187 protein-coding genes, 4 tRNA genes and 7 pseudogenes (2 of these 198 running past the window's edge) are annotated in these 230686 nt (G+C 66.7%); 99 read left to right on the forward strand and 99 right to left on the reverse strand.

Annotation, left to right across the window (positions count from 1 at the left end):
• The 3 genes in view from J2X20_RS01930 to queG are tightly spaced (at most 36 nt apart) and all read right to left on the reverse strand, a layout consistent with a single transcriptional unit that may run on beyond the window.
• Nucleotides 1-167: the 5' end (the start) of a tripartite tricarboxylate transporter substrate binding protein BugE gene (locus tag J2X20_RS01930; protein WP_310260083.1), read on the reverse strand. It extends 808 nt beyond the left edge of the window; the window shows 167 of its 975 coding nt (coding positions 1-167); it begins with the start codon at nt 165-167; its stop codon lies off the left edge, out of view.
• 36 nt (nt 168-203) lie between these two features.
• On the reverse strand, nt 204-806 hold the full coding sequence (locus J2X20_RS01935) for a chalcone isomerase family protein (RefSeq protein ID WP_310260086.1): 603 nt from the start codon (nt 804-806) through the stop codon (nt 204-206).
• Nucleotides 807-1901, reverse strand: coding sequence for a tRNA epoxyqueuosine(34) reductase QueG (gene queG / locus J2X20_RS01940; protein WP_310260090.1), 1095 nt, complete (start codon nt 1899-1901; stop codon nt 807-809).
• On the opposite strand from queG, the gene tsaE reads away from it, so the two are divergent.
• Nucleotides 1875-2408, forward strand: a complete 534-nt coding sequence (gene tsaE, locus J2X20_RS01945; RefSeq protein ID WP_409034125.1) for a tRNA (adenosine(37)-N6)-threonylcarbamoyltransferase complex ATPase subunit type 1 TsaE — start codon at nt 1875-1877, stop codon at nt 2406-2408. The two genes, queG and tsaE, sit on opposite strands and share 27 nt — an antisense overlap.
• Complete coding sequence (locus J2X20_RS01950; protein ID WP_310260093.1) at nt 2405-3775, forward strand: N-acetylmuramoyl-L-alanine amidase; 1371 nt, start codon at nt 2405-2407, stop codon at nt 3773-3775. The genes tsaE and J2X20_RS01950 overlap by 4 nt, the downstream gene beginning before the upstream one ends.
• 9 nt (nt 3776-3784) lie before the next feature.
• Here the strand turns inward: J2X20_RS01950 and J2X20_RS01955 are convergent, their stop codons facing one another.
• The 3 genes from J2X20_RS01955 to J2X20_RS01965 are packed head-to-tail and all read right to left on the reverse strand — an operon-like array spanning nt 3785 to nt 6916.
• The gene (locus J2X20_RS01955) at nt 3785-4639 is read right to left on the reverse strand and encodes a class I SAM-dependent methyltransferase (RefSeq protein WP_310260097.1); all 855 of its coding nucleotides are present in this window, start codon (nt 4637-4639) and stop codon (nt 3785-3787) included.
• 14 nt (nt 4640-4653) lie between these two features.
• Nucleotides 4654-4848 carry a YbdD/YjiX family protein gene (locus J2X20_RS01960; RefSeq protein ID WP_310265073.1) on the reverse strand — a complete coding sequence of 65 codons (195 nt, stop codon included), beginning with the start codon at nt 4846-4848 and terminating at the stop codon, nt 4654-4656.
• A 1-nt stretch (nt 4849) separates the two neighbouring features.
• Complete coding sequence (locus J2X20_RS01965) at nt 4850-6916, reverse strand: carbon starvation CstA family protein (protein WP_310260100.1); 2067 nt, start codon at nt 6914-6916, stop codon at nt 4850-4852.
• Nucleotides 6917-7156: 240 nt separating this feature from the next.
• Here J2X20_RS01965 and J2X20_RS01970 point away from each other — a divergent pair, with 240 nt between their 5' ends.
• The gene (locus J2X20_RS01970) at nt 7157-7555 is read left to right on the forward strand and encodes a hypothetical protein (protein WP_310260102.1); all 399 of its coding nucleotides are present in this window, start codon (nt 7157-7159) and stop codon (nt 7553-7555) included.
• 5 nt (nt 7556-7560) lie between these two features.
• Here the strand turns inward: J2X20_RS01970 and J2X20_RS01975 are convergent, their stop codons facing one another.
• The 6 genes from J2X20_RS01975 to J2X20_RS02000 all read right to left on the reverse strand — a co-directional run bounded on the left by J2X20_RS01975 (nt 7561) and on the right by J2X20_RS02000 (nt 23417).
• Nucleotides 7561-10017, reverse strand: coding sequence for a response regulator (locus J2X20_RS01975; RefSeq protein ID WP_310260105.1), 2457 nt, complete (start codon nt 10015-10017; stop codon nt 7561-7563).
• Nucleotides 10017-17171 (reverse strand): HAMP domain-containing protein, encoded by a 7155-nt coding sequence (locus tag J2X20_RS01980; protein WP_310260109.1) that lies wholly within the window; start codon nt 17169-17171, stop codon nt 10017-10019. The genes J2X20_RS01975 and J2X20_RS01980 overlap by 1 nt, the downstream gene beginning before the upstream one ends.
• A gap of 155 nt (nt 17172-17326) precedes the next feature.
• Nucleotides 17327-17959, reverse strand: a complete 633-nt coding sequence (locus J2X20_RS01985; RefSeq protein ID WP_310260111.1) for a response regulator transcription factor — start codon at nt 17957-17959, stop codon at nt 17327-17329.
• Entirely contained in the window at nt 17956-19299 is a 1344-nt protein-coding gene (locus tag J2X20_RS01990; RefSeq protein WP_310260114.1) for a cache domain-containing protein, read from the reverse strand. The genes J2X20_RS01985 and J2X20_RS01990 overlap by 4 nt, the downstream gene beginning before the upstream one ends.
• On the reverse strand, nt 19299-22664 hold the full coding sequence (locus J2X20_RS01995; RefSeq protein ID WP_310260117.1) for a S41 family peptidase: 3366 nt from the start codon (nt 22662-22664) through the stop codon (nt 19299-19301). The genes J2X20_RS01990 and J2X20_RS01995 overlap by 1 nt, the downstream gene beginning before the upstream one ends.
• Before the next feature lie 105 nt (nt 22665-22769).
• The gene (locus J2X20_RS02000; RefSeq protein ID WP_310260120.1) at nt 22770-23417 is read right to left on the reverse strand and encodes a DedA family protein; all 648 of its coding nucleotides are present in this window, start codon (nt 23415-23417) and stop codon (nt 22770-22772) included.
• A gap of 49 nt (nt 23418-23466) precedes the next feature.
• Between J2X20_RS02000 and mutL the strand changes: the two genes are divergently transcribed.
• From mutL to J2X20_RS02045, 9 genes are all read left to right on the forward strand, one after another.
• Complete coding sequence (gene mutL / locus J2X20_RS02005) at nt 23467-25317, forward strand: DNA mismatch repair endonuclease MutL (RefSeq protein ID WP_310260124.1); 1851 nt, start codon at nt 23467-23469, stop codon at nt 25315-25317.
• An 18-nt stretch (nt 25318-25335) separates the two neighbouring features.
• The gene (locus J2X20_RS02010; RefSeq protein ID WP_310260127.1) at nt 25336-26577 is read left to right on the forward strand and encodes a pseudouridine synthase; all 1242 of its coding nucleotides are present in this window, start codon (nt 25336-25338) and stop codon (nt 26575-26577) included.
• Between the two features lie 100 nt (nt 26578-26677).
• The gene (miaA, locus tag J2X20_RS02015; protein WP_310260130.1) at nt 26678-27592 is read left to right on the forward strand and encodes a tRNA (adenosine(37)-N6)-dimethylallyltransferase MiaA; all 915 of its coding nucleotides are present in this window, start codon (nt 26678-26680) and stop codon (nt 27590-27592) included.
• Nucleotides 27593-27673: 81 nt separating this feature from the next.
• On the forward strand, nt 27674-28558 hold the full coding sequence (locus tag J2X20_RS02020) for an SPFH domain-containing protein (RefSeq protein ID WP_310260133.1): 885 nt from the start codon (nt 27674-27676) through the stop codon (nt 28556-28558).
• Between the two features lie 6 nt (nt 28559-28564).
• Nucleotides 28565-28774: a type II toxin-antitoxin system antitoxin gene (locus J2X20_RS02025; protein WP_310260136.1), complete on the forward strand. Its 210-nt coding sequence runs from the start codon at nt 28565-28567 to the stop codon at nt 28772-28774.
• A complete protein-coding gene (locus tag J2X20_RS02030) occupies nt 28771-29424 on the forward strand; it encodes an ABC transporter ATP-binding protein (RefSeq protein ID WP_310260141.1) in 654 nt (217 codons plus the stop codon). Before J2X20_RS02025 ends, J2X20_RS02030 begins: the two co-directional genes overlap by 4 nt.
• On the forward strand, nt 29421-31961 hold the full coding sequence (locus tag J2X20_RS02035; protein WP_310260144.1) for an ABC transporter permease: 2541 nt from the start codon (nt 29421-29423) through the stop codon (nt 31959-31961). The genes J2X20_RS02030 and J2X20_RS02035 overlap by 4 nt, the downstream gene beginning before the upstream one ends.
• 195 nt (nt 31962-32156) lie before the next feature.
• Nucleotides 32157-33191 (forward strand): lipocalin-like domain-containing protein, encoded by a 1035-nt coding sequence (locus tag J2X20_RS02040; RefSeq protein ID WP_310260147.1) that lies wholly within the window; start codon nt 32157-32159, stop codon nt 33189-33191.
• Between the two features lie 61 nt (nt 33192-33252).
• Nucleotides 33253-35055, forward strand: coding sequence for an ABC transporter transmembrane domain-containing protein (locus J2X20_RS02045; RefSeq protein WP_310260150.1), 1803 nt, complete (start codon nt 33253-33255; stop codon nt 35053-35055).
• A 45-nt stretch (nt 35056-35100) separates the two neighbouring features.
• Here J2X20_RS02045 and J2X20_RS02050 read toward each other — a convergent pair whose 3' ends face one another.
• On the reverse strand, nt 35101-38184 hold the full coding sequence (locus J2X20_RS02050; protein ID WP_310260153.1) for a sensor histidine kinase: 3084 nt from the start codon (nt 38182-38184) through the stop codon (nt 35101-35103).
• A gap of 92 nt (nt 38185-38276) precedes the next feature.
• Between J2X20_RS02050 and J2X20_RS02055 the strand changes: the two genes are divergently transcribed.
• The 14 genes from J2X20_RS02055 to J2X20_RS02120 all read left to right on the forward strand — a co-directional run bounded on the left by J2X20_RS02055 (nt 38277) and on the right by J2X20_RS02120 (nt 50129).
• Entirely contained in the window at nt 38277-39092 is an 816-nt protein-coding gene (locus tag J2X20_RS02055; protein WP_409034126.1) for a thymidylate synthase, read from the forward strand.
• Nucleotides 39089-39583 carry a dihydrofolate reductase gene (locus J2X20_RS02060; protein WP_310260159.1) on the forward strand — a complete coding sequence of 165 codons (495 nt, stop codon included), beginning with the start codon at nt 39089-39091 and terminating at the stop codon, nt 39581-39583. Before J2X20_RS02055 ends, J2X20_RS02060 begins: the two co-directional genes overlap by 4 nt.
• A 4-nt stretch (nt 39584-39587) precedes the next feature.
• Entirely contained in the window at nt 39588-40166 is a 579-nt protein-coding gene (locus J2X20_RS02065; RefSeq protein ID WP_310260163.1) for a DUF4337 domain-containing protein, read from the forward strand.
• Between the two features lie 38 nt (nt 40167-40204).
• Nucleotides 40205-41122 carry a LysR substrate-binding domain-containing protein gene (locus tag J2X20_RS02070; RefSeq protein ID WP_310260166.1) on the forward strand — a complete coding sequence of 306 codons (918 nt, stop codon included), beginning with the start codon at nt 40205-40207 and terminating at the stop codon, nt 41120-41122.
• A gap of 117 nt (nt 41123-41239) precedes the next feature.
• Nucleotides 41240-42250 carry a TRAP transporter substrate-binding protein DctP gene (gene dctP / locus J2X20_RS02075; RefSeq protein WP_310260169.1) on the forward strand — a complete coding sequence of 337 codons (1011 nt, stop codon included), beginning with the start codon at nt 41240-41242 and terminating at the stop codon, nt 42248-42250.
• A 7-nt stretch (nt 42251-42257) separates the two neighbouring features.
• A complete protein-coding gene (locus tag J2X20_RS02080) occupies nt 42258-42833 on the forward strand; it encodes a TRAP transporter small permease (protein WP_310260172.1) in 576 nt (191 codons plus the stop codon).
• Entirely contained in the window at nt 42830-44191 is a 1362-nt protein-coding gene (locus J2X20_RS02085) for a TRAP transporter large permease (RefSeq protein ID WP_310260175.1), read from the forward strand. Before J2X20_RS02080 ends, J2X20_RS02085 begins: the two co-directional genes overlap by 4 nt.
• A gap of 10 nt (nt 44192-44201) precedes the next feature.
• Nucleotides 44202-45866, forward strand: coding sequence for a malonate decarboxylase subunit alpha (mdcA, locus tag J2X20_RS02090; protein ID WP_310260178.1), 1665 nt, complete (start codon nt 44202-44204; stop codon nt 45864-45866).
• Nucleotides 45867-45877: 11 nt separating this feature from the next.
• Nucleotides 45878-46195, forward strand: a complete 318-nt coding sequence (mdcC, locus tag J2X20_RS02095; RefSeq protein ID WP_310260181.1) for a malonate decarboxylase acyl carrier protein — start codon at nt 45878-45880, stop codon at nt 46193-46195.
• A complete protein-coding gene (locus J2X20_RS02100) occupies nt 46195-47055 on the forward strand; it encodes a biotin-independent malonate decarboxylase subunit beta (RefSeq protein WP_310265075.1) in 861 nt (286 codons plus the stop codon). The genes mdcC and J2X20_RS02100 overlap by 1 nt, the downstream gene beginning before the upstream one ends.
• The gene (locus J2X20_RS02105; protein WP_310260184.1) at nt 47055-47756 is read left to right on the forward strand and encodes a biotin-independent malonate decarboxylase subunit gamma; all 702 of its coding nucleotides are present in this window, start codon (nt 47055-47057) and stop codon (nt 47754-47756) included. The genes J2X20_RS02100 and J2X20_RS02105 overlap by 1 nt, the downstream gene beginning before the upstream one ends.
• Before the next feature lie 4 nt (nt 47757-47760).
• Nucleotides 47761-48396: a malonate decarboxylase holo-[acyl-carrier-protein] synthase gene (gene mdcG / locus J2X20_RS02110; protein WP_310260187.1), complete on the forward strand. Its 636-nt coding sequence runs from the start codon at nt 47761-47763 to the stop codon at nt 48394-48396.
• Complete coding sequence (locus tag J2X20_RS02115) at nt 48393-49223, forward strand: triphosphoribosyl-dephospho-CoA synthase (RefSeq protein ID WP_310260190.1); 831 nt, start codon at nt 48393-48395, stop codon at nt 49221-49223. Before mdcG ends, J2X20_RS02115 begins: the two co-directional genes overlap by 4 nt.
• Nucleotides 49224-50129 carry an ACP S-malonyltransferase gene (locus tag J2X20_RS02120; protein WP_310260192.1) on the forward strand — a complete coding sequence of 302 codons (906 nt, stop codon included), beginning with the start codon at nt 49224-49226 and terminating at the stop codon, nt 50127-50129. It abuts the gene before it with no gap.
• A gap of 9 nt (nt 50130-50138) precedes the next feature.
• Here J2X20_RS02120 and J2X20_RS02125 read toward each other — a convergent pair whose 3' ends face one another.
• From J2X20_RS02125 to sodC, 3 genes are all read right to left on the reverse strand, one after another.
• Nucleotides 50139-50858 (reverse strand): anti-sigma factor, encoded by a 720-nt coding sequence (locus tag J2X20_RS02125; protein WP_310260194.1) that lies wholly within the window; start codon nt 50856-50858, stop codon nt 50139-50141.
• A complete protein-coding gene (locus J2X20_RS02130; RefSeq protein WP_310260197.1) occupies nt 50855-51430 on the reverse strand; it encodes a sigma-70 family RNA polymerase sigma factor in 576 nt (191 codons plus the stop codon). Before J2X20_RS02130 ends, J2X20_RS02125 begins: the two co-directional genes overlap by 4 nt.
• Before the next feature lie 179 nt (nt 51431-51609).
• Nucleotides 51610-52605: a superoxide dismutase [Cu-Zn] SodC gene (sodC, locus tag J2X20_RS02135; RefSeq protein ID WP_310260200.1), complete on the reverse strand. Its 996-nt coding sequence runs from the start codon at nt 52603-52605 to the stop codon at nt 51610-51612.
• Between the two features lie 226 nt (nt 52606-52831).
• Here sodC and J2X20_RS02140 point away from each other — a divergent pair, with 226 nt between their 5' ends.
• Together J2X20_RS02140 and J2X20_RS02145 are read left to right on the forward strand one after the other, a co-directional pair.
• Nucleotides 52832-53506: a PEP-CTERM sorting domain-containing protein gene (locus J2X20_RS02140; protein WP_310260203.1), complete on the forward strand. Its 675-nt coding sequence runs from the start codon at nt 52832-52834 to the stop codon at nt 53504-53506.
• 29 nt (nt 53507-53535) lie between these two features.
• Nucleotides 53536-54027 carry a tetratricopeptide repeat protein gene (locus J2X20_RS02145; RefSeq protein ID WP_310260206.1) on the forward strand — a complete coding sequence of 164 codons (492 nt, stop codon included), beginning with the start codon at nt 53536-53538 and terminating at the stop codon, nt 54025-54027.
• A gap of 61 nt (nt 54028-54088) precedes the next feature.
• Here the strand turns inward: J2X20_RS02145 and J2X20_RS02150 are convergent.
• Nucleotides 54089-54163 (reverse strand) — tRNA-Val (locus tag J2X20_RS02150).
• 249 nt (nt 54164-54412) lie between these two features.
• Here J2X20_RS02150 and J2X20_RS02155 point away from each other — a divergent pair.
• From J2X20_RS02155 to J2X20_RS02175, 5 genes are all read left to right on the forward strand, one after another.
• Nucleotides 54413-55597 carry a tyrosine-type recombinase/integrase gene (locus tag J2X20_RS02155; RefSeq protein WP_310260209.1) on the forward strand — a complete coding sequence of 395 codons (1185 nt, stop codon included), beginning with the start codon at nt 54413-54415 and terminating at the stop codon, nt 55595-55597.
• Nucleotides 55598-55880: 283 nt separating this feature from the next.
• Nucleotides 55881-56363: a DUF5063 domain-containing protein gene (locus J2X20_RS02160; protein WP_310260212.1), complete on the forward strand. Its 483-nt coding sequence runs from the start codon at nt 55881-55883 to the stop codon at nt 56361-56363.
• 259 nt (nt 56364-56622) lie between these two features.
• Complete coding sequence (locus tag J2X20_RS02165; protein ID WP_310260215.1) at nt 56623-57315, forward strand: RHS repeat-associated core domain-containing protein; 693 nt, start codon at nt 56623-56625, stop codon at nt 57313-57315.
• Nucleotides 57316-57412: 97 nt separating this feature from the next.
• On the forward strand, nt 57413-57613 hold the full coding sequence (locus J2X20_RS02170; RefSeq protein ID WP_310260218.1) for a hypothetical protein: 201 nt from the start codon (nt 57413-57415) through the stop codon (nt 57611-57613).
• Nucleotides 57613-58191, forward strand: coding sequence for a tetratricopeptide repeat protein (locus J2X20_RS02175; protein WP_310260220.1), 579 nt, complete (start codon nt 57613-57615; stop codon nt 58189-58191). The genes J2X20_RS02170 and J2X20_RS02175 overlap by 1 nt, the downstream gene beginning before the upstream one ends.
• 513 nt (nt 58192-58704) lie before the next feature.
• Here J2X20_RS02175 and J2X20_RS02180 read toward each other — a convergent pair.
• From J2X20_RS02180 to istA, 5 genes and pseudogenes are all read right to left on the reverse strand, one after another.
• Nucleotides 58705-58896, reverse strand: coding sequence for a hypothetical protein (locus J2X20_RS02180; protein WP_310260222.1), 192 nt, complete (start codon nt 58894-58896; stop codon nt 58705-58707).
• 86 nt (nt 58897-58982) lie between these two features.
• Nucleotides 58983-59385: pseudogene (locus J2X20_RS02185) on the reverse strand (transposase domain-containing protein); the annotation flags it as partial.
• Nucleotides 59386-59449: 64 nt separating this feature from the next.
• Nucleotides 59450-59782, reverse strand: a complete 333-nt coding sequence (tnpB, locus tag J2X20_RS02190) for an IS66 family insertion sequence element accessory protein TnpB (RefSeq protein WP_310260228.1) — start codon at nt 59780-59782, stop codon at nt 59450-59452.
• A gap of 259 nt (nt 59783-60041) precedes the next feature.
• Nucleotides 60042-60833 (reverse strand): IS21-like element helper ATPase IstB, encoded by a 792-nt coding sequence (gene istB, locus J2X20_RS02195; protein WP_310260231.1) that lies wholly within the window; start codon nt 60831-60833, stop codon nt 60042-60044.
• Complete coding sequence (gene istA / locus J2X20_RS02200) at nt 60826-62358, reverse strand: IS21 family transposase (protein WP_310260234.1); 1533 nt, start codon at nt 62356-62358, stop codon at nt 60826-60828. The genes istB and istA overlap by 8 nt, the downstream gene beginning before the upstream one ends.
• Before the next feature lie 72 nt (nt 62359-62430).
• On the opposite strand from istA, the gene J2X20_RS02205 reads away from it, so the two are divergent.
• From J2X20_RS02205 to J2X20_RS02250, 10 genes are all read left to right on the forward strand, one after another.
• Nucleotides 62431-62886 carry a hypothetical protein gene (locus J2X20_RS02205; RefSeq protein WP_310260238.1) on the forward strand — a complete coding sequence of 152 codons (456 nt, stop codon included), beginning with the start codon at nt 62431-62433 and terminating at the stop codon, nt 62884-62886.
• 119 nt (nt 62887-63005) lie between these two features.
• Nucleotides 63006-64238 carry a LacI family DNA-binding transcriptional regulator gene (locus J2X20_RS02210; protein ID WP_310260241.1) on the forward strand — a complete coding sequence of 411 codons (1233 nt, stop codon included), beginning with the start codon at nt 63006-63008 and terminating at the stop codon, nt 64236-64238.
• A gap of 405 nt (nt 64239-64643) precedes the next feature.
• A complete protein-coding gene (locus J2X20_RS02215) occupies nt 64644-67436 on the forward strand; it encodes a dockerin (RefSeq protein ID WP_310260242.1) in 2793 nt (930 codons plus the stop codon).
• A 161-nt stretch (nt 67437-67597) separates the two neighbouring features.
• Nucleotides 67598-68764: a glycoside hydrolase family 5 protein gene (locus tag J2X20_RS02220; protein WP_310260246.1), complete on the forward strand. Its 1167-nt coding sequence runs from the start codon at nt 67598-67600 to the stop codon at nt 68762-68764.
• 114 nt (nt 68765-68878) lie between these two features.
• Entirely contained in the window at nt 68879-69997 is a 1119-nt protein-coding gene (locus J2X20_RS02225) for a glycoside hydrolase family 62 protein (protein WP_310260248.1), read from the forward strand.
• Nucleotides 69998-70198: 201 nt separating this feature from the next.
• Nucleotides 70199-72409, forward strand: a complete 2211-nt coding sequence (locus J2X20_RS02230; RefSeq protein WP_310260251.1) for a beta propeller repeat protein — start codon at nt 70199-70201, stop codon at nt 72407-72409.
• Between the two features lie 37 nt (nt 72410-72446).
• The gene (locus J2X20_RS02235) at nt 72447-73658 is read left to right on the forward strand and encodes a glycoside hydrolase family 27 protein (RefSeq protein ID WP_310260253.1); all 1212 of its coding nucleotides are present in this window, start codon (nt 72447-72449) and stop codon (nt 73656-73658) included.
• A gap of 20 nt (nt 73659-73678) precedes the next feature.
• Nucleotides 73679-75127, forward strand: a complete 1449-nt coding sequence (locus tag J2X20_RS02240; RefSeq protein WP_310260256.1) for a nucleoside hydrolase-like domain-containing protein — start codon at nt 73679-73681, stop codon at nt 75125-75127.
• 217 nt (nt 75128-75344) lie between these two features.
• Nucleotides 75345-76190 (forward strand): PA14 domain-containing protein, encoded by an 846-nt coding sequence (locus tag J2X20_RS02245; protein ID WP_310260259.1) that lies wholly within the window; start codon nt 75345-75347, stop codon nt 76188-76190.
• Nucleotides 76191-76281: 91 nt separating this feature from the next.
• On the forward strand, nt 76282-76533 hold the full coding sequence (locus J2X20_RS02250; RefSeq protein WP_310260262.1) for a hypothetical protein: 252 nt from the start codon (nt 76282-76284) through the stop codon (nt 76531-76533).
• Here J2X20_RS02250 and J2X20_RS02255 read toward each other — a convergent pair.
• From J2X20_RS02255 to J2X20_RS02295, 9 genes are all read right to left on the reverse strand, one after another.
• Nucleotides 76508-78043 carry an alpha-N-arabinofuranosidase gene (locus J2X20_RS02255; RefSeq protein ID WP_310260266.1) on the reverse strand — a complete coding sequence of 512 codons (1536 nt, stop codon included), beginning with the start codon at nt 78041-78043 and terminating at the stop codon, nt 76508-76510. The genes J2X20_RS02250 and J2X20_RS02255 overlap by 26 nt on opposite strands.
• Nucleotides 78044-78100: 57 nt before the next feature.
• The gene (locus tag J2X20_RS02260; RefSeq protein WP_310260269.1) at nt 78101-79726 is read right to left on the reverse strand and encodes a glycoside hydrolase family 43 protein; all 1626 of its coding nucleotides are present in this window, start codon (nt 79724-79726) and stop codon (nt 78101-78103) included.
• Nucleotides 79727-79903: 177 nt separating this feature from the next.
• A complete protein-coding gene (locus J2X20_RS02265) occupies nt 79904-81496 on the reverse strand; it encodes a glycoside hydrolase family 43 protein (protein WP_310260272.1) in 1593 nt (530 codons plus the stop codon).
• A 56-nt stretch (nt 81497-81552) separates the two neighbouring features.
• Nucleotides 81553-83562 carry a family 43 glycosylhydrolase gene (locus tag J2X20_RS02270; protein WP_310260275.1) on the reverse strand — a complete coding sequence of 670 codons (2010 nt, stop codon included), beginning with the start codon at nt 83560-83562 and terminating at the stop codon, nt 81553-81555.
• Nucleotides 83563-83697: 135 nt separating this feature from the next.
• Nucleotides 83698-85170 (reverse strand): tryptophan halogenase family protein, encoded by a 1473-nt coding sequence (locus J2X20_RS02275; protein ID WP_310260277.1) that lies wholly within the window; start codon nt 85168-85170, stop codon nt 83698-83700.
• Between the two features lie 48 nt (nt 85171-85218).
• Complete coding sequence (locus J2X20_RS02280) at nt 85219-88308, reverse strand: TonB-dependent receptor (RefSeq protein WP_310260281.1); 3090 nt, start codon at nt 88306-88308, stop codon at nt 85219-85221.
• A 142-nt stretch (nt 88309-88450) separates the two neighbouring features.
• Complete coding sequence (locus J2X20_RS02285) at nt 88451-90106, reverse strand: hypothetical protein (RefSeq protein WP_310260283.1); 1656 nt, start codon at nt 90104-90106, stop codon at nt 88451-88453.
• Entirely contained in the window at nt 90075-91265 is a 1191-nt protein-coding gene (locus J2X20_RS02290; RefSeq protein WP_310260285.1) for a FadR/GntR family transcriptional regulator, read from the reverse strand. The genes J2X20_RS02285 and J2X20_RS02290 overlap by 32 nt, the downstream gene beginning before the upstream one ends.
• 208 nt (nt 91266-91473) lie before the next feature.
• A complete protein-coding gene (locus tag J2X20_RS02295) occupies nt 91474-91932 on the reverse strand; it encodes a hypothetical protein (RefSeq protein ID WP_310260287.1) in 459 nt (152 codons plus the stop codon).
• 791 nt (nt 91933-92723) lie between these two features.
• Between J2X20_RS02295 and J2X20_RS02300 the strand changes: the two genes are divergently transcribed.
• Nucleotides 92724-93122: a hypothetical protein gene (locus J2X20_RS02300; protein ID WP_310260290.1), complete on the forward strand. Its 399-nt coding sequence runs from the start codon at nt 92724-92726 to the stop codon at nt 93120-93122.
• 62 nt (nt 93123-93184) lie between these two features.
• Here the strand turns inward: J2X20_RS02300 and J2X20_RS02305 are convergent, their stop codons facing one another.
• Entirely contained in the window at nt 93185-93667 is a 483-nt protein-coding gene (locus tag J2X20_RS02305; protein ID WP_310260293.1) for an H-NS histone family protein, read from the reverse strand.
• Between the two features lie 84 nt (nt 93668-93751).
• Here J2X20_RS02305 and tnpC point away from each other — a divergent pair.
• Nucleotides 93752-94873, forward strand: a pseudogene (gene tnpC, locus J2X20_RS02310) (IS66 family transposase); the annotation flags it as partial.
• Between the two features lie 21 nt (nt 94874-94894).
• Entirely contained in the window at nt 94895-95284 is a 390-nt protein-coding gene (locus tag J2X20_RS02315) for a DUF7674 family protein (protein WP_310260295.1), read from the forward strand.
• Nucleotides 95285-95548: 264 nt separating this feature from the next.
• On the opposite strand, the gene J2X20_RS02320 is transcribed toward J2X20_RS02315, so the two are convergent.
• The 4 genes from J2X20_RS02320 to J2X20_RS02335 all read right to left on the reverse strand — a co-directional run bounded on the left by J2X20_RS02320 (nt 95549) and on the right by J2X20_RS02335 (nt 99437).
• Nucleotides 95549-96943, reverse strand: coding sequence for an IS1182 family transposase (locus J2X20_RS02320; protein ID WP_310265078.1), 1395 nt, complete (start codon nt 96941-96943; stop codon nt 95549-95551).
• Between the two features lie 103 nt (nt 96944-97046).
• On the reverse strand, nt 97047-97607 hold the full coding sequence (locus J2X20_RS02325; protein ID WP_310260298.1) for a hypothetical protein: 561 nt from the start codon (nt 97605-97607) through the stop codon (nt 97047-97049).
• Nucleotides 97608-97887: 280 nt separating this feature from the next.
• Nucleotides 97888-98847 carry a relaxase/mobilization nuclease domain-containing protein gene (locus J2X20_RS02330; protein ID WP_310260301.1) on the reverse strand — a complete coding sequence of 320 codons (960 nt, stop codon included), beginning with the start codon at nt 98845-98847 and terminating at the stop codon, nt 97888-97890.
• Nucleotides 98832-99437 (reverse strand): hypothetical protein, encoded by a 606-nt coding sequence (locus tag J2X20_RS02335; RefSeq protein ID WP_310260304.1) that lies wholly within the window; start codon nt 99435-99437, stop codon nt 98832-98834. The genes J2X20_RS02330 and J2X20_RS02335 overlap by 16 nt, the downstream gene beginning before the upstream one ends.
• A gap of 324 nt (nt 99438-99761) precedes the next feature.
• Between J2X20_RS02335 and J2X20_RS02340 the strand changes: the two genes are divergently transcribed.
• The 4 genes from J2X20_RS02340 (at nt 99762) to J2X20_RS02355 (ending at nt 101815) form a co-directional block, all read left to right on the forward strand.
• Nucleotides 99762-100151: a hypothetical protein gene (locus J2X20_RS02340; protein WP_310260307.1), complete on the forward strand. Its 390-nt coding sequence runs from the start codon at nt 99762-99764 to the stop codon at nt 100149-100151.
• Entirely contained in the window at nt 100148-100903 is a 756-nt protein-coding gene (gene stbB, locus J2X20_RS02345) for a StbB family protein (RefSeq protein ID WP_310260309.1), read from the forward strand. The genes J2X20_RS02340 and stbB overlap by 4 nt, the downstream gene beginning before the upstream one ends.
• Nucleotides 100887-101339: a hypothetical protein gene (locus J2X20_RS02350; protein ID WP_310260312.1), complete on the forward strand. Its 453-nt coding sequence runs from the start codon at nt 100887-100889 to the stop codon at nt 101337-101339. The genes stbB and J2X20_RS02350 overlap by 17 nt, the downstream gene beginning before the upstream one ends.
• A gap of 86 nt (nt 101340-101425) precedes the next feature.
• Nucleotides 101426-101815, forward strand: coding sequence for a hypothetical protein (locus J2X20_RS02355; protein WP_310260316.1), 390 nt, complete (start codon nt 101426-101428; stop codon nt 101813-101815).
• 795 nt (nt 101816-102610) lie between these two features.
• On the opposite strand, the gene J2X20_RS02360 is transcribed toward J2X20_RS02355, so the two are convergent.
• The 4 genes from J2X20_RS02360 to J2X20_RS02375 form a co-directional block, all read right to left on the reverse strand.
• A complete protein-coding gene (locus J2X20_RS02360; protein ID WP_310260318.1) occupies nt 102611-102928 on the reverse strand; it encodes a type II toxin-antitoxin system RelE/ParE family toxin in 318 nt (105 codons plus the stop codon).
• Nucleotides 102925-103206 (reverse strand): YlcI/YnfO family protein, encoded by a 282-nt coding sequence (locus J2X20_RS02365; protein ID WP_310260321.1) that lies wholly within the window; start codon nt 103204-103206, stop codon nt 102925-102927. The genes J2X20_RS02360 and J2X20_RS02365 overlap by 4 nt, the downstream gene beginning before the upstream one ends.
• 192 nt (nt 103207-103398) lie before the next feature.
• Nucleotides 103399-104271, reverse strand: a complete 873-nt coding sequence (locus J2X20_RS02370; protein WP_310260324.1) for a DUF932 domain-containing protein — start codon at nt 104269-104271, stop codon at nt 103399-103401.
• A gap of 72 nt (nt 104272-104343) precedes the next feature.
• Nucleotides 104344-104742 carry a single-stranded DNA-binding protein gene (locus tag J2X20_RS02375; RefSeq protein ID WP_310260327.1) on the reverse strand — a complete coding sequence of 133 codons (399 nt, stop codon included), beginning with the start codon at nt 104740-104742 and terminating at the stop codon, nt 104344-104346.
• Nucleotides 104743-105480: 738 nt separating this feature from the next.
• Here J2X20_RS02375 and J2X20_RS02380 point away from each other — a divergent pair.
• A complete protein-coding gene (locus tag J2X20_RS02380; RefSeq protein WP_310260329.1) occupies nt 105481-105720 on the forward strand; it encodes a hypothetical protein in 240 nt (79 codons plus the stop codon).
• A gap of 645 nt (nt 105721-106365) precedes the next feature.
• Here J2X20_RS02380 and J2X20_RS02385 read toward each other — a convergent pair.
• Nucleotides 106366-108417, reverse strand: a complete 2052-nt coding sequence (locus tag J2X20_RS02385; RefSeq protein ID WP_310260332.1) for a ParB/RepB/Spo0J family partition protein — start codon at nt 108415-108417, stop codon at nt 106366-106368.
• 616 nt (nt 108418-109033) lie between these two features.
• On the opposite strand from J2X20_RS02385, the gene J2X20_RS02390 reads away from it, so the two are divergent.
• Genes J2X20_RS02390 through J2X20_RS02405 form a run of 4 tightly spaced genes read left to right on the forward strand, consistent with a single transcriptional unit; the run spans nt 109034 to nt 111256 of the window.
• Nucleotides 109034-109651, forward strand: a complete 618-nt coding sequence (locus J2X20_RS02390) for a hypothetical protein (RefSeq protein WP_310260335.1) — start codon at nt 109034-109036, stop codon at nt 109649-109651.
• Complete coding sequence (locus J2X20_RS02395; protein WP_310260338.1) at nt 109642-109914, forward strand: hypothetical protein; 273 nt, start codon at nt 109642-109644, stop codon at nt 109912-109914. The genes J2X20_RS02390 and J2X20_RS02395 overlap by 10 nt, the downstream gene beginning before the upstream one ends.
• A gap of 29 nt (nt 109915-109943) precedes the next feature.
• Nucleotides 109944-110261, forward strand: a complete 318-nt coding sequence (locus J2X20_RS02400) for a hypothetical protein (RefSeq protein ID WP_310260341.1) — start codon at nt 109944-109946, stop codon at nt 110259-110261.
• Nucleotides 110258-111256 carry a hypothetical protein gene (locus tag J2X20_RS02405; RefSeq protein ID WP_310260344.1) on the forward strand — a complete coding sequence of 333 codons (999 nt, stop codon included), beginning with the start codon at nt 110258-110260 and terminating at the stop codon, nt 111254-111256. Before J2X20_RS02400 ends, J2X20_RS02405 begins: the two co-directional genes overlap by 4 nt.
• A 334-nt stretch (nt 111257-111590) precedes the next feature.
• On the opposite strand, the gene J2X20_RS02410 is transcribed toward J2X20_RS02405, so the two are convergent.
• Both J2X20_RS02410 and J2X20_RS02415 read right to left on the reverse strand, forming a co-directional pair.
• The gene (locus J2X20_RS02410; RefSeq protein ID WP_310265078.1) at nt 111591-112985 is read right to left on the reverse strand and encodes an IS1182 family transposase; all 1395 of its coding nucleotides are present in this window, start codon (nt 112983-112985) and stop codon (nt 111591-111593) included.
• Between the two features lie 326 nt (nt 112986-113311).
• Entirely contained in the window at nt 113312-114799 is a 1488-nt protein-coding gene (locus J2X20_RS02415; RefSeq protein ID WP_310260346.1) for a P-loop ATPase, Sll1717 family, read from the reverse strand.
• A 526-nt stretch (nt 114800-115325) separates the two neighbouring features.
• On the opposite strand from J2X20_RS02415, the gene tnpA reads away from it, so the two are divergent.
• Nucleotides 115326-115721 (forward strand): IS66-like element accessory protein TnpA, encoded by a 396-nt coding sequence (tnpA, locus tag J2X20_RS02425; protein ID WP_310260349.1) that lies wholly within the window; start codon nt 115326-115328, stop codon nt 115719-115721.
• Nucleotides 115722-115766: 45 nt separating this feature from the next.
• Here tnpA and J2X20_RS02430 read toward each other — a convergent pair whose 3' ends face one another.
• Together J2X20_RS02430 and J2X20_RS02435 are read right to left on the reverse strand one after the other, a co-directional pair.
• Nucleotides 115767-116210: an aldehyde dehydrogenase family protein gene (locus J2X20_RS02430; RefSeq protein WP_310265080.1), complete on the reverse strand. Its 444-nt coding sequence runs from the start codon at nt 116208-116210 to the stop codon at nt 115767-115769.
• Nucleotides 116211-116237: 27 nt separating this feature from the next.
• Nucleotides 116238-116501 (reverse strand): annotated as a pseudogene (locus J2X20_RS02435) (ATP-binding protein); the annotation flags it as partial.
• A 210-nt stretch (nt 116502-116711) separates the two neighbouring features.
• Between J2X20_RS02435 and J2X20_RS02440 the strand changes: the two are divergent.
• Nucleotides 116712-117317: a hypothetical protein gene (locus tag J2X20_RS02440; protein WP_310260352.1), complete on the forward strand. Its 606-nt coding sequence runs from the start codon at nt 116712-116714 to the stop codon at nt 117315-117317.
• A gap of 61 nt (nt 117318-117378) precedes the next feature.
• On the opposite strand, the gene J2X20_RS02445 is transcribed toward J2X20_RS02440, so the two are convergent.
• Together J2X20_RS02445 and senB are read right to left on the reverse strand one after the other, a co-directional pair.
• Nucleotides 117379-117930 carry a hypothetical protein gene (locus tag J2X20_RS02445; protein ID WP_310260355.1) on the reverse strand — a complete coding sequence of 184 codons (552 nt, stop codon included), beginning with the start codon at nt 117928-117930 and terminating at the stop codon, nt 117379-117381.
• Between the two features lie 34 nt (nt 117931-117964).
• On the reverse strand, nt 117965-118903 hold the full coding sequence (senB, locus tag J2X20_RS02450) for a selenoneine biosynthesis selenosugar synthase SenB (protein ID WP_310260357.1): 939 nt from the start codon (nt 118901-118903) through the stop codon (nt 117965-117967).
• Between the two features lie 21 nt (nt 118904-118924).
• Here senB and senA point away from each other — a divergent pair, with 21 nt between their 5' ends.
• The 5 genes from senA to J2X20_RS02475 all read left to right on the forward strand — a co-directional run bounded on the left by senA (nt 118925) and on the right by J2X20_RS02475 (nt 123406).
• Nucleotides 118925-120136 (forward strand): selenoneine synthase SenA, encoded by a 1212-nt coding sequence (gene senA, locus J2X20_RS02455; protein WP_310260360.1) that lies wholly within the window; start codon nt 118925-118927, stop codon nt 120134-120136.
• 68 nt (nt 120137-120204) lie between these two features.
• Nucleotides 120205-120861, forward strand: a complete 657-nt coding sequence (locus J2X20_RS02460) for an ArsR/SmtB family transcription factor (RefSeq protein ID WP_310260363.1) — start codon at nt 120205-120207, stop codon at nt 120859-120861.
• Nucleotides 120862-120871: 10 nt separating this feature from the next.
• On the forward strand, nt 120872-121627 hold the full coding sequence (locus tag J2X20_RS02465) for an MBL fold metallo-hydrolase (RefSeq protein WP_310260367.1): 756 nt from the start codon (nt 120872-120874) through the stop codon (nt 121625-121627).
• A gap of 5 nt (nt 121628-121632) precedes the next feature.
• Nucleotides 121633-122910, forward strand: coding sequence for an MFS transporter (locus J2X20_RS02470; protein ID WP_310265082.1), 1278 nt, complete (start codon nt 121633-121635; stop codon nt 122908-122910).
• A 34-nt stretch (nt 122911-122944) separates the two neighbouring features.
• Nucleotides 122945-123406 (forward strand): methyltransferase family protein, encoded by a 462-nt coding sequence (locus J2X20_RS02475; protein WP_310260371.1) that lies wholly within the window; start codon nt 122945-122947, stop codon nt 123404-123406.
• Between the two features lie 1717 nt (nt 123407-125123).
• On the opposite strand, the gene J2X20_RS02480 is transcribed toward J2X20_RS02475, so the two are convergent.
• The 6 genes from J2X20_RS02480 to J2X20_RS02505 all read right to left on the reverse strand — a co-directional run bounded on the left by J2X20_RS02480 (nt 125124) and on the right by J2X20_RS02505 (nt 128900).
• Nucleotides 125124-125198, reverse strand: a tRNA-Val gene (locus J2X20_RS02480).
• An 89-nt stretch (nt 125199-125287) separates the two neighbouring features.
• Nucleotides 125288-125362 (reverse strand) — tRNA-Val (locus tag J2X20_RS02485).
• Nucleotides 125363-125396: 34 nt separating this feature from the next.
• Nucleotides 125397-126125, reverse strand: a complete 729-nt coding sequence (gene dnaQ / locus J2X20_RS02490; RefSeq protein ID WP_310260374.1) for a DNA polymerase III subunit epsilon — start codon at nt 126123-126125, stop codon at nt 125397-125399.
• Entirely contained in the window at nt 126122-126931 is an 810-nt protein-coding gene (gene lgt, locus J2X20_RS02495) for a prolipoprotein diacylglyceryl transferase (protein ID WP_310260377.1), read from the reverse strand. The genes dnaQ and lgt overlap by 4 nt, the downstream gene beginning before the upstream one ends.
• Before the next feature lie 56 nt (nt 126932-126987).
• Complete coding sequence (locus J2X20_RS02500; RefSeq protein ID WP_310260380.1) at nt 126988-127971, reverse strand: tetratricopeptide repeat protein; 984 nt, start codon at nt 127969-127971, stop codon at nt 126988-126990.
• Nucleotides 127972-128045: 74 nt separating this feature from the next.
• Nucleotides 128046-128900 carry a LysR family transcriptional regulator gene (locus J2X20_RS02505; RefSeq protein WP_310260383.1) on the reverse strand — a complete coding sequence of 285 codons (855 nt, stop codon included), beginning with the start codon at nt 128898-128900 and terminating at the stop codon, nt 128046-128048.
• 91 nt (nt 128901-128991) lie between these two features.
• Between J2X20_RS02505 and ilvD the strand changes: the two genes are divergently transcribed.
• The gene (gene ilvD, locus J2X20_RS02510) at nt 128992-130674 is read left to right on the forward strand and encodes a dihydroxy-acid dehydratase (protein ID WP_310260386.1); all 1683 of its coding nucleotides are present in this window, start codon (nt 128992-128994) and stop codon (nt 130672-130674) included.
• 82 nt (nt 130675-130756) lie between these two features.
• Here the strand turns inward: ilvD and J2X20_RS02515 are convergent, their stop codons facing one another.
• Nucleotides 130757-131017, reverse strand: a complete 261-nt coding sequence (locus J2X20_RS02515) for a TIGR04438 family Trp-rich protein (protein ID WP_310260388.1) — start codon at nt 131015-131017, stop codon at nt 130757-130759.
• A 59-nt stretch (nt 131018-131076) separates the two neighbouring features.
• Here J2X20_RS02515 and J2X20_RS02520 point away from each other — a divergent pair, with 59 nt between their 5' ends.
• The 3 genes and pseudogenes from J2X20_RS02520 to J2X20_RS29470 all read left to right on the forward strand — a co-directional run.
• Entirely contained in the window at nt 131077-131379 is a 303-nt protein-coding gene (locus J2X20_RS02520; RefSeq protein ID WP_310260395.1) for a c-type cytochrome, read from the forward strand.
• Between the two features lie 269 nt (nt 131380-131648).
• Nucleotides 131649-132734: pseudogene (locus J2X20_RS02525) on the forward strand (esterase-like activity of phytase family protein); the annotation flags it as partial.
• 81 nt (nt 132735-132815) lie between these two features.
• Nucleotides 132816-132914: pseudogene (locus J2X20_RS29470) on the forward strand (PEP-CTERM sorting domain-containing protein); the annotation flags it as partial.
• Here J2X20_RS29470 and J2X20_RS02530 read toward each other — a convergent pair.
• Together J2X20_RS02530 and acs are read right to left on the reverse strand one after the other, a co-directional pair.
• On the reverse strand, nt 132886-133764 hold the full coding sequence (locus J2X20_RS02530) for a PEP-CTERM sorting domain-containing protein (RefSeq protein ID WP_310260402.1): 879 nt from the start codon (nt 133762-133764) through the stop codon (nt 132886-132888). The pseudogene J2X20_RS29470 and the gene J2X20_RS02530 overlap by 29 nt on opposite strands.
• 280 nt (nt 133765-134044) lie before the next feature.
• Entirely contained in the window at nt 134045-136006 is a 1962-nt protein-coding gene (gene acs / locus J2X20_RS02535; protein WP_310260404.1) for an acetate--CoA ligase, read from the reverse strand.
• A gap of 118 nt (nt 136007-136124) precedes the next feature.
• Between acs and J2X20_RS02540 the strand changes: the two genes are divergently transcribed.
• Nucleotides 136125-136703, forward strand: coding sequence for a TIGR00645 family protein (locus J2X20_RS02540; protein WP_310260407.1), 579 nt, complete (start codon nt 136125-136127; stop codon nt 136701-136703).
• Here the strand turns inward: J2X20_RS02540 and fumC are convergent.
• The gene (fumC, locus tag J2X20_RS02545) at nt 136700-138091 is read right to left on the reverse strand and encodes a class II fumarate hydratase (RefSeq protein WP_310260410.1); all 1392 of its coding nucleotides are present in this window, start codon (nt 138089-138091) and stop codon (nt 136700-136702) included. The genes J2X20_RS02540 and fumC overlap by 4 nt on opposite strands.
• A gap of 111 nt (nt 138092-138202) precedes the next feature.
• Between fumC and J2X20_RS02550 the strand changes: the two genes are divergently transcribed.
• On the forward strand, nt 138203-139741 hold the full coding sequence (locus tag J2X20_RS02550) for a fumarate hydratase (protein WP_310260413.1): 1539 nt from the start codon (nt 138203-138205) through the stop codon (nt 139739-139741).
• Here J2X20_RS02550 and J2X20_RS02555 read toward each other — a convergent pair whose 3' ends face one another.
• Nucleotides 139742-140026, reverse strand: coding sequence for a hypothetical protein (locus J2X20_RS02555; protein WP_310260415.1), 285 nt, complete (start codon nt 140024-140026; stop codon nt 139742-139744).
• A gap of 83 nt (nt 140027-140109) precedes the next feature.
• Here J2X20_RS02555 and J2X20_RS02560 point away from each other — a divergent pair, with 83 nt between their 5' ends.
• A complete protein-coding gene (locus tag J2X20_RS02560; RefSeq protein ID WP_310260417.1) occupies nt 140110-140571 on the forward strand; it encodes a GNAT family N-acetyltransferase in 462 nt (153 codons plus the stop codon).
• A 4-nt stretch (nt 140572-140575) separates the two neighbouring features.
• Nucleotides 140576-141427: a CE1 family esterase gene (locus tag J2X20_RS02565; RefSeq protein WP_310260419.1), complete on the forward strand. Its 852-nt coding sequence runs from the start codon at nt 140576-140578 to the stop codon at nt 141425-141427.
• Nucleotides 141428-141445: 18 nt separating this feature from the next.
• Here J2X20_RS02565 and J2X20_RS02570 read toward each other — a convergent pair whose 3' ends face one another.
• A complete protein-coding gene (locus J2X20_RS02570) occupies nt 141446-142465 on the reverse strand; it encodes a PEP-CTERM sorting domain-containing protein (RefSeq protein WP_310260421.1) in 1020 nt (339 codons plus the stop codon).
• A gap of 141 nt (nt 142466-142606) precedes the next feature.
• Here J2X20_RS02570 and ahr point away from each other — a divergent pair, with 141 nt between their 5' ends.
• A complete protein-coding gene (gene ahr, locus J2X20_RS02575) occupies nt 142607-143620 on the forward strand; it encodes an NADPH-dependent aldehyde reductase Ahr (protein ID WP_310260424.1) in 1014 nt (337 codons plus the stop codon).
• Nucleotides 143621-143627: 7 nt separating this feature from the next.
• On the opposite strand, the gene J2X20_RS02580 is transcribed toward ahr, so the two are convergent.
• Nucleotides 143628-144926, reverse strand: a complete 1299-nt coding sequence (locus tag J2X20_RS02580) for a mechanosensitive ion channel family protein (RefSeq protein WP_310260428.1) — start codon at nt 144924-144926, stop codon at nt 143628-143630.
• Between the two features lie 62 nt (nt 144927-144988).
• Nucleotides 144989-145924: a histone deacetylase family protein gene (locus tag J2X20_RS02585; protein ID WP_310260430.1), complete on the reverse strand. Its 936-nt coding sequence runs from the start codon at nt 145922-145924 to the stop codon at nt 144989-144991.
• Between the two features lie 30 nt (nt 145925-145954).
• On the opposite strand from J2X20_RS02585, the gene J2X20_RS02590 reads away from it, so the two are divergent.
• From J2X20_RS02590 to J2X20_RS02615, 6 genes are all read left to right on the forward strand, one after another.
• Nucleotides 145955-146890, forward strand: coding sequence for an AAA family ATPase (locus J2X20_RS02590; RefSeq protein WP_310260433.1), 936 nt, complete (start codon nt 145955-145957; stop codon nt 146888-146890).
• Nucleotides 146887-147864, forward strand: a complete 978-nt coding sequence (locus J2X20_RS02595; RefSeq protein ID WP_310260436.1) for a DUF58 domain-containing protein — start codon at nt 146887-146889, stop codon at nt 147862-147864. The genes J2X20_RS02590 and J2X20_RS02595 overlap by 4 nt, the downstream gene beginning before the upstream one ends.
• On the forward strand, nt 147861-149882 hold the full coding sequence (locus J2X20_RS02600) for a transglutaminase TgpA family protein (protein WP_310260439.1): 2022 nt from the start codon (nt 147861-147863) through the stop codon (nt 149880-149882). Before J2X20_RS02595 ends, J2X20_RS02600 begins: the two co-directional genes overlap by 4 nt.
• Nucleotides 149879-150937, forward strand: coding sequence for a lytic murein transglycosylase B (gene mltB, locus J2X20_RS02605; RefSeq protein WP_310260442.1), 1059 nt, complete (start codon nt 149879-149881; stop codon nt 150935-150937). Before J2X20_RS02600 ends, mltB begins: the two co-directional genes overlap by 4 nt.
• The gene (locus tag J2X20_RS02610) at nt 150934-151530 is read left to right on the forward strand and encodes a TetR/AcrR family transcriptional regulator (protein WP_310260444.1); all 597 of its coding nucleotides are present in this window, start codon (nt 150934-150936) and stop codon (nt 151528-151530) included. The genes mltB and J2X20_RS02610 overlap by 4 nt, the downstream gene beginning before the upstream one ends.
• 134 nt (nt 151531-151664) lie before the next feature.
• On the forward strand, nt 151665-152045 hold the full coding sequence (locus J2X20_RS02615; protein ID WP_310265083.1) for a VOC family protein: 381 nt from the start codon (nt 151665-151667) through the stop codon (nt 152043-152045).
• A gap of 2 nt (nt 152046-152047) precedes the next feature.
• On the opposite strand, the gene J2X20_RS02620 is transcribed toward J2X20_RS02615, so the two are convergent.
• Nucleotides 152048-153115: a cyanophycinase gene (locus J2X20_RS02620; protein ID WP_310260446.1), complete on the reverse strand. Its 1068-nt coding sequence runs from the start codon at nt 153113-153115 to the stop codon at nt 152048-152050.
• A 44-nt stretch (nt 153116-153159) separates the two neighbouring features.
• Nucleotides 153160-155571: a DNA internalization-related competence protein ComEC/Rec2 gene (locus J2X20_RS02625; RefSeq protein WP_310260448.1), complete on the reverse strand. Its 2412-nt coding sequence runs from the start codon at nt 155569-155571 to the stop codon at nt 153160-153162.
• A gap of 80 nt (nt 155572-155651) precedes the next feature.
• Here J2X20_RS02625 and J2X20_RS02630 point away from each other — a divergent pair, with 80 nt between their 5' ends.
• Nucleotides 155652-156119, forward strand: a complete 468-nt coding sequence (locus tag J2X20_RS02630; RefSeq protein ID WP_310260450.1) for a RidA family protein — start codon at nt 155652-155654, stop codon at nt 156117-156119.
• Nucleotides 156119-156613 carry a disulfide bond formation protein B gene (locus tag J2X20_RS02635; RefSeq protein ID WP_310260453.1) on the forward strand — a complete coding sequence of 165 codons (495 nt, stop codon included), beginning with the start codon at nt 156119-156121 and terminating at the stop codon, nt 156611-156613. Before J2X20_RS02630 ends, J2X20_RS02635 begins: the two co-directional genes overlap by 1 nt.
• On the opposite strand, the gene paoC is transcribed toward J2X20_RS02635, so the two are convergent.
• The 8 genes from paoC to J2X20_RS02675 form a co-directional block, all read right to left on the reverse strand.
• Nucleotides 156596-158788, reverse strand: a complete 2193-nt coding sequence (gene paoC, locus J2X20_RS02640) for an aldehyde oxidoreductase molybdenum-binding subunit PaoC (protein ID WP_310260454.1) — start codon at nt 158786-158788, stop codon at nt 156596-156598. The genes J2X20_RS02635 and paoC overlap by 18 nt on opposite strands.
• A complete protein-coding gene (locus J2X20_RS02645; protein WP_310260456.1) occupies nt 158785-159741 on the reverse strand; it encodes an FAD binding domain-containing protein in 957 nt (318 codons plus the stop codon). Before J2X20_RS02645 ends, paoC begins: the two co-directional genes overlap by 4 nt.
• The gene (gene paoA, locus J2X20_RS02650; protein ID WP_310260458.1) at nt 159738-160367 is read right to left on the reverse strand and encodes an aldehyde dehydrogenase iron-sulfur subunit PaoA; all 630 of its coding nucleotides are present in this window, start codon (nt 160365-160367) and stop codon (nt 159738-159740) included. The genes J2X20_RS02645 and paoA overlap by 4 nt, the downstream gene beginning before the upstream one ends.
• Before the next feature lie 91 nt (nt 160368-160458).
• A complete protein-coding gene (locus J2X20_RS02655; RefSeq protein ID WP_310260460.1) occupies nt 160459-162219 on the reverse strand; it encodes a gamma-glutamyltransferase family protein in 1761 nt (586 codons plus the stop codon).
• Between the two features lie 37 nt (nt 162220-162256).
• Nucleotides 162257-163636 (reverse strand): DUF1501 domain-containing protein, encoded by a 1380-nt coding sequence (locus J2X20_RS02660; protein ID WP_310260462.1) that lies wholly within the window; start codon nt 163634-163636, stop codon nt 162257-162259.
• A gap of 10 nt (nt 163637-163646) precedes the next feature.
• On the reverse strand, nt 163647-165374 hold the full coding sequence (locus J2X20_RS02665) for a DUF1800 domain-containing protein (RefSeq protein ID WP_310260464.1): 1728 nt from the start codon (nt 165372-165374) through the stop codon (nt 163647-163649).
• 106 nt (nt 165375-165480) lie between these two features.
• A complete protein-coding gene (locus J2X20_RS02670; RefSeq protein WP_310260466.1) occupies nt 165481-166119 on the reverse strand; it encodes a 3-oxoacid CoA-transferase subunit B in 639 nt (212 codons plus the stop codon).
• Nucleotide 166120: 1 nt separating this feature from the next.
• The gene (locus J2X20_RS02675) at nt 166121-166828 is read right to left on the reverse strand and encodes a CoA transferase subunit A (RefSeq protein WP_310260469.1); all 708 of its coding nucleotides are present in this window, start codon (nt 166826-166828) and stop codon (nt 166121-166123) included.
• Between the two features lie 81 nt (nt 166829-166909).
• Between J2X20_RS02675 and J2X20_RS02680 the strand changes: the two genes are divergently transcribed.
• Both J2X20_RS02680 and J2X20_RS02685 read left to right on the forward strand, forming a co-directional pair.
• Nucleotides 166910-167464 (forward strand): LuxR C-terminal-related transcriptional regulator, encoded by a 555-nt coding sequence (locus J2X20_RS02680; protein WP_310260472.1) that lies wholly within the window; start codon nt 166910-166912, stop codon nt 167462-167464.
• Nucleotides 167461-168405: a DUF3667 domain-containing protein gene (locus J2X20_RS02685; protein ID WP_310260474.1), complete on the forward strand. Its 945-nt coding sequence runs from the start codon at nt 167461-167463 to the stop codon at nt 168403-168405. The genes J2X20_RS02680 and J2X20_RS02685 overlap by 4 nt, the downstream gene beginning before the upstream one ends.
• Here J2X20_RS02685 and J2X20_RS02690 read toward each other — a convergent pair whose 3' ends face one another.
• From J2X20_RS02690 to J2X20_RS02710, 5 genes are read right to left on the reverse strand one after another with little or no spacing between them, the layout of a single operon-like run.
• Nucleotides 168406-169248, reverse strand: coding sequence for a 2OG-Fe(II) oxygenase (locus J2X20_RS02690; RefSeq protein WP_310260478.1), 843 nt, complete (start codon nt 169246-169248; stop codon nt 168406-168408).
• Nucleotides 169245-170024, reverse strand: a complete 780-nt coding sequence (yaaA, locus tag J2X20_RS02695; protein WP_310260481.1) for a peroxide stress protein YaaA — start codon at nt 170022-170024, stop codon at nt 169245-169247. The genes J2X20_RS02690 and yaaA overlap by 4 nt, the downstream gene beginning before the upstream one ends.
• Nucleotides 170025-170043: 19 nt before the next feature.
• Nucleotides 170044-170448, reverse strand: coding sequence for a DUF6691 family protein (locus tag J2X20_RS02700; RefSeq protein WP_310260486.1), 405 nt, complete (start codon nt 170446-170448; stop codon nt 170044-170046).
• Nucleotides 170445-170873 carry a YeeE/YedE family protein gene (locus J2X20_RS02705; protein WP_310260487.1) on the reverse strand — a complete coding sequence of 143 codons (429 nt, stop codon included), beginning with the start codon at nt 170871-170873 and terminating at the stop codon, nt 170445-170447. The genes J2X20_RS02700 and J2X20_RS02705 overlap by 4 nt, the downstream gene beginning before the upstream one ends.
• Entirely contained in the window at nt 170870-171193 is a 324-nt protein-coding gene (locus J2X20_RS02710; RefSeq protein ID WP_409034127.1) for an ArsR/SmtB family transcription factor, read from the reverse strand. The genes J2X20_RS02705 and J2X20_RS02710 overlap by 4 nt, the downstream gene beginning before the upstream one ends.
• A gap of 55 nt (nt 171194-171248) precedes the next feature.
• On the opposite strand from J2X20_RS02710, the gene J2X20_RS02715 reads away from it, so the two are divergent.
• A complete protein-coding gene (locus tag J2X20_RS02715; RefSeq protein ID WP_310260493.1) occupies nt 171249-172037 on the forward strand; it encodes an MBL fold metallo-hydrolase in 789 nt (262 codons plus the stop codon).
• Here the strand turns inward: J2X20_RS02715 and yedA are convergent.
• The gene (gene yedA, locus J2X20_RS02720) at nt 172034-172936 is read right to left on the reverse strand and encodes a drug/metabolite exporter YedA (RefSeq protein ID WP_310260495.1); all 903 of its coding nucleotides are present in this window, start codon (nt 172934-172936) and stop codon (nt 172034-172036) included. The genes J2X20_RS02715 and yedA overlap by 4 nt on opposite strands.
• A gap of 108 nt (nt 172937-173044) precedes the next feature.
• On the opposite strand from yedA, the gene J2X20_RS02725 reads away from it, so the two are divergent.
• A complete protein-coding gene (locus J2X20_RS02725; RefSeq protein ID WP_310260497.1) occupies nt 173045-173551 on the forward strand; it encodes an Lrp/AsnC family transcriptional regulator in 507 nt (168 codons plus the stop codon).
• An 18-nt stretch (nt 173552-173569) separates the two neighbouring features.
• Here J2X20_RS02725 and J2X20_RS02730 read toward each other — a convergent pair whose 3' ends face one another.
• From J2X20_RS02730 to J2X20_RS02740, 3 genes are all read right to left on the reverse strand, one after another.
• Nucleotides 173570-174916 carry a TolC family outer membrane protein gene (locus J2X20_RS02730; RefSeq protein ID WP_310260500.1) on the reverse strand — a complete coding sequence of 449 codons (1347 nt, stop codon included), beginning with the start codon at nt 174914-174916 and terminating at the stop codon, nt 173570-173572.
• Nucleotides 174917-175052: 136 nt separating this feature from the next.
• Nucleotides 175053-175706, reverse strand: coding sequence for a protein-L-isoaspartate O-methyltransferase family protein (locus J2X20_RS02735; RefSeq protein WP_310260503.1), 654 nt, complete (start codon nt 175704-175706; stop codon nt 175053-175055).
• 50 nt (nt 175707-175756) lie between these two features.
• The gene (locus J2X20_RS02740; protein WP_310260507.1) at nt 175757-176392 is read right to left on the reverse strand and encodes a TetR/AcrR family transcriptional regulator; all 636 of its coding nucleotides are present in this window, start codon (nt 176390-176392) and stop codon (nt 175757-175759) included.
• Between the two features lie 121 nt (nt 176393-176513).
• Here J2X20_RS02740 and J2X20_RS02745 point away from each other — a divergent pair, with 121 nt between their 5' ends.
• The 3 genes from J2X20_RS02745 (at nt 176514) to J2X20_RS02755 (ending at nt 180993) form a co-directional block, all read left to right on the forward strand.
• A complete protein-coding gene (locus J2X20_RS02745) occupies nt 176514-177338 on the forward strand; it encodes an undecaprenyl-diphosphate phosphatase (RefSeq protein ID WP_310260508.1) in 825 nt (274 codons plus the stop codon).
• A gap of 241 nt (nt 177339-177579) precedes the next feature.
• On the forward strand, nt 177580-178401 hold the full coding sequence (map, locus tag J2X20_RS02750; protein ID WP_310260510.1) for a type I methionyl aminopeptidase: 822 nt from the start codon (nt 177580-177582) through the stop codon (nt 178399-178401).
• A gap of 3 nt (nt 178402-178404) precedes the next feature.
• On the forward strand, nt 178405-180993 hold the full coding sequence (locus J2X20_RS02755; protein WP_310260512.1) for a [protein-PII] uridylyltransferase: 2589 nt from the start codon (nt 178405-178407) through the stop codon (nt 180991-180993).
• A gap of 4 nt (nt 180994-180997) precedes the next feature.
• On the opposite strand, the gene J2X20_RS02760 is transcribed toward J2X20_RS02755, so the two are convergent.
• The 4 genes from J2X20_RS02760 to J2X20_RS02775 form a co-directional block, all read right to left on the reverse strand.
• Complete coding sequence (locus J2X20_RS02760; protein WP_310260514.1) at nt 180998-181576, reverse strand: DUF3501 family protein; 579 nt, start codon at nt 181574-181576, stop codon at nt 180998-181000.
• Nucleotides 181573-182925: a (Fe-S)-binding protein gene (locus J2X20_RS02765; RefSeq protein WP_310260516.1), complete on the reverse strand. Its 1353-nt coding sequence runs from the start codon at nt 182923-182925 to the stop codon at nt 181573-181575. Before J2X20_RS02765 ends, J2X20_RS02760 begins: the two co-directional genes overlap by 4 nt.
• Before the next feature lie 74 nt (nt 182926-182999).
• Complete coding sequence (locus J2X20_RS02770; protein ID WP_310260518.1) at nt 183000-183419, reverse strand: rubrerythrin family protein; 420 nt, start codon at nt 183417-183419, stop codon at nt 183000-183002.
• A gap of 77 nt (nt 183420-183496) precedes the next feature.
• The gene (locus tag J2X20_RS02775) at nt 183497-184387 is read right to left on the reverse strand and encodes an alpha/beta hydrolase (RefSeq protein WP_310260521.1); all 891 of its coding nucleotides are present in this window, start codon (nt 184385-184387) and stop codon (nt 183497-183499) included.
• Between the two features lie 51 nt (nt 184388-184438).
• Here J2X20_RS02775 and J2X20_RS02780 point away from each other — a divergent pair.
• Nucleotides 184439-184514 (forward strand) — tRNA-Ala (locus J2X20_RS02780).
• A gap of 380 nt (nt 184515-184894) precedes the next feature.
• On the opposite strand, the gene J2X20_RS02785 is transcribed toward J2X20_RS02780, so the two are convergent.
• Nucleotides 184895-185812, reverse strand: a complete 918-nt coding sequence (locus J2X20_RS02785; RefSeq protein WP_310260524.1) for a LysR family transcriptional regulator — start codon at nt 185810-185812, stop codon at nt 184895-184897.
• A 181-nt stretch (nt 185813-185993) separates the two neighbouring features.
• Here J2X20_RS02785 and J2X20_RS02790 point away from each other — a divergent pair, with 181 nt between their 5' ends.
• The 6 genes and pseudogenes from J2X20_RS02790 to J2X20_RS02815 form a co-directional block, all read left to right on the forward strand.
• Nucleotides 185994-186572: a YceI family protein gene (locus tag J2X20_RS02790; protein WP_310260527.1), complete on the forward strand. Its 579-nt coding sequence runs from the start codon at nt 185994-185996 to the stop codon at nt 186570-186572.
• Nucleotides 186573-186615: 43 nt separating this feature from the next.
• Nucleotides 186616-187224, forward strand: coding sequence for an FMN-dependent NADH-azoreductase (locus J2X20_RS02795; protein ID WP_310260530.1), 609 nt, complete (start codon nt 186616-186618; stop codon nt 187222-187224).
• 45 nt (nt 187225-187269) lie between these two features.
• Nucleotides 187270-187857 (forward strand): NADPH-dependent F420 reductase, encoded by a 588-nt coding sequence (locus J2X20_RS02800; RefSeq protein WP_310260533.1) that lies wholly within the window; start codon nt 187270-187272, stop codon nt 187855-187857.
• Nucleotides 187858-187902: 45 nt separating this feature from the next.
• Nucleotides 187903-188877, forward strand: a complete 975-nt coding sequence (locus J2X20_RS02805; RefSeq protein ID WP_310260537.1) for a pirin family protein — start codon at nt 187903-187905, stop codon at nt 188875-188877.
• Nucleotides 188878-188997: 120 nt separating this feature from the next.
• Nucleotides 188998-189150: pseudogene (locus J2X20_RS02810) on the forward strand (DUF4982 domain-containing protein); the annotation flags it as partial.
• A 106-nt stretch (nt 189151-189256) separates the two neighbouring features.
• Nucleotides 189257-189409, forward strand: a pseudogene (locus tag J2X20_RS02815) (hypothetical protein); the annotation flags it as partial.
• Here J2X20_RS02815 and J2X20_RS02820 read toward each other — a convergent pair.
• A complete protein-coding gene (locus J2X20_RS02820) occupies nt 189397-191373 on the reverse strand; it encodes a sialate O-acetylesterase (RefSeq protein WP_310260539.1) in 1977 nt (658 codons plus the stop codon). The pseudogene J2X20_RS02815 and the gene J2X20_RS02820 overlap by 13 nt on opposite strands.
• 443 nt (nt 191374-191816) lie before the next feature.
• Between J2X20_RS02820 and J2X20_RS02825 the strand changes: the two genes are divergently transcribed.
• Nucleotides 191817-192902, forward strand: a complete 1086-nt coding sequence (locus J2X20_RS02825) for a LacI family DNA-binding transcriptional regulator (protein WP_310260542.1) — start codon at nt 191817-191819, stop codon at nt 192900-192902.
• Nucleotides 192903-192938: 36 nt separating this feature from the next.
• Here J2X20_RS02825 and J2X20_RS02830 read toward each other — a convergent pair whose 3' ends face one another.
• The 10 genes from J2X20_RS02830 to J2X20_RS02875 form a co-directional block, all read right to left on the reverse strand.
• Complete coding sequence (locus J2X20_RS02830) at nt 192939-196127, reverse strand: glycoside hydrolase family 2 TIM barrel-domain containing protein (RefSeq protein ID WP_310260545.1); 3189 nt, start codon at nt 196125-196127, stop codon at nt 192939-192941.
• A 59-nt stretch (nt 196128-196186) separates the two neighbouring features.
• Entirely contained in the window at nt 196187-197530 is a 1344-nt protein-coding gene (locus J2X20_RS02835; protein ID WP_310260548.1) for an MFS transporter, read from the reverse strand.
• A gap of 14 nt (nt 197531-197544) precedes the next feature.
• Nucleotides 197545-199899 (reverse strand): beta-galactosidase, encoded by a 2355-nt coding sequence (locus tag J2X20_RS02840; RefSeq protein WP_310260551.1) that lies wholly within the window; start codon nt 199897-199899, stop codon nt 197545-197547.
• A 114-nt stretch (nt 199900-200013) separates the two neighbouring features.
• On the reverse strand, nt 200014-202770 hold the full coding sequence (locus J2X20_RS02845; protein ID WP_310260554.1) for a TonB-dependent receptor: 2757 nt from the start codon (nt 202768-202770) through the stop codon (nt 200014-200016).
• A 244-nt stretch (nt 202771-203014) separates the two neighbouring features.
• Nucleotides 203015-204271 carry a BNR repeat-containing protein gene (locus J2X20_RS02850; protein WP_310260556.1) on the reverse strand — a complete coding sequence of 419 codons (1257 nt, stop codon included), beginning with the start codon at nt 204269-204271 and terminating at the stop codon, nt 203015-203017.
• 134 nt (nt 204272-204405) lie between these two features.
• Complete coding sequence (locus J2X20_RS02855; RefSeq protein WP_310260560.1) at nt 204406-207249, reverse strand: TonB-dependent receptor; 2844 nt, start codon at nt 207247-207249, stop codon at nt 204406-204408.
• Between the two features lie 459 nt (nt 207250-207708).
• Complete coding sequence (locus tag J2X20_RS02860) at nt 207709-208518, reverse strand: NAD-dependent epimerase/dehydratase family protein (RefSeq protein ID WP_310260563.1); 810 nt, start codon at nt 208516-208518, stop codon at nt 207709-207711.
• 18 nt (nt 208519-208536) lie between these two features.
• A complete protein-coding gene (locus J2X20_RS02865; protein WP_310260567.1) occupies nt 208537-209739 on the reverse strand; it encodes a DUF4861 family protein in 1203 nt (400 codons plus the stop codon).
• On the reverse strand, nt 209739-211001 hold the full coding sequence (locus J2X20_RS02870; RefSeq protein WP_310260570.1) for a DUF2264 domain-containing protein: 1263 nt from the start codon (nt 210999-211001) through the stop codon (nt 209739-209741). Before J2X20_RS02870 ends, J2X20_RS02865 begins: the two co-directional genes overlap by 1 nt.
• Nucleotides 211002-211021: 20 nt before the next feature.
• Nucleotides 211022-212167 (reverse strand): glycoside hydrolase family 88/105 protein, encoded by a 1146-nt coding sequence (locus J2X20_RS02875; RefSeq protein ID WP_310260580.1) that lies wholly within the window; start codon nt 212165-212167, stop codon nt 211022-211024.
• A 133-nt stretch (nt 212168-212300) separates the two neighbouring features.
• Here J2X20_RS02875 and J2X20_RS02880 point away from each other — a divergent pair, with 133 nt between their 5' ends.
• The 5 genes from J2X20_RS02880 to J2X20_RS02900 all read left to right on the forward strand — a co-directional run bounded on the left by J2X20_RS02880 (nt 212301) and on the right by J2X20_RS02900 (nt 219587).
• Nucleotides 212301-213407: a LacI family DNA-binding transcriptional regulator gene (locus J2X20_RS02880; protein WP_310260583.1), complete on the forward strand. Its 1107-nt coding sequence runs from the start codon at nt 212301-212303 to the stop codon at nt 213405-213407.
• 2 nt (nt 213408-213409) lie between these two features.
• Entirely contained in the window at nt 213410-214744 is a 1335-nt protein-coding gene (locus J2X20_RS02885) for an MFS transporter (protein WP_310260586.1), read from the forward strand.
• Nucleotides 214745-215421: 677 nt separating this feature from the next.
• A complete protein-coding gene (locus tag J2X20_RS02890) occupies nt 215422-216042 on the forward strand; it encodes a sigma-70 family RNA polymerase sigma factor (protein WP_310260589.1) in 621 nt (206 codons plus the stop codon).
• A 31-nt stretch (nt 216043-216073) separates the two neighbouring features.
• Nucleotides 216074-218608 (forward strand): protein kinase domain-containing protein, encoded by a 2535-nt coding sequence (locus tag J2X20_RS02895; RefSeq protein ID WP_310260592.1) that lies wholly within the window; start codon nt 216074-216076, stop codon nt 218606-218608.
• A gap of 97 nt (nt 218609-218705) precedes the next feature.
• A complete protein-coding gene (locus tag J2X20_RS02900; protein WP_310260594.1) occupies nt 218706-219587 on the forward strand; it encodes a helix-turn-helix transcriptional regulator in 882 nt (293 codons plus the stop codon).
• A gap of 47 nt (nt 219588-219634) precedes the next feature.
• Here the strand turns inward: J2X20_RS02900 and J2X20_RS02905 are convergent, their stop codons facing one another.
• The 3 genes from J2X20_RS02905 to J2X20_RS02915 all read right to left on the reverse strand — a co-directional run.
• Nucleotides 219635-224569, reverse strand: coding sequence for a hypothetical protein (locus J2X20_RS02905; RefSeq protein ID WP_310260597.1), 4935 nt, complete (start codon nt 224567-224569; stop codon nt 219635-219637).
• 150 nt (nt 224570-224719) lie between these two features.
• The gene (locus J2X20_RS02910; RefSeq protein ID WP_310260601.1) at nt 224720-229942 is read right to left on the reverse strand and encodes a LysM domain-containing protein; all 5223 of its coding nucleotides are present in this window, start codon (nt 229940-229942) and stop codon (nt 224720-224722) included.
• 107 nt (nt 229943-230049) lie between these two features.
• Nucleotides 230050-230686, reverse strand: partial view of an EscU/YscU/HrcU family type III secretion system export apparatus switch protein gene (locus J2X20_RS02915; protein WP_310260605.1) — the 3' portion only. Its footprint extends 395 nt past the window's final position; the window shows 637 of its 1032 coding nt (coding positions 396-1032); the start codon falls outside the window, past its right edge — the gene reads right to left on this strand; its stop codon occupies nt 230050-230052.

Raw genomic sequence — 230686 nt, forward strand, 5'->3', positions numbered from 1 at the left:
GCCATCTTCTCGGAGACGATGCGGGCAATGATGTCGGTCGTGCCCCCGGGGGCAAACGGCACGATCAGGCGCACGGGCTTGGTCGGGTAGCCATCGGCCCAGGCCAGCTGACCCAGGGGGCCGAGGCTGGAGAGCGCGGCAGCTTGGAGGACGGAACGGCGTTGCATGGGGTCGGTCTCCTTGGTTGATGAACCGATGCTAGTTCAGGATGGCTGGCCCAGCAGGCCGGCGCGCAACCTGCCATCGCTGTTGCTGTCGCCGAGGAAGACCTTCAGGAAGGCCGTGTAGAAGTCCTGGCCCTCGATGGGCTTGCCCCAGACCTTGCCGTTGACCGACAGGATGGTGCCGCCCTGGGCCGGCAGGTAGTCGATATGCAGCAGATCGCCCTTCTTGACACGCCCCACCTCGCTGATGGCGGTATTGAACTGCTTCAGGCGCTCGCTCACCGCCGCCTTCTCGGCCTCGGTGGAATTGCGGTTCACGCCCTTGCTGATGGCTTTGACGAACTCCTGCGTCGACACGTCCTTGACCAGCGGGATGACGATGCGCATCTCCAGGCGCTTGGGGCCGGCCTGGGCGTAGATGGTGTCGGGGGTGTGCGCCTTCTGCGGCAGGTACAGGGCCGCCAGATAGAGGGGATAGATGGCGACCTGGCGCTTGCCGGTGCCGTTCAGCACCAGTTCGTTGCCACCGAGCTGCAGGCTGTCGGCAAACTCCTGGCCCTCATAACGGACCGCATGGGCGGGCAGGCAAACCGCGGCAGTCAGCGCGAGAACGGCGGAAAGGCGGCGGATCGGCAAGGTCATTCAGAGAGCTCCAGCAGGCGGCGGGCCGGACGATAACGCGGCAGGGGCCGGCGCCGCGGACAAGGCCCAGGCGATGTGCTCGGCCACCAGCGCATCAGCCCCCTGCCCCGCACGCGCCAGCGCCGTGCGCAGGCCGGCGTCGTCGCGCGCGCGCAAGGCATTGCCGGCCGCCACCGCCAGATTGCGCTGCCAGCGCGCAAAGCCGATGCGGCGGATGGCCGACCCTTCGGTGCGGCGCAGGAACTCGGTCTCGTCCCAAGCCAGCAGCTGGGCAATCGGCGCTCCCGCCATGCCGGGCCGCACGTCGAAGTCCGCCAGCACGGCGGTCTGGGCGAACTTGTTCCAGGGGCAGGCCAGCTGGCAGTCGTCGCAGCCATAGACGCGATTGCCCATCAGCGGGCGCAGCTCCACCGGAATGGGCCCGTCGTGCTCGATGGTCAGGTAGGAAATGCAGCGCCGCGCATCGACGCGATAGGGCTCGGTGATGGCCGCCGTCGGGCAGACATCGATGCAGGCCCGGCATTCGCCGCAATGCGCGCTGGTGGCTTCGGTCGGCGGCAGGTCGAGGTCGACGAAGAGCTCGCCGAGGAAGAACATCGAGCCCGCCTCGCGATGCAGGGTCAGGGTGTGCTTGCCGCGCCAGCCCAGGCCCGAGCGCGCCGCCAGCTCCACCTCCAAGACCGGCGCCGAGTCGGTGAAGACGCGATAGCCCAAGGGCCCGACCTCGGCCTCCAGCATCTCGGCGAGTTTTTGCAGGCGCTGGCGCAACACCTTGTGATAGTCCCGGCCGCGGGCATAGAGGGAGATCTGGGCCTGCTCAGGTCTCCCCAGGCCCGCCCATTCGACGGCCTGCCAGCCCGGTTCGGTACTCTGGGGCAGATAGTCCATGCGCGCCGTGATGACGCGCAGCGTGCCCGGCACCAGCTCGGCCGGGCGGGCCCGCTTCATGCCGTGGGCGGCCATGTAATGCATGCGGCCGTGGTGGCCGGCGTCCAGCCAGGCCTGCAGGCCGGGTTCGGCGCTGCTGAGGTCCACATCGGCCACGGCGATCTGTGAGAATCCCAGCCCATGCGCCCAGCCGTGCAGCTTCTCCATGAGCGCGGCGGTATCGACAGTGGACGGGACCTCTTGCATTTGCCTGCGATTTTAGAAACTGAAGCGCTGTGGCCCGACGAGGCCGCGGCCCAAGCCACCGCAGAAAGTCTCGCGGCGGCATTGCTCCCCTCCCCCAACGCCCTGATCGAGCTGCACGGGCCGTTAGGCGCCGGCAAGACGACCTTTGCGCGCCTGCTGTTGCGCGCCCTGGGCGTCGAGGGCCGCATCAAGAGCCCGAGCTATGCCGTCATGGAGAGCTACGAACTCCCGGATGGGGGCACGGCCAGCCATTTCGACTTCTACCGTTTCGGCGACCCGCGCGAGTGGGAGGACGCCGGCTTTCGCGATGTGTTCGCCGCGCCGGGCCTCAAGCTCTGCGAATGGCCCGAAAAGGCGGCGGGCCAGCTGCCGCCGGCCGATCTGCAACTCTTCATCGAACTGATGCCCGACGACAGCCGCCGCGTGCGCGTCGTCGGCACGCCTCGCCTTGTCGAGGCCCTGGCATGAAGCGCCGCGACACCCTCGGCCTCCTCGCCCTGCTGCTGAAGGCAGGCGACACCCTCGCTGCCACCAGTGAGGCCAGCATCGTCGCCGTGCGCGTCTGGCCGGCCCAGGAGTACACCCGCGTCACCATCGAGTCGGACAAGGCGCTGACGACCCGGCATTTCCTCGTCGACTCGCCGCACCGCCTCGTCATCGACGTCGACGGCCTGGAACTCAGCCCCGGGCTGCGCGAGCTGATCGGCAAGGTCAAGCCCGACGACCCCTACATCAGCGGCGTGCGCGTCGGCCAGAACACGCCCACCGTCGTGCGCATCGTGCTGGACCTGCGCCAACCCGTGGCGCCGCAGATCTTCACGCTGGCGCCGGTGGCGGCCTACAAGCACCGCCTGGTCTTCGACCTCTACCCGAAGTTCGCCGCCGACCCGCTGGTGGCCCTGGCCAATGAGCGCACCAAGACGCCCGCGCCGCCGCCCTCCCCCGCCCAGCGCGCGGAACAGGCGGCCAGCGCCGTCAACGATGCCCTCGGTGAGCTGATCCAGAAGATCGAGCGCCCGCCCGCGCCCGCCGCTTCGGCACCTGTGCCCCCACCCGTTGCTGCTGCGTCCAAGCCGGCACCGGCACCGGCGCCAGCCAACGAGCAGAAGATCGACCGCCTCATCATCATTGCGCTGGACCCCGGCCATGGCGGCGAGGATCCCGGCGCCGTCGGCCCCTCGGGGCTGCGCGAGAAGGACGTTGTGCTGGCCGTCGCCCACAAGCTGCGCGAACGGCTGACGACCAATCCCAACATCCGCGTGCTGATGACGCGCGACGCCGACTTCTTCGTGCCCCTGCATGAGCGCGTGCGCAAGGCCCGGCGCGTGCAGGCCGACCTCTTCGTGTCCATCCACGCCGACGCCTTCATCACGCCGCAGGCCCGCGGCGCCTCGGTGTTCGTGCTCAGCGACGGCGCGGCGACGAGTGCCGCCGCACGCTGGATGGCCGACAAGGAGAACGCAGCCGACATGGTCGGCGGCGTCAACGTCGGCGCCGCCACCAAGGACGCCAATGTGCTGCGCGCCCTGCTCGACATGAGCACCACGGCCCAGATCAAGGACAGCCTCAAGCTCGGCGGCGAGGTGCTGGGCCAGATCGGCAAGGTCGGCAAGCTGCACAAGGCCCGTGTCGAGCAAGCCGGCTTCGCCGTGCTGAAGGCCCCGGACATCCCCAGCATCCTGGTCGAGACCGCCTTCATCTCCAACCCCGAGGAGGAGAAGAAGCTGCGCGATCCCGACTATCAGGACCAACTGGTGGACGCGCTGGCCTCGGGCATCGCCAGGTATTTTGCAAAGAGCCCGCCGATGGCGAGGAAGCGCAGCACGACACTGTGACGCCGGCCCTCAGGACTTGCGACCGCTGACCACCGTGAAGGTCTGCAGATAGTGGAAGTCCGGCCGGTCCAGCGCGAAGCCCGGATCGTCGGGATCACACAGCTTCTGCAGCGCCGCGAAATCCTCGGCCGACAGCCAGGGCCTCAGCCGCTCGCCGAAGGTCGAGCGGAATTGCGCCTCGAGCACATAGTCTCGCGCCGCGGCGTCCAGCGGCGAAATGCGCTCGATCGTGAAGGTGCGGGCCTGCACATCCGCCAGGCCGGCCTGGCGCAGCAGGCCGACGTTGGCGCGCACGGCAGCAAGCCGTCGCTCGTCGAGGCCGTATTTGTCGCGGTAATGGGCGCGCACGGCGTCGACGACCGCTCTTTCCAGCCGCATGTCCCAGGCGAACAGCATTTCCGGCAGAAAGCCGGTCTGGCCGACCACCAGCCGGCCGCCGGCTTGCAGCCAGCCGGACAGGCGCTGCAAGGCCGCCAGCGGATCGGTGAAGTGATGCAGCGTGTTGGCCGACCAGATCGCATCGAAGCTCGCTGCCGGCATCACCAAGGTCATCAAGTCGCCGGCCAACAGCTGGACTTGCGGCGGCGCCTGGCGGCGGGCCGCAGCCAGGTGGGCATAGGACAGGTCGACGCCGACGACGCGCCCGCCGGTGCCGACCGCCTCAGCCAGCCAGGCCAGCGACTCGCCGCTGCCGCAGCCGGCATCGAGCACATGCATACCCGGCGCCAGGCCGAGCGTCGCGATGGCTGCGCGCAACTCGGGCTCGGCAAAGCGCATGAACAGGCCCAGCTTGCGCGAGTAGTCGCGCTGGGCCGTGTCACCGAGCAGGCCGGGCTTGGAAGCGTCGTCGGGCGGAACGGGCATGCCGGGCTTTTACCTCAGCAGCACTTCCCCGTTCTCGACGAATAACGCGCCGCCTGCCTCTCCCGGAAGAACTCTTCGTAGCTCATGGCGGGCCGCTCGGGGTGCGTGGCCTGGTGGTGAGCGAGATAGCTGCCGTAATCCGGCACGCCCACCATCAGGCGCAGGCTCTGCGTCAGATACCGGCCCGCCTGGGCCAGATCTCGGCGCAGCTCAAGCACGTTGCCCCGCCGGCAGCAGCACGAAGGCCGTTTCCTGCGCCGTCACCTTGCCACTGCGGCGCGCCTCGAGGATGGCCTTGACGCTATAGATCAGCACGCTGATGACGACGCCCATGAAGAGAGCGCACAGCGCGGCGTCCAGCCTGTCGTTGAAGACGACTCGCGACATCGCGTCCAGCGACTTGGCCGGCGCCAGCACCTTGCCCTCGGCAATCGCCGCGGCGTATTTGTCGGCATGGGCCAGGAAGCCGAGCTTGGGGTCGGCCGAGAAGATCTTCAGCCAGCCGGCGCTCATCGTGCACACCAGCAGCCAGGCGGCCGGCAGGGCCGTGACCCAGGCGTAGCGGTCCTTCTTCATCTTGAAGATGACGACGGTGCCCAGCAGCAGTGCCACGGCAGCCAGCATCTGGTTGGCGATGCCGAACAGCGGCCACAGCGTGTTGATGCCGCCCAGCGGATCGACGACACCCTGGTAGAGGAAATAGCCCCAGGCCGCCACGCACAGGCCGGTGGCGACGAGGTTGGCCACCCAGCTCTCGGTGCGCTTGAGCGACGGCACGAAGCTGCCCAGCAGGTCCTGCAGCATGAAGCGGCCGGCGCGCGTTCCGGCGTCGACGGCGGTCAGGATGAACAGAGCCTCGAAGAGGATGGCGAAGTGGTACCAGAAGGCCATCAGCGCCTTGCCGCCCACCACCTGGTGCAGGATCTCGGCCATGCCGACGGCCAGCGTCGGGGCGCCACCGGCACGGGCCAGGATGGTCTTCTCGCCGACATCGGCCGCGGCCTGGGTCAGCATCTCGGGCGTGATGACAAAGCCCCAGGTCGACAACGTCTGCGCCACCGTGGCCGCGTCCTTGCCGACGACGGCCGCCGGGCTGTTCATCGCGAAGTAGACGCCCGGCTCGATGCAGGAAGCCGCGACCAGCGCCATCACGGCGACAAAGCTCTCGGCCAGCATGCCGCCGTAGCCGATGTAGCGGGCATGGGTCTCGTTCTCCAGCAGCTTCGGGCTGGTGCCCGACGAGATCAGCGCATGGAAGCCCGATACCGCGCCGCAGGCGATGGTGATGAAGAGGAAGGGGAAGAGATTGCCCGCCCAGACCGGACCGCCGCCGGTGGCGAACTGCGTCAACGCGGGCATTTTCAGCGGCGGCGCGACGATGACGATGCCGATGGCCAGCGCAATGATGGTGCCGATCTTCAGGAAGGTGCTGAGGTAGTCGCGCGGCGCCAGCAGCAGCCACACCGGGATGCAGGCGGCGACAAAGCCGTAGCCGATCAGCAGGCCGACGAGGGTCGTCGGCTGCAGCGTGAACAGGGGCGCCAGCGTCGGGCTCTCGCTGACGGCCTGGCCGCCGAAGATGGCCGCCATCAGCAGCGCGAAGCCGATCACCGACACCTCGCCGATGCGGCCCGGTCGGATGAAGCGCAGGTAGACGCCCATGAAAAGGGCCACGGGAATCGTCGCCGCCACCGTGAACAGGCCCCAGGGCGAATCGGCCAGGGCCTTGACGACGATGAGAGCCAGCACCGCCAGGATGATGATCATGATCATGAAGGCGCCGAACAGCGCGATCAGCCCGGGCACGGTGCCCATCTCCTGCTTGACCAGGTCGCCCAGCGACCGTCCATCGCGCCGCGTGGAGATGAAGAGCACGATGAAGTCCTGCACCGCGCCGGCGAAGACGACGCCGGCCAGGATCCACAGCAGCCCGGGCAGATAGCCCATCTGCGCCGCCAGCACCGGGCCCACCAGCGGGCCGGCACCGGCAATCGCCGCGAAATGGTGGCCATAGAGCACGTGCTTGTTGGTGGGCACGTAGTCCAGGCCGTCGTTGTACTTCCAGGCCGGCGTCTGGCGCTTGGCATCCAGCCCCAGCACCTTGTCGGCGATGAAGAGGCTGTAGTAGCGGTAGGCGATGAGATAGGTGCACAAGGCGGCGGCCACGACCCACAGGGCGCTGATCGTCTCGCCGCGGCTCAAGGCCACGGTGGCGAGGGATGCGGCACCGAGGATCGCGACACCCGCCCAGGCGAGGTGGCGGCGCAGGTTCTGCATGGGGCTTGTCTCCGTTGCGGTGCGCACCTCGACACGGGTCGCGACCGTGAAGCAAGTCTCGGCAAACGGGCTCGCGGCGGCATCGGTCAAGCCACGCGGGACCGCCGCGCGGCTTTACCTAAGGGTCAACCCGGATCACACCCGCTTACGAATCACCGGCGCCCCGGGTCAACGGCACCGGGGCCGGGGCGTTGTTCCAGACGTCGAAGGCCAGATGTTTGGCCTCGTAGGAGACCTCAAATGCTTCGTCCCATCCTTGCCGCCCTGCTCACCGGTGCCGCCCTCTTCGGCGCCTCTGCCGCCCAGGCCGGCACGCACTGGTCCATCGGCGTCAGCCTGCCGCCCGTCGGCGTCGTGGTGGCCGACAGCCCACGCTACTACGCCCCGCCGCCCGCCCCCGTCTACTACGCACCCGCACCCGTCTATTACGAGCCGGCCCCGGTGGTGCGCTATGCACCGGCGCCGCGCTATGTCCAGCGCGACGTCTACTACGCCCCGGCCCCGCGCGTCGTCTACGAGCGCCGCTGGGACGGCCGTGATGACCGCTGGGATCATCGCGGTTGGGACCATGGCCGCCGCGACCACGGCGACCGTTGGGGTCACGACCGCGATGACTACGGTCCGCGCCGCGGCCACTGATCCGATCACCCCTCGGCAGCCTGCTGGCGAATCTCCGCCAGCAGCTGCTGCAGGTCCGGCAGATCAAAGGGCTTGAGCAAGGCCCTCACATTGGGGCCGAAGTCCGACAGATCGGACTTCATCGCATAGCCCGAAGCGAACACCAGCCACGCCTTCGGCGTGATGCGCAGGATGGCGCGGGCCAGATCGGTGCCCGACATCTGCGGCAGGCTGACGTCGGTCACGACCAGATCAAAGCGCTCGGGTGAATACATCGCCAGAGCCTCCTCGGCCGTGGCGCAGCTTTCCGGCCGCATGCCCGCCTCCTCCAGCAGATAGCCAATCTGCTCGCGCAGGTCCTCGTTGTCCTCCACGAACAGCACCCGCAGGGCTGGCGCCTTGGGCTCGGCGGGCCGGCGCGTCAGCGCCAGTTCGGCCACGGCACGCGCCAGCAAGTGCGGTGACACCGCCTTGGGCAGGCAACGCTGGAAGCCGGCTTCCAGCGCTGCCTCCCGGTCGGTGGCACGCACATAGGCGGTGACGGCCGCCGCCGGGAGATCTGTCGGCCCCAGGCCCGACTGCTGCCTCACATGGCGGATCAGGTCATAGCCGCCCATGCCGGGCATGCCGAGATCGCTCAGCAGCACGTCGAAACTCTGCTCGCCCAGCAGGGCGATGGCGGCCTCGCCCGACTCCGCCGTGACGACCTCGGCGCCACGCTCGGCCAGCAGGCGGGCATGGGCCTCGAGCACATCGGGATGGTCGTCGACCATCAGCACCCGCACGCCGGCGATGGGGGGCTCGGCTCCGTCGGCCTCGGCTTCGACACCCATCGCGTTCGACTGGCCGGCCCTGGGCAGGCGCACGCTGAAGGTCGAGCCCTGGCCGCGGCCGCCACTGCGGGCCGTCACTTCACCGCCATGCAGCTCGACGAGGTTCTTGACGATGGACAGGCCCAGGCCCAGGCCGCCATGCACGCTGGACGCCGTGCCATCGGCCTGGGTGAAACGATCGAAGAGCTGGGGCAGGAACTCCGGGGCTATGCCCTGGCCGGTGTCACTGACGGACAACTCGACGACGGGACCGTCCAGCCGGGTCGACGAGGTGACGCTGCCGCCGGCCGGGGTGAACTTCATCGCGTTGGTGACGAGGTTCATGACGACCTGGGTCAGCCGCCGGGAATCACCGAACACCTCGGCGGCCTCGGGGGCGAGATGCAGCACGATGTCGAGCTCCCGGGACTGCGCGGTGGGGCGTGCGGTTTCGGCCGCGGCCGCGACGAGGCCGTTCAGGTCCACCCGCTCGACATTCATCAATTGCTTGCCGGCCACGATGCGGCTCATCTCCAGCAGGTCGTCAACGAGAACAGCCTGGGCCTGGGCGTTGCGGGCGATGGCCTGGATGCCGCGCTGCTGCATGGCGGGCTGCACGCTGGGGTGGGTGAGCACATTGACCCAGCCCAGGATGGCCGCCAGCGGTGTGCGCAGCTCGTGGCTGATGGCGGCAACGAACTCTTCCTTGGCACGCGAGGCCTGGTCGGCAGCGCCGCGCGCGGCCTGTTCGGCGGCCAGCAGCTGTTCCCTGCGCCATTGCAGTTCGCGGCGATCGGTGATGTCGTGGAAATAGACGGACAGGCCATCATGCGAGGGATAGCAGTGGCATTGCAGCCAGCGCTCCGGAGCACCGGGCGCCACCGCCTCGAAGGACACGGCCTGGCCCTTGGCCCGAGCGCTGTCAAAACCGGCCTCGAACTCGCCTTCGGTGCCGAAGACCTCGCCGCTGCGCCGCCCGGTCAGCTCCGCGGCGCCACGACCGAGCAGGCGGGCCCCCTGCTCGTTGACATAGCCGATGCGCCCATCGTCCTCGATGAGGAGCAGGCCATCGGTGATGCTGCTCATCATGGCTCGCAGCCGCCGGTCCACGGCATGGAAGGCCTCGGTGCGCTCGGTGACGCGGCGTTCCAGCGTCTCGTTGAGTTCGCGCAGCAGCTCCTCGGCGCGGCGCCTCTCCTCGACCTCGGCCTGCAGGGCCAGGTTGGCGCGCTGCAGTTGGCGGGTCTTGCGGTCCAGTTCGGCGAAGACGGCGACCTTGGAGCGCAGCACGGCCGGGTTCACGGGCTTGTGCAGATAGTCGACCGCGCCCGAGCCATAGCCCTGCAGGCGGTGCTGGTCCTGATCGAAATAGGCGGTCAGGAAGATGATGGGCAGATGGGCGTTGCGCTTGCGCTCCTTGATCATCTGGGCCAGCTCGATGCCGTTCATGTCGGGCAGCTGGATGTCCAGCACCATGACGGCGAATTCCTGGCTCATCAGCGCCAGCAGGGCCTGGTCGGCCGACAGCGCGCGCACGATGCGGTAGCTAGGGTCGGCCAGCACGCTCTCCAGCACCAACAGATTGGCCGGCTCGTCGTCGACGATGAGGATATTGGTCAGCTCTTCGGTGCCCACCATCTGCTCCGCCACGTCGCTCGGGTGCATGGCCATCAACGGTACAACCAAACGCGCATCAGCGACAGCAGTTGGGCGGTATTGACGGGCTTGGAGATGTAGTCGCTGGCGCCGGCTTCCAGGCACTTCTCCCGGTCGCCCTTCATGGCCTTGGCCGTCAGCGCGAGTATGGGCAGGTTGCGGAACTCCGCATGAGCGCGGATCTCACGCATGGTCTCGTAGCCGTCCATGTCCGGCATCATGATGTCCATCAGCACCAGGTCAAGGTCCGGCGTGTGCTGGATGATGTCGATGGCGGCGCGGCCGCTGGTGGCCGTCATGACCTGCATCTCCTGATTCTCCAGCAGCGTCGTCAGCGCAAAGATGTTGCGGGCGTCATCATCCACCACCAGCACGCGGCGGCCGCGCAGCATCTCGGCGGCGCCATGCAGCTTCTGCAGCACGTCCTGCTTGTCCTGGGGCAGCTCGGTCACCACACGGTGCAGGAAGAGGGCCGTCTCGTCCAGCAGCCGCTCGGGGCTCTGCACATCCTTCAGCACGACGCTCTTGGCCAGGGCACGCAGCTGCTTCTGCTCGGCACTGGACAGGTCCTTGCCGGTGAAGACGACAACCGGCACGCCGGCCAGCGCGGGATCGGCGTGCAGCTGCTCGAGCAGCGCAAAGCCGCTGACGTCGGGCAGGCGCAGGTCCAGCACGATGCAGTCAAAGGCCTGGTCGCGAAGCATCTCCAGCGCCTCGGCGCCCGTGCCGACGGCTTCCAGGTCGATGTCGTCATGGTTCAGCAGTTCGACGATGGCCTCGCGCTCGATGTCGTTGTCCTCGATGACGAGCAGGCGCTTGGTGCGCGGCACCGTGAAGTCGCGGATGCGGTCCAGGGCCGCCTCCATCTCCTCGCTGGTGGACGACTTCACGACATAGCTGAAGGCGCCATGGGCCAGGCCGTGGTTGCGGTCCTCCTCGGCGACGCTGAAGATCTGCACCGGGATGTGGCGGGTCAGCGGGTCGAGCTTGAGCTGGTTCAGCACCGTCCAGCCCAGCATGTCGGGCAGGAAGATGTCCAGGGACACGGCGGTGGGCTTGAAGCGCCGCGCCAGCTCCAGGCCCAGGCTGCCCTTGAGCGCCACCAGGCCCTTGAAGCCGCGGTCGCGCGCCAGGCCCAGCACGATGCGGGCGAAGTGGGGGTCGTCCTCGATGATGAGCAGCACCGACTCGCCGTCGACGATGTTGTCGCGGTCGTCGGCGACCTGGGTCTCGCGCACCAGCGGCAGGTTGTTGCGCACCGGCGCACTCGGGCGGCTGTGCATGGGCAAAGGCGCCACGCTGGCGCTGTCCGCGCCGGCGAACTGCAGGGGCAGGAAGAGAGTGAAGGTGCTGCCGTGGCCATGCACGCTGGCGAGCTTGATCTCGCCGCCCAGCAGGGCCGCCAGCTCGCGGCTGATGGCCAGCCCCAGGCCCGTTCCGCCGTATTTGCGCGAGGTGCCGGCGTCGGCCTGCTGGAAGGCCTCGAAGATCAGGCGCTGCTTCTCGGGGGCGACGCCGATACCGGTGTCCTCCACCGCGAAGGCCAGCACCTGGGGCGCCTTGGACAGCACCGGGTGGTCGCTGCTCCAGCCCTCGTTGGCGAGGCTGACGCGCAGCTCCACGTGGCCATGGGCCGTGAACTTGACGGCGTTGGACAGCAGGTTCTTCAGGATCTGCTGCAGGCGCTTGGCATCGCTCTCCATGCTGCGCGGCAGGTCGTCGGCGAACAGCAGGCGCAGCGGCAGGTTCTTGGCCTCGGCCACCTGGCGGAAGTTGCGGTCGATGTTGTCGCGCAGCGAGGCAAACGAGATGTCCTCGATTTCGACAGTGACCGTGCCGGACTCGATCTTGGACAGGTCCAGGATGTCGTTGATCAGGTGCAGCAGGTCGGAGCCCGAGGAGTTGATGTTGCGCGAGAACTCGACCTGCTTGGGAATCAGATTGCCTTCGTTGTTGCTGGCCAGCTGCTGGCTGAGAATCAGGATGGAGTTCAGCGGGGTGCGCAGCTCGTGGCTCATATTGGCCAGGAACTCCGACTTGTACTTGGACGTCAGCGCCAGCTCGGCGGCCTTCTCTTCCAGCGCGTGGCGGGCCTGCTCGACCTCGCTGTTCTTGCGCTCGACCTCGGCGTTCTGCTCGGCCAGCAGGCGGGCCTTGGTGCCGAGCTGCTCGTTGGTCTCCTGCAGCTCGCTCTGGCGCGACTGCAGCTCCACGGTCAGCTGCTGGGACTGGGCCAGCAGCGACTCGGTACGCATGGTCGCCTCGATGGTGTTGAACACGGCGCCGATGCTCTGCGTCAGCAGTTCCAGGAAGGCCAGCGAGCCGCTGGTGAAGGGCTGCAGCGTGGCCAGCTCGATGACGGCCTTGGTCTGGCCTTCGAACAGCACCGGCAGCACGACGACGCTGACCCGCTGGGCATGGCCGAGGCTGGACGAGATGGCGACGAAGTCCGACGCGATGTCGGCCAGCAGGGTGCTGCGCTTTTCGAGCGCGCATTGGCCGACCAGGCCCTCGCCCATCTCGATGGTGGGTGCCAGGCGCACCGCGCCCGACTGGGCATAGCTGGCCAGCAGGCGCAGCTGCTGGCGGTTGTCGCTCTCGGCGGCGGTGACGTGATAGATGGTGCCCTGGTGGGCCTGCACCAGCGGCGCCAGCTCGGTCAGCAGCATCTGGGAGACGGTCTGCAGTTCGCGCTGGCCCTGCAGCATGCCGGTGAACTTGGCCAGGTTGGTCTTCAGCCAGTCCTGCTCGCGGTTGCGCTCGGTGGTCTCGCGCAGATTGGAGATCATCGTGTTGATGTTGTCCTTGAGCTCGGACACCTCGCCCTTGGCCTCCACCTGAATCGCGCGCGTCAGGTCGCCCTTGGTCACGGCCGTCGCCACCTCGGCGATGGCGCGCACCTGGGTCGTCAGGTTGGCGGCCAGCAGGTTGACGTTGCCGGTCAGGTCCTTCCAGGTGCCTGAGGCGCCCGGCACATGGGCCTGGCCGCCCAGGCGCCCGTCCACGCCCACCTCGCGGGCGACGTTGGTCACCTGCTCGGCGAAGGTGGCCAGGGTGTCGGTCATGTTGTTGATGGTGTCGGCCAGGGCCGCCACCTCGCCCTTGGCCTGCACGGTCAGGCGCTGCGTGAGGTTGCCGTTGGCCACGGCCGTCACGACCTTCACGATGCCGCGCACCTGCTCGGTCAGGTTGGAGGCCATGAAGTTGACGTTGTCGGTCAAGTCCTTCCAGGTGCCGCCCACACCGGCCACCTTGGCCTGGCCGCCGAGCTTGCCTTCGGTGCCCACCTCGCGGGCAACGCGGGTCACTTCGCCGGCGAAGGCGTTGAGCTGGTCCACCATGGTGTTGATGGTGTTCTTCAGCTCCAGGATTTCGCCGCTGACGTCCACCGTGATCTTGCGGTTCAGGTCGCCGCGGGCCACGGCCGTTGTCACCTCGGCGATGTTGCGCACCTGGGCCGTCAGGTTGGCGCCCATGGTGTTGACCGAGTCGGTCAGGTCCTTCCAGGTGCCGGCCACGCCCGGCACCACGGCCTGCACGCCAAGCCGCCCTTCGGTGCCCACCTCGCGGGCCACGCGCGTCACCTCCGACGCGAAGGAGCGCAGCTGCTCCACCATGGTGTTGATGGTTTCCTTGAGCTGCAGGATTTCGCCGCGCACGTCCACGGTGATCTTCTTGGACAGGTCGCCGTTGGCCACGGCGATGGTCACCTCGGCGATGTTGCGCACCTGGTTGGTCAGGTTGGACGCCATCGAGTTGACGTTGTCGGTCAGGTCCTTCCACGTCCCGGCCACACCGGGCACCTGGGCCTGCCCCCCCAGCTTGCCTTCCGTACCCACTTCGCGGGCCACGCGGCTCACTTCCGACGCAAAGGCACCGAGCTGCTCGACCATGGTGTTCATGGTCTCCTTGAGCTGAAGGATCTCGCCCTTCACGTCCACCGTGATCTTGCGGCTGAGGTCGCCGCGCGCGATGGCGGTGGCCACGTCGGCGATGTTGCGCACCTGGCCGGTCAGGTTGGAGGCCATGGAGTTGACGTTGTCGGTCAGGTCCTTCCACACGCCGGCCACGCCCGGCACGGCGGCCTGGCCGCCGAGCTTGCCTTCCGTACCCACTTCGCGCGCCACCCGCGTCACTTCCGACGCGAAGGCGCGCAGCTGGTCCACCATGGTGTTGATGGTTTCCTTCAGCTGCAGGATCTCGCCGCGCACGTCCACGGTGATCTTCTTGGACAGGTCGCCGCTGGCCACCGCGATGGTCACGTCGGCGATGTTGCGCACCTGGCCGGTCAGGTTGGACGCCATGGAGTTGACGTTGTCGGTCAGGTCCTTCCACGTGCCGGCCACCCCGGGCACCTGAGCCTGGCCGCCGAGCTTGCCCTCGGTGCCCACCTCGCGCGCCACGCGGGTCACTTCGCCGGCGAAGGCGTTGAGCTGGTCCACCATGGTGTTGATGGTGTCCTTCAGCTCAAGAATTTCGCCGCGCACGTCGACGGTGATCTTCTTGGACAGGTCGCCGTTGGCCACGGCCGTCGTCACTTCGGCGATGTTGCGCACCTGACCGGTCAGGTTGGAAGCCATGAAGTTGACGTTGTCGGTCAGGTCCTTCCAGGTCCCGGCCACGCCGGGCACCTGGGCCTGGCCACCGAGCTTGCCGTCCGTGCCCACCTCGCGGGCCACGCGGCTCACCTCGGAGGCGAAGCCGTTGAGCTGGTCCACCATGGTGTTCAGCGTGTTCTTCAGCGCCAGGATCTCGCCCTTGACCTCCACGGTGATCTTCTTGGAGAGGTCGCCGCTGGCCACGGCCGTCGCCACGTCCGCGATATTGCGCACCTGGCCGGTCAGGTTGGAGGCCATGAAGTTGACGTTGTCGGTCAGGTCTTTCCACGTGCCGGCGACGCCCGGCACCTGGGCCTGGCCGCCGAGCTTGCCGTCGGTGCCCACCTCGCGCGCCACGCGGCTCACTTCCGACGCGAAGCCGTTGAGCTGGTCCACCATGGTGTTCAAGGTGTTCTTCAGCTCCAGGATCTCGCCCTTCACGTCCACCGTGATCTTCTTGGACAGGTCGCCGCCGGCCACGGCCGTCGCCACGTCCGCGATGTTGCGCACCTGGCCGGTCAGGTTGGAGGCCATGGAGTTGACGTTGTCGGTCAGGTCCTTCCAGGTGCCGGCCACCCCGGGCACCTGGGCCTGCCCACCGAGCTTGCCTTCCGTGCCCACCTCGCGGGCCACGCGGCTGACCTCGCCGGCGAAGCCGTTGAGCTGGTCGACCATGGTGTTGATGGTGTTCTTCAGCTCCAGGATCTCGCCGCGCACGTCCACGGTGATCTTCTTGGACAGGTCACCATTGGCCACCGCCGTCGTCACGTCCGCGATATTGCGCACCTGGGCCGTCAGGTTGGTCGCCATCGCGTTGACCGAGTCGGTCAGGTCCTTCCAGATGCCGGCGACACCGCGGCCCTGGGCCTGGCCGCCGAGCTTGCCGTCCGTGCCCACCTCGCGCGCCACCCGCGTCACTTCCGACGCGAAGCCGTTGAGCTGGTCCACCATGGTGTTGATGGTGTTCTTCAGCTCCAGGATCTCGCCGCGCACGTCCACGGTGATCTTCTTGGACAGGTCGCCGTTGGCCACGGCCGTCGTCACCTCGGCGATGTTGCGCACCTGGCCGGTCAAGTTGGAGGCCATGAAGTTGACGTTGTCGGTCAGGTCCTTCCAGGTGCCGGCCACGCCGGGCACCTGGGCCTGGCCGCCCAGCTTGCCGTCGGTGCCCACCTCGCGCGCCACGCGGCTCACCTCGCCGGCGAAACCGTTGAGCTGGTCCACCATCGTGTTCATGGTGTTCTTCAGGGCAAGAATCTCTCCCTTCACCTCCACCGTGATCTTCTTGGACAGGTCGCCATTGGCCACCGCCGTCGCCACGTCCGCGATATTGCGCACCTGGCCGGTCAGGTTGGAGGCCATCGAGTTGACGTTGTCGGTCAGATCCTTCCAGGTGCCGGAAACGCCCTTCACCTGCGCCTGGCCACCCAGCTTGCCCTCGGTGCCCACCTCGCGCGCCACGCGCGTCACCTCGGACGAGAAGCCGTTGAGCTGGTCCACCATGGTGTTGATGGTTTCCTTCAGCTCCAGGATCTCGCCCTTCACGTCCACGGTGATCTTGCGCGACAGGTCGCCGCGCGCCACGGCCGTCGTCACCGTCGCGATATTGCGCACCTGGGCCGTCAGATTGGTGGCCATGGCGTTGACCGAGTCGGTCAGGTCCTTCCAGGTGCCGGCCACGCCGGGCACGACGGCCTGGCCGCCCAGGCGCCCGTCCGTGCCCACCTCGCGGGCCACGCGGGTCACTTCGGAGGCGAAGGAGCGCAGCTGGTCCACCATGGTGTTGGTGGCTTCCTTGAGCTGCAGGATTTCGCCGCGCACGTCCACGGTGATCTTCTTGGACAGGTCGCCGTTGGCCACCGCGATGGTCACGTCGGCGATGTTGCGCACCTGGGCCGTCAGGTTGCCGGCCATCTGGTTGACCGAGTCGGTCAGGTCCTTCCAGACGCCCGACACGCCCTTGACCTGGGCCTGACCGCCCAGCTTGCCCTCGGTGCCCACCTCACGCGCGACGCGAGTCACCTCGCTCGTGAACACCGACAGCTGGTCGATCATGGTGTTGACCAGCTTCGCGGAACGCAGGAACTCGCCCTTGAGTTCGCGGCCATCCACTTCGAGTTCCATGGACTGGCCCAGGTCGCCCTTGGCCACGGCGCCGATGGTGCGGGCGATCTCGGCGGTGGGCCGCACGAGGTCGTCCAGCAGGGTGTTGATGGAGTCGACCTTGGTGGCCCAGCTGCCCAACGAGCCCGGCAGCGACATGCGGTGCTTGAGCCGTCCTTCCTTGCCCACCGTGGCGGACAAGCGCGCGACCTCGGCGGCGATGCGCGCCTCCTGGGCCGTGATCTGGTTGAAGGCCGCGGCGATCTGGCCGTCGATGCCGTCCCAGTCATTGGGCAGGCGGATGGAGAAATCGCCATCGCGGAAGGCCGACAGCGCCGCCAGCACCTGGCGCGAGCGCGTGGCATTCAATTCCTGCCCGGTGTCACTGCCATTGCCTGCCGCAGCCGGCGCCACTGCCTTGGCGCTGACGCGCTTCCTGCGAGGTTGCTGCGCGATATCGACACTCATGAGCCCGCCCGATTCAGAGATTAGGAGTGAGTTTCTCCCGCCAGCGCGCGAGTCATTTCAAACTCAGGGCGAGACGGCAAAAGTGCCCGCTTCTAGCATGGCAATCTAGGGGGATCAAGTCCCTGCTGACGAGGGATCTCGCGCGCTTGCGCGAGTCATTTCATTGCGGCTTCCCGTGCATGCTCGACCGCATACCGGATCAGCTCCGCCTGGCCTTCCAGCTCGAGCTTGCGCTTGATGCTCTGGCGATGGGCCTCGACGGTGCGCACCGACAGGTCCAGATCGCGGGCGATCTGCTTGCTGGAGGCGCCCTGCCCCAGCAGGCTCAGGATTTCGCTCTCGCGCGGCGTCAGCACGGGCTTGGGCGCCTGGCCCCGGAAGAGCCGGCCCGACACGGCAGCGCTGAGGAAGGTGCCGCCCGCCGCCACCGCGTCGATGGCCGAAACGACCTCGGTCGCCGGCGCGTCCTTGAGCACATAGCCGCGCGCGCCGGCGGTCAGGGCGCGCTGCACATACTCGGGGTTGTCATACATGCTGAACATCAACAGCTTGACGGCCGGCCGCGCGGCCAGCATCTCGGCGCCGAGGGCAATGCCATTGCCGTCCTTCAGCCCCACGTCCATCAGCACGACGTCGGGCGCCGAGCGCGCCAACTGCTCCATCGCCTCGGCCCGGCCGCCGGCCTCGCCGACCACCTCGAAGCGGGGCACCGAGGCCAGCCGCACGGCCAGGCCCTCGCGCACCATGGGATGGTCGTCGACAAGCAGGATGCGGATGGGCGCGTTCATGCCGACAGTTTGACCGTGAGCCGGCTGCCGAGTCCAGGCGCGCTGACCAGGCTGAGCCGCGCGCCGAGGGCCGCCGCGCGCTCGCGCATGCTGCGCAGGCCCAGGCCCTGGTCCGCCACGGCCTGGGCCGCCTCGGCGTCAAAGCCCTGGCCATCGTCCTGGATCTCCAGCGTGACGCCGCCGCCAGGCTCGAAACGCAGCCCCAGCCGGACCGTCGTCGCATGCGCATGCCGCGCGGCGTTGTTGAGGGCCTCCTGGGCGATGCGGAACAGCGCCGTCTTGACGGCCTCGGGCAGATCGACCTCCTCGCCCTCCACGCCGGCCTGGAAATGCGTGCCGCCGGCGGCGTCGAACTCGTCCGCCAGATGTTGCAGGGCCGCGGCCAGGCCCAGGGTGTCCAGCAGGGCCGGCCGCAGCGCATGCGAGATATGCCTGACCTCGGCCAGCGTGCCGTTGAGCTGTTTCAGCGCCAGCTCCTGCAACCGCGCCGCCCCCTCGGGCTCGTGCTGGGCCGACTCGATCAGCAGCTTGGTGGCCACCAGGGCCTGGCTGACGCCGTCATGCAGCTCGCGCGCCAGCCGCGCACGCTCGTCCTCCTGGCTTTGCACGACCTGGCGGGCCAGGGCGCGCAGCTTGGCCTCGGCGCTGCGGTGCTCGCTGAGGTTGAGCACCAGGGCGCCGGCGCTGATCAGGGCCACGCCGAAGACGGCCACGGCGCCTACCCACAGCATGGTGGCGGTGATGTTCTGGCGCGCGCCGCGCTCCAGCTCGGCCATGGTGGCCTCGATGCCGTCCATGTAGAGGCCCGTGCCCAGCATCCAGTCCCATTGCGGCACGGCGACGACATAGCCCAGCTTGGGCGCCAGCAGGCTGCTGGAGGGCTTGCGCCACAGGTATTCGACATAGCCGCCGCCGGCCTGCGCCTGGGCGATCAGCTGCTGGATGGTGGGCCGGCCCTGCGGGTCGCGCAGCTCCCACAGGTTCTGCCCGATCAGCTCGAGCTGGCGTGAATGCATCAGCACCCGGCCGTCGAGCGAATAGACAAAGAAATAGCCGTCGCGGCCATAGTCCAGCGACGACAGGATGGCCAGCGCCTTCTCCTGCCCGCCGGGCTGTCCCAGCAGGGGCTGGATGGTGCTGACGGCCAGGTCGACGTAATGCTTGAGCTCGGTGCGCCGCGCGTCCATATAGCTGGCGCGCACCAGGGCATGCTCGCGGGCCGCCAGTTCGCTCTCCTGCTGGCGCACGGCCAGCGCGATCAGCGCCAGCGAGGCCAGCAGCGGCAGCAGGGCCAGCAGGAACAGGCGGCCCCGCAGGGACAGGGCCGCCCAGGCTTGCATCAGCGCCCCAGAGTGGCGGCGGCAGGAGCCGCCTTGCGCTGGATGGGCTTCCACGCTTCCAGGCGCTTCATCACGTCGGCGATCGCCGCATCCAGCTGCGTGTCCTCACCGCGGTTGACGGCGGCCGGGTCGAGTTCGACGTCGATGTCCGGCGACACGCCCTCGTTCTCGATGCGCCATTCGCCTTCCGGCGTATAGAAGCGGAAGTAGGGCACGGTCAGGAAGGCGCCGTCGATCAGCGGCGGGTTCACGGAGATGCCGATCAGCCCGCCCCAGGTGCGCTTGCCGATCAGCGGGCCCAGGCCCACGCGCTTGAAGGCATAGGGCATGAAGTCGCCGCCCGAGCCGGCGTCCTGGTCGATCAGCATGGCCTTGGGGCCGTAGATGGCGCCGCCCGGCGTGTCGAAGACCAGGCCGTCGCGGTCCTTCCAGCTGCCGAGGTAGGGCCGCGCCAGCAGCTCGGTCACGTAGTTGGCCGCCTGCCCGCCACCATTGCGGCGGTCGTCGACGATCAGGGCCTGCTTGTCGACCTGGGCGAAGAACATGCGGTTGAAATGCTCGAAGCCCTGGCCGGCCGTGTCCGGCATGTAGACATAGGCGACCTTGCCGCCGGTCTTGTGCTGCACCTTCTGGCGGTTGCCGTCGATCCAGGCCCAGCGGCGCAGCAGGCTCTCATTGGCGATGGGCTCGACCGTGATGTCACGGCGGCCCTTGCCCGTGGCGTCGTGCGCCACCGCGAGGACAACCTGCTTGCCCACCGTGTTCTCCAGCAGCGCGTAGATGTTGGTCGGCTCAATCAGCTCATGGCCGTTGACGGCCAGGATGTAGTCGCCTTCCTTCACGCCCAGGCCCGGCACGCTCAGCGGCGAGCGCAGATTGGGATTGAGGCGGTCGCCGGCATAGAGCTTGGCGACGCGATAGCGCCCCTGTTCCACGGCGAAGTCCGCACCCAGCAGGCCGACGGCGACGCTCGCTTCCTGGTGCACGTCGCCACCGCCGGTGCGGTTGTGGCCGACCTGCAGCTCGGCAATCATCTGCACCAGCAGGTCGTTCAGGTCCTCGCGGCGCTGCACATGGGCCAGCTGCGGCAGGTAGCGGTCATAGACGGCCTGCCAGTTCAGGCCATGCATCGCCGGGTCGTAGAAGAAGTCCTTCTCCATCCACCAGGCCTCGTCGAAGATCTGCTTCCACTCGGCCCTCAGGTCGACGCGGGCACGCAGGCCCGAGGTGTCCAGCGGCTTGCTGTCGCCCTTGTCGTTGGCGTCGCCCACCTCGAGCTTGCCGCTGGCCACGGTCAGCAGCAGCTTCTTGCGATCCTCGCTCAGCGAGAAGTCGGCCACGTTGCTGCGCAGCAGCTTGGGCTTGCGCTCCTCGAAGTCGAAGCGCCACAACTCGGCCGTCGCGCGGCGCTCGGCCTGGGGCGGCTCGTTGCTGGCGCCGGGCTGGGGGCGCTGCAGATAGTAGAGAGCGCCGTCGGAGGCGACAGCCAGGCTGTCGTAGTTGCGCTCGGCCACCGGCAGCGCGACAACGCGATCGGCCAGGCCGTCCAGGTCGATCTTGATGGGCTTGACCGGCTTGACGGGTTCCGGCTTGGCCTTGTCGTCCTTCTTTTCGTCCTTTTTGGCATCAGCCTTCTTGTCATCCGGCCTCTTGTCGTCCTTCTTGGCCTCGTCCTTCTTGTCGTCGTCCTTCTTCTCGTCCTTCTTGCCATCCTCGTCGCCCGTCTTGGGCGCCAGCGGCGACTTGCCGTCGGCGGCCAGCACCAGGGCATAGAGGCCGACACGGCGCGGGCGCTCCTGGGTCGACAGATCCAGGCCGACGGCCGTCGGGCCGCTGTTGATGGAGGCCGTGAAGTAGAGGTAGTCGCCCTTGGCCGAGAAGGTCGGGCTGGAGGCGTGGGCCAGGCCGTCGGTGACGGCGTGGTTGCGGCCCGTCGTCAGGTCGTGCAGCCAGATGCGGCCGAAGTAGTTGTCGCCCGAGCTGGTGTAGGCCAGCCAGCGGCTGTCCGGCGAGATAGCGATGTCGACGCCGCCACGGCGCACGTCGGTCGCCACCTTGACGAGCTGGCCGCGCTGCGGGCCGGCCGCCAGACCCATGCGGTAGAGGTTGAGGTGGTTGTCCACCAGCACGAGCTGGTTGCCGTCGGCCGACCAGTCCGCCAGCGTGAAGTAACCCTCCTTGGGCAGCAGGAAGCGTTCCTTGGCGCCCAGGCCGTTCTGGGCCACCAGCACGACCTCATGGCGCATGCCGGGGGCGTCGGAGATGTAGGCGATGCGCTGGCCGTCGGTGCTCCACAGCGCATCCTTCTCACGCACGCCGGCCGTCTCGGTCAGGTTGCGCACCGAGCCGTCCTTGACCGGCACGGTGAAGACCTCGCCGCGGGCGCTCACCACCACGCGCTTGCCGGTGGACGACAGCCGGGCCTGGGTGATGGTCTTGCCGGCGTCCTTCCACTGCGTGCGGGCCAGGGGTGCGGTGCTGGCGAGCTGGATGTCGAGTACGCGCGGCTCGCCACCGGACAGCTCGAGCTGCTTGATGCGGCCGCCCGATTCGTAGACCAGGGTGGTGCCGACGGCATCGACACTGCGCACATCCCACTGCGTCTCGCGGGTCAGCTGGCGCAGCGACTTCGTCGCCGGATTGAAGGCGAAGAGATTGGCCGCGCCGTCGGCACGGTCGGAGATGAAGACCACCTCGCCACCGGCCCAGACCGGGGCCGAGTCGCTGGCGTTGACATGGGGGATCTGCTGCCACTTCTGGCTGGCCATTTCCATGATCCAGACCGGCGGCGTTGTGCCGCCACGGCTCTGGCGCCAACCGCTGGCGCCGGCATAGGCAGCGTTGTAGGGCCGGTAGGCCAGCTGCCTGCCGTCGGGCGACCAGGCGCCCTCGTAGGCGACGGCCTTCATGACCTGACGCTCGTAGCCGCCGTCGACGCTGACCTCAAACAGCTGGTTGCTGCGGTTGTTGAGCACCTCGCGCGGCGAGGCGAACAGCACGCGCTTGCCGTCCGGGCTCCAGCCGCTGACGACGTCCGGCGTGGGATGCCAGGTCAGGCGCTTGGGCGCGCCGCCGTCCAGGCCGATGACGTAGACGTCGGTGTTGCCGTCATAGCTGGCCGAGAAGGCGATGCTCTTGCCATCCGGCGAGAAGCGCGGCGCGAATTCGCTGGCCGCATGGCTGGTCAGGCGGCGGGCGTTGCCGCCATTGCGATCGGCCAGCCAGAGGTCGCCGGCATAGACAAAGGCCAGATGATCCTTGGACACGGCCGGCTGGCGCAGCATCAGCGTCGGCTCGGCAGCCTGGGCCAGGCCCAGCGTCGCCAGCAGGGCCGCCGCAGCAATGACGGAACGGGAAATCAGCATCGAGGTCTCCGGGTGGGATGACGGTGTCAGCGCCAGCCGGTCGCCGGCGCAAAACCTCGAACTCTAGGGCCAGCCGCCCGGCCCGCCAAAAGTTAGCCAGCCGAGTCAGCCTGTCTGGCGCTTGAACTTGGCTTTCAGGCCGCCGCCGATGATGACCAGGCCGGGGATGAGGATCATGGCCCAGATGATCTTGTCCAGATGGGTCTTGACCCAAGGCACATTGCCGAAGACATATCCGATCAGCGTGATGCCGCAGACCCACAGCACGCCGCCGCCCACGTCGAACAGCGTGAACTTGCGCCGCGTCATCTGCGCCACGCCGGCCACGAAGGGCGCGAAAGTGCGCAGGAAAGGCATGAAACGGGCCGCCACCAGGGTGATGCCGCCGTACTTCTCGTAGAAGGCGTGGGCTTTCTCGAAGGCGGCCTTGTTGAAGAAGCGCGATTGCTCCCACTGGAAGACGCGTGGCCCGAAATGGCGGCCTATGGTGTAGTTGCTCTGATTGCCGAGGATGGCCGCCAGCGTCAGCAGGCCCATGGACAGGCCCAGGTCCATCAGGCCCACGCCGCACATGGCGCCGACGACAAAGAGCAGGGAGTCGCCCGGCAGGAAGGGCATGACGACGACGCCTGTCTCCACGAAGATGATCAGGAAGAGCAGCGCATAGACCCAGGCGCCGTAGCTCGCGACGAAGTTGGCCAGGTGCTGGTCGACATGCAGGACGAAGTCGATGAGGAAGGTCAGGAAATCCATCGGGGCATTATCCCGAGGGCTTTGTGACCGGCCGCCGATAATCCCAGGGATGGATTTGCCCCTGCCCGACCCCGCCCCACCCCGTGCCATCCGCGAACTGCCCGACGAGCTGATCAGCCAGATCGCCGCCGGCGAGGTCGTCGAGCGGCCCGCTTCGGTCGTGCGCGAGCTGGTGGACAACGCGCTGGATGCCGGTGCCCGCAACGTCCTCGTCAAGCTGATGGCCGGCGGCGTGCGCAGCATCGTCGTCGAGGACGACGGCTGCGGCATCCCCGTCGCCCAGCTGCCGCTGGCCCTGAAGCGCCATGCCACCAGCAAGATCGCCTCGCTGAACGAACTGGAATCGGTCGCCACCATGGGATTCCGCGGCGAGGCGCTGGCGGCCATCGCCTCGGTGTCGGAGATGGCCATCGCCAGCCGCACCGCCGATGCAGCCCATGCCCACCGCCTGGACGCCCGCAGTGGCGAGCTGGGCGCCGCCGCCCGCTCGCGCGGCACCAGCGTCGAGGTGCGCGAGCTCTTCTTCGCCACGCCGGCCCGCCGCAAATTCCTGAAGACCGACGCCACCGAGCTGGCCCATTGCGTCGAGGCGGTGCGCCGGCATGCCCTGGCCCGGCCCGACGTCGGCTTTGCGATCTGGCACGAAGGCAAGCTGGTCGACCAATGGCGCCCCGCCGCCATCGAGCAGCGCATCGGCGACGTGCTGGGCGAGGACTTCATCGCCGAAAGCCGCGCCTTCGAGCACAGCGCCGGCCCGCTGGCCCTGACCGGCCGCGCCGGCCTGCCCGAGGCGGCACGCTCGCGAGCCGACCAGCAGTACGTCTGGGTCAATGGCCGGTATGTGCGCGACAAGCTCATCAGCCACGCCATCCGCTCGGCCTACGAGGACGTGCTGCACGGCCAGCGCCAGCCCAGCTATGTGCTCTTCATCGAGATCGCGCCCGAGCTGGTCGACGTCAACGTGCACCCGACCAAGATCGAGGTGCGCTTCCGCGACGGGCGCGCCATCCATCAATCCGTGCGCCGCGCCTTCATCGATGCGCTGGCCCAGTCGCGGGCGGACGCCGCCGGCGTCGAGTCGGCGATGGCACCGCTGGCCTTCGAGCCCACCCAGCCGGCTACGCTTTTCGTCTCCGAGCCGCGCCCGGCCTATCAGTCATCCTCCTTCGTGGCACCGGTGCCGCCGACGGCCGAGCAGGTCAGGTTGTCGCTGGTGCAGCATGAGGCCCTGTGGAACCCCGGGGAGACCGCCGAGCCTGCGCCCGCGACGCCGGCCGCACCGACCCTCACGCTGAAGATGAACCTGCCCGATGAGGACTGGCCGCTGGGTCGGGCCATCGCGCAGATCCAGGGCGTCTACATCCTGGCCGAGAACAAGCAGGGCCTGGTCATCGTCGACATGCACGCCGCCCACGAGCGCGTCGTCTACGAGCGCCTGAAGGCCCGCCTGGGCGCGACGCAGATCGAGAGCCAGCCCCTGCTGATCCCGGTCAGCTTTGCGGCCACGGCCGAGGAAGTCGCCGCCGCCGAGCAGCACGCCGAGACCCTGGCCAAGCTCGGCTTGGACGTGTCGCCGCTGTCGACCCGCACGCTGGCCGTGCGCTCCCGCCCCGCCCTGCTGGCGGCCAGCGACCTGGTCGCCCTGACCCGCGAGCTGCTGGCCGAGATGGCCCAGTTCGACGCCAGCTCGGTGCTGGAGCGTGCCCAGCACGAGATCCTCGCCACCATGGCCTGCCATGGCGCCGTGCGCGCCAACCGCCAGCTCAATCTCAATGAGATGAACGCCCTGCTGCGCGACATGGAAGCCACCGAGCGCGCCGACCAATGCAACCACGGCCGCCCGACCTGGCGCCAGCTCGACATGCGCGAGCTGGACGCCCTGTTCCTGCGTGGCCGCTGAAGAAAGAAGAAGCACGACATGGCCACCATCACCCTGAAGGGCAAGCCCAAGCCCGCCGCCAAGACCCGCAATGCCGAGGGCGAGAAGCGCGCGCCGGTGCGCGGCAAGGGCGTTTCCAAGCCCCGCACGACGCTGGCCAAGGCGCAGGCCGAACGGGCCGAGCGCGAGGAGCAGTTCCAGAAGGCTCAGCAAAAGCGCGAGCGGCCTGCACCGGCTGGCGAAGAACGTCCCGCACGGCCCAAGACCGGCGGCGCCTTCAAGCCCGAATGGCAGCAGCAGCCACGCGGCGATGCGCCCCAGCGGCCCGAGCGTGGCCCGCGCGCAAGGCCGGACGAGCGCGTTGAGCGCGGCCCTCGCGTCCGCCCGGACGAGCGCCCGCGCGATGATCGCCCCCCGCGCGTCGACCAGCGCCGCGCCTCCAACCGCGGCCCCGGCTTCGAGCCGCCGCAGCGCCCGCAGCAGCGCCTGAACCCCGCCCGCGAGGTCAGCGCCGAAGACGGCGAGCGCCTGTCCAAGCGCATGAGCGAGCTGAAGATGTCGTCGCGCCGCGAGGCCGATGAATGGATCGCCGCGGGATGGGTGCGTGTCAACGGCAAAGTCGCCGTGCTGGGCCAGCGCGTCGGCCCTGACGTCGAGATCACCATCGACCCCGCCGCCCGTCAGGCCCAGGCCCAGCTCGTCACCGTGCTGCTGCACAAGCCCATCGGCTATGTGTCCGGCCAGGCCGAGGACGGCTACGAGCCCGCCGTCGTGCTCTTCCAGCCCGACAACCGCTGGAAGGACGATCCCTCGGGCATCCGCCCCCATCCCAACCACCACCGCAGCCTGGCCCCCGCCGGTCGGCTGGACATCGACTCCACCGGCCTGCTGGTGCTGACCCAGGATGGCCGCATCGCCAGGGTGCTGATCGGCGACGACTCCGATGTCGAGAAGGAATATCTCGTGCGCGTCGAGTTCGTCGGCCATGAAGTGCCCGAAGGCACGCTGCCAAACGCCGCGCTGACGCCCGACAAGCTGGCCCTGCTCAACCACGGCCTGGAACTGGACGGCGAGCAGCTCAAGCCCGCCAAGGTCAGCTGGCAGAACGAGCATCAGCTGCGCTTCGTGCTGCGCGAGGGCAAGAAGCGCCAGATCCGCCGCATGTGCGAACTGGTCGGCCTCAAGGTCGTCGGGCTGAAGCGCGTGCGCATCGGCCGCATCCCTCTCGGCCACTTGCCCGTCGGGCAGTGGCGCTATCTGGCCCCATGGGAAAAATTCTGAACACCCCCTACCGGCTTCGCCGGCCCCCTCAAGGGGGCGCAGCTGGTGGCCCGGCAAAGCCGGTTCCACGGCTGCCGCTTGGGAAGGCACTACAGCTGCGATGAGTCCTGTCTGTTTGGCCGGCCCCACCGGCTGCGGCAAGACGGCGGCAGCCCTCGCGATTGCCGAGGTGCTGCCGGTCGAGATCATCAGTGTCGACTCGGCCCTGGTCTACCGCGGCATGGACATCGGCACGGCCAAGCCCACGGCCGCCGAACAGGCCGCCGTGCCCCACCACCTGATCGACATCCTCGACCCGACCGGGAGCTATTCGGCTGCCGAGTTCGTGCGCGATGCCAAGCGCCTCGCCGCCGAGATCAGCGCGCGCGGCAAGCTGCCGCTGCTGGTCGGCGGCACCATGCTGTACTTCAAGGCTCTGTTCGACGGCCTGTCGGCCCTGCCGCAGGCCGATGCCGAGTTGCGCGCCACCATCGATGCCGAAGCCGCCGAGCGCGGCTGGCCGGCCCTGCACGCCGAGCTGGCCCAGCTCGACCCCGAGACCGGCGCCCGCCTCGCCCCCAACGACAGCCAGCGCATCCAGCGCGCCCTCGAAGTCATCCGCCTGACCGGCCAGCCGCTGAGCGCCCTGCATGCCGCCTCACGTGAAGAGGGTGTGGACTGGCCGCTGTTCTCGCTGGAGCCCACCGACCGCGCCTGGCTGCACGAGCGCCTGGCCCAGCGCTTCGATGCCATGCTGGAGCAAGGCTTGATCGACGAGGTGAAGGCATTGCGCGCCCGCGGCGACTTGAGCCTGGCCCTGCCCTCCATGCGCTGCGTCGGCTACCGCCAGGCCTGGGAAGCCCTGGATAGCAACGACTTCTCGGACCTGCGCGAGCGCGGCATCGCCGCCACCCGCCAGCTCGCCAAGCGCCAGGTGACCTGGCTGCGCAGCATGCCCCGGCGCCGCGTCATCGCCTGTGACGGCGTGCAGCCCATCGCCGAGCTGCTGGCCGGGCTGCAGCGCCTGCTCGGCTAGGGTTGTTCCCCTTTGCTTGACGCGCCGGAAACTTCAGCTAAAGTGATATCACTTTGATTCACTTTTGAGACAGGTTCCACCATGTCCAACTCCGCCCCGTCGCGTACCCTCGTGACCGAGAAGCCGGCCCGCGCCGCCAATGGCTATCTGATGGCCCTCGTTGGCCTGGCCCTGGGTGGGCTGGGCATGCTGATGCTGACGCGCGGTGCACCGGTGGTCGGCATCCCGCTGGGCCTGCTGGGCCTGTTCGTGATGGGCGGGCTCTACCTGCTCAATCCCAACCAGGCCGCCGCGCTGACGCTGTTCGGCGCCTACACCGGCAGCGACCGCGGCGCCGGCCTGCGCTGGGCCAACCCGCTGTCGGTCAAGAAGCGCGTCTCACTGCGCGACCGCAACTTGAATGCGCCGGTGCTCAAGGTCAACGACCAGCGCGGCAACCCCATCGAGATCGCCGCCGTCATCGTCTGGCAGGTGCGCGACACGGCCCAGGCCCTGTTCCAGGTCGACGACTACGAAGCCTATGTGCGCGTGCAGGCCGAGGCCGCCATCCGCCATCTGGCCACCTGCTATGCCTATGACCACTCCGACGAAGCCGACACCAACAGCGTGACGCTGCGCGGCGGCCAGGACGCCGTGGCCCAGGCCCTGCGCGTCGAGCTGCAGGCGCGCTTCCACGATGCCGGCGTCGACGTGCTGGACGCCAAGATCAGCCACCTCGCCTACGCCCCCGAGATCGCCCAGGTCATGCTGCGCCGCCAGCAGGCCGAAGCCATCATCGGCGCGCGGGCCAAGATCGTGCAGGGCGCCGTCACCATGGTCGAGACGGCCCTGCAGGGCCTGAGCGAACGCCAGATCGTCGTGCTGGACGACGAGCGCAAGGCGGCCATGGTCAGCAATCTGCTGGTCGTGCTGTGCTCGGACCGCGAGACCCAGCCGGTCGTCAATACTGGGACCCTCTACACCTGAAGAGGCATGGCCAGCCCCGAAAAGAAATCCTTCCCGCTGCGCATCGACCCGGCCCTGTGGGCCGAGGTCGAGCGCCTGGCGGCGACGGAGCTGCGCAGCGCCAATGCCCAGGCCGAACTGCTGCTGCGCGAAGCCCTGGCCCGGCGCGGCGTCAAGCTCGCGCCGCCCCAGGGTCGGGCCAGCGCCGCGCGCAAGGACCCAGAATCCGGGTCATGAGTCTTTTGAGTGCGCGCCGCCTCGCGAAGTCCTACGGCGAGGTGGCGGTGTTTTCCGAGGTGGACCTGGACCTGGAAGCGGGCGAGATCGTCGCCCTGCTGGGGGAGTCGGGCAGCGGCAAGTCCACGCTGCTGAACTGCCTGGCCGGCCTGGATGAGGCCGATGTCGGTTCCATCACGCTGGCGGGCCAGGACCTGCGCGCCCTGGACGACGAGGCCCGCTCGGCGCTGCGCCGCCGCGAGCTGGGCTTCATCTTCCAGGCCTTCCATCTGCTGCCGCATCTGAGCGTGGCCGACAACGTCGCCCTGCCGCTGCGCCTGCTGGGCCAGCGTGACGACGAGCGCGTGCAGCAGATGCTGGCCGCCGTCGAGCTCGGCGCCCTGGCGGCACGCATGCCCCGGCAGTTGTCCGGTGGGCAATTGCAGCGCGTGGCCATCGCACGCGCCCTGGTGCATCGCCCTCGCCTCGTGCTGGCCGACGAACCCACCGGCAACCTCGACCCCCGCCATGCCGGCGAGGTGCTGGAACTGCTGAGGCGCTGCACGCTGGAAGCCGGCGCGGCTTGCCTGCTGGTGACGCATTCGGAGCGCGCGGCCGAGGCCACGGACCGGCAGCTGCGCCTGGACGCCAGCGGGTTGCACGCCGCATGACCCTTTGGCGCCATTTCACCTGGCCTGCCTGGCGCGACCAGCCCGGCCGCGTCGTGCTGGCCGTCATCGCCGTCATGCTGGGCGTGGCCCTGGCCTTCGGCGTGCATCTGCTCAATGGCGCGGCCCTGGCCGAGTTCGCGCGAGCCGCACGCGGCGTCAACGGCCAGCCCGACCTGGTGCTGAAGGCCCGCGCCGGTGCGCTGACCGATGCCGATCTCGTCGAGCTGCTGAACCGCCCCGAGGTGACGGCGGCCAGTCCCGTCGTCGAGGCCATGGCTCTGTGGCCCGGCCAGGTCGGCCCCGGCGGCCGCGGCCTGTCCATCCACCTCATTGGCCTGGACCCCCTGGCCCTGCTGGCCTCGGCCGCCGCCGGCCACCCGCTGGCGCCCGAGCTGACGCCCCAGGTCGAAAGCGGCGTGGGCGGCTTGCTCGGCGCCAACGTCGTGCACCTGAACGCCGCGGCCCGCAAGCTGCTGCCCGCCGGCGCCAAGACGCTGACGCTGCGCCTGCCCGGCGACGGCAAGCCGCGTGATATCGAGCTCGCCGTTGGCGGCCGCGTCATCGCCGACAACACACCGCTGGGCGTGCTGGACATTGCCGACGCGCAAGCCCTGTTCGGCCGCCTCGGCAGCCTGGACCGCATCGACGTGCAGCTCGCGCCCGGCACCGACGCCAAGGCCTGGGCCGCCAACCTGCCCGCGCGCTGGCAGGCCACGCCCCCCGACGACGCCGGCGCCCGCCTGTCCGACATGACGCGCTCCTACCGCGTCAATCTCGGGCTGCTGGCGCTGATGGCCCTGTTCACCGGCAGCTTCCTGGTCTATGCCGTGCTGTCCCTGGCCACCGCCCAGCGCCTGCCGCAATGGGCCCTGGTGGGCGTGCTGGGCGTGTCCGCGCGCATGCGCTGGCGGCTGATCCTGACCGAAGGCGGGGTCATCGGCCTTGTCGGCACGGGACTGGGCTTGGCCCTGGGCGTGGGCCTGGCCGCCGGTGCGCTCAAGCTGATGGGGAGTGATCTGGGCCTGCATGGCGCCAGCGATTCCTCGGCCGAGCTGCTGTTCAACCAGCCCTTGCTGGTACCGGCCCTCGTCTACGGCGCACTCGGCCTCGCTGCCGCCCTGGTGGCGGCGCTGGCGCCGGCGCTGACGGTCAGGCGCATTGCCCCCGCCCTGGTGCTCAAGGGCCTGGGCCTGCCGGCCAGCCGCACGCTGCCGGCCTGGGCGGGCCTGGCCCTGCTCGGCTTGGGCGCCGCCCTGGCCGGGCTTCCGCCTGTATGGGGCGACACGCCGGTCGGCGCCTATGCAGCCATGTTCTTGCTGCTGATGGGCGGCCTGGCCCTGGTGCCGGCGCTGGTGCAGGGCATGACGGCCCTGCTCTCCCACCTGCCGGCCAATGCCCTGCTGCTGCTGGCCCGCGAACGCAGCCGCGACCAGGCCACCGAGGCGCGCCGCTCGCTGGCCGGCGTCCTCGTCGCCCTGGCCCTGGCGGTGGCCATGACGGTCATGATCGGCAGCTTCCGCGAGTCGCTGCTGCGCTGGCTGGACGATGCCCTGCCGGCCGACCTCTACGTGCGCAGCGCGCTGCGCGCCGCCAACGCCCTGCCCGCGCCGCTGCCGCCGGCCTTGCTGCAGTCGCTGTCTCAACTGCCCGAAGTGGCCCGCAGCTCCCCCCAGGTCACGGCGCGGCTGCGCCTGGCCGCGAGCGGCCAGGCCGTGGCCCTGACCGCGCGTGACGTCAGCGCCGGCGGCCTGCCCCTGGTCGAGCGCTGGAGCGGCGTCCGAGAAGCCGACGCCTTGCCCGTCTGGGTCAACGAGGCCGCGCGGGACCGTGACGGGCTCAAGCCCGGGCAGGTGCTGCAGGGCGAGCTGATCGACGGCGGCCGCCTGCTGAAACTGCAGGTGCAGGGCGTCTGGCGCGACTATTCACGCCAGAACACGGCGCTGTGGATGGCCCTGGACGACTACCGCCGTGCCAGCGGCGACACGAGCACGGCCGAGCTGGCGCTGTGGCTGGCGCCGGGCCAGTCCCTGGAGGCCACGCGTGCCGCGGTGCGCAAGCTCGGCGGCGACAACGTCGAGATGGCTGCCGCGGGCGAGCTGCGTGCGCTGTCGCTGAAGATCTTCGACCGCAGCTTTGCCATCACCGTCTGGCTGCAGGCCGTGGCCCTGGCCGTGGGCCTGTTCGGCGTCATCGCCAGCCAGTCGGCCCAGGCCCTGGCCCGCAAGCGCGAGTTCGGCCTGCTGCGGCATCTGGGCCTGTCCAAGCGCCAGCTGATGCGGCTGCTCCTCATCGAGGCCAGCCTGCAGGGCGGCGCTGGCGCCATCGCAGGCCTGGCTCTGGGCCTGGGCCTGAGCGCCATCCTCGTCTATGTCGTCAACCCGCAGAGCTTTCACTGGAGCATGGAGATGCATCTGCCGCTGCTGCGCCTGGCCGTCCTCGTCGGCCTGGCCTTTGCCGCAGCCGTCGGCGCCTCGCTGCTGGCCGGCCGGCGCGCCCTCGGCACCGACGCCGTACGCGCCGTGAGGGAGGACGCATGAATTGAAGCCCCTCGTCCAGCCGCACACCGCTGAACGAGGTGCGTCTGACCGGTCCCCCTCGGGGACGGCGATGCTTGCGGCATCGAGCCGCAAGCACATCGCCAGCCGGGCCGGCTCGGGAGCGGCCCAGCGCTCGGCCCGAAACAAGCAGTCTGAGGTACCGCGAGTGCCACCAATGGCGAAGGGAAAACTGATATGAAGCGACGCGCTCTGCTGCTCGCCGCGCTGCCGCTGCCGGCACGAGCTGCGATGCAATTCCCAGCCGACTTCGGTGCCCACCCGGCCCAGGGCATTGAGTGGTGGTATCTGACGGGCCTGCTCGGCGACGGCGACAACGCACCGCCGCGCTTCGGCTACCAGCTGACCTTCTTCCGCCTGCCGGGGCCCGCGCCGGCCGACCATCCCAGCGGCCTGGCGGCAAAGCAGTTGCTGCTCGGCCACGTGGCCCTGTCCGACCTCGGCGCCCGCAAGCAGCGCCATGCCCAGCGCCTGCTGCGCGCCCTGCCCGGCACCGTGCAGACGCTGACGGGCGATTGCGACGTCAAGCTGCGCGACTGGACGCTGAAGCGCAGCGGCGACGGCTATCGCGCCGCCTTCAACGGCCCCGGCTTCGCGCTGGAGCTGAACCTGAGCACGGCCGAGGCGCCGTTGCTGCAGGGCGAAGCCGGCTTGTCCCGCAAGGGCGCCAACCCCGAGCAGTTCAGCCACTACTACACGCGGCCCCAGCTCACCACCCAGGCCACGCTGACGCTGGATGGCCAGCGGTCCCGGCTTGCGGGGCGCTCCTGGCTGGATCATGAATGGAGCGACCAATATCTCGGCGACACCGCGGGCTGGGACTGGCTGGGCATCAATCTGCATGACGGCCGCGCCCTGACCCTGTTCCAGCTGCGCCGCAAGGACGGCAGCCGCGACTGGGCCGGTGGCAGCCTGCGCACGCCTGGCCAAGCCGACCGCAGCTTTGCGCCCGAGGAGGTCGAGATGACGCCGACACGCCACTGGACCAGCCCGGCCACCGGCGCGCGCTATCCCGTCGAGTGGCGGCTGAAGAGCCCCGCCGGCGAGATGCTGCTGGCCACGTATTTCGATGTCCAGGAGATCGACGCCCGCCACAGCAGCGGTCTCGTCTACTGGGAAGGCGCCTCGCAGCTGTTCGACCTGCAGAAGCGACCACTCGGCGCCGGCTATCTGGAATTGACCGGCTACGCAGGCAGGCCGCCACTGCCGTGACCCACAATGCGCGCCGGATGCGACGCCAACCCTCCCGGTGGCGCCGCGTTGACCCCACACCATGAGTTCCACCACCGACCGTCCCGCCTCCAAGCAAGCCCGCTCCCTGAGCGGCCTGGCCCCCTTTCTGCGCCCCTACCGTGGCCGCATCGCCCTGGCCCTGGTGACCCTGCTGCTGGCCGCCCTGGCCACGCTGGCCTTCCCCATCGCCCTGCGCGGCCTCATCGACGCGGGCTTTGCGGCCGGCAACGCCGGCGAGCGCCTGATGGCCCTGCGCGAGCACTTTCTGGCCATGTTCGCCGTCGGCGCGGCACTCGGCCTGTTCTCGGCCTCGCGCTTCTACATGGTCACCTGGCTGGGCGAGCGCGTGACGGCCGACCTGCGCAATGCCGTCTACACCCATGTGCTGCGCCAGAGTCCCGAGTTCTTCGAGACCACGCAGACCGGCGAGGTGCTGAGCCGCATCACGACCGACACCACCGTCGTGCAGACCGTCGTCGGCTCCAGCCTGTCCATGGGTCTGCGCAATATGGTCATGGGCGTGGGTGCCCTGGTCATGCTGGTCGTCACCAACCCCTATGTGATGGGCCAGGTGCTGGGCATCCTGGTGCTGATCGTGGCACCGGCCCTCTACTTCGGCCGCCGCGTGAGGAAGCTCTCGCGCGCCAGCCAGGACCGCGTCGCCGACACCTCGGCCATCGCCGCGGAAGTGCTGAACGCCGTCACCGTCGTGCAGAGCTACACCCAGGAGGGTGCCGAGGCCAAGCGCTTCGCCAATGCCAGCGAGGCGGCCTTCGACACCGCCCGCAAGCGCACCCGCATCCGCAGCTTCATGGTGGCCTTCATCATCACGGCCGTTTTTGGCGCCATGCTGTGGGGCCTGTATCAGGGCACCCAGGCCGTCATCGCCGGCAAGATCAGCGCCGGCCACCTGGGGCAGACGGTGGTCTACGTGACCTTGCTGGTCAGCAGCGTGGCGGTGCTGGCCGAGGTCTGGGGCGACGTGCTGCGCGCGGCCGGTGCCACCGAGCGCCTCATCGAGCTGATGGAAGCCCGCTCGCCGGTGGGCGAGCCCGCACAACCGCGCGCCCTGGGCGTGACAACCGGCGGCAGCCGCGTCGAGTTCGACGCCATTCAGTTCCACTACCCCTCGCGCCCCGCGACGCCTGCGCTGGACAGGCTCAGCCTGAATATCGCCCCCGGCGAGACCGTCGCCCTGGTCGGCCCCAGCGGCGCCGGCAAGAGCACGGTGCTGCAACTGCTGCTGCGCTTCTATGACCCGCAGTCGGGCTCCATCCGGCTCAACGGCGTCGAGACCCGCGAGCTCCGCCTCAAGGACCTGCGCGCCAGCATCGGCCTGGTACCCCAGGACAGCGTCATCTTCTCGACGACGGCGATGGAGAACATCCGCTATGGCCGCCCTGACGCGACGGACGCGGAAGTCATGGCCGCCGCCAAGGCCGCCTTTGCCGACGACTTCATCCGCGCCCTGCCGGAGGGCTATGCCAGCTTCCTCGGCGAGCGCGGCGTGCGCCTGTCCGGTGGCCAGCGCCAGCGCATCAGCATCGCCCGCGCCATGCTGAAGAACCCGCCGCTGCTGCTGCTCGACGAGGCCACCAGCGCCCTGGATGCCGAGAGCGAGCGCGTCGTGCAGGCCGCGCTGGAAGCCGCCATGCAGCACCGCACGACCCTGGTCATCGCCCACCGCCTGGCGACGATCCAGAAGGCCGACCGCATCGTCGTGCTGGATGCGGGGCGCATCGTGGACATTGGCCGACACGAGGAGCTGGTCGCGCGCGGCGGGCTGTATGCCAAGCTGGCGGCCATGCAGTTCGGGCTGATTGCAGACGCGGACGTGGCCTGAGCGGTCCCCCGTCCGGCGGCAGCCGCATGCGCATGCCGGGAATGATCATTCGCCCACCTCGCCGGAAGCGAACCTCTTGTGCGCAAGCCATGATCGCGCCGGTGGCGGCTTGCCGTAGGCTTGCGCGCCGGGCACCGTGAATTCCACTTCCGTTCCCTTCTCCGGGCCGGGGCGGACCGTGAGCTTGCCGCCGACAAGCTCGGCGCGCTCGCGCATGCCGCTCAAGCCGAAGTGGCCTTGCTTTTCGCCCAGGCTGAGCACCTCCGGGGCGATCCCCTTGCCGTCGTCACGCACCCGCACCCACAGTTGCCGCGCGTCGTAGTGGATCTCGACGTCGATCCGCTTCGCCTCGGCGTGGTGGAAGGCATTGCGCAGCGCCTCGCTGGCGATGCGGAAGGTTTCGTCGCGCACGAGGGGATGCAGGGCCTGCGGCCTGCCCTGCACGTCGACGTGCGCGGACGCCGCATGACCGCTCTCGTGGGCAAGATCGTCGGCGAGCGCCCGCAAGGCGTCAGCGAGGTTGTTCGTCTCCAGGGTCGAGGTCCGCAAACCCTGCACGGTGTCACGGCCCTCGGTGATCGCCGCGGCCGCGCGGTCGATGGCACTCGCGAGGACCTGCTTCGACTCGCGGGGGCGATCGGGCAGCAGATTGAATGCGGCCTGGAACTGCAGCAACAAGCCGTGGAAATGCTGCAGCAGCGTGTCATGCAGGTCGCGGGCGATGCGCGTTCGCTCGGCGACGCGGGCTTCCAGCCTGGCTTCGAACTGGCGCTGCAGCCGCCGGATGCGCATGTGCAGCCGCAACTGGAAGCCGCTCCATGCCAGGCCGACGAGCAGCGCCGCAGCGGCCAGGCGAAACCAGGTCGTCTGATGGAAGGCCGGCGGGATCGAAAACTCGATCTGCGCGCCCTCCTCATTCCACACGCCGCTGTTGTTGGACGCCTTCACGCGGAAGCGATAGTTTCCCGGCGGCAGATTCGTGTAGGCGGCCTGGCGCCTGTCGATGGCCTCCTGCCAATCGCTGTCATGCCCTTCCAGCCGGTAGCGAAAGCGCGTGCTCTTCGGGTCGACCAGGCTGAGCGCGGTGAACGCTATCGTCATGTCGCGCACCAGCGCGGGCAGGCGAAGGCCATCGGCGACGGCGTAGGACTTCTGGTCGGCGACGAGAGTCTCAATATGGACCGGGGGAGGCAGCGGGTTGATCGGCAGGTGCGCAGGGTCTATCACCTGGACGTCGGCACCCGACACGAACCAGAGCTTGCCATCCGGGCCTTTGGCCACGGGAGGATTGAAGTAGGCCGGCGAGAAGGCCAGCAGCGGGACACCATCCGCGGCGCCCCAGAGCTTCGGAGCGACGCTGTGACCCGGGTCGGCGATCCAGGCCGCGAGGTCCTCAGGCAGGACTCGCACGAGGCCGCAGGATGCGTACATCCACAGCGACCCGTCGTCGTCCAGCGTCGACCAGTGGATGGTGTTGCAGGGCAGGCCATTGCCGACCGTCAGCGTGGCGACGTGGCCATCCTTGATGCGGCTCAGGCCACCCTCTTCCGTGGCCGCCCACACGGCCCCGTCGGCATCGAGCCGCAGACCCGCGACATGGCCCGCACCCAGCCCTTGCGCCACACCGTAGCTCGCCCGGACCGCGCCATCCTTGAAATACAACACCCCGCCGTCCTGCCAGAAGGACAGCCACACGCCGCCGCCATCGGCGACGATGACCTTGGCCTGCTGCCGGCGACCGAGCGCTGCCCACGGAATGTTCTCGACGAATCGGCCCTTGTGCAGCCGCCCCAGACCTTCGTTGCCTGACAGCCAGAGGTTGCCCGCCACGTCTCCCGTGATGGAGTAGAACTCCTTGCCAGGCACGCCACGGACCGCGACGAAGCGGTCAGCCGCGAAGTAGGCCAGGCCGCGGCCCGTGCTCGCCCAGAGTCGCCCATCGGCGTCCTGATACAGGGACTGCATCTGCGCATCCGGCAGCCCGTCGCGTTCCCTGTAGACGGTAGGGGTACCGCCCTTCCACCGGGCCAGGCCATCGTTCGTTGCCACCCAGACGCTGCCGTCCGTGGTGGCCAGCACGGCCTTCGTTGCTTCGTTGGGCAGCCCCTGCGGCGTTGACATGGTGGTGACGGGCAGCTTGCGGAAACGGTCCACCCCCTTCTCGCTGCCAAACCAGATGTTCCCCTCGCGGTCTTCGAAGAGGCTGCAGGCGATGTTGCCGGAGAGACCATCTGCCCGGGTGAACGCGTCCGCTTTGCCCTCCTGCAGATGGACGATGCCGTGGCCCTCGGTCCCGACCCAAAGACCGCCATCGCGATCGCGCAGCAACTTGTTGGACTTGATCTCGCGGTCGGTGAGCCACTCGCCGGGCCTGGCAGCGCTTTGCATCGGGTAAGGCTGCAACTTGTCGCCGGCCATCCGCTTGATGCCTGAGCCCCGGATGCCGACCAGCAGTTCTCCATCGGCGGTCGTGCTCAAGTCGCCCACGCGCATGCCGGGTGTCTCGAATCGCTGGGGAGGCCCGGGCTTCCATCGCCACAGGCCTGAGTCCGCACCCACCCAAAGCACCCCGGCACCGTCCTCGGCGAGGCTCCAGACAAACTGGCCGAAGCCGCCGTCCTGCGTGACGCACTCGGCCTGTCCTGCGCGAACCGCACACAAACGCCCCGGGTTTCCGAGCAGGCCGACCCAGATCGTGCCGTCGCGGCCCTCGAGCAACGACGTCACAAACCCACTGTCGATCTGCGGATACCGCGTCAGCTCGACGCCATTCCAGCTGGCAAGCCCGTTGAAGGTGCCGATCCACAGCGTTCCGTCGCGGGCCACCAGCAAGGCGTAGGGGTTGTCAGGCAGCAACTGGCCCTTCGGCGGTTGCCACGGAACGAACCGAAGGCCGTCGAAGCGAAACATGCCAAATGACCCACCAACCCACAGATACCCATCGGGCGTCTGCGCCATCGCGAAGACCAGGCCCAGCATGGCCCCGTCGCGGGCTGTCCAGGAGGTGTGCGCGTATTGGGTGACCTGCAGGGGTGGGTCCAGCGCAAGGGCGGCCGGCGGCGAGGCGAGCAGTGCCGACGCCAAGCACAGGCCGGGCAGGAGGCATCTTCGACGTTGACCTTGATTCACCGGGAATCCCTTTGCCGCTTGAGGCGCCCGGCAGCGTAGCGCGAAAGGCTCGCCGTCGGTTGAAGGCGAGACTAGCGGAGACAATGGCGGCCATGAGTATCCCGCCCCGCCCTCCGCAGCAATACGAAGACTTCATGCGTCATGTGTTCGAGCATGGCGTGCAAAAGAGCGACCGCACCGGCACCGGCACGCGCAGCGTGTTCGGCCACCAGATGCGCTTTGACCTGGCCCGGGGCTTCCCGCTGGTGACGACCAAGAAAGTGCACCTGAAGTCCATCGTGCTGGAGCTGCTGTGGTTCCTGCGCGGCGACAGCAACGTCAAGTGGCTGCAGGAACGCGGCGTGACGATCTGGAACGAGTGGGCGCGCGAGGACGGCGACCTCGGCCCGGTCTATGGCGTGCAGTGGCGCAACTGGCCGACGCCGGATGGGGGTCATATCGACCAGATCGCCGACGTCGTCAAGACGCTGAAGTCCAACCCGGATTCGCGCCGCATCATCGTCAGCGCCTGGAATGTGGCCGACCTGCCCAAGATGGCTCTGATGCCCTGCCACGCCTTCTTCCAGTTCTACGTGGCCGACGGCAAGCTCAGCTGCCAGCTCTACCAGCGCAGCGCGGATATCTTCCTGGGCGTGCCCTTCAATATCGCCAGCTACGCCCTGCTGACCATGATGCTGGCCCAGCAGTGCGACCTGGAACTGGGCGACTTCATCTGGACGGGCGGCGACTGCCACATCTACGACAACCACGTCGAGCAGGTGCAGACCCAGCTGGCCCGCGAGCCGCGGCCCTATCCGACCATGATCATCAAGCGCCGGCCACCGAGCATCTTCGACTACGAGTACGAGGACTTCGAGCTCAGCGGCTACGACCCGCATCCGGCCATCAAGGCGCCAGTCGCGGTATGAGCAGGATCACTTTGGTGGCGGCAGTCGCGAAAGACGGCGCCATTGGCCGCGACAACGCCCTGCTCTGGCATCTGCCCGAGGACATGGCCCGCTTCAAGGCGCTCACCAGCGGCAAGCCCGTTGTCATGGGCCGGCGCACCTGGGACTCGATCCCGGCCAGGTTCCGCCCCCTGCCCGGCCGGCGCAACCTCGTCGTCAGCCGCAGCGTGAGCGAACTGCCCGGTGCCGAGGTCTTCACCAGCCTGGAAGCGGCCCTGGCCGCCTGCGCAGCCGAGCCCGAGACCTGCGTCATCGGCGGCGGCGAGATCTACGCCCTGGCCTTGCCGCGCGCTGACAGGCTGGCGCTGACCGAGGTGGATGTCGTCTTTCCCGATGCGGACCGGCATTTCCCGGCCTGGCCGCGCGATCAATTCATCGAAGCCAGCCGCGCGACGCGAAGCAGCGCCAACGGCATGCGCTTCGATTTCGTCGATTACCTACGCAAGGAATAAAACCATGTCCGGAAAAGGCTTCCACGTCCACGGCCCCCACGAGCACGAGCTGGAGCATGCGGCCCACCACGAGCCCAAGGGCTTTGCCGGCAAGCTGGCCGTCATCACGGCCATCCTGGCCACGGTCGGTGCCTTCTTCTCCTACACGGGCGGCGTGACCCAGGTCAACGCGGCGCTGTACAAGAACGACGCGGCCATCAAGAAGACCGAGGCCAGCAACCAGTGGGCCTTCTACCAGGCCAAGAGCAGCAAACAGAACCTGTCCGAGCTGGCCCTGGACCTCAGCAACAACGAGGAACAGAAGGCCAAGTACCGCGACAAGATTGCACGCTACGAGAAGGAAAAGGCCGAGATCAAGGCGAACGCCGAGAAGCTGGAGGAAGAGTCCAAGCATTTCGACGAGATGAGCGCCGAGGAGATCCATCTGCATCACCGCTGGGCCCAGGCGACGACGGCCCTGCAGGTCTCCATCGCCCTGGCCGCCATCACGCTGCTGACCAAGAAGCGCTGGATGGAGTGGGCGACCATCGCCGCCGGCCTCGTGGGCGTGGCCCTGGGCGGTGCGGCCTGGATGCATATCTGACGGCAGCGGCCAGGGGGTCCTCTCGCTAGGATGGGCCCATGCTCAACCGCATCGACGAAGAGATCACTTTCCGCAAGCTGGAGATCCTGCTTGCCTTCCTGGAGAGCGGCAACCTCGCGCGCGCGGCTGAGCGCCTGGGCATCAGCGCCGTCAGCGTGCACCGCGCCCTGCATTCGCTGGAGACGGGCACGCGCTGCAGCCTGTTCCGCCTCGAAGGCCGCAATCTGCAGCCCACCGACGCGGCGCATGCCCTGGCCGACGTGGCCCGCGAGGTCTTGCAGACCATGTCTCACGGCATCCGCGCCACGCGCGAGATCGCCGGCTACGCGGCCGACCGCATCCGCATCGGCTCGCTGTATTCGCTGACCAGCGTCACCGTGCCGGCCCTCATCATGGGCCTGCGCCTGCGCAAGCCCGACATCCAGACCGAACTGGTGCTGGGCTCCAACAACGATCTGCTGCGCAAGCTGCGCGAGGGCAGCGTGGACGCCACCGTCATGGGCCATCCCGAGGGCGCCAGCGACGTCGAGTCACAGCTGCTGTTCGAGGATGACATCTTCTTCGCCGCACCGGCCGAGTCGCCCCATGCCCGGCAGGCCGAGATCGACCTCAGCGCCTGCGCCGACGAGCGCTTCGTGTCGCTGAACGAGGGCTATGTGACCCACGACCGCTTCGTCGACGCCTTCCGCGTGGCCGGCTTCGAGCCCAACGTGGTCATGACCACCAACGACATCTTCTCGCTGATGAATCTGGTGGGCGGCGGCATCGGCTGCACCCTGCTGCCGGGTCGTATCCGCGGCGTGCTGCCACGCAATGTGGTTCTCGTGCCGCTGCAGCCGCGCTTGCAGATGCGGCAGAAGATCAGCGTGTGCTTCCTGCGCACACGGGAGCGCGACCCCAATCTGCTGTCGCTGCTGGCCGCCTGCCGCAGCCATGCCGCCGAACTTCAGGGTTAACCCACAACCCTTGCGGCCGGCGTAAACATCGCCCGGCAAGGTTGATTGATCGTCAGAGGGGCCGCTCCCACACTGCGGCCGCATACCGCCCATCCAAGGCGGACTCTGGAGACACCCATGACCCTGACCCGACGCGACTGGCTGGCAGCGACTGCCGCCGCAACCGCCTGGCCCACCGCCTTCGCCCAGGCCGGCAGCCTGAAGATCTCCCACCAATTCCCCAGCGGCACGCTGGAACAAGGCGATTTCCGCGACCGGCTGTGCCGCAAGTTCGCCGCCGAGGTCGAGAAGCGCAGCAACGGCGCGCTGAAGGCCTCGGTCTATCCCGGCTCGTCTTTGATGAAGACCAATGCCCAGTTCTCGGCCCTGCGCAAGGGCGCCCTGGACATGAGCCTGGTGCCGCTGTCCTATGCCGGCGGCGAGGTGGCCGAGACCAATGCCGGCCTGATGCCGGCCCTGGTGCCCAGCTACGAGCAGGGCGCGGCCTGGAAGACGGCCGAGGTCGGCAAGCTGCTGTCCAAAGTGCTGGACGACAAGGGCGTGCTCATCGTCAGCTGGGTCTGGCAGGCCGGCGGCGTGGCCAGCCGCGCCCGCCCGCTGGTGACGCCCGACGACGCCAAGGGCCTGAAGGTGCGCGGCGGCAGCCGCGAGATGGACATGATGTTGAAGCAGGCCGGTGCCTCCGTCATCACGCTTCCCTCCAACGAGATCTATGCCGCCATGCAGACCGGCGCCATGGACGCGGCCATGACCTCGTCCACCAGCTTCATCTCCTTCAAGCTGGAGGAGATCGCCAAGCACCTGACCTCGGGCCGCCAGCGCACCTACTGGTTCATGTTCGAGCCGCTGATGATCTCCAAGGAGGTCTTCAACAAGCTGCCCAAGGCCCAGCAGGACATCGTCATGGCCGTCGGCGCCGAGATGGAAGTCTTTGCCCGCGACGCCGCCAAGGCCGACGACAAGGCCGCCGCCGACATCTATGCCAAGGCCGGCGCCAAGGTCTATGACATGGACGAGCCGACGCTGAAGAAGTGGCAGGCCATCGCACGCGACACGGCGTGGAAGGACTTCGGCGAGAAGAACGAATCCTGCGCCGCCATCCTCAAGGCTGCGCAGAAGCTGCTCTGAGGCCGCCATGAGCCACGGTTTTGAAATGCAGCCGGCGGTGGTGGCCGGTATCGACCCCGACACACCCGCGCTGCTGCGGCCCGTCGCTCGGGCCTTGAACTTCGTCAACCACGCCATGGTGGTGCTCGGCATGCTGGCCCTGCTGGTGGCCTCCTGCGTGCTGACCTACAGCGTCGTGTCGCGCTATGTGATGAAGGCGTCGACCGACTGGCAGGACGAGGCCGCCGTGTTCTGCCTGGTTGGCGCCACCTTTCTGTGCGGCGCCTTCGTGCAGGCGCTGCGCGGCCATGTCGGCATCGAGGCCATGGCCGGCCTGCTGCCGCGCTCCGTCAACCGCCTGCGCGTGGCCCTCGTGGACCTGATGTGCACCGCCTTCTGCGCCTTCTTCGCCTGGAAGTCCTGGACCCTCTTCCACGAGGCCTGGGCCGAGGGCCAGACGACCTCGTCGTCCTGGGCGCCGCCGCTGTGGATTCCCTACGGCCTGATGGCCCTGGGCATGACGCTGTTAAGCCTGCAGCTGTTGGTGCAGCTCACCGCGCGCATCAACGGCCTCTTCAAACCTGCACAAGGAGCAGCAGCATGAGCATGCTTGTCCTCGGCTCGCTGTTCGGCGTCGTCACGCTGCTGTTCATGTTCTCGGGCGCGCCCATCGCGTTCGCGCTCGGCAGCGTTGCGGTGCTGTTCATGGCCCTCTTCATGCCGGCCTCGGCTCTCGACACCATCACGCAGAACGTCTATGAGGAGATGGCCAGCATCACGCTGCTTTCCATACCGCTGTTCATCCTGAAGGGCGCGGCCATCGGCAAATCGCGCGCGGGCCAGGACCTTTACGCGGCCATGCATGTCTGGATGGGCCGCATCCCCGGCGGCCTGGGCATTGCCAACGTGTTCGCCTGCGCGCTGTTCGCGGCGATGGCCGGCTCCAGCCCCGCCACCTGCTCGGCCATCGGCAGCGCCGGCATCCCCGAGATGCGCAAGCGCGGCTACTCGCCCGGCTTTGCGGCCGGCATCATCGCGGCCGGCGGCACCCTGGGCATCCTGCTGCCGCCGTCCATCACGATGATCCTGTACGCCGTGGCGGCCGAGCAGTCGCTGGGCCGGCTCTTCCTGGCCGGCATCATGCCGGGCGTGCTGCTGGTGGCGCTGTTCGCCATCTATGCAGCCTTGCGCTACCGCAAGGAATACGCGCTGGCCGAGGCCGAGTACAAGCGCAGCGGCGCCGCCTCGGCCCTGCTGGCCAACGAGAGCTTCACCAACCGCCAGAAGTTCGAGATGCTGCCGCGCGTCGTGCCCTTCGTGCTGCTGCTGATCGGCGTCATGGTGGCCCTGTATGGCGGCTTCGCGACGCCGTCCGAGACAGCCGGCCTGGGCGCCTTGCTGGCACTGGCGCTGATCGCCGTCATCTACGGCGTGTGGCGGCCCAAGGACGTTGCACCCATCCTGCAGTCGACGCTGAAGGAGTCGACCATGCTGATGTTCATCATCGGCATGTCGCTGCTGTTCTCCTACGTGATGAGCTATCTGCACATCAGCCAGGCGACGGCGGAGTGGATCGTCGCCATGCAGCTGTCCAAGTGGGTGCTGCTGGCCGCGGTGCTGCTGATGGTCATCCTGCTGGGCTTCTTCCTGCCGCCCGTCAGCATCATCCTGATGACGGCGCCCATCATCCTGCCGCCGCTGAAGGCCGCCGGTTTCGACCTGATCTGGTTCGGCATCCTGATGACCATCGTCATGGAGACCGGCCTCATCCACCCGCCGGTGGGGCTGAACATCTTCGTCATCAAGAACATCGCGCCCGACATCGACCTGCGCGACATCATCTGGGGCGTTCTCCCCTTCGTCGTGCTGATGCTGTTGGCGGTGCTGCTGATCTGCATCTTCCCGGGCATCGCGACGGGTCTGCCCGACCTGGTCATGGGTGTCGCCGCCAAGGCGCATTGAGGAGCCGGCCATGAACGCTCCCGCCTGGAATCTGCGCGACCGCCAGCGCCGCGAGCGCCTCGCGAGGGCGGCCGAAGTCGCTGGCGTGAAGGGCCGGCACGTCGCCACCGCAGCCATCGTGCCCTTGCTCGAAGCCGTGCTGCAACCCGGCGACCGCGTCTGCCTGGAAGGCAACAACCAGAAGCAGGCCGACTTCCTGGCGCAGTCCCTGACCCAGGTCGACCCGCAGCGCGTGCGCGACCTGCATATGGTGCAGTCGGTGCTGGCCCTGCCGGAACACCTGGATGTGTTCGAGAGCGGCATCGCCAAGCGGCTCGACTTCAGCTTCTCCGGCCCCCAGGGCGCACGCCTGGCCAAGCTGGTGTCGAGCGGCGGCATCGAGATCGGCGCCATCCACACCTACCTAGAACTCTTCGCGCGCTACTTCGTCGACCTGATGCCCAAGGTGGCCCTGGTCGCCGCGCACGCCGCGGACGCGCAAGGCAATCTCTACACGGGCCCCAACACCGAAGACACGCCGGCCATCGTCGAGGCCACGGCCTTCTCGGGCGGCATCGTCATCGCCCAGGTCAACGAGATCGTGGATGTGCTGCCGCGCATCGACATCCCGGCCGACTGGGTGGACTTCGTGGTCAAGGCGCCCCGCCCCAACCTCGTCGAGCCGCTCTTCACCCGCGACCCGGCCCAGATCAGCGAGATCCAGGTGCTGATGGCCATGATGGCCATCAAGGGCATCTATGCGGAGTACGGCGTGCAGCGCCTCAACCACGGCATCGGCTTCGACACGGCGGCCATCGAGCTGCTGCTGCCCACCTATGCCGAGTCGCTGGGGCTGAAGGGCAAGATCTGCAAGCACTGGGCGCTGAACCCGCATCCGGCGCTGATCCCGGCCATCGAGGCCGGCTGGGTCGAGTCCATCCACTCCTTCGGCTCCGAGCTGGGCATGGAGGACTACATCCGCGCCCGCTCGGACATCTTCTTCACCGGCGCCGATGGCAGCCTGCGCAGCAACCGCGCCTTCTGCCAGGCCGCCGGCCATTACGCCTGCGACCTCTTCATCGGCTCGACGCTGCAGATCGATCTGCAGGGCAACAGCTCCACCGCCACGCTGGGCCGCATCACTGGCTTTGGCGGCGCGCCCAATATGGGCGCCGACGCCCGCGGCCGCCGCCACGCCAGCCCGGCCTGGCTGAAGGCGGGTGAAGAAGCTCGCGCCGGCCGCCAGGGCGCCGCCGGCACACCGCGCGGGCAGAAGCTGGTCGTGCAGATGGTGGAGACCTTCCGCGAGCACATGCAGCCGGCCTTTGTCGAAAGCCTGGACGCCTGGACGCTGCAGCAGCAGGCCGGCATGGCCCTGCCGCCCATCATGATCTACGGCGAGGACGTGAGCCACATCCTGACCGAGGAAGGCATTGCCAACCTGCTGCTGTGCCGCAGCGACGAGGAGCGCGAGCAGGCCATCCGCGGCGTGGCCGGCTACACGGCGGTGGGCCTGGCGCGGGATGCCCGCATGGTCGAGAACCTGCGCGACCGCGGCGTCATCAGGCGGCCGGCCGATCTCGGCATCGACCCGCGCGAGGCCACGCGCAACCTGCTCGCAGCGCGCAGCATGCGCGACCTCGTGCGAGCCTCCGGCGGCCTCTACAGCCCGCCCAAGCGTTTCCGCAACTGGTGAGGACGGACAAGATGACCACCCCTGGCCTCGAAATCCTGGACTACAGCTTCACCGGCACGCGTCCGGCCGGCAGCTTCATGCCCGTGCTGGTCGGCGTCGTCGGCTCCGGCAACCTGGAAGTGCTGCTGGAACCCGCGGCCGGCAGCGACTGCCGCATCCACATCGAAACCTCGGCCCGCGGCTTCGGCGCCATCTGGTCGGCCGTCGTCAGCGACTTCCACCAGCGCCACCAACTCGCCGGCGTGTGGCTGTCCATCCACGACATGGGCGCCACGCCGGCCGTCGTCAGCCTGCGGCTGGACCAGGCCGCCCAGGAGCTGCAGCCATGATCATCTCCTATGCCGAATGCTCGGCGCGCGAGCGCCTGGCTGGAGTCGTCGATGCGGGCAGCTTCCATGAGTGGCTGCCGCCCGCGATGCGCTTGACCAGCCCCCATCTCGCCCAGTTGGGCGTGCCCTCCTCTTTCGACGACGGCGTGGCCATTGGCCGCGCAACGCTGGCTGGCAGCGAGATCTTCGTCGCCGCGCAGGAAGGCCAGTTCATGGGCGGCGGCGTCGGCGAGGTGCATGGCGCCAAGCTCGTCGGCCTCTTCAAGCGCGCGCTGCGCGACAGGCCGCGCGCCGTGCTGCTGCTGGCCGAGTCCGGCGGCGTGCGCCTGCATGAAGCCAACGCCGGCCTCATCGCCGTCTCCGAGGTCATGCGCGCCCTGCTCGACGTGCGCGCCGCCGGCATCCCGGTCATCGTGCTGATCGGCGGGGCCAATGGCTGTTTCGGCGGCATGGGCATCGTCGCGCGCTGCGCCGACCACATCGTCATGAGCGATATCGGACGCCTGGCCATGTCCGGCCCCGAGGTCATCGAGGCCTCGCATGGCGTCGAGGAATTCGATTCGCGCGACCGGGCGCTGGTCTGGCGCACCACGGGCGGCAAGCATCGCTGGCTGAGCGGCGATTGCGATGTCCTCGTCGAGGACGACGTGACGGCCTTCCGCGCAGCGGCCATCGCGGCTCTGGATGCCGCACGGCCGGTCACGCTGGAGGCGCTGGAGGCCGAGCACGCGCGCCTGGCCGCTCGCCTGGACTTTGACGGCGCCGAGGCCATCGCGCTGTGGTCCACGCTGGGCGTGCCCGACGCGGCACAGGTGCCCGACCTCGACGTGGCCGGCGTGCTGGCCCTGGGAGCCCACTGATGGACTGGCAGACCCTGGCAACCCGGCTCTTTGGCGCCGATCACGGCATCACGCGCGACGGCGACTGCCTGCGCGGCGAGGTCGAGTTCGACGGCCAGCCGCTGACCGTCATCGGCACCACTGATCACGCACCCATCGGCGTGCAGCTCGCGCTGGTGCAGGCCCGCGCCGTGCTCGACACCATCGCCCAGCACCCGGGCAGAGCCATCCTGCTGCTGATCGACACCCAGGGCCAGCAGCTGCGCCGCCGCGACGAGCTGCTTGGCATCAACCGCGCCATGGCTCACCTGGGCATGTGCATCGACCTCGCCCGCCGCCGCGGCCACCGCGTCATCGGCCTCGTCTACGACCAGGCGCTGTCCGGCGGTTTCATCACCTCCGGCCTCATCGCCGACGCCTGCGACGCCCTGCCCGAGGCCGAGATCCGCGTCATGCGCCTGCCGGCCATGGCGCGCGTCACCAAGCTGCCCGAGGCGCTGTTGGCCCAGCTGTCCGAGTCCAACCCGGTATTCGCGCCGGGTGTCGGCAACTATGTGGCCATGGGCGGCGTGCGCCGGCTCTGGCAGGGCGACCTGGCCCAGGCCCTGCGCGAGGCGCTGGCCGATGCGCCGACCGAGGACCGCCGTGCCGAGGACGGCGCCGCGCGCGGCGGGCGCCGCCTGGCCGCCAGCGTCGTGCAGCGCGTGCTGGATGCCGCCTGAGGCCATGACGGCTCTGCACCGCCACCAGCTCGCCCGGCTGACGCCCGCAGGCTGGCAGCGGCTGCGCAGCGGGGCCTGGGATGCCCAGGCGCAGGACTGCCTGCGTCACTGGGCCGAGCAGGGCCTGCCTGTCGTCGTCACGCGCCAACGCGACGACGACGAACACATTGCGGTCGGCCTGTGCGCGCCGCGACGCTGGAACCATCGACGGATCGCGCTGAGCGTCGAGCGCAGCGAGGTGCTGTATTTCGACGAATTCCCGCGCCTGGACCAGGTTGTCACGCAACTGCCGCAAAGCGCCCGCGCACCGACCCGCCAGCTCGCCCTGGCCTTGCAGGCCTGTGGCGCAACGGCGCGCGTCTACGGCAGCCAGGGCTGGCAGCATCTGACGGGCCTGCAGCATGTGCGCGAGGGTTCCGACCTCGACGTCTGGGTCGGCGTCGACGGCGAGGCACAGGCCGACGCGGTGTCTGCGGCCCTGAACGCCTTCGCTTCGCCGTCGCGGCGCCTGGACGGCGAGCTGGTCTTTGCCGGCGACGCCGCCGTCGCCTGGCGGGAATGGCTGGCCTGGCGCGGCGGCCGTGCCCAGGCCCTGCTCGTGAAGAGGCTTCACGGCGCTTCGTTGGAAGCCCTGGCATGAGAGCTCTCGCATCCGTCCCGGCCGCGCCGACGGCGCAGCAGATCGGCCGCGCCGCCACGCTGGCCCTCTATGACGAACTCGCGTTGTCCCCCAAGCCCGGCCTGGTCACGCTGACCGACCGCGGCAGCCATGCCGACATGGACGCGCAGACCTTCATGCGCAGTCTGCTGGCGCTGCGCAGCTATTTCGTGCGCATCGCCGAGCTCGGTGCCGCGGGCGCGCCCTTCGAGGCGCTGGAGCAGTGCGGCATTGCCGCCGAAGCCCGCATGCTGGCGGCCACCGGCGGCATCAACACCCATCGCGGCGCCATCTTCATGCTCGGCCTGCTGTGCGCGGCAGCCGGCGCGCTCGGCCAGCGCCCCACGCCAGCCCTGATCCGTCAGACGCTGCTGGCGCGCTGGGGCGTGGCGCTGAGCGCACGCGCGCACCGCCCCTCCACCCTGCCCGGCGGCCTGGCCGCACGCCGCTTCCATCTGCGCAGCGCCTCGGCCGAGGCCGCACTGGGCTTCCCGACGCTGTTCGAGACGGCTGAGCCGGCCCTGCGCACAGCCCGCGCACGCGGCCTGTGCACGACCGCAGCGCGCCTCGACACCTTGTTTGCCGTCATGGCCGTGCTGGACGACAGCAACCTGGCCCACCGCGGCGGCCTCGAGGGGCTGCGCTTCGCCCAGGCCAGCGCCCGAGGCTTCCTCGCCGCGGGTGGTGCATCTCAAGGCGTCGAAGCAGCTGTGGCCATAGCCGCCGAGTTCGTGCGCCGCCATCTGTCGCCCGGTGGCGCCGCCGATACCCTCGCGGCGGCCTGCTGGCTGGAACGCCTGGCGTCCTGAATGGGCCTGGCCCTGCTCTTTCCCGGCCAGGGCGCACAGCACCCGCAGATGCTGCCCTGGCTGGAGGCCCAGCCCGAGGCCAGGCCCGTCTTGGAGGCAATGGCCCGGCATCTGGGGCCGGACTGGCGCGAGAACCTCAGCGAACCGGCCTGGATGCATGCCAACGGGGTGGCCCAGAGGCTGCTGACGGGCATCAGCATCGCGGCCTGGCAGGTGCTGGCGGCGCGGCTGCCGCCGCCGGCTGTGGTGGCCGGCTACAGCGTCGGTGAACTGGCCGCCTTTGCAGCGGCCGGCGTGTTCGACGCGACCAGCGCTCTCGATCTCGCGGCGGTACGCGCCCAGGCCATGAACGACAGCGTGGCCGGCCAGCACACCGGACTGCTCGCCGTGCAGGGCCCGAGCGCCTTGCGCCTGGCCGAGGCGTCGTTGGCGATCGCCATCCGCATCAGCGCCGAACGCGTCATCGTCGGCGGCACTGCGGCCCAGCTCGACGCCAGTGCAGCCCGCTGGTCGGCCGCCGGCCTGCGCTGCACGCGCCTGCCCATCGCCATCGCCTCGCATACGCCGGCCATGTCTGCCGCGGCGCCGGCATTCGCCCGACGACTGGCCGGCATCGACCTGCACCCGCCCCGCGCTGCCGTGGTCTGCAACTTCACCGGCACCGCCAGCCGAAGCCCCGCTGCACTCGCATCCGCCCTCGTGGGCCAGATTGCCAACACGGTGCGCTGGGACGATTGCATGGACAGCATTGCCGAGCGCGGAGTCCGTTGCGTGCTGGAAGTCGGCCCCGGCGCCGCGCTGGCCTCGATGTGGCGGGAGCGCCACCCCGACATCCCGGTGCGGTCCATCGACGAGTTCCAGGGCCCCGAGGGCGTGTTGGACTGGGTGCAGCGGCAGCTCGGCTGAGCGGGTTCCTCACCAGAGCTTGACGCAACTGCCGGTCAGCACGAACGCCCCCGGAGCAGTCGCAGCGACATCGGCGCTCTCCACCGTCACGCCCAGGCGCGGCACGTTGAAGAGCAGGCGCTCCGAGGTGTCGGGCATGTCGATCGACGTCGACCCCTGGGCCGGCAAGGTTCCCAGCAGGAAGGGTGCTCCGGTCTTGGGGACGGCCCACAGCCGCGCCACCATCCCGGGAGGGACGCTGAGGGGCGCCAGCACCTTCAGCGTCAATTGCCTGCCATGCCGCCGCGAACTGGCGAGCAGCGCTGGCTTGTCCTGTGCGTCGTGGAGAAGGCCGACATAGCTTTGCGGCAGGGCTTCCGAGCGCTCCTCCAGCCCGGCCCACTCGGGCGCGGACCTGAGCGTCAGCACGGCCACGAGAACACCTGCGGCAACGCCACCGAGCGCGCGGCCAGGAAACCAGCTGCCGACGGCCTGCCACCAGGAGGCACTGCGCGCGGGCTTGCCGAACAGGCGCCGCTCGATGCCCGCCCAGTTGCCCACCGGCGGCTGCACAGGGACATGGGACAGCTCCAGGACGGCCAGTCTTTCCTGCCATGCAAGGATCGCCTGCCTTGCCTCGGCGGCGTCACGGGCGATGGCCTCGAAGCGCCGGCGCGCTCCGCCCGCCAGCGTGCCCAGGACGTACTCACGCGCGAGCTGGTCCAGCAGCTCTGGCCGCAGGTAGTTCATGCTTGCCTCATTCCCACGGCTTCCAGGCAGGCGCGCAGTTGCTCGAGACCACGGCGCACCCACCCCTTGGCCGTGCCCAGCGGCGCATTCATCGCGGCGGCGATATCGGTGTGCACCAGGCCTCGGTAATAGGCCAGCGCAAGCGCCTGCCGCTGCGAAGACGGCAGGCCCGCCATGCAGGCCTGGACGCGGGCCTTCGCCAGGCTGTTCTCCAGCAGCTCTCCCGGCTCGCCCGCGGCGTCTGCGGGAAGCTCATCGGCGGCGTCATCGAGCTCCACGGTGGCCGCCGACTCGGTGCGTCGTGAGCGCACCGCGTCAATGGCCTTGTTGCGCACGACATTGATCATCCACGTCATCGGCGTTCCTGCCCGGGCATCAAAGGTCGCGGCCTGGCGCCAGATGTTCACATAAGCCTCCTGAAGGATCTCATCGGCCTTCTGCTCGTTCCTCAGCGTGCGCAAGGCAATCGAATAGAGATGGGCGCAGGTGGCGCGGTAGACGCGCTCGAAGGCGGCGCGATCGCCCAGCGCCACGCGCGCCATCAGGGCCGGCAGGTCCTCAGCGGTGGCCATATCGACGGTTGACGCGTGGGTGGATGGACATGGAAGAGTTCATATCGCTCCCTGGAGGAGGCCGCGATTCTGGTCATCGCGGCCGGCGCCAGGAAGGTATTTGTTTTGATGGTATCGATTGACAACTTCAATGCATCCAAAGCCCCGCGCACGCCGTAATGCGGCCCTGCCGGGAGTGCCTACCGGGCGGCGGCAGGCCCGGGTGCCCAGAATACGTACTCGGCCGCATAGGCCACCCGCGCGGCCTGGCCCGACGTCGCCGCCGTGCAGCCCTCCTTCGCGGGCGCGACACCCCCTTGCGTCGCCAGCCGCTGGATGGCCGAGACCTTGTCCAGCAGGCCCGTGCCGCTGCGCGCCTTGACCCCCAGCAGCAGCCAGGGGATGGCGCCGGGCACGGGTGCCGGCGCGGTGGCCTGGACCTGGCCGACCAGGCTGGACCCGTCGTTGAGCGCCCAGGACGGGCCCGCGCCATGGGTGCCCACCTTGAGCCCGGCGGCGTCGAAGAGATCGGCCTGCGGCCCCTTGAACAGCCAGGCCCAGGCACCTTGTGCGTCCTTGCCGCATTCATAGATCTGCTGGCCCACCGCATGGACTCGCAGCAGGGTGTCGAGCCCCGCCTCGGGCTGCAGCGGGGCAGCGCCGCCCACCACGGCGCAGGCCAGCCGAGCACCGCCGCCGCCCAACATCGCGGGATGGTCGGCATGGTTGTCGCCGCCGACGTGAAGCATCAGCGCACGACCGGCGATGTCCGACAGCTTCATGAGGCGCGGCGCGAGCACGGGCTGCGTGGCTTGGCCATCGGCATTCACATAAAGCGGCGGCAGGTCGCCCAGATGGCCGTCGCCCCAGGGCTCGCCGTGGTGCTTCGCCGCTTTGGGGTCGAAATGGCCACCTGCCGCGCCGGCCAACACGACATTGCCATTCGCCGCGGTGGAGGGGGCGCAGGAGCCGTTCTCGTGGAAATGAAAGCCGTGGAGGCCCGGGGGCAGGCCGGCCAGCTGAGGATGGAAGGCCAGCCCGTAGGCCGTCTCCTCGACGCGGATCGTGCCCACGCTCGGGCCCGCACCATCCGCGCGGGCTTCGTACAGGGTGACGGTCTGGTCGGCCGCGTGGGTTGTGCCGGGCAAGGCGAGGCCGGCGACCAGCGCCAGGCTCAGCATCGGGAAGATCTTCATCGGGATTCCAGTCTTGTTGCGGTTGCTTGTGAGGGCGGAAAGCCCCGCCGGAACCCACTTACGAGAGCGGCCGCGCGCCGGACGTCTGAAGTTCGACTTCTTTACAAATCGCCGCGTCGGCCGCCCCCCCACGTTTCAGGGGTAGTCCGCCACGCGGCCGAATTCGTAGGTGGGGTTGGTGCGCGCTTTGGCGCACATCCCTCCGCCCACAACCCAAGGAATCCCCATGCACTTCGTTTCCCTCGGCCGCATCTCGGCATCGCGCGCGCTGGCCTGTGCTTCGCTGGCCCTGATGGCCGCCGCAGCGCCCACGTCGGTCAACGCCGCCCCCGTCCTGTTCAACACCGATCCCTTCGCCGGCAGCACCGCGCTCGCCACGCCGGGGCGCCAGGTCTTCTCGGGCCAGGAGCGCACCCTCCCCTCCTTCGCCGTCGGCCAGGACAGCTTCGTCTTCGACCTCGGGGCCTTCAGCGCCTACGCGGTGAGCGCCCTGCACTTCCTGAACGCCCCTTCCAGCGCCATCCCCGGCTCGGGCTTCAATGTCATCGTGCTGCAGGACATCGACAACGACGCCAACCCCGCCACGCCGTTTGGCGCCGGCAACGCGGCGAACCTCATCGCGAGCCGCATCAGCACCGACGGTGCCGGCTTCTTCATCTACAAGAACAGCGTCCTGGACGTCAACCGCCTGGTGTTCTCCACCAACCTGAACGACGCCAGCGCCGACCTCAGCGTGCTGGCGCGCATCGTCTCACCCACCGGCCAGGCGGCCATCGACACGCTGCCGCGCTTCACGGCCGACAACTTCGTCGCCACCGTCCCGGAGCCCTCCTCCGTCGCCTTGATCGGCGCCGGCCTCGTCGGCGTCGCCGGCCTGCGCAAGCGCCAGATCAAGGCCTGATCCCCACCCCAACCTCCAAGGAGCACCCCATGAAGTCCCTGCAAGCCCTGACCCTCTGCGCTGCCGCCCTGCTGGCTCAGCTCGCGCAAGCCGCCGACACCATGGCCCCGGCCCCGGCCCCAGCGCCCGCAGCCGCCGCCAACCCGCTGGCCGCCGCCCGGACCCTGATCGATGCGCGCCAATGGGCCGCCGCCCTGACGGAGCTGCGGCGCGTCGACGATGCCGGCAACGCCGACTGGAACAACCTCATGGGCTATGTGCTGCGCAAGTCAGGCAACGCTGATCTGGCGGCCTCGGAGCGCCACTACGACGCGGCGCTGCGCATCGACCCACACCACCGCAACGCCCTCGAATACTCCGGCGAGCTCTACCTGATGAAAGGTGAGCTCGCAAAGGCGCAGGCGCGCCTGAGCACGCTGGCGGCCGAGTGCAAGGCCGGCTGCCAGCAGTACAACGAATTGAAGGAGGCGATCACCCGGTATCAGGCCAACGGCAACAAATACCTGGCCCAGGGTTGGTAGATACAGTCGTCGCACACTGGAGCCAGAAATGACAAACCCGGCACGAGGCCGGGTCTGGATCTGGTGGGCGGTGCAGGGTTCGAACCTGCGACCCCTGCCGTGTGAAGGCAGTGCTCTACCGCTGAGCTAACCGCCCGGGTGTTCGGTGGCCGTTTTCCAGGTTCCAAGCCAGGCTTGGTGGGCGGTGCAGGGTTCGAACCTGCGACCCCTGCCGTGTGAATGAAGGGAAATTGGATTTCTTGGGACTTCTTGGAATTGTATTTCTCCTATGAAAACAATCCCACAACGTCCCGACTGAACCAAGCGGTTTTGGCCTACTTGTGGCCCACTTTGGCCTACTTTTGGCCTACCCTAGAGCCATGAAAACTTGTGCTCTGGAGGCTTCATGACGGTGAAGCTGGACACCGTGATTGCCCGCGAAAAACTGAAGCCCCGCCGCGAGCCCTACTGGCATCGGCTGGACTCAGGCTGCATGCTTGGCTTCCGCAAGATGGCAACCGGGTCGATCGGTTCATGGGTAGCTCGGTACCGTAACGCCGAGACCGGCGAACGACCGAAGCAGGCACTCGGCGAGTTCTCCGACCGACCACCGTCAGAGCGGTTCAGCGCCGCCAAGGAGGCAGCCGACGCCTGGTTCAGCCATCTCGGTCGCGGAGGCAGCAGCGAGATCGTGACGGTGAAGGCGGCCTGTTCGAACTACGCCGATCACATCCTTGCGACGAAAGGCGAGGAGCGCGCCGAAGACGTCCGGGCGCGCTACCGGCGCTGGGTTGACCCCGAACCCATAGCGAAAATCGCGCTGCCAAAACTGACCAGGCGGCATATTGAGACGTGGCGCAAGAAGCTCGCGGCCACCCCAGTCATCGTCAATCCGCACGCCGCCGAAAAGAATCGCGTTGAGCGCCCGCGATCAGCGTCAAGCCTGAACCGCGACATGGCGTCGCTGCGTGCCGCCCTTAACTACGCCTATGACCTCGCGCAAGTCAGCAATGATCTCGCGTGGAGGGTGGCACTCCGCGCCGTCGAAAACGCCGGAACGGCACGCGAGGTCTACCTGGATCTCCCACAGCGCAAGACGCTGATCACAGCCTCACCCACTGACCTCGCTCAGTTTCTACGAGGCCTTGCACGGCTGCCGCTCCGACCAGGCGCCCTCGCAGCGCTGACTGTAGGCAGGTTTGAGTCGCGCCTTGACGTCTTGACGGTCGGCAAGGACAAGGCAGGCCGAGATCGGAAGTTGAAACTGCCCAAGGACACCGCCGACTTCTTCCGCGAACTCGCGAAAGACAAACCACCAACCGCCCTCTTGTTCACCCGAGCCGACGGCAAAGCATGGACTAAGGATGATTGGAAAAAGCCAATCAAGCTGGCCGCAGCCAAGGTCGGTTTACCAGCGGACACGGTCGCCTTGGCGCTGCGGCATAGCGCCATCACGGACCTCGTGACCGGCGGGCTTGACCTCCTCACCGTGGCGCAATTGTCCGGAACTAGCGTCGCAATGATCGAGCGCCACTACGGCCATCTGAGGGCCGATCATGCCGCGGCCGCATTAGCAACGCTCGCGCTTTAAAGCCCTTGTTTGCAGGCGTAGCTCTTGCCGGGCATGCCGATCCATGCACCGGTCCGAACTAACAAATATTGCCGATTTCTGTGTGACCGTTAGGACTGCAGGCGTGCGGCAGCTATCGCTGCACTTGGCTCCCATTCCTTGCGTGCTACCTTCCAGGCGCCTCCATAACTAATCTATCAAGCGCATCTTGGAGGACTGCGCGATCCACCGACAGCCATGAACTGCGGTCTTGCGCCACTGCACAATGCCCGAGCCACGTTGCAGGAAAACAGGCGCTCAGCGCATGACACCAAACCAAGATCAATCAGTCCTGGACTTCGCTACCGCTGCGCAAGGCTTCTGTCTCTGGTGCGAGGATGAAAGCGCTGAGCGCACCGATGTGCACGCCGCGTCTTGGCTGGCTCGCCTATACGGGTTAGGCGTCGTGCTCCCATCAGTCGATTCCGACAATGAGGATGGCCTGCCCGACCTGCCAGGCGATGTCCTGGTGCGTGCGCAGACCAATCTGGCGGTCTTCAATGGCCGGTACTACCGCGAAGTGTTTGATCCGGCTCCGGAACTGGACGACCAGCCTGTCATCGGCGACATCGGAGATGACCTGCTGGACATCTATAAGGACGTACGCCGCGGGCTCATGTTGTTCGAAGATGGGGATGTCGCTGAGGCGCTATGGCAGTGGTCGTTCTTGCATCGCGTTCATTGGGGGCGTCACTGTGCGGGCGCGCTACTCGCGCTTCACGGACTGACGATTTCGAATCTCGGCTAGGTCTTTAGGCGCGTGCGCAAGAGGGCTCTCGCGAAATATAGGGTCGCGCCCGCAAATCTGCTTCGCGTCAGTGAGCTGCCCGTGATCTGGCGCTTCACCTTGATTTCGTGGTTTTCGCATCGGCATGCCGACGAGGTCCTGGCGGTCGGGAGGTCAGTACGCGGGCGCACCACGCGCGCTCTGGAAGCGTGCGTGCTCCCGCTTCGGTCAGCTGGGTCTTGAGGTCCTCGCCAGATACAAAGCGTCGGATGAATCGCGCATGATCGGACGTCAGCCAAGTCCGCAACAGCTTCATTGCCAGCGACCGCACGACGGCGCGCGGCGCTTGGTCCATAGTGCGTACGATGCCTTCAAACGCTTGAGCAGCGTCGATGTGAACGGAGCACGAATCAATAACTACGTCAGCAACGCACTCAATCAGCGGACTCTGAAGAACCGGGACGACGGCTACGCCCGGTTTGTGTACGACGAGTCTGGACAAATGCTTGACGAGTCCGTCACGAGTAATGCGGGTTCAACGAACACCGCCTATGTTTGGTTCGACGGAGAGTTGCTGGGAATCTTGCGCTCTGGTCAGTTCTACCACTCTCACAACGACCATTTGGGCCGTCCTGAAGTGATGACCAATAGCGCGGGAGCAACTGTCTGGCGGGCCGAGAACTCGGCCTGGAGTCGTAAGGTGGTAGTCGATACCGTTGGAGGCCTGAATATCGGTTTCCCTGGTCAATACTACGATGCGGCGACAAGTCTTTGGTACAACTGGAATCGCTATTTCGATCAACAGTTGGGTAGATACCTCCAATCGGATCCGATTGGGTTTGAAGGTGGTACGAATACATACGCCTACGCCGCAGGAAATCCGTTAAGCCTGATTGACCCGGAAGGGCTGATCATGTTTACAACGAAGGTGGCGTGTTATGCACGCTTACCCCGGGCCTCAAGTTGGAGGTAAGGAGCACGCCAGATGGGGTGGCGGCAATGCCTACCATATTCACGCTTTCGACAGTTCAGGTCGAGAGGTCAGAATATCGACTGAAACTTGGACTCCGTTGGAAGACAAGGATGCCAAGGAATACGCGAAAAGCAAGCAGATCCAGCGTGTATGCGCGAACCTGACCGAAGGTGAAAAGAAGTTCCTCGATCGGGTCAATCGAAACACCTTCCATCGCGGCTGGCCGAGCCCCAATCAGTTACTTCGACTGGGCGGTTGGCGCGGCCGCGGCGGAGGCCCTAAACAGCCAGGTGATTGATGAAGAAAAGGTCTTCCGAGTTTTTAAATGCAATGGCGGCGTATGACGCCGACGACGAGACGCTGGCACTGGCCCTAATGGAGCAATGCGCAAAGTCAGGGGACCCCTCCGCCTGCTTTCTCGCGGCGCTTTGGTACCGAGACGGGGTAGGGGCGCCCGCCAGTCCGGATCGAAGTGCTCATTGGCTTACCCGCTTTCAAGAATTGGCCGAAAACGGTGACGTCGAGGCGCAATGGCAACTTGGGCAGCATTTCCGCTTCGGGAACCTTTTGCCGCTGGACATAGCGCGGGCGAATTATTGGCTCGAGCGCGCGGCAGAAGGTGGTCACGGCGAGGCGCAACACCACTTGGCCTGGTTTTACGAGCGTGGCCAGTACGGCTATCCAGTGGACAAAGAGGCGGCAGAAAGCTGGTATCAAAGCGCTTTCAAACTTGAAAATCCGGAGACGATTTACCTCTTCGCCCTCCGCCAGTTCAACGATGGGAGACCGACAGATTCCGCACTTGAACTTCTGCGCAAAGCTGGCGATCTTGGATTCGGTCAGGCCAATGATGTTCTGCAGTCGATTACTCATTGATCGGCCTGTTCGATTTGCCTGACCGAGGCACCCGCCGATTGCCGCCGCACGGTTCAGGCTCAGCCGACTTCCCGGTGCGGAGCGGGCATGGATCGACATGTTAGTTTGCGGGGAACTTCGCGAAGGCGGACCAACTGAAATCGCGTTTGACTTGAGCCCTTCGGCGCTCAATGCCCTCTGCGCCTTCGAACTGCCGATTGAATTCACGGCTGATACCGTTGCGGGCGAAGCAATGACTTCTCCGCATCTCGCGCCCAACCAAAGCTGAGGCCGCTAGCAGATCGAGGTCGACGGCGCTCGGCGCACGAAGTAGCGCTGGCGGGTGGTGCCCGAGCATGGAGTCGCGCCGTCGCGTGGCCTTGAGCTACGTAATGGACAAGCTCGTCGAATTCAGGCCGTATCGATCGAACCACAAGGCGTGATCGACGAAGCAGTTATTCGGCCTGATAGCCACCGTCGATGTAGTCGCCGACCGGGCCAGCCTTCCGCGGCGACGCCACCTTGGCGGCCTTTTTAGCGGGCACCTTCGCCGCCGACTTTGCGGCGACCGCCGCCTTGGTCGGCTTGGCCCGCTTCTTCGCCGGAGCTGCCTTCTTTTTGGCCGCGACCCAATCTGGAAAGCAAGCTCCCGCTCCACGAACGGTTGGATTTGGTTCTGAGCAGCACCGGCCGGAAAAAGTTGCAGACCACGAGCTGGATCAGCACATACGCACGCCTGCTCGATAGCAGCAGCGCTCACTAATGCTGGACGATTCCCGTGTCATGCGGCGACGCCATCGCCTGCTTGACGGGTAGTCCAGCTTCTCGGCCACGTCCTCGCCGATGCGCTGCGTGGCCTGGCCGCAGCTGCAGGTGGTGTTCGCGGGTTCATGGCACACGTCGCGGCGCGGCAGATGCGCCGGCAGCTTCTCGCGCCGGGGGCTGTTGCCGATCACCAGCAGCGCGGCTTGGCCGCAGCGCCTCAATCTCGGCGGCCACCGCCGCCAGGTCGCTGTCCAGCGTCTCGTCCAGCAAGCTCTTCTGCTCGGCGCCGAACCGCTCGCTCTGCGCTGCGAACTTCAGCCGCTTGAGGATGGCGTTCTCGTGCGTGAGCTTCTCGATGACGGCCTGCTTGAACGCAGCCTCGGCGCGTGCAGCCCGCAGGGCATCGCGCAATTGGTGGGCATCGAGCGTGTCGAGGTCGTCGGCAATCACGAGTGGTGATGCTGCCCGCCGCGCGCCTCGCCGCCCATTGGCAGATGCCGCAATGGACGCGCCGCTACAGCAGCGTGATGACGCCGGCCTCGCCGACGTGCTGCCAGGGCAGGCCAAGCACCAGGGCCTCGAACTGAGTGCGGCTCAGGCTCAACGTGCCGGTCACGTCGCGGGGCCAGACGAAGCGGCCCGCGTTGAGGCGTCGAGCTGCCAGCCACACCCCGATGCCGTCATGCACCAGCACCTTCATGCGGTTGGCGCGGCGGTTTGCGAACAGGTAAGCGTGGTGGGGGCGAGCAGCGCCGAAGACAGCGACCACGCGCCGCAGGGCTGCCTCGGTGCCAGCCCGCATGTCCAGCGGCTCGACCGACAGCCACACGGCGTCGACGCGGATCACCGCAACAACTCGCGAGTCCACGCGGCAAGCTCTGCCGCCGCGCTGACCGGCCAGGTGACCGTGATCGAGACCGGCCCGCGCCTGAGTTCGAGTCGGACTTCAGATGCCACCGCGGCGGGCTCCGTCGGCGCAGGGAGCGGGAGCGCGATGAACTCGCCTGTCTTGGCGAGTCCGGTAGGGGCCTGGTGTTGATTCCCACGCCATCCTGACCCACCGTTTCCGTCCAATCCTGACCCACCCTTGTTTGAGCCTCTCGGGCTCAGGTTGTGGGTAACTTCCTCGGTTTGGACTCCTTCTTGGTGGTGGGTTGAGCTGAGCTGTTCTTGAAGCGGTAGCTGTCGTTGCCGGTTTCAAGGATATGGCAGTGGTGCGTGAGCCGGTCCAGCAGCGCCGTGGTCATCTTGGCGTCGCCGAAGACGCTGGCCCATTCGCTGAAGCTCAGGTTCGTCGTGATGACGACGCTGGTGCGCTCATAGAGCTTGCTCAGCAGGTGGAACAGCAGCGCGCCGCCCGACGAGCTGAACGGCAGGTAGCCCAGCTCGTCGAGCACGACCATGTCCATGTGGGCCAGCCGGTGCGCCATCTGGCCAGTCTTGTTGCAGACCTTCTCCTGCTCGAGCTGGTTGACCAGCTCGACCGTAGAGAAGAAGCGCACCCGACGTCGGTGATGCTCCAGCGCCTGCACGCCGATGGCCGTGGCCAGGTGGGTCTTGCCCGTGCCCGGCCCGCCGACGAGCACGACGTTCTCTGCCCGATCCATGAAGTCGCCCAGGTGCAACTGCCTCACCAAGGCTTCGTTGACCTCGCTGTGCGCGAACTCGAAGCCGGCCAGGTCACGGTAGACCGGGAAGCGAGCCTGCTTGAGCTGGTAGGCCACGGCACGCACCTCGCGCTCGGCGGTCTCGGCCTTGAGCAGTTGCGCCAGCAGCGGCTGCGCGGCCTCGAAGGCCGGTGCCCCTTGCTCCGCCAGCTCGCCCACGGCGTGGGCCATGCCGAACATCTTCAGCTCGCGCAGCGCGACGACGAGGGCGTTGGTCTTGGTCTCACGCATGGCGCACCTTCCTCTCCTCGCGCAGCGCGTCGTAGCGGTCCACGTTGGCCTGCGGCTCGTTGACCAGGCGCAGCGCCTGCGGCGCGTCCACCGGCGGTGGCTCGGCCTTGCCATCGAGCAGCCGGTGCAGCACGTTGATGACGTACATCTTGGTCGGCACGCCCACTTCCAGCGCCAGCTCCACGGCCGCCAGCACCGACTGCTCCTCGTGGTGCAACACCAGGGCCAGCACCTCGACCATCTCGCGGTCGCCGCCGGGCTTCTTGAGCAACTCGGTCTGCAGCTTCTTGAAGGCCACCGGCAGCTCCGTGAACGGCGCGCCGTTGCGCAGGGCGCCAGGCTTGCGCTGCAGCACGGCGAGGTAGTGCCGCCAGTCGTAGATCGTTTGGCCGATGGTGTCGTGGCTGCGCTCGATGACCCGCTTGTGCTCGCAGATCAGGTTGCCCTCGGCCGCGACCACGAGCCGGTCGGCATAGACGCGCAGGCTCACCGGCCTGTTGGCATACGACGCCGGCACGCTGTAGCGGGTGCGCTCGAAGGTGACCAGGCACGTCGGCGAGACACGCTTGGTGTGCTCGATGAAGCCATCGAACGGCCTCGGCACCTTCATCAGCGTCGGCTTCTCAAGCTTCCAGACGTCGAACACCGTGCCGGGCTGCTGGCCGTGCGAGATCTCCTTCCATAGCGCCTGGCAGCGCTCCTCCAGCCAAGCGTTGAGCGCGTCCAGCGACGGGAACGCCGGCACCGGCTGCCAGAGCCGATGCCGCGCGTCGCGCACGTTCTTCTCAATCTGGCCCTTCTCCCAGCCCGAGGCAGGGTTGCAGAACTCGACCTCGAAGAGGTAGTGGCTGACCATCGCGGCGAAGCGCGCGTTGACGTCGCGCGCCTTGCCGCTGAGGACCTTGTCCACGGCGGTCTTCATGTTGTCGTAGATGCCGCGCTTGGGCACGCCGCCGAACACGCGGAAGGCGTGGTTGTGCGCGTCGAACAGCATCTCGTGGGTCTGCAGCAGGTAGGCCCGGACGTAGAAGGCCCGGCTGTGGCTGAGCTTGAAGTGCGCCACCTGCAGCTTGGTGCGCTCGCCGGCCAGCACGGCCCAGTCCTCGCTCCAGTCGAACTGGAAGGCCTCGCCGGCGTCGAAGACCAGTGGCACGAAGGTGCCCCGTCCCGTCGTCTGCTTGGCCTCCTGGCGCTTCTGGGCCCAGTCGCGGGCGAAGGCCGCCACGCGGTTGTAGGAGCCGTCGTAGCCGAGCGTGACCAGCTCGGCGTGGATCTGCTTCAAGGTGCGCCGTTGCTTGCGCGTCTTGCCGGCCTCGGTCTTGAGCCAGTGGGCCAGCTTCTCGGCAAACGGGTCGAGCCGGCTCTTGCTGGCCCGCTTGGCGTAGGTCGGCTCTTGGTCGCCGCTGCGCAGGTACTTCCTGATGGTGTTGCGAGACAGGCCGGTGCGTCGGGCTATCTCGCGGATGGACAACTGCTCGCGCAGGGCCCACCGCCTGATGACACTCAGTGTCGCCACGTCAATCACTCCAGTGCTCCTGCCGCAAATTGCGGCAGGCTAGGGTTCATACGTGGGTCAGGTTTGAACGGAAATCACTGAATGGGGTGGGTCAGGTTTCGGAGGAAATCAACAGACCTGGAGGCTGCGCAAGAGCGTTTTTCCCTTGGGCCGGCCGCGACGCAAAAACAGAAGCTCGGCTGGCTGGCGTGCCAAGTTCCTGACCTGCAGGTCCACTACGCGGCATTGGTCCGCAATGGGAAGGTAGCTGACACGCCGGAGGGCCTCGGGCTGTACCGAGCCCGGCATCGGCGACACGTTGCCTACTTGATCTTCGCGCTGGTCGTTGGCTGGGAGTGGTTCATCTTCGTCACCATGGCGATCAGGGGCATCATCGAGATTGCCGAACTCATCGGCTACATGGCCGGTGCTCTGTTGTTCTCTTTCTGGCTGACCCGAAATCTGTTCACCGCGCTTCGTGCTGACCAACGGGCGGTCGACCAAGTCAATGCGCGTCTACAACCTCAGGCGACCACTGGCAAGAGCCTCAGGTGGTAGATGCGGAGGATGGAGGAGCGCCAGCTAGGGGCTACGCCAACTCAGGCGGGGGAGCGCAGAATCCGCTGGCATCGTCACACTGACTTGTCTTCGACTGGCGTGCTGACGCAGAAATGCCCATGGCTGGCGCCACCAACGAGAGCCTCCCCCAACTTCGCGTCGCGCCGGTCAATCTGCTGGCGGCCTTGCTCGCGGGAAGCCCGGTGCTAAAGTGCCTCGCCCGTTTACCCCGCCACCGGTCAGTGTCCGCCTCGACACCCAAGCCCTCCCAGCCGACGAAAAGCCGTCGCCCCAAATTGCCCACGCTCGCTGACGTCGCGCGAGAAGCCGGCGTGTCGGATAGAGCGGCATCCTCAGCGCTCAAAGTCGGCAAGGGTTCGGCTCGCGTCTCAATGGAAACGCGCGAACGAGTGCTGGCGGCGGCAAAGCGCCTGCGCTACCTGCCAAGCGCACCGGCGCTTGCACTCAGCAGTCAACGGTCCAACGCTATCGGCTTCGTTGCAAACATCGCCTATGAGGACCCGAACCTCTACTTCCAGGAACTGTTCAATGGCGTCGTGCGGGGCGCGACGGAAGCCCAGCAGACCACATGCATCTTCCCCCTCAGCAGCTGGGATGAGGCTCCGCAGCGCATCCCGGCGCTTTGCGACGGCCGTGTCGACGGGTTGGTCGTTCTGGCGCCGAATCTCGAAGATGACAGCACGACCTGGTTGCCAATACATACGCCCTTGGTGACGATCCATGCCGGAAGGCAATTGCAGGCTGAGGTGAACGTCGAGGCGGACGACGAGGCGGGCGGCTTTGGCATCGTATGCCACATGTTCGAACTGGGCTATCGCCATATCCTCTGCGTGGGCGGACCGCCGCACAACAAGAGCGCAGACCGTCGTGTAGCTGGCTTCTTGCGTGCGCATGCCGAAAACGGAGTGCAACTTGCTTTCGACCACGTGATCCGCACATGGTTCACTGTGGTGGACGGCCGGAGGGTGATGGAAAAGTGGCTGCAGGACCACCGCGGTGAACCGCTGCCCGAGGCCATCTTCTGCGGCAACGACGACATTGCCTTCGGGTGTATGGAAGCGCTGGAGGCTCGCGGATTGAACGTACCACGGGACATCTCGATTGCCGGCTTCGACCATACCTTGCTGGCCCGCACGCTACGCATGGCGACCGTGCGCCAGCCTCTGCTCGAAATGGGTCGTCAGGCCGTCACCGTCCTCATGCAACTGATCGAAGCGCAGCGTGGTGGGACGCCATACGAGGGCCCACGCAACATCGTCCTTCCCGTCGAAATTGTTCCGGGTCGAACATTGGCCGCCCTTCCCCGCAATGGGCCGCTGACGATTTTCTGAAGGTACGAGGCGCGGCGGCGCGCGGGTCGCTTGTCAATGGGTTTTCCCCTGATTAGTACGGCGGTCGATCGAAATATCATCGCGGCGCGGTATGACCAATTAAGGTTGTGCCGCCCATGACTGCCGTGCGGTATGACCGCACTTCTTTTTCGCCAATTGATTCTGCGCCGAATCATTTCCATTGAAGCTGCCGGAGGGAACCCAGCTGCATCAGCCGCCGCCTGCACTATTGATCCTGGCCGCCACGATGGCGTCAGCCCGACCTATCAAAGCCAGCCTCGCCGTGACGCAGGGGCAGCAGGTGCGCGCATCGACGTAGCCCTGCACTGAGGCCACGTCCTTGCATACCGCTCGTGTCCGGAGGAGACAACCGGCCGAGCACTTTCAAATCTTGAAAGATAAAACATGAGAACCTTGACACCAGTCCTGCTGCTTGCCTTCGGCGCGAGCGCAGGCAGCCTCGCGCAGGCACAAGGCTGCGGCAGCGGTGGCGGTGTAACCGTCTGCCTCACGGCCACCGGGACCGCCAGCAACGTACAGCTTGGCTGGACCGTCAGCGGCACCGTCACGTCGCTGGAGCTCTACCGAGACACCGACGCCGATCCCAACGGCCGCACTCGCATCGCCGTGCCGGCCAGCAGCGCCAGGAGCTACGTCGACGCCTCAGCCAATACCGGCATGTCCTATTGGTACTGGGTCAAGTTCACGACCAAGGCGGGCAGCTACAACTCGGGCTCGGCCAACGCCACGCTTGGCACCGCCTGCACGCCGACGGCCATCACGCCCTATATCAATGCCAACGGCTCGTGGGCGCAAACGGCTTCGGCCACCATCATGACCAGCGCCTCGGCCATCCTCGGTCCGCAGCCGACATCCGGCGGCACGTGGAGCTGGAGCGGCTGCGGCACCGCCGGTGCGTCGCGCGAGCAGACCGTCCAGCCGCCCGCAGCTTGCACGGCCATCGCCACCTACACCAACAGCTGTGGTGCCAAGACGCAGCAGGCGTTTTCCATCAAGGTGGGCACCTGGACAAGCACAAAGTTCGGCGGCGGCGGCTACGTCAGCGGCCTGGTCTTCCACCCGACCACCGCTAACCTGCTGTACGCGCGCACCGACATCGGTGGCGCCTACCGCTGGAACCAGCCCACGTCGTCCTGGGTGCCCATCACCGACGGCTTGGGCTTCGGTGGCGGCGAGGCCAGTTTCCACGGCGTCGAGAGCATCGCCGTCGACCCGACAAACGACCAGCGCGTCTACATGGCCGCCGGCATGTACACATCCGGGGGCAACGGCCGCCTGTACATCTCTGGCAACCGCGGTGACCAGTGGACCTATGTCGCCCTGCCCTTCCCGCTGGGCGGCAACAACCCTGGCCGGGCCATTGGTGAGCGCCTGATGGTCGACCCCAACAAGCCGTCGACGTTGTTCTACGCCACGCGCACGGCCGGCCTGTGGAAGAGCGTCGACTCCGGCCTCACCTGGGCGCAAGTCACGTCGCTGTCCAGCGCCAAGCTGACCCAAGACCAGGTCAATGCCCTGGGCATGAACAGCGCGATGGGCGTCGAGACGGTCGTCTACGACACCGGCACCAGGGGCAGCGGCTCGGCCACGCAAACGATCTACGCCCCGATCGCGCCGGACTACGTCCAGACAGCGGGCCTCGCCTCGAACCTGTACAAGTCGACTAACGGCGGCGCTTCGTGGACCCCGGTCACGGTCCCGATCTCCGGCTATCACATCCCGCACATGGTGCGCGCCGCAGACGGCATGTTCTATGTGGTCTTTACCAAAGAGACCGGCCCAGGCGCCGGTGGCCCCGCCCGTCTGTACAAGTTCGACGGCAGCAACTGGACCTTGCTCAACAGCAACGACTCGGCGGGCTACGGCGGCGTGTCCGTTTCCGGCACCGGTGCGACCACGCGCATTGCGCTGGGTGTGACCAACACCTGGGGCAGCTTCCCCGGCCAGCAGATCATCCGGCTGTCCGACGACGGCCGCAACTGGCGCGAGATCGCGGCCGCCATGCCGCATACGCCGGCCGACGGCGGCTTCTGGGGCTGGCCCGACGATGTCGAGATCGATCCGCTCAACCGAGAGCGCGTCCTGCACGTCTCTGGCGGCGGCGTCTGGGAAACCCGCAACGCGTCCTCGGCCACGCCGAGTTGGAACGAAGTGGTCGATGGCCTGGAGGAGACGGCCGTGCTGAGCCTGGCCACACCCCCCGCCGGCGCCATGTACACCGTGATCAACAGTTTGGGCGATGTCGGCCTCTGGGTGCACACGGATCTTGCGACGAAGCCGACCCTGTCGCCGCGCACCGAATGGAGCAACAGCTTCGCCGCCGACATGGCATGGTCCGACCCGCAGTACATGGCCACCATCGGCGTGGTCCTGGGCAACAGCACCGGCTATGGCATGTGGTCCGGCGACGGCGGCAAGACCTGGGCCAAGTTCGCCACCTACCCGACGGGCGTCGCGGACAACAAGGGTGGAGAAGCGAGCATCGCCATCACGGCGCGCAGCAAGGCGGTCTGGGCGCCCGGCAACTCGGTGCCGTCCTACACCACGGACAACGGCGCCACCTGGGTCGCGACCAATCTGCCGGCGATCAATACCATCTTCTCCCGCGCCTATCACCTGGTCGCCGATCGCAAGAACCCGAACAAGGTCTATGCCTACGATTCCGGTGGCCACTGGTGGGGCACGCCGGGCAAGGTCTACACGTCGACGGATGCCGGCCACACGTTCACGCTGAGCCAGAGCTCGGTGAACGCAGGGCTGGCTCCGAACTACTTCGGGAACACCTCGCTGGCGGTCAACCCCAATGCCGAGGGCGACCTCTGGCTGGCCGACGGCAACGCGGTGTACCACTCGACGGATTCGGGCACCACCTGGACCAAGCTCAGCAACTTCGCGTCGATCTTCATCGGCAACCCCTGGGCCGATGTGCAGGGTGCCAGCGCCATCGCGCTGGGCAAGGCCAAGGCCGGTGCGCCGTACTCGGCGGCGGTCTACGTCGTGGGCGTGAGCAACGGCGTGTGGGGCGTGCATCGCTCGGATGACGGCGGCGCCACCTGGACTCGCTTCAACGACGACGCTCACCAGTTCGGCGGCATTGGCGTGATTGCGGCCGACCAGAACGTCTATGGCCGGATCTACGTCAGTGGCACGGGCCGAGGAATGCTTTACAGCAATTGAACGGATGGCTCGGCAGGCCAACGTCCACCTTCGGGCGCCTGGCCTGCCGCCTCGTCCATCACCTGTCTCTTGTGGCGCCCAAGCTCCGAACCGGGACACCCAAAAAGCCCGATTCCGGAGGAGGCAACCGGAAGAGCGCTTTCAACCTTGCAAAGCAGAACATGAGAACTTTGATACCCGCACTGCTGCTCGCCTTCGGCGCGAGCGCAGCATCAATCGCGCAGGCGCAAAGCAGCGGCACCGCTGCCGGCTCGACAGCCAACGGCACGGCGGCCACCACCGCACCGGGCTCCATGCGAGACCTGACGAGCATCCAGCTGTCGCAGCAAATGTCGCCCGCCTGGAACGTGGGCAACTCGCTGGACGCAACACCCAACGAGACCAACTGGGGCAACCCGCTGGTGAACCAGCAATTGCTCAACGCGGTGAAGGCGGCCGGCTTCAAGACCGTGCGCCTTCCGGTCAGCTGGAACCAGCATGCCGACGCCGACGGCAACGTCAGCCCGGCCTGGATGGCACGCGTCACCGAGGTCGTCGGTTATGCCCGCAATGCCGGCCTCTACGTCGTGCTGAACACGCACCATGAAGGCAACTGGCTCATCCCGACCTATGCCCACCAAGCCAGTGCCAACGCGCGCCTGGCCAAGCTGTGGACGCAGATCGCCAACAACTTCAAGAACCACGATGACTACCTGCTGTTCGCCGGCACCAACGAGGTCATGGTTGCGGGCGACTACGGCCCACCCACGGCCGAGTACCAGGCCGTCCAGAACGGGTTCAACCAAGTCTTCGTCAGCGCGGTGCGCGCCACGGGTGGCAACAACGCGAAGCGCCATCTGGTGGTGCAGGGCTTCAACACCAACATCGACTCGACCTACAGCGGCTTCATCAAACCCACGGACCCAGCGGCCAACCGCTTGTTCCTCGAAGTGCATTTCTACGATCCGTTCAACTTCGCGCTCAATGACAAGGGCAAGATCTGGCAGTGGGGTGCGATCGCGACCAACCCAGCGGCAACGGAGACCTGGGCCAACGAGGCCCACATCGACGCCCAGTTCCAGAAGCTGAAGACCCGCTTCGTCGACACCGGCATGCCGGTGCTGATGGGTGAATACGGCGCGGTCCTGAAGTCCGAGTACGACCCGGCCGGCATGTATCGCACCTACTGGACCAAATACGTGACCAGGTCCGCCGTCCAGCACGGCATCGTGCCTGTGTGGTGGGACAACGGCTACGACGCCAACCACCAGTTGGGCCTGTTCAACCGCGCGACCGGCGCGCAGTACTTCCCTGAACTGATCAAGGCCATCGTCGACAACGCGAAGTAAGGAGTGAGCGGGTTTGGCCCCCCACCGATCAGCGCGGGATCCTTCGGCCTCCTGCGCCCTGACCAGGTGCCGCCGCGCCCTGCCCTTCCATCAGCGAACCAGACCTTTCCCCTCATGAACAAGTGCAATCAACGACTCATCGCCCTTTCCATCTTCACGGCCGGCCTGGCAGGTTGCGGCGGCAGCAGCGCAGGCAGCGACACGACGGGCCTCGCGGGCGCCAGTCCAGGCTCCGGAGTCAGTGGCAATACGCCGGCGAAGGCTCTCCCCTTTGAATGGAAATCCAGCGAGCCGCTGATCAAGCCGCCGGCCGACCGGGCGGACATCTTCGGCGTCAAGGACCCGAGCATCGTCTACCACGACGGCCGCTACCACGTCTTCATGACCACGGCCGGAAAGAACGGCTGGGGCATGGCCTACACGAGCTTTGCGAACTGGGACGAGGCCCCCAAGGCCCCTCAGTTCATGCTCGACAAGTCACCCATCGGGCCGGGCTACCGCGCCGCCCCCCAGGTCTACTACTTTGCGCCGCAAAAGCTCTGGTATCTGATCTACCAGGGGGGTGACCCGCTGTATTCCACCACCAGCAACATCGCCGACCCGATGTCGTGGACGGCGCCGAAGCCCTTCTACGCGGCCGTGCCGGCAAGCGTCAAAGACGAAAAGGGCAATGCGGCCTGGCTGGACTTCTGGAACATCTGCGACGACAAGAAGTGCTATCTCTTCTTCACCGGCGACAACGGCCGCTTCTACCGCGCCGAGACGACCCTGGCGCGTTTCCCTGAGGGCTTCGCCGAACCTGTTGTCGTCCTGGATGAGAAGCGCGATGACGTGTTCGAGGCGAGCAACACCTACAAGATCGCCGGCACCAACCAGTACCTGACGCTGATCGAGGCGATGTCGCCCAGCGGCAGGTATTTCAGGGCGTGGACGGCGGATCGCCTGGACGGCAGCTGGCAACCCATTCCCGGTGCCCCGATGAACAGGTTCGCCGGCGCAGACAACGTCAAGTTCAACGACCGGATCTGGTCCGAAGGCGTGTCCCACGGCGAGATGGTCCGCGCCGGCATCGACCAGACGCTGGCCATCGACCCCTGCAAGCCACTGCAGTTCGTCTACCAGGGTCTGGACATGGAAAAGGGCAAGAACTACGAGTACATCGAGCTGCCCTATCGGCTGGGCGTGATCACCGCCACCGGCCCCAACGCCATCAGCGAGCTGTGCAAGAAGTAAACCCCCGCCGGATTGCTCATGAACCAATGCAGTAAACGATCCTTTGTCCTTTCCATTCTTGCCTCGAGCATCACTGCGGCATGTGGCGGCGGCGGGGGTGGCAGCACGGGTGGCGACACGCTGCCCCCGCCCCCATCGCCTGGCGGCGCGACGCCGCCGCCACCGCCTCCTCCACCTCCCCCGGGCGGCAGTGGCGGGACGATGTCCGGCTTCGCGACGTGGACGAGCGTCAAGTTCGGCGGCGGCGGCTATGTCAGCGGCCTGGTCTTCCATCCGACCGCTGCCGACTTGCTGTACGCGCGCACCGACATCGGCGGTGCCTACCGCTGGAACCAGGGCACGACGTCCTGGGTGCCCATTACGGACGGCCTGGGCTTCAGTGGCGGCGAGAGTCGCTACCACGGCATCGAGAGCATCGCCGTCGATCCGAACAACGACCAGCTCGTCTACATGGCCGCCGGCATGTACACGTCGGATGGCAACGGCCGCCTCTACATCTCCAGCGACCGCGGCGACCATTGGACCTACATCGCCCTGCCCTTCCCCCTGGGCGGCAACAACCCCGGCCGGGCCATCGGCGAACGGCTGGCGGTCGACCCCAACAAGCCTTCGACGCTGTTCTACGGCTCGCGCACGGCCGGCCTGTGGAAGAGCATCGACTCGGGCCTCAGCTGGGCCCAGGTCACTTCATTGTCGAACGTCCAGCTGACCCAGGATCAGATCAAAGCTCTGGGCATCGGCAGCGCGATGGGCGTCGAGCTGGTGGTGTTCGACACCGGCACCAAGGGCAGCGGTTCGGCCACGCAGACGATCTACGCCGCAATCGCGCCGGACTACGTCCAAACCGCGGGCCTCCTCTCGAACCTGTACAAGTCGGCCGACGGCGGCGCTTCGTGGGCCGCGGTGTCAACGCCGATCTCCGGCCATCACATTCCGCACATGGTGCGCGCGGCCGACGGCATGTTCTATGTCGTGTTCACCAAGGGCTCAGGTCCGGGTGCCGACGGCCCCGCCCGGCTCTACAAGTTCGACGGCAGCAACTGGACCTTGCTGAAGGACCCGAACGCGGGGACGAGCGGCACCGGGTTCGGCCTTGGCGGCGTGTCCGTCTCCGGCAGCGGCGCGAGCACCCGCATTGCACTGGGCGTGACCAACTCCTGGGGCAACTGGAACGGCCAGCAGGTCGTCCAGTGGTCCGTCGATGGCGGCAAGACCTGGCGCGAGATTGCGGCCACCATGCCGCACACGCTGCCCAGTGACGGGTTCGCCGGCTGGACCGACGATGTCGAGATCGATCCCCTCAACCCCGACCGCGTGCTGCACGTCCATGGCGGCGGCATCTGGGAAACACGCAACGCCTCCGCCGCCACGCCGAGCTGGAGCGACGCGACCGAGGGGCTCGAGGAGACCGCCACCCTCGCCCTTGCCACCCCGCCGGTCGGCGCAACGTACACCTTGATCAACAGTTCGGGCGACGTCGGCCCCTGGGTGCACACGAGCCTCGCGACCAAGCCGACCCTGTCGCCGCGCACCGAATGGAGCAACGGCTTCGCCGCCGACATGGCGTGGGCCGACCCGCAATATCTCGCCGCCATCGGCGTCGTCCTGGGCACCGGTGCGAGCTTCGGTTTCTCGTCTGGCGACGGCGGCAAAACCTGGGCAAGGTTCGTCACCCTCGCCCCCGGCGCTGCGGCCAACACGAGCCAGGAAGCAAGCATCGCGGTCACCGCGCGCAACAAAGCGGTCTGGGCGCCGGCGAATTCGGTGCCGTCGTACACCACGGACAACGGCGCGAGCTGGGTCGCGACCAATCTGCCGGCCATCAACAGCGTCTTCCCTCGCGGCTACCGGCTGGCCGCGGATCGCCAGAACCCCAACAAGGTCTATGCCTACGATTCCGGCGGCCATTGGTGGGGCACGCCGGGCAAGGTCTACGTCTCGACGGATGGCGGTCACACGTTCACGCTGAGCGCCGGCTCGTTGGCGGCGGGGCTGGCCCCCAACTATTTCGCCAACACCTCGTTTGCAGTCAACCCCAACGCCGAAGGCGACCTCTGGCTGGCCGATGGCAACGCCGTCTACCACTCGACCGATTCGGGTGCGACGTGGACGAAGCTCAGCACCTTCGCGTCGATCTTTGCCGGCAACCCATGGGCCGACGTGCAGGGCGCCTCGGCGGTTGCACTGGGCAAGCCCAAGCTCGGCGCCGCGTACTCGGCGGCGGTCTATGTGGTGGGCGTGGTGGGCGGCCTGTGGGGTGTTTACCGCTCCGACGATGGCGGCGCTACCTGGTCGCGCTTCAACGACGACGCGCATCAGTTCGGCGGCATCGGCGTCATGGCGGCCGACCAGAACGTGTATGGCCGGATCTACGTCAGCGGCACGGGCCGGGGCCTGCTGTACAGCAACTGACCCGTCCTGACCGTTCACCTCTCATCAGATAGTCCAAATGCATCTCCTGATCCAACGCGCCGCGCACACGCTGGCCCTGCTCGGCGCCCTGGCAGCCCTTCCGGTCCACGCGCACGACACCCTCAAGCTCGACGCTCCCAAGCCCAATCTCGCGCCGACGCCGCCCATGGGTTGGAGCTCCTGGAACAAGTACGCCTGCAACGTCAACGAAAAGCTGATCCGCGAACAGGCCGACGCGATGGTCGCCTCCGGCATGAAAGACGCCGGCTACCAGTACATCAACGTCGACGACTGCTGGCAGGCGAAGAGCCGTGATGCCGACGGCAACATCCAGGCCGACCCCGAGCACTTCCCGTCGGGCATCAAGGCACTGGCCGACTACGTGCACAGCAAGGGCCTGAAGTTCGGCCTCTACTCCGATGCCGGGTCCTTGACCTGCTTCGGCCGCCCGGGCAGCGCGGGCCATGAGTTCCAGGACGCGCTCCAGTACGCCAAATGGGGCGTCGACTACTTCAAGTACGACTGGTGCTACACCGGCACCCGCAATGCGGAGGCGGCCTACACCATCATGGCCAAGGCCCTGCGCGAATCGGGTCGCGACATCGTGTTCTCCCTCTGCGATTGGGGCGGCAGCAAGCCTGGCCGCTGGGCTCACCCCGTCGGTCACCTGTGGCGCACCACGGGCGACATCTACGACGCCTGGGAGGGCAAGAAGGGCTGGTCGCACGGCATGATCAACATCCTCGACATGAACGCCGAGCTGTCAAGCGAGTCCGCCCCCAACGGCTGGAACGACCCCGACATGCTGGAAGTCGGCAACGGCGGCATGACGACCACCGAGTACGAGTCGCACTTCTCCCTTTGGGCCATGCTGGCCGCGCCGCTGATCGCCGGCAACGACCTCTCGAAGATGGACGCCGACACGCTGCGCATCCTCACCAACAAGGATGTCATCGCCGTCGACCAGGACCCGTTGGGCAAGCAAGGCAGCCGCGCGTTGAGGGAAGGCGAGCTGGAGGTCTGGGTGCGTCCGCTGCAGGGCGGCGAGCACACCGTTGTGCTGCTCAACCGCGGCAAGACGCCGGCCAACATGAAGGTGGCTTGGGACCTGCTCGGGCTGCCCGCCGACCAGAAGGCCGACGTGAAGGACCTGTGGAGCAAGAAGGTCACGAAGAGCGTCAGCGGCAGCTACGGCGGCAAGGTCGCACCGCATGGCGTGATCATGGTGCGCGTCACGCCGCTGCGCTGACTGCAGGCCCATGTAAGCCCATGCTCAAACACGCATTCACCGCCGTGCTCGGTGCGCTCCTGCTGTCAGGCAGCGCTTTGGCCACGCCTGAAGCGCCGCCCGCGAAGCCGCGTCTCGTTGTCCTGACCGACATCGAGAACGAGCCCGACGACACCCAGTCCCTCGTGCGGCTGCTGCTCTACGCCAACGACATCGAGCTGCGCGGCCTCGTCGCCACGACCTCGGTGCACATGAAGCAAGGCGTGCATCCGGAGTCGATCAAACGGGTCATCCAGCGCTACGCCCAGGTGCTGCCCCGGCTGCGCCAGCACGACCGCGCCTACCCCGATGCCGCGCAGCTGTTGGCCCGAGTCGTGCCGGGGCAACCCGGCTACGGCCTGCAAGCCATCGGTGACGGCCGAGACACGCCCGGTTCCGAGCTGCTGTTGCGCGAGCTCGAACGCCCCGACCCACGCCCGCTGTGGGTCAGCGTCTGGGGCGGTGCCAACACGCTGGCGCAAGCCCTGCACAGCCTGCGGCGCACGCACCCGAAAGAAGCCGTCGACGCGGCGGTCAGCCGCCTGCGCGTCTACACCATCTCCGACCAGGACGACACCGGCGCCTGGCTGCGCCGCGAGTTCCCGGCCCTCTTCTACATCGTCAGCCCCGGCAGCTATGCGCGCCCCACCTGGACCGCGATACACCGCGAGGTCGAGGGCATCGACAACCAGCACGTCAGCAACGCCTGGATCGTCCGCCACATCCAGCAAGGCCACGGTCCGCTCGGCGCCGCCTATCCCGACATCGCCTACGGCATGGAAGGCGACACGCCCTCCTTCCTTGGCATCATTCCCAACGGCCTGAACGCGCCCGAGCATCCGAACTGGGGCGGCTGGGGCGGGCGCTACGAGCTGTACACGCCGCGCCGCGAGGACACCGACCCGGACGGCTTCACCGGCGGCGTGCCCGTTGAGCAGGAGACTCGCCCGATCTGGACCAACGCCATGGACCGCTACCGGCCCGTGGTTGCTGCCGCCTACGGCCGCCCCGTCAGGCCCGGGGAGCGCGAGTACAACGACGCGGCCGTGACGCTGTGGCGCTGGCGCGAGGCCATCCAGAACGACTTCGCCGCCCGCATGCTGTGGACGACGCGCCCGCCCGCCGAGGCCAACCACGCGCCCGTCGCGCGCCTGGCCCATGCCGCCGAGCTGCACGTGCGTGGCGGCGAGTGGGTCACCCTCGACGCCAGCCCCAGCAGCGACCCGGACGGCGACAGCCTGAGCTTCCTGTGGATCGCCTACCCCGAGGCCGGCACGCTGAAAGCCCCGCTGCCGCTGGGCACCGAGGTCCAGGCCCGCATCGGCCTGCGCACGCCCGAGGTGGACGCGCCCGCCACCGCCCACGTCATCGTGCAGGTCACCGACAAGGGCACGCCCGCCCTCACCCGCTACCAGCGCGTGATCCTGCACATCGAGCCGCGGGCGCGTTGAGTCGGAGCCGCGGCATGCAAACACCAGCACGATGCGACGCGCCCAGCCTTGGAAGACGACGCGCCGATGAACCTAGGAGGCTGCCAGACAACAGCCGAAAGCCAGAAAAGAACATATGACTGCGTCCTCTCACGACGACTCCAACCCGCCAACTGCCGAACCGACGCAACGGCCTCAATGGCAACGCGGCCACAACGGCTACGCGATCACCATCGCCGTGCTCATCCATTTCGCGCTGCTGGTAGCGGTGCTGTCATGGCGCGCCAAGGCGCCGCCGCCCAAGCCCCGCAATTTGCAGATCAGCATCGTCGAGGTCAAACAGCCGCCCAGGCCTCCCGAACCCCCGCCGCCCGCGCCCAAGCTGCCTGAGCCGCCGCCGCCGAGCATGCTGCCCATACCCGACCCCCCGCCCATCGAGGTGCCCAAGGTGGAGCCCGTGCCACAGGCCGCCGCGCCGTTGGTGGCGGCCGCACCGGCGCCGGCACAGCCGGCTGTCAACGCGGCTCCCCCGCCTGCGCCGGCCGCTCCTGCGGCCAGCAGCCCGGCGCCGCCCAAGCTGTTTGAAGAATGCGCCGACTCGCCCGACCGCAAGATGATTGCGGAGGTGTACCGCCTGCGACCGAGCTTCACTACGGTGAAGGACATTCGCCGGCTCAAGCCCATCAAGACAGTCTGCCTGGCCCAGCTCGACGTCACGCCGCGCAAATTCACTGACGGGTTCCCGGGGCTGGACGTGAACGAATGGTTCGCGCTGGACATCCGCTTCACCGTCAACATGCCGCAGGACATCACCATGGAGCTCATGCTGCTGTCCGACGACGGGGCCATCCTTACCGTGGACGACGAGGAAGTGATCAACAACGACGGCATCCATGCCCCGGAGCCGGTGATGGCCACCGTGAAGCTGGCCAAGGGCCTGCGCAATTTCCGCGTGCGTTATTTCCAGGGACCGGCCCCGGATCTGGCTCTGATGCTGGGCTGGAAGAAGCCGGGAATGGCCGACTTCCAGTACATCCCACAACGGCTGCTCGGGCGTCCCGCAGCCGCTTCGGCACCGCGATAGCCCGGTTGCAGCCAAATCATCCAGCCTCCTGACACGCTCTTCGCCACCCGCAGCAGGTTTTTGATGGCGTGCCGCGGACCGGGCGCTGGACGTGGACGGCCAGCAGTTTGATGCAGGCCAAGGGCAGAACGTTGACTTGGGAGTGTTCATGAGAGCATCGCGCATCGCACGTTTCGCAGACGTCGGACAGATGGCCCAGGAGCTGATCGACAAGCAACGCGACGAAGCCACGCTCCGCGCAATGGTCGAACAGCGGGCAAAACTGCGGCAGCGCGTGCATCCTGAAGGCAATCACGAAGCGCTGGCGCGCGACGCGTCTATTCCTCCAAAGCGACCACCATGATGGCCTTGGCAGGCACCTTGATCGACAGCCTGCCGCCGGCGGCACGCACGCTGAAGGCTGCCGGCTTGATGACCTGCGGGTCCTGGAACGTGTTGTGCGCGTCCATCGCTGCCGAAGTCAGCACCTTGCCGGCCGCACCGTGGACCTTCGTGCCGTCGACGTCGACGGCGACGTCGACCGCCTTGTTCGGATCGGTATTGACCAGCGCCAGGTACACCTTGCCGTCCTTGGCGCGCGCCGCCGAAGCGCTCACGCCTGGAATATTCACAGCGCCCAGGGCGTAGCGGGTGTTGTCCTTGATGGCCAGCGGCAGCGACCTGGCATCCTGGAACGGCGCGTACATCTGGAACGCGTAGTAGGTCGGGGTCAGGACCATCTTCTCCTTGTCGGTCAGGATCATCGCCTGCAGGACGTTGACCATCTGAGCGATGGTGGTCAGCGTGACCCGCTCCGCGTGTTCATGAAAGATGTGGAAATTCAGCGCCGCCACGAGCGCATCGCGCAGGGAGTTCTGTTGGAACAACGCGCTTCTGGCGCCTGCTTCGTCGTACCAGGTGCCCCATTCGTCGACCATCAGTCCGATCTTCTTCTCGGGATCGTTCTTGTCCAGCACGGCCACGTGATCCTTGACCAGCTGATCCATCTTCAAGGCATTGGCAAGGGTCGAGATCCACTCGCCTTCCTTGAAGCCGAGGTCCTTGCCCTTGACATCCCAGTTGCCGGTCGGGACGGTGTACTGGTGGACGGTGATGCCAGTGGTGCGGCCCTTCAGTTCCTTGCTCAGGACCTGGGTCCACGTCGTGTCGAAGCCGCTGCCACCGCTGGCGATCATCTTCGGCCTGGACGTCTCTGGCGCTCTCAGGAAATGCTCGTAATTGCTGTACAGGTTCGCGTAGTAGTCGGGCTTCATGTTGCCGCCGCAGCCCCACAGCTCGTTGCCGACACCGAAGTAGGCGACCTTGAACGGCTTCTCGCGCCCGTTCTGCGCGCGCAGCCTGGCCAGGGGCGAACCGCCGTCCGACGTCATGTACTCGACCCAGTCGGACATCTCCTGCACGCTGCCGGTCCCGACGTTGCCGTTCACGTAGGCGTCGGCGCCCATCATCTCGATCAGGTCGAAGAACTCGTGGGTGCCGACGGCGTTGATCTCTTCGACGTGGTTCCCGTAGACGTTGCTCGGGCGCTTGTCCTGCGGGCCGATGCCGTCGCGCCAGTGGTAGACGTCGGCGAAGCAGCCGCCCGGCCAGCGCACCAGAGGCACATGCAGTTCCTTGAGCGCGCCGACGACGTCATTGCGCCAGCCCCTGGTGTTGGGGATGTTGGACTTCGGGCCGACCCACATGCCTTCATAGACGCCGGTGCCGAGATGTTCGGCAAACTGGCCGTACACGTACTTGTTGATGACCGGGCCGGGTTTGCCGGCGTCGATGTGGATGCTGACCGGGTTGGCGGCGAATGCAGGTGCAGCGATCAGGCCGAGAACGGCGAGGCCGTGTTTGATGGTGTTCACAGGGTTTGTCATTTCAGGTGGGCGCAATTGGAGTGAGGCGCAATGCAGTCGGTCGTGTCAGCGGCCATCCTTCTCTTGCGCCACCCGGTAGTAGTCAAAGTCCACGCGGCCGCCAGCGGTCTGGGTCGAGAAATAGAAGAGGCCGTAGCGATATCCCATGAAGTGCGGGAACGTGTACGCGAGGCGCGAGGGACGACCGATGGGGGTCCAGGTCTTTCCATCCAGGCTGTAGGAGAAGCGGGCCAACTCGGGTGCGGGCTCAAACTCGCAGTCGACCCTGAGGTGGACGGTGTTGCCGGCCAGGGGAATGGACGCGACTTCCTCGGGCTTGTCGGTTTCGGCGCTCACCATCACGAGCGATCTGGCGCCGTCGCTCATCTTCACGCCCACGAATCCGTACTGCCTCTGAAACGCGGCGATGCCGGCCCAGTCGCCGTCTTTCATGCCGCTCACGTCGATGCGGGTGGTGGCCGAGCTGTGGGGGCCAAACGTGCGCTGGGTGAGTGTGTTCCGGGCTTCGAGCAGCGTTTGAACGGTCCGGCTGGTGGTGAAGCTCATGTGTCCCGGGCGCCAGGTGAGCGACCAGTCACGCGGCTCGGGGTTGTGATTCCATTGCCAGGCCAGGGGCAGGGCGGGGTCGCCCGGCCGGCGGTCGAATTCGTCCGAGGCGACGATGCCGGAAGCCCCGGAAACGCCCTGCGTGCCAGCGGGGATGTCGAGCGTCATGGGCACCTTGCCGTCCTTGCCGAGCACGGGCCAGCCGTCCTTCCAGGTCACGGGCACGAGGTAGGGAATGCGACCGACGGCGCCGTTGTCCTTGAACAGATAGGCGTACCACTTGCCTTCCGGCGTGTCGATGAGGCCGCCCTGGGCGATGCCGCGGTCATCGAGCGCGATGCGACTCTCGTAGGGACCATCGATGCTGTCGGCGCGGCTGACGATGACGGTGCGCGCCCACCGGCTTCCGGGCGAAGCGATGTTGAAGAGGTAGTAGCGGCCGTCCACCTTGAGAAGCTGCGAGCCCTCGCCATTGAGCCCGCCCTGGTCGGTGCCGAAGACGGTGTTGACGTTCTCGATGAGAACCTTGTTCACGCCGCCGGGCTTGACGCCGGAGAGGTCGGGTTTGAGCTCCATGAGCGTGATGCGACCGCCCCCGTAAACCATGTAGACGCGACCGTCATCGTCGAAGAACAGGCTGTGGTCGTGCATCAAAGGCTCGAAATTCGTCTCCTTCCACGGGCCGCGTTCTGGGTCGCGCGTCGTGTAGACATGGGTACGTCCACCGCTGGTGGCGGCGAACGTCGAGGCATAGAACACGCCATCGTGATAGCGCAGGCTGCTCGCCCAGGAGCCTGCACCGTAGGCGTTCTTGCCGTTCTCGAGGCGGAAGGCTTCGTTGTCGGCCAGGGTCTGATAGGCGTAGGAGGCCATGCTCCAGTTCACCAGGTCCGTCGACTTCATGATCGGCAAGCCCGGGCTCATGTGCATCGTCGTGCTGCTCATGTAGTAGGTCTTGCCCACACGGATGATGGCGATGTCCGGGACGTCGGCCCAGATCAGGGGGTTGTGGGCAGGAGTCGCCTGTGCCGACTTCGCAGCTGGAGCCGCCCCTGTCGCAAGAACGGCCTGTGACCCGACGGAGAGGATGAGGGCCATCAGCAGGGAAAAAATCAGGCGGTTCATGAGACGGGTGGGACGGCGGCTCGGGCTGCCAGGGTGCTTGTGCATGTTTTGTCTGCGGAGTACTTGTTGCGTGCCAGCGCATCGGTCGCTGAATGCGGCTCAGGCCTGCCGCCGCGCTCTCGCGGGCGGCGGCCAGGCGCAGGCTGGCGCAGGCTGTCTGCGGCGGTTTCAGCCCATTTAGCGCGCGTAAAGCGCGAACGCGAAGTCCGCGGTGCGGCCGCTCTCACGGTCCTTCAGCGGCCGGTCGTCCATGCTGGCCTCGCCGTCGGCATAGACGTCGCTGCGGCTGGCGCGCAGATTGATCGTCAGCGCGTCCTTCTCGCCCTGCAGCGCCAGTGCGTAGCGGCGACCCGACTTCAGCACGACGGCCGGATGGGCGCTGAAATCAAAGCTCAGCAGCCCCGCCCCTTGCGGCCGGTAGGCGATGGCCAGACCCTCACCGGCGCCGAGCAGTTCGGTGCCGGCCTCCACGTCGCGCAGTGACAGCCGCAGCGAGTGCGTGGCATCCGTGCCATGGCCGTCGCCGGCGTACAGGCTGAGCCGGCCCAATGGGATGTCAGCGCGCGGCACGAAGGTCTGCGCCAGGCGGCCGGCGCCGCCGCCGTCGCGGTGGAAGCCCACGGGCTCAGGGGCCTGCTCGAAAGGCCGGGTGACGGAAGCCAGCGCCGGGCTGCCCGGCCAGGTGTCGGGATAGCCCTGAGCGAACTGCTGGACGGCCACGCGGGGGTCGGAGCGGCCCGGGTCGGGCAGCGCGGGCGCCTTCCCGGTGGGCGGCTTGGGCGGCGTGCTGATGCCGGCCTCGGTCTGCGTGACGGGCCACATGCGGCCGTCGGCGTCGTAGTAGAGGTACTCCATCGTGACGGAGCGGCGGTTGCCGTTGCCCTTCTGGCCGTCGGTCAGCGTCACCGCGCCGTTGTGATAGAAGAGGTAGGACTGGCCCTTGAAGTCGTCGAGGATGCCGGCGTGGATGGTGAAGCTGTCTTTCGTCGGGCCGGTCAGCACGCCCTGGTAGGTCCAAGGCCCGCGCGGGCTGGGCGCGGTGGCATAGGACAAGTGCTCCCAGACGTTCTGGTGCGCCATGGAGGCGTAGGTCATGTAGTACAGACCCTTGCGCTTGGACAGCCACGGCCCCTCGGTGTAGTTGGGCAGCGCGATCTTCTCGATGGGGCCGTCCAGCTCGGTCATGCTGGCCTTCAGCTTCGCCAGGTAGAGCACCGGGTTGCCCCAGGCCAGCCAGGCGGTGCCGTCGTCGTCGATGAAGACGGTGGGGTCGATGTCGTTCCAGTTGTAGGGCCCGGGCGTCGTGGCATCGGTAACCAGCGCCGAGCCGCGCGCGTCCTTGAACGGCCCCAGCGGGTTGTCGGCCACCGCCACGGCGATGGCCTTGCCTGGGTGGCTGTCGTCGTGCTGCACGGTGGCGTAGAAGTAGAAGCGGCCGTTGCGCTGCACCACCTGTGCGGCCCACGCATCGCCAATCGCCCACTTGAAGTCGGTGGGCTTCATGAAGGCGCCGTGGGCGGTCCAGTGGCGCAGGTCCTTGGACGAATAGGCCAGCCACTCCTTCATGAGGAAGAAGTCGTCGCCCTTGGCCTCGTCACGGCCGACGTAAAGGTAGACCGTGTCGCCCACGAGCAGCGGCGCGGGGTCGGCGGTGAAGCGGTCGCGCAGTATCGGATTGGCGCCGGGCGGCGGTTCCGCGGCTGGCGCGGAACCGCAGGCGAGCGCGGCCCCGCAAAGAGTGACGAGAGGCAGCAGATTGAAGAGGCGCATGGTGAGGTGTGAACTTTCAATAGGTTGTCGCAGGTGAATCGCCGTGCCGCGCCTTCTTACTGCGACCAGATAAAGCGCGCGCCATCGCTGTTGTCCGGCATGGGGCCGGGGCTGTCGGCCCGGATATCTCCCGTCTGCGGATCGATGCGCAGGAAGCGGTTTGTGGTCAATGACATCAGCACGAGTTCCCCCGTTGGCGTTTCAATCCATTGGAAGGTTTGTGCCGTGCCGGACTGGCGGGCCATGAGCATCACGCCTCCGTCCTTATCGACCGTGACAAAGCGTCGGCCCGCTCGCAGAGCGACGCGGCCCACTTTGCGGTCGGCGATCACGAATCGCGTCGGGATACCCGAGGTCAGGCGCCCATCGCTGGCCGCCAGTCCGGTCGTCGCGCGAAACGATGTCAGCCAGATCGATTGGCCGTAGGGAATGGGCCGCATCAGGCCGTGTGTATATGGCTGATTCACGTCGATGCTGTCGAAGTCGGCAAAGCCGCCCTCGGCGCCGGTCGTGTTGTAGTTGAACAATCCATAGCGAACGCCCTGGAAGGTGAAGGTCTGGTAGAGCATCACGACCTCGTTGCCGATAGGCGTGAAGGTGGTGCCGTCAACCGAATAGCTGAAGCGCGCGAGTTCGGTGAGGAAGTCGCAATCGGCACGCAGCCAGATGCGCGTCCCGGTCACCTTCACCCTCACCCGCTGGTCCAGGCGCTGGTCATGGAAAACGACGTTGAGTTCATCGGCGAGTTTCTCGACGCCCAAAGTCGCATAAGGGAGATTGAGCAGGCCCAGGCCGGCGGTGTCGCCCGGCTTCAGGTTCGACGCATCAAGCAGGACGGTCGGCGTCGACATCGGGCCGATGGCCCGCTGCGTCAGCGTGTTGCGCGCGTCGTAGAACGAGGTTGCCGGCAGGGCGTGAAGCCGCAGGAACCCCGGCCGTTCCGACAACGACCACTTGTCGTCGACGGGGACATGGTTCCATTGCCAGATCGGCTGGAGCTGCCGCGTCGAAAAATCGTCGCTGCGCTGAAAGGGCACGTGCACCGGCTGCGGCGTGGTGGTCTTGGGCTTCACCCAGGTCCGCGGCGTGCGTGTCAGATTGCCCGGCAATCCGAAGTAGGGCCAGCCGTCTTTCCAGGTGATGGGAGACAGGCTGAGTAGGCGGCCGACGGAGTTGAAGTCCATCATCGAAAAGCCCCACCATTCGCCCGCTGGCGTCTGGACGATGCCCCCCTGGTGCAATGCCAGGCTGTGTTTGGCGGCGGGGTCAGGCCCCCAGGTCTCGAACGGCGGCTCGGGGCTGCCCAGGCGCTTGCTTGACGCCATGCCGAAGTCCTCGTGCAGGCTGATCGCTTGATGGACCTCGTACGGCCCCAGCACATGATCCGCCCGTGCCGCCGGCATGCGAAAGCCGCCCGCGTAATTGGCGCTGATGATGTAGTACTTGCCGTCGATCTTGTAGAAGTGCGCGCCCTCCCCCATGCCGGCGTCTTTGGTGAACAAGACGCGCTCGGTGCCCGGCACGACGTCGGTCAGGTCGTCCGTCAGCTGGGCCAGGCGCATCGTCTGGTGACCCCAGACGACGTAGGCCCTGCCGTCGTCGTCGAACAGGACGGACAGGTCGTGGAAGCCGCGCTTCATCGGCGTGCGCGTCCAGGGACCCTTCGGATCGGTGGCCGTGAACATCTGGGTCGCCTGGCCGTTGACGTTCGCGAAGATGTAGAACTTGCCTGCGTGGTAGCGCAAGGACGGCGCCCAGATGCCCTGGCCGTAGATGTGCTTGCCGTCCTCCAGCCGGTAGGCCGGACCGAGGTCGAGCCTGTCCATGGCATAGGCGACGAACTCCCAGTTGACCAGGTCCTTTGAGCGCAGGATAGGCAGGCCCGGCATCGCGTGCATGGTGGTGCCGGTCAGATAGAACCAGTCGCCGACGCGAATCAGGTCCGGATCCGAAAACTCGTCATAGAACAGGGGATTGGTGAAGGTGCCGTTGCCGTTGTCCGGCGTCCAGGTCGCAGGCGCCCCGCCCTTCAACGCTGTTGCCGACACCGCGCAGGGCAGCAGCATCAAGGCGATGCATGACACCAGCCTGGATATGAAAACTGCGGGCGATCTCGACCCATGCCGCATGGCGCTTGACCTTTCAGGTTGATCAGTTCGAGCTGACGCCGGCGTGCGTGCAGCAGATGGTTTTCTCATGGGTCAGCCCAGCATCTTGAGCAGCGTGCGGTGGTGCTGCGGCATGTGCTCCACCGAGGCTGCAATGGCTTTGCGACGCTGGTCCAGCGCCTGCATGGCGCGCTCTGGCGGAATCTCCGCAAAGACCGGATCGTTGCGCTGCGGCCAGTGCTCCATGCCGGCGTGGATGGCCAGCCAGCTGGTGGCGTCGAACCCTTCTTCGTCGTACTCGTGCAGCACGCCGTAGCGGCGCCACAGTTCCATCCGGAAGGCCAAGGTTTCGGGCAACTCCATCGACGATACATGGCGCCACAACTCGCTGTCCCGGCGGCGTGTCAGGCAGTAGTGCAGGATGATGAAGTCGCGGATGCGCGCGAAGCGGCGCGCCGCGCCGTCGTTGAACAGGGCCCGGTCGTTCTCGTCCACCGGTCGGCCGGCGGTCAACAGGGTCATGAGACGGGCGATGCCGTCCTGGATCAGGTAGATGCTGGTGGACTCGAGCGGCTCCAGGAAGCCGGAGGACAAGCCGATGGCGACGACGTTGTGCACCCAGAAGCGTTCGCGGTGGCCGGTGGTGAAACGCAGCAGCCGCGGTTCGCCGAGCGGCTTGCCGTCGAGCCGGGCCAGCAGTTGTTCGCGTGCCCGATCGGGGTCGATAAAGCGGCTCGCGAAGACATGGCCGTGCCCCGTGCGGTTCTGCAGCGGGATACGCCATGCCCAGCCCCCTTCCAGCGCCGTGGCTTGCGTGTACGGGGCCAGTTCCTCGCCGACCCGCTCCGTGGGGCAGGCCCATGCGCCATCGACGGGCAACCAGTGGCTGAAGTCGACGAAGGGCTCTTCCAGCGCCTGGCCCAACAGCAGCGAACGAAAGCCCGAGCAGTCGACGAACAGGTCGCCTTCGATGCGCCGGCCATCCTCCAACTGCACGGCGGCCACGCCGCCATCGGCGCGGCGTGACACCTCGGTGATGCGCCCCTGCGTGTGGCGGGCACCGCGCTGCATGGCCAGCTTGCGCAGGAAGGCGGCGTACTGGATCGCATCGAAGTGGTAGGCGTATTTGAACTGCGCCTGCTCGCTGGGCAGAACGAAGCGCCCCTTCATCGCCATCACCGTCGGCACGCACTGCACGCCCAGCGGCTCCGTCAACCCCATGCGCCGATGCTGGGCCCACAGCGTCTGCGAACCGAACAGGTTGCCGAAGTGGCCGAAGGTGTGGAAGTAGTCCTGCCCCACCGTCAGCCAGTCGCAAAAGCGAATGCCCAGTTTGTAGGTGCCGTTCGTGGCGCGCATGAAATCGCGCTCGTCGATGCCGATCAGCTGGTTGTAGCTGCGGATGGACGGGAAGGTGGCTTCACCCACGCCGACGATGCCTATGTCCTCGGACTCGACCACCTCGACGGCGGCGCGGCCCTTCAGCCCGGTGACCAGCGCCGCGGCCACCATCCAGCCCGCGCTGCCACCGCCCACGACGACGATGCGATCAACTTTCTGCGTCATTGAGACCCTGCCAAGTTCCTTGGCGCCTTGAACGAACGGGTGGCCTCTTCAGAACTCGTAGCGTGCGCTCAGCGAGTAGCTGCGGCCGGGGTAGAACCACGCGCGTCCCATCACGCCGATATGCTGCTGCTGCGTTTGGCGCACGATGACGTTGTTCAGGTTCGTCACGTTGAGCGACATGCTCAGCGCGTCGCTGAACCTGTAGTTCATGCCTGCGTCCCACTGGCCGAATGCCTCCTGCCAGGTTGGCAGTCCCCAGCCCACATCCTGGGCACCCGGGCGCGACGGGTCCGCGCTCGTCGCATCCTCGCCGCGTGTGCCATTGGCGTCTGCCGACTGAAGGATGCGGCTGTGCCAGTTGTAGGCCAGCCGCGCCGACAGCGGACCGCGGTCGTACATCAGGACAAAGTTGTACGCGTTCTTGGCCATGTAAGGCAGCGGCAGATCACTGAACGGCAGGCCATTGGTGTCGCAGCCGAACAGGTGCAGGGTGCCATTCGTCGTCGCCCTGCCTGCATCGCAATAGGGGTTGTAGATCTGCTTGTACAGGCTTTGCTTGGCGTCGATGTAGGTGTAGTTGGCCGACACGCCAATGCCCTTGGCCCAATCCGGCAGCACGCCTTCCAGGAACGCAAGCTTGTCCAGATAGGTCATGCCTGCAACCTCCAGGCCGCCGACCTTGGCCTTGCCCACGTTGGCGGGACCGGTGATCGCGAAGATCTGCGGGTTGCCGCCCGTGCTGTCGTAGGCACGGCTGTAGGCGCTGTTCATGATGACGTCCTTGACGTCCTTATGGAACGCCGTGGCCGTGAGCGACTGGCCGTCACGCGGGTACCACTCCAGCGCCAGGTCATAGCTGTTGGCCGTGATCGGCTTGAGCTTGACGTTACCGGTGTTGTTGCCGGTGTAGGTGAGCGTCTTCTTCTCGAAGTTGTAGTTCTGCTGCAGCTTGATGTATTCGCCCAGCTGGTTGAAGCCGGGTCGGTTCATGCTCTGGGCCATCGCCAGGCGGGCCTGCAACCTGTCGGTGAAGTTCATCTTCAGGTTGAGCGACGGCAGCACCTTGACGAACTGGTTCTGCACGTCGATAGGTTGCGTGAGGTCGAAACGCGGCAGATCGGGCGGCGAATTCACGTCGTATTTCGTCTCGAAAACCGAGTAGCCGTGCGAGACGTCGCGGGTCAGCACGACGCGCACGCCCGCATTGCCCTCGAGCGGGAACTTCCAGTCGTCGAAGCCGAAGCGCAGCGTGGTGTAGACGGCATCGGTCTGTTCGCTGTGCGTGCTTGTTTTGGACGGATCGCCGTCGTAGACCAGCGTCTTGAAGCGATCCTCGTAGTCTGACAACTTGCACGCCGGCTTGCTCGGGTACAGCTTGTTGCCGTCCAGGCATTGCTGGTAGCCGTAGTCATTGACCAGCGTCTTGTACGCGTTCGGGTAGTCGCGCACGGCACCGATCGTCGGCATGACGATGTTCGGCAGCGTGCCCACCTTGCCCCCGTAGAAGTTGCCGAAGTTGAACGTTTCGACCGGCACGCCCTGGTAGCGTGGGTCGCCCATGTAGGCGAAGCTTCCGCGTGACTGCCATGTGCCGTCGTCCGGGGGCATCTGGCCCGGCTTGATGTTCTGCTTGACGTTCCAGGGTTCGGCAACGGACGTCCAGCCGTTGCCCGAGGCCTCGTAGTGGCGCGCGACACGGTAGGTGGCGCGCACGCCGACACGGATGTCACGCAGGATCGGGTCGTCAAAACGGTAGCGCGCGTCTGCCTTCCAGGCGTACAGGTCGGCATCGGCCTTGCTCGCGCTCGGCATGACCAGATTCCAGTAATAGTTTTCCGGCTTGGCCAGGAAATCTCTGCTGGTCTGGTCGAACCCGATGCGCACCGGGCTCTTTCCGGGCACATCGATGCTCATGCTGGGCACGAATGTGCCCAGCTGCAGGTTGCGGCCGACGGCATCGTTCTTCGCATGGACCCATTGAACGTCGTTCTGCACCAACCACTGGTCGTTGATGGCCCACTTGAAGTTCCAGGCCAGTTCACCGGTCTTTGAAGTCGTCTGGTTCCAGCCGCGCGTGATTTGCAGGCCCAGGCCGCCGAGCGGGGAGGTGTTTGCCCCGGCGCCGGTCAGATAGGTGTAGGTGCCAGAGGTCAGCACGTTGTTAGCGTCGTATTTCGCATCGGCGATCGTCGACTTGTAGGGGTTCTCCACACCGGTGTAGAAGCCCTGCTCGCTGCCCGTCTCACGTGCGCCCGACACGAAATAGGTCAGCGACGAGTCCATGCCGCCCTTCTTCCACTGCAGCGCGCCGTAGAAGCCGGCGCGTTCGTTGTCGCCGGTGTTATTGCGGAAGGAGGCCGATTTCGGCGCCCACGCCACCTGACCAGCGATCAGGTCTGTGCGAGGGTAGTAGGCATCCAGCTGGATGCTCTCGTTCTGGAAGCTGGAGTGGTTATAGGACAGGTCCAGCAGAACGCCGACACGGCCAATATCCGTATTCCATTGCGTGGTATACAGCCCCGACAGGTTGGGCGAGTTCTTGCCCGAGCGCTGCACGTAGTTGTTGCCGACGGACATGTAGGCCTTGGTCGCCTTGTAGTCAAAGGGCAAGGCCGTGCGCAGGTTCACCGTGCCGCTGACGCCGCCTTCGATGATCTCGCTGGAGGGGTTCTTGTAGACATCGACGCCGGCCATCAGCTCGGGTGGAATGTCGCCCCAGCTCAGCTCGCGGCCCGGCCAACCGGCCGAGAAGGACTCACGGCCATTCAGCAGCGAAGAGCCCCAGCTGAGGCCGCGCACGCTGATGCCCGAGCCTTCGACGGAGAAGTGCTCCGGGTCGCCGCGTGACTTGTTGCGGTCGATGATGACGCCGACGACGCGCTGCAGCACTTCGGTGATGGACTTGTCCGGCAGCTTGCCGGCCTCTTCCGCAACGACCGAGTCGACGATTTCCTCGGCGTTCTGCTTGATCTTCTGAGCCGTTTGCAGCGCTGCGCGCTGCCCGGTGACAACGACGGTGTCCAGGCTTGCAGGCGGCTTTTCAGCGGGCGACTGCGCCAGCGCGGCACCCCCGACGGTCAGCAGCATCATGTGGACCATGCCGCGGTGGACGGCAGTGGTGCGGAACTGTTTTTTCATGGTGTCTCCGTATTCCTTCGATGAGTCCGGCGGCAGCCCGCCCGTGCGGGCGGCTCCGCCTTCTCGGCATCGGATGCCGTGGCACTGTCCCGATCAACGCGGGAGGCTGGTCCTGGCACGCGACGCCCGCGCGCGAACTGGGTTATTGGAAGTAGATGAGGCCGTTGACGGTCAGGTCGGAGGCCGTGATGCCGCCGGTCTTGTTGTTCTCGTTGATGTCCATCAGCCAGAAGCGCGTGCGCACGACGCTGGAGGACTGCAGCAGCGTCCCAGCCGAGGCGCGCGAGGCCGCGATCTTTTCCAGGGCCGCCTGGAACGCGGCGTCGTTGACAGGCGCGCCCGTGCTGTCATACGGGTTCGGCAGCTTGCGCACGTCGTTGTCCAGAGAGGCCTCGGTGACACCCGAGAGGCCGCACGCCGCAGTCACCGCGAAGTTGCTCAGCGGCACGGCATAGCTGACCATCCCCGACTTCGGGACCCACACCAAGGTGCTCAGCGTGACGTTGCAATCGTTGTTGCGCTTGGCCAGATCCAGGTGCACGACGATGGGTTTGCCGGCCGAGTAGAGATCAGCGTTGACGCCCAACGTGAAGTTCAGCGTCTTCTCGGAAGCCAGCTTCAGTCCACCTTTGGTATCGCCTGCCGAATCAAACGCAAAGAGGTTGGGCGAAAAGATCTCGATGCGATTGAAGCCGTACTGCCAGTTGCCCGGCGTCCACCTGCTGTCGGGAAGGTGCAGCGCAGAGACGAGAGACAAACCGTCGTCGGAGACCTTGCTGTAGCACCAGTTCTCCGTACTCACACCGTCGTCGGTGGTGGGGTTGCAGCGTTCCCAGCCCGCGCCCAGGGTGCTGCTCCAGGGGTTGGTGGTCACACGACCGCCTTGCCAGGTCTTGAGGGACTCCGTCCACCCGACGCTGCTGCCCGGCATGAACCCACTCGAGACCAGCAGCGGGTCGACGACCAACTGAAGATTCTCGGAAGTGCCCGCGGCGCTGGACAGGGTCACCGCGCAGCCGCCCTTGGCGTTCAACCGAAGCTCATTGCCCACCACCGTGCAAACCGTGGGCGTGGTACTCGCGTACGTCAGGGCGTTGCCATTGGCATCGACCGATCCCAGCGCGACCGTCTGAGTCGCGCCCTGCAACGGGACCACCGAAGGCGGCATGGGCCCGATTTGAATGAAGGCCTGCCCCTTGGTCATCGCTGCATACGAGGCGTTTTCCGGCGCGGTCACCCCAAGCGCGCAAAAGCCCTCGCCCAAGACATTCAGCGTCTTGCCGCTGACGGTGCAGACGGAGGGTGTTGTCGACGTGTAGGTCGCCGGATTTCCGCCGTCGGTCTTGTCTGAAAGCGTGAGGCTCACGGGCGCCGCCGCCCGCAGAACAACACCCACCGGCACCAGCGGGCGTTGTTCATGCTTCAACACAACAAACAGTTGGCTCGTATCGTCTGCGGCTGCCCATTTGGTGCCGTCCGAGCCGACCCCGCCGGGTTGACTCGCGATGACGAGGCACTCCCCTGCAGCCACCAGCGTCACCTGGTTGTCCGCGACCGTGCAGGTGGTGGGAGTGCCAGTGCGGAAACTGACCGGCAATCCGGAAGTCGCGGTGGCCGACAAAGTCGTCGGGCCATTCAACAAGGTGTTGCCGCCTGGATAGCTGAAGCTGATGGCCTGGAAGCGCCCCTCAGACCCTCCGCCACCATCGCTGCCACCTCCGCCTCCGCAAGCGGCCAAAAAAGCGCATGCCGCTACAGCGGTCAACTTATGGGCGTGTGGAATCGACTTTTTCGTCACGTGCTGTCTCCTTTTTTGAAATCACCGGTAGCTGTTCCAACTGCAGTACTTGCAGCGACATCGCTTCCTCGAGCTCGGACCCGATTCGGTCGTTGAACGAACTGGTTCCGAGTGAAATGCACCTCGCTCGGCTTGCTTGGCAATCGTGGTCGGGTCCCACCACTCCAGCCCATGGCACAGGCGCGGATTCATGGCCGCCCTCCATGTGGGCAGCCCCCTGAACTACCGACCTGGGTGCGCATGGCGCCTCCGCGGGCATGCGGATTGGCGAGCCTGCGCTGGCCCCGGCTGTGGCTGTGCATGGCGACCCAGGTTTGCTCCCACTGGTTCCAAGACAAAACCAATGATTCGCCGCAGAATCATCAAGCGAAATCAAATTCCGCCGGACTGTGTCCGACCTCGCCCCTTTCGCGTCGAGGCCGGAAACACGTCTTGGCGAGCTCAGGACTGACGGAGAGCTCGGGGGCGTCGGTTCGCCGATCCAGCGTCCATGGGACGACTGCAGATGAAGGCACATCTCCGCAGCGGCGGCCTGCGGATGGCGCGATTTGAGTGCCCGAAGGATCGACTCATGTTCGTGCAGGACAGATTGCCAATTGCGTACCGTTTCGACGCGCATGCGCGTTCGCGATGACATCGGGTGCCAAGCGTCGAACAGTGCTCCGATCATTTCGACCAGTACTGAATTCGCGCTCTGCTCGGCGATGCTGAGATGAAATCGTCGGTCCGCCTCGACTGGCTCGTATCCTCTAGCAAGCCCATCCCGCATTTCTTCCAAAGCTTCCTCGACCCGCTGCAGTCCTAGGGAACTGACGCGAGCGGCGGCGAGCATCGTCACTTCGCTCTCGAGTACAACTCGCGCTTGCAGAAATTCCCCCGGGCTGCCCCCGACGTTCAGTGCCCAAAGGTCACGGCGACGGGCAGACGGGCAGACGTAGATGCCTACCTTTCCGCGGATTTCGATGAGGCCGTCAATCTCCAGCGCGATCAGCGCCTCACGAAGGGATTGTCGTGACACCCCGAGCTGGGAGGCGAGATCGCGCACAGCGGGAAGCCGCGCGCCTTCCTTCAGACGCCCTGCCCCTATCAGCGCCCTGATTCGGTCAGCAGTCCGCTCGTACGAGCGGCGGGTCTCGACGCTCCCCTGATGAATTGACATGGCCTCCGTAGGCTCCTATTTCTGACGGCGGCTGCTCAAGAGCCCGCCGAATTTGCAGACCACCCTGCAGCGGAGGTATGCCGCCCGGATCCGCATGACAGCCCGAACCGCATGCGGGTTGGGCAAGCGATGGGGACGACGATCAATCATTGGCTGAATCCAGAAGGTGAAGGCGATTGGTTAACCAGCAACTTTTCGCCACATATTGCTAAGAACAGCGGCCAAACCATGTGATTCGCCGCAGAATCATTGCGCCGAAAGCTAATGAAGAGATCAAGGCGGCCATCGTAGTTCGATCTGCGGTCTGACCAATTAGGGGAAACCCATCAGCTTCGCCCTCTCCGTTGAGACGGAGGGTGATGGCTGGCTTGCGTGCCAAGGCCCTGACCTGCAGGTCCATTACGCCGCCTTGGTCCGCAATGGGAAGTTGGTTGACTCGCCGGAAGGTCTCAGCCTGCATCGAGCCCGGCGCCGACGGCAAGTCGCCTACCTGATCTTCGCGCTCGTCGTCGGGTGGGAGTGGTTCATCTTCATCACCATGGCTATGCGGAGTGCCATTGGTCTTTGCGAGCTCGTTGCCTACATGGCTGGTGCTCTGTTGTTCTCTGTTTGGCTGACCCGATGTCTGTTCGTTGCATTGTGTTCGGACCAGCGGGCGATCGAGCAAGTCAATGTGCGCTTGCAGCCTCAGGGAACGACTGGCAAGAGCGGCGGGTAATAGATGCGAAGGATGGGGAGGGCCAGCTCGGGAGCCGCGCCAATGCCATCGCGCGCGCAAAATCCGCTGGCGTCGTCACGCAGACTTGCCCTCCGCGGGAGCCATGCCGCAAAGATGACCGCAACTGGCGCCACCGACGCAAACTTGACGTTTTGCGATCCGAGGACAAGTCTGTGACGCAGACAAGGAAAGCTTTTCAAAATCAATTACTTAGACCTGCCACGCCCTCACGGACTTCGCCTGGCCCCGTCATCGCGCTCGGACAGCGATTTCTTGTTCATGCCGACGTGATCTCCCCGCGAGGCATTTTGCCTGCTCGCCCCCAAGGAGTGCCCGGGGCAGTACCAAGTGCGCACACAGCGCGCGACAAGCGTTGGCGGTCGTTGCCGCTCAAGCACGTTCAGGTACTGCGAAGCCGCAGTTGTTGATAGTCAGGGCACCGACGCCGAACACCGTGGCAGTCGCGGCCTGCCATAGCAGTACCGGAAGCAATAGGCTAGTAGAGGAACTTCACGAATGGTTGGTCTGGGCGCTGTAGACCCGTTTGCGACCTTCAAACTCGCCAGTTCCGACGTCTGATACGAGACTTTGGCGCCGTTCGGCCAGGTCCGAATCGCGCCCTCATCGACGGATTCAAAATGGATCAGCCGTCAAACTCCCGAACAAGGAGCCAGCGAGGTGTTTCCATCGAATCCCAACCGTACCGAGGCCGATGCGAGCCAGGATAGGAGCACAAGCAGATGAAAGCTGCAGTCTTGCCGATTTGCTGTACGGCGTTGATGAGCATCAGTGCCGCGCATGCCAGTTCCATCTGTTGGGTGGAAGACGTCCTCAACCGCTCGAATGAGGTTGAAGTACTTTTTGGAAGCAGCTTCGTTCACGTCGTCTCGGCCGGTGTTCAGTACTCGTGGTCCGACCGCAAGCTAAAGCGCTTCTCCATGACTGAAAGTACGATGCTAGAGGGAGGCTTGCGCCTGAAACCCGGCGACACAGCGTTCCTGGACAATGGCGGTCACCACAGTCGCTGCGAATTGGAAGTCGTTGAAAAGGACGGGAAGCTGGCAATCAAGCTGAAATCGTTTGACCACTTGCCCGGCATGCCTGCCGAATCTGCCGTGAAGACGGTGATGGCCAGGTGATAGATTGCTGTCCGCTTTCGCTGCAGAAGAGACCTAGGCGGCTGGGTTCAGCCTGGCTGAAATCACTCTGCCGCTGGGGCTACAGCTGCAACTGTCTTCCGCGGCTTGCGCGCGGTCTTCGTAGCGGACGTACGCTTCTTTGCAGCGGCTTTGACGGCTGCTACCGGCTTGCGCGTGGCCTTAACGGCCGGCTTGCTGGCGCGAGTGGATGTTGCGGCTTTTCGCTTATCGCCTCCGATCAAGAACTCTTCAAGCGCCTTGCCCGCCTCGAGCGCTTGACGAAGCCATTCCGGACGCTTGCCCATACCGCCCCACGTGTTTCCGGACCCATCTGCGTACTTGGCGGCGCGGGCTTTCGACGCCTTCTTGGCCGGCTTCGAGGGCCGTGCGCTGCGACTCTCAGGCTCGCCGAAGAGCTGCTCAGGAGTCAGGCTGTATTTGGCGATCTCCTTCCTCATTCTGTCGATCACCTCCAGCTGGATCGACGCAGCCTCCTTCTGAAGACGTTCGATTTGACTGAGGATGGAAGAAAGGGACTTAGCCATTGCGTGAGGGTCCTTGAGTACCAAGATGGCTGCGAAATGCAGTCGCGCAGCAATTGAACTTTAGTTCACAGCCGCCACCGCTGATACCAGCCCGGCGTCTTCACCGTCGAGCGCCACATCCGCGGCAAGTGGGTGTGCAAGTGCTGCGAGCGGATCGTGCAGGCGCCGGTCGCCCCGCACATCATCGACAAAGGCCTTCCGACGACGGGCCTGCTAGCCCAGGTGCTGGTCGCCAAGTACCTGGACCACCTGCCGCTGTACCGGCAGGAGGCCATCTTCGAGCGTGCCGGGCACGCCATCGCGCGCTCCACACTGGCCCAGTGGGTCGGCGGGGGCGGCGTGCAGCTGCAGCCGCTGGTGGACGCGCTGGCTGCAGAACTGCTGCGCCAGCCCGTGCTTCACGCCGACGAGACCCCAGTGGCCATGCTCAAGCCCGGCCACGGCAAGACACACCGCGCCTATCTGTGGAGCTACTGCAGCACGCAGTTCAGCCCGCTGCAGGCCGTCGTCTTCGACTTCGCCGACAGCCGAGGCGGCCAGCACGCCCGCGACTTCCTCGGACTGCCCGGGACGCCAAGCAAGCCAGCTTGGCAAGGCAAGCTCGTCTGTGACGACTTCGCCGGCTACAAGGCTTGCTTCGAGCTGGGCGTGACGGAGGTAGGCTGCATGGCGCACGCCCGGCGCAAGTTCCATGAGCTCTGGGCCAACCACGGCAGCCAAGTTGGCGAGCAGGCGCTGAAGTTCTTCGGCCAGCTCTACGAGGTGGAGCGAACAGCGACCAACGCCGACAGCCGAGCCAGGCTTGAAGCCCGGCGAGCAGCTCGGCCGCTCGCTGATGCATTCCACCGTTGGTTGCAGCAGCAGCGCCAGCGCGTGCCGGTTGGCTCAGCCACCGCAAGGGCCATCGACTACAGCCTCAAGCGCTGGGCGGCGCTGACCCGCTACCTCGATGACGGCGACCTGCCCATCGACAACAACTGGGTGGAGAACCGCATCCGGCCCATCGCGCTGGGGCGGCAGAACTGGCTGTTCGCCGGCAGCTTGCGCGCGGGCAAGCGTGCTGCGGCCGTGATGAGCCTCATCCACTCGGCCAAGCTCAACGGGCTTGATCCCTACGCCTATCTCCGCGATGTGCTGGAGCGGCTTCCGACGCATCCGGCCGGCCAGATCGCAGAATTGCTCCCGCACCAGTGGCAGACTGCATAACCACAGTTAGCAAGATGAGACATGGACGCCGACGCGGAAGCACGAGACCTAGTCGACCGTACTCGTACTAGATTCCCCGAAGAGGCATTGGCAACGGATCAATGGCTGCGGGAGCGGGGCTGGGCTCCTGAGGAAATGACATTCATGTGGATCGAGGCCTTCGCAGACAGAACCTCCGAAGCCGTCAAGCGGCGTGACCAAGCAGCAATTGCGGCGCACACGGAGTTCATGGCCAAGGAGCATCGCCAAGGGTCTGAGTCTGTGCGATCACTGGTCGATGTCGCCTATGCAGAGAACCTGATGTGGGACCTCGACATCTCGGACCGGGTTTGGGCGTGGCCCCACATTGCGCGCACGGTGCGAGCGCTGTACGAGGCCATGTGGGGTGTTCCCGAGGACGCCAACGCGTAGACGCAGCCCTCAGTCGGTTGCGCCCGTCAGGGATGGGTTGAGCGAGCTACCTGGCAACTGCAAGCGCCGCCAACGTGACATTGCCGTGCGCTTACGTCACTCAGAGCGCCCCGGATGAACGTCCGAAATTATCCTGAAGCCGACGTCCGCTTCAGGCTGATTCTGTTGAAGAACTCGCTCGGGCCGCGGCATCAATGCAGTGTCCAAGCCGCCCGCAGTTCGAGAGCGCGGGTGGTTGCGTTCGAGGTGGCCTTGCCCGGCCCTTCAGGCCGGAACCAGTTCTGGGCTGCTCAATCGCTTTGCCATTCGCCGCAAGTTCTGAACCGTCGCCGCCAGCAAGAATTCGTCGCGTGCGCCGGTGAGCCCTCGTAGCCGCAGACGGTCGAGCTTGAGGATTCGCTTGAGGTGTGCGAACAGCATCTCGACCTTCTTGCGCTCCCTCCTGGATTGCCGGTACTCGGGCGTGTCCGCTAGTTGGCGGGCGACGTCGCGGGCATCTTCATGGACGCTGCGCGCGATCTTGCGCATCGGCGTATTTGGGCAGCATTGCTGCTTACGAGAGCATTGTGCGCAGTCGTGGTGACTGGCCCTGTAGATCACGGTGTCCGCCCTGGTCACCCTGTCACGCTCCACCGTGAAGGTGCGCCGGTCGCAGCGAAGTGCATGGCCCTCAGGGCAGCGGTACTCGTTGCTCTGAGCGATCCACTGGAACTCCGAGCTTGATAGCGTCCCGTCCTTGCGACCGGTCTTGTCCCACACGGGCACGTGCGGCTTGATGCCTTTGTCCTTGACCATCCAGCTGAGCATCGGTGCGATGCCATAGGCCATGTCCCCCACCAGCCGACCGGGCTTGAGGCCGAAGCGGCGTTCGACGCGATCGACCATGGTCTTCGTCGCCTCCACTTCGCGAGGTCGAAGCGCAGGCGTAGCCTCTACGTCCACGATGACGCCGGCCTCCAAGTCGATGAGGTAGTTGGTCGAGTACGCGAAGAATGCTGGACCGCCAGAAGCAGCCGTCCACTGCGCAGCCGGGTCTGTCAGCGAGACCTTCTTGGGTGGTGACGAGGGCGGTTGTTCATCGTCGCCGGCCGGGTTCTCCAGTTGCAACGCCTCGATGTACTCACGCACAGCGCGCGTTGAAGTGCCGTCGTCGCGCCACTTCCTTGCCTCGGCTCCAGGCACGCCACGCGCGCGATTGGCATCGGCCTTGATCACGCTGGCATCCACAGCAAATCCCTCGCCACGTACCAGCCCCTCGTGCATGCAGCGGCGCAGAACGCTCTCGAAGACCAGGCGGAAGGCGTCGCTCTGACGGAAGCGCCCGTGTCGGTTCTTCGAGAAGGTCGAATGATCTGGAACTGGATCTTCGAGATCCAGCCGACAGAACCAACGGTAGGCCAGGTTCAGATGCACTTCCTCGCACAACTGGCGTTCGGATCGAGTGCCGAAGCAGTAGCCGATGACCAGCATCCGGATCATCAACTCCGGGTCAATCGAGGGGCGGCCGGTGTGGCTGTAGAACGGGGCAAGTTGTTGGCGCAGGTCGCCGAGATCGAAGTAGCGGTCGATGCCCCGAAGGAGATGGCCTTGGGGTATGTGGTCGTCGAGGTTGAAGCTGTAGAAGAGTCTGTCTTGCGTGCCGCCGCTCTGACCCATCATCTGCTCGCCCTCCGCTGCCACGATGCAGGAACTTAGGTCAGCAGGCGCAGATTGCCATCGGGTTTTTCAACAGAATCGGCTGTGAGCTGCCGTTCATAGCAACCTAAGAACCGCCAGCATCACACCGAGGAAGGGCCGCGTCGAGCCCGTCTTTTCTTCGCCTGGCTTCTTCTGACAGGTACTGTTGAAAGGGCATAAGCCGATAGCGTGCCATCGGAGCGGTAGCCGGCACAGCCTTTAGTGATTGCACCGCTCCGTTCACCATGGCGATGCCGAAATCCCTCCGGTCCGACACATTGGAAGCTTGTTGCCACACTGACCAACTGTCGTACTCGATCCGCGATGGCGGCTGATAAACAAAATTGGCAATCAGCGTACCGTCTTGCTTCAGTTCTCTGACCAGGACGGCACGAAGCTGCGTTGGATGAGCCGTGTGGAACTCAAACACAGGCTGGCCGGTGCTTGTTCGTCCAGTGAGTGCTTCTACGCCGCCACCCGTCGAGTCGGGTGTGACGGTTTCAACACCAATAGAAGTCCTATCAAGCCCTGCAGGAAAGCACACCTGGGCGATGACATAAACCCCCTGTGGCACCGGACCGCGCGTAATTGGACCGTGCGACGTGGTGGTTGCACATCCGGCCAGCGTGGAGACGATGCACGTCAACAGCGTTGTCCACCCTTCCACGCCCGAAAGGGCTCTCCTAGTACGAGCACGACGTGATCTCATGAGAGCCTATCGTAGGTCTTGGTTGTCCGTTCCCGCTGCAGAGCAGAAGATCGCCGCACCGTCGGCAGCGATAACACGCACTTGTCGATGGTCAGCGCGGCCGCCGCCATTCGCTTCGAGTTCGGACGGCCGGTCGGGGCCCCGCCAGCGACACTTGCCGTGGTAGCGGCCTCTAGCCGGTGTCAAGTCGGCGCGGAGGCGCTGACTCCTAGCCCTCCTAGCGAACGCGCACAATCGGCGGAGCCGTCGGATCAGGGCGCGACATCCCCGGATCGCTTTTCTGAGCTGTTGGCATGCGCACGAGTATTTCAGCGATCCCCTTCGCGAGCCCCGCGTCCCCACCTTTCGGCGACCTCTCAAGCGCAGTCCTCAGATGGCTCCATGCTTCAACGGCGGATGCACGACTGGCCATGCTGCGCGGGCTCGACTTCGTGCGCGCGAAGTCGCGCTGCAACCGCCCCGACGCACGGGCGTTGGTTTGCCAGATGGCGTCATAGTTGCGAGCTGCGCCTCGCGTCGCCTGCCTGGTGGCCTCGGCATCAATGCCAAGCTCGCGCAATTTCTCGGCGAACGTCTCTCGCCATCGGTGCAGATCGGTTTTCCTCGGGTTGAGCCGTCGCCCATCCCGCCCTTCGGCCCGGACACTGATGTGGACATGCGGGTTGGCCTGGTGGTCGTGCAGCACCATCACGTACTTGTGCCCGGCCAGCTCCAACCGCGCAAACTCTCGCGCCGCACGTTGCACAGCCAACGGGTCGGTTCCTCGTGGCATCGACAGCATGATGTTGTAGGCCTCGCGTCGCCCGCCCTGCTCGGCTTCCTCCGGGATCAATCCGCCACTGAAACGCCAGTCGTCGGCCAGGTCTCGCACCGCACGGGCGCCGCTGATGTGCTCACCTCGGTCGTCCTCAATGTCCATCCGCCCGTTCTTGCTGATGTAGCGGAAGTGCGCAGCGATGGCTTTCATGCCGCGCCCTCCTCCGGTCACCTTGACCATCACCTGCGGTGCCCGGCGCACCGTGGCCGCGATCCGACCGCGGATCAATGCTGCGCGCCGGCGCAGCGCGTCGCCCGTGAGCTTCGGCGGCGGGCTCCCTTTGACCATGCGGTTGCTGGGATAAAAGAGCCGGTCGCCCCAGGTGACCAGGACGCCGTCGATGTTCACGCCTCGTTCCATGGTCGTCTCCGTTTCGCTTGTGGTGCCCCGCCGGGCACCGACGCTGTACGACGCGCGGGGCGCAGTTCCGTGAGCACCTGCGCGGCGACACGCAGGTGCGCCCGCACGTCGTCGGCCAGGCTGTCCAGCATGTCGCGATACAGCAGCGCCTGCGGCACGTTGCCAACCTGCAGAAGCGCCGTCAGCTGATGCACTTTCCGGCTGATCGTGGACAGTTCTGCGCAGGACCGGGTCAGCGCTGAGACGAGCTCAGGGCGCGCGCCACCGGACGCGAGGACCGGAACGCCGTCGACCAGCCCGGCAAGGTAGGCACCGCGAGACATGCCGGCGGCCCGAGCTCCGGCATCGAGATTCGATGCCTCGCACCGCCGCATCCTGAGCGACAGCTTGACCCAGTCATCGCCTTCTGCGAGGCCATCTGACTGACCCGCAGGCCGGCCATCGGCATCGGTCCCGTGACCGATCTCCAGCTCGACGGCGCTGCGCACAAGCGCCGACACGCTGACCCGCCGCTGCGCTGCGCACGCCACCAACGCGGCCTTCAGGCCGCGCATGTCGACGGTGACGAAGTCATGCGAAGAGGTGCCCATGATCCGACTGGAAGGAGGTGCGCGGAGCGCTTGTGAATTTGGCGGCAGGCCGCCTATCTCTGCACTCACCAATAGAACCAGTATTGGCTCGGATCGGGCCAATCTGGATGCTGGATTCGGGGCCGAATCCAGCCGCTCAAGCGCCTCGGTCTCGACCAAATATTGGTCATGTGAAAACGAGGCGCGAAGTCAGCGAAGAACACGCGACAACGGAGCGTCAAAGATTCGAAAAGGCACGACAACCATGCGAAAAAGAGCCGAAAAAATTCCGGCCACGCGCGGTGCGCGAAGCGCTAGCAGTCGCGTCGGCAAGGAGGTGAATTGATGCGATTGATCCCGCCGCAGCCTCCTGGTCGTGCTGATCGGAAAGCGCGTGCCTACGCAGCCGAGATCGCGCAGCTCCACGCACAGGGCTACACGCTGAGCGTGATCCGGCAGGCCCTAGCAACAGTTGGCATCACCGTGAGCATCAGCACGGTTTGGCGCGAGGTGACGCGGCTCAACGGAAGCGAGCGCAAGCCCGTGACCCTGCCGGCCCAGGTTGATCCAGGAGCAATGCTTCCGTCACTGCCTGCCCCTGCTAGTTCCACCCCGATCGCGTCGCTGGTTGCACCACTACACATCACCACTTCGCGCCTCGGCAAAGAAGTTGCCGAGGCTTTTGCTCGAACTCAGAGCACCAACCCCCTCATCCGCGCGAAGGAGCAACGATGAAAGTCGCAGTGATCAACTTCTCGGGCAACGTGGGCAAGACCACCATCTCACGCCACCTGCTATTGCCGCGCATCCCTGGCGCAGAACTCATCTCGATCGAAAGCCTCAACAGCGGCGACGGTCAGAGCCAGGCCCTGCGTGGCCGGCAATTTGGCGAGCTGCAGGAGTACTTGCAGACCGTAGAAAGCGCCGTCGTCGACATCGGCGCCAGCAACGTCGAGGATCTGTTGAACCTCATGGAGCTGTACCGCGGCAGCCAGGAGGACTTCGACTACTTTGTCGTGCCCACTGTGCCGCCCGTGAAACAGCAGCAGGACACGATCGCAACGCTTGTGGAACTCTCGCAGTTGGGTGTGACACCTTCTCGGCTGAAGGTGGTTTTCAACATGGCGGAGATGGGAATCCCGGTCCATCAGTCGTTCTACTTCGTGCTCGCTTTCCTCAAAGAGCAGCCAATTGCCACGCCCGATCCGGCCTGTCGCCTGGGCGCCAATGAAATCTATGCGCGCATTCGCGGTGGGACCAGAGACCTGTCGCAACTGGCCACCGACAGCACGGACTACAAGACGCAAATCCAGCAGGCGCCAAGTTCACAGGAGAAGATGGTCTTGGCGCAGAACCTGGCAACCCGTCGACTGGCCAGCGGCGTCGTACCAGAGCTGGACGCTTGCTTTGCCGCACTGCGTTTGGGTGGGTCAGTTACCACGCTCGGACGCCCGACACAGCGGAAACAGAATGAGCAGCGCGCGTGAGGCATTGATCGCCGAAGCGCTTGGCGACGTCGGCGCTTTGCTCGATCGCGTCGAAATGGTTTCGGCGGCACTACAAGACACCTGTCAGGCAGTGGTGCAAGCCTCTGCCGACCTCAAGGCTGAAACTGCCACCGCCAACCGAAGTGCCGCGCTCGTCATGGAGAACGCGACTACCCAAGCGCTTAGACACATGGCCAGACGGTCGGACGAGATTGCGCGGGCCGCCGCTGAGACCGAGACCCGGGCCATGGAAGCAGCCGCCCGCAAGCTATTCAAGGACGAGCTGGCCCCGGCCTTCAATAGGCTCGCTCGTTCGCTCGGAGGCCGCGCAGAAACTCCCAAACCATTCAGGGGATCTCCCGCCGCGCACGCCGTGACTGCTATCGCTGCTTCTGCCGCAACGTGGACGCTCGCGGTCTTCTTGCTCACGCCATAGCGCCGCAAACGAGGTTGGCATGCAGTTGGAGATCCGCTAGATTTCCGAAGCCTCCAGATTGAGCGTCACAGGCAGGGTAGCGAGCGATGGCAGCTTGGCAGTTCGACGTAGCAGCAGTATTCGAGTACGGCGATCAAACGCTTCCACCGCTGCTGAGACGCCGTGCACAAACCATCTTGGCTGAGAGTTTTGAGCCGCCCCGGCAGATGACGAAAAGCTGGTGGGTCTACGGCCCTGAGGCGGGAAACCGCATCGACCTGTTCGTCGACGACGACGGCACTTGTGAGCTGTCGGCTCGGATCGATGCCCGATCGGACGCGGACTCGTTCCTCAACTGCTGGCTGATCTTGATGCTTGAGCTGAACTGCTCGCTCTACGCACCCGAGCTGGACTGGTCGTTTCCCGCAGATATCGTGTCCCTCAAGGAGGCACTTCAGTCATCGGCAGCGTGGCGCTACGCGCTGACTTATAGATGAACTCCAGCTCTGGCGGCCAGGCGAATACGCTTCGCAGCCCTCGCGCGTAACGCCAACAGAAGTCCAGTCGTGATGCCACCAAGCGATTACCGCAGCCGCATTTGCAACGGTGCGGGCGGACAGTACCTGGCCTCTCTCTACTCGAACCGCCTCCCACAGTTGTCACCCTCGCTGTCTTGCGCTCGGACGTCGATCGCAGCCCGATAGATGGCCTTTTGGTTCTTACGCGTGAGCTGGCCCATCACTTGAGTCCTAGTGGTAGTAGTCTTCCAGCTGATGCCGGGCCGTCAGCACGGCCCCGGTCGTCGCGTCCTCAATCTCGACGGATGCAAGAAAAGGCCCAGATCGAGGTTCACCGGCCGTGGGAGAGGAGCCAGCCGTAACGGACGAGGCCGCCAACACTAAGGGCACCGATAAGCCCAAAGTAGGCAACGAACATGGCGGCCCAAAATCCCGACCTCTCGGCAAGGTTCGGGCCGTCGAGCAAACCGTAGCAAAACAGCGAGACAGCAGCTACGAAGAACAAGCCAGCTACGCCTCGACCTACTGCGCTAGATTCAGTCATGGTTATCACCGTTCTTGAATGGTCGTCAGGGGCTCAAGCATGAGCCCGGGTTGTCGATCTGGATTGAGTCGGGAATATGCACCTTGTGCTCAGCGCCCGCGTATTTCGGGCCGAAGCTCTTGATGTTGCCGACCGGTGCTGAAAGTGGTGCGGCGATTGCATGGAAGATGCTTCAATCGCCACATGATTGGCGGCACTCGGTTTGACCAACAGCCGCCGCCTGGCTTCCCTCAGTGATAGTCGTCTTCGAGTTGGTGACGCACTGTCAGCACCGTCACCATCGACGCGTCTTCAATCTCAAACAAGGCGACGTACCCCGACCGCCCGAATGGAACCACCAGCTCCCGCAGAAATGGACTCTGCGCGGCTTTGCGGCAGGTGAAAGGTGACGTCTTCAGCGTGGCGATGCCGGCACGCAGTGCGTCAAGCGCCTCGCCGGCCAGCTCGAGATTGCCTCCATCGCGCGCCAACTCTCGCTCCAGCACAAAGTCAAATAGCTCCTCGAGATCTCGCTCGGCCGCACGCGTCAGCCTGACTTTGAAGGTCACTTGCGGTTCTTCGAGGTCTGAGCGCGCGCCGCGTCCAGCCTTCGTTGGAGGTTGCCGAGCAGGACGTCGGCCTCCACATACTCGCCTGTCCGACGCGCCTCGTCCCGTGAACGTAGACCACGGGCGATGAACTCCGCCTGGACCTGGCGCCGATGCACATGGGCTCGCACCGAGGCCTCCACGAACTCCGACAGTGACTCGCCCTCGTTGAGGACGGCCTCTACTTCCGCGCGGAGATCCGGCTCCACACGTACGGCTGGGATGGTCGCGGTCTTCATGGATGAATTGTAGTGCAATTGCATTACACCGTCTCGATTGATCCAAGTCGCGGTGTAGCGAGTTCAAGGCAATGCCGAAGGTCGGTGACATGAATAACCTCTGCCCAACGGAACAAGTGCGTTCCTGCCATGCTGCGACTCGCCGCGCGCCGAATTGGCGCTGGATTCGGAGGCGAATCCAGCGCATCACCGTCAACACGCCTTGATCTTGTGCATCTCCTCGGCCAGCATCCACAGCGCACGATTGAGACTGACGCCCCGATCAATGCTGCCAACCGGGCGTGTATGCAGGCGGCGGCCTTGGGCGCTGCGGCCAGGCTGACCACCACGAATCACGTTTTCCTGGACCCGCTGGAACGTCGTCCACAGGCTGTGACCGGCGTCTTCAGGCCTGCGCGCCTGGATGAGCTGTTGAGCTGTCACCGGCGCCGGCCGATGGCCGCCGGTTTCCTCCACGACCCGCTCACCGAACCGCAGTGCCAGCGCGGCGGTCGCGAAGGCAATTTCCTCTGGCGGTTCCAGTTGCAGCGCTTTCATGGCCTCGGCGTGCGTCGCGACCTTCTCGAATTCGTCGAGAACGCGGAAAGCGCCCTCGATGACCTCGTCTTGGATGTTGCCCTTGTGCGGGATGCGGATGTCATCCACGACGTCGCCGACCACCAGGCCATTGCAGCAGACGAAGCGGAACATGCCCGCGAGCATCTGGTACGAACTGGCACCGTCGTGGCTGTTGATCAGGATGATCTCGTTGGCCTCGGGCTTGGTCTGGACCTGCCCGGCATGCCGCATGCGGATCATGTGCTTGGTGAACTCCGTCTTGCCTTCGACTCGACTTGAGCCTTGGGCCACCATGAACGGCTCGAAGCCTTCCTTACGCAGGCCGCGCAAGACATCAATGGTTGGGATGTAGGTGTAGCGCTCTGAGCGGCTGACATGCTTGCCTGCCGCAAAGATGGACGGCGCTGCCGCCCGCATCTGGTCCTCAGTGAGGGGTTCATCGCTGCGCAGCGTGCGCGAAGCGCGGCCAGAAAAACGGGTGGCCAGCGTGGGATGGGTCGAGTACATGATGGATTCCTTCGATCGTTGCTGGGTTCGAAGGGCGGACAAACGCAATCCGCGAAGCCCGCCCTGATGGGGTCAGGCATCGGCATGCGCCGGCCGTCGTGCGTCGCTTGATTGGGTGCGGCGCGCCTCGCCTTCGGCACGGGTATCGAGGTAGTCGATCTCCTCTGCCGTGAACTCCATCCCGTAGACCGTCGCGCCGTCCTTCTCGTAGTTGTTGTTCCGGACACGCCCGACGATGTTCACGTGCGAACCACGGCCCAAGAAGTCGGCAGCGTTCTCAGCGAGGCTGCCCCACAGCGTCCATTGAATCGCGGTGGCGGTTTCTTCGCGGGTCTCGCCCGAGCCCCGCACCGAGTTGCTAATCGCCGTCACTGTCGCCTTGGTGATGCGGCCTTCCGGGCGCGGGACAAACTGAACCACCACAGGCCCAGCGAGATGCGCATTGCGTTGAATGACGTGAACGTTGGCCATGACCAATCTCCTGTCGTGAAAGATCAGCCGGGCTCCGGATTGGTTGCCCTGAATGAAGATCCTTCACTTGGACTCCTCGCACCCGCCCACGGGCGGGCGGGGGGTGGGCATGGCCCCTTCCTTTGGGAAGGGGTTGGGGATGGGGTCGGGTTTGAACGCAGCCGAAGCAGTGCGCCGGTTTCCCGGCCCACCGTATGAAGATCCCCCGCAAGTCCCCCTCACCCAGGGACGGGGGTTGCGGGGGAGCGCGGTGGGACGACCAGCGCACAGGCTGCCCCCACGGGCGACGCAGCCTCGCGGCCGATGTGCCAGCTCGCCTGGCGCAGCGGTTGCAACGAAGTCGCCCGCATCTTTCGAGCAGTGGCGACCCCGCGGCCGGCGTGACACCAAGCGAAGCGACTGGCGCGACGGTCGAGCCGCTGCGAGCATTTCTGGTGTTCGCGGCCCGGCTACGGGCTTGGCGGGTGACCGGGATGGCGATCTGGCCGGCCAGGCGCGAAGCGCAGCCCATCAGGACCGGCCTGTTCGCCAAGCGGCTCTTTCACGCGTAGCGGGAAGGAAACAAGCCGCGGTCTCCGGGAACGGGAAGGGCCCGCGCGCCAGCTTCTGGCTTGCAGCCAGCCCCGCGAACTTGCAGTTCATCCGCCCGCGCTGACGATCCATCGCCTGGCGCTCGCACCACGAGGCCCGCGTGCAGACACTGCAATCACTGACACAGCCAACGCACCGGAGCCCACCATGAACACCGCAGCCAAGACCTTCATCGTCGCCAGCGCTTCAGTCGCCGCGGCTGCCGCCACCGGCGTCGCTCTGGCCAATCACGCGGCAGCACCGGCCAAGGAGATCGTCAAGCTGGAGCGCGTGGTCATCGTTGGCAAGCGCGCCGATGCCGTGGCCCTGCTGCCCCGCGTCGTCATCGAAGGCCGCCGCGATTCGACGATGTTCGCCGCTGCGCAAGCAGCGGTGTGGATCGTCTGAGCGGACGCCGCCGTCAGTAACCAACCCGCCGCATGCGGGTTTTCTTTTTGCCGCAACGCGGCAGCGGCCCGGCTACGGGCATGGCGGGTGATCGGTGTGGCGAGCTGACTGGCTGGGCGCGAAGCGCCCTATTGAGCCAGCCAGTTCGCCAAGCGGCTCGTTCACGCGGAGCGTGAAGGAAGCAAGCCGCGGTCGTCGATCACGGGAGGGCCGCCCCAAGCCTTGAGCGAAGCCAACGTCGGACTTCAAGGATTCCCTGATCACAGCAGCTGGCCAAGTTGCTACAGTGAAACCCGGAGCGAAAGCCTCGGCCTCGCTCCCCTGCTTTTCCTCCCTGAGCAGGCTTCAACGCTGACAGCGAAGAAGGTACAGCCCTCGGCCGCGGCCGAGGGCTCTTTTTTTGCCTGATGCCAGTTCGGCCATGCCAGCCGAAGAGCTTCGGGCGGAATCGCCTGCAGACCGCTCAGCGGACACACGCGGCCCGGCTACGGGCGTGGCGGGCGCCGGCAAAGCCGAACAGGCCTGCGGCCAGATCGGCAATGCCGGCGCGGGAACGGGCCGCACGCCGCCCAGGCAATGCCTCGGCGGCGCCAACTCCAATCTCCAGAAAACGGGCAAGGGGCAAAGCCCCCTGCCCTGGCCCCTTCAGGCGTCGGTCCGCAGCAGCTCCGGCAACCAGCGCTTACCAGCCAGCAGACCTTCCGCCATGCCGACCGCCTCCGCCTTCTTGAGCCTCGACACCTCACCCACGGCGTCGCCCTGCCCCGCCTCCGTGAGCGCCTGTACGATCAGCGCCTTGGGCACTCGGCCGAGATAGGTCTCGCCGGTAGCTTCCCACCAGTCGGCCATGTCGAGCGCGGCAGCCTGTGCCAGCACTTGGGCCGGCTTCGTATGGGAGGAACCGTGCAGCGCATGCGCGGTTAGCGCCGCGCACACCACCAACAGCTCCTGCAGAGTCTCGATGGGCTGCTCCAGCATGAACGTCATCAGCTCCTTCGGGTCGGCTGGCAAGCGTGCACGCAACGCATCGACGACGGTCTGCAGATTCTTGTGCGCGGAGCTGTCGACCATCGCGGGCGCGATCTGCAACAGCTGCCAGTTCGGGCTGCGCACCGAAACCCCCAGCGCGGTCGGCGACTCATACTGCGCCGAGACCTTCTCATAGAGCAGCGGCACGGCCATCGAGTGCGCCAATGCCGCCAGGGCGACCTGCGGCTTGCGCAGCAGCGCGACCTGCAGGGCTTCCGTCTTGTAGGCAGTCAGCTCCATGCGCAGCATGGACGACACCCCCTTGGTAGGCGTCTCCTGATCGCTCGCGCCCTCTCCATCGGCGGCCGCACCTCGGGACACGGATGCCGTCGCCTTGGCGCGCCACGCCTTGTAGTCTTCCTGCCGCATCAGGTTGCGTTTGACGATCACGCGGCCATCCGACCCCAGCGTCAACAGCGCTCCAGCCATTGCCATCACATCCGCCGGGCAATAGGCAAGCTTGGACTCGATGGCGTCGATCTGCATCTGATAGGCCTGCGTCTGCTCTTCCAGCGCCTCGATGAGGTCGGTGCTGTCCGCATCCGAGTCTTCTTCGTCGTACAGGGCTTCAAGCTTGTCCTCGGTCTCATCCTTCGCCCGCTGCAGTTCGCCCAGCGCGCGCGCCTGCTCCGCCGAGGGCTCGTGCCGCTGCGTGGGCGCTTCGCAATATCGCTGCCGCACCTCGTAGTCGTACTCGAAGGCCACCTCGACCCAGGCCCAGCCGTCCTTGTCCTGTTCGGCCGCCCCCAGGGCCTTGAGCCGCTCCATCGCCAGCCGCTGCATCAGCTCCGGGTCGCCTATGTGCTCCGCATCGCCCTGCTCGTTGCTGAACAGGTCGCGAATGACATGGCCGCCCGCCTGCTCATAGGCGTCCAGGCCCACGAACTTGACCACCGAGCCCCGCACCCCGTCGCCGAGGATCACGTTGCGGATGGCGCTTGGGCTGCGGCTGTAGGCCGGCAGGCATTCCCAAGCGCCTTCCTGCTTCTCGTGCGTATCGGCCAGCGACAGCGCCATGAGCTGGTCCATGTTCATGTCGCCCGCGCGGTACAGCGCGAAAAGCTTGGGCGACACGGTGGCGAGCTTCAGGCGGCGCTTGACAGTCAGTGGCGTGAGCCCGAAGCACACGGCGATGTCCTCGATGCCGGCACCGGCCGCCACCATGTCCGCGAACGCCCGCACGGTGTCCGCGATGCTCATCGGCTTCTGGCCCTGGTTCTCGGCCATGCTGACCGCAATGGCCCGCTCGGCCGGGACCACGGCGCACAGCACCTCGAAGGCCAGCGTGATGCGCCCGCGCTTGACCAGCACGTTCAGTGCCCGCAAACGCCGACCGCCCGCGATCACACCGTGTGTGAACAGCCGCTTGCTGTCGCGGCCCTTGCCGCGCCGGGGGCTGTCGTAGGCCAGCACCGACAGGTTCTGCAACAACCCCTGGGCGTCGATGAGATCGGCCAGCTCGTCGATCTCAGCCTCGGTGGGCTCGTCCTTGCGCACGTTGCGCTCATCCAACCGCAGGCACCGCAGCGGCAAGTACTGGAGGTTCGCCTCTTCGGCCCCTGCCCGCAGGGCAATGCCTGCTTCCTGGTGAGTCTCGGGAGGTGCGGAGGGAACGTCCGCTTCGAGGCTGTTGCTGCCGCGGGTGGTGAGGGTTTCGGTCTTGCTCATGGTTCACGCCTTTCTGCGTTGGTGGTGGGAAAACCTGCTTCCTGGAGCCGTCTCGACGGACCAGGAGCGCGGCGCCCACCGAAGGCAATGGCCGGCCCGGAGGCCGCAGCCCGGCGCATCGCGACGGGACCGGGTGAGGACACGGAGCGCAGCTGCACCGTTGACTTCGGTGGGCGCTGCGCTACCCGTCGAGAAAGGGACGGCCCAGGACGCAGGCCCCCCCAAGCGGAAACTGCGAGCAAGACCGACGGATTCGCCCCCACCACCCGCGGCAGCGCGCAGCGGGCCCAGCGGGGGCCACTGCGCCCCCCCACTGCGCAGCGGTGCACTTCAGCGCCGCCAGGCGCCTGCGAGAGGGATCGAAAGGGCTGCGCATCAGTCCACGCACCGCGTGGATGAGCGCCAGGCGCGAACCCGCAAGAGCCCGGCCGGCCGGTGACTCCGGCCAAGCTCGCCCAGCTCACCAGGCCAGCCGAAAGCGTGGACGTTGCCCGCTTTATGATGTGCTGTATAAATACACAGTATTCAGCGAAGCGCCCGACATCGCTTCATCCCACCCACGCAGCCAGCACGCTGGCGCCTGGTCAGCCCGGTGGCCCAGTCCAAGGAGAAGCACATGAGCAAGCCGCTCTACATCGCCTACTTCGCCATCAACCCCTATGGCGAGGACGTGCCGACCCAAGCCATGGATGCGGCCAGGAAGGCGCTTGAAGACAAACTGGGAGGTGCCTGGCAGGTCCTTGCCGCCAAGGCCGCCTTCGAGGAAGCCGGCGGGCTGCCGGCGTACTGGGCTGGCAGCGAGCTGCCAAGCATCGTGCGCTGGACCAGAGCAGCCCAGGCAGCACTGAACGCCGCATTCAAGGCAGAACCCCCGCGCCAGGCCACGATCGAGGATCTCGAGCAACTAGACGAGGCCTGTATCGACGTCATATCGGCAGCCCACTACGCGTACACACCCGAGGAATGGCTTGTCGTGTTCACCGCCCACTTCGGCATGAGTGACCACTGCGAATCGCACGAACAGGCTCTGGAAGCCGCGCGCCATTGGCTCACGGTCGCGACCGGCGCATGCCCGATCTCCGCGGCCGACCAGCAGATCCGCAACGTCTACCGAGCCCGCAGCCGGGCTCTTGAGTCGAGCCGAACCGCCGGTGGCAATCGGCAAAGGCCAGCGACCGAGCTGCATCGCCTCGTGCTCCAAACGAACGCTCAGGGAGCCCGGCCATGCAATTGAAACTGACCGACCCCGACAGCATCATTGCCTGGTGGCAGGTGTTCCCGGAAAGGCACGACAGTTTCCTGACCTACAAGATCAACGCCAGCCCTGAATTCGCGCCAGCCATCAGCGAGGCCCGCCGTCGCATCGCCGCTGACCCAGTGCTTGCCGGCCTGCTCAGACAGGTGGAACAGCGCACCCGACAGCATGAAGCCCAGCAGGCCGCGTTCAGAGAGACGCCCAGCGCCAATGAGTTTCTGCATCGGGAACTCGCGGCCTAGACTTCCAACCAACACAGCGAGGTACCGACATGGATTCGCAGGCTTCATGGCGTCAGGACTGGGAGATTGACGAGAAGGTCGACAGCGTCGATGTGCCAATTGCATGGCACCGATCCGGCCTGGGCTTCGAAATCGAGTACGACGACATTGCGTGGGTTCACGGCGTCGCCTACGTGTCCAGGAGCCGCGAGAAGGAGCTCCTCCTGGAGATGGGCGAAGCGGCCTTCGCTGAGTCTCCACCGAACTGGATCGCCAGCTCAGCCAGCTGTGGCGCGAGCTGGGGTACACCGACTTCTCGTCGTGCAGGAGTGATCCCCATGCGCCATGGCGTGCCGACTGGGCCATGAACGTCGACGAAGGTGCCCGGGCGCAGGCGGTGCACTCGTCAGGCCTGGGCCTGACCATCCACCCCGACGTCGACATGGGCTCTGTACCCGTGTGGGAAGCTGTTGAATCGCCACACTACGCCGTCGAGTGCGCTCGCCTGAAGCGCGAGATGGGCGAAGACAAATACGCGGAGTTCCTTGCGAATCGCCGTCATGAAGCTCTAGAGCTCTGGTACGGCCTCGGGCATGGCAATGGCAACGCCTTGCGGCCGACCTCCTCTTCCGTCGCAGCTTCGCACTGCCCTGCGGACCGACAGACGCCGTACGCCCTTTGGTTTGAGGCCAGCCCTTTCAGCGCGGACACAGAGCCAGCGGCTCGAGAGGTCGCACGCAAGATCCTGGACCGCCACTTTGGCGCAGCCAATGTGGTCGCGGCTCATCAAGCCGCGCTGGCCACCGGCAAGCGATATGTCTGCGAGTCAGGCGCGATGCCTGAAGCAGTGCGTGCCTGGCTTGCCGCGATCGGCGAAGCGTACTGGGCCGCCTGGGAGGCGGCGGGACTGCCAGCCTTGACGGCTGAGTTGTCCCGCGACAACCCACAACTCGATTGCAGCTGCGTGATGGTCGGACCCAACGGCACTCCGGAAGCCGAGCAAAAGCCGTTTGGGCTCCACAGGCGGATCTTTGACGTCTGGATCGAATCGAGCGCCTTCGAGCCGGACGATGAGTCTTCGATTGCCGACTATGCGCGCGAGGCGCTCTGCACGAAGTTTGGCAACCAGGAGGCCGTCATCGAGGCCAAAGCCGCATGCCAGGCTGCTGGCGGCATTCACGCAGCGGAGCCGCAGCCCGATGCGGTTGTCGCGTGGCGAGCGGCCGCGCGCGAGGCCTTGGCTGAAGCGATCGACCTCGTCACGCATTTCGACGACGAGCTGGCTGGGCGTATCCGCACTCACGCCAACTTCGAACGCTGCTTCATCGAAGTGGGGAGTCCGCGCCTGATGTCGTCGGTCTGACCGCACTCGCTGGCGCCGAGCCGTAAGCGGCCAGCGAAGTCGTGTTGATCCGCTGAGCTGTGCCTAGGATGCTCGTATCCATCAACGACTGAACTGCCCCCCAGAAGTTGGACAGCCTGTGTCTGTGCCTAAGCGTTGATCTGCAACGGGGTTGAGCAAAATATTGAGGCTCGGCTTTGCAGCGGTTGCTGACCGTACCCGCCGGCGTCCGTACGGCAGCAATGTGCTGATTCTGTTGAAGAACTCGCTCGGGCCGCGGCATCAATGCAGTGTCCAAGCCGCCCGCAGTTCGAGAGCGCGGGTGGTTGCGTTCGAGGTGGCCTTGCCCGGCCCTTCAGGCCGGAACCAGTTCTGGGCTGCTCAATCGCTTTGCCATTCGCCGCAAGTTCTGAACCGTCGCCGCCAGCAAGAATTCGTCGCGTGCGCCGGTGAGCCCTCGTAGCCGCAGACGGTCGAGCTTGAGGATTCGCTTGAGGTGTGCGAACAGCATCTCGACCTTCTTGCGCTCCCTCCTGGATTGCCGGTACTCGGGCGTGTCCGCTAGTTGGCGGGCGACGTCGCGGGCATCTTCATGGACGCTGCGCGCGATCTTGCGCATCGGCGTATTTGGGCAGCATTGCTGCTTACGAGAGCATTGTGCGCAGTCGTGGTGACTGGCCCTGTAGATCACGGTGTCCGCCCTGGTCACCCTGTCACGCTCCACCGTGAAGGTGCGCCGGTCGCAGCGAAGTGCATGGCCCTCAGGGCAGCGGTACTCGTTGCTCTGAGCGATCCACTGGAACTCCGAGCTTGATAGCGTCCCGTCCTTGCGACCGGTCTTGTCCCACACGGGCACGTGCGGCTTGATGCCTTTGTCCTTGACCATCCAGCTGAGCATCGGTGCGATGCCATAGGCCATGTCCCCCACCAGCCGACCGGGCTTGAGGCCGAAGCGGCGTTCGACGCGATCGACCATGGTCTTCGTCGCCTCCACTTCGCGAGGTCGAAGCGCAGGCGTAGCCTCTACGTCCACGATGACGCCGGCCTCCAAGTCGATGAGGTAGTTGGTCGAGTACGCGAAGAATGCTGGACCGCCAGAAGCAGCCGTCCACTGCGCAGCCGGGTCTGTCAGCGAGACCTTCTTGGGTGGTGACGAGGGCGGTTGTTCATCGTCGCCGGCCGGGTTCTCCAGTTGCAACGCCTCGATGTACTCACGCACAGCGCGCGTTGAAGTGCCGTCGTCGCGCCACTTCCTTGCCTCGGCTCCAGGCACGCCACGCGCGCGATTGGCATCGGCCTTGATCACGCTGGCATCCACAGCAAATCCCTCGCCACGTACCAGCCCCTCGTGCATGCAGCGGCGCAGAACGCTCTCGAAGACCAGGCGGAAGGCGTCGCTCTGACGGAAGCGCCCGTGTCGGTTCTTCGAGAAGGTCGAATGATCTGGAACTGGATCTTCGAGATCCAGCCGACAGAACCAACGGTAGGCCAGGTTCAGATGCACTTCCTCGCACAACTGGCGTTCGGATCGAGTGCCGAAGCAGTAGCCGATGACCAGCATCCGGATCATCAACTCCGGGTCAATCGAGGGGCGGCCGGTGTGGCTGTAGAACGGGGCAAGTTGTTGGCGCAGGTCGCCGAGATCGAAGTAGCGGTCGATGCCCCGAAGGAGATGGCCTTGGGGTATGTGGTCGTCGAGGTTGAAGCTGTAGAAGAGTCTGTCTTGCGTGCCGCCGCTCTGACCCATCATCTGCTCGCCCTCCGCTGCCACGATGCAGGAACTTAGGTCAGCAGGCGCAGATTGCCATCGGGTTTTTCAACAGAATCTGCCCATAGCAGACCTCGGTCGAACTACGGGTCAAGGCTGGTTCCGGTCGCTCGCAGCGGGCCTGCTCAGTTACCGCTTTGCAACCCTGAGCCGCCGGTCGACCATCGTCGCCATCTGTCCCGAAAGCAGCCGTTCAACGTTCGAGTTAACCGACCCGCGGACGCGAGCCCCGTCCAGTTGAACGAGGGGCTAATCCGCCGTCCAGGTGCAGGGTGAAACGATAGCCTTGATCGCTTCCAATTTAAGGATTAGGCGCGGCCTTGTACGAGCTTCAGTGCTCCGCGATACAGAAACGGTATCCAGTATGAGGTCATACCTTTGCGATCACGCTTTTCAAAGAAGCCGACCGATACGAGGCGCTCAGCTAATGTTGTGGCCTTTTCCGGCGAAACCTGCCAGATAGCCTGCAGCGAGGTCAGGCCATGTTCGGATTTCTGACCCTCAAGTCGATCCATATACAACTTAAGGTCCGGATACTCGGCCACCATAGTCTGTGCGTATCGAACTCTAGATACTTCCTTCAGGGCTTCCTTGAAAACGGCTCGGTCAAATAGTTGAGTGTCTGGCGGTTCAGGTTCGCCGCGCTCAAGTCGCTTAATCTGCAAATCTTTGATCGACTCAAACAGGTGAATCAATTCACGAGGAGCGCTTACCCCAAGCCCATCCTTAACTCGCGTTACCATCCATTCAAAAGTGTCAGGATTCTTTCCGGTGTCTACCTTGTCGGGAAGGATGGCTCTGAGCAACTTCACCTGCTCCTCGAAATCGGTCTTAACTTCATGCGCTTGCAAGCCCAGCATACCCAGCAACTCGGGGCTATTGAGAAGTCGCAGCGCAATCAGATTCAGCAATCCTTGTTCGGTCCAGGCGATGCTGGTCGTACGGGTAATATGACTGGCCTCGGCAAAGCCGCCTTCGGAAATCCTGCGCCATATGTCATCACGAACAAAAATCTTGAGAACAATATTATCAAGCGAGCGCAAGTCGTTATACGTTCTAAACAGTGCGCGAAGGGCGTTCCGCTCTAAGTCAGGCGAATCTATGAAGGCAACGTCAAGCCGATCAAACAGAATCCAAAGCTTTGTTCCGATACGTTCGAAAGCTTTGTCTGCAGTTTCCAACAATGCGTCAACCGGAACGTCGTCAAGCCCCTGTTGCTGCGACGTATCCCTGAACTCGGTTTTGCGGGTAGCAGTGGGTAGTCCTGTGGCTGGATCAATAGACAGTCCATACTCAACGGCTGCCACGTCGCGCGTCAGAAGTCCCTTGAAGTAGCTTTGTGCCGATCGGAATGCTGAAGCAAGGCTCGCATCCGGAATGAGTAGCTTTGCCTTCTGAAGTGCGGAGATCAATGCATTGGCTTGATCATTCCGTACTGCGCGATCTTGAAGAGCTTTTGCGGCAAGAACTAGACAATAAAGCTTCCAAAGGAAGATGAACGAACTTTCTGAAGGCGGGGGCGAGGATACTAAGCCCTTAAAAACCGTTGCACCCTTTACGTTCTCGGCCGATGCAAGAATGACGCCGTTCCGCTCTAAGTCGTCGGCCTGCATATTCAGGAGGCCGTACAGGGCGCTCTTGCCAGTTCCCTTAGGACCATAAACAACATCTTTCCGACCTGTAAGCATGTCGGACCACTGGCTGGTCTCAACGAAATAGCGGGCCAGTTCAGAAAGTTCATCCTCTGCCACGCGTTGGCCGAGATTGAGGCTTTTCAAGACGGAAAGCTTCGTCATAGATGGGACGGGCGGGTCGCAAAGAACCACATCATAGTCCAGAGAGGGCGCTGCCGGGGGGCTGCCGGGGGACTGCCGGTAGCGCGCCGGGGGTTCGCCGGGGCGCGCCGGCCATTCTCATAACACGCCGCGTCGCTGCTGTTCGGCTGCCGCAGTTGTGGCGACGGTCGATGAGGCCACCAAGCGGCTGTGTGGGGCTTGTATGCGCCCTCAAGACATTCGAGGCCTTTACGAATAGGACGTCTGCCAAAACTGGTGCTTCCTGCGGTCAACGTTGAAGCTGAGCCGCGAGCGGCGGCCTGCCGACATGAGTCGGCTTGAGCCGCTTCCGGCAGCGACATCCGGACAGTGCACGAACTTCTGGGGCGTGCAGATGTGGCCATCACCATGATCTACACCCACGTACTACGCTTGGGTGGAGGTGCGGTACGCTGTCCGCTCAATGCGCTGTACGCGTCCTGCAAAGTCATCTTGAACCGGCTGTCGCCTGCGACAAGGATCCTGTCCACGTAACGTAGGTGGACGCATGACAAGCGACAAAATGACACGGCGGCGATACAGCGAGTCGAAGAAGGCGCAGGTGCTGGCCGAATGCAGCGAGCCCGGCGCGTCAGTGGCCAAGGTGGCGATGGCCCACGGCATCAATGCCAACGTCGTTCACCGCTGGAGGCAGCTGTGTCAGGGCCAGGTTCCTAACGGACTCGCCCAGACAACCGAGTTCATCGCGCTCTCGCTTCCCGCGCTGACGGAGCCCGCCGCGGTGGTGCCTGATGTCCGAGTCGAACTCAAACGCGGGCCGGTCTCGATCACGGTCACCTGGCCGATCAGCGCGGCCTCGGTGCCGGCCCGCATGTCCAGCGGCTCGACCGCCAGCCACACCGCATCCACCCGGATCAACGCAGCATCTCGCGCAGCCAGGTGACCCTAGGAGAAAGCGCACGAAGGTCGCACCGCGCGGAGAATGAAACTAGCGCGCCACCCAGTAGGTGCGCACGTTGGTGAACTCGCGGATACCAGCGGCGGCGAGTTCGTGGCCATAGCCCGACTTCTTCGTGCCACCGAATGGCAGCCGCGCGTCGGGCGTCGTGACTGTGTTGACGACGACTGCTCCGGTCGTGAGCGCCTTGGTGAGTTCAGCCCCACGAGCCGGCGACCGAGTCCAGATGCTCACGGAGAGCCCGAACGGAGTGGCATTGGCCAGGGCAGTGCACCCGGCTACATCAGGAGCAACAGAGATTCCTGCAGCAGGGCCGAATGTCTCCTCATCGAAGACAGCCATGCCAGGACCCGCGTCGGCCAGCGACGTCGGTGCGTAGAAGCTGCCTTGGCCTCCGAGTGCGTGCCCGCCAACAACTAGCCTCGTACCCTCGACGACGGACGCATCCACATGACGCTGAAGCTTATCGCGCAGGTCCTCACGGGCAGGACGCCGGTTCTACTAGCTCCAGGGCAGACTAAGCTCAAGGCAGACTAGTTGTACGGTTCGGGCGACGAGTATCGACGTAGCGAACATCTTCTTCGCCATCACCTTGCGCATCGACTCACCCTTGAGCGTGATGCGGTGCGCCTTGTGCACGATGCGGTCGAGCACCGCGTCGGCCACGGTCGGGTCCGGGAGGAAGGCGTGCCACTTCTCGGTCGGGTACTGGCTCGTGATGAGCAGCGACCCGGTGCGCTGGCGCCGGTCCACCAGTTCCAGAAGAAACTGTCCCGCGAGCGTGACCTCGTGCGGCAGGGTCCAGATGGGCTGATCCGACCCTGCAAATGGGACGGCTACGAAGCCGGGCGTCACGTCCCGACCGGCAAGCCTGGAGAAGTCAGCCCAGTCGATTTGGCCGAGGTGCAGTACCCAGGGACGGCAAAGTTCTTCAGTTCACCCCTACGGACCTTGTTACGGGACAGCACGGAGTCGATGGAGTGGGTCCTGAACCAGCTCCAGGGGCTGCCGCCAAAACTTCGCCGGTTGCTCTTCGAGCCGAAGGTGGCACGAGGAGTCGCGCCGAATCTGAAATCGTTCAACCTTGGCCTTGCTCAGCAACTGGCGAACGCGGGTGGATTCGATGCGTTGGTCGCTGCGGTGCTCCTGATGCGGCGCGCGGAACTGATTCCGTCCGTAGAGCTGCGCAGGCTGGCCTGGATGGCTTACATGGCCACGCAGCAAAGCGTGAGGGCCATGCCGGCGTTGGCCAGGGTGGCGGATGAACTTTTCGGAGCTATCGACATGATGTTTCCTAACTGGCTATATGTGCACCACGACAAAAGGACAAATGTGGTGGTCCATCCCGTATCGCTCGGGGCAAAGGCGAGCGAACAGGACCTCTACAAGCTTGAGTCATGGGATCGGCTCATGCGCACATGCCTGCAGCGGGATGCGGACTTTTTGAACCTCCACGTCGACACCGGCAAGTACATGAAGGTGACTGAGCTTTTCTCGTTCACCAGTGAAGAGCGACTCAGGAACGGAGAGTCGGCCGTGCCGAGACCGGACGGTGTGCAGCCAGGGACGGCGTCCTCCTAAGAGCGGCACATCCAATTCATATTCCGTGGGCCTTCGGCAGGCTACAAGTCCGCGGGCAGCTTCAGCGCTTTTCCCTCTTGAAGCGCGTCTGGCTGTAGACCTGGAACGGCTTCTCGGGCGGCGCCAGCTCAAAGGTCTCGGTGAACTCGTCGTCCGAGGCGAACTCGTAGGTCTCGCGTCCGCGCCAGGTGTTGCTGAAGTTCTCGAAGTTCTCGCTTTCGAACACCAGCGTCGTCTCCCCTTCGACGGGCGGCTGCATGCGATAGGTCGTGACGAAGCTTTCCACATGGAACTGCCTCAGCACGATCTGCTTGCGCGACTTGTCGTAGCTGAACATGCCCATGTGCTCGTGGACCTCGCCCTTCTTGTTCTTCTCCTGAACCGGGTAGCGCGAGACGTTGCTTTCTTGGATGAAGCGCTTGTTCATGACGAAGCTGTAGCTGCGCGTCACATCGCCATCGCCTGCCTGGCCGCTTGCCTTGCCGGTCCAATTGCCGATGAATCGAGCCATCGGCACAAAGGGATCGCCGGCAGCCGGCGCATCGGCCGCAAGTGCGCTCGTCAGCGCGAAAGTGGAGAGCAGCAAGGTGGCGCTGGCTTGGGCGATCTTCATGCGGAGGGTCCTTTCGGGACAAGCGGGTCGCAGTCTAGGTCTGGACGAGGCACCCGGTCACCAGGGCACGCAGGCGCTCGCCCTCGGCCGCAGCCGTGTACTCGGGCGCCAGTAGTGCGCACTGTGCGGCGAGCGAAGCCACGAGGTCCGGCTGCGGGACACAGCGCAACATCAGCGCGGCCAGCGCCTCGTCATCGCCCACGGGAAAGTAGCCGCCATAGCCCTCGCCAAGCAGCCCGACATTGCCGTCAATGTGGCTGGCGAGCACGGGCGTCGCCGACACGATGGCCTCGATGACCACGTTGGCACCCCCTTCGAGCCGGCTCATGTGCACCAGCGCCGTCGCACTGGCGACCTTTTCCCGCACTAGCTGATGATCCATGGCGCCGGTCCAGCGGTAGTCAGGGCAGTCGCGCATCGTTGCCTGGGCGGCGGCCGCGAAGGACTCGTCCAGTGCGGCACCGATGTGCAACACCTCAACGCCGCGCGGCAACCGACGCACCGCGCGCATCAGCGTCAGCGGGTCCTTCTCGGCGCGCAGGTGCCCGACCGCCACAAACCGGGCTGGCCCATCGGCGCGTGTGTTCCGCAGCGGCTCGGCGCCCTGAACCACCGAGATGGCCTTGGCTTGCAGCGGTGCGTCCAGCCGCCGAAGCGCCAACGGCTGCAGGCAGATGATCCGATCCGCAAGCACCAGTGAGCGCTGCGCCTCGGGGTCCGCGTCAATGTCGCGGTAGACATCCGTGCCCGTCAAGACCAGCACGATGGGCCGCCCTGGCATGATCTGATGAAACCGCTCGATGGAGGGCGCAGACCGGCGTGCATGCAGCGCGATCAGCATGTCGACCGGTTGCCCGTCCCATGCCTGTCGCACCTCGACATCGGCCACCGGCTGCAAGTGCGCCTTCCAACGGTCGGCCGTCCGCCAATTGCCGTTGTTGTCGGCCTGACGGGCCGGCGAAACGATGCACACTGAAGGCCTGGGCATCACCTCATGTTGACACAGGACATCTCTCAGGACGCTCGCCGGTTGAGTGGCGTCGCACTCGCCGCCGCCTTGCGCGACAGCCGCGAGGTGCTGCTCTCCCGGGTGACCGACCTCGACGACGCACAGTGGTCCTTCCCTTATCGCCTCGGCGTCAACCCCGTCCCCTGGGAGCTTGGGCACGTGGGTTGGTTCGGGGAGTTCTGGGTTTTGCGCGGCCCGCATCGCGTCGATGGGCAGGGCATTGTGAATGCCCAGCAGCCACCACGCTTCATCGGTCCCGACGACTGCTTCGACTCGGCGCGTCTGCCCCACGCCCGACGCTGGGACATCGAGCCCGTCACTCGGCAGGCGCTGCTGGACCGGCTGCAGGCCCAGCTCGACGCCTGCATCGCGACGGTGCCGCCAGAAGGGAGCGGCGATGACGCGGCCTACATGCACCGCCTGACGCTGTTCCATGAGGACATGCACGCCGAAGCCTTCGCCTGGCTGCGTGGCGTGCTCGGCTTCGCGCCACCGCGCGACTGCGAGCTCAAGCCCGTCATGCGCGAGGGCCAACTGCAACTGTCCGGCGGCGCGTTCCAGCGCGGCTGGCCGCACCGCCGAACAGGCTTTGCCTTTGACAACGAACTGCCGTCGTCCTCCAGCGCGCTGCAGCCGTTCAGCATCGACGCCGCGCCCGTCACCGCCGGCCAGTTCCTGCGCTTCGTGGAGGCGGGTGGCTATGCCGATGCCGCTTGGTGGCCGGGTGAAGCAGGCGCGTGGCGCGCAGCCGAGGCGGTCTCGCATCCCGAGCGCTGGCGGGAGCGGGAAGCCGGCCGCTGGGAGGTGCGCTGGTTTGACCGCTGGACCGACTTGGAAACCGCACGGCCGGTCATCCACGTGAACGCCTGGGAGGCCGAGGCCTACTGCCGATGGGCAGGGCGCCGACTGCCTACGGCGACTGAGTGGGAGTTCGCTGTCACGTCTGTGGCACCCGGCATGTTCGAGTGGGGCCGCAGCGTCTGGGAGTGGACTGCGACGCCGTTTGAGCCCTATCCAGGGTTCGAGCCCGGACCATACAGGGACTACTCGGCCCCCTGGTTCCACGACCACCGCGAACTGCGTGGTGGATCGTTCGCGGCCCACAGCCGCATGCACGACGCCCGCTACCGCAACTTCTTCCAGCCGCACCGGCGTGATGTGTTCGCGGGATTCCGGACCGCGACAAGCAAGCCCTAGCCAAGCTTTAGTCGGCACTGGGGTGACCATCCATTCGCCAACATTCCAACAAAGCATAGAATGTTGGCATGAGAGAGCTAAAGAACCACCTCTACGAGCAGGTCGCCCGCATAGGCAAGGCCGTCGCCAGCCCCAAGCGGCTCGAACTGATCGAGTTGCTGTGTCAGGGTGAAAAGACGGTTGAGACGCTGGCCCTGCAGGCCGACATCAGCGTCAAGCTCGCCAGCGCGCACCTGAAGGAGTTGCGGCTGGCGCGTCTGGTGGACACGCGCAAGGACGGCAAGTACGTCTTCTATCGGCTGGCCAGCACCAGCGTGGCGGACCTGTGGGTCCATCTGCGCACCGAGGCCGAGGAGCGCCTAGTGGAGCTGCAGATGGCGGTGGCGTCCATCGTCGAGCACGGTGATGAGCTGCAGGGGGTTGAGCGCGCCGACATCCTGCGGCGCGCAGCAGAGGGCGAAGTCCTGGTGCTGGATGTGCGACCCGAAGAGGAGTTCTCGGCCGCCCATCTGCCGCACGCACGCTCCATGCCGCTGGACGAACTCAAGAAGCGTGTGGCCGAACTCCCCGGCGATGTGCCCGTCGTCGCGTATTGCCGCGGCCCCTTCTGCCTAATGGCTAAGACCGCCGTCGAGCTGCTGCGCAAGAAGGGCTACCAGGCCTTTCATCTGACCGATGGCGTGGCCGAGTGGCGTGCGCGAGGTCTGCCGGTGACCGAAGCCTGAGGAGGCCGCCATGTTCTTCCGCCAACGCCCGGCCGCCGGCGCCACGCTGTCCTACTTTTTCGGCTGCGCCGGCCTGCAGAAGGCTGTCGCGGTCGATGTCGTTGCCGGCGACGAAGACTGGTTCATGGAAGGGGCTGACAAGGCCGGCGTGCGCATCGCCCACGTCATCGACACCCATGTCCATGCCGACCATCTGTCCGGTGGGCTCGCACTGGCGCAGCGAACCGGTGCGGCCTACTACCTGCACGAGAGCAACGCCGGGCGCGTGGGCTTCGAGTTTTCGCCTCTGCACGACGGCCAACGGCTGGAGTCGGGCAACGTCCTCGTCGATGTCATCCACACGCCCGGCCATACGCTCGACAGCGTCTGCCTGCTGGTGCGTGACCTGCGGCGCGGCAACGAGCCCTGGTTCGTCATCACGGGCGACACGCTGTTCGTCGGCGCTGTCGGCCGCCCCGATCTGGCGGGGCGCGAGCGCGAGATGGCGGCCATGCTCCATGACAGCCTGCACGGCAGGCTGCTGACGCTGCCGCCCGAGCTGGAAATCTATCCCGGGCACCAGGCCGGCAGCGCCTGTGGCGCGGGACTCTCCGGCAAGCCAGCGTCCACTCTCGGCTTCGAGATGCGCTTCAACCCGCTCCTGTCGCTGCCCAAGGCGGAGTTCATCGACGCGCTGACGGCAGTGGTCCCGGCGCAGCCCGACGACATGGAAAGCATCGTGGCAGCGAACCTGCGCGGCGTTGCACCGCACACCGTGCCGGCGTGAACGCGATGGACTTTGGAATCCGCGCCAACCGAGGGCAGTTCCTGCACCAGCTCCTGCAGGTGCTGTTCGTGGGCCTGACCCTCGGCCTGATGCGCACCGTCGTTCCAGCACTGGCCGAGACGGAGTTCGGCGTTCCCCGCGGCTCCTTCATGCTGCTGGGAGCCTTCGTCGTGGCCTTCGGCTTTGTGAAGGGCACACTGAACTTTGTCGCGGGCCGCCTGGCCGAGTTGCTGGGACGCAAGCGCGTGCTGCTGTTGGGCTGGCTGGTGGCGCTGCCGATTCCGCTGCTGGTGTACTTCGCTGCGAGCTGGGCCTGGGTGGTCGTCGCGACGACGCTGCTGGGCATCAATCAGGGACTGACCTGGTCCATGACGCAGACGGCCAAACTGGACTTCACCCGCGCAGACCAGCGTGGCCTGGTCATCGGGCTCAATGAGTTCGCTGGCTATGTTGGCGTTGCCATTGCCGGCGTCGTCACGGGCTACCTTGCCTCGATCTTTGGCGCCCGCGAGGCACTGCTGTGGTTCGGCATGGTGGTGATCGGGCTGGCCACCATGCTGGCCTGGCTCGGGGTCACCGAAACGCTGCCCTGGGCGCGTGACGAGGTGAAGCGGCAGACGGACGCGACGGTGCAGACCTTGCGCCCTCGCTATCCGTCAGGTGTCAGCGCCCAGCCGTCCACCGCCGAGATGTTCCTGCTGATGAGCTGGCGCGACCGGCGTATGGCCGCGCTCTGCCAAGCCGGCCTGGTGGAGAAGTTCGTGGATGCGCTGGTGTGGGCCTTCTGGCCGGTCTTCTTGCACCAGCGAGGCGTCAGCCTGTCCGGCATCGGTTGGATCGTTGGTGTTTACGGTTTCACCTGGGGTGCCGCGCAGTTCTTCACCGGCCGGCTGTCCGACCGGCTGGGCCGTCATCAGCTCAATGGCTGGGGCATGTGGATATGCGGTGTCGGCGTCGGATTGATGCCCCTGGGTGACGGCGCCGCATGGTGGAGCTTGTCGGCTGCGATCACAGGCCTCGGCATGGCGATGCTGTACCCAAATCTCAGCGCCGCCGTCGCCGACATTGCGCACCCGGCATGGCGTGCCTCTGCCATCGGTATCTATCGGTTCTGGCGCGACCTGGGCTACGGCGTCGGCGCCCTGGCTCTCGGTGCCGCCGCCGCTGCGGGAGGGAAGCTGGAAAGCTCGTTCTGGCTCGTCTCGGTGTCGATGGCGGTGTCCGGCGCCGTGCTCTTCCGCTGGGGTGAGGAGACGCACCCTCGACTGAATCCGGCGCATTGATCTAGGCTGCCGGTCCACACGCATTGGGGAAGCCATGGATGCCCTCGAACTGAAAGTGCCGCCGCCGGTCGTGGCCTTGGTGATCGCCCTGGCGATGTGGAGCATCTACCGGTTCATGCCTGGGGTCGACGTGGGTCTGCTGCCGCGTGCTGCGGCTGCTCTGTTGCTTGCGGCGATTGGGGGCGCCTTCAGCGCGGCGGGCATCACGGTGTTTCGGCGCGCGAAGACCACGATGAATCCGATGAAGCCGGAGGCGACGTCGGCGCTGGTCACCAACGGTGTCTATCGCTTCACCCGCAATCCGATGTACGTCGGACTGCTGTTCGTCCTGCTCGCCTGGGCCGCTGCCCTTGGTGCGCCGTTGGGGCTGCTCGGCCCGATAGCCTTCATCGCCTACATCACGCGATTTCAGATCGTGCCCGAGGAACGAGCGCTGCGTGCTGCGTTTGGCGACGCCTATGTGAGCTACCTGACTCAAGTTCGTCGCTGGTTATGAGCCTGAACACCCGCTGCGGTAGCCCCAGCTTGGGGCTTGGCTACTGCCAGGCTTTCGCTGGCGTCGTTTTGCCCAAATGCATGGAGCGTGGGGCTGCATGAGGCGCTGGGTTTTGAGCCGATCCGTGTACCGCAAGGTGGCTTCAAGCACGGCGCCTGGTGCGACGTGGAGTGGTGGCAGAAAAGCCTTGCGGCGTCCGATGCACCAACGACACCCGGGCCTTTCGAGCGCACGTGACGCGGGGCCGGGCGCTGCGCGCCCGGCTGGCCGTGGACAACGCTATGCGTTGCCCACCGCTGTAGAAAATTTAGAGCCAAGCAGCGACTGCGAACGAGCAGTAGACGCGGTGCTCAACGCGCTGGATCGACTGCTCACGAGCACTGGAATACGCACAACGACATGCGCGAGCTACTTCCGCATCGCTGGCAGGCCTCGTCACCGCCCGCAAGCTCAGAGAGACAATCGGTTAGTCGGCAGCGTGGTGGAACCGTGTGACTCGACTCCAGAACATGCAGCCATAGATGGGCGCCATCGAGGCTTTGCCGGTCTCGAACTCAAAGTGCACCGGTCGATCAGCCTTGGCTGACGTAACTGTGGCGACCTCCGTGGCCGGGGAATTCGGCGCTTCACTTCGCTTGATGCCCTTGAAGCCTCCCCACTCGGCATCGACGCCGTACCGCGGTCGAGAGATGAAATCTCTCCTCGATAGCACCCGGTGATCCGTCGCGTCGTAATGGCCCACCAGCTCTCGGCAGAGAAGTACGCGCTTGCGATAGGAAGCTCGCTGGGATCGAGTGCGAGGAGCTCAGCCAAGCCAGGATGCAGCTCGCCAATCTCGGTGTGCTTCCAGCTCCCAGCGTCCATCGAGTGGCGGCGAATGCTAGCGACGGCAACTCGGTATGCCTCTTGGTCGGTGGCTCCAATAGCGTGCGCAGCAGTCATGTTCCGAGCGGCCAAACGGCGCCAGCAGCAGGTCAGTGATTACCGCATTCTCGCGTCAACCATGACTTTCCAGGACGCTTACGAACCGATGCGCTCTACGCACGAAACACAAGCTCCTGAATAACGGCCTGGGATTGAACGAACGACTCGACCTCCACAGACGCTGCGGGCTCAAGGCTCTTGTACTCGGCGGCAAGGGTATTCAACCACTTCGTCGCGACTCCAAGGCCCGAGCGAGGCCTTGTAGTCAGGAATCTCGGTTTGCAATCGTGCCAAGACAAGCGCACCATCGAATACGTCTTCGGCACCCTCAAGCATCGGATGGGCTGGACGCACTTCCTGATGCGTGGGATTCGCGCGCAAACCTGGCGCGCAGCGCATCAACTGACGACCAACGAAGCTGCCGAAGGGTTCTCACGCAGCCTCGCTGCGAAGCCGCCGTCGGCCTGGCTACAGCGGCCTGAGGCTGGCCGCCACGGATGGACTAGTACGGTCAAAGTCTCCGTGCCTCCTGCGTGAGGCGGAGCACGTCGCGCAAGAGTAGCTGCCTGGAATCGAGACCAATTCTTCGTACTTTTTCCGTACGACCAAAGAAGAAGCACCTAGCGTTTCCGCTAAGTGCTTGTTCTACCTACCAAATTTGGTAGGCGCGATTGGATTCGAACCAACGACCCCCACCATGTCAAGGTGGCGCAGTGGCGCCCGGTCACAAGGGGCGCAACCCAGAGTCAGAAAAAGAAAACCGGCTCGAGGCCGGTCTGTTGAAGTCTTCGATTGGTGGGCGGTGAGGGTTTCGAACCCCCGACCCCGTCCGTGTGAAGGACGTGCTCTACCCCTGAGCTAACCGCCCAATCAAAAACCGCTTTGGCCTACTTTTGGCCTACCCGAGTGTTCGGCTGTTTCCAGGGCACCGCAACTTGTTGATTCACAACGAAGTTTTGGTGGGCGGTGCAGGGTTCGAACCTGCGACCCCTGCCGTGTGAAGGCAGTGCTCTACCGCTGAGCTAACCGCCCTGGAAAAACGGACCCGTTTCCGGGAAGCCCACGATTATGCCACGGGTTGGGCGGGCTCCAGCACACGCCACTTGCAGGAACCGCCCGCCGCCTTGTCGAGGTCGGTCAGCAGCTTGGCGTGGGCCGCCATTTCGGCCTCGCTGGCATGCAGCACCGGCAGCACGAAACGGCTCAGGTCCACGGCCTCGACGGTGGCATGGCTGTCCCCGCCACCGCCGTCGCCATGGTCATCCATGAGCAGCGCGTCCTGGCCACGCGTCAGGCGGATGTAGACGTCGGCCAGCAGCTCGGCGTCCAGCAGCGCGCCGTGCAGCACGCGCTTGGTGTTGTCGACTTCCAGGCGACGGCACAGCGCGTCCAGAGAATTGGCCTTGCCGGGGAAGAGGTCGCGCGCCATCAACAGGGTGTCGCGCACGCCGCCGACGTGGTCGGTCAGCACGCCACGCTTGAGGCGCTTGAGCTCGGCATTGATGAAGCCGATGTCGAAAGGCGCGTTGTGGATGACCAGCTCGGCACCGGAGAGAAAAGCCAGCAGCTGATCGACGATCTCGGCGAACTTGGGCTTGTCGGACAGGAAGGCTTCGGTCAGGCCGTGCACCCGCAACGCATCCTCGTGGCTGGCGCGCTCGGGGTTGATGTAGAGGTGCAGGTTGTTGCCGGTCAGCTGGCGATTCACCATCTCCACGCAGCCGACTTCGATGATGCGGTCGCCCTTGTCGGCCTCGAGGCCGGTGGTTTCGGTATCGAAAAAGATCTGTCTCATGCAGGCCTCTGGTTGCGCTTCGTGGCCCAGGCAAAGAGGGCGGCGCCCACGATCACCATGGGCAGGCTCAGCCACTGGCCCTGGCTCCAGTTCAGGGCGCGCAGGCCGAGGAAGTCATCGGGCTCGCGGAAGTATTCGGCGACGAAGCGCAGCACGCCGTAGCCCATCATGAAGACGCCCGAGATCTGCCCCGTCGCGCGCGGCTTGCGGGCATAGAACCACAGGATGATGAAGAGCAGCAGGCCCTCGCCGGCCGCCTGGTAGATCTGGGAGGGATGGCGGGCAATGCCGCCGTCATTGGCCTGCGGAAAGATCATGGCCCAGGGCAGATCGGCCGGCGCCGGTCGGCCCCACAACTCGCCATTGATGAAATTGCCCAGGCGCACGGCCATGATGCCCGTGGGCACGCAGGGCGCGACCAAGTCGGACACCTCGAGGAAGCTGCGGCCGCGGCGGCGCCCGAACAGATAAAGGCCCAGCAGCACGCCCAGCAGGCCGCCGTGGAAGGACATGCCGCCATCCCAGACGCGGATGACCTCGCTCAGGTGCTGGACGTAGTAGGCGGGCTTGTAGAAGAAACAATAGCCCAGCCGCCCGCCCAGCACGACGCCGAGCACGCCGTAGAAGAGCACATCGTCGACATCACGCTTGGTCCAGCCGACGGCCGCGTGCTGGGGCATGCGCGAACGCAGCGTGGCCAGCCACAGGAAGAGGCCGAAGGCGATCAGATAGGTGATGCCATACCAATGGATGCCCTTGGAGCCGATGTGGATGGCGATGGGGTCGAACTGAGGATGAACCAGCATGGCCGATGCAAAGAGAAGCGGCCGGCATCATAGCCAGCGCCCCTCTCCCCACCCGCTCAGGCCAGGCCGGCCAGCAGCTTCTTCGCGTCGTCGACGTTGCGCGGATTGGCGCGCTTGTTCTGCACGAAGCGCTCCAGGGCCGCCTTAGCGCCGGCCTTGTCGCCCTTGGCGATCAGGGCCTGGCCCAGGCGGTGGTCGATGGGCAGGCGCTCGGCGCCTTCCAGGCTGCGCGCGCGCTCCAAAGACTTGATGGCTTCGTCGGTCTGGCCTTGCTCCAGGGCGGTGCGACCCAGGCCATAGGGGCCGGCAGCATGCGCCGGGTAGTCGCGCTGCAGCGCCTCGAACACGCCCCGCGCCTTGGCAAAGTTCTTCTGCTCCATGTGCTCGAAGCCGACTCGGGTCCAGGCGCCGCGCAGTTCGCGCTGCAGGGCATGGTCGTCGCCCGCCTTGACGCCGGTCAACTCGCGCTCGGCGCTGGTCCAGTCCTTGTCGTTCATGGCCAGCAAGGCGCGCAGCACCTTGGCCTGCTCGGGTTGGCGCGCCTGCACCTCCACGGCCAGCTCCTTGGCCTTGGCCGTGCTGCCCCCCGCAAAGCCGGGCGCCATCAGATAGAACTGCGTCAGGCCGGTGCGCGCCTCGAAGAGCTGCGGATCGAGTTCGACCGCCTTGACGAACTGTTCCTTGGTCTTGGTGGCCAGGCCGGGCATCTTGAAGACACTGGCCGTCATCGCCTGCTGGCCGTAGACGCGGCCCAGGGCATAGGCGCAGCCAGCTGAATTTGCCGATGTGGGGCGTTTGTCCACGCAAGCCTGCAGGGCGGGAATGGCGGCTTCCAGGCGCGCGCCGTCGTTGTCGTCCACGGCGGCCAGGGCAAGAGCCACGGCGGCCTGGTCGTCATCGCCCTTGGCCTTGGCCGCGCGCACCAGATCGGCCGTCTTGCCGGCATCGAGCCAGCCCTGCCATTGCGGGTCCTTGAGCAGGTCGGCCTGGGCGGCGCCGGCCAGCAGGGCCAGGGCGAGGGGAAGCAGGCGAAGGGTCATGCGGGGGTCTCCAGAGTGTGAATTCGTTAACGCTTCGGCAATGCCCAGGACGACACGGGTTTGCACCAATGACTTCAGGCATGGGTGCGCACGTGCTCGACGAAGCGGGCGACGACGGGTGGCGCATCGGCACGCCAGATCAGGCTGGTCTCGACCTGGGGCGCCCCTGGCATGTCGCGGTAGCTGACGCCGGCCCGCTGCAGCCCCTGCAGGCTGGCCGGCACCCAGGCTACGCCGATGGCCGCCGACACGAGGTTGATGATGGTCTGCATCTGGATGGCCTCCTGGGCCACGCCGGCGCTGCCATGGTGGGCCAGGATCGCGTCGTACAGCGACGGCGCCACCTCGCGCGGGAAGATGACCAGGGGCGCGGTCAGGCACTGGGCGTCGCTGGGCGTCTCATCGCTGCTCGGCAAGGCCAGCACCAAAGGCTCGATGCCGATGGACAGGCGCTGGAAGCCGGCCGGCGCCGCGCCCGGGGTGTGGATGACGAAACCGGCATCGATGCTGCCAGCCTCGAACTCGCGCAGCTGCACGTCCAGCGTCGCCTCGCGCAGGCTCAGGGCCACCTGGGGACAGGCTTCGCGGAAAGAGCGCAGCCATTGCGGCAGGCCGCCAAAGCCCACCGTCGACACAAAGGCCAGACGCAGCCGGCCGGCCAGGCCGTCGGCCACCGCCCTCACCTCCGAGGGCAGCGCAGCCGCTTCGGCCAGCAGCTTCTGCGCGCTGGCCTGCAGGGCCGCGCCGGCCGGCGTCAGCCGCACGCTGCGGCTGCTGCGCTCGAAGAGCTGCACGCCGAGCTGGACCTCGAGCTTGCGCACGGCCTGGGTCAGCGGCGGTTGGCTCATGTGCAGGCGCTCGGCGGCGCGGCCGAAATGCAGCAGTTCGGCCACGGCGAGGAATTGCTGGAGGGGTCGCAACTCGATCATTGATTCACCATGCATATCAATGCAGAGCAAACAATATATTTGAAAAGCGAACCAGGCCGCGCCAAACTGCCGGCTTCTCCAGGAGACCGCCATGAGCGAAGCCAACCGCCGCAGCAAGAACATCACCGAGGGCGTCGCCCGTGCGCCCAACCGTTCCATGTACTACGGCATGGGCTACCAGGAGAGCGATTTCGGCAAGCCCATGATCGGCATCGCCAACGGCCACTCCACCATCACGCCCTGCAACTCCGGCCTGCAAAAGCTCGCCGACGCCGCCGTCATCGGCCTCAAGGCCGCCGGCGCCAATGCCCAGCTGTTCGGCACGCCGACCATCTCCGACGGCATGGCCATGGGCACCGAAGGCATGAAGTACAGCCTGGTGTCGCGCGAGGTCATCTCCGACTGCGTGGAGACCTGCGTGGGCGGCCAGTGGCTGGACGGCGTCATGGTCATCGGCGGCTGCGACAAGAACATGCCGGGCGGCATGATGGGCATGCTGCGCGCCAATGTGCCGGCCATCTACATCTACGGCGGCACCATCAAGCCCGGCCATTACAAGGGCCAGGACCTCAACATCGTCAGCGTCTTCGAGGCCGTGGGCCAGTTCAGCGCCGGCAAGATGAGCGAGGAAGACTTCTGCCAGATCGAGAAGCGCGCCATCCCCGGCAGCGGCTCCTGCGGCGGCATGTACACGGCCAACACCATGAGCTCGGCCTTCGAGGCCCTGGGCATGAGCCTGCCCCACTCGTCCAGCATGTCCAACGTCGAGGACGAGGTGGTCGAGAACGTCAAAAAGGCGTCGGCCTACCTCGTCGATGCCGTCAAGGCCGACCTGAAGCCGCGCGACATCGTCACCAAGAAGGCCATCGAAAACGCAGTCGCCGTCATCATGGCCACGGGCGGCTCGACCAACGCGGTGCTGCACTTCCTGGCCATCGCCCACGCGGCCGAGGTGGACTGGACCATCGACGACTTCGAGCGCATGCGCAAGAAGATCCCGGTGCTGTGCAACCTCAAGCCCAGTGGCAAATACCTGGCCGTGGACTTGCACAAGGCCGGCGGCGTACCCGCCGTCATGAAGGAACTGCTGACAGCCGGCCTGCTGCATGGCGACTGCATCACCATCACCGGCAAGACGGTGGCCGAGAACCTGGCCGACGTGCCGGCCCTGAGCGCCGACCAGGACGTCATCCAACCCGTCGCCAAGCCCATCTACGAAGAAGGCCATCTGGCCATCCTGAAGGGCAATCTGAGCCCCGAAGGCTGCGTGGCCAAGATCACCGGCCTGAAGAACCCCGTCATCACCGGCCCGGCGCGCGTCTTCGACGACGAGCAATCGGCCCTGGCCGCCATCATGGCCAACAGAATTGTGGCCGGCGACGTCATGGTGCTGCGCTACCTCGGCCCCAAGGGCGGCCCCGGCATGCCGGAGATGCTGGCCCCTACCGGCGCGTTGATCGGCCAGGGCCTGGGCGAGAGCGTTGGCCTCATCACCGACGGCCGCTTCTCTGGCGGCACCTGGGGCATGGTCGTCGGCCACGTGGCGCCGGAGGCCTACGAAGGTGGCGTCATCGCCCTGGTGCAGGAAGGCGACTCCATCACCATCGATGCCCACCAGTTGCTGCTCAATCTGAACGTCGACGACGCCGAACTGGCCAAGCGCCGTGCGGCCTGGGTCAAGCCGGCGCCGCGCTACACGCGGGGCGTGCTGGCCAAGTTCGCGAAGAACGCGTCCAGTGCCAGTTCCGGGGCGGTGCTTGACCGATTCGAGTGAGTGGGCACGCCGGGCTTCAAGCCGGCGTCACAACTCGAAATGAATCGCCGTCAACGATCCGAGAAGCGGGGGCGTTAGCGCGTCACCGCTTTTTCTTTGTTCCCGGCTTGACCTGCCCCAGTCCCTCCATGAGCTGCTGGCGGCGGGCTTCCTTCTTGGCCTCCAGGGAATTCATGGCGCCGCGTTGCGTGAGGCCGCTGGAATCCGCCCACCACCACCAGATCACGGCGAGCAAAAAGGGCGACAGCACGATGGCCCAGGCCCAGAAATCGTCCTTGTGGAACTGCACCCAGCCGCCCGCGCGCAGCACGATGAAGAGCACACCCAACAACACGAATGCCATGCGGCATCTCCTTCAGGTATCTTTGCACCCACTGTAGTCCAACGCCCCGAAAGGTTCGCATGAAGAAAGCCCTGATCCTCAGCTTCGCCCTCGTCATCGCCCCCGCCGCCTTCGCCAACCAGGAACTGGCGCAGAAGAAGAACTGCATGGCCTGCCATGCCCTGGACAAGAAGCTCGTCGGCCCCGCCTACAAGGACGTGGCCGCCAAGTACGCCAAGGACAAGGACGCCTACAAGAAGCTCGCCGACAAGATCGTCAAGGGTGGCTCCGGCGTCTGGGGCCCCGTGCCCATGCCGGCCAACACCCAGGTCAGCCCGGCCGAGGCCGAGACGCTGGCCAAGTGGGTGTTGACGGTCAAGTAAGGCCGTCGCCCCATCGAGAACAGGCCCTGCGGGGCCTGTTTGCATTTGAGGCGCGCATCCCTAGAACTTCGTTTCAGCCCATGGCCGGCTTCACAGGGCAGTCATGGCGGTTTCCAAGAATCCGCCGCGCGCAGGCCTTCTGCGCGCCTTTGACGGCGCCGCCCATGACCCACACCCCGAAACTCGCCGCCCTCGCGGCGACCCTTGCCGCCCTGACTGCCGGTGGCACCGTGCAGGCCGCCTCGGCCACGCTGGAAGGCTGGGCCCTGATGCCGGCCAATACCTTCGCCGAAGGCCCGACGACCGGCCAGTTCGCCACCGGCGCCGGCGGCAACCCGCTGCCGCTGCTGGACAAGCAGTCGGTGCAAGGCTTCTCCGCCGTGCTGGCCGGCCCCAAGGCAGGCACCTACCTCTTCATGCCCGACAACGGCTTCGGCGCCAAGGAAAACTCGGCGGACGCACTGCTGCGCATGTATGCCGTCACGCCGAACTTCAAGACAGCCGCCGGCGGCACCGGTACGGTATCGGCCGCCAACTTCACGACCGGCGCCGCCATGTCCGGCTTTACGGCCGGCAGCTACATGGGTCTGTCCGACCCCAACAATCTGCTGTCCATCAAGATCCAGGCCGACTACAGCCGCTACTACAACAGCGCGGCCAACCCGCTGGTCGATGCCAGCATTCGCTCCAACCGCCAGCTGACCGGCGCCGACCTCGACATCGAATCGGTGCGCAAGGACAAGAACGGCAACCTCTGGTTCGGCGACGAGTTCGGCCCCTACCTGGTCAAGACCAATGCCCAGGGTGTGGTGCAGCGCCGCGAGATCGGCATGCTCGGTGTGCTGTCGCCGCAGAACGAGGCCGTCATCAACGGCAGCGCCAGCGCGACGCTGGGCCGCTCCAACGGCTTCGAGGGCATGACCATCAACCCCAATGGCGACCGCCTCTACACGCTGCTGGAAGGCACGGTCACGGGCGACCCGGCCAAGACGCTGCGCATCAACGCCTTCGACGTCAACACGGAGAGCTACACGGGCCAGCAGTGGAACTACAAGCTCGATGCCGCCGGCACCAATATCGGCGACATGACGGCCATCAACGACCACGAGTTCCTCATCATCGAGCGCAATGGCGCCACGGCGACGGGCGGCGGCACACCTTTCAAGAAGATCTTCCGCATCGACCTGAACCACGTCGACGGCAGCGGCAACGTCATCAAGAGCGAGGTCGTCGACCTGATGAACATCGCCGATCCGCATGATCTCAACGGCGATGGCAGCGCCGCCTTCACCTTCCCATTCACGACCATCGAGAGTGTGCTGATCCTGGACGCTCACACCCTGCTGGTGGCCAACGACAACAACTACCCCGGCACCGGCGGCCGCAACCTCGGCTCGGACAACACCGAGTTCCTGAAGATCCATCTGGACCAGGCGCTGAATGTGTCGGCGGTGCCTGAGCCGGGCAGCTATGCCCTGCTGCTGGGAGGGCTGGGCCTGATCGGCTTCAAGCTGCGCAACCGCCAGCGCGTCTGAAGCGCCGGCGCCGCACCCAGATCGTCAACCCGAGGCCGGCCAGCAGCAACCAGGCGCTGGCCGGTTCCGGCACGGGTTGGGCGTAGTCATGCCCGCTGAGCGTCTGCAGCACGACGTTCGGCGCATCCGGTTGGGCATAGACATGGGCCGTGTGGAAGTAGTCCGACACGATGAACTTGACCGGGTTGGCGCTGCTCAGCCCGAAGATGCTCACCCCGCCCGAGGCCGTCAGTGAATATTCGATGGAGTAGCTGGTGCCGACCTTCGCCATGAAGCTGCCATGCGTCGTCGACGTCACCAGGCCATTGCCAGGATCGTTGTAGCTCAGGGTCAATTTGTTGGACTGGCCGCCGTTGGTAAATATCTCGGCCACCTTGAAGTCTGCAAAGGCCCGGCCGTTGCCCATGACGTCCAGGTCGAAACTCAGCTGCGTGAGCGCGCCGACCGGCAGCAAGCCTGACGTGACGGTGAAGTAGTCCTGCCCGTTCAGCTTGGCCTCCGCATAGATGCCCAACCCAGGATCGGAGCGCGGCGGGATCCCCTTGAGCTCGGCATCGACATAGGCGGACAGCACCCCATCGCTGCCGTCCATCCTGGCGTTGGCCATGCGCCCATAGATGATCTGCGGCGGGCTCTGGCTGCTGTTGAACGACTGCTGGAAGAACAAGGTCTGCGGCGGCTCCGCCTCGTCGTGGAAGGTGAAGACCTTGTCCGGCAACAGCCCGCTCGTCTGGAAGCTGCTGCCGCCATTGATATGCAATCGCCCGGTGACCGCTGCCTGGCTGGAAACCGCGGCGCTCGCGGCGAGCAGCAGCCATGCAAGGCGAGAAACGCGAGCGGGGAAGGTCATGGCGTGAACTCCGGCTGTGGCCACGCCATGAAAGCGAAAAGGGATGGGCCGGGCCATCCCCTGTTTGGCAATGAAAAGAGGCCCCACAGGGTCTCTTTCAGTACTCGTCCCTCGCTTTGTGGAGGGGCACCCACCGCCTTGCGGGGTCAGTAAGCCTGGCCCAGCTGTTCCAGGATGGTTGGGTTGTGGTGATCACTCACGTGGCGAGCCACATGAGTGCTCCCCAAATCCCGCTGTCGGCTGCGCCTCCCCGCGCTGTCGCGCGGCTTGAGCAAACGGGTCAGTAGGCCTGACCCAATTGCTCAAGGATCGCGGGATTTTCCAAGGTACTGGTGTCCTGCGTGACCGACTCCCCCTTGGCCACCGACCGCAACAGCCGCCGCATGATCTTGCCCGAGCGGGTCTTGGGCAGGTTGTCGCCGAAGCGGATGTCCTTGGGCTTGGCGATGGGGCCGATCTCCTTGGCCACATGGTCGCGCAGCTGCTTGGCAATGGCCTTGGCCTCGTCGCCCGTGGGACGCGGGCGCTTCAGCACGACGAAGGCGCAGATGGCCTCGCCCGTCGTGTCGTCCGGACGGCCCACGACCGCCGCTTCCGCGACCAGCTCGGTGCAGCTGACCAGGGCCGACTCGATCTCCATCGTGCCCATGCGGTGGCCCGACACGTTAAGCACATCGTCGATGCGGCCAGTGATGGTGAAGTAGCCCGTCTCGGCGTCGCGGATGGCGCCGTCGCCGGCCAGGTAGTAGCCCTTGAGCTCGGCCGGGTAGTAGCTCTTCTTGAAGCGCTCGGGGTCGCCCCAGATGGTGCGGATCATAGACGGCCACGGCTTCTTGACGACCAGGATGCCGCCCTGGCCATTGGGCACGTCATTGCCGGTCTCGTCGACGATGGCCGCCGTGATGCCCGGGAAGGGCAGCGTGCAGGAGCCCGGCACCAGCGTCGTCACGCCCGGCAGCGGCGTGATCATGTGGCCGCCGGTCTCGGTCTGCCAGAAGGTGTCGACGATGGGGCAGCGGCCGCCGCCCACATGCTGGTGGTACCACTCCCAGGCGGCCGGGTTGATGGGCTCGCCCACCGAGCCCAGCAGGCGCAGCGACGACAGGTCGTACTTCTTCGGGTGCACGGCCTCGTTGCTCTCGGCCGCCTTGATCAGCGAGCGGATGGCGGTCGGTGCCGTATAGAAGATGGTGACCTTGTGCTTCTGGATCATCTGCCAGAAGCGGCCGGCGTCCGGGTAGGTGGGCACGCCTTCGAAGACGATCTCGGTACCGCCCAGGGCCAGGGGACCATAGGTGATGTAGGTGTGGCCGGTGACCCAGCCGATGTCGGCCGTGCACCAGAAGACGTCGTCGTCCTTCAGGTCGAAGGTCCACTTGGTGGTCAGGGCCGCATGCAGCAGATAGCCGCCGGTGCTGTGCTGAACGCCCTTGGGCTTGCCGGTGGAGCCCGAGGTGTAGAGCAGGAAAAGCGGATGCTCGGCCTCGACCCACTCGGGGGCGCAGCTCGTCGACTCGGCGCTCATCAGCTCGTGCAGCCACAGGTCGCGGCCCTCGACCCAGGCGATCTTGCCGCCGGTGCGCTGGTAGACGATGACGTCCTTCAGCGTCGGGCAGGAGCCGCCGTCCAGGGCCTCGTCGACGATGGCCTTCAGCGGCAGGGACTTGCCGCCGCGCTGCTGCTCGTCGGCGCAGAGGATGGCGACGGCGCCGGCGTCCTGCACGCGGTCACGCAGGGACTGGGCCGAGAAGCCGCCGAACACGACGGAATGCGTTGCGCCGATACGGGCGCAGGCCTGCATCGCCACCACGCCTTCGACCGACATGGGCATGTAGATGACGACGCGATCGCCCTTCTTGATGCCGCGGGCCTTCAGCGCATTGGCCAGCTGGCCGACCTTGGCCAGCAGCTCGGCGTAGGTGACGTTGGTGACCGTGCCGTCGTCGGCCTCGAAGATCAGGGCCGTCTTGCCGCCCTTGCCGGCTTCGACATGGCGGTCCAGGCAGTTGTAGGAGACATTGAGCTTGCCGTCCTCGAACCACTTGAAGAAGGGCGCGTCGCTGTCGTTCAGCGTCTTGGTGAATGGCGTCTGCCAGCTCAGCAGCTCGCGGGCCAGGCGGGCCCAGTAGCCGGCGTAGTCCTTCTCGGCTTCCGCCACAAGCGCTGCGTAGCCGGCCTCACCCTTGACATGGGCGTTGGCGACCCACGCGGGGCTGGGTGCATAGGTGTTCAGCGTGCTCATGGCGTGTCTCCTTTGGTTGCTTGGCGCGGACTGTGCTTTGGCCGTCTGACGATGCCCTGACGGCAGGATGTCATTCACGCCACCTAGAATTTCCCGCAATTCTGCTCGGTCATTCTCCATGCCCCACGATCCCCAGCTCCGCCCCCTGCCCCGCCTCATCTTCGCCAGCCGCTGGCTGCAGCTGCCGCTCTACCTGGGGCTGATCCTGGCCCAGGCGGTCTACGTCTATCAGTTCTGGACCGAGCTGGTGCACCTCATCGAGGCGGCCTTCGGCAACGCCCATGCGCTGGAGACCCTGGTCAAGAGCATCGGCTACAAGGGCGAGACCCTGGTTTCTCTGAACGAGACGGTGCTGATGCTGGTCGTGCTCGGCCTCATCGACGTGGTCATGATCTCCAACCTGCTGATCATGGTCATCGTCGGCGGCTACGAGACCTTCGTCTCACGCATGGACCTGGAGGGCCATCCCGACCAGCCCGAGTGGCTGAGCCATGTCAACGCCTCGGTACTCAAGGTCAAGCTGGGCACGGCCATCATCGGCATCAGCTCCATCCACCTGCTGAAGACCTTCATCAACGCGGCCAACTACGACGAGAAGGTGTTGATGTACCAGACCATCATCCACCTGGCATTCCTGCTGTCGGCCATCGCGATTGCCTATACGGACCGGCTGCTGGCGCCAGCCCAGTCGCACTAGCGACCGACCATCGCGCCGGGGACGACCCAGGCATCGAACTGCTCGGCCGTCACATGGCCAAGCGCCAGCGCGGCCTCGCGCAGGCTGGTCCCTTCCTTGTGGGCCTTCTTGGCGATCTGGGCGGCCTTGTCGTAGCCGATATGGGTGTTCAGCGCCGTCACCAGCATCAGTGAGCGCTCCACCAGCTCGGCGATGCGACCCTCGTTGGGCTCGATGCCCACGGCGCAGTGCCGATTGAAGCTGGCCATGCCGTCGGCCAGCAGGCGCACGCTCTGCAGGAAGTTGTGGATGACCATGGGGCGGAACACGTTGAGCTCGAAGTTGCCCGAGGCGCCGCCGATGTTGATGGCCACGTCATTGCCCATCACCTGGGCGGCCAGCATGGTCACCGCCTCGCTCTGCGTCGGGTTGACCTTGCCCGGCATGATGGACGAGCCGGGCTCGTTCTCCGGGATGCTGATCTCGCCGATGCCGCTGCGCGGGCCGCTGGCCAGCCAGCGCACATCGTTGGCGATCTTGTTCATGCTGGCAGCCAGCGTCTTCAGCGCCCCGTGGGCATGCACAAGGGCGTCACACGACGCCATGGCTTCGAACTTGTTGGGAGCCGTCACAAAAGGATGGCCGGTCAGCCGCGCCAGTTCGCCCGCGACCGCTTCCGCATAGCCCTTGGGCGCGTTCAGGCCGGTGCCCACCGCCGTGCCGCCCAGGGCCAGTTCGTAGAGATGCGGCAGCGCCGCCAACACATGGCGCTCACCCTGGTTGAGCTGGGCCACCCAGCCCGAGATCTCCTGGCCCAGGGTCAGCGGCGTCGCGTCCTGCAGATGGGTGCGGCCGATCTTGACGATGCCGTCGAAGGCCTCGGCCTTCTGCTGCAGCGTCGTGCGCAAGGCCCGCAGCGGCGGCAGCAGGCGCTCCTGCAGGGCCTGCACGGCGGCCACATGCATGGCGGTCGGGAAGACGTCGTTGCTGCTCTGGCTGCGGTTCACGTCGTCGTTGGGGTGCACCAGCCGCCCCTCGCCGCGCTCGCCGCCCAGCAGCTCGCTGGCACGGTTGGCCAGCACCTCGTTGACGTTCATATTGGTCTGCGTGCCCGAGCCGGTCTGCCAGACCACGAGGGGGAACTCGTCGACATGCTGGCCGCCAATGACCTCATCGGCCGCGGCGACGATGGCCTCGGTCTTGCTGGCGTCCTGAAGCCCGAGGGCCTGGTTGACGACGGCCGAAGCCCGCTTCACCCGGGCCAGGGCGCGGATCAGCTCGGGCGCCTGGCGTTCGCCAGAGATGTCAAAGTTCTGCAGCGAGCGCTGCGTCTGCGCCCCCCACAGCTTGTCGGCCGGCACCTCGATGGGGCCGAAGGTGTCGCGTTCGATGCGGGTGGGGCTGCTCATGACGGTTCTCACGAAGGCGGGGTTGGTTTTCAGCATAGCCAGCATGAGAACCCTTCTCATCGCCGGGGCCACCGATAATTCGGGTTGCCCCCAAGCTTGTCTGCCCTCCAAATGACCACGATCCGCCAGCAAGACCTCATCGACAGCGTTAGCGCCGCCCTGCAGTACATCAGCTACTACCACCCGGCCGACTACATCGCCCACTTGGCCCGCGCCTACGAAAGCGAGCAGAGCCCCGCCGCCAAGGACGCGATCGCCCAGATCCTGACCAACAGCCGCATGTGCGCCGAAGGCAAGCGGCCCATCTGCCAGGACACCGGCATCGTCAACGTCTTCCTGAAGATCGGCATGGACGTGCGCTGGGAAGGCTTCAGCGGCAGCATCGAGGACGCCGTCAACGAAGGCGTGCGCCAGGGTTATCTCAACCCCGACAACAAGCTGCGCGCCTCGGTCCTTGACGACCCCATCTTTGCCCGCAAGAACACCAAGGACAACACGCCCGCCGTCGTGCAGATGGAGCTGGTGCCCGGCAACACGGTCGACGTCATCGTCGCGGCCAAGGGCGGCGGCTCGGAGAACAAGAGCAAGGTCTATATGCTCAACCCCAGCGACGACATCGTCGACTGGGTGCTGAAGACCGTGCCCACCATGGGCGCCGGCTGGTGCCCGCCGGGCATGCTGGGCATCGGCGTCGGTGGCACGGCCGAGAAGGCCGCCCTGCTGGCCAAGCAGGCGCTGATGGAAGACATCGACATGTACGAGCTGCTGCAGCGCGGCCCGCAGAACAAGCTCGAGGAAATGCGCGTCGAGCTCTACGAGAAGGTCAATGCTCTCGGCATCGGCGCCCAGGGCCTGGGCGGCCTGACCACCGTGCTGGACGTGAAGATCAAGACCTTCCCGACGCATGCGGCCAGCAAGCCCATCGCCATGATCCCGAACTGCGCGGCTACCCGCCACGCCCACTTCGTGCTGGACGGCAGCGGCCCGAGCTATCTGGAGGCCCCCAGCCTGGACCTGTGGCCCGACGTCAACTGGGCGCCCGATTACAACAAGAGCAAGCGCGTCGACCTGAACAAGCTGACGCCGGCAGAAGTCGCCACCTGGAAGGCCGGCGAGACGCTGCTGCTGAACGGCAAGATGCTGACCGGCCGCGACGCCGCCCACAAGCGCATCCAGGACATGCTGGCCAAGGGAGAGAAGCTGCCGGTGGACTTCACCAACCGCGCGATCTACTACGTCGGCCCGGTCGACCCGGTGCGCGAGGAAGTTGTCGGCCCGGCCGGTCCGACCACCGCCACGCGCATGGACAAGTTCACCGACATGATGCTGGCCAAGACCGGCCTCATCGCCATGATCGGCAAGGCCGAGCGCGGCCCGGTCGCCATCGAGTCGATCAAGAACCACAAGAGCGCCTACCTGATGGCGGTGGGCGGCTCGGCCTACCTCGTCAGCAAGGCCATCAAGGGCGCCAAGGTCGTCGGCTTCGAGGACCTCGGCATGGAAGCCATCTACGAGTTCGACGTGGTGGACATGCCCGTCACCGTGGCCGTGGACGCCACCGGCACCAGCGCCCACATCACCGGCCCGGCCGAGTGGAAGCAGCGCATTGCTTCCGGCAAGCCGCTGAGCATCCCGGTCGCGACGGCCTGATCAGCGCTTGGGCGGCGGCGATGCCGAAGCCCCCGGCGGCGGGGGCGGCGGCATGTCCTTGGGGCGGCAGGCCAGCGGCCGGCCCTCGGGCGCCCAGCAACTACCCTTCACGGTGCGGCTCTCGTGCGTGAAGCTGCAGTCCGCGCCGGCCTTGGCCGTCTTGCAGGCGGCCAGGGCCTCGGGCGGCGGGCCGCGGTGTTCGCCACCGGGCGGCGGGCCGCCCTGAGGCTGGGCGCTCGCCGCGGCGGCAGCGAAAAGCAGGCTGAGAAGCAGACGGGTTTTCATCGTGGGTCCTTCGTGAATCGGTGATGGCATGCTGACGGCAAAAAGTGAAGCCAATGTATGCATCGCCTCCACAATCCTTCACGATGAGCATCCAGATCCGCCCCCTCCAACCCACCGACCGCACCGCCTGGCAGCCCCTCTGGGACGGCTACAACGCCTTCTACGGCCGCGCCGGCGAGACCGCCCTGCCCGACCAGATCACCGAGACGACCTGGGCCCGCTTTTTCGATGCGGCCGAACCCGTCCACGCCCTCGTGGCCGAAGATGGAGCCGGCCAGCTGCTCGGCCTCGTCCACTACCTCTACCACCGCAGCACGACGCGCATCGAGCTGACCTGCTATCTGCAGGACCTGTTCACGACGCCGGAGGCTCGTGGCAAAGGCGTGGGCCGGCAGCTGATCGAGGCCGTCTACGCCGCTGCACGCGACGCCGGCATCAAGCGCGTCTACTGGCAGACCCATACCACCAACGCCGCCGGCCGCGCTCTCTACGACAAGGTCGCCCACCACGTGGGCTTCATCGTCTACGCGCGCGACGTGGCCTGACGACATGCGACTGCTCTGCATCACCGCCCTGCTGCTGTGCGCGCTGCCCGCGCTGGCCCGCGCGCAGGCGACGCCGGCCACTTGCTCGCTGACGCCGGTCAACGGCGAGATACGCGAGCTGACCTCGGGTGGCCGCAAACGCATCTACCGCCTCTTCGTGCCCGCCAACGCCGCCGGCCAGGCCCGCCTGCCGCTGGTCTTCGACCTGCACGGCACGGGTGGCAACACCACCGGTCGAGCCAAGGAGACCGGCTTCGAGGCCCTGGCGGCCCGCGAGGGCTTTGCCGTCGCCACCCTGCAGGCCGAGGACTCGCGCTGGAACGTGCCCGTCTTCACGCCGCGCGCCGACGATGTGCAATACGTGTCCGACGTCATCGACGACATCGCCGCCCGCAGCTGCATCGACCCGGCACGGGTCTATGCCACCGGCTTCTCGGGCGGCGGACGCATGTCCTCGCTGCTGGGCTGCCGGCTGAACGACCGCATCGCGGCCATCGCGCCGGTGGGCGGGCTGCGCTGGTTCGGTCCCTGCTCGGGCCGCGCGGTGCCGGTGCTGACGGTGCACGGCCTGGCCGACTTCACCAACGCCTATGAAGGCCACGGCGACCGTGGCGCCGAATGGGTCGAGAGCGTGCCCGAGGCGCTGGCCGGATGGGCGGCTCACAACCGCTGCCAGCAAAAGCTGGTGCAGGACAAGCAGGCCGGGCCGCTGCAGACCCTGCGCTACGCCGGCTGCGAGCGCGACGCCGAGGTGAAGCTGCTGCGCATCGACGGCATGGGCCATGTCTGGCCGCGCACCGAGGTCGATGCCACGGCCGTGATCTGGCAGTTCTTCAAGGCCCACCCGCTGCGCTAGGTCGGCAGCGGGCGCGCCTCAACCGCGGCGGCGGCGCGTTCCGGCCAGGGCCGCGAGGGCCAGGCCGATCAAGGCCAGGCTGGCCGGCTCGGGCACAGGCACGGTGCCCACGCTGACGATGTCGACGACCGGCGAGCTCAGCGCGGCGGCCGCCTGGAAGTCGGCGTCGGTGGCCACGAAGGCCCCGCCCGGGTCGAGCTTGCCCAGTGTCGTCGTGAGGGTGTGGGTCGCATCGAGCACGCCGCCAAAGCGCGCCCACAGGCCGAGATAGGACTCGACGAAGTAGTAGCGCCCCGCTTCCATCACGATGTCGAGATAGGTCGTGTCGCCCGAGGCCAGGATGCCGTTCTCCTCGGACACGCCTTCCAGCCGGAAGTCAGCGCGCGACTCCGCCTGGCTCCAGTAGCCGGTGGACTGGGGCTCGAGGCCGAGGTCGTAGTCGTAATCGAAGGCGGCGGCCGACAGCGAGAACACCGTCAGCCGGGTCTTGGCATAGACCGTCGGGTCGGTGATGAGGCCGCCCGGGGCGGGCACATTGAGGTCAGGCACCGGCGCGACGTTGGACGTGAAGTCCAGATGGTTCTGGATGGCGCGGTGCTCGCCCGTCGTGCCGCTGAACAGAAAACTCTGCAGGCCCAGCGAATGGCCCGAGACGCGCGAATAGCTGGTGCCCGAGAAGGCGCCCTGCTTGAGGATCAGCGTACCGGCCGCGCCCGAGGCATCGATGCTGGAACGCGTGGCCTGGCCGCCGGCGATGCCCAGCGGATTCGTGGCCGACACCGCCGCCGTGAAGCCGCCGGACACGTTCTGCTGCTGGATCTCCATCATGGTGGCGCTGAAGTCGCCGTTGACTTCGCATTTGTCCGGCGTGGTGGCACCGGCCGTGCGGGCCGCGGCGCTGCGGCAGTCGCGCACATAGCTGGCGGCATAGGCCGCGTTGGAGATCGCAACCGGCACTGCCAGCGCCGGCAGGGCCGCGCCTGCCAGACTGAGCAGCGCAATGCCGCGGACGAGTTGCTGCCTGAATGCGTTCTGCATGGCCCCTCCTGTTTGGATATGCCCGCGATGATGTCCAGCCACCGCACGCCGCGAATCCCCACAGTTGCGGGGCCGGGAGAACGCCTAGATGCCGCCTCGCGCGGCCTGCACAATCGCCCGATACCCGTCCCGGAGACCCGCATGCCCAACATCCGCGCCTATGCCGCCCTCGCCCCCGGCGGCGCCCTGCAGCCCTTCGACTACGACCCCGGCCCGCTGGGCGACGAGGACGTCGAGATCACGGTCGAGCATTGCGGCATCTGCCATTCCGACCTCGCCATGATCGACAGCGAATGGTTCCCGGCGGCCTACCCGGTCGTGCCCGGCCACGAGGTCGTCGGCCGCATCACCGCCATGGGTGCTCATGCCAAGGGCCGGCAGATCGGCCAACGCGTCGGCGTGGGCTGGCACAGCAGCAGCTGCACGCATTGCAATTTCTGCCTGGGCGGTGAACAGCATCTGTGCGGCAAGCGCCAGCCGACGCTGATCGGCCGCCACGGCGGCTTTGCCGACCGGCTGCGCGCCCATTGGAGCTGGGCCGTCCCCCTGCCCGACGCGCTGGACCCGGCCGCCGCCGGCCCGCTGATGTGCGGCGGCGGCACGGTCTTCCTGCCCTTCGTGCTGCACGCCATCAAGCCCACGGACCGCGTCGGCGTCGTCGGCATCGGCGGCCTGGGCCACCTGGCCGTCAAGTTCGCGCGCGCCTGGGGCTGCGAAGTGACCGCCTTCACCTCGTCTGCCTCCAAGCGCGACGAAGCCCTGGCCCTGGGCGCCCACAAGACCCTGTCCAGCGTCGACAAGGCCGAGCTGAAGGCGGCCGCCGGCAGCCTGGACTTTTTGCTGATCACCGTCGGCGCCGCGCTGAACTGGGACGCCCTGCTGGCTACGCTGGCCCCCAAGGGCCGCATGCACCTGGTGGGCGTCGTCACCGACGCGCTGAGCCTGAAGAGCGGCGGCCTGCTGAGCTGGCAGAAGAGCCTTTCCGCTTCACCGACGCCGCCGCCTTCGGTGCTGAAGACCATGCTGGAGTTCTCGGCCCGCCACCAGATCCTGCCCCAGGTCGAGCGCTTCTCCATGAGCCGCGTCAACGACGCGCTGGATCATCTGCGCAGCGGCAAGGCGCGCTACCGCGTGGTGCTGGACGCGGACTTCTAGGCAGCCGTCACGACTGCGGCGTCGGGCTTTCGGGCGCGAGCGCCGACTTCGGCAGACGCTGCACCTGCTGCGGATAGGGGATGTCCACGCCGAGGTCTCGCAGCGTGTGCAGCACGGCGAGGTTGACGTCCGAGCGCACGCCGCCGCTGCCGTTCTCCGGATCCATGATCCAGAAGAAGACGCTGAGCTCCATGCCGCTGTCGGCAAAGCGGCTCAGCTGCACCGACGGCCCCGGGTCGCTCAGCACCCGCGGCACCTCGACGACGGCGGCCGCCAGCGCCTTCATGACGGCGTCGACATCGCAGTCGTAGTCCACCTGCACGGTGGTGGACAGCAGCACCCGCGGGTCGGCCAGTGAGGAGTTCTCGACCCGCTGCGTGATCAGGATCTCGTTGGGCACGATGGCTTCCTTGCCGCCCAGCGACCGGATCACCGTGTAGCGCGTCTTGATGTCGGTCACCCGGCCCTCGAAGCCATCGACCTTGACCATGTCGCCGATGCGCAGGGACCGCTCGGCCAGGATGACGAAGCCCGACACGTAATTGGCCGCCAGCTTCTGCAGGCCAAAGCCCAGGCCGACGCCCAGGGCCCCGCCCAGCACGCCCAGGGCCGTCAGGTCGATGCCGGCCGCCGACAGCGCGAACAGCAGGCCGATGAAGAGCAGCAGGGAGCGGATCGCGTTGGAGGCGATCTTGCGCATGGACAGGTCCAGCGACTCGCGGCGCAGCAGCTGGGCCTCGATGGCCGCCGAGATCCACAGCGCCAGCACCAGCACCAGGGTCGCCGTCAACCCGCCTTCGATGAGGTTGCGCAGCGTCAGCTTGACGGTGCCGAACTTCCAGCCGATGTCGTCCAGCTCGTCCATCAGCACCGGCCACAGCCCGGTGATCCACAGCACTGCGCCTATCCAGACCAGCCAGGAGCCCAGCTTCTCCAGGGCCTTGAAGGCCGTCGAGTTGGGCCAGGCAGCGCGCAGCACGCGGGCGATGAAGCGGATGGCGGCCAGCGACACCAGTACCGGCAGGGCCAGCTTGAACAGGGCCGGCGCCAGGCCGTAAAGCGGCAACAAGCGGCGTGCACCAAAGGCCAGGCCCAGGGCGAGCAGCGGAAAGAGCGCGCCGTCGATGACGCGCTCGCCGAACAGCACGCTGTTCTCGCGCTTGGCGATGGCGCGCGACAGCGCCCAGCTCAGCAGGCCGGCCAGGGCCAGGCAGGCGAGCAGCAGGCCCCATTCGGCCAGGGCGTCGGCGCTGAAGACACGGGCAAGCAAGGCCTGGAGCTCGGCCAGGCTGAGAGGTTGATGCATCGAGTTCTAGTCAGTTGGGGACAGAGCTGCTCGCTTCGCGAGGGCGGTCTGTCCCGCAAGGTTCACAAGTCGGCCAGCACACGCAGATGGACGCCCACGCTGCGCGACAGGGCATGAAGGTTATAGCCACCCTCGAGGACCGACACGATACGGCCCTGGGCATGGCGCTCGGCCACGGCCTTGATCTTGAGCGTCAGCCATTCATAGTCGGCCTCCACGAGGCCGAGCTGGCCCAGGTCATCGTCGCGGTGGGCGTCGAAGCCGGCCGAGATGAAGATCATCTGCGGCTTGAAGCGCTCCAGGGCCGGCAGCCACATGGCCTCGACGATCTCCCTCACCTCGCCGCCACGCGTGTAGGCCGGCAGCGGCACATTGACCATGTTGGTGCCCTTGGGCACGGCGCCGCTGTAGGGATAGAGGGGGTGCTGGAACAGGCTGACCATCAGCACGCGCTCGTCGCCGGCAATGATGTCCTCGGTGCCGTTGCCATGGTGGACGTCGAAGTCGACGATGGCGACGCGCTTGAGGCCCTTGACGTCCAGCGCATGCCGGGCCGCGATGGCCACGTTGTTGAAGAAGCAGAAGCCCATGCTCTGGTCGCGCGTGGCATGGTGGCCGGGCGGGCGCACCGAGCAGAAGGCGTTGTCGGCGCGGCCGTCGATGACGAGATCGGTGGCCTGCACCGCCGCACCCGCGGCATGCAGGGCGGCGGCCCAGGTGTGGGCATTGGCCGAGGTGTCAGGGTCGACGGCACAGCGTTCGCCCTTCTCGGCGCAGTCGCGCAGCATGGCGCCGATCTCGGCCACATAGCCATGGGTGTGGGCCAGTTCCACGTCCTTGAGGTCGACCGGCTGGGCATCGACATACTCCAGCGCCTGGCCCAGGCCCGAGGCGATCAGCCAGTCGTCGATGGCGGCCAGCCGCTGCGGGCACTCGGGGTGACCCTCGCCCATGTCGTGACGGCGGCACTCGGGGGGATTGAAATACGCGGTGGGCATCTACCGTTGTCTCTTGCTATGGTCTGGTCCATGACGACGCCATCACGAACGCTGGCAGGGCAACTGCAGTCCCTGCAAAACCAGATTAGCACGGTCATCAAGGGCAAGCCGGCCCAGATCGCCGATTCCCTGGCCTGCCTGATGGCCGGCGGGCATCTGCTGATCGAGGACCTGCCCGGCGTCGGCAAGACGACGCTGGCCCATGCCCTGGCCATCTCCCTGGGCCTGAAGTTCTCGCGCCTGCAGTTCACGGCCGACCTGCTGCCCAGCGACCTGCTGGGCGTCTCCGTCTACGAACGCGAGAAGAACGGCTTCGCCTTCCACCCCGGCCCGGTCTTCGCCCAGGTGCTGCTGGCCGATGAGATCAACCGCGCCGGCCCCAAGACCCAGAGCGCCCTGCTCGAGGCCATGGAGGAGCACCAGGTCAGCATCGAGGGCATCAGCCACCCCTTGCCCGAGCCCTTCTTCGTCATCGCGACGCAAAACCCCAGCGAACAGCTCGGCACCTTCCCGCTGCCGGAGTCACAGCTGGACCGCTTCCTGATGTGCATCTCCCTGGGCTACCCCGACGCCGCCGCCGAGCGCGAGCTGCTGATGGGCGAGGACAGCCGCGAGCAACTGAAGACGCTCAAAGCCGTCATGACGCCGCCGGAACTGATCGCCGCCCAGGCCGCCGTCAAGGCCATCCATGCCGCGCCGCCGCTGCTGGACTATCTGCAGGCCCTGATCGCCGCGACGCGCTCGGGCCAGTGGTTCGTCGAGGGCCTGTCGCCGCGCGCCGGCCTGGCCGTGCTGCGCGCCTCCCGCGCCCGGGCCCTGCTGCAGGGACGCGACTACGTCTCCCCCGACGACGTGCAGGCCATCCTGCCCCAGACCATCGCCCATCGCCTGCAGCCCCGCGCCGGTGCCGGTCGTGGGGCGAGAGAGCAGGTACGGGCCATGATCGAAGCCCTGCCTTTGCCGTGATCCAGGCCCTGCGCCAACGCTGGCAGGCCTGGTGGCAGGCCCGGCAAGCGCCCGCCGACACCCACCAGACGACCCAGCGCAACGTCTACATCGTGCCGACCTGGGCCGGTCTGGCCTTCTGCGGCACGCTGGGCGTGCTGCTGCTGGCCAGCATCAACGAGCAGCTCAGCCTGGGCTATGCGCTGACCTTCGCGCTGACGGGCGCCGGCCTGGCCTCCATGCACACGACGCACGCCAACCTGCGCGGCCTGCAGATGGACCTGAAGGCGCCCGAGGGCGTGCACGCTGGCGACGAATACGCGCTGGAGCTGCGCCTGCACAACCCCGGCAGCGACCGCTTCGGCATCGCCGTCAGTGCCCAGCTCGACAGCGGCGTGACCGAGCCGGCCTGGATCGACGTGCCGGCCCTGGGCCATGCCGTGCTCAAGCTGCGCCTGCCGGCGGACAGGCGCGGCCTGCGCGAGCTGCCCCGCCTCATCGTGACGACGCGCTTCCCCTTGGGCTTCTTCCGCGCCTGGAGCTATTGGCGGCCGGCGGCCAAGGTCTGGGTCTATCCCCGCCCCGAAGACGGGGTGGCCCCCTTCCCCACCCAGGCCGAGGCCGGCTCCGCCGATGCCGCGTCGACCCGCCGGGCCAGCAGCGGCACCGACTTCTCCGGCGTGCGCGCCTACCGCCGCGGCGACTCCATGAAGCAGATCCTGTGGCGCAAGTCCGCCCTGGCCCTGGACCAGGGCCTGCCGCTGTGGGTGCGCGAAACCGAGGCGCCACTGGCCCAGGACCTGTGGCTGGACTGGCGCGACACCCAGGGCCGCGACGTCGAAGCACGGCTGTCGCGGTTGGCTGCCTGGGTGCTGGCCGCGGAGCGCCTGGGCCAGCCCTATGGCCTGCGCTTGGGCAGCCAGGAGATAGCGCCGTCGCTCGGCGCGGCCCACCGACAGGCCTGCCTGGAAGCGCTGGCAGGATTTGGTTCATGAAGGCCCTGACTGCTTGGTGGACCCGCCTGCCGCGCGACACCCGCGACAGCTTCTTCCTGCTCGGCGTCATCACGGCCGTCGTCGCCCCGCATGCCGGCCATCTGCCCTGGTGGAGCAGCGCGCTGACCGCGGTCGTGCTCGGCTGGCGCGGCCTGCTGGCCTGGCGCCAGCGCCCCCTGCCCGGCCGCTGGTGGCTGCTGGCCGTCATCGCGCTCTACACCGGCATGACCTGGCTGACCTTGCGCACCCTGATCGGCCGCGAAGCCGGCATCACGCTGCTGGTGATGCTGATGGCGCTGAAGACGCTGGAGCTGCGCGCGCGCCGCGACGCCTTCGTCGTCTTCTTCCTCGGCTTCTTCCTGGTGCTGACGCAGTTCCTGTACTCGCAGTCGCTGCTGATGGCCGTCTGGTCGCTGGTGTCGCTGTGGGGGCTGCTGGCGGCCGTCGTGCTGGCCCAGATGCCCACCGGTGTGCCCAGCATCGCCATCGCGGCCCGCCGCGCCGCGGGCACGACGGCCCTGGGCCTGCCCGTCATGGTGCTGCTCTTCGTGCTGTTCCCGCGCGTCGCGCCGCTGTGGGGGGTGCCCACCGAGGCCATAGGCAAGACCGGCCTGTCCAACCAGCTCGAATTCGGCGCGATGAACGAGATTGCCAACGACGACAGCATCGCGATGCGGCTCAAGTTCGACGGCCCGCTGCCGCCGCCCGACCAGCGCTACTTCCGCGGCCCGGTGCTGACCCGCTTCGACGGCAAGACCTGGCGCGCACCCGACCCACGTCCCAGCCAGAACTGGCTGCGTGGCCGCGACGAACTGGGCACCAGCGGCCCGGCCCTGCGCTACGAGATGACGCTGGAGCCGCTGCGCATCTCGGTGCTGCCACTGCTGGAGATGAGCCCCGGCACCGTGGGCAACCAGATGGTGGTGGCCGAACTGACCTTCACACGCGGCCCCGAGCTGCAGTGGGTGGCGTCCCGGCCCATCACCGAGAGGCTGAGGTTGGAGGGCAGCGCCCACGTGGCCTGGCGAGCCGGCGAGAGGCGTGTGCGCCTGCACCTAGCCACCGACCTGGAGCTGCCGGCCGACCAGAACCCGCGCACCCAGGCCTGGGCCGCCGCGCTGGCCGCCGAGCCGCGCTTCGCCAGCCTCACGCCTGGCCCGCGCGCTGAAGCGCTGGCGGCGGCCGTGCTCGACCATGTGCGCGGCAACGACTTCCTCTACACCCTCTCCCCGGGGCGCTACGGTGAAACGTCGCCCCATGTCATCGACGAATTCTGGTTGGACCGGCGCCTGGGCTTCTGCGAACACTTCGCGTCGGCCTTCGTCGTCGTCATGCGTGCCATGGGCGTGCCGGCCCGTATCGTGACCGGCTTCCAGGGCTGGGACACCGAGCCCCAGGACGGCTACTACGTCGTGCGCAATGCCAATGCCCACGCCTGGGCCGAGTTCTGGGTCGAGGGCCGCGGCTGGGTGCGCAGCGACCCGACCGCCGCCGTCGCCCCCAACCGCGTCATCCAGGGACTGGCCCTGCGGCCGCAGCCCGGCGTCATCGGCCAGATCAACCCGACGCTGTGGCGGGCGATGCGCAATGGCTGGGAAACCGTCAACAACCGCTGGCAGCAGCTGGTGCTGAACTATTCGCGTGAGAACCAGTTCGACCTGCTCAAGAAGATGGGCTTCGAGCGCGGCGACTGGACCAGCCTCGGCCAGGTGCTTGCCGGCGTCATCCTCGCGCTGGCCGTCGCCGGCGCGGCCTGGATACGCTGGAGCAGCCGCCCGCATGACGCCTGGAGCCGCCAGCGCGCCCGCATCGCCGCCCTGCTGGCCCGCGCCGGCGTCAGCATCCCCGCCCACGAAAGCCCCGCCGCCTGGGCTCGCGCCCTGCGCCGCCAGCATGGCCAGAAGGCCGAGCCGGCCGCGCAGTGGCTGGAGAAGCTGGAGCGCTCGCGCTACGCGCCCGGTGCGCCGGCGCCGGCCTGGGGCGAGTTCCGCACGGCGGCCCGTATGCTGCGGGCGTGAAGTTCAGACATCTGCCCCTGCTGGCCAGCCTGCTGCTGGCCTGTTCCGTCCACGCCAAGCCCCATCGCGCCAAACCGGCGCCGCCGCCCGAGCCTCTGGGCGAGCGCCCCGCTGTCATCGCCTTTGCCGACGAACTCGCCAGCGCCCAGGGCTGGGACGCCGCCGCCCTGCGCGGGCAGCTGACCCAGGCCCTGGACCTGCCGCGCGTGAAGCAGCTCATCCTGCCGGCTGCTGTCGGTACGGCCAAGAACTGGACGGCCTACCGCGACCGCTTCATCGAGCCCAAGCGCCTGGACGCCGGTGTGGCCTTCTGGGCCGAACATGAAGCGGCGCTGGCCCGGGCTGAGAGCAGCTATGGCGTGCCGGCCGAAGTCATCGTCGGCATCATCGGCGTCGAGACCTTCTACGGCCGCATCACCGGTGGCTTCAAGGTGCTGGATGCGCTGGCGACGCTGGCCTTCGACTTCCCCACCGAACACCCCCGTGCGGCCGACCGCCAGACCTTCTTCCGCAACGAGCTGGCCGAATTCCTCAAGCTCTGCCGCGAGAACGGCCTGGACGCCGCCGACGTGCGCGGCAGCTATGCCGGTGCCTTGGGGCTGCCACAGTTCATGCCTGGCAGCTGGCGCCAGCATGCGGTGGACTTTGACGGCGACGGCCGCATCGACCTCATCGCCAGCCCGGTGGATGCCATCGGCAGCGTGGCCCACTATCTGTCGGAATACGGCTGGAAGCCCGGCGACGCCACCCATTACAGCGTCAAGCTGCCGGCCGACCGCCGCGAGCGCGCCCGGCTGCTGGCGCCCGACATCAAGCCCACCTTCACGGCCGCCGAGCTGAGCGCCGCTGGTGCCCTGCCCTCGGAGGCCGCGCGCGACCACGACGGCCCCATGGCCGTCATCGAATTGCAGAACGGGCCGAAGAAGCCGCCCACGGTGCTGCTGGGCACGCAGAACTTCTGGGTCGTCACGCGCTACAACTGGTCGGCCTATTACGCCTTGGCCGTCATCGAATTGGGCCAGGCCGTGAAAGCCCGGCGCTTGCAGCAAAGATGAGCACACTGCGGCCGCGCAAACAGCCGACACAGCCGCGCGCCATCGAGACGGTGGCCTGCATCCTCGAGGCGGCGGCCCAGATCCTGGAAGCCCAGGGTTTCGAGGCCTTCAACACCAATGCGGTGGCCGAGCGCGCCGGCGTCAGCATCGGCTCGCTCTACCAGTACTTCCCCGGCAAGGATGCCCTGCTGATCGCGTTGATGGAGCGCGAGAAGCAACGCTTCCGTGATGACGCTGCCGCGGCGTTGGCCGAGCCCTCGGGCCGCACGGCGCTGCGGCATCTAATCCAAGCCGCCGTGCGCCAGCAACTCGATCGGGCCGAACTGGCAAGGCTGCTGGACCTGGAAGAGGAAAAGCCCGAGACCCGCCAGGTGCTGGAGGGCAAGAGCGGCTTTGCCGGACTGATCCGGCGCATCCTGGAGATGCCCGGCCTGCCGCTACAGCCGGACGTCGCAGGCGCGGCCGACGACGTCGGCCAGCTCATCCGGGCCTTGACCGACGCGGCCGGCCTGCGTGGCGACAGCGACGCCGCGGCCCTGGAAAAACGCATCGCCGCGGCCGTCTTCGGCTATCTGGGCGCCGCGCAAATGTGAGCAAGGGCGCCGGGCAAGCCGCTCTGCCCGAGAGGCTGCCCATGCGAGTAGCCCGAAAGCCCTCCAAAACCGACGATGAAGGCTCTGAAAAACCTTTGGAGCCTTCCATGACCACAGCATCGACTTTCGCCCCCATGAAGCTCAACCATCTGAGCTTCCCCTCCCTCGACCCCGCCCAGACCTCGGCCTTCTTCGAGAAATACCTGGGCTTCACGCGCTCGCTCGTCGGCGGCTTCTGGATCCTGAAGCGGCCTGGCTTCGACGTCGTCATCGAGAACGGCAGCGGTTTGGCACCGGACTGGCCCCGGACCTTCCACGTCGGCTTCGAACTGCCCACGCGAGCCGACGTCGAGGCCCTCTACGCCGCCATGGCCGCCGACGGCGTGGCCATGGAAACCGAGGTCATCAGCCATGAACGCGGTTCGCGCTTCTTCTGCCGCGCTCCGGGCGGGGTGATGTTCGAGCTGAATACGCGGGCCGATGCGACGCCCGAGTACCGCGCCACCTTCGACTGAGATCAGTACGGAGCGGGCATGAGCACGCCGGCTTCGACCGAGATGAAATACGGCGACACCGTCGGCCAGGTGGCCAGGTTGTACTGCCCGCCGGCCACGCGCTTCTCGACCTGCAGGCTGCGGAAGGTCAGCGGCTTCTTGGCCTGGACCGTCGTCGGCGCGATCGTCGGTTTCAGGAAATAGGCGCGGCCGGTGCGCCCGCCGGCGCCGTCGTCATTGCCCATGACGGTGGCGGTGTCGCCATCCACGACGACGGCCGTCTGCTCGTCCACGCCGATGCCGCGCAAGGCCTGCCAGCCGTCCCAGCCGTCGGCCGACAGGCGGGCCAGGAAGGTGACGAGGCGGCCCATGCGGTCGCGGGCGACGAGATGGGCGTCGGTGATGACGTTGCCCATCAGCGGCAGCGCATTCAGGAAGCTGCGGTCCAGCGTGACATTGCGGTCATAGGGATTGGCCATGGCTTCGGCCGACGAGACCGACTGGTTGGCGCCCGAGTAGTCGAACTGGCCCAGCACGGCCAGGCCGGCGCTGGTGCCGCCGAAAGGCACCTTGCGCGCGACGGCCGCCTTCATGGCTGCCTCCAGCGGCGTGCCGGCCCATTGGGCGATATAGGTGGACTGGTCGCCGCCGGCGATGAAGAGCACGTCGGCGCGGTTGACGAGGTCCAGCACTTCGGGAGCGCTGGCGCCGGCCCGTGTCTTCAGCACGATGGATTCGACGGAGTCGACGCCATCCATGGCCATCAGATAGGCGTTGTAGCCATCGGCGCCCGAGGTGCGCAGGATGACGACATCGACCTTGGCCGCCGTGCCGCCGCGGGCCTTGGCGATCATGGCGCGGAAGGCGTCGTCCACATCGATGCCCCCGCCCATCAGCACCAGCAGATTGCTCGCCGGCTGCGGCGGCAACGCGTCGGCGGCGCTGCCGCTGCGGTAGACGTCGTAGTCCCGGTTGCCGGCCGTGGCCTTGGCGCCGCTGCCGGCACTGCCACCGCCCGCGGCGGCGGCCAGGCTGACGCAGAGCAGACCCAACGAGATGATGTGACGAACCCAGCCCTTCCAGCGCTTCATGCGACCTCCACGGTGATGGCGGCTCGAGTGTGGCAGCCCCGGCCTCAGAAGGCCAGTTCGACCTCGGGCATGGCGGCTTCGTCCGGCGCCGGTCCTTGCGGCCCGGACCCCACCGGACTGCGATCCATCCAGTAGCGGCGGCGCCGCTCACGCTCACAACTCGACTCGCCGTTCGCGCTCGCCCACCGCCAGGCCCCGCACGACGGGCTGGCGACGATCGCGATGCCGGCGGCCTGATAGCGCGCCAGCACCGGCGGCGCCGGATGCCCGAAGCGGCTGCGGTAGCCGGCCTGCACGACACCCACGGCCGGGGCCACGGCGGCCAGCAGTTCGGCACTCGACGAGGTCTTGCTGCCATGGTGGGGCACCAGCAGCACGTCGGCATGGAGATCGGCCTCGCGCTTGACGAGCAACTTCTCCTGCTCGGCCTCGAGGTCGCCGGCCAGCAGCGCGCGCCGGCCAGAAGCCGCGGTGATGCGCAGCACGCAGGACAGGTCGTTGGGCCGGAAGCCGCCGCCGTAATGGGCCGGCGTCGGATGCAGCACGTCAAAGCGCACGCCGTCCCAGGTCCAGGCCTGGCCGGCTTCGCAGCGCTGCGCCGGTGCGCCGGCACTCAGCAAGGGATGCCCCGGCTCCAGCGAACTGCGCAGTTCGGTCACCGACAGCGCCTGCATCAGCACCGCTGCGCCGCCCACATGGTCGCCATCGCGGTGGCTCAGCATCAGCTGGTCCAGCCGCCTCACGCCCAGGGAGCGCAGCAGCGGCAACAGCACGCGTTCGCCAGCATCCGAGCCCGGCGCATAGGTCGGTCCGGCATCAAAGACCAGCACATGGCCCTGGGTGCGCACGACGACGGCATTGCCCTGGCCGACGTCGGGCGCCAGCAATTCGAACTCGCCTGCCGGCGGCCGGGGCACGGCCGGCCACAGCAGCGGCAGCATCATCAGCAGGCCGGCGGCGCGCAAGCCCCAGGGCAACCTCAGGACGATCAGCGCGGCCCCCACCAGGGCCAGGGCCTGCAACCACAGCGGCGCCGCCGGCAGCCACCACACCGCCGCCGGCCAGGCCATCAGCAGCTTGAGCCAGGCCATCAAGGCCTGCATCAGCAGCGCGGCCAGGGCCCACAAGGGCGTGAACAGGCCACCGGCCAGGGCCAGCGGCGTGATGACGAAGCTGATCAGCGGGATGGCGACCAGATTGGCCAGCAGGCCGACGACGGACAGCTGGGCAAAGCAGATCAGGCTCAGCGGTGCCAGGCCGAGGGTGGCGATGAGCTGGGTGCGCCACGCCGCCTTCAAGCGGGCACGCCAACCCTCGGCGCGCTCGCCGCCGGCCGCCATCAGCAGGCCCACGGCGCCAAAGGACAGCCAGAAGCCCGCCTGCATCAGTGCCCAGGGGTCGACGGCCGTGACGATGACGGCCGCCGCCAGCAGCAGCAGCGGCCAGGGCCAGCGCAGGCCGACACTGCGCAGCCCGGCCACCACCGCCAGCATGACGACGGTGCGCTGGGCTGGCACGCCCCAGCCCGAGAACAGCGCATAGGCGCAGGCGACCGCCACGCCCACCCAGCGTGCGGCCGTCGGCGCCGGGACGCGCAGGCAGAGCCAGCGGCTGCGGCGCCACAGCGGCGCGACGAGGGTGGCGGCCAGCCAGCCGAGCAGCACGACATGGCTGCCGGAGACCGACAGCAGATGCGCCACGCCGGTGTCGCGGAACAGATGCCAGTCCTGATGACCGATGGCGTTCTGGTCGCCCAGGCTCAGGGCCGCCAGCACGCCAGCCATGCCGGGGTCGGCCACGCGCTCGCGAATGGCGGTGCGCAGGCGCTGGCGGGCCGCGTCCAGCGACCACCAGGGCGCTGCCTGCAGCCTCTGCCCCACCCGCACGACGCCGCTGGCGCGCAGGCCCTGCTCGAAAAGCCACAGCTCGACATCGAAGCCGCCCGGATTGGCCAGGCCATGGGCGCGCTTGAGCCGGGCCGTGAAGCGCCAGCGTTCGCCGGCCGTGATGGGCGGCGTGTCATAGGCGAGCAGCATCAGCCGGCGCGGCACCTCGGGCGGCAGGGCCGCGCCCGTGGGGCCGACCGCGTCCACCTCGAACTCGAAGCGCCAGCCGGGCACGCCGCCCTGGCCGGTGACGGCAATGGGCAGGGAATCGACCCGGCCCGTCAGCACCAGATCGCGCCCTTCCCAGGCCGGGTGCAATTCGGGCTTCATGCGCAGTTCGGCGCGCAGCGCGGCCTGCGTGAAGGCGAGCATGGCGACCGCGCCAGCCAGCGCCAACCAATGCCGGCGGCGCAGCAGCAGCAACAGCAGCAACAGCAGCAAGCCTAGGGCCAGCAGCGCGTACTCGGCCGGCGTCGGCAGCCGCTCGCAGCGATGCAGCAGAGCCAGGCCGCCCAGCCAGGCCAGGCCGCTCGCCACCAGCTCGCGCATGCCCCACGGCCGCTGTGCCAATGCCCCTCCCTGTCCCGCGATATGGGGACCTGGGGTGTAGCATGCCGCGGTTTTTCGCTTGCGCCACCGCGCTTTCACGCATGAGCTCCTCCGCCATCCAAGCCAAGCTCGCCGAACTCGGCATCACCCTGCCGCCGCTGGCCATTCCCGCCGCCGCCTACCTGCCGTTCACGCGCACCGGCAACCTGCTGTTCCTGTCCGGCCACATCGCCAAGAAGGACGGCAAACCCTGGGTGGGCCAGCTCGGCAAGGACGTCGACACGGCCACCGGCCAGGCCGCCGCCCGTGCCGTGGCCATCGACCTGCTCGGCACGCTGCAAGCCGCCACCGGCGACCTTGGCAAGATCGTGCGCATCGTCAAGGTCATGAGCCTGGTCAACAGCACGCCCGACTTCACCGAGCAGCACCTGGTGACCAATGGCTGCTCGGAGCTGTTCGCCGCGGTGCTCGGCGATGCGGGCAAGCACGCGCGCAGCGCCTTCGGCGTGGCCCAGATCCCGCTGGGCGCCTGCGTCGAGATCGAACTCATCGCCGAGATCGCCGATTGATGTTCTCCGCTCCTTCCAAGCTGCCGGCCCGCGCGCTGGCCGGCATGGCCGTGGCCAGCTTCGGCGCTGTCGGCATCGCCCTGATCGCCCAGCACCAGTTCGGCGTCAAGCCCTGCCCCTGGTGCGTGCTGCAGCGCGCCATCTTCCTGCTCATCGGCGCCGTCTCCCTGCTGGGCTGGGTGGTGCAGTCCAAGCGCGCACTGCGCCAGACGGCGCTGGTGGTCGTGCTGGTGCTGTGCGCGGCGGGCCTGACGGCGGCCGTCTTCCAGCATGAAGTGGCCGCCCAGAGTGCCAGCTGTGCGATGGGCCTGGCGGACAACATCGTCACGGCCCTGGGCCTTGAGGAGTTGTGGCCGTCGGTGTTCATGATCACGGCCAACTGTGCTGACGCGGCGGCGTACCGCCTGCTCGGCCTGCCCTACGAGATCTGGAGCGGCCTGCTGTTCGCGGCCCTGGCCGCTGTCGGCCTGGTGGCCCTAAACCAGCGCCGGTAGCCCACCGAGCAGCTTGTCGAGCGTGATCGGGTAGTCGCGCACCCGCACGCCGGTGGCGTTGTAGACGGCGTTGGCCACAGCTGCGGCCGCGCCGCAGATGCCCAGCTCGCCGACCCCCTTGGCCTTCATTGGCGAGGAGATCGGGTCGGTCTCATCGAGGAAGACCACGTCCTGGTGCGGGATGTCGGCATGCACCGGCACCTCGTAGCCGGCCAGGTCGTGGTTGACGAAGAAGCCGCGGCGGTGGTCGACCTTCAGCGCTTCCATCAGGGCCGCCCCCACCCCCATGGTCATCGCCCCGATGACCTGGCTGCGCGCCGACGTCGGGTTGAGGATGCGCCCGGCCGCACAGACGGCCAGCATGCGCCTGACCCTCACCTCGGCGGTCGCCACGTCCACGGCCACTTCGCAGAAGTGCGCGCCAAAGGTGGACTGCTGGTAGCGCTTGTCGAGGTCGCCGTATTCGATGCCGTCCTCGGCCACCAGGCCGGCGAAAGACTTCAGCGCCACGGACTTGCCGCCCGCGCGCACCTCGCCATCGACGAACTCGGCCTGCGTCATGCCCGCCTTCTGCGCCACCAGCTCACGCAGCTTCATGCAGGCCGCATAGACGCCCGCCGTCGAGTTGTTGCCGCCCCATTGCCCGCCCGAACCGCAGGACACCGGGAAGGCCGAATCGCCCAGGCGCACGACGACCTTGTCCAGGGGAACGCCAAGCGTCTCGGCGGCCGTCTGCGCAATGATGGTGTAGCTGCCGGTACCGATGTCCGTCATGTCGGTCTCGACGACGACGCGCTCGCCGTCCAGGCGCACGCGGGCCTTTGACTTCATCAGCAGGTTGTTGCGGAAGGCCGCCGCCACGCCCTGACCCACCAGCCAACGGCCATCGCGCACCTGGGCCGGCTCGGACTTGCGCTTGCTCCAGCCGAAGCGCTCGGCACCAATCCTCAGGCACTCGGCCAGATGGCGCTGCGAGAAAGGCCGCTGCGGCTTCTCGGGGTCGACCTGGGTGTCGTTGCGCAGGCGGAACTCGATGGGGTCCAGGCCGAGCTTCCCGGCCATCTCGTCCATCGCGATCTCCAGCGCCATCAACCCGGGCGCCTCGCCCGGCGCGCGCATGGCGTTGCCTTCGGGCAGGTCCAGCACGGCCAGGTGCATGGCGGTGTGGCGGTGCTCGCCGGCATAGAGCAGCCGCGTCTGGGCTGTCGCGGTCTCGGGGCCGCCACCGGGCAGGTTGCCCGACCAGCTCTCGTGCGAGATGGCCTGGATGCGGCCGTCCTTGTCGGCGCCGATGCGGATGCGCTGGATGGTGGCCGGCCGGTGCGTCGTGTTGTTGAACATCAGCGGCCGGGTCAGCGCGATCTTGACGGGCCGATGGGCCGCCTTGGCGGCCAGCGCGGCGAGCAGGACATCGGCGCGCAGGAAGAGCTTGCCGCCAAAACCGCCGCCGACGAAGGGCGAGCGCACGCGCACGTCCTGCTTGGCGATGCCCAGCGTCTTGGCGAGGTCGCCGACGGCCCAGTCCACCATCTGGTTGGCCGTCCATACCGACAGCTTCTTGCCTTCCCACCAGGCGATGGTGGCATGCGGCTCCATCATCGCGTGGCCCTGGTCGGGCGTCGTGTAGGTTGCGTCCAGCTGCACCGGCGCCTTGGCAAAGCCGGCCTCGAAGTCGCCATGCTTGGTCTCGCCGGGGCCACCAAAGCCGTCGCTCTTGGCCACGGGCGCATGGCGCTTCTCGGCGGCCAGGTCGAAGCGGCCTTTGGCCTCTTCGTAGCGGATGTCGATCAGGCCCGCCGCGGCGCGGGCCTGCTCGAAGCTTTCGGCCACGACGACGGCCAGGGCCTGGTGGTAATGCTCGATCTGCGGGCCGCCCAGCAGCTTGGCGGTGTTCTTGCTGCCCTTGCCGAGCTTGCCGGCGTTCTGGGCCGTGACGATGGCAAGCACGCCAGGCGCCGCGCGGGCTGCGCGCAGGTCCATGGCGGCGACCCGCCCCTTGGCGATGCCGGCGCCGATGACGAAACCGACGGCCGGTGTCGGCTTCACATCGTGGTGCTCATAGGCATAGGGCGCCGTGCCGGTCGTCTTCAGCGGACCGTCGATGCGCGGCGTGGCGATGCCGACGACCTTGCCCTGGTCGATGGGGTTGGTGGTGGCAGGCTGGTCAAATCTCATGCGGGTCTCCGAGCCGGATGCAGTACATCGGTCGCCAGCCTTTCGGCCAGCTTGAGCTTGAAGGCGTTGTCCTGCTGGGGTGCCGCGCCCTTGAAGGCCGCGCCGAAGTAGCCGTGCACGCCCTCCGCAAGCTGGCCTTCCGCCGCCTCGACGCGCCAGGGCTTGGGAGCCACGCCGCCGAAGGCCAGGCGTGCGCTGCCGTCGCGCTGCACGATGGCCGCCAGCGAGACCAGGGCGAAGGCGTAGGAGGCCCGGTCGCGCACCTTGCGGTAGACCTGCTCGCCGCCCACCGGCGGCGGCAGCACGACGGAGGTGATCAACTCGCCGTGGCCGAGGTCGTGGTCGACATGCGGCGTGTCGCCGGGCAGGCGATGGAAGTCCGCGATGGGAATGCGCCGCTTCCCACCATCGGGCCTGACCGTCTCGACCTGGGCGTCCAGCACCCGCATAGCGACGGCCATGTCGCTGGGGTGGTTGGCGATGCAGGCGTTGCTGGTGCCGATGATGGCCAGCGAGCGCGCCACGCCGCCGATGGCGGAGCAACCGCTGCCGGGCTGGCGCTTGTTGCAGGGCTGGGCGGTGTCGTAGAAATAGGGGCAGCGGGTGCGCTGCAGCAGGTTGCCCGCCGTCGTCGCGCGATTGCGCAGCTGGCCCGAGGCACCAGCCAGCAGCGCGCGGGACAGCACGGGGTAGTCCTTGCGCACGCGGGCATCGCTGGCGAGGTCGGCATTGCGCACCAGGGCGCCGACGCGCAGGCCGCCGCCGTCCACGGGCTCGATGCGGTCCAGGCCCAGCGGGTTCACGTCCACGAGGTGGGTCGGCGCCTCGATCTGCAGCTTCATCAGGTCCAGCAGATTGGTGCCGCCGGCAATGAAGCGGGCATCGGGCCGTTGGGCAACGGCGGCCGCCGCCTCGGCCGGCGTGCGGGCGCGCTCGAAGCTGAAGGCTTTCATGCGGCACCTCCCGCGACTTCGGTGATCGCCTCGGCGATGTTGGAGTAGGCGCCGCAGCGGCAGATATTGCCGCTCATGCGCTCGCGCAGCTCCTCGGCGCTCAGCAGCGGCCTGGCGGCCAGGTCGGCCGTCACATGGCTGGGCATGCCGCGCTTGACTTCATCCAGCATGCCCACGGCCGAGCAGATCTGACCGGGCGTGCAGTAGCCGCACTGGTAGCCGTCGTGCTTGACGAAGGCGGCCTGCAGCGGATGCAGCTTCTGCGGCGTGCCCAGGCCCTCGATGGTCACCACCTTGGCGCCCTCGGCCATGACGACCAGCATCAGGCAGCTGTTGATGCGCCGGCCATCCAGCAACACCGTGCAGGCGCCGCACTGGCCGTGATCGCAACCCTTCTTGGTGCCGGTCAGATGCAAATGCTCGCGCAGCAGGTCCAGCAGCGTCGTGCGCGTGTCGACGTCGACGCTGCGGGTCTGGCCGTTGACCTCCAGCGTGATGCGCCCCGTCGTTCCCATGGACATGCCCGGCTCCCGGTCAGCGGCCTCGACGGTTGCCGCGGCGGCCGTGCCGGCGCCCGCAATCAACACGTCCCGGCGTGAAAGACAACACCCTTGCAACTCGTCCATCGCTGTCCCCAAGGCTGGCAACCTAACCAGCCTAGTGGGCGGCGGGCGAGCCGCGGTGTCGGACAAGACGCCGCGGCACGGCAGGACGAGGCTATTCCCCGCGCACAACCCCCTCGCGACGCGGATCGGCGCCACCGGTCCAGCCTTCCTTGACCCGCAGCAGCACCTGCAGACCGCTGGTCAGGTCGGTCTCGTTGACCTGCTGGCCGCGGGCCCGCAGGTCGGCCAATTGCTCGACCGTCAGCGCGCCGCGCTCGACGATGAGCTGGCCGGAGTTGAAGTGGCCGAAGTTGGGCAGGTCCACGGCCTGCTGGGCCGGCAGGCCCCAGGCCAGGGCGCCGGTGATGACCTTGGCGACGTAGTGGATGATGACCGGACCGCCCGGCGAGCCGGCCACCAGGACGAGCCGGCCGTCCTTGTCGAAGACCAGGGTGGGCGCCATGCTGGAGCGTGGGCGCTTGCCGGCCTCGACGCGGTTGGCCACCGGCTTGCCATCGGCGCCGACCGGGTTCAGCGAGAAATCGGTCAACGTGTTGTTCAGCATGAAGCCGCCGGCCAGGCCCGTGCCGCCATCGCTCATGACGCGGCTGCCGAAGGCGGACTCGACGCTGGTCGTCATCGCCACGGCGTGGCCCTCGGCATCGACGACGCTGACCTGGCTGGTGCCGTATTCGAGCTGCTCGGCCTGGGGCGCGAAAGCCAGCTTCAGCGGCCCCGGCTGGCCGGCCGTCGCCACGCCCATGGCCTTGGGCGCAATCAACGCGCCGCGCTGCTTCAGATAGGCCGGCGCGATGAGGTTTTGCCAGTCGCCGCCCGGCGCGGCAACGAAGGCCGGGTCGGCAATGAACTGGGCGCGGTCCGCGAAGGCCAGCTTGGCGGACTCGGCATAGGCATGCATCCAGTCGGCCGTGATGCCCTTGGCCGCCACGGCGGCGGGCTGGGTGTCGAGCAGGCCGAGGATCTGCATCAGCGTCAGATGGCCCGAGGTCGGCGGGCCGAAGCCGCAGATGCGATAACTGCGCCAGTCATTGCACAACGGCGGGCGAGCGACGGCCTTGTAGCCCGAAAGATCGGACGCCGCCAGCAGGCCGGGCCGGGCGTGGCCCTTCACGCGGCGCACGATGTCCTCGGCCACGGCGCCCTCGTAGAAGGCCTTGGCGCCCTGCTTGGCAATGCCGCGCAGCACGGCGGCATAGGCGGGGTTCTTCAGCACGGTGCCGACGGGCTTGGGGGCGCCGCTGGCGTCGTAGAAATAGGCCCCGGCCTGCAGGTCGTTGCGCAGGACGGTCTCCCCGGAGGCCAGCTCGAACAGGCGCGGACTGATCGCAAAGCCCTGCTCGGCCAGGCGGATGGCCGGCTCGAACAACTGGGCCCAGGCCAGCCTGCCATGCTGGCGCTGCGCCTCGGCCAGCATGGCCAGCACGCCCGGCACGCCGGTGGACAGGCCGCTCTGGATGGCCTCTCGCATCGGCATGGGCTTGCCGTCGGCCTTCAGGAAGAGCTCGGGCGTGGCCGCGGCCGGCGCGGACTCGCGGCCGTCCAGGGTCTGCACCTGGCGGCCGTCCCAATGCATCAGGAAAGCGCCGCCGGCAATGCCGCTGGACTGCGGCTCGACCAGGCCCAGCACCATCTGCACGGCGACGGCAGCGTCGACGGCCGAGCCGCCGGCCTTCAGGATCTCGAGGCCGGCGTCCACGGCCAGCGGGTTTGCCGCCGTCACAGCAAAGCGCTTGGCGGGCGTTGTCAGGCTGCCCTGCTTGGCCGTGCGGGTCGTGGCGGCCTCAGGTTGGTCGAGGGCGTGGGCCGGGGCCAGCAGGCCGGCCAGCAGAAAGGGCGTCAGGAGGCGGAGCATGGCGGCGATCTTAGGCACGGCCGCCATGCCCCTGGCGTCAAGCAAAGTAAGCCATGTCCTTCTGGCTGTAGTTGACGATCTGCGGCAGCACCCGCGGCAGATCGCTGGCGCCGATGCCCATCCAGGTGGCCAGCGTGGCGCCCAGTTGATCGACCGCCGTCGTCGGCAGCAGCCGCCCCTGGCCGACGTCGTCGGGGCCGTTGATGCTGACCGAAGGCAGCGTGCCCCAGAACCTGCCGCCCTGCACCGCGCCGCCGAGCACGAAGTGGTGGCTGCCCCAGCCATGGTCGGAGCCGTCGCCATTGCTGGTCAGCGAGCGGCCGAAATCGCTGGCCGTGAAGGTGGTGACCTGGTTGGCCACGCCGAGTTCGACGGTGGCCGCATAGAAGCTGGCCAGCGCGTCGTTGACGGCGCTCAGCAGGCCCGGGTGCTCGTCGAGCAGGAAGTCGTGGGTGTCGAAGCCGCCCAGGGACACGAAGAAGACCTGGCGCGTCGCGCCCAGGGCCTGGCGGGCACCGATCAGCCGGGCCACCATCAGCAGCTGGGCCGACAGGGAGCTCGCCGTATCGAAGGGCGTCTGCAGGGCCGGCACGCCGGCCAGCCCCGATGTGACGACACCCTGGGCGCTGACGGAGCGCGCCACGACCTTGTTCAGCTCGGCCTCCATCCAGTGCGTGCGGTCGGCCGTGATGAGGCCGCGCAGCGCGTCGGCGCAGGCTTGGGAGCCGTAGAGGGGCTTCAAGATGCCGTTGATGGGCACGGCGCCGTTCGTGGACACCTGGTATTGCACGGCCTGCTTGCCGGCCATGAAGACGGCGTTGCCCGCGGCATTGATGCAGGTGAAGGTGGCCGTGCCGTTGCCGCCGAGGAAGAGGTCGCCCATGCGGCCGCCCCAGCCCGAGGTGGCGCCCTCGGGCGAACTGCTCTGCCAGACCGATTGCTGGTCGTTGTGCGAGAACAGCTTGGGCGGCAGCGGCACGCTCCTGGCGTTGTACTGGGCCAGCGTGGTCGGCTGGATCAACGTGCCGACATTGAGCTGCAACCCCAAGCGCCCGCTGTCCCACAGGCCCTTGAGCTTGCCGAGCTGGGGCGCCAGGGCCATCTGGCGCCCGCCGACATTCAGCGCCAGCGCCGTCGCGGCGAGCTGGTCGCGTGGCGTGGCCAGAGTCTGGCGGATGGTGGCGTAGGCGTTGTAGCTGGCGGGATCGTAGGGCACCAGGGTGTTGCCGTGGTCGTTGCCGCCGTAGAGGAAGACGCAGACCAGGGCCTTGTAGTCGTTCGGTGCTGTGGCCGCGGCGGCTTCGCCGAGGGCGGCCAGGTTCAGCGCCCACGGCGCCGCCGAGCCGGCGAGGCCCAGGGCGCCGGCGCGGCGCAGGAACTCGCGTCGCTGCAGTTCGGGGAGTCGGTTCAGCTTCATGGTCGTCCCCTTATTTCTGCACCTGGTATTCGGGGCAGGCCATCAGCATCAGGATGACGGCCTGCACACGGTTGAGCTTGCCGGCGTCGCTGCCGGCCGAGATGGTCGCAACGGCCGTCGCGATGGTCGCCTGCGTCGCCGCCGAGATGCCGCCACCTCCCAGGCGCAGCGCGAGGCTGGCAACCAGGCCGGGTGCGTCGCTGGCCAGCGCGAGTTCGGCCGTGTAGCTGGGCTTCACGTCGTTGATGCCGTCGGCGATGGCCTTCTGCAGATAGTTCAGGTAGCCGGCCACCATGCTCTCGTTGCAGAGCTGGAATTCGGGCGCCGTGACGTCGTTGGTGCCCAGTTGGGAGTTGGGCGGCACATAGCCGGGGCGGAAAAAGTTGAAGACCGAAGGGCTGCGCAGGGGGCTCTGGCCCAGGCGGGTGCCCGCATCGCTGGTATTGCCGATATTCCACAGGCCATTGGGCGAGGTGACGCCGAAGCTTCGCCCCCACTGGATGAAGCGCAGCAGCGGTTCACGCAGCTTGCCTGCGCCCGGGGCGCTGGAGACGGTGCGGGCCTCGGTGTCCGTCAGGATGGCCTTGATGACGGCCTTGAGGTCGCCGCGCACGCCGGCGCCGTTGTCGGCCCAGACCGCCGCGACACGGCCGACATAGGCCGCGCTCGGATTGGAAGCCACGAGGCGCTGGATGAGCTGGCGGCCGATGAAGGGCCCGACGTTGGCATGCGCCGCCAGCGTGTCCAGCGCGATCTTCAGCGCCGCCGGGCCGTCGGCCGACGCCGGGATGTCCACGTCCAGCACCTTCTTGGCCCCGGCCGAGAAGCGCGAGGCGATATTGACCATGGGCTTCTTCATGAAGGCCGGGTCGCTGCCGCTGTAGCCATCGAAGTCCCAGCCGGTGAAGACGCGGGCCAGGTCGGTGATGTTGGTCTGGTTGTAGGTCTCGATGGGCTTGCCATTGCCGTCGAGCTTGAGCGTGCCGTCGGCATTGAGCTGGTAGAGGCCGATGCTGAACAGCTGCATGACCTCGCGGGCGTAGTTCTCGTCCGGCACGCGGCCGGTGTTGGGATCCTCCTTGAGGTTGCCACGCGTGGCGAGATAGACACCCATCCCGTTGGACAGCGTGACCGCGTTGAGCAGCTCGCGGTAGTTGCCAAAGCAGCGCTGCTCCAGCATGTCCATATAGCAGGCGATGGCGAAGCCGCGCCAGGGCATGGGCAGGCCGCTCATGGAGATGACGAAGATCTCGCTCAGGGCCAGCACGACACGCTGGCGCAGCGAGTCGGGGGCCGACATCAGCTTGCGCCACAGCGTGTTGTCGGCGCCGCCGAAGTCGTTGCGGTGGTCGACGATGGCATAGCCGTTGGCCACCATCCAGTCGAAGTGGCCATCGGTCACCGGCAAGGCGAACTGCGCGTCCAGCCAGGCCGCGTAGCCATTGGCCTTGACGGTGGCAATGTCGGCGGCGCTCGCCGCGAAGCCGGCCTGGGCGAGGAAGCGGGCCGCCTCGGCGTCGGTGATGCCCGGCGGCGGGGGCGGAGGAGGCGGTGGGGGGGGCGGAGGAGGAGGCGGCGAGGGCGATGGGGTCGGCGCATCGCTGCCCCCTCCTCCACCGCAGGCGGCCAGCAAGGCCGCAGCCGCTGCAGCAGCGGCGATGCCGCTCGGGTTCAGGTCTGCACTTGTCTCGAGTGCGGGGGCGATGGTCTCGACTTCAGGCGACGGAGGTGCGCGCATGGTGGCCTCGCTTGTTGTTCAAAGAATGCTCCGCGCAACGCAAACGGGCCAGCTTGCGCTGACCCGTCGAGGCCCATGAACTGGGGACAAGCAGCGAGGCTTTACCTCAGAGCAACGGAACCCCCGTCTTGCTTTGCGCTTGTTCACGCGTGACGCCCTCGGCCAGCTCGACGAGCTTGATGCCTTCGGGCACGACGTCGAAGACGCCCAGGTCCGTGATGATGCGGTCGACGACGCCGACACCCGTCAGCGGCAGCGTGCAGCTGGGGATGATCTTGAGGTCCTCGCTGCCGTCCTTCTTCTTGGCGACATGCTCCATCAGCACGATGACGCGCTTGACGCCGGCCACCAGGTCCATGGCACCGCCCATGCCCTTGACCATCTTGCCCGGGATCATCCAGTTGGCCAGGTCGCCCTTGCCGCTGACCTGCATGGCGCCGAGGATGCTGAGGTTGATCTTGCCGGCGCGGATCATCGAGAAGCTGTCGTGGCTGCCGAAGATGCTGGAGCCGGGCAGCGTGGTCACGGTCTGCTTGCCGGCGTTGATGAGGTCGGCGTCGACCTCGTCTTCCGTCGGGAAGGGGCCGATGCCCAGCATGCCGTTCTCGCTCTGCAGCCAGACTTCCTTGCTCGAGGGCACATGGTTGGCCACCAGCGTCGGGATGCCGATGCCGAGGTTGACGTAGAAGCCGTCTTCCAGCTCCTGGGCCGCGCGCGCGGCCATCTGATCTTGGGTCCAGGCCATCTCAAGCCTCCTTCTTCGGAGTGAGAGTCATCTTCTCGATGCGCTTCTCGGGGTTGGCGTTGACGACGATGCGGTGCACGTAGATGCCCGGCAGGTGGACGTCATCGGGGTCGATGTCGCCGGTCTCGACGAGGTGCTCGACCTCGACGACGGTCAGCTGGCCGGCCATGGCCGCGGCCGGGTTGAAGTTGCGCGCGGTGCGGCGGAAGACGAGGTTGCCGCTCTTGTCGGCCTTGTAGGCCTTGACCAGGGCCACGTCGGGCACCAGGGCCTTCTCCAGGATATAGGTCTGGCCGTCGAACTCGCGGGCTTCCTTGCCCTCGGCGATCAACGTGCCGACGCCGGTGCGCACGAAGAAGGCCGGGATGCCAGCACCGCCGGCGCGCAGCTTCTCGGCCAGTGTGCCCTGGGGTGTGAACTCCAGCTCCAGTTCGCCGGCCAGGTACTGGCGCTCGAACTCCTTGTTCTCGCCGACATAACTGGAGATCATCTTCCTGATCTGCCGCGTCGTCAGCAGCTGGCCGAGTCCGAAGCCGTCGACGCCGGCATTGTTGGAGATGACCGTCAGGTCCTTGACGCCACTGTCGCGCAGGGCGGCGATCAGGGCCTCGGGGATGCCGCACAGGCCGAAGCCGCCGACCGCGAGCATCTGCCCGTCCTTGACGACGCCACGCAGCGCTTCTTCAGCGCTCGGGTACACCTTGTTCATGCCGAATGTCTCCTGCGGTTGGCAACGACCGCAAGGGTACTATCGCGCCCCTCTCCAAGTCGATTACGCAAGATCGCCTAAGTGGAACCCGCCGCCCCCGACTATCGCAGCGCCTTCCAGCTCGCCCCCATCGGCCTGGTGCTGTCGGAAAAGCGCCAGATCGTCGACTGCAATGAGCGCGTGCTGGCCATGTTCGGCGCCACGCGCGAGCAGCTGCTGGGCCAAAGCTTTGCCGTCATGTACCCGAGCGCCGTCGAGTTCGAGCGCACCGGCGCCCGCATCATCGCGAGCCTGGACGCCCAGGGCCACTACGCCGACGACCGCGTCATGAGGCGCCTGGGCAATGGCGAATTGTTCTGGTGCCATGTGACCGGCCGCGCCCTGGACCCGGCCGACCCGCATGCCCGTGGCATCTGGAGCTTCGAGGACCTGTCGGCGCGCCGCCAGATCACGGCCGAGCTGACGCCGCGCGAGCGCGAGATCGCCGCCCTCCTCGTCGAGGGCCAGACCAGCAAGCTCATCGGCCGCCGCCTGGGCGTCAGCCCGCGCACCGTGGACATCTACCGCGGCCGGCTGATGAAGAAATACGCGGCCTCCAGCACGCCAGAACTGATCAACAAGCTCCTGTCCGCATGAGTGCTCATCACGCACCCGAACTGCCCTACTGCCGCAACTGCCACTTCACGCTGGCGACGCCGCGCCCCGTCTACTGCGGCCATTGCGGGCAGGAGACCGACCTGCACCCACCCTCGGTGCGCGAGATGTTCACCGAGTACCTGGGCCACTACGTCGCCTTCGACGGCCCGCTGTGGCGCACCTTGTGGGCGCTGATCTGCCTGCCGGGGCATCTGACCAATGCCTATTTCCATGGCCAGCGGCGCCGCTATGTGCTGCCGCTGCGGGTCTATCTGAGTGCGAGCTTCATCTTCTTCGTCGGCTGGGCCCTGCTACCCCAGGGGCCGACCCAGGTCGTCGAGACCGACCCGCCCGCCGCCACCGAGGCCGGCAAGCCGGTGACGGTGCGCGTGCCACCGAATATGTCGCCGGCTTCCGCCGCTGCACAGGCAGAGGCCATGTCGCGGGAGGCGAGCGCTGCGGGCAAGGTGAAGTTCAGCTCCAAGCTCAACGAATGCGACCCGGCGCAGCCCGCCAGCTGCAACAAGGGCGAGCTGTGGCTGGACGGCCTGTTCAAGAAGATCCAGTCCATGACCTGGGAGCAGCTGAAGGCCCGCGCGAGCGCCCTGGCGCCCTACGCGATGCTGGCCATGCAGCCGGTGTTCGCGGCCCTGCTGCTGCTCATGTTCGCCGGCAGCGGGCGCCGCTATGCGGAGCATTTCGTGTTCTCGCTGCACAGCCACAGCCTGTGGTTCCTGGCGCTGCTGGTCGCAATGGCGGCGCGCCTGGAGGGCTGGATGATGCTGGCCGTCTTCGGCCACGGCCTGATGGCCATGCGCCGTGTCTATGGCCTGGGCTGGTGGGGTGCGACCTGGCGCGGCGTGCTGCTCAGCGCCTTGTATTTCCTGCTGCTGGTCAGCGTCGCGATGACGCTGGTGGCGCTGATCGCCGCCACCGCCTGATCAGGTGAAGACACCCTGACGCAGCCACTTGGTGGCCACCCATTTCTCGCCCTCCAGCACCGGCGAGCCGCCGTGCAGGGTCTGGGTGGACGGGTGCGGCCGGTCGTAACTGAAGAAGACGGCATTGCCCTTGACCGGGGCGACATCCAGGCCGATGTCCGGGAAGATGGTCGAGCCACCGGCCGTGGGTGTGTTCAAGTACATGACCAGCGTCGCCACGCGCTGGCCGCCGCGCTTGAGGATGCTGGGTGTACTGACGTGGCCGGGGTCGAAATAGTCGTAGTGAGGCTGGTATTCAGCGCCGGGGCTGTAGCGCAGCACCTGCAAGCCCTCGCCATGGTCCAGCGGCCAGCGCAGCAGGGTCGCCAGACGCGACTCGATCTTGCAGATCAGCTCGGTCTCGCAGCGTTCGAAGAACATACCGTCGCTGGTGCGCGCGGCATTCACCTCGCTGCCTTCGCTGCCGGTGGCCACGGTCTCGGAGCGCGCCAGGCGCTTGCCCGCGAGCTCGACGATGCCGTCGCACTCCTCGTCGGACAGCAGATCGCCGAAGACGATGACGCGCGGCTGGCGCAGCGCCATCAACACCTTGACCTGGCGATCCCCGGCGTCGATGAGGGGCGCAAAGCGCGTCAGCTCGGGCTCGGGCAGGCCGGGCGTGGCGCCGGGCGGCGCCGTCAGCGTGGCCGACTGACCCAGGGTGCGAGCCAGGGCCTGGCGGGCGATGGCTTCATCCCAGCCACTGCCCAGCATGGCCGCCAGGATGCTTTCAGAGGCATGGCCGGCACGGCTCTGCTCGGTGATCCACTCACACAGCTCGGGGGTGATGACTTGTTGGCTCATGACTTGCGGCGGAAGACGAGTCTGTCAGGGGAGGAAACGTCAGGGGCCAGACGATAACCGTCCAGATCGAAGCTTTTGAGCCCTTCAGGCGTTTCAAGGCGTTGCTGGATGGCGAAGCGTGCCATCAGGCCGCGCGCACGCTTGGCGAAGAAGCTGATGATCTTGTACTCGCCGTTCTTCCAGTCCTCGAACTGGCAGTCAATGACGCGGGGCTTGAGGGCCTTGCGGTCGGCGGCGCGGAAATACTCCTGGGAGGCCAGGTTGACGATGACGGGCACTTTCTCAGCCTTGGCGAGCTTGTTCAGGTGCAGGGCCAGGCGGTCGCCCCAGTAGTCATAGAGGCTGGCGCCATGCTCGCCGGCCAGCCGGGTGCCCATCTCCAGGCGGTAGGCCTGCATGCGGTCCAGCGGCCGCAGGATGCCGTACAGGCCCGACAGCATGCGCACATGGGTCTGGGCCCAGGCGATGTCGTCGCTGGAGAGCGTCTTGGCATCCAGCCCGTCGTAGACGTCGCCATTGAAGGCCAGCACGGCAGGCTTGCTGTTCCTGTCGGTGAAGCGCGGCCGCCAGGCGGCATAGCGGTCGACATTGAGCTGGGCCAGAGGCTCGGACAGATCCATCAGCTCACGCACGTCGTCGACCGTCTTGGTGCGCAACAGCTCGATGAGGGCGGCGGTGTCGTCGAGGAATTGCGGACGGGTCAGGGCCGGCGCCAGTTCGGGCGGCGTCGGTGTCTCGTAATCGAGGGATTTGGCGGGCGAGAGCAGAAAGAGCATGGGCGCGGATTCTGGCAGCTCAACGCGGCCTCGCGCGGCGCTCCAGCAGCTCGAACAGGCCCATGCCGGCCAGCATCGCGGCGACGAAGCCGAGTGCCTTGGCGTCGCCCAGGCCCAGCACGACCAGGGCCGGACCGGGGCACAGGCCGGCCAGGCCCCAGCCGATGCCGAACAGCAGGCTGCCACCGACGAGGCGTCGGTCGATGCGGGTCGAGTCCGGCAGTTTGACCTTGGCCCGGCGCGCCCAGGCAAAGGCCGGCAGCCCCACCGCAATTGCGCCCGCCATGACCAAGGCCAGCGAAGAATCCCAGCCGCCTGCAAGGTCCAGAAAGCCCAGCACCTTGGCCGGGAACACCATGCCCGACACGATCAGCCCCAGGCCGAACACCAGGCCCGCGAACGCGGCAATCAGCCCCCTCTTCACAGCAGATGCCTCAGCACGAAGACGGTCGCGAACCCGGCCGTCATGAACACCGCCGTCGCGACCGCCGAGCGGGGCGACAGTCTGGACAGGCCACACACGCCATGGCCACTGGTGCAGCCCGCGCCATACCGGGTGCCGATGCCGACCAGCAGACCGGCCACCAACAGCAGGCTCCAGCCGGTGTCAATGCGCGGCCGCGGCATCCCCGCGACCAGCGCGTAAACCCATGGCGACGCCAGCAACCCGGCCAGGAAGGCCAGGCGCCAGGCACGATCGCCGGCCATCGGCCGCAGCAGCCCGCCGACGATGCCGCTGATGCCTGCGATGCGGCCGGCGAAGCGGATGAGCAGGGCCGCCCCCAGGCCGATGAGCAGGCCGCCTGCCAGGGCTGGCCACGGCGTGAAGGCATGCCAGTCGACGCTCATGCGTCCTCCTTCGGGCAATATTGCATGTAGAGGGTGTGCAGCAGGGCCAGCAGGCGCGGATCGGCCACGCTGTAGAGAACGTTCCTGCCCTCGCGCCGCGTGGCCACCAGGCCCTCGCGGCGCAGCACCCCAAGTTGCTGCGACAACGTCGGCTGGTGGATGTCGAGCCGGGCCTCCAGATCGGCCACGCTGGTCTCGCCCTGGGACATCTGGCACAGCAGCAGCAGGCGCTCGGGGTTGCCCAGGGCCTTCAGGGCAGCCACGGCCTCGCCGGCGGCCTGGCGCAAGGTCTGGGCATCGAGGGTGGGCGTTCTCGGCATGGTCAACATTATATCAATCGATATAATGAAACCCTCTCCATCGCCGGCCCTTCCCATGCCTGTCGCCATCCAAGGTTTCCACGAGCCCGTCACCGGCACGGTCAGCTATGTCGTGCACGACCCGGCCACGCGGCAGGCGGCCGTCATCGACCCGGTGCTGGACCATGACCTCGCCAGCGGCCAGACCGGCACGGCCAGCGCCGACCGGCTGCTGGCCTGGCTGCGCGAGCAAGGGCTGACGCTGCAATGGATCCTGGAGACCCATGTGCATGCCGACCATGTCTCGGCCGCGCGCTATCTGCGGCGCGAGGCCGGCGGCCAGATCGCCATCGGCGAGCACATCCGCGAGGTGCAGGCCACCCTGACCCGGCTGCGCGGCTGGTCCTCGCAGGACGATGGCTTCGATCGCCTGCTGCGCGACGGCGAGTCATTCCGCATCGGCAGCATCCAGGCGATCGCCCTGCTCACCCCCGGCCACACGCCGGCCGACCTGGCCTACCAGATCGAGGACGCCGTCTTCATCGGCGACACCCTCTTCATGCCCGACGTTGGCAGCGCCCGCGCCGACTTTCCCGGCGGCGACGCGGTCGTGCTCTACCGCTCCATCAGGCGGCTGCTGGACCTGCCGCCGGCGACCCGCCTGTTCGTCTGCCATGATTACCCGCCCGGCCGCGAGCCGCGCTGGCAGACCAGCGTGGCCGAACAGCGTGCCGCCAACATCCATGCCCACGACGGCATCAGCGAGTCCGAATTCGTCGCCATGCGTCAGGCGCGCGACGCGACGCTGGCCGCGCCGCGGCTGATGGCCCCGTCCCTGCAGGCCAATATCCGCGGCGGCGGTTAACGGCCCCGGCTTCGCCCGAGAAGCAACAGCACCACGCCCAGCAGCACGATGCCGGCAGCCAGCCACTCGTGGCTGCTGATCTGCTCACCCGCCAGCGTGACGCCGAGCAGCATGGCGATGACGGGGTTGACGAAGGAATAGCTCGATGCCAGCCCGGCCGAAGCCTCGGCCAGCAGCACCATATAGGCGTTGAAGGCGATCAGGGAGCCGAACACGACGAGATAGGCCCAGGCCCACAGCGCCTGCGGCTCGATGCGCTCGGGCAAGGTCTCGCCGCTGAAAAGGCTCAGCCCCATCAGCACGGCGCCGCCGGCCAGCATCTCGCTGGCAAAGCCCATGGCGCCCGGCGCCAGCGGCCAGACCCGCTGCGACAGCACGCTGCCCACCGCCCAGCTCGCGCAGGCGACGCTGATGGCCACCAGGCCCATGGGCGAGGCCCCGAAACCCTGGCCCTGGGTCAGCAGCAGCACGCCGACGAGACCCAGGGCAATGCCTGCCGATTCCAGCCGCGTCGGCTTCTCGCCCCACAGCAGATTGAGGCCGGCAATCATCAGCGGCATGACGGCGATGAAGGCCACGACCAGGCCCGAACCCACCGTCTGCTCGGCCGTGGCCGTGCCGCCCATGCCGCCGCCCAGCATCAGCCCGCCGATGACCAGGGCGTGCAGCCACTGCCGGCGGCTGGGCCAGGGCGCGCCGCGCCAGCGCATCCAGACGGCCAGCAGGGCGCCGGCCACCAGGAAGCGGCTGCCCATCTGAAAGAAGGGCGGCAGGCTGATCAGCGCGTACTTGATGGCCAGATAGGTCGAGCCCCAGACCAGCCAGGTGGCGGCCAGGCAGAGCATCAACTTGGGCGACAAGCCGGCGGCGGTCTTGAGCGGCAGCGTGGTCGTGTTCATGGCCGGCATCGTAGAAATTCCGGCCCCTTCGTAACATGGGCACCTCAAGGTTCATTGCAGTGTTGACCTTAGGATTGAAGAACTTGAAGCCGGATTCCGGAGACTTTCATGGCCATCGACCTTGATCAGCATGACCATCGCATCCTTGCCGAACTGCAGGCCGACGCCCGCCTCACCATGGCCGAGCTGGGCCGGCGCGTGCACCTGAGCCAGCCCGCCGTGACGGAGAGGGTGCGCAAGCTGGAAGACGGCGGCGTCATCCGCGGCTACCGCGCCGTCGTCGACGCGAGCAAGCTGGGCTATGGCATCCGCTCCATCATCCGCATCGGCAATCTCGACGAGGACCTGCTGATGCGGGCCCTCGAAGCCAGCCCCGAGGTCGTGACGGCCTATGGCGTGACCGGCGAGGACAGCTGGATCCTGGAGATCGCCGTGCGCGACGTGGCCCATCTGAGGGCAACGCTGTCGCGCTTTTGCCAGCAGGTGCCGACGTCGACGGCCATCATCCTGAATGCCATCCGCGAGCATGCTCCGATCAAACCGCTGCCGACGACGGATGTGGAACCAGCAACTGCGGAGCCGGAAAAGAAAAAGCCCCGCCGCAGCGGGGCTTGATCGCGGCCGCGCAGCGGCTTACTTGGCCAGCAGGGCGTTGGCAGCCGCCACATCCTCGGGGCGCAGCTGGCCCGAGGCCTGGCGCAGCTTGAGGCTGTTGACGACGACGTCGTAGCGCGCCTTGGCCAGGTCGCGCTGGGTCGTGTAGAGCTGGGTCTGGGCGTTCAGCACGTCCAGGTTGACGCGCACGCCGACCTTGTAGCCGAGCTGTGTGGCTTCCAGGGCCAGCTTGGTGGACGACTCGGCGGCCTCGTAGGCGCTGACCTGGGCCTTTTGCGATTGCACGCCGAAGAAGGCGCGGCGCGTGCCCTCGGCGACGCTGCGGCGCGCGAAGTCGAGGTCGTTGCGGGCCTTCTCTTCCAGCACCAGCGTTTCCTTGATCTTGTTCTGGGTCAGGCCACCGGTGTAGAGCGGATAGGTCAGCGTCAGGCCCACGCTGGCGTTCTTGCCCGTGCCGGCGCTGCCCTGCTGGGCCGCAACGATGGCGGGGCTGGTGTGGGTATTGGTGCCGCCCAGCGTGGCGTTGGCATCCAGCGTCGGCTTCTCGCCGGCGCGGGCGATCTGCGTGTCCAGCTGGGCCATCTCCAGGCCCAGGCGCGCGCGGCGCACGCCGGGGTGCTGGTCGTCGGCGGTGGCGACCCAGGTGTCGACGTTGTCGCTGGGCAGGGCCGGCAGGGCGACCGGCACGGCCAGGCCCTTGGGCTCGACGCCGACGCGGCCGACGAACTGGTCCAGGGTCACGCGCTTGACGCGCAGGTCGTTGTCGGCGGCCAGTTCCTGGGCCACGGCGAGGTCGTAGCGGGCCTGGGCTTCACGCGTGTCGGTGATGGTGGCGGTGCCGACCTCGAAATTGCGCTTGGCGGAGGCCAGTTGCTCGGCGATGCCGGTCTTGTTGGCGCGCGAGGTGGTCAGCGCGTCCTTGGCGGCCAGCACATCGAAATAAGCCGTCGCCAGGCGCACGATCAGGTCCTGCTCGGCGGCTTCCAGGTCGGCCTGGGCCAGGGCGTAGGCGCGGCGGGCCTTGTCGATGGTCGGGATGTTGCTGGCGTTGTAGACCGAGTACTTGCCCGTCAGGCCGGCCTGCAGCGTTCGCGTGTTGAAGGCGCTCTGCGACGGCGGATCGGTACGCGCATAGGTGCCACCGGCCTGCAGGCCCAGCGTCGGGCGGATCAGGGCCTCGGCCTGGGCGGCACGCGCGGCCGCGGCATCGGCGCTGTTGCGGGTTGCCAGATAGGTCGCGTCATAGCCCCTAGCCGCGTCATAGAGCTCCTGCAGGCTCTGGGCCTGGGCCGCGCCGGCGAGCAGGAGGCTGGCGGCGAGGGCCAGCGGTTGCAGGGTCAGGCGGTAGGCGGTGACGAAGGGCATGGGATTCCTTGACTGGAGCAATGTAGTGAGCGCGGCCGGGTTTATAGAGGCAAAGCCCGCCGATGACACAAGCCATGTGACGACCTGCGCCCAAACGGGGGCAAGCGGCGTTTTATGGCGACAAACTGCATCGAGATCAGAATGAGAAGGCTGGCGCTTCGGCAAAACCGGGCAGGCGGCCGGCCACCGTGTCGAACATCTCCACGGTGCGGAAATCGCTGGCGCCGGTGCGCGTGACCAGCACGGCGCGCATGACCGGCTCGGCACCGACGATGGCCGCCAGGCGGCCACCGACCTTGAGCTGGTTCAGCAGCACCTGCGGCACGGACGCGACCGAACCGGACAGCAGGATGACGTCGAAGGGCTCCTCGGCGGCCAAGCCAGCGGCGCCGTCCTGGTTCAGCACGGTGGCGTTGAGCACGCCGGCACGCTTGAGGTTGGCCGCGGCCGCGGCGGCCAGGCCCGCGTCGGCTTCCAGCGCGATGACGCGCTGGGCCTTGTGGCCCAGCAGCGCCGCCAGGTGGCCGGTCGCGGCGCCGATCTCCAGCACCTTCTCGTGGCGCTGCACCTTGAGCTCCTGCAGCAGGCGGGCCTCGACCTTGGGCGCCAGCATGCGGCGCGTGGCCGTCAGCGGCAGCTCGGTGTCGACGAAGGCCTGGGCTTTGTGGGCCTCGGGGACGAAATCCTCGCGGTGGACGACGCGCAGCAGCTCCAGCACGCTGGGATCGAGCACGTCCCAGGGGCGGATCTGCTGCTCGATCATGTTGAAGCGGACTTGTTCGAGATTCATCTTGTTCTCCGGGGCGCGGTCGACGGCAGCAAAAAGCAAAATTCTAGAGGTCAGGCCGGGTTGGCCAGCAGTCCGTGCAGCAGCAGCGCCATCTGGGCGTCCAGCAGCTCCTCGGCGGCCATGGTCTGGTGGCAGATGTCGTGCTCGCCAAAGGAGTGCTCGTGCAGCAGCATGTGCAGCATGGGCGCGATCAGCATGTGGACCGTGGCCTCGACGGGCACGGCACGGAATTCCCCGGTGCGGATGCCGCGTTCGATGAGGCCGCCGATCAGCGCCTGGGAAGGCCGGATGACCTCCTCCACATAGAAGCGCGCCAGCTCGGGGAAGTTGCGCGCCTCCACCATCATGATTTTGCAGACGACGCCGGCATTGCCATGGCCGACCTTGGCCCACCAGGCCTGCATCATCTGGCTCAGCAACTCGGCGATGGAGCCTTCGTATTGCGCCGCCTGGGCGGCGGACTCGGCGATGTGCACCGACAGGTTGTCGCGCACCATGGCCTTGAAGAGCTCATCCTTGCTCGGGTAGTAGCGGTAGAGCGTGCCCTTGGCCACGCCGGCGCGCGCGGCGATCTCCTCGCTGCGGGTGGCGGCAAAGCCTTTCTCGACAAAAAGCTGCAGCGCGGCGTCCAGCAGCTCCTGGGGGCGGGCGTCCTTGCGGCGTTGACGGGGAGTGGCAGTGGCCAAGACGGCGGAGTTAATGACCGGAGAGTCAGTAATGTAGCCGCGGCGGCCAGCCGCCCGCAAGGACGCGTCTTGGCCGCTGGCTACACTGCGCCGCCTTTTGCTGTTGTCCGGAGCCGTTTACGTGGATGTCATCCTGCTGATCAAAGCCGCCATCATGGGCATCGTCGAGGGGCTGACCGAGTTCCTGCCCGTCTCGTCCACCGGCCATCTGATCCTGACCGGCAGCCTGCTCGGCATGACGGACGCCAAGTCCAAGGTCTTCGACATCGCCATCCAGAGCGGCGCCATCCTGGCCGTCCTCATCGTCTACTGGGCGCGCATCCGCGAGGCCCTGGCCGGCATCACCAGCAGCGCCAAGCAGCAGCGCTTCGTGCTGAACATCGCCCTGGGCTTCCTGCCGGCCGGCATTGTCGGCCTGACGGTCTACAAGGCCATCAAGGCCCATCTCTTCAACGCGCCCGTCGTGGCCGGCGCCTTCATCGTCGGTGCGCTGATCATCCTGTGGGCGGAAAGGCGCGCCCAGCCGGTGGCCCGTGTGCAGACCGTGGACGACATGACGCCGCTGGACGCATTGAAGGTGGGCCTCGTCCAATGCCTGGGCATGATCCCCGGCACCAGCCGCTCGGGCGCCACCATCATCGGCGGCATGCTGCTGGGCCTGTCGCGCAAGGCGGCCACCGACTTCTCCTTCTTCCTCGCCATCCCGACGCTGATCTCGGCCGGTGGCTACAGCCTGTGGAAGGAGCGCCATGCCCTGTCCGTCGCCGACCTGCCGATGTTCGGCGTCGGCTTCGTCGTCAGCTTCCTGGCCGCCTGGGCCTGCGTGCGCTGGCTGCTGCGCTATGTGTCCAGCCACAACTTCGTGCCCTTCGCCTGGTATCGCATCGCCTTCGGCATCGTCGTGCTGGCCACATGGCTTACGGGCACGGTGGTCTGGGCCGACTGAGGCCGCCCCTCGCCCAGCCATGCGTCGCTGAACGCGAGCGAGTCTGGTCGGTCTTGCAGACCGCGCTGCGGCAGTGCCGCAGCTCTTCGGCAGGCACATGCCGCCCACTGGGCGCCATGTGTCCGGCCTCAGCCCCCGCGGGGACGACGATGCTTGCCGGTTCGACCGGCAAGCACATCGCCCAAGGCGGGCCGGCTTGGGAGCGGCCCGGCGCTCGGCCCGCAACTGAGATAATTTCACGATGGCCATCACGATCAAGACCGCTGCCGATGTCGAAGGCATGCGCATCGCCGGGCGCCTGGCGTCCGAAGTCCTGGACATGCTGACGCCGCATGTCAAGCCGGGCGTCACGACCAATGAGCTGGACAAGCTGGCTCACGACTTCATCGTCAACGTGCAGCAAGGCATCCCCGCCCCGCTGAACTACTGCCCGCCGGGCTATATCCCCTACCCCAAGTCCATCTGCACCTCGGTCAACCAGGTGGTCTGCCACGGCATCCCGAACGACAAGGCGCTGAAGAACGGCGACATCGTCAACATCGACGTCACCGTCATCAAGGACGGCTGGCACGGCGACACCAGCCGCATGTTCGTCGTCGGCGACGGCTCCATCGCCGCCAAGCGGCTGTGCGCCTTCACCTATGAAGCCATGTGGAAAGGCATCGCCAAGGTCAGGCCGGGCGCGCGCCTGGGCGATATCGGCCACGCCATCCAGACCTTTGCCGAGAACGCGGGCTTTTCCATCGTGCGCGAGTTCTGCGGCCACGGCATCGGCCAGGTCTTCCACGAGGAACCGCAGGTGCTGCACTACGGCCGCCCCGGCACGCTGGAGGAGCTGGTGCCCGGCATGATGTTCACCATCGAACCCATGATCAACGCCGGCCGCCGCGAAATCAAGGAAATGGGCGACGGCTGGACCATTGCGACCAAGGACAGGTCCCTCTCCGCCCAGTGGGAGCACACCATCCTCGTCACCGACACGGGCTATGAGGTCATGACGCTGTCGGCGGGCAGCCCGCCGCCGCCGGCCTTCATCACGCAGGCCGCTGCGGCCACCGCCTAAGCCGTGGCGACCCTTGCCGAGCTCCGCCAGCAGTTCAAGGCGGGCAAGCAGACGCTGATCGACGGCTTCCTGGCCGCCCGGCCCACCCAGGCCGGCGCCCAGACCCTGCTGCGCCGCCTGGCCCGCCATGTTGACGACACGCTGCGCTCGCTGTGGGACGCCGCGGGCATGCCCGCCGGCGCCTGCCTCGCGGCCGTCGGCGGCTATGGCCGCGGCGAGCTGTTTCCTCATTCCGACGTCGACGTGCTGGTGCTGCTGCCCGACGGTGTCGAGGCCTACCAGCCCGGCGCGGCCAAATCGGCCATCGAGGGCTTCATCACGTCTTGCTGGGACGTCGGCCTGGAGATCGGCTCCTCGGTGCGGACGCTGGGCGAATGCCTCACCGAGTCGCAGGGTGACGTGACCATCCAGACCGCCTTGCTCGAAGCCCGCCCGCTGGCTGGCGACGCCAAGCTGTTCCGGCTGATGCACAAGCGCTTCATGCAGGCCATGGACCCCAAGGCCTTCTTCCGCGCCAAGACGCTGGAGACGGTGCAGCGCCACACCAAGTTCGACGACACGCCCTATGCGCTGGAGCCCAACTGCAAGGAAAGCCCCGGTGGCCTGCGCGACCTGCAGATGCTGATCTGGCTGGCCCGTGCCGCGGGCCTGGGCAAGACCTGGAAGGCCCTGGCTCAGCGCGGCCTCATCACGCCGTTCGAAAGCAAGCAGCTGCAGCGCAACGAGGGTCAATTGAGGCTGATCCGCGCCCGCCTGCATGCGGTGGCCGGCCGGCGCGAAGACCGCCTCGTCTTCGACCTGCAGACCGCCGTCGCCCAGAGCTTCGGCTTCGAGGGCACCGGCGCCCAGCGCGCCTCCGAAGTGCTGATGCGGCGCTATTACTGGGCGGCCAAGGCCGTCACCCAGCTGCACCAGATCCTGCTGCTGAACCTGGAGGAGCAGATCAACGGCTCCCAGCAGAACCATGTGCGCCCGCTGGAAGGCCATGCCGACTTCCTCGACCGCGGCCGCATGCTGGAAGTGGCCAGCGACGACCTCTACCAGCGCGACCCCCACGCCATCCTGCGCACCTTCCTGATCTACCAGCAGACGCCGGGCATCAAGGGCCTGTCGGCGCGCACGCTGCGGGCCCTGTACAACGCCCGCGGCTTGATGGATGCGGCCTGGCGGCGCGACCCGGTCAACCGTGCCACCTTCATGGCCATGCTGCGCGCGCCCGAGGGGCAGACGCATGCCTTCCGGCTGATGAACCAGACCTCGGTGCTGGGGCGCTATCTGTGGGTCTTCCGCGCCATCGTCGGGCAGATGCAGCACGACCTCTTCCACGTCTACACCGTGGACCAGCACATCCTGATGGTGCTGCGCAATGTGAGGCGCTTCTTCGTGCCCGAGCATGCCCACGAGTACCCGTTCTGCTCGCAGCTGGCGGCCCAGTTCGACCAGCCCGAGCTGCTCTATATCGCCGCCCTCTTCCACGACGTGGCCAAGGGCCGCGGCGGCGACCACTCCGAGCTCGGCGCCACCGAGGTCAAGCGCTTCTGCCGCCAGCATGGGCTGAGCGCCGAGGACACGACGATGTGCGTCTTCCTCGTCGAGCACCACCTGACGATGTCGCGCGTGGCGCAGAAGGAGGACCTGGCCGCCCCCGAGACCATCGCCGCCTTCGCCGCCAAGGTCGGCGACGTGCGCCGCCTGACGGCCCTGTATCTGCTGACCGTGGCCGACATCCGCGGTACCAGCCCCAAGGTCTGGAATGCCTGGAAGGGCAAGCTGCTCGAGGACCTCTACCGCATCACGCTGCGGGCCCTGGGCGGCGCCAAGATCAACCTCGATGCCGAGATCGAGGCGCGCAAGGCCGACGCACGCCAGGACCTGGCCCTGCACTCCCAGCTGCCGGGCACCGAGGAGCCGCTGTGGAAGACGCTGGCCATCAGCTATTTCGCGCGCCATGACGGCGCCGAGCTGGCCTGGCATGCGCGCTCGCTGTGGCGCCACGTCGAGACCCAGGTGCCCGTCGTGCGCGCCCGCCCCTCGCCCATCGGTGAGGGCCTGCAGGTGCTGGTCTATTCGCCCGACCAGCCCGACCTGTTCGCCCGCATCTGCGGCTATTTCGACACGGCCGGCTTCAGCATCCTCGACGCCAAGGTGCACACGACACGCAAAGGCTATGCGCTGGACACCTTCCAGGTCATCCGCCCCGAGGCCGATGTGCACCACCGCGACCTCGTGCCTATGGTGGAGCAGAAGCTGGCCAGCGTGCTGCAGGCCGGCGGCCCCCTGCCCGAGCCTAAGCGCGGCCGACTGTCGCGCCGCGTCAAGAGCTTCCCCTACACGCCGCGCATCTCGCTGCGCCCGGACGAAAAGGCCACCGCCTGGCTGCTGACCATCTCCACCAGCGACCGCGCCGGCCTGCTCTATGCCATCGCCCGCGTGCTGGCGCGCCACGGCATCAATCTGCAGCTGGCCAAGATCTCGACGCTGGGCGAGCGCGTGGAAGACACCTTCCTCGTCGACGGCCCGGCCCTGCAGCACAACAAGGCCCAGTTGCAGATCGAGAGCGAACTGCTGGACGCGGTCTCGTTGCCGGCCTAGCCGGCTATTTCAGGTCAGCGGCCAGGCTGGCCAGGGTCTCCGGCGCAATCTGCACATGGGCCGGGTAATGGGTGTGGTCGCAGCCCAGCTTGACGCCGGCGCCGGCCTTCACCGCCTGCCGCATGGCCGCGTTCAGCTCGAAGCGCACGAAGTGCACGGCCGAGGTCTTCTCCTCGTTCTCGCGGTCGAGGTCTTCGTCGGCGATGGCATAGACGCGCGGCTGGCCTTCCACCTCGACGAAGAGCCTGTCCTCGACGCCGATGAGGCGGGCCAGCTCGCGCTTGCGCTCGTTGGGGTCGGGGTATTCGATCAGCATGGTCGCCTTCCAGTTGCCGCCATCGGGCACGAGGGGCTGATAGGCGTCGATCTCGCTCTGGATGCCCTCCTCTTCGAAGATCTTCTCGATGCGCAGCATCTCCTGGATCTGGTAGCGGATGGTGCGCTCGTCCTCGAACTGCAGATTCAGGTGCTCGCCCAGCCGCACGCTGCGCAGCCGGCGGTGGGCAACGATGGCGCCCTTTTCGACCTTGCGGAACTTGGCATAGGCCTCGAGCGTCATCAGGCTGTCTGGCGTGATGGTCATGGTGCGATTCCGTAGGCAGTGCGCAGCAGTGTCAGCGGGTGGGCCACCGCCTTGGCTGGCGTACCGGCCTGGGCCATGCCTTGCGCGATGTGATGGCTGGCCAGAGCGCAGTCGCTGGCGACGACGTCGGGCTCGTCCTTGGCCATGGCCTTGAAGACGGGCTTGCCGATCTTCATCGCCACCGGGTGGTAGGGCGTCTTCACGCCATAGGTGCCGGCATGGCCCGAACAGCGCTCGACGATGTTGAGCCTGACCTCGACGCTCTGACCGATGAGCTTGAACATCTCCTCGGTCTTGCGGCCTATCTTCTGCACCCGGCCATGGCAGGGGATGTGGTAGCTGACCTTGCCCAGGGCCTGCTTGAAGTCGGTCTTCAGCAGGCCGTCCTTGTGGCGGGCGACGAGGTATTCGAAGGGGTCCCACATCGCGTCCTGCACGAGGGCCACTTCGGGCTCATCCGGGAACATCAGCGGCAGCTCCTGCTTGAACATCAGGGTGCAACTGGGGATGGCCGACAGGATGGCAAAGCCGTCGCGCGCATAGGGCGCCAGGGCCGCGATATTGGCCGTCTTGTGCTTCTCCACCGTCTCCAGGTCGCCCAGTTCCAGCTTGGGCATGCCGCAGCATTTCTCCTTCTCGACGATGACATAGGGAATGGCGTTGTGCTCCAGCACCTTGAGCAGGTCAAAGCCGATGCCGGGCTCGTTGTAGTTGACGTAGCAGGTCGAGAAGATGGCCACCTTGCCGGGCGTGCGCTCGCCGTTGGTGACGACATGCGACAGCGCCTTGGGCGCGCTCCAGCGAAAGCGCTGGGACGCCAGCTCGGGCAGCCAGGCGTCGGGGTGCACGCCGAGCTGCGCGTCCATCAGCTTGCGCGCGAACTTCGTGCGGTTCACCGCGTTGACGGCCTGCACGACGATGGGGATGCCGGCGAACTGGCCATGCACATCGGTGGAGGCCAGGAACTTCTCGCCGCCCTTCACCTCCCCCTTGCGGAACTTGATCGCCTTGGCGCGCAGCATGGTGTGGGGGAAGTCCAGGTTCCACGGGTGCGGCGGCACATAGGGACACTTGGTCATGTAGCAGAGGTCGCAGAGATAGCACTGGTCGACGACCTTCCAGAAATCCTGCTTGGCCACACCGTCGAGCTCGCCCGTCTTGCCTTCGTCGACGAGGTCGAACAGCGTCGGGAAACTCTGGCACAGCGACACGCAACGGCGGCAGCCGTGGCAGATGTCGAAGATGCGCTCCATCTCGTGGAGGCAGGCGGCCTCGTCGTAGAACTCGGGGTTCTTCCAGTCGAGGGCGTGTCGAGTGGGCGCTTCGAGATTGCCTTCTCTCATGCTCATCGCGTCTCCTGCGCAGTCGTCTGCACGCCAGCGCGCGCAGACGACTGCGGCCGCATCACACGGCCGCTTCTTGCTTAATCCACCAGCGCGTCCAGCGCCTTCTGGTAGCGATTGGCATGCGAGCGCTCGGCCTTGGCCAGGGTCTCGAACCAGTCGGCGATCTCGTCGAAGCCCTCGTCGCGGGCCGTCTTGGCCATGCCCGGGTACATGTCGGTGTATTCGTGGGTCTCGCCGGCCACGGCGGCCTTCAGGTTGTCGCGCGTCGGGCCGATGGGCAGGCCGGTGGCGGGGTCGCCAACGGTTTCCAGGAATTCGAGATGGCCATGGGCATGGCCGGTTTCGCCTTCGGCCGTGGAGCGGAACAGAGCCGCCACATCGTTCTGCCCTTCGATGTCGGCCTTGTTCGCGAAATACAGGTAGCGGCGGTTGGCCTGGGATTCGCCGGCAAAGGCGTCCTTCAGGTTCTGCTCGGTCTTGGATCCTTTCAAGCTCATCGCAGTCTCCTTCAGTGGGAAGACGGCGACGCTACTCCCGGGGGTGCCGGGCTACCAATCGATAGCTTCAATCCACCTCATAGCAGGCCGCTATACCAACGCAGGCCCAGCAGCTGGCGGGCAAGCTGGTGAGAGCGTCCCTGAGGGTCGGCGAGATCGTGCAGCACGGTGAAGTGGTTGCAGCCTGGCAGCGCCTCGCAAACCGGCACGGCTCGCGCTCCCCAGGCCGACCGGATCAGCTGGTTCTGGCGGTGGTACTCCTCGCTCTCCTGCTCGCCCACCAGGGCGACCAGGGTCTGCGGCGCGCGCGGCGGCGGGAAATGAACCGGACTCAAGCGGCGCACGCGGGCCGCGTCCAGCTTCAGGTCGGTCTGCAGGAAAGGCACCTGGCACAGCGGCTCCAGGTCATGCAGGCCCGATACCGACATCGCGCCCTGCACCAGGCGCCGCGGCAGGTCCCGGCCGACGCGCTTCCAGTCGCAGCAGCTCAGCATCGCCGCCAGATGACCACCGGCGGAATGCCCGAGCAGCACGATGCGGCTGGGGTCGCCCCCATGCTCGGCCGCATGCCGCCAGGCCCAGGCCACGGCCTCGGTCAGCTGCATGGCGATGCGCTCGATGCTCACGCCAGGGCAGAGGTCGTAGTTGGGCACGACGACGATGGCGCCTTCGTCCGTGAAGCTGGCTGCCAGGAAGGAGTAGTCCGACTTGTCCAGTGAACGCCAGTAGCCGCCATGGATGACGATGAGGACCGGCGCGAAGCCGCCGCCCGAGGTCTGATCGGGCTTGAAGACGTCCAGCGTCTGCTTGGGATCGGCCCCGTAGCGCAGGTCCAGCTGGCAGTTGGAGCGCTCGCGCACCAGCGCGGAGGCCTGGGCCCAGCGGCCGAGGATGTCGGCACTGTCGATCACGCGCTGGCGGTTGTTGTACTGGGCCTCGAACCAGGCCGTCGACTTGCGGGGCGTCATGGGCGATGACGATAGCAGCCACTTCCCGTGGCTATACTTTGTAGACCGTGTGGGGGGGTAGCTCAGCTGGGAGAGCGCCGCGTTCGCAATGCGGAGGTCGGGAGTTCGATCCTCCTCCTCTCCACCACCCGATCATCCAAGGCGATCCCGCATCTGCGACTTTAAGCATTGCTCTGCAGTGACTGCAGTCCGAATGTTTATTGGCAATCGTGCATACGCCAAGTTAAACAGCCCCTTCCGGGGCTGTTTTCTTTTGCGAGCGCTCGTCATGTGACTGCGCAGCCCATCGGCCAGACGAGCGCAACCTCTCGGATAGCCGGGTTCACGGTCCGGACAGGAGGCAGTCGTCGAGTCACCTGTCGACATGGCAGCAACGACCACGCTCGAGCGGCGAGGGTGCGCGACACGCACCTCACCCCGACATCTCTGCAGCGGAAGCAGCAATCAACCGTCCGATCGCTCAAGCATCATCTGGGTATCACTGAATGAGCCGTCCTGCCGGAGACATCAGGGCAGTTCCCGCAAGTACTCCCAGGACCGCTTCAAGTGGTCAATGAACCACCTGCCCGCGGGCCCGGGCGGTTCGGAAGCCGGGTGATACGCGGACATGGTCAACATGAAGCCCGTCCGCGGCATGTCGTCCACATCGAGGACAACCAGGGTGCCATCAGCGATGTCCTTCTCGACCATGTGCAGTGGCATGCCGCCCCAGCCGACGCAGTCCTTCAGGAAGGCGTACTTGGTCGACAGGTCGGCTAGGCGCCAGGTCGACGGCGACACCACGCCGTAGTCGCGTCCTGCCATCAGGTCTGATCGGTCGGTGAGCACCAGCTGGACGTGCTTCGCCAGCTCGCTCCGGGGAATCCGATCTGCCCATGCCGCGAGCGGATGGTTCGCGGCGGCGACCGATACCAGGGGCAATTCGCCCAAGCGCTCGCTCACCAGCGACGGGAACGTCAATGCAGGCAAGGTCGAGAGAATGCCCAAACTGCACCGCCCATCCAGCACGGGCTGGTAAGCCGCTCCCAGGCCCTCCACGAACAGGCGCAACGGCGTCAGGGGGAATTGGCTCGCAAATGCCTTTGCGGCAGCGCTGACGAGCGCAGTGGGGAAGAACACGTCGACCACCACCGAGAGCTCGGTTTCCTGGCCTGCCGCCATCAGCTTGGCTCGGGCCTTCAGCGTGTCCACACCAGACACGATGTTGCGGGCGTCGGCCAGCAGAAGCACACCCTCCGCGGTGAGCTTCGGAAACCGGCCTGAGCGGTCGAAGAGCACCACGCCGATTTGCTCCTCCAACCCGCTGACCCACCCGCTCACCGCTGACTGCACGCGGTTGAGCTTGCGTGCGGCGGCGGAAAAGCTGCCCTCGTCCACCGCGGCGATGAACGTCCTGAGCTGGTCCAGGGAAACGCCGTCGAGCAATTGAGACTCCTTCCATCTCTTCAACAGATGGATCGAATCTCAATATACCGGCTTCTCAGAATTGAAGCAGGTCTACATCATTCGTTCCCATGCAGCCATCGCTGCAAAGGATAGGAGGTAGCAGGGATCCATCTCTGTTTTCGCCCCAGTTACTGCAAGCCACCCTCAAAGGACACGTCCCATGCGCAAGACCCTCACCGCAGCCGCACTGGCCGCCGCCACCTCACTCGTCGGCACCGCTCACGCGGAAGTCGCCACCTACAGCATCGACCCCACGCACACCTTCGTGACCTTCGAGGTCACCCACTTCGGCACCTCGACCAACCGCGGTCGGTTCGACAAGAAGGAAGGCACGGTGCAACTCGACAAGGCAGCCAAGACCGGGAAGGTCGAACTGACGCTCGAGACCGGCTCCATCGACACCGGTACGGCCGCTTTCGACAAGCACCTGCGGAGCGACAACTTCCTCAACGCCGCTGTGTTCCCGACGGCGAAGTTCGTCGCCAGCACGTTCAGCTTCAACGGCGACAAGGTCAGCGAAGTGGCGGGGCAACTGACGCTGCTGGGCAAGACCCTGCCGGTCGTGCTGAAGGCCTCCAGCTTCAACTGCTACACGAACCCCATGCTCAAGCGCGAGGTTTGTGGCGGCGACTTCGAGACCACGATTCAACGCAGCCAGTGGGGCATGGGCTGGGGCATCAACTTCGGCATCCCCGACACCGTGAAGCTCGCCGTGCAGGTCGAAGCCGTCAAGCAGTAAGCCCGCTGCGAACCAACTCCTCCCACCCACTTCGAGCCCCTTCATGAAACTCCTCCACCTTGACTCCAGCGCGCTCGGCGCCGCGTCCGTCAGCCGCCAGCTGACCGCTGAAATCGTCGCTCGCCAAAAGGCGCTTCACCCCGGCATCCTGGTCACCTATCGCGATCTGGCGGCCGACCCCGCCTTGCACCTCACCGGCGCCCACATGGCCGCGCGCATGGGCGCCACCAGCGACGACGTCACCATCAACGCCGACCTGGTCAAGGGCAACGCCTACATGGATGAGCTGTTCGCGGCGGACGTCCTCGTCATCGGCGCTCCCATGTACAACCTGTCGATTCCGACGCCGCTCAAGGCCTGGATCGACCGCGTCGCCGTGGCCGGCAAGACTTTCCAGTACACCGCGACTGGGCCGCAAGGGCTGCTCAAGGGCAAGAAGGCCTTCATCGCGTCAGCACGCGGCGGCGTGTACTCGGCCGGCAGCCCGGCTGCAGCCCTCGAGCACCAGGAAAGCTACCTCACAGGACTGCTGGCCTTCCTTGGCGTGACCGACGTGAAGGTCGTGCGCGCTGAAGGCATCGCGTTCGGCCCGGAAGCCAAGGACGCCGCCATCGCCAAGGCCTTGCAAGACATCGAGGCCATTGCAGCCTGAGCGCCGAGCGCGCCGCACCTCACAACCCCCATCGAAAGAATCACCATGACGTACTCCATCATCGGTTCCGGCAACGTCGGCACGGCCCTGGCCCGCCACTTCGCCCGCACCGGCATCACCGTCCGGATCGCCAACACGCGCGGCCCCGAGTCCATCGCACCCCTTGCCGCGGAACTCGGCGGCAACGTTGTCCCCGTCACGCTGCAAGATGCCCTCGCCGCAGATGTTGTCATCTTGGCTGTTCCGTTTCGCGCTCACCCGAGCGTCGGCGGCGCACTCGCGACCTGGTCTGGCAAGGTCGTTGTCGACGCGATGAACACCTACGGCATCTCGCCGGAAGAGTTGAAGGGGCAGGCTTCCACTGACGTGGTGGCTGCCGCCTTCCCGGGCGCGCAGGTGGTCAAGACGCTGAACCAGCTGCCGGCCAAGCTGCTCGCGCAGGACCCCGCGGTCAACGGCGGTCGGCGTGTCATGTTCGTGTCGAGCAACGACGCCGGCGCTGAGGCGGCGATGGCCAAGCTGGTCGCAGACCTGGGCTTCGCGCCGGTCACCCTGGGCAAGGTGAACGAGGGCGGGCTGCTGATCGGTATGGGCGGGCCGCTGATCCTGCAGAACCTCATCAAGCTGAGCTGACTGCCGCCCACGGGTGGCTCGCCCACTACTCTCTTCGGATTGTTCATGCCACGTTCCATCATCAGCGTCGCCCGGCTCGGCACCCCCTGGGAAACCATCGACCCGTTTCTCGTCTGCGCCTATCACCTCGACCACTATCCACCGGGGAACGCCGACTTGGGACCGGTTGAGCCACCACCTGCCGAAGCAGGTGCCCGAAAGCCCTGGCGCATGTACTTCGGGCAGACGGTGCCAGGCTTCCCCGCCCACCCGCATCGCGGTTTCGAGACCATCACCATCGTCCGCCAGGGCGTCGTCGACCACTCCGACTCACTGGGCGCCACAGCCCGGTATGCCGCGGGCGATGTGCAGTGGCTGACTGCGGGGCGTGGTGTCGTGCATGCGGAGATGTTCCCTTTGCTGGACCCCCTCAAGCCGAACACGCTGGAGCTGTTTCAGATATGGCTGAACCTGCCGGCGCGCGACAAGATGGCTGAGCCCAGCTTCAAGATGTTCTGGGCCGAGGACATCCCGAGGCATGTTGAAGCCGGCGTCGACGTCACATGCATCGTCGGCACCTTGCACGGAGTGGACATGCAAGAGCCGCCGTCACCGCCCTCAAGGTCATGGGCGTCAGACCCTGGTTCGGACTTGGCCGTGTGGACGTTGAAGGTGGCGCCGGGTGCGAGGTGGCAGCTGCCGGCTGCCTTGGGTAGCGGCACGCGCAGGCAGCTCCTCTTCTTCAAGGGCTCCACGCTGACCATCGACGGTGTGTGCGTCGACGCGCGTTCTGCTATCGAGGTCGACTGCTCCGCCGTGGTCGAGCTGGTAAATGGGTCCAAGGAAGCCGAGGTACTGCTGCTCCAGGGCCGCCCGATTGAAGAACCCGTCGTGCAGCACGGGCCGTTCGTGATGACCACGCTAGACGAAATCCGACGTGCCTACGAAGACTACCGACACACCCGGTTTGGAGATTGGTCTTGGGGCGTCTACGACCCGAACCATGGCTCGAAGCGGGGAAGGTTCGCTTCAACCGATTGACTTTCGAGGACCGTGGTCAAGCGACTGCACCCATGGGCGAAGCTGCCGGTCGGTGCCAGAAGCGCCTTTCCCAAGGACCGCTTCTGGCTCTACCAGTCGCGCTGGCGGCCCGAGCTGCCCATGGCCCATCTGCTGCCGCACTGGACCTGGCCCGAACGGGTGGGCCAGGTCACGCCGGTGCATGCCTTCACCAGCGGCGACGAGGCCGAACTGCTCCTCAATGGCCGGTCGCTGGGCAAGCGCAGCAAGACTGCGGGCGAGTACCGGCTGCGCTGGGACGACGTGGCCTACGAGCCCGGCGAGCTGAGGCTGCAGGCCTGGCGCGACGGCAAGCTTCGAGCCCTTCCCGTCCACCAGCCGCAAGGCCTTCAATGGCCAGGCTTTGGTCATCGTGCGCTGCCGGCCGGACGCTGCGGGCAGCCTGATCGTGCATGCTCAGGCGGACGGCCTGGCAGCGGCAGATCACCCTCACCACCCGATGAATTGGCCGCGGCCGCGCACCGGCAGTTTGCAAACAGCCTATTGGGGGTAGCGCTTGCCCGCCGTCTCCAGCGCCCAGTCATCGCTGCGCGCCGGAGCCGCGGGCAGACCGTCGCCGCCCACCAGATTGGCCTCGCTGGCGTTGTCCACCCAGGCATAGCGGGCAGCGACCGGTGCGGACACGGCCGGGCTGCTCAGCACGACAGCGTCACCCTCGATGCGCGCCGTGGCGGCGACGAAGCGGCGGTCCGCGCCAGCCAGCACGAAGCCTCGCAGCTGCTCGCCGGCCTGAGCCGGCCGCAGGCCGCCAGCGGTGTCCCTGAAGCGCAGCCAAAGCTCGCCGCCTCGCACCTCCGAGCCCACCAGCATTGGCCCGCTGGCCGGCGTGGCGCGCAGGCCCATGTCGTGCAGGGCCAGGCCCGCCAGGCGCTGGCCCAGGGTGCGCTTGTTGCGCGGGTGGATGTCGTTGGCCTCGCCCACATCGATGGCGACGGCCATGCCGGTGTGGGGCAGCTTGAGCGCCTGAGCCTGCGCGTCGCGCAGCTCGGCCCAGCCGCCGTGGCCCGGGCGGTTGTTCTGCAGCGGCAGATAGGACGCCAGTTGCACAAAGAAGAACGGCAGGTTGGGCTGGCGGAACTGCACGCGCCAATCCTTGATCAGTCGCTGAAAGCCATCGGCATAGGCGGCGGCGCGGCCCGTGTTGCTCTCGCCCTGGTACCAGAGCACACCGCGAATCGCCAGGCCGTTCAGCGGCGCGATGAGGCCGTTGTGGGCCAGCGTGGGCGCGTCGTTGGCCGTGGGGCCGTTGGCGACGCTGACCTGCTCCACCCGGGCGCGCCAGGTGCCGGCCAGCGCCACGCTGCCGGCCGGCGTGTCCAGCCGCAGCTCGGCCGCGTCGCCGTGAAAGCCGCCACCGCCGCCCGTGTCCGTCACGCGCACGGCGATCCAGTTCGCACCCGCGCGCAGCAGGCCTGCGGGCAGCGGGTAGCGGCGCGGCTGGTCGTACCCGCACTGGCCGCCCACCTTCTGGCCGTTGACCCAGACTTCGTCGCAATCGTCCACCTTGGCAAGGTGCAGCACGGCCGCGCCGGCAGTTTGGGGTGCGGTCAGCTCGACCTTGCGGCGCAACCAGACGACGCCATCCAGGTCAGCCAGCCCCTGCCCCTCCCACACGCCCGGCGCCTGCAGCGTGGGCCAGTCCGTGTCGATTTCGCTGGCGGCCGACCAACCCTTGGCGTCCACACCCTTCCAGGCCAGGCCCGGTTGCCACGCCGTCACGCGGCTCTCCAGGCGCTCGCGCAGCGCAGTTGCGAAGCTGGCGTTGTCGCCTGGCAGGGCCTTCACGGCGGGCGCCAGGTCGAGGTCGGCCAGCGCAACGTCGCGGCGCACCCAGGTCTCCAGATGCGAGCCACCCCAGGCTGTGTTGACAAGGCCGATGGGCACGCCCAGCGTCGTCTGCAGCTGCCGCGCGAAGTGGTAGCCCACGGCGCTGAAGTCGCCCACCTTGCCGGCCTCGGCAACGACCCAGGCGGCCGGCGCGATGTCGGCCTCGGGCCGCAGGCTGGCGCGCAGCGGCACGCGGAGATGGCGCAATTGCGCGTTCTGCGGCGCGGCCATCTCCTGTGCCGCCGTGTCGGTGGCCGACAGCGGCCACTCCATGTTGGACTGGCCGCCCAGCAGCCAGACGTCGCCGATCAGGATGTCGTCGCGCGTCAGCTCACCGTCGCCCGTCACGCGCAGCCGGTGTGGCCCACCGGCCTTGAGCGCAGGCAGTTGCGCACTCCAGCGGCCGTCGCTGCCAACCATGGCACTGGCCTGACGGCCTGCCAATTCCACGCTGAGCCTGCGCCCGGACGTGGCCCAGCCCCACACGTGGACGGGTTGGTCGCGTTGCAGCACCATGTGGTGGCCGAACACCTCGGCCAGGCGCGTCTCGGCCTGGACGCCGGTGGCCAAAAGGCCCAGCAGGGCGGGAATCAGCGCCCGGGTGAGGGGTCGCAGGGCGGGTGAATTCATGGGTCTCCTGATTCGTTCTGAACTACGTCGCGCCCGCGGGTCAACGGAAAAATGGTCGCGCAACCATTCGTATGGTAGATCGGCAATGACTTACCATCTTTGGGCCGAACCCGGTCTTCTGGGACATCCACGGACGCAAGCAAACATCGAGGTCCAGACCGCGCACAGCGTGCCGGCAAGCCGCTGCCCAGCAAGCATGTGTTGATGCCTTTCGAGCTCGTACGCCGCCGGTCCGATGCGGCGCCGCGCTTGCGCCCACCGATCCGCGTCAGCGCCGTGGCTGAGCGAGCCCCTGTTTGGGTGAATCCCCGGCTGATTGGATTGATATCGATTTGGTGATCAATCCATTCTGGAATTTGATTGTCCGTCGCAGGCATGCCTTTCTAGGATGCCGCGGAGGTGCCAACCGGCATCGGCATTCAGGCTCCAAAGGGATGTTGTCCATGAAGCATGCAGAGCGGCCAGATGCCGTGCCCAAGCCGGCAACGGTGATGGACGTCGCCCGTTTGGCTGGCGTCTCGATGATGACCGTGTCGCGCGTCGTGAATGGCGAGGCCACGGTCAGGCCGACAACCCGCATCAAGGTGCAGGCCGCCGTAGCCGCCCTGAACTACACGCCCAACCCTTCAGCACGCAAGCTGGCAGGTTCGCGGCCCATCCTGCTCGGCCTGCTCTACAGCGATGCCCGGGCAGGCTATTTGAGCGGTTTCATGCTGGGGCTGCTGAGCAAGCTCAGCTTGCGGCATGTGCAGCTGAACGCGCAGTACTGCGACGCGAACAGCGATGGCGCGCAAGCGGTCGCCGCCATGCTTGCAAATGGCATCAATGGCCTCATCCTGCCGCCACCCTTCTGCGACTCCCAGCCGCTGCTTGACCTGATCGCCCGCAGCGGCACGCCCGCCGTGACTGTGTCCGCGGGCCAGCCCGTGCCGAACTGCTACGGCGTCAGCATCGACGACTACAAGGCGGCCTATGAGATGACCCGGCACCTGCTGGCCCTGGGTCACCAGAGGCTGGGTTTCATCAGGGGCGACCCTGGCCAGAGCAGCAGCGAACGCCGCCTTGCCGGCTTCCGGGCCGCGGTAGCCGAGGCGGGGCTCGATACCGCCCACGACATCCAGATGGTGCAGGGCCGCTTCACCTACCACTCCGGACTGGACGCAGCCGAGCAACTGCTGTCCAGCAACCAGCGGCCGTCGGCCATCTTCGCCAGCAATGACGACATGGCAGCTGCCACCGTTGCGGTTGCTCATCGCCTGGGCCTCTACGTGCCCAGCGACCTGACCGTTGCCGGCTTTGACGATGCGCCATTGGCCACGACGATCTGGCCCGAGCTGACGACGGTGCGCCAGCCCATCGGCGAGATGGCCAGCGCCGCAGTCGACATGCTTGTCAGACATATCCGCGCCTGGCGCAACGGCGTCAAGCTGCCCTTCGGCCAGCAGATGATGGAGCACGCGCTGATCCGCCGGCAATCCGACGCAGCGCCCAGGCACCGCCCCGCCGTACGCCTTGGCATCGTTGCCTAGTCCGACGGACGGGCGTCGGCTTTCGTCTCGACCGCCCTATTGCGGTGTCGTCGCCTGAGCGGGCACGGCCTTTTCAGGCGTTGTGCCCTCGCCGTCGAAAGGCCGAAGACGGAAGGCCACGCGAACGGGTTCCAGCTTGGTGCGGTACTGCATATGCGGTTGGCCGACATGGCTCCAGGAGTTGTCGCCGCCCACGCCCCATTGCGCACCATCGATCAGCAGCGTGCCGTGGTCATGCGCCACGATGTCGCTGCTCTTCCAGCTGCCGGGTGGGCGGCGGTAGAGATCGGCATAGGGGAAGGCCAGCGCATTGGCCATCAGCAGCGCCCTGCCCTCCACGCGCAGGCCGCGGCCGCCGCCGGACACCTCGAGCCAGCGGACATCGACCTTGTTGCCGGTGTCCTGCGGCCGCATGTAGTCGTGGTTCTGCTCGGCGATGGCGCCGCGCCAGAGGCCGACGGCCGCGCTGGTCTTGCGATCGACATAGCTTTCGTGCGGACCGCGCCCGTACCAGCCGACCGTGGTCAACGTTGACGGCATGTCGAACCACAGGCCGACGCGGACGGGGGGCGGCAGATCGCTCTTGAGCGGGGTCAGCAATCCAGTCACGTCGACACTGCCGTCGCCGGACATCGTGTAGGTGGTGACGAAGCCGGCCGCGCCGGCACCGAGGTGATGATCGACCGAGACCTCCACCCGGCCGCCTGAAACGCGGCGCGCGATGATGGAACGGACCTGACGTTCGCGGGTCATGAGCTTCCAGGATGTCTGCTGACCGACCGTGCCGGTCAGGGTGTCGTTGTCGGTTTCGGCGCGGAAGAAGTTCGGCCGGCCGCCACTCAGCAGCGGCGCGCCGACCTTGCCGTAGCCGGTCAGCAGGCCGGTCTTGCGGTCGAGCGCCAATCTCGTGCCCGCAGCCGACAGGATCACGGCGTCCGCGCTCTCCGTCAGCTCGACCGCGCCCTTGGCGAGCGGGCTGGAAGCGGCCACATACGGCGTCAAGGCGAACTGCTCCCAGCCGACGACATAGCCTTCCGGAGTCAGCGGCACAGCGCCCGCCCTCGCCTTGGCGCGAACGGTGACGAAGTACTCCGCACCGGGCTTGCGAGGGATACCGGCCAGCGGCAGCTTCACCTTCTGGGTTTGCCGCGCCGGGGTCGACAGCGCCGCCAGCGACCCCGAGGCGACGGTCACGCCGTTCTCCTGCAGCGCCCACTCGAAGGCAAAGCCCGACAGGTCGCGGAAGTCGTGGCGGTTGCGCACGCTCACCGTGGATGCGCGCGCATCGAAGGCCTCGAACTGGATAGGCGAGAGCACCTTCTGCACTTCGTAGAGGTGGGGATTGGGCGTGCGGTCCGGCTGGATCAGACCGTCGCCGAATTCGATGTCGCCGCCCGGATTGGGCCCGTACTCGCCGCCATCCCCCCAGTAGCGCCGGCCGTCCTGGGTGGTGCGGAACATCGACTGGTCCACCCAGTCCCAGATGAAGCCGCCTTGCAGCTTCTCGTGCCGGTAGATGGTGTCCCAGTAGTCCTTGAAGTTGCCGCCCGAGTTGCCCTGCATATGGGCGTACTCGCACTGGATCATGGGCTGGGTGCGGGTCGGGTCGGTGGCCCAGTCCACCATCTTCTCGATGTCGTCATACATCGGCGCGTAGATGTCGACGTAGGCGTTGGGCGCGTGCTCCCAGTCCAGCGTGCCCCAGCCGAGATAGGAGATCAGGCGCGAGGGGTCGCGCTGGCGCGCCTGCGCGGCGGCCTTCTCAAACGTCGGGCCTATGCCCGCCTCGTTGCCCAGCGACCAGAAGATCACCGAGGGGTGGTTCTTGTCGCGCTCGACCATGTTCATGACGCGGCTGACATGGGCGGCTTCCCATGCAGGATCGAATCCGATCTGCAGCTTGGAACGCAGCTCCGGATGGCGGTTGCCGTAGTCCATATAGGCGTGGCTCTCGATGTTGGCCTCGTCCATGACGTAGAGGCCGTATTCGTCGGCCAGCGCGTACCAGAGCTCGGCGTTCGGGTAGTGCGAGGTCCTCACCGCGTTGATGTTGTTGCGCTTCATCAGCTCGATGTCGCGGCGCATGGAGGCTTCCGACATCACATGGAAGGTCTCGGGATCGTGTTCGTGGCGATTGACGCCGCGGATGATGATGGGCCGGCCGTTGACCATCACCAGGCCGTTCCTGATCTCGACCATGCGGAAGCCGATGCGCTGCGGCGTCGCCTGGATGAGCCTGCCTTCGGCGTCGAGCAGCTCGACCAGCAGGGTGTAGAGATTGGGGGTCTCGGCGGTCCAGGGGCGAACGCCGGGCACTGGAGCGGCCAGCGTCTCGGTGCGGGCCGCGCCGGCCGCGACCATCGTGGCTTGGGTCAGCAGTACCTTGTCGCCGTCCAGCAATGTCATGCGCAGCTGCAGCGGCTGGGTGCGCTCGGTCAGGGTCACGTCGGTCGACAGCGCACCGTCGCGATAGGCCTTGTCGAGGCCCGCATGGACAAAGAGATCGGTCAGCCGGGTCTTGGGCACGGCCTTCAGATAGACCGAACGCTCGATGCCCGAGACGCGCCAGAAATCCTGGTCCTCCAGGTAGGACCCGTCGGACCAGCGGTGGATCTGGATGGCTAGGACATTCCTCTGCCCCGGCTTCAACAGCGCCGTGACATCGAATTCGCTCGGCAGCTTGGAGTCTTCGGAGTAGCCCACTTCCGCGCCGTTCACCCAGACCTGATAGGCCGAGCCGGCCGCGCCGATATGCAGGATGATGTCCTGCCCCGACCAGGCGGCCGGCACCTCGACCGTGCGGCGGTAGGAGCCCACCGGATTGGTGGCATGCGGGATCAGCGGCCGGTTGGCCGGGAACGGATAGGTGATGTTGTTGTAGCGCGCCTGGTCGTAGCCCTCGGCCTGCCACATGGCGGGGACCTTGATGGTCTTCCAGCCCGAGACGTCGTAGGCCGGCTTCTCGAAACCGGTCGGCACGTCGTCCGAGGACGGCGAGAAGCTGAACGACCAGGGGCCGTCCAGCGTCTGGTAGCGCGCCGAGCGCGTCTTGTCGCCCGCCAATGCCGCCGCGCGGCTCTCAAACGGAAAGTGGGTGGCTGCGGCCGGCAGCTTGCCGCGTGCAAAGACCGCCGGGTTCTCCCAGTCGGGCCGTGAGGCGTCCACCTGCACCGCCTGCACCTGCGGCGCTTGCGCTCGCGCCGTCTCAGCGGCAGCGGCACCCAACAAAAGCTCCACGCACACGTGGGCCATCCATCTTGCATGCACAGGCATCTCCTGGGTTCTCAAAGCACGGTGATGTCTTGGTGCCGCGGCACCAGCGCCTTCATGGCGAGCCAGGCGACGAGGTAGGCCAGCGCGCAAATGGAGAACATGATCATGTAGCCCGTCGTCAGCTCGCCGCGCGCACCATAGGCATCGAAGATCCAGCCGCCGAGCTTGGACACAGCCACGCCGCCCAGGCCGCCGGCCATGCCGCCGATGCCGACAACCGAACCGATGGCCCGCTTGGGGAACATGTCCGACACGGTGGTGAAGAGATTGGCCGACCAGGCCTGATGCGCCGACGCGCCGATGCCGATCAGCAGCACGGGCATCCAGTAGCTGATGCCGCCGAGCGGCTGGGCCAGCAGCACCACCAAGGGGAAGAAGGCGATCACCCGCATGGCCCGCATGCGGCCGTCATAGGGCATGTAGCCGCGCTGCATGAAATAGGTCGGGAACCAGCCGCCGCCGATGCTGCCGATCATGGTCATGCTGTAAAGCACCGTCAGCGGCAGTGCGATGTCCGTCGTGCTCATGCCGTACTGGCTGGTGAGATATTTGGGCAGCCAGAACAGGTAGAACCACCAGACGCCGTCGGTCAGGAATTTGCCGACGACGAAGGCCCAGGTCTGGCGATGCGCGAGAAGACGGAACCACGGCACCTTGGCGCCTGCATCGGCGGGCGCGGTGGCCTCGCGGTCGCTGTTGATGTAAGCCAGCTCCGCAGCGCCCAGCCGGCGCTGCTGGGACGGCGCGTCGTAACAGCTCACCCACAGTGCGATCCACAGGAAGCCGATGGCGCCGATGGCGATGAAAGCCATCTGCCAGCCCCAGGTGACGGCGATCCAGGGGACGGTCAGCGGCGCCAGGATCGCGCCGACGTTGGCACCGGAGTTGAAGATGCCGGTCGCGAGGGATCGCTCCTTCTTGGGGAAGTATTCGGCCGTCGCCTTGATGGCCGCGGGGAAGTTGCCGGCCTCGCCCAGGGCCAGCACGGCGCGCGACACCATGAAGCCCGCCACGGACACGGGCAGGCCAATGCCGAGCGCAGCCATCAGGCCGCCGATGGGCACGGAGAAGGCATGCATCATGGCGCCCACCGACCACACGCCAACAGCGATGGCGAATGCACGCTTGGTGCCGATCGCGTCGATGAAGCGGCCGGCGAACAGCATGGAGATCGCGTAGCCGAACTGGAAGACCGCCGTGATGTTGGCGTAATCGGTGTTGGACCAGCCGAACTCCTTGGACAGGGCCGGGGCCAGCAGGCTGAGGACTTGCCGGTCCAGGTAGTTGACCGTGGTGGCGAAGAACAGCAGCGCACAGATGGTCCACCTGTAGTTGCCCATGCCTTGCTGGCTCATGTTCAACCCTCCGCTCATTCGTTCGAAACCAGGCGGTCACCGACGAACACGCGATAGCGCCGGATCCGGCCCGTGACGCAGTCCGGCCCCTGGCGCGGCGTGTAGCGCAGGCCGGCGATGTCGACGGGTGCGCCGAGGTCGATGATCAGGCGGGGCGGGCCCGAGGGCCGAGGGGTGCCGCTGTAGGCCGTGTGCCAGTAGTCGGTGGCCTGGCCATTGATCGCGTTCAGGGCGCCGCCGTCTTCCTTGCGCGCCTCCTCGCTGCTGGCATAGGCAATGGTCCACGCAGTCTGGTTCAGCGGCTGGCCCTGGGCATCCAGCAGCGCCAGTTCGGCGATGGCCGCATGGGGCTTGCCGTCGAAGGTGTCGACCACCTCGATGCAGAGCTGGCGGCCATGGGCCACGGCCGCAAAGCGCAGGTCCTGGGTCGCCGGGCCGCTGGCGAACTGTCCCTCATGCACGGGCTTGAGCCCGGCCAGGCGCGGGCGTGCGGTGCTGGGCGGTCGCTTCAGATCGCGGTCGGGTTGCAATTGGTCGAGGATGGGCGTCGTGAGCCCCGCGATGCGGTTGGCCCGCGGGCCGGTTAGGTCCAGCACCACGACCTCGTTGCGGCCGGCCTGGATCCACGGACCGGGCAGGTACATGGTCTGCGTCGGGCCGATGCTCCAGTAGCGGCCCAGGCAGCGGCCATTGATCCAGACGATGCCCTGGCCCCAGCCGGACATGTCGAGGAAGGTGTCGGCCTGCTGCGCCGCCTCGAAGCTGCCGCGCCAGAAGGCGGGGCCCGTCTGGCGTTTGGCCTGCCAGCGCAGCGGAGGCAGCTCGCCGTCGACGCCGAAGTCGATGGCGCGGATCTGCCAGCCGGTGAGCTCCTGCGCCTTGTCCTTGGCCGTGCGCAGCATCACCGGGCCTTGCAGCCCCTTGCGGTCATGCACCTCCATGCCGAAGTTCACACGGGCAATCGTGTAGAGCAGGATCTCGACGACGGTGTCGCGGCTGCGTGCCGGCACATCGACGCCGAAGCGCCGGTAACGCGTGTCCATCGTGCCAACCAGACGGCCGTCGACGAACACCCAGGCCAGGTCGCGCGCATTCGCGGCCTCCAGCTTGCCGGCAGGGCCGGCGGGCAGCGTGGTGCGATAGGCAACCAGACCGCGGCTGATGTCGTACTGCTCGATGTTCTTTGGCGACTCCGCCTGGATGGCCTGGGCCTGCAGATTGGCGAGCACCGGCGCCGTCTCGGTGAGGGTGAACGAAGGGATGACCATCACCGGCAACCTGGCGGGCGGGTCGGGCAGGATCTCACCGGGCTTCAGGTGCTTGGCGAGGCATTCACGGTAGGTGCGGAACTTGTCGCCCACCCAGCCGGCCTCGCCGATGGGCGCGTCGTAGTCATAGCTGGTCGTGTCGGGCCGGAAGGGGCGGTCGCAGCCGCCCCACAGGCCGAAGGTCGTGCCGCCATGGGCCATGTAGAGGCTGAACGAGCCGTTCGCGCCCAGCATGGCGTCGATGTCCTGGATGGCGCGAGCGTTGTCGCCGCGGCGGTGGGGGGCACCCCAGGTGTCAAACCAGCCGGAGTAGTACTCACCGCACATCCGCGGCCCCTTTTGCAGCTCGGCCAAGGCCTTGAACCCGCCGGCCGGATCGCTGCCGAAGTTGGCCACCGTGAACAGCTCCGGGATGTGGGTCTTGCCGACCGCATTGGTCGGGTTGCACTGGAACAACGGCACGTCGAAGCCGCCGTCGAGCACGGCCTGGCGCATCACCCGCATGTATTCCTTGTCGTCGCTGAGGAAGCCGTATTCGTTCTCCACCTGCACCATCAGGATGGGACCGCCCTGCGTGACCTGCATCGGCCCCAGCACCCGGCCGACCTCCTTCAGCCAGCGCCGCGCCGGCTGCACGAAGGCGTCGTCGCGGCTGCGCAGGAAAGCGTCGCCCGGGTGCTTCAGCAGCCACCACGGCAGGCCACCCATCTCCCATTCGGCGCAGGCATAGGGGCCGGGGCGCAGGATGACCCAAAGGCCTTCAGCCTGGGCCTGCCGGCAGAACTCGACGGCATCGCGCTGGCCTTCCCATCGGTACTGGCCTTCGCGCCACTCGTGGTAGTTCCAGAACAGATAGGCGCAGACGGTGTTCATGCCCATGGCCTTGATGGCCTGGAGCCGGTGCTTCCAGTACTCGCGCGGCACGCGGGCGAAGTGCATTTCGCCGCAGCGGATCTGCAAGGGCTTGCCGTCGAGAAGGAAGTCGGCCTCGCCGATCGTGAAGCGCTGTGCTGCCGCGCTGGCAGGCGGTGGGTTGAGCAGGAGCGTGGCGCCCGATGCGGCCGCCCCGAGCAGCCGACGACGAGGTAGAAGAACGGTCATGGTGGGTTCCGGATTCGGCAGTCTTGATCAAAAAACACCCCGCCTCGCAAGGCGAGACAGGGTGAACTGCGCGCGCCTGAGCGCCGCACGGAGAGACAGGGAGGGCGACAAGCCTCAGAACGCCACCCGCACACCGACGTTGAAGCGGCGGCCGACGTCTTCCAGCGTCAGGAATTGCGACTCGTTGTTCGCATACTCGTGCATGCGTTCGTTGTTCAGGTTGATCGCATCCGCATACAGCGAGACCAGGGGCGTCACGTTGTAGCGCACGCTCGCGTCGGCCTGGCCATAGGCGGCACGGGTACGCGGCAAGGTGCTGCCGCCGCCGCAGTCGACGGAGAAGTGGTTGCGCCAGTTGTAGCTCAGGCGCGCCTGGAAGCGGCTGTTCTCGTAGAACACCGAGCCGTTGTAGGACTGCTTGGACAGGCCCGGATAGCCGCAGGTCGCCACGCCGCCTTCACGCTCGGCGTTGGCGTCCACGTAGGTGAAGTTGGCCGCCACGCCGAAGCCCTGAAGCAGGCTGCTGTTCGCGTCGAAAGCGTATTGCCCAGCCAGTTCCAGCCCCTTGATCTTGCCGTGCTGGCCATTGCGGATGCGGGTGTCGTGCGCGATCTCGGCGTACTGCGGCAGCTGCACGTCGACCAGCTGGGTTTCCAGGAAGTCGGTGACCTTCTTGTGGAAGACGGCGGCGCTGAGGTAGTTGGTCTTGGACAGATACCACTCCAGCGACGCGTCCAGGTTGGTCGAGCGCATCGGCCTGAGGTAGGGGTTGCCACCGCCGGTCTGCACGTCGCCATAGCGACCGCCGTACCAGTTGTCCACGCCCATCTGGTTCAGCGTGGGGCGAGTCAAGGTCTTGGAGGCGGCCAAGCGCAGCACCAGGTCCCGGGTCAGGTCCAGCCTGAGGTTGGCCGACGGCAGCAGGTTGTTGTAGCTGTTGTCGACCGAGTTCACGGTGCTCGGGCCGTAGTTCAGGATGTAGGTGGTGTCGTTGGGGCTCTTGACGGCCGACAGCAGCACCCGGCTGATGCCCATCGACGTGGAGTTCACGTGCACATAGCGCACGCCCGCATTGCCCGACCAGCCGTCGCCCTCCCATTTGCTGTCGACGAAGAGGCTGGCCACCTTCTCCTTGACAGCCCACATCGACGGCTTGGTGTAGTCGATGGCCATCGGGCCGTTGGGGTACTTGGTCTTGTCGCCGTAGAGCGCCGGGTCGTTGGACTGCGCGATCAGCGACGGCTGGTTCAGGTAGGCCATGTAGGCATAGGGGTCGAACCTGAGGAAGGTCGATGGCATCGCGCCCTCCGCGCCCAGGATGTTGTCGAGCTTGCTCACCGTGAACAGCGAGGCCGGCAGCGACACGTGATAGCCGCTGAAGGCGTTCCACGAATCGCTGTTCCACTGGGTGCGGTCGACCTTGCGGCGCGAGGCCGACAGGCCGAACTGCAGGCCCTTGAAGGCGCCGATCTCGTGCTCCCAACCCAGGTTGACGCGGCCTTCCTTCAGATCGTCGCCGTTGCGGATCTGACCGTAGGCCACCGCGTGGGCGCGCACCGCGGTGGGGTCGGAGAGGCTGTCGCCGAAGTGGATGGTGGGCGTGCCGTCGAAGGTCAGCGTGTCGCCGTTCTTGGGCACCATGCCGGCGACGATCCACATGTCGGGCGAGCCGGAGGTCGTGCGCGACGTCGACAGGTCGGCTTCGAGGTTCCACTCGGGCGCCAGCGCCCACTTGGCATTGCCGCCCAAGGCCTTGGTCGTCGACAGCCGGTCGCCGGCCTTGACGATCATGTCGTTGGAGTTCGCCTCGCCGAGCAGCTTGCCGGGACCGGCGATCTGGGGGTTGTTGGCGAAGAAGGTCGAGCCCGGCCGCAGGAAGCTGGTGATCTGGTTGTCGGCGTTGTACTTGACGCCGAGCTGGGTGGGATTGTTCCAGTCACTGACTGCGATGACGTCGTTCTTCTGGTCCAGGCGCGAGTACAGCGCATCGGCCGAGAGCTTGAGCGTCGAGGTCGGATTGAACTGGACCGTGCCCGCGGCCACCAGGCGCTTGCGGCGCTCGTTCTCTTCCTGGAAGCCGAAGCTTTGGGGGATGTACAGCTTCTTGACCGTGACGTCGGCCATCGTCAGGTTCTTGGAATTGAGATCGCCGTTGATCAGCGACACGTCCTTGTAGTTCCACGCGTCGTTGACCGCCTTGGTCTGCTTCGAGGCGCGGTCGGTATAGGACAGGGAACCGCTGACGCCGAAGCTGCGGTCGTCGTTCGCGAACGAGTACATCGCGCTCGCATTGGGCGTCTTTTTCTTGGAGTTCGAATCGTAGGAGCCGGACAGGTTCAGCACCGCGCTGTGACCTTTGCGGCCCGACAGCGGACGCGCCGTCTGAATATCGACCGTGGAGCCGATGCCGCCTTCCGGAAGAAAGGCCTGGGCCGTCTTGTAAACCAGGGCCTTCGAGATGAGATCGGGCGACAGCAGGTCGAACGAGAACTCGCGGCCGCCGGTATCGCTGGTCATGGTGCGGCCATTGACGAGCACATTGTTGAATTCCGGCCCCAACCCGCGCACGGAAATATACCGGCCTTCGCCGTTGTTGCGCTGGATCTGCACGCCGGTGACGCGCTGCAGCGATTCGGCGATATTCGTGTCGGGGAATTTGCCGGCGTCTTCCGCCGACACCGCGTCCACCACGCCCTCCTGCATGCGCTTGGTCGCGACCGACGACTCCAACGAGGCCCGGATGCCGGTGACGACGACCCGCTCCAGATCCTGCTTGGCGTTTGCCGCCTCCTGCGCCTGCACCGACGGCACCAGCCACAATTGACCGATCAAACCGGCGAGGATGGTTTTGATGAAATACTCTGACCGCATGGTTGTCTCCGTGAGGTGGATATGCTCGGCGGGTATTTAAAAACCCGCCACCTTATTGATTTCAATCATTACCCTGCATGGCACACAAACCATGAGCAGGTAATGCCGAAAGGCTAGCACTGCCGAATATGCCGTTCCTATATCGTTTTGCATTCGGCGCATCAAAAGTTCATATAGCTGCCGAAGTACATCCAGTTACGGAGTAATGCGCCAAGATCTTTCACGGACGATTGCATTCCTCCCCTCAGATCTGCGGGCGCCATCGCAGCACCCTCACCTTGCTGGCCGCGGCATTGGCGGCGCCCTCCTCGTCCACCTGCTGCACGGCCTGCAGGAACAGGTTCAATTCCCCCTGCCGGCGCCACAGCTCCGTGTCGAAACTGGGCTCCCAGGCCCCGACGGAGTCCGCCGTCAGGTCGTGCAAGGTCCAGCGCCCGGCGCTGAGGTCGGCAATGCGCGCGACCGACACCTTGCTGCCGCGCTCCTCGTCGCGGAACACGAGCAGCGCCGCCGGCTCGCCAGCCTTCAGGCCCACCATGATTTGCGGGCGCGACACGGGAATCGCCTTGGTGCCTACACCGCTGAGCGAAAACGGCGTGCGCCGGAAGCCCAGTTCCAGTTCCCGCCAGGCGCCGTCGCGGCGGTAGACCACCTGGTACTGCGGCACCGTGCCGCCCGCACGCCGCCAGTAGCTGGCGATGTAGGGCTGGCCGTCCCGGTCGGCCGACATCGAGGTCTGGTTGATCAACTCGCTGTTCTGCGGGATGCGCGCGGCGTACTCGGCGCTGGCCGCCGTGATGGGCAGGGCATAGGCCCGGCCGTCCGAGGTCTCCCAGGTCCGGCCACCGTCACGCGAGCGGGCGTAGGCCAGGTCGTGGTTGCTGGCGACGTCCGGCGATTCGCGCCAGACCCAGGACAGATGCAGGGTGCCGCGGTGGTCGAGAAAGGCCTGCCAGTAGGCGTTGCGCCGCCCTTCCCCGCTGATCAGGTTGCTGTGCAATCTCGTCCACGCCTGCGTGGCCACGTCGTAACGGTGGATGACCAGGTTGCCCCGGCCCGAGCCGCCGTCCCGGTAGAAGAACAGCAGATTGCCGTCGGGCTGGCGGTGGAACTCGGGATAGGACACGGAGCCCTCGCCCTGCCCCGTCATCGGCATTTCGGCCGTCATCTCCAGAGCGCCGGGCCGCAGGCTGCGCGCGTAGCGCAGAGCGCTGTTGTGGTGGTCCCAGGCGAGATGCAGGTAGTTCGCACCGTCGACCATGATGCTGATGCTGTTGTGCGCATCCAGCGCATGGCCTTTGTAGGGCGTGGTCTTCAGCTCCCAGGCATCGCTGCCGAGCTTGCGCTTGCCCAGCACGACGTTGGCCTCCTGGTCGTAGTAGGCGATGTATTGCACATCGCCCTGCGTGACGAGGGCGTTCTTGCGGAACACCACGGCGTTGACGGAGTTCCGCGCCCAGCCCTCACCCACGTCCAAAAGGCGCACGTCGCTCGCGGGCACGCCCTCGCCTGGAGGAGCGGCTGCGCAACCGGCGACCAATGCCGCAATGACCAGAGCAAACGATGCTGTTTTCATGCGAGGGCAAAGGGGCGAGCCTTGCATGAAGCCCGCCCTGCATTCAATCAACGTCGTGCTCAGAACTTGCCGCGCAGACCGATCTTGAAGGTGCGGCCGTCGTACTTCGCGTAGTCCATGCGGGTCTTGTTGCCCAGGCCGTACTGGCCGGTGGCGTCTTCGAAGTAGTCGTAGGCCAGCGTGTTCGACAGGTTTAGCGCGTCCAGGCGGATCTCCAGCGAATCGTTGATCTTGTAGCTGACGTTGGCGTCCAGGTAGCCACGCCCGGCACGCCAGCGGATCAGGTCGTCACCGTTGTTCTTCGGGTTGTCGCCGTGCAGGGAGCGGCCCTTGTAGTTGTAGGACGTGCGGAAGGCGAACGGGCCGTTCTCGTAGTAGAGCGTGGTGCTGTAGGCGTACTTGGGCACCGAGTTCACTTCGATGGTGTTGCCCGCGTTGGTGATCCACTGCGCGCTGTTGAAGGGGTTGATGTGCGTGTAGCTGGCGAGTGCGCCGAAGCCCTTGAACGGATCGGGCAGGAAGTTGAAGTCCTGCTGGTAGGCCAGCTCGAAGCCCTTGAGCGTCTGCTTGCCGGCATTGCTGTAGGTGCGCAGCGTCATCGGCAACGCGGGGTCGACCTTGCCCTGGGCGTTCTGGAAGATGGCGCCCAGTGCGGTATCCGGCAGGCCCAGCGCGCCGAAGGTGGTCTGCGTGGTGCTGGCCACGGTGGCGTCGGTCAAGTCCTTCTTGAAGAGGGCGGCCGACAGCATGCTGCCCTTCTGGAAGTACCACTCCAGGCTGGTGTCCAGGTTCTTGGACTGCTGCGGGCGCAGGCTCGGGTTGCCGGCGGTGGCCGTGTTGTCGAAGGGGTTGGGGATGACGGTCTGCGCGGCAATGATGGACAGCGACGCCCTGCTGAGGGTCTTGCCCCAGGAGGCGCGCCAGGTCAGGGTGTCCGTCAGGTCCAGTGCCGAGCTCACGGCAGGCAGCACATTGCTGTACGAGCCCTTCTCCTGGTTGGGCAGGTAGGTCAGGCTGGTGCCTTGCTGCTTGAAATTGTCGATCAGCGTCTTGGTGCGCGAGTAGCGCACGCCGGCGTTCAGGCGCAGCTCCCTGCCAAACACCTCGCCCTTGAAGTCGGATTGGATAAAGCCGGTGGACACGTTCTCCTGCGCCTTGAAGCTCTGCGCGGGCGTGAAGGTCGCCTCCGAGTTGAAGGCCAGCGGATCGAAGGTGGCGTAGGTGTAGTCGCGGGTGAAGGTGCCCCAGGCGTGCGGCCAGCCGGCGCCCATGTCGAGATTTCCGATCGGCAGCGTCGAGGTCATGCCCGACCGCAGGCCCGCCGTGCCCAGCGTATTGAGCTTGGTGGTGGCGCCGGCCGTGCCGTTGCGCTTGTTGATGTCCTTGGAGGTCTCGGCATACACCAGGCCGGCCTTCAGGTGGCCGGTCCAGTCACCGGCCAGGGCGTAGTCCCAGTCGGCCACCACGCGGCCCTGCTTGCCCTTGTCGGTCTCGCGCGTCCAGCCGGTGCCGATGCCGAAGCCCTGGAAGTTGGCCGGGTCGGTGTAGCTGACCGGCGAGGACAGCAAGGGGTAGACGTGGTCGCTGCCGTAGTCGATGGTGGAATCGACGCCGAAGATCTGGCCGGACAGGGTGTCCTGGTAGCTCAGCGCCTTGCTGCTGTTGCTGCTCAACTGGCCGGTCAGCACCAGCTTGTCGCTCACGCTCCAGCGGGCATTGGCGGCGATATAGCCGAACTTGGTCTCGTCTTCGCTGTAGGTCACGCCGCTGCTGTAGGACGTGTTGCCAAAGGTGCCGGTCAGCAGGTTCGAGTCCGGATCGATCTTCACGCTGAGCGGAATGAAGCCGCTGTTGCCGGCCTGGCCGGCGGGCTTGGTGCGGTCGGTGGTGCGGCTGTTGCGGATCAACAGGCCGAAATACATCTCGTCGCGCGTGTTCTTCAGCTTGGAGTACAGGGTGTCCAGGCTGAGGTTCAGCGTCGGGGTCTTGTACTGCAGGGACGACACGAGGCCGTCGCGTGTGCGGTCGTTGGACGAGCCGTAGAAGCGGTAGATGCGCGGTAGCAGCGCGTTGTCCACCTGGGCGCGGGTATAGCTGCCCAGGTTGGCGCGCGGGCTGTCGTAGTCCAGCGCGAAGGCGAAGTTGCCCTTCACCGGACTCTGGCTGGCACGGAAGGAACTGTTGTAGCCGCCGGTCGCTTCGAAGCCGGAGCGGTTGTTGACGCTCTGGGCATGCGACACGCCCGCCAGGAAACCCCATTCGCCCCAGGTGTTGGAGTAGAGCGCGAAGGCCGTCGGGTCCGTCTTGCCGGACGTGGTGTTGTACGACGCAGTGACGCCGTAGCGGATGGTGCGCTTGGGGTTGTCAAAGGGGCGCGGGGTCTGCAGATCCACCACACCACCCATGCCGCCTTCGCTCAGCTCCGCCAGCGGGGTCTTGTAGAAGTCCACGCGACCGAAAAGTTCGGACGCGAACACGTCGTAGTTGAAGCCGCGCGCCGCGCTGCCGATGGTGGCGGTGGACGTGGCATTGACCAGCGCGCCGTTCAAGGTGGTGACCGAGTACTCGGTGGGCAGGCCACGGATGGAGATGCGCTGGCCTTCGCCCGAGCTTTCATCGCGATTCAGGATCACGCCGGGCACGCGCTGCAGGGACTCGGCCACGTTGGCCTCGGGGAACTTGCCGATGTCCTCGGCGACGATGGAATCGCGCACGCCGATGGCCTGCTGCTTGAGGACCATCGATTTCTCGAGGCTGGACCGGAAGCCGGTCACCACCACGGCTTCGAGCTGGCTTTTTTCTGCCTTGGCCGCGCCGTCCGACGCGTCCGGCGCCTTCTCGGCCACCGGGGCTGCAGCCGTTGCCTGGGCGCCGGCCTGCCCGTAGGCAGCGGCAAGCGCCATGGATATTGCCGAACCAATCAGTCGTTGTTTCATTGTCTCTGCTCCATATGCCACTGCGGGCTTATTTTCAATTCCGGAGCCATTGAAATGGACCGGAGCTTTATATTTTTATTATTCAATCACCTGGGTGATTTATTTATTATGTCAACGTTACCATGTTGAGTTAAAAAAATAGCGACATCACCGCTCTCAACCGCGCCGCCGCGCCTGCTATCGCCCTAGAGCCAAGTGCCAGCGCTGCCCACCAAGGAGACAACGCCGGCTGCGTCGTTATGGTAACGTTGCCTCATTCGGCCGCAAGTTGCTTTGTAGCGACAGCTGAGGCGGCGGGCGCAATCACAGACCATGCATTGACTCAGCTTACTGCCAGAGGCGGACAAGAAGGTATCAATAAAAGGCGCCGAGATATACGAAATTGCAGGGACGCTGCTTGCATAGGGACAGCGCGGTCGACGCACATCAATCCTTGTATTTGAGTTCGATGTTCAGGAACGGCCCGCCTTGATAGACGAGGGCCGGTTCATTGGGAGCCGACCCGTCCACCGCATCGGCGACTCGATCCGCGAATGGGCGTGAGCTCTGCGTCGGCTGGTAGCGCAGAAAGCGCGAGTGCCGGTCATCCCACCACTTGCCCGGGTTGTCGGAGACGCCGAAGGCGATGGTGTGCCCCACCCGCGGTGTCAGCAGCGAACGGCGCAACAGCTGGACCAGGTCGTCCAGCCCCAGCCAGGTGGCCAGTTGCCGGTGCGTGGTGGCCTCGGGGAAGCAATAGCCGATGCGGATGCACACCGTCTCGATGCCGAAGCGGTCCCAATAAAGCCGGGACAGCGATTCCCCGAACACCTTGGACACGCCGTAGTAGCCATCGGGCCGCGTCGGCATCGAGGCATCGACGATTTCGGTCGTCCTGTACATGCCCATCGTGTGGTTGGAACTCGCGAAGACGACGCGCCGGATGCCCAGCTTGTGGACGGCCTCGTACAGATTGACCACGCCGAGGATGTTCGCCGCCATGATGGGCTGGAACTCGGTCTCGGTGGACACCCCGCCGAAGTGCAGGATGGCATCGACGCCCTGGCACATCTCCAGCACCTGGTCCCGATCCGCGAGGTCGCAGCGCACCACCTCCTCGCCCGGTCGCGCCGGCCCCAGATCCGCCACGTCGCTCAGGCGCACGATCTCGGCGAACTCTTGCAGGTGCTCGCGCAGGCGGCTACCGAGGCCGCCGGCCGCGCCGGTCATCAGGATGCGCTTGAAAGGCTTGGACATGGTGGGCATCGCTTGCTGCTACTGCACGCCGACTTCAACGTGGATCGGCGACGTCATGCGCTTGCGATAGGCCTCCACATAGGCCTGCCAGGCTGGCGCCGCGGTGAATTCGCCGGACCAGCTGGCCGCCGCGCCGAGGTAGTAGCGCAGCGGCTGCCCGGTCCTGGCCTTGACGAGGATCAGCTCGTTGTCGGCATCCGCCGCATAGCCCTCTGCGCCTGGCAGGACGATGGCGGTGCCGAAGTCGCCCGCACTGCGCTGGCGCACCCACTGCATCAGTGTGTCCGGCGCGCGGTAGGTGGCGACCTCGGGCGTCTGCTCGGCGTAGGCCGGCTTCTTGTTCAAGCCCAGGGCGACGTTGAGCTCCTGCGGGTTGGGCGTGCTGAAGGTGCTTTCGACCGTGTCGAAATAGTGGCCCGCGTCGACCGTGAAGCGCTTGGTTTCGCTGACCGGCACGCCCTGTGCGTCCCACTGCGCGTAGTCCAGTTCGAAGACGGCCCGGATGGGGCCGTTGGCCAGCACCCGCCAGGCCGAGTAGTTGCGGCTGGTGAAGAGGCGGCTGCCATTCCAGATGCCGGTGCCGCCCGCGCCACGCGTACGGCCCACCGCATACATGTCCAGGCCTTCGCCCTCTTCCCGGTGATAGTGGTCGTGCCCCTTGTTGTACCAGCGGTCGACGATGAGATAGGAAGGGCGCTTGAACCAGATGTCCAGGCCGCTCGTCACCAGGACTTCCTTGTCGCTTCCCGGTGGTGCCGGTTCGGCCAGGGCCGGGCCGTAGGTGCGGTGGCCGATCTTGTCGTTCTCCCATGCGAAGTCGTCCAGGCGCTCCGGAACATAACGGGCAAACGCCTGGACCGGGAATGGCGGCGCCACCGTGGCGCTCCTCTCGACGGTGAAGCGGGCGCTCTGCTCATCCGCCGCGAAGTCGTGCTGGAAGATCAGCTCGCCATAGGCAATGCCCGCGCCTTTGGGATCGCGCGCCAGGGGCGCCACATTGGTGACCTGGTAGGGCAACAGGCGGCCACTGGCATCACGCACGGCCAGCTGCAGCATCAGCGCGCCCGGCAGGCGCCGGGCGACCTCCGCCCACGGGACCGTGATCGTCTCGGCCGGACGCGCCGCCTTCAGCTCATGCCGGACGGTGATGACCATGCGCTCGGCCGCCTCGGCCCCAAGTGCCGCCACGGCCAGCCCTGCAGCAAAGATGGCGCGCCACATCAGTAGCTCACCGGGTAGTCTTTGGGAAACCGGCTGCCGCCGAACGCCTTCTTCTGCGTCCAGTCCTGCGCCGGCGCGGTCCAGTAGGAGTCACTGGCCGGCAGGCCCAAGGCCAGCAGGCCGGCGGCAGCGATGTACATGCTGCCGTTGTTGGAGTACCAGTCGCCCAGCTCGGGCTGGTGGCCGCGAAAGCCGATGGTGAGGAAGCCTTCCCGGCTGAAATTGCCCGGCCCACTCCAGATGGCGACATGGGCCGCATGCAGGGCCGACCGGACCTGCCCCTCGGGCAGCGAAGCGGGAAGCTGCTTGCGCCAGGCCAGCAGGGCCAGCGGCTGGAAGACCGCGGTGCGGTAGGTCAGCGAGCGCCCGATGGGCGGGTAGCTGCCTTGCGGCCCCACGAAGCGCTCCAGGTGTTCGCAGTAGCGCTGTGCGCGTTTGGTGGCTTGCGCCAGCAGCTCTTCCGGCTTGGCGTTCCAGAACGGCGCCTTCCGGGCCGCCAGCACCTCGAGGATCTCGAGGAGCATGGGGTACATGACGTAGGAGCAGTAGTAGTCGAAATGGAAGTCCTGGCCGTCCTTGATCCATCCGTCGCCGACATACCACTCGTTGATCTTGCGGATCGCGCCATTCATGCGCATCGGGTCGGACTCCTCGCCGATGGACAACAGCCAGGCCTCGTTCATCGCCGCGAACAGCAGCCAGTTGATGTAGGGCACCTCGATGCGGCGCAGGCCCTTGATCTCGGCCACGATGCGGCCCTTGGTGGCGGCGTCGAGCGGCTCCCACAACACCTCGGGAGCACGCATCAAGGCATTGGTGAAGTAGGCCGAATCGACCAGGGCCTGACCGTGGCCCTTCCAGGTCAGATAGTCGGGGCTCTTCGGGTCAACGGCGTTGGCATAGCTTTGCAGGGCTTGCTGCTGCAGACGCTGGCGCAACTTGCCTTCCGGCGTGGCGTCGGCAGGCAGCGCGAGCCAGGGCGCGATGCCCGACATCAGGCGACCAAAACATTCGAGGTAGGCGACGGACGGGTCGCGGCCATCCCAGGTGGGGCTGAGTTCCAGCACGAACTTCTTCTTCAGCTCGCCCCTGGACATGGGATCCAGCACCGGCTCGGTCATCTGCCGGAGCAACTCCAGCATGTAGGCCCGCTCCTGGCCGGGCGCTCCGGGGGATGCCGCAGCACCCGCAGCGCCTGCGCCCAGCAGCCCCGGCAGGACTGGGCCGAAGGCCGCTGCGCGCATGAAGTTGCGACGTTCCATCTGACCTCCTGGCGCCACTGTCATTTGTCGAGCAGGCGGGCCATTTCCGCCCCGGCAAGGAGGAAAGCGCCAACGCCAAAGTGCGAGGTGGAATTCTGGTCCACCACCTGACCTGCAATGGCGCGATCACCGATGGGTTGCACATAGCCCAGCTTGCCATCCGGCTGCAGGGCCACCGTCGTCAGGTAATGCCAGCCGCGCTGCGCGGCCGGCAGATACCGGTCCCGCGGCAGCAATCCGTTGTTGATCCCCCAGAGCAGGCCGTAGGTGAAAAACGCGGTGCCGCTGGTCTCGGGCCCGGGCGCGTGGGCCGGGTCCATGAGGCTGCGCGTCCAGTAGCCCTCGGGCTGTTGCAGCGGCAGCAGCGCAGCCGCCATGGCCTGCAGGCGTTCGACGTATTCGCCGCGATGCGGGTCGTCCTGGGGCAACTCCGACAGCACCCTCGCAAGCCCGGCAAACACCCAGCCGTCACCGCGCGCCCAGAAGTCCTTTTTCCCGTTGACGCTCTGGTGCTTCGGATACACGTATCTGGCATCGCGGTAATAGAGGTGCTCCGCCGGGTCGTACATGATGCTGCCGGCATGGCTGTAATACTCATACAGTTTGTCGAGATATTGGCGATTGCCGGTGATCTTGTGGAGTTTCGTCATGACGGGCATGACCATATAAAGCCCATCCGCCCACCACCAATAATCATTATTGGCGGTACTCATCTGATATTCCATCACCTCCCGGGCCCGGGCGATCTTGCGTGGATCCCGGTCGAGCTGGTAGAGGTCGGCATAGACCTGGAAACAGATCTGCCAGTCACCGAACAACACGTGGTCGTCGGTTTCACCATAGCTGTATTTCCAGCTGGCCTTGTCCTGAGACCTGGCCCCCATCCATTGGTTGTGCTCGGCCCAAGCCTCTGAATAGCGCCGATAGCTTTCCTTGCCCGTCACGCGGTAGGCCTCGATGTTGCCGGTGTGATAGGCCGCGACGTTCCAGAACGGACTTTCCTGCGCCGGTGTACGGGCCTGCCAATAGGCATTGACCTTGTCGATCGCGGCAATCACGTCGTCGCGGCCGCCGGCCCCATTTTTTGCGGGCGCATTCGCGCATCCGCCGAGCGCCACGCTCAGCGCGAACAACAGGCCAGTCACGGGGTTCTTCAGTCTGATCATTGCGCAGCGTTGAGCGAGGCGGATGCATGCCAGGGCAGCAACTTGGCGCCCTGGAACCGCGAATATGGTCACGTTAGCATACTCACTTCAACTGGAGAAGATGTTTTTTCTTCGCGCCGCGCCGCTGGAATAAATGGGGGTTTTCACGGGGTACCGAGACTCTCCCCACACAGAATGTGGTATCGTGACCACATTAGGTATTCAATTTCTACAGCGATCTATGCGCAAACCGAGCAGGCTCAGTGAGGTAGCAAAACTGGCAGGCGTCGCCCCCATCACGGCATCACGGGCGATTCGCGGCATTGGCTACGTCTCCGAGGACGCGCGGGCGCGGATCATGGACGCCGCCACACAGCTGAACTACGCACCGGACATGGTGGCGCGACGCATGCGTGGCGAAAAGAGCCGGCTGATCGGCATCTTCGTCAACAACTTCGGCTCGCTCGCGCTTCACGAGATCACCCGGGAAATCAGCAACGAGGCCCGTTCCCGTGGCTACGACATCGTGCTGTTCAATGCCGAGCGCTTCGACGGCCCGGATCGCGCCGGCACGCGCGACATGCTGGCCAATCTGTGCGCGGGCCTGATATTGCCCATGCCCAACGTCGAGGACGGCTATCTCGCCGAGCTGGAGCAGCGCCAACTGCCCTGCGTTTTCGTCAACTTCGAGGCGCGCCCCACCAAGCTGCCGGTCGTCGTCGTCGAGAACCGCAAGGGCGCCCGCCTGGCCGTCGAGCATCTGCTGTCACTCGGCCACCGTCGCATCGCCTTCATCGCCGGCTCACATCACACCGGCCAAAGCGGCGAGCGCCAGGCCGCCTATGTCGAAACATTGAACGCCGCGGGGATTGCCGTCGATGCGGCATTGATCGTCAGTGGCCGCTTCGTTCAAAGCGGCGGCTACGCGGCCACCCAGCAACTGCTGGCTTTGTCCGATCCGCCGACGGCCATCTTTGCCGCCAATGATGAGATGGCATTCGGTGCCATCGATGCCATCCACAGCAAGGGCCTGCGCGTCCCGGGCGACATCTCCGTTGTCGGCTTCGATGACATCGCCATCTCCAGCCATATCCACCCGCCGCTGACCACCATGCGCCAGCCGCTGTCGGAACTCAGCGCGTGCGCCGTGCGGGAGCTGATGGCCCTCATCGAGGGCCAGGGCCCTGAAGCGAAGAAGGTCGCCCTGCCCCTCGAACTCATCGTGCGCAAATCGACCGGTCTCGTCCCGCAGCGCGGCTGACGATGAACTACGTGCGCGCTGCGAGTGCCCGGGGCGTCGTGTCGGCCGGCCTTGCCGGGCTGGCCGTCTTGTTGCTCTGGCTGCTGTGCGGGGATTTCGGCGTCTCGATGCGCGAGCGCGCGGCCGTGCCCAGTGCGCTCGAGTTGCTGCGCCGGCATGCGGCGTCCGACACCACGATCTCGCTGCTGCTGTCCACCGTACCCGCCGCCTTGAGCTTGCTGTTGGTGCCCCTGGCTGGCTATCACTCGGACCGCTGCCGCAGCCGCCTCGGCAGGCGCAAGCCCTTCCTGATGATTGCAGCGCCCACCGGCCTTCTGGCGATGCTGGGCCTGGCGGCTTCACCCACGCTGGCGGGCTCGCTCGATGCCGCACTGGGCAGCTGGTCACCCGGCCTGCACAACTGCCGGCTCGCCCTGTTCAGCCTGTTCTGGGCCGTATTCGACTGCGCCGCCATCAGCGCCTTCTCGCTGTTCAACGGTCTCGTCAACGACCTCGTGCCCGCCGGCCTGCTCGGTCGCTTCTTTGCAGTGTTCCGAATCGTCAGCCTGACCATCGGCATCGCGTATCACAACTGGATCTTCGCGCTCACGGATCACTATCTGCGTGAGGTCTTGATCGGCGTCGGCCTGTTCTTCTGCCTGCCCATCCTCGCGATGGCGTTGATGCTGAAGGAGACGCCCTTGCCGCCCGAGAGCGCACCCGCGGACAAGACCGGGAACCGGCTGAGATTTCCGCTCGACCACGCGCTGGCCTGCTTCCGCTATCGCCCCTATGGCTGGGCCGTTGCCGCCTTCGTGCTGGCGAGCGTCACCTTCAGCCCCTTCAACACCTTCTATCTGCACTATGCCCACGCCGCCGGCATCCAGAAGGCCACGCTGGGCGCGCTGACGGCGGCAGGCTATGCGGTGTCCATCGTGTCGGCCTTTGCCATCGGGTCCATGGCCGATCGCTTCGGTGCACTGCGAGTCTCGGCGGTCATCATGACGGTGTACTGCGCCATCTCCGCGGCCGGCTTCGCCGCCGTGTCGGACGCCGCCAGCTTCCGTGCCTTCTACTTTGCCCACGTGGTGATCTCCGGCGCCTGGTTCACGGCCGCCGCTTCAATGCCCATGGCGCTGTTTCCCCGCTCCAGCTTCGTGCAGTTCAACTCGACCAAAGACCTGATGGTCATCTTCGGCACCATCCTCGTCTCCAGCATCCAGGGGCCGATGCTCGACCTCTCCGAGCATGACTATCGCTACACATTGCTCGCAGGAGCGGTGTTCTCCCTGCTGTGCCTGCTGTGCCTCTTGCGGCTGCAGTCCGGCCGTCTCGCCATGCAGGTCGCCATCCGCTGACTTGAGATCGCGACTGCGCATCAGCCTCAATGGCACGCATCGTCATCAAGGCGCCCCCTCCCGGAACATCAGAAAGCCCTTGAGCCCCAATGCTCCGGGGCTCTTTTTTCATCTCCAGACAGCCCCTGGCTGTCGTCGCAACGCCTTGGCGGCGCCCTCAATGTCATCAGATGTAAACCCAAATGACATCGATAACATTTGCCCGCACAGTGCGGCCCATCGACAGCCCGGCGAGGCCGCGCCGGCTCTCGGCAACATCACAACGACGGCCGGAGACAAGCCATGCAAGGTGAACGAGCAGCATCACGCAACGGCGCCCGCCCCGCCCATGCCCTCTTCCACCCGGGCGCACGGGCGCCCGCGGCGAGCAGAAGAGTCATGGCACCGCGGTCAGGCGGCAGCCGCGTAGCGATGGCCAGATCGGCAAAGACCATGATCCCTGATGGCGATCAGGGCTCCAGCGGTGGGGCATGTCCACGGACAGGACGGTCAGGGGGCTGCGCAGCGGGGCGTAGTCAGCGTGTAAGCGATTTCAATGTCCCTGAAATGAGGCTGCTGCCAAAAAACGCTGCATCAACGGCCGCTGGCAGACGTAGGCTGCGCACCCCGGGCAGTTTGAGCAAGGAGCAAGTTGCATCATGACGAGCGGATCTGTTGACGGCGCAATCTATGGCCCCGTGACGCAGTTGCTTCGACAGTGGTCCGACGGCGATGGCCAGGCGTTCGAGCGCCTGATCCCCCTCGTGTATGACGATCTGCGTCATCTCGCGCGCCGCCATCTGCGCAGCGAACGCTCGGGCCACACGCTGCAGAGCACGGGCCTGGTCCATGAGGCCTTTCTGCGCCTGTCGCGGGAAAGTGAAATGCAGTGGAAGTCGCGTTCGCAGCTGTTTGCGCTGGTCTCCAAGCTGATGCGCCACATCCTGGTCGACCATGCGCGCGCACGCCAGACGGGCAAGCGCGGCGGGGGCGAGATCGCCGTGAGCCTGGAAGACCTTCACGAAGTCGCGGCGGATTGGGACCAGTCCATCCAGGGCAGCGAGCTGGCACTCGACATCCTGGCCCTGGACCAGTGCCTGCAGCGGCTCGAAAGACTCGACCCGCAGCAGAACCAGGTCGTTGAACTGCGCTACTTTGGCGGGCTGAGCATCGACGAGACCGCCGAGACGCTGGGGATTTCTGCGGCGACGGTGAAGCGGGAATGGGTGACGGCGCGGGCCTGGCTGCTGCGCGAGATGGCATGGCCGGCGGCTGGCGTCCGGCAGCACGACGGGTTCTCCGCTGTCGCGCCGGCATGACCTGGCACCACCACCCCGGGAGGCAAGGCCGTTGAGCGCGTCGCTGGAAGCCGAGCTGTGGCAGCGCACCAAGTCCCTCGTGGCCGATGCCATGGAGCGTCCGGCGCACGAGCGCCAGGCCTTCGTGCAGCAGGCCAGCGCCGGCGATGCGGCCCTGATGCGCGAGGTTGAGGAGCTGCTGGCCGCCGCCGGCGTTGCGACCAGCCCCCTGGACGAACCGCCGGCCGAATTGATGCTCGAGGCGCTGGAGCAACGCGTCTCCGGGGCCTGGGTGGGGCGCAGCCTCGGCGCCTACCGCCTCGTGTCCCTGATTGCCCGCGGCGGCATGGGCGAGGTCTACCTCGGCGAGCGCGCCGACGGTCAGTACGAGCAGCAGGTCGCGGTCAAGGTCATGCGGGCGGATGCCGACCTGGCCGTCGCCCTTCAACCCTTCTGGGCCGAGCGGCGCATCCTCGCCTCGCTCGACCACCCCAACCTCGCCAAGCTGATCGATGCCGGCGTCACCGCCGACGGCGCGCCCTGGTTCGTCATGGAGCTCGTCCAGGGCGATCCCATCGACACCTACTGCGACGACCGGGGGCTCGGGGTGGACGAGAGGCTGCGTCTCTTCGTCACCGTCTGCCAGGTGGTGGGGTATGCGCACCGGCGCGGCGTGGTGCACCGCGACCTGAAGCCGAGCAATATCCATGTGCGCGACGACGGCACGGTGAAGCTGCTGGACTTCGGCATCGCCGAGCAGCTGTGCCCGGCGCCGGCCGAGGATCCGCACAGCGGCGCGGGCTATCGCATCCTGACCCCCGAATACGCCAGCCCCGAGCAGATCCGCGGCGAGCCGGTCACGCCGGCGAGCGACGTCTACTCGCTGGGCGTGGTGCTGTACCGGCTGCTGGCGCGAACCAGCCCCTATGGTCACGACGCCAGCGCCGGCGCGCTGAACCGGGCGATCTGCGAACAGGATCCGCCCTGGCCCAGCCGGGCCGTTGATGGCCGCCTGCCCGGTGCCCGCGCCTTGCGGCGGCAGCTCAGCGGCGGCCTGGATGCAGTGGTGATGAAGGCCCTGCACAAGGCGCCGGCGCAGCGCTATGCCAGCGCGGCGGAGCTGGCGGACGATCTGTCCCGGCATCTGCAGGGCCTCGCGGTGCAGGCCCAGGGGCATGCCTGGCGCTACCGCAGCAGCCGTTTCCTGCGGCGCCACCGCGTGGTGCTGGGCGCCTCGCTGCTGGTGCTGGTGGCGGGCTCCGCGGTCGCAACCTACGAGGCCTACGAGGCCCACCGTCAGAAGGTCCGTGCGGAGCAGCATTTCGCCGACCTCCGCAAGCTGGCTACCATCATGCTGCGGGACCTGCAGAAGGCGATCGCACCGCTGCCGGGCGGCACGGCGGCGCGGCAGATGATCGTGCAGAACGCCCTCGACTCGCTGCGCCGCCTGAGCGTCGAAGCCAAGGGCGATGCCGAGCTGCAGATCGAGCTGGCCAGCGGCTACCGCAGCATCGGCGACATCCAGGGGCGGCCGTATTCGTCCAACCTCGGCGACCCGAAGAGCGCACGCGAGAGCTATGACCAGGGCATTGCGCTGGTGAAGGACCTGGTCGGCAACCCGCGGGTCGCCGAGCCCGCGCAGTCCCACGCCACGGCCGCCCTCGCCCAGCTCTACCAGCGCAAGGGCACGCTGCTGGCCTCGCAGGACGACGATGCCGCGGCGGAGCCCCTGGTGGCCCGGGGTGTCGAGCTGATGGATCAGCTGGCCGCCGCCGGCCAGCTCGATGCGGACTTGCAGCTCGTCCACGCCGCCATGCATTCCCAGTTGGCCCAGGTCCAGCGTTTCGTCGACAAGGCGGCACCCTTCTTCAAGAGTCTGGAAACCGCCCGGCGCCTCTACCTGACCATCCTGACCAGCCGCCCTGGCGACGAGGCCGCCGCGTCCGGCCTTGCCACCACCTACCTGGAGGAAGGCACCTACTACTTCGAACGCGACGAGGAAGCCGCGACGCTGCAGCTGTCCATCGCCGCCTTCCGGCGCGCCCTCGAACTTCAAGGCCCGGTCGTGCAAAAGCATGGCGACGACGCGCGGCTGAGGCGCAATTTCGCGGCCCACCACGCCAATCTGGCTGCGGCCCTGATGCGCGCCAAGCAGCCGCGCGACGCAGCCAGCGCCTACCAGCAGGCGGTCCAGATCCTTTCCGAGCTGAGCGCGAGGGATCCCAGCAGCGCACAACTGCGCGCCGAGGTGGCCATCGTCACCGGCTCGATGAGCCGGGCCCTGCTGGCCAATGGCGATGCCGCCGGCGCCGTCGCGGCCGCGCAGCGGGCCGTGGAGGGCTACAACAGCCTGCCCGAGGGTTCGTTGCGGGACCTGAACACGCGCTACAAGCAGGGCGTCGCCCACTATCTGCTCGGCCAGGCCCTGGCCGCCGGCCACCAGGAGCAGCGGGCCTGCGCCGCCTGGCGGCGCAGCCTGGTCATCCTGAAGGACGTGCAGAGCCGCAACGGCCTGGGCCGCACCGACACCACGCCGGCCGTCGTGGCGCAGTCCCTGCAGCGCTGCCAGCCGGCGGGCTCGGACTAAAGCGTATCCAGCTGCAACGCCGTGAGCCGGTCGCTGCGCGTTTCTCGCCTTAGCAAGCATCTGGAACTGATGCTCAGCCGAGGTGGATGGCATGGGAATGTTGACGTCTTTGGGAGCGGCGTTTCGCCGTGAGGACTATCTTCAGCCGCCGGGAGCGAACGGCGGCGCGCCGGTCCTGCTGCACGAGGAGCCACCAGGCCTGGAGGGCCACCTGCCCCAGCCCAGGCTGCAGCCGGCCCTGCTCGTCGCGCTGATGGCGGCCGAGACGCCCGAGCTGCGCCAACGCACGGTGAAGGCGCTGCTGCAGTCGCTCGGCTTTGAATGGCTGGGCTATGGCTGCTTCAGCCAGGCGGGCGAGCGGCCCGTGCCGCGGTCCTTCTGCACGACCTATGCCGATCCCGCCTGGACGGAGCGCTATTTCGCCGAGTCCTACCACCTGGTCGACCCGCGGCTGCCGCGCGTTCCCGAGTCCGGCCTGCCCACCCTGTGGACGCTGGAGGAACTGGAGGCCGAGGCCGGCACGCCTTCCTATCTGCAGGGCCTGCGCCAGCGCTTCTTCGACGATCTGCGCGCCACCGGCGCCCGCAGCGGCGTGATGATGGGCCTGCCCAGCCTGCCGGGCCGCGACCGCCACATCGTCAGCCTGATCTCCAAGCGACCCTGCTGCGACTGGATGAGCGATGCGGTGCTGGGCCAGGTCCTGACCCTGGCCCTGTGCCTGCACGAGTTCTACAGCCGCTACACGCTGGCGCCTCAGGCCGACGGCCCGCGCCATGCCACCGGCACGCTGACGCCGCTGCAAAGCGAGATCCTGGCGCGGCTGGCGCGCGGCCTGCCCGACAAGCTCATCGCCGCTCAGCTCGACCTGTCGCTGCACAACGTCGATTACCACATGCGCCAGCTGCGCAAACGCTTCGGCGTGCGCAACCGCCTGCAGCTGATGCAGGCCGCACTGGGGCCGGCGCCTCACGTCGCCTGAGGGCTCGCCAGACGAGCCGCTGGCGGATGGCGCGGCCCTGGTGGTGCTCATGACTGCGGTGCGTGGTAGCCATCGGGCAGCACCAGCACATCCCCCACTTCGATGTAGTTGGGGTTCTGGCCGCCGCGCGCGTTGATGGGGCGCTTGTCGCTCTCCATGCGGTCGTTGAGCCACAGGTTGTGGCCATAGATCCACTCGACGACCTTGGGGTCATTGCCGGCAATGCTCCAGACGCTCTCGTCCGCATTCACCGTGTAGGTATTGCTGCGTGCGGTCTTGGATGTGTCCACCGGCGCCGGCGGCGTGTCGTCGGGCTTGGGCAGCGGCGGCGGCGCGATGCCGTGGGCCTGCAGCCAGTTCTTCAACCCATCTCCCTCACGGGCGGAGAGACGGATGTTGACGTCGGCCCTGCAATGGATTTCGCGCGACTTGGGGTTGTAGTCGATGAAATAGTGGGCCTTGCCGGGATCGTTGGCCTTGGCGGCGCCGGGTGCGGCTGCGATGTCCTTGTCATAGACCCAGCTGCCGCCGCGGTAGTAGGTCTGAGTCATCGGGTCCTCGAAGCGCTTCTTGCCCTGGTTGTATTTCACGCTCGAATAGGACAGATCTACCTTGGTCGGGTCCTCGGGCAGGGCCAGGAAGGCCTCGTAGTGTTCCGGGGCCTGCTTGTCGGTGTCGTACTCGGACGCCTGGCGCACCTGCTCCAGCCGCCCGGTGCGCTGCAGTTCGTTGACCCAGTCCACGAACTTGTCGGGGTCGCCCTTGGCATCGCTGTAGGCGTCCAACAGCCCCTCGGCCAGCGACTCGCCGCTGAGCCAGCGGGTGAAGTTGGCCTTCAGCAGGTCGCGATCGGCGAGGTTGTCGGCAGCGCCCGGCGACATGCCGGCGGCAGTGAGGAAGTCGCGGTCCACTGCTTCCAGCTGCTGGTGGGCCTTCTGCTCATTCCCATACCAGTTGATCAGGTCCGTCGCCGTCCAGGCCATGGTGGCCAGCCAGCCGGCGGGGCCGGCCTCCATGAAGGGCAGCTTCTTGGCCATCAATTCGCCGATGAACTTGTAGAGGTTGGCGGGCGCCATCACGGTCTTCAGCCCGAAGCGGCCGATGGCGTATTTGTCGATGGCTTTCTCGATGGCCACTTGCGCGCCCTTGATCGGCCCATCGCGCGTCAGCAAGGTGCCGCCCTCCTCGAGGATGCGTTTGGCCTCGGCCGGGGGCAGCTTCGGATCCTTGAGCAGGTCCCAGGCCCCCTTGAACTCGAGCGTCGAGATCGCGACGTCGTTGCTCAGGTTGACGGTGGCGGTCCAGAAGTTGCGCTGGTCCACCGGCTTGCCGTCCTGGAGATGGTTGATCTCGAAGTTGATCCGGCTCCAGTCCCACACCGCTGCATCGGCGTGCAGCAGGCCGAAGAAACCGATGGACTTCCATTCCGCGGTGCGCGTGAACTCGCTGCCGCGCCGGATGGTTTCGATACTTGGCAGCCCCTTGGTGTCGTTGAGGACCTTCTGCATGCTCTGCGGCAGCGCCTGAGCACCCTTGTATGTCAGCGCAGCGCCAGCCTCCAGCGCCTTGATGCCCGCGAAGCCCCCCACCAGCCCCAGCAGCACCGGCTTGCGCCAGGACTCGCTCGCGTCGAACTTGGCGTTGTGATAGAGGTAGTCGGTGAACCACAGCTGCGTGAGGCCCACCGCGCCCCAGCTCGCCGCTGCGGCCGGGCCATGGTTGCCCAGCCGCCCATAGCCATCGCCGTACTTGCGCTTGAGCAGGTTGTTCTCGATGGCGTTCTCGGCAAAGTCGCCGGTCCATTGCAGGTAGAGGTTCACAGGCACCGGCCCCAGGGCTGCCGGCGGCACGATGCCGGCGTCGCGCATCCAGTTCAGCGATGCATGCACCGACTGCTCCTTGATGCGGGTCGAGGCGGCATCGCTGCCCATCAGCATCGTCTTGGTGTAGTCGTCGTCCAGCAGCGCCTTGCGCTGGTCATCGACCTGGCCGAAGCCCTCGTGCTTGCCCAGCCTATCGTCCGCGCCATAGAAGGTGACCATCTCGCTGTCGCGCAGCAGCCGGTAGCCGCGCGCATCCAGCGCGCGCTTGCCGTTCTCGAAGTCCTTGACGAAGTCGGGGTGCAGCTTGATCACGGCCTGCAGCGCCTTTTGCTGCTGTTCTTCCGTCATCAGCTTGCCGAAGCGCAGCTGCGGCACTTCGAGCGGCGCCATGTCCTTGTGCTTGTCCTCGAACAGCTGGCGCGAGCTGTTCTTCTGGTCGTCCAGACCCTTGGCGGCGCTTTGCAAGGTCTCCTTCGCGAGGTCGACCTTCTTGCCGCCGGCCGGGCCCCAGTCCATCTGGAACTGGAATTCCTTTTCCTGCTTGGCCGTCTCCAGGGCCAGCGTCACACCGGCGCCGTTGGCGATGGCGCGCTGGAAGCCGCCGTTGAGCCGCCCCTGCTGCGGCCCCCAGTTCTGCACGATGTTCATCGTGAAGGCATGCCCCGCGGACTCGACGGCCTTCTGCACTTCGCCGGACTCCCAGGCCATCGCCGGCTTGCCGTCCGGCCCATTGCCCGTCGGGTGGGAGCCGGCCGCCGCGCGGTCAATGACGGTGGTGATGCCGCCCATGATCTCGTCGAAGTCCTTCAGGCCGTAGCCCAGCAGCATGTCGTTGTCCAGGTCGCGGAAGGAGTGGAAGTCCTGCGGCGTGCCGTCGATGGTCATCAGCTCGGCGGAATGCTCGCCATGCAGCGAGACATCGTTGATCACCTTGTCGAGCGTGCCGTTGCTCTGCGGGCCGAACAGCTTGTTGACGATGCGAGCCGTGATCTCCGGCGTCAGTTCTGGGTGCTGGCTCGGGTCGGTCAGCTCCATCAGCTTGCGCGTTGCGGCCGTGGCGGGCGCGGCGTAGTTCTTGTCCCGCCGGTAGGTGTCGCCGTACTCGTCCTTGTAGTCCTTGACGCCCTTGTCGTAGGCGTCGGTCACGGCCTGGGCCGATTCGTTCACGTAGCTGTCGACGAGCTGCTTCACGCCCGGGGCCGACATCACCAGCTCGCGGATCTGCAGGCTGGTGTCGGCCGGCATGGCCTTGCCGAGAGCGAGCATCTTGTCGGTCGTGCCACTGGCGCTCTCGGTGTGGCTGATGATGCGGGCCGCGGCGGCCATGCGCACCAGATCCTCGTCACCCAGGTAGCGGTCGACCAGGCCCATCGCGGCGTCATCGATCGCCTTGTCGCGCGCGGTGCCGTCCGGTTGCCCGGCCGCGCCCAGTGAGATCTCGTGACCCAGGGCCTGCATCACGGCGTCGCGCTTGGTCTGGTAGTCGGCCAGGGCGGTCTTGTAGGCGCCTTCGTCGACGTGGCCGCTGACATTGAGCTGGGCCTGCAGCGCCGTGACCTCGTCGGTCGCGCGGTGGAACTCGTAGAGCTTGTTGCCGGTGTCGCGCTGCTGGGCGTTCTCGGTCTTGACCGTCTTCAACGCGGCGTCGACCACCATCTGGGCCTCGGGGTCATCACGGAAGCGCTTGGCGATCTCGTGCGCCGCATCCTCGGTGGCCACGGCATTCTTCGGGTCGGCCTGGTAGGTCTGGCGCAGCTCCGCGGCGATGGCCTGCTCGCTCTTGGCGCGCTCCCGGATCGTCAGGTTGGAGGCGCTGCGGTAGGCCTGCGCGGCCTTCTCGTAATCCTCACTGCCGGGCTTGTACTTGGCGAGTTCCGCCTCCTTGGTGCGCGCGTCCACCAGCAGCTGGTGCGAGAGGTCGATCTCGTCGTCCGTGTAGGTCTTCATCGCCGCCAGCTCTTTGGGCGATGCACCTGCCACGCCCGCCGGCTCGGGCACGCCCGCGATCAGGCGCACCGTGGAGGCCAGCGTGTCGGGCGGCGCTGCCAGCACCGAGCCTGCCTGGGCGTTCTGCGGCGATTGCAGCGCAAACAGCACCGCATCGTGCAGTGCTCCCTTGCCGGCGTTGTGCGCGCGCAGGGCATCGCCGAACAGGTCGAGCCCGTCGGCGCCACCGCCCGGCTTGGCGGGCGCGGCCAGGTGATTCAGCAGGGTCTGGGCGAGCTGCCGCGCCTGCGCCGGGTCGCCGGCGGCATCGGTCGCCGTGGCCAGATCGTCCACCAGGGCGCGGTATTCCGCCTTGTCGTCAATGCCCGGAGTCTTGCCGGCCTGGCCATCGGCCGGCAGGTCGGTGTGGCGCGCCTCCTGGCCGGCCGTTTCGGCGAGCTTGCCGACCACCGGCTGGGCCTTGGCCATCAGCTGCTTGCGCTGCTCGGGGCTGAGGCTGGTGTCGCCCATCGCCTGCGCGAGCTGCTGGGCGGCTGCGGCAGCGCCTGACTGGGCATAGACGTCCTGGATCTGCTTGGCATAGCCATCGACATCATGCTTGGCGACCGGCGGCCCCTGCTTGATGCCGAAACTGGGCGCGCCTGCCGGCGTCCAGAGACCCGGCGACAGCGGATTGCCGCCGAGGCTGGGTTGGGCGCGCACCGGCCCCAGGCCGTTGATGAACGGGCTGCCGCTGTTGAAGCTGGTGGTGGCCGCCAGCGGGTCGTAGAAGGCATAGGTCGCCCTGGCCTTGTCGACCTGCTTCTGCGCGTCCTGCGTGGCGGCCGATGGCGCCAACGGAGCACGGTTGTCCTGCGCGTCCTTCAGCTTGGCCTGGGCGAGGCCCTGCTCCTTCTCCTTGAACACGGCCTGGGCTTCGGCCTTGAGCGCGTCTGCACTCTTGGCCTTCAGGTCGGCCTTGGCCGCGGAGGCCTTGTCCTGATCCGCTTGCGCCTGGGTCTGCTGGGCCTTGGCCTCGGCTTCCTCGGCAGCCTTGCGCGCGGCCTCGGCCTGACGCTTGGCTTCCTCGGCACGGCGGCGGGCCTCTTCAGCGCGGCGGCGTGCTTCCTCGGCGGCGCGGCGCGCGGCTTCTTCAGCACGGCGGCGCGCTTCCTCGGCCTGCGCGGCGTCGTCCCGGCCGACGTAAGAACCGGACCCGATGGCGTCAAGCATTCACTCTCTCCTTGTCTATGGCGGATGGACCCGGCGGCACGGCGCTCAACAGTAGTTGCAGGGGTGTCCGCATCGCAACTACGGGTCCACGTAGAAAATCAGTTATCCCACCGGGCCCCACCGCAGCAACCGGGCCACCGGCGCATGCCTTCATCCGCGGGGTGGCTTGTAGCCATTGGGCAGGATCAGGGGATCGCCGGGATGGATGATGTCCGGGTCCTGGCCCGGCAGGTCGTTGGGGTCGCGGCCTTCCATGCGGTCGTTGAGCCAGGGGTTGAGGGCGTAGATCTGCGCCTTCACGTCGGCGTCGTAGCCGGCGATCTTCTCGATGTAGTCGCCCTTCTTGACGACATAGACGTTGGCCCCGGGCGGCACATCGGGCGCTGGCGGCAAGGCGGGATCGCCGTTGTCGACGGGCGCGCCGCCGCCTGCCTGGGTGGCGGCCACCCAGCGGTCGAATTCGCCGCTGTCCTTGGGGTCGAGCTGCACCTTCTTGTCGCCCTTGGCATAGAGCACGCGGGTGTTCGGGTCATAGGACACCGTGCCGTAGGGATTGCCGTCGTTGCCGGCCGCCTTGGGATCGAAATACCACTTGCCGTCGGCAAAGGCCATGTGGGTGGTCTTGTCGTGATAGCGCTTGTCGCCCTCGTCATAGCTGAAGCGGGTGTCCTTCTTGAGGTCGAGCTTGCTCGGGTCGGCGGGCAGAGACAGGAAGTCGCCCGCATTGGGCGGCGTGATGGGCGGCGGCGCCTTGGGCGGCAGGGGCATGCCATTGGCCAGCATGAAGTTCTCCCAACCCGCCTTGCTGGTCAGCTCGATCGGCCGCGTGAAGCCGCTGCCAGCGCTGGAGTAGGTGTTGGACGCCATGGCCGGGTCATAGAACACCAGCCCGTCCTTGCGCGCCGGCGTGGTGCCCATCATGTTGCCGATCTTGGGGTCGTAGAACCAGCGGCCATGGCCATCCCAGTAGGTCTGGGTGACCGGGTCTTCATAGCGCTTGCTCTGGCCGTTGTAGCCGATGACGGTGTACTTGGAGACATCGACCTTGGTCGGGTCCATCGGCAGCGCGAGGAAGGCCTGGTCCTCCTGCGTGATCGGCACCTTGCCGTCCTTGTCGAGCTTGTCGTCCATGTGCTCGGAGGCGCCGATCATGGCGTCGAGCATCTTGGTGTCGGTGTGGTTGATGTAGTCGATGAACTTGGCCGGGTCGCCGCCCTGGGCCTCATAGGCCTTCAGGAAGCCATCGACCTTGGCATCGCCGCTCCACCAGTGGTGCTGGTCCATCACCTCGGCATGGGCGTGGTCGAGGCCGGCGCCTTCCATGAAGGTGCGGTCATAGCGCTCGAAGTTGTTGACGTTCTTGTTGTGGTCGTAGGCCCAGTTGCCGATGGTGGTGGCCATGTAGAGGATGTTGACCGCCCAGCCGATGGGGTTGTCGCCCAGCACGGCGAACTTCAGAACGCTCTTGCCGCCCTCGCCCACCGCTTCCTTGAAGAAGTAGCGCTTGAAGGAATCGGCCAGCATCTCCTTGGTGCCCTCCTTGGTGAAGATGCCTTCGAACCAGTTGAGGAATTTGCTGTTGCCCAGGGCACGCCAGCCGCCATTGGCACCATCCTTGAAGGCTTGAGCGCCGGCGCCGCGCAGGCCGAGCTGCTCGAAGGCGGTGGCAAAGGCCGGATCCTTCAGTGCCTCCTTGCCGATGGAGCGCAGCACCATCTCGCGCACCTGCAGGCGCAGCAGCACCGAGTCGCTGACGAGGTTGGTGCCCTGGGTGACGAGCTTGAAGACATCACGCTTGCTGCCGTCGAGCTCGGCGGCATTGAAGATCACGCCGCTCAGGTCCCAGACGGTGGCGATGGTCATCAGGCCCACCAGCTGCTTGACCAGGCCGGGCGTGGCCTCCACGGCCAGCCGCGTCCAGCGGTCGCGCGCCGTGCCCTCCTTCACATAGAGACCCCAGCTGTTCTCGCCGCTCTCGGCGGCCTGGAAGAACTTGGCTCCGAGCTTGGCGATCTGCTTGTCCATCCAGTCGGCCGCCGTGTTGGCGCCGCGACTGAAGGCGTTGCTGCCTTCGCCGAAGCTGTGCGGCGCGATGCGCGCCGCCGCCATGCCCGCCTGCATCAGGTGGAAGGCCGCGAAGCCGCCCACCAGGCCGAGCAGCAGGCCCTTGCGCAGCGGGCCGAAATCACCGCCGATGTGCACATTGTTGAAAAGATAGGTGGTCAAGGCGGCCTGCAGCCCGCCCCCCACACCCCAGATCGCGGCTCCGCCAAAGTAGGGAATGTGGGCCGAGCGCGATACGTCGATCTCCGCACCGGGCAGGTTGACCGCCTTGCCCTCGGGGCCCGCGTTGACGCCCTTGATGTAGTAGGTCTCGGCCAGGAACTCGGTCAGGTCGCCGGTGGCCTGGGCGCCGATGCCGTAGTACTGCGCGTCGAGACCGCCGTTCTTGAGGTCGTCGCTCAGCATGGTGCGCGCCACCTGCGTGGCCATGCGCCGGCTGGCGGAATTGCTGCTGAGCATGATGGTGGTCGACTTGTCATCGGCCATCAGCTTGTTGCGACCATCGCTGACGTCCTTGTAGCCCTTCAGGTCGCCCAGGTCCTTGGCGTAGAACTCGACCGCCTCGCCCGTGCGCACCAGGCGGTAGCCGAGCTGGTCGAAGTCTTCATAGCCCTTCTTCACTGCGCCGGCCAGGTCCTTGTCCTTGGCGGTCATCGCACGCTGGCCATTGAGGAACTGCTCCTCGGTGAGGTTGGGCGCATGCTTGCCCTGGGCCAGCAGCGGGGCCATGCCCTTCATCGTCTCTTCGGAGGTGTGGTCCACCTTGTCCTGCAGCTGGTCGAGGCCCTGGCTGATGGACCGCAGCGTGACGTCCTCCCAGACCTTGCGCTGCTCTTCGTCGGCCTTGCCGACGCCATTCATGTCGACCTCGTCGAGCTTCATGGTCTTGATCTCGGCAACGGTCTGCAGCGCCAGCGTCGCATAGCCGTTGCCCACCGCGTCCTTGAAGCCGAACATCGTCATGTCGGCCGCCGGCTTGGTGGCGATCAGATGGGCCGTGTCCTGGATGGCCTTCTGGATCTCGGGGCTGTCGTACTGCTTGTTGACGACGTCGCTGCCCCCGGCCGCCACGTCGACGGCCTGAGACAGCGCGTCGGCCACCTTGATACCAGCCCCCATGTCGGTGCCGTAGGGGCGGCCATCCTTGCCCTTGGGCGACAGGTCGTGAATGTCCTCGACGATCTTGGCCACCGTCGGCTGCGACTTGTTGATGACCTGGGCGGCGATCTGCGGCGTCACGCCGGCATGCTTGGCGGGATCGGTCAGGTCGCGTAGCGCCTCGGCGCCGGCCACCGTGCCCTGGGTGCGGTAGGTTTCGTCGACCTTGCCGGCGGAGTCCGCCACGTAGGTGTCGACCACCTTCTTCACGCCCTCGTCGTCCATGACGAGGCGCTTGACCGACGGGTCCACGCCCTTGGGCAGCGCCTGGCCCAGCTTGTCGATCTGGGCCTCGTTGCCGAGCACCGCCGTGTCGTTGATGCGGCGGATGTCGGTGGCGGCCTTCACCACCACCGTCATTTCGGGATCGTCGCCGTAGCGGCTGGCGAGCTGCTCGGCCGCGTCGGCCAGCGGATCGTCGGAGCGGATCATCAGCCCGTCGGGCAGGTGCTTGTAGGTCTCGTCGAGCTCGGTCTTCACCTTGCCGAGCAGGTCCTTCTGCGCCGCCTCGTACTGCTTGCGCGCAGCCTGGATCTGCTGGCTGGTGACGCTCTTGTCGCCGTCGCGCTGGCGGCCGGTGAGATCGTCCAGCGTCGCCGCCTTGCGGTTGACGTCGTTGAGCTGGGTGTTGGTCGCGCGCTGGGTCGGGCTCTCAGTGAGCACCGTCTGCTGGGCATGGGCGACCGCCTTCTGCATCAGCGGATCGCTGCGGTAGCGGTCGGCAATGCCGTGGGCCGCGTTCTCGGTGGCCGCCTTGTTGTTCGGGTCCGCCTTGTAGGTCAGGCGCAGTTCGGCCGCGATGGCCTGCTCGGCCTTGGCCTGGTCCTGGTTGGCGGTCTTGCGGCGGGCGGTGTACATCTCCCAGCCGGCCGGGTCGTCCTCGGGTGCGGTCTTTCCCAGCTTGGCCTGCAGCTGGTCGGCCAGCAGCTTGCTGGCCTGGGCCTGCTCGACGGTGTAGCGGGTATAGGCGGCGGCGATGTCGGGATCGCTGGCGTCGCCGACGCCGGGGCCGGTCAGGCCGTCCGGTGATGAAAGATAGGCGGCCGTCAAGGCACGCGACTGCGCCGAATCGCCCAGCACCGAGCCGGCCGTTGCGCTCTCCGGTGCATCGGCGTTCAGGCTCAGCATCACCATGTCACGCAGTGCGGTCTTGCCGGGCGGCAAGGCCGACAGGCCGGCGCCCAGCAGGTCCAGCGTGTCCGCGCGCCCTCCGGTGGACTTGGACTTGGCGGTGTTGGAGAGGATCAGGTCGGCGATATGCCGCGTCTGCGCCGGATCGCCGGCCGCATCGGCGGCGCTGGCCAGGTCGCCGACCAGGCCGCGGTATTCCGCCTGGTCATCGATGCCGGCGGTCTTGCCGGCCTGGCCATCGGCCGGCAGCTCGGTGTGGCGCGCCTCCTTGCCAGCCGTCTCGGCGATCTTGTCGACCACCGGCTGGGCCTTGGCCATCAGCTGCTTGCGCTGCTCGGGGCTCAGGCCCGTGTCGCCCTCGGCCAGGGCCAGCTGCTGTGCGGCGGCAGCGGCGCCCGACTGGTCGTAGACGTCCTGGATCTGCTTGGCATAGCCATCGACGTCATGCTGGGGTGCGGCCTGCACCGGCTTGGCCCAGGTAGAGGCCGGCGAGCTACGGTCCAGGGCCGGGGTGACCAGCAGCGGCCCGGAGCCGTTGACGAGAGGCACGACGTTGTTGGACTTGGCTGGCTCATAGAAAGCCGCGGTCGTCTTCGCCTTGTCGACCTGGGCCTGGGCGTCCTGGGTGGCGGTAGACGGCGCCGACGGGGCGCGGTTGTCCTGCACGTCCTTCAGCCTGGCCTTGGCCAGCCCATGCTCCTTCTCCTTCAGCACGGCCTGGGCCTCGGTCTTGAGGGCTTGCTGCTGCTTGGCCTGGTGATCGGCCTTGAGCTGGGCGGCCTTGTCCTTGTCCGCCTGTGCCTGGGTCTGCCGGGCCTTGGCCTCGGCCTCTTCGGCGGCCTTGCGTGCGGCCTCGGCCTGGCGCTTGGCTTCCTCGGCACGGCGGCGGGCCTCCTCGGCGCGGCGGCGCGCTTCCTCGGCGGCGCGGCGCGCGGCTTCCTCGGCGCGGCGGCGCGCTTCCTCGGCCTGCGCGGCGTCGTCCCGGCCGACGTAAGAACTGGACCCGATGGCGTCAAGCATTCACTCTCTCCTTGTCTATGGCGGACGGACCGGATGTGCATTCCGGCACGGCGATCAACAGTAGTTGCAGGGGTGTCCGCATCGCAACTACGAGTCCACGTAGAAACTCAGTGATCGCCCTGGGCCCACTGCAGCAACCGGGCCACCGGCGCATACAGCGAACGCGGGATGGGGCGGTCCTGCGGCACCTCGTCGTACAGCAGCTCGGCCAGTTGCGGGTCGAAGGCCATCGGGATGAGGGCCTCGCCCGCCACGCGGCGGATCTGTGCCGCCAGTTCGGCCTCGCCACGCGCCAGCACGCGCGGCAGGTCGTGCTCGCCAAGGTATTGCAGGGCCACGGCGACGCGCTGGGAATGGATGACGGCCGAGGCCATGCGCACGCGGTCGGCCAGGCTGGCGTAGACGGCCTCGAAGTGGGCGTTGCGCCGGCGCGAGCGATTCAGCGGGTCACCCTCGGCGTCCTTGTGCTCGCGCCTCACCTCGTCGATGGACATGCGCAGGCCCTTGATGAACTCGTAGCGCGTATGCGCATAGTCCACACCCGCCATCAACGCATAGACCAGCCCCGCCCAGGCAAAGCTCTGCAGCACCAGGCTGGCGCCGACGCTCAGGGCCGCCGACGGCGTTGCGTAGCCGAGCTTCAGCGCCGTATCCAGGCAGCCGCGGATGACCAGCCACATCACGGAAGCGAGCAGCGCGGTCTTGACCAACATCTTCAGCAGGTTGATCAGGTTGCGCGTCGAG

Origin of the sequence: Roseateles saccharophilus, from assembly GCF_031458095.1 — a bacterium.
GTDB lineage: Bacteria > Pseudomonadota > Gammaproteobacteria > Burkholderiales > Burkholderiaceae_C > Pelomonas > Pelomonas saccharophila_A.

Bases quoted from the DNA above. Each gene is read 5' to 3' on its own strand.
- J2X20_RS02735 (WP_310260503.1), bottom strand. From the start codon at position 175,706: ATGAATCTCGAACAAGTCCGCTTCAACATGATCGAGCAGCAGATCCGC.
- J2X20_RS02515 (WP_310260388.1), bottom strand. From the start codon at position 131,017: ATGGCATTCGTGTTGTTGGGTGTGCTCTTCATCGTGCTGCGCGCGGGC.
- J2X20_RS01995 (WP_310260117.1), bottom strand. From the start codon at position 22,664: ATGCTGATTTCCCGTTCCGTCATTGCTGCGGCGGCCCTGCTGGCGACG.
- J2X20_RS01990 (WP_310260114.1), bottom strand. From the start codon at position 19,299: ATGCAAGCCTGGGCGGCCCTGTCCCTGCGGGGCCGCCTGTTCCTGCTG.
- J2X20_RS02210 (WP_310260241.1), top strand. From the start codon at position 63,006: ATGGCTGGCGCCACCAACGAGAGCCTCCCCCAACTTCGCGTCGCGCCG.
- yaaA (WP_310260481.1), bottom strand. From the start codon at position 170,024: ATGCTCTTTCTGCTCTCGCCCGCCAAATCCCTCGATTACGAGACACCG.
- J2X20_RS02570 (WP_310260421.1), bottom strand. From the start codon at position 142,465: ATGCAGAACGCATTCAGGCAGCAACTCGTCCGCGGCATTGCGCTGCTC.
- J2X20_RS02550 (WP_310260413.1), top strand. From the start codon at position 138,203: ATGACCACGATCCGCCAGCAAGACCTCATCGACAGCGTTAGCGCCGCC.
- J2X20_RS02770 (WP_310260518.1), bottom strand. From the start codon at position 183,419: ATGAGCTTGAAAGGATCCAAGACCGAGCAGAACCTGAAGGACGCCTTT.
- fumC (WP_310260410.1), bottom strand. From the start codon at position 138,091: ATGAGCAGCCCCACCCGCATCGAACGCGACACCTTCGGCCCCATCGAG.
- J2X20_RS02775 (WP_310260521.1), bottom strand. From the start codon at position 184,387: ATGACGCCCCGCAAGTCGACGGCCTGGTTCGAGGCCCAGTACAACAAC.
- J2X20_RS02825 (WP_310260542.1), top strand. From the start codon at position 191,817: ATGAAGCATGCAGAGCGGCCAGATGCCGTGCCCAAGCCGGCAACGGTG.
- J2X20_RS02600 (WP_310260439.1), top strand. From the start codon at position 147,861: ATGAAGGCCCTGACTGCTTGGTGGACCCGCCTGCCGCGCGACACCCGC.
- dctP (WP_310260169.1), top strand. From the start codon at position 41,240: ATGACCCTGACCCGACGCGACTGGCTGGCAGCGACTGCCGCCGCAACC.
- J2X20_RS02220 (WP_310260246.1), top strand. From the start codon at position 67,598: ATGAGAACTTTGATACCCGCACTGCTGCTCGCCTTCGGCGCGAGCGCA.
- senA (WP_310260360.1), top strand. From the start codon at position 118,925: ATGTTGACACAGGACATCTCTCAGGACGCTCGCCGGTTGAGTGGCGTC.
- J2X20_RS02055 (WP_409034126.1), top strand. From the start codon at position 38,277: ATGAGTATCCCGCCCCGCCCTCCGCAGCAATACGAAGACTTCATGCGT.
- J2X20_RS02615 (WP_310265083.1), top strand. From the start codon at position 151,665: ATGAAGCTCAACCATCTGAGCTTCCCCTCCCTCGACCCCGCCCAGACC.
- J2X20_RS02010 (WP_310260127.1), top strand. From the start codon at position 25,336: ATGGCCACCATCACCCTGAAGGGCAAGCCCAAGCCCGCCGCCAAGACC.
- J2X20_RS02160 (WP_310260212.1), top strand. From the start codon at position 55,881: ATGACACCAAACCAAGATCAATCAGTCCTGGACTTCGCTACCGCTGCG.
- ahr (WP_310260424.1), top strand. From the start codon at position 142,607: ATGCCCAACATCCGCGCCTATGCCGCCCTCGCCCCCGGCGGCGCCCTG.
- J2X20_RS02030 (WP_310260141.1), top strand. From the start codon at position 28,771: ATGAGTCTTTTGAGTGCGCGCCGCCTCGCGAAGTCCTACGGCGAGGTG.
- J2X20_RS02885 (WP_310260586.1), top strand. From the start codon at position 213,410: ATGAACTACGTGCGCGCTGCGAGTGCCCGGGGCGTCGTGTCGGCCGGC.
- mutL (WP_310260124.1), top strand. From the start codon at position 23,467: ATGGATTTGCCCCTGCCCGACCCCGCCCCACCCCGTGCCATCCGCGAA.
- J2X20_RS02855 (WP_310260560.1), bottom strand. From the start codon at position 207,249: ATGGCGCTTGCCGCTGCCTACGGGCAGGCCGGCGCCCAGGCAACGGCT.
- lgt (WP_310260377.1), bottom strand. From the start codon at position 126,931: ATGCTGGTTCATCCTCAGTTCGACCCCATCGCCATCCACATCGGCTCC.
- J2X20_RS02645 (WP_310260456.1), bottom strand. From the start codon at position 159,741: ATGAAAGCCTTCAGCTTCGAGCGCGCCCGCACGCCGGCCGAGGCGGCG.
- J2X20_RS02840 (WP_310260551.1), bottom strand. From the start codon at position 199,899: ATGACCGTTCTTCTACCTCGTCGTCGGCTGCTCGGGGCGGCCGCATCG.
- J2X20_RS02205 (WP_310260238.1), top strand. From the start codon at position 62,431: ATGGGGTGGGTCAGGTTTCGGAGGAAATCAACAGACCTGGAGGCTGCG.
- J2X20_RS02900 (WP_310260594.1), top strand. From the start codon at position 218,706: ATGTTGACGTCTTTGGGAGCGGCGTTTCGCCGTGAGGACTATCTTCAG.
- J2X20_RS02585 (WP_310260430.1), bottom strand. From the start codon at position 145,924: ATGCCCACCGCGTATTTCAATCCCCCCGAGTGCCGCCGTCACGACATG.
- J2X20_RS02370 (WP_310260324.1), bottom strand. From the start codon at position 104,271: ATGTACTCGACCCATCCCACGCTGGCCACCCGTTTTTCTGGCCGCGCT.
- J2X20_RS02375 (WP_310260327.1), bottom strand. From the start codon at position 104,742: ATGGCCAACGTTCACGTCATTCAACGCAATGCGCATCTCGCTGGGCCT.
- J2X20_RS02335 (WP_310260304.1), bottom strand. From the start codon at position 99,437: ATGGGCACCTCTTCGCATGACTTCGTCACCGTCGACATGCGCGGCCTG.
- J2X20_RS02305 (WP_310260293.1), bottom strand. From the start codon at position 93,667: ATGGCTAAGTCCCTTTCTTCCATCCTCAGTCAAATCGAACGTCTTCAG.
- J2X20_RS02405 (WP_310260344.1), top strand. From the start codon at position 110,258: ATGAACGTCGACGAAGGTGCCCGGGCGCAGGCGGTGCACTCGTCAGGC.
- J2X20_RS02355 (WP_310260316.1), top strand. From the start codon at position 101,426: ATGGCAGCTTGGCAGTTCGACGTAGCAGCAGTATTCGAGTACGGCGAT.
- J2X20_RS02365 (WP_310260321.1), bottom strand. From the start codon at position 103,206: ATGAAGACCGCGACCATCCCAGCCGTACGTGTGGAGCCGGATCTCCGC.
- J2X20_RS02710 (WP_409034127.1), bottom strand. From the start codon at position 171,193: ATGCCGAGAACGCCCACCCTCGATGCCCAGACCTTGCGCCAGGCCGCC.
- J2X20_RS02125 (WP_310260194.1), bottom strand. From the start codon at position 50,858: ATGAACTACCTGCGGCCAGAGCTGCTGGACCAGCTCGCGCGTGAGTAC.
- J2X20_RS02910 (WP_310260601.1), bottom strand. From the start codon at position 229,942: ATGCTTGACGCCATCGGGTCCAGTTCTTACGTCGGCCGGGACGACGCC.
- J2X20_RS02350 (WP_310260312.1), top strand. From the start codon at position 100,887: ATGAGCAGCGCGCGTGAGGCATTGATCGCCGAAGCGCTTGGCGACGTC.
- J2X20_RS02610 (WP_310260444.1), top strand. From the start codon at position 150,934: ATGAGCACACTGCGGCCGCGCAAACAGCCGACACAGCCGCGCGCCATC.
- J2X20_RS02790 (WP_310260527.1), top strand. From the start codon at position 185,994: ATGCGCAAGACCCTCACCGCAGCCGCACTGGCCGCCGCCACCTCACTC.
- J2X20_RS02820 (WP_310260539.1), bottom strand. From the start codon at position 191,373: ATGAATTCACCCGCCCTGCGACCCCTCACCCGGGCGCTGATTCCCGCC.
- J2X20_RS02385 (WP_310260332.1), bottom strand. From the start codon at position 108,417: ATGAGCAAGACCGAAACCCTCACCACCCGCGGCAGCAACAGCCTCGAA.
- J2X20_RS02270 (WP_310260275.1), bottom strand. From the start codon at position 83,562: ATGCTGCTGCCCTGCGCGGTGTCGGCAACAGCGTTGAAGGGCGGGGCG.
- J2X20_RS02905 (WP_310260597.1), bottom strand. From the start codon at position 224,569: ATGCTTGACGCCATCGGGTCCGGTTCTTACGTCGGCCGGGACGACGCC.
- J2X20_RS02035 (WP_310260144.1), top strand. From the start codon at position 29,421: ATGACCCTTTGGCGCCATTTCACCTGGCCTGCCTGGCGCGACCAGCCC.
- mdcG (WP_310260187.1), top strand. From the start codon at position 47,761: ATGACGGCTCTGCACCGCCACCAGCTCGCCCGGCTGACGCCCGCAGGC.
- miaA (WP_310260130.1), top strand. From the start codon at position 26,678: ATGAGTCCTGTCTGTTTGGCCGGCCCCACCGGCTGCGGCAAGACGGCG.
- J2X20_RS02685 (WP_310260474.1), top strand. From the start codon at position 167,461: ATGAGTGCTCATCACGCACCCGAACTGCCCTACTGCCGCAACTGCCAC.
- J2X20_RS02445 (WP_310260355.1), bottom strand. From the start codon at position 117,930: ATGAAGATCGCCCAAGCCAGCGCCACCTTGCTGCTCTCCACTTTCGCG.
- J2X20_RS02870 (WP_310260570.1), bottom strand. From the start codon at position 211,001: ATGGAACGTCGCAACTTCATGCGCGCAGCGGCCTTCGGCCCAGTCCTG.
- paoA (WP_310260458.1), bottom strand. From the start codon at position 160,367: ATGGACGAGTTGCAAGGGTGTTGTCTTTCACGCCGGGACGTGTTGATT.
- J2X20_RS02115 (WP_310260190.1), top strand. From the start codon at position 48,393: ATGAGAGCTCTCGCATCCGTCCCGGCCGCGCCGACGGCGCAGCAGATC.
- J2X20_RS02155 (WP_310260209.1), top strand. From the start codon at position 54,413: ATGACGGTGAAGCTGGACACCGTGATTGCCCGCGAAAAACTGAAGCCC.
- J2X20_RS02120 (WP_310260192.1), top strand. From the start codon at position 49,224: ATGGGCCTGGCCCTGCTCTTTCCCGGCCAGGGCGCACAGCACCCGCAG.
- J2X20_RS02565 (WP_310260419.1), top strand. From the start codon at position 140,576: ATGCGACTGCTCTGCATCACCGCCCTGCTGCTGTGCGCGCTGCCCGCG.
- J2X20_RS02260 (WP_310260269.1), bottom strand. From the start codon at position 79,726: ATGAACCGCCTGATTTTTTCCCTGCTGATGGCCCTCATCCTCTCCGTC.
- J2X20_RS02715 (WP_310260493.1), top strand. From the start codon at position 171,249: ATGCCTGTCGCCATCCAAGGTTTCCACGAGCCCGTCACCGGCACGGTC.
- J2X20_RS02340 (WP_310260307.1), top strand. From the start codon at position 99,762: ATGCGATTGATCCCGCCGCAGCCTCCTGGTCGTGCTGATCGGAAAGCG.
- queG (WP_310260090.1), bottom strand. From the start codon at position 1,901: ATGGAGAAGCTGCACGGCTGGGCGCATGGGCTGGGATTCTCACAGATC.
- dnaQ (WP_310260374.1), bottom strand. From the start codon at position 126,125: ATGAGACAGATCTTTTTCGATACCGAAACCACCGGCCTCGAGGCCGAC.
- J2X20_RS02540 (WP_310260407.1), top strand. From the start codon at position 136,125: ATGCCCCACGATCCCCAGCTCCGCCCCCTGCCCCGCCTCATCTTCGCC.
- J2X20_RS02085 (WP_310260175.1), top strand. From the start codon at position 42,830: ATGAGCATGCTTGTCCTCGGCTCGCTGTTCGGCGTCGTCACGCTGCTG.
- J2X20_RS02630 (WP_310260450.1), top strand. From the start codon at position 155,652: ATGAGCTCCTCCGCCATCCAAGCCAAGCTCGCCGAACTCGGCATCACC.
- J2X20_RS02240 (WP_310260256.1), top strand. From the start codon at position 73,679: ATGCTCAAACACGCATTCACCGCCGTGCTCGGTGCGCTCCTGCTGTCA.
- J2X20_RS02580 (WP_310260428.1), bottom strand. From the start codon at position 144,926: ATGCATCAACCTCTCAGCCTGGCCGAGCTCCAGGCCTTGCTTGCCCGT.
- J2X20_RS02805 (WP_310260537.1), top strand. From the start codon at position 187,903: ATGCCACGTTCCATCATCAGCGTCGCCCGGCTCGGCACCCCCTGGGAA.
- J2X20_RS01975 (WP_310260105.1), bottom strand. From the start codon at position 10,017: ATGGCCATGCACCCGAGCGACGTGGCGGAGCAGATGGTGGGCACCGAA.
- J2X20_RS02400 (WP_310260341.1), top strand. From the start codon at position 109,944: ATGGATTCGCAGGCTTCATGGCGTCAGGACTGGGAGATTGACGAGAAG.
- J2X20_RS02835 (WP_310260548.1), bottom strand. From the start codon at position 197,530: ATGAGCCAGCAAGGCATGGGCAACTACAGGTGGACCATCTGTGCGCTG.
- J2X20_RS02880 (WP_310260583.1), top strand. From the start codon at position 212,301: ATGGGGGTTTTCACGGGGTACCGAGACTCTCCCCACACAGAATGTGGT.
- J2X20_RS02875 (WP_310260580.1), bottom strand. From the start codon at position 212,167: ATGATCAGACTGAAGAACCCCGTGACTGGCCTGTTGTTCGCGCTGAGC.
- J2X20_RS02530 (WP_310260402.1), bottom strand. From the start codon at position 133,764: ATGACCTTCCCCGCTCGCGTTTCTCGCCTTGCATGGCTGCTGCTCGCC.
- J2X20_RS02320 (WP_310265078.1), bottom strand. From the start codon at position 96,943: ATGATGGGTCAGAGCGGCGGCACGCAAGACAGACTCTTCTACAGCTTC.
- J2X20_RS01980 (WP_310260109.1), bottom strand. From the start codon at position 17,171: ATGAGTGTCGATATCGCGCAGCAACCTCGCAGGAAGCGCGTCAGCGCC.
- istB (WP_310260231.1), bottom strand. From the start codon at position 60,833: ATGCGTGAGACCAAGACCAACGCCCTCGTCGTCGCGCTGCGCGAGCTG.
- sodC (WP_310260200.1), bottom strand. From the start codon at position 52,605: ATGAAGATCTTCCCGATGCTGAGCCTGGCGCTGGTCGCCGGCCTCGCC.
- acs (WP_310260404.1), bottom strand. From the start codon at position 136,006: ATGAGCACGCTGAACACCTATGCACCCAGCCCCGCGTGGGTCGCCAAC.
- J2X20_RS02675 (WP_310260469.1), bottom strand. From the start codon at position 166,828: ATGAACAAGGTGTACCCGAGCGCTGAAGAAGCGCTGCGTGGCGTCGTC.
- ilvD (WP_310260386.1), top strand. From the start codon at position 128,992: ATGAGCGAAGCCAACCGCCGCAGCAAGAACATCACCGAGGGCGTCGCC.
- J2X20_RS02440 (WP_310260352.1), top strand. From the start codon at position 116,712: ATGGAGTGGGTCCTGAACCAGCTCCAGGGGCTGCCGCCAAAACTTCGC.
- J2X20_RS02505 (WP_310260383.1), bottom strand. From the start codon at position 128,900: ATGATCGAGTTGCGACCCCTCCAGCAATTCCTCGCCGTGGCCGAACTG.
- J2X20_RS02665 (WP_310260464.1), bottom strand. From the start codon at position 165,374: ATGCGCGCACCTCCGTCGCCTGAAGTCGAGACCATCGCCCCCGCACTC.
- stbB (WP_310260309.1), top strand. From the start codon at position 100,148: ATGAAAGTCGCAGTGATCAACTTCTCGGGCAACGTGGGCAAGACCACC.
- J2X20_RS02800 (WP_310260533.1), top strand. From the start codon at position 187,270: ATGACGTACTCCATCATCGGTTCCGGCAACGTCGGCACGGCCCTGGCC.
- J2X20_RS01950 (WP_310260093.1), top strand. From the start codon at position 2,405: ATGAAGCGCCGCGACACCCTCGGCCTCCTCGCCCTGCTGCTGAAGGCA.
- J2X20_RS02045 (WP_310260150.1), top strand. From the start codon at position 33,253: ATGAGTTCCACCACCGACCGTCCCGCCTCCAAGCAAGCCCGCTCCCTG.
- J2X20_RS02765 (WP_310260516.1), bottom strand. From the start codon at position 182,925: ATGAGCATGAGAGAAGGCAATCTCGAAGCGCCCACTCGACACGCCCTC.
- J2X20_RS02655 (WP_310260460.1), bottom strand. From the start codon at position 162,219: ATGCTCCGCCTCCTGACGCCCTTTCTGCTGGCCGGCCTGCTGGCCCCG.
- J2X20_RS01965 (WP_310260100.1), bottom strand. From the start codon at position 6,916: ATGCAGAACCTGCGCCGCCACCTCGCCTGGGCGGGTGTCGCGATCCTC.
- J2X20_RS02410 (WP_310265078.1), bottom strand. From the start codon at position 112,985: ATGATGGGTCAGAGCGGCGGCACGCAAGACAGACTCTTCTACAGCTTC.
- J2X20_RS02330 (WP_310260301.1), bottom strand. From the start codon at position 98,847: ATGGAACGAGGCGTGAACATCGACGGCGTCCTGGTCACCTGGGGCGAC.
- J2X20_RS01985 (WP_310260111.1), bottom strand. From the start codon at position 17,959: ATGAACGCGCCCATCCGCATCCTGCTTGTCGACGACCATCCCATGGTG.
- J2X20_RS02860 (WP_310260563.1), bottom strand. From the start codon at position 208,518: ATGTCCAAGCCTTTCAAGCGCATCCTGATGACCGGCGCGGCCGGCGGC.
- J2X20_RS02415 (WP_310260346.1), bottom strand. From the start codon at position 114,799: ATGACGAAGCTTTCCGTCTTGAAAAGCCTCAATCTCGGCCAACGCGTG.
- J2X20_RS02140 (WP_310260203.1), top strand. From the start codon at position 52,832: ATGCACTTCGTTTCCCTCGGCCGCATCTCGGCATCGCGCGCGCTGGCC.
- J2X20_RS02230 (WP_310260251.1), top strand. From the start codon at position 70,199: ATGTCCGGCTTCGCGACGTGGACGAGCGTCAAGTTCGGCGGCGGCGGC.
- J2X20_RS02040 (WP_310260147.1), top strand. From the start codon at position 32,157: ATGAAGCGACGCGCTCTGCTGCTCGCCGCGCTGCCGCTGCCGGCACGA.
- J2X20_RS02105 (WP_310260184.1), top strand. From the start codon at position 47,055: ATGGACTGGCAGACCCTGGCAACCCGGCTCTTTGGCGCCGATCACGGC.
- J2X20_RS02025 (WP_310260136.1), top strand. From the start codon at position 28,565: ATGGCCAGCCCCGAAAAGAAATCCTTCCCGCTGCGCATCGACCCGGCC.
- J2X20_RS02165 (WP_310260215.1), top strand. From the start codon at position 56,623: ATGATCGGACGTCAGCCAAGTCCGCAACAGCTTCATTGCCAGCGACCG.
- J2X20_RS02635 (WP_310260453.1), top strand. From the start codon at position 156,119: ATGTTCTCCGCTCCTTCCAAGCTGCCGGCCCGCGCGCTGGCCGGCATG.
- J2X20_RS02380 (WP_310260329.1), top strand. From the start codon at position 105,481: ATGAACACCGCAGCCAAGACCTTCATCGTCGCCAGCGCTTCAGTCGCC.
- map (WP_310260510.1), top strand. From the start codon at position 177,580: ATGGCCATCACGATCAAGACCGCTGCCGATGTCGAAGGCATGCGCATC.
- J2X20_RS01970 (WP_310260102.1), top strand. From the start codon at position 7,157: ATGCTTCGTCCCATCCTTGCCGCCCTGCTCACCGGTGCCGCCCTCTTC.
- J2X20_RS02060 (WP_310260159.1), top strand. From the start codon at position 39,089: ATGAGCAGGATCACTTTGGTGGCGGCAGTCGCGAAAGACGGCGCCATT.
- J2X20_RS02865 (WP_310260567.1), bottom strand. From the start codon at position 209,739: ATGTGGCGCGCCATCTTTGCTGCAGGGCTGGCCGTGGCGGCACTTGGG.
- J2X20_RS02845 (WP_310260554.1), bottom strand. From the start codon at position 202,770: ATGCGGTCAGAGTATTTCATCAAAACCATCCTCGCCGGTTTGATCGGT.
- J2X20_RS02500 (WP_310260380.1), bottom strand. From the start codon at position 127,971: ATGACCCTTCGCCTGCTTCCCCTCGCCCTGGCCCTGCTGGCCGGCGCC.
- J2X20_RS02725 (WP_310260497.1), top strand. From the start codon at position 173,045: ATGGCCATCGACCTTGATCAGCATGACCATCGCATCCTTGCCGAACTG.
- J2X20_RS02465 (WP_310260367.1), top strand. From the start codon at position 120,872: ATGTTCTTCCGCCAACGCCCGGCCGCCGGCGCCACGCTGTCCTACTTT.
- J2X20_RS02280 (WP_310260281.1), bottom strand. From the start codon at position 88,308: ATGAAAAAACAGTTCCGCACCACTGCCGTCCACCGCGGCATGGTCCAC.
- J2X20_RS02070 (WP_310260166.1), top strand. From the start codon at position 40,205: ATGCTCAACCGCATCGACGAAGAGATCACTTTCCGCAAGCTGGAGATC.
- tnpA (WP_310260349.1), top strand. From the start codon at position 115,326: ATGACAAGCGACAAAATGACACGGCGGCGATACAGCGAGTCGAAGAAG.
- J2X20_RS02690 (WP_310260478.1), bottom strand. From the start codon at position 169,248: ATGAGCCAACAAGTCATCACCCCCGAGCTGTGTGAGTGGATCACCGAG.
- J2X20_RS02560 (WP_310260417.1), top strand. From the start codon at position 140,110: ATGAGCATCCAGATCCGCCCCCTCCAACCCACCGACCGCACCGCCTGG.
- yedA (WP_310260495.1), bottom strand. From the start codon at position 172,936: ATGAACACGACCACGCTGCCGCTCAAGACCGCCGCCGGCTTGTCGCCC.
- tsaE (WP_409034125.1), top strand. From the start codon at position 1,875: ATGCGCCCAGCCGTGCAGCTTCTCCATGAGCGCGGCGGTATCGACAGT.
- J2X20_RS02225 (WP_310260248.1), top strand. From the start codon at position 68,879: ATGAACAAGTGCAATCAACGACTCATCGCCCTTTCCATCTTCACGGCC.
- J2X20_RS02475 (WP_310260371.1), top strand. From the start codon at position 122,945: ATGGATGCCCTCGAACTGAAAGTGCCGCCGCCGGTCGTGGCCTTGGTG.
- J2X20_RS02620 (WP_310260446.1), bottom strand. From the start codon at position 153,115: ATGAAGCGCTGGAAGGGCTGGGTTCGTCACATCATCTCGTTGGGTCTG.
- J2X20_RS02590 (WP_310260433.1), top strand. From the start codon at position 145,955: ATGACGACGCCATCACGAACGCTGGCAGGGCAACTGCAGTCCCTGCAA.
- paoC (WP_310260454.1), bottom strand. From the start codon at position 158,788: ATGAGATTTGACCAGCCTGCCACCACCAACCCCATCGACCAGGGCAAG.
- J2X20_RS02760 (WP_310260514.1), bottom strand. From the start codon at position 181,576: ATGACCATCACGCCAGACAGCCTGATGACGCTCGAGGCCTATGCCAAG.
- J2X20_RS02315 (WP_310260295.1), top strand. From the start codon at position 94,895: ATGGACGCCGACGCGGAAGCACGAGACCTAGTCGACCGTACTCGTACT.
- J2X20_RS02000 (WP_310260120.1), bottom strand. From the start codon at position 23,417: ATGGATTTCCTGACCTTCCTCATCGACTTCGTCCTGCATGTCGACCAG.
- J2X20_RS02020 (WP_310260133.1), top strand. From the start codon at position 27,674: ATGTCCAACTCCGCCCCGTCGCGTACCCTCGTGACCGAGAAGCCGGCC.
- J2X20_RS02470 (WP_310265082.1), top strand. From the start codon at position 121,633: ATGGACTTTGGAATCCGCGCCAACCGAGGGCAGTTCCTGCACCAGCTC.
- J2X20_RS02520 (WP_310260395.1), top strand. From the start codon at position 131,077: ATGAAGAAAGCCCTGATCCTCAGCTTCGCCCTCGTCATCGCCCCCGCC.
- J2X20_RS02460 (WP_310260363.1), top strand. From the start codon at position 120,205: ATGAGAGAGCTAAAGAACCACCTCTACGAGCAGGTCGCCCGCATAGGC.
- J2X20_RS02145 (WP_310260206.1), top strand. From the start codon at position 53,536: ATGAAGTCCCTGCAAGCCCTGACCCTCTGCGCTGCCGCCCTGCTGGCT.
- J2X20_RS02235 (WP_310260253.1), top strand. From the start codon at position 72,447: ATGCATCTCCTGATCCAACGCGCCGCGCACACGCTGGCCCTGCTCGGC.
- J2X20_RS02130 (WP_310260197.1), bottom strand. From the start codon at position 51,430: ATGGCCACCGCTGAGGACCTGCCGGCCCTGATGGCGCGCGTGGCGCTG.
- J2X20_RS02390 (WP_310260335.1), top strand. From the start codon at position 109,034: ATGAGCAAGCCGCTCTACATCGCCTACTTCGCCATCAACCCCTATGGC.
- J2X20_RS02275 (WP_310260277.1), bottom strand. From the start codon at position 85,170: ATGACGCAGAAAGTTGATCGCATCGTCGTCGTGGGCGGTGGCAGCGCG.
- J2X20_RS02670 (WP_310260466.1), bottom strand. From the start codon at position 166,119: ATGGCCTGGACCCAAGATCAGATGGCCGCGCGCGCGGCCCAGGAGCTG.
- mdcA (WP_310260178.1), top strand. From the start codon at position 44,202: ATGAACGCTCCCGCCTGGAATCTGCGCGACCGCCAGCGCCGCGAGCGC.
- J2X20_RS02300 (WP_310260290.1), top strand. From the start codon at position 92,724: ATGAAAGCTGCAGTCTTGCCGATTTGCTGTACGGCGTTGATGAGCATC.
- J2X20_RS02395 (WP_310260338.1), top strand. From the start codon at position 109,642: ATGCAATTGAAACTGACCGACCCCGACAGCATCATTGCCTGGTGGCAG.
- J2X20_RS02080 (WP_310260172.1), top strand. From the start codon at position 42,258: ATGAGCCACGGTTTTGAAATGCAGCCGGCGGTGGTGGCCGGTATCGAC.
- J2X20_RS02175 (WP_310260220.1), top strand. From the start codon at position 57,613: ATGAAGAAAAGGTCTTCCGAGTTTTTAAATGCAATGGCGGCGTATGAC.
- J2X20_RS02555 (WP_310260415.1), bottom strand. From the start codon at position 140,026: ATGAAAACCCGTCTGCTTCTCAGCCTGCTTTTCGCTGCCGCCGCGGCG.
- J2X20_RS02705 (WP_310260487.1), bottom strand. From the start codon at position 170,873: ATGAGCGTCGACTGGCATGCCTTCACGCCGTGGCCAGCCCTGGCAGGC.
- J2X20_RS01955 (WP_310260097.1), bottom strand. From the start codon at position 4,639: ATGCCCGTTCCGCCCGACGACGCTTCCAAGCCCGGCCTGCTCGGTGAC.
- J2X20_RS02215 (WP_310260242.1), top strand. From the start codon at position 64,644: ATGAGAACCTTGACACCAGTCCTGCTGCTTGCCTTCGGCGCGAGCGCA.
- J2X20_RS02730 (WP_310260500.1), bottom strand. From the start codon at position 174,916: ATGCCCTTCGTCACCGCCTACCGCCTGACCCTGCAACCGCTGGCCCTC.
- J2X20_RS02660 (WP_310260462.1), bottom strand. From the start codon at position 163,636: ATGAAGCTGAACCGACTCCCCGAACTGCAGCGACGCGAGTTCCTGCGC.
- J2X20_RS02265 (WP_310260272.1), bottom strand. From the start codon at position 81,496: ATGCGCCTCTTCAATCTGCTGCCTCTCGTCACTCTTTGCGGGGCCGCG.
- J2X20_RS02065 (WP_310260163.1), top strand. From the start codon at position 39,588: ATGTCCGGAAAAGGCTTCCACGTCCACGGCCCCCACGAGCACGAGCTG.
- mdcC (WP_310260181.1), top strand. From the start codon at position 45,878: ATGACCACCCCTGGCCTCGAAATCCTGGACTACAGCTTCACCGGCACG.
- J2X20_RS01935 (WP_310260086.1), bottom strand. From the start codon at position 806: ATGACCTTGCCGATCCGCCGCCTTTCCGCCGTTCTCGCGCTGACTGCC.
- J2X20_RS02795 (WP_310260530.1), top strand. From the start codon at position 186,616: ATGAAACTCCTCCACCTTGACTCCAGCGCGCTCGGCGCCGCGTCCGTC.
- J2X20_RS02290 (WP_310260285.1), bottom strand. From the start codon at position 91,265: ATGTCAATTCATCAGGGGAGCGTCGAGACCCGCCGCTCGTACGAGCGG.